The 230,686-nt window shown below is 70.9% G+C and carries 192 protein-coding genes, 7 tRNA genes, 1 pseudogene and 1 riboswitch (1 of these 201 cut by a window edge); of the genes and pseudogenes, 83 read left to right on the forward strand and 117 right to left on the reverse strand.

Going from position 1 to position 230,686, the window contains the following annotated elements:
• The 25 genes from ACIRFL_RS03695 to ACIRFL_RS03815 form a co-directional block, all read right to left on the reverse strand.
• The coding region (locus ACIRFL_RS03695; protein ID WP_404023584.1) for an amino acid adenylation domain-containing protein at positions 1-5,627 on the reverse strand (5,627 nt) is incomplete at its 3' end.
• The gene (locus tag ACIRFL_RS03700) at positions 5,624-10,693 is read right to left on the reverse strand and encodes an amino acid adenylation domain-containing protein (protein ID WP_404023585.1); all 5,070 of its coding nucleotides are present in this window, start codon (positions 10,691-10,693) and stop codon (positions 5,624-5,626) included. The genes ACIRFL_RS03695 and ACIRFL_RS03700, both read right to left, overlap by 4 nt.
• A gap of 42 nt (positions 10,694-10,735) precedes the next feature.
• Positions 10,736-10,954, reverse strand: coding sequence for an MbtH family protein (locus tag ACIRFL_RS03705; protein WP_404023586.1), 219 nt, complete (start codon positions 10,952-10,954; stop codon positions 10,736-10,738).
• Positions 10,955-11,056: 102 nt separating this feature from the next.
• Positions 11,057-12,055, reverse strand: a complete 999-nt coding sequence (gene sbnB / locus ACIRFL_RS03710) for a 2,3-diaminopropionate biosynthesis protein SbnB (RefSeq protein WP_404023587.1) — start codon at positions 12,053-12,055, stop codon at positions 11,057-11,059.
• Positions 12,056-12,221: 166 nt separating this feature from the next.
• On the reverse strand, positions 12,222-13,028 hold the full coding sequence (locus tag ACIRFL_RS03715) for an FkbM family methyltransferase (protein ID WP_404023589.1): 807 nt from the start codon (positions 13,026-13,028) through the stop codon (positions 12,222-12,224).
• Positions 13,025-14,377, reverse strand: coding sequence for a condensation domain-containing protein (locus ACIRFL_RS03720; RefSeq protein ID WP_404023591.1), 1,353 nt, complete (start codon positions 14,375-14,377; stop codon positions 13,025-13,027). Before ACIRFL_RS03720 ends, ACIRFL_RS03715 begins: the two co-directional genes overlap by 4 nt.
• Before the next feature lie 6 nt (positions 14,378-14,383).
• Entirely contained in the window at positions 14,384-15,367 is a 984-nt protein-coding gene (gene sbnA, locus ACIRFL_RS03725) for a 2,3-diaminopropionate biosynthesis protein SbnA (protein ID WP_404023592.1), read from the reverse strand.
• Between the two features lie 181 nt (positions 15,368-15,548).
• The gene (locus tag ACIRFL_RS03730; protein ID WP_404023593.1) at positions 15,549-15,854 is read right to left on the reverse strand and encodes an acyl carrier protein; all 306 of its coding nucleotides are present in this window, start codon (positions 15,852-15,854) and stop codon (positions 15,549-15,551) included.
• Complete coding sequence (locus tag ACIRFL_RS03735) at positions 15,851-17,671, reverse strand: acyl-CoA dehydrogenase family protein (RefSeq protein ID WP_404023594.1); 1,821 nt, start codon at positions 17,669-17,671, stop codon at positions 15,851-15,853. Before ACIRFL_RS03735 ends, ACIRFL_RS03730 begins: the two co-directional genes overlap by 4 nt.
• Entirely contained in the window at positions 17,668-21,342 is a 3,675-nt protein-coding gene (locus tag ACIRFL_RS03740; protein WP_404023596.1) for an AMP-binding protein, read from the reverse strand. Before ACIRFL_RS03740 ends, ACIRFL_RS03735 begins: the two co-directional genes overlap by 4 nt.
• A 209-nt stretch (positions 21,343-21,551) precedes the next feature.
• Positions 21,552-22,286, reverse strand: a complete 735-nt coding sequence (locus tag ACIRFL_RS03745; RefSeq protein WP_404023598.1) for a 2-hydroxychromene-2-carboxylate isomerase — start codon at positions 22,284-22,286, stop codon at positions 21,552-21,554.
• Positions 22,283-23,041, reverse strand: coding sequence for a 3-oxoacyl-[acyl-carrier-protein] reductase (gene fabG, locus ACIRFL_RS03750; protein WP_404023599.1), 759 nt, complete (start codon positions 23,039-23,041; stop codon positions 22,283-22,285). Before fabG ends, ACIRFL_RS03745 begins: the two co-directional genes overlap by 4 nt.
• Before the next feature lie 12 nt (positions 23,042-23,053).
• A complete protein-coding gene (locus ACIRFL_RS03755; protein WP_404023600.1) occupies positions 23,054-23,557 on the reverse strand; it encodes a 3-hydroxyacyl-ACP dehydratase FabZ family protein in 504 nt (167 codons plus the stop codon).
• Positions 23,554-23,988 carry a hypothetical protein gene (locus ACIRFL_RS03760; RefSeq protein ID WP_404023601.1) on the reverse strand — a complete coding sequence of 145 codons (435 nt, stop codon included), beginning with the start codon at positions 23,986-23,988 and terminating at the stop codon, positions 23,554-23,556. Before ACIRFL_RS03760 ends, ACIRFL_RS03755 begins: the two co-directional genes overlap by 4 nt.
• Positions 23,985-24,251 (reverse strand): acyl carrier protein, encoded by a 267-nt coding sequence (locus tag ACIRFL_RS03765; RefSeq protein WP_404023602.1) that lies wholly within the window; start codon positions 24,249-24,251, stop codon positions 23,985-23,987. The genes ACIRFL_RS03760 and ACIRFL_RS03765 overlap by 4 nt, the downstream gene beginning before the upstream one ends.
• A 100-nt stretch (positions 24,252-24,351) precedes the next feature.
• A complete protein-coding gene (locus ACIRFL_RS03770; protein WP_404023603.1) occupies positions 24,352-25,470 on the reverse strand; it encodes a beta-ketoacyl synthase N-terminal-like domain-containing protein in 1,119 nt (372 codons plus the stop codon).
• Positions 25,471-25,530: 60 nt separating this feature from the next.
• Complete coding sequence (locus ACIRFL_RS03775) at positions 25,531-26,346, reverse strand: SDR family oxidoreductase (RefSeq protein ID WP_404023605.1); 816 nt, start codon at positions 26,344-26,346, stop codon at positions 25,531-25,533.
• Positions 26,330-27,439 carry a beta-ketoacyl synthase N-terminal-like domain-containing protein gene (locus ACIRFL_RS03780; protein WP_404023607.1) on the reverse strand — a complete coding sequence of 370 codons (1,110 nt, stop codon included), beginning with the start codon at positions 27,437-27,439 and terminating at the stop codon, positions 26,330-26,332. Before ACIRFL_RS03780 ends, ACIRFL_RS03775 begins: the two co-directional genes overlap by 17 nt.
• Positions 27,436-28,653, reverse strand: a complete 1,218-nt coding sequence (locus ACIRFL_RS03785) for a beta-ketoacyl-[acyl-carrier-protein] synthase family protein (RefSeq protein ID WP_404023609.1) — start codon at positions 28,651-28,653, stop codon at positions 27,436-27,438. The genes ACIRFL_RS03780 and ACIRFL_RS03785 overlap by 4 nt, the downstream gene beginning before the upstream one ends.
• Positions 28,650-29,630 (reverse strand): hypothetical protein, encoded by a 981-nt coding sequence (locus ACIRFL_RS03790; RefSeq protein WP_404023611.1) that lies wholly within the window; start codon positions 29,628-29,630, stop codon positions 28,650-28,652. Before ACIRFL_RS03790 ends, ACIRFL_RS03785 begins: the two co-directional genes overlap by 4 nt.
• Entirely contained in the window at positions 29,627-30,763 is a 1,137-nt protein-coding gene (locus ACIRFL_RS03795) for an alpha/beta fold hydrolase (protein ID WP_404023612.1), read from the reverse strand. The genes ACIRFL_RS03790 and ACIRFL_RS03795 overlap by 4 nt, the downstream gene beginning before the upstream one ends.
• Complete coding sequence (locus ACIRFL_RS03800) at positions 30,760-31,893, reverse strand: beta-ketoacyl synthase N-terminal-like domain-containing protein (RefSeq protein WP_404023613.1); 1,134 nt, start codon at positions 31,891-31,893, stop codon at positions 30,760-30,762. Before ACIRFL_RS03800 ends, ACIRFL_RS03795 begins: the two co-directional genes overlap by 4 nt.
• Positions 31,890-33,086, reverse strand: a complete 1,197-nt coding sequence (locus tag ACIRFL_RS03805; RefSeq protein ID WP_404023614.1) for a beta-ketoacyl synthase N-terminal-like domain-containing protein — start codon at positions 33,084-33,086, stop codon at positions 31,890-31,892. The genes ACIRFL_RS03800 and ACIRFL_RS03805 overlap by 4 nt, the downstream gene beginning before the upstream one ends.
• Positions 33,083-34,396: a beta-ketoacyl-[acyl-carrier-protein] synthase family protein gene (locus ACIRFL_RS03810; RefSeq protein WP_404023616.1), complete on the reverse strand. Its 1,314-nt coding sequence runs from the start codon at positions 34,394-34,396 to the stop codon at positions 33,083-33,085. The genes ACIRFL_RS03805 and ACIRFL_RS03810 overlap by 4 nt, the downstream gene beginning before the upstream one ends.
• Before the next feature lie 34 nt (positions 34,397-34,430).
• Positions 34,431-34,700 (reverse strand): acyl carrier protein, encoded by a 270-nt coding sequence (locus ACIRFL_RS03815; protein ID WP_404023618.1) that lies wholly within the window; start codon positions 34,698-34,700, stop codon positions 34,431-34,433.
• Positions 34,701-35,022: 322 nt separating this feature from the next.
• Here ACIRFL_RS03815 and ACIRFL_RS03820 point away from each other — a divergent pair, with 322 nt between their 5' ends.
• The gene (locus ACIRFL_RS03820) at positions 35,023-35,193 is read left to right on the forward strand and encodes a hypothetical protein (RefSeq protein ID WP_404023927.1); all 171 of its coding nucleotides are present in this window, start codon (positions 35,023-35,025) and stop codon (positions 35,191-35,193) included.
• Positions 35,194-35,200: 7 nt separating this feature from the next.
• Here the strand turns inward: ACIRFL_RS03820 and ACIRFL_RS03825 are convergent, their stop codons facing one another.
• The 4 genes from ACIRFL_RS03825 to ACIRFL_RS03840 form a co-directional block, all read right to left on the reverse strand.
• Positions 35,201-36,463: a helix-turn-helix domain-containing protein gene (locus ACIRFL_RS03825; protein WP_404023619.1), complete on the reverse strand. Its 1,263-nt coding sequence runs from the start codon at positions 36,461-36,463 to the stop codon at positions 35,201-35,203.
• Between the two features lie 33 nt (positions 36,464-36,496).
• Complete coding sequence (locus ACIRFL_RS03830) at positions 36,497-37,135, reverse strand: hypothetical protein (protein WP_404023620.1); 639 nt, start codon at positions 37,133-37,135, stop codon at positions 36,497-36,499.
• Between the two features lie 338 nt (positions 37,136-37,473).
• Positions 37,474-37,932, reverse strand: coding sequence for a hypothetical protein (locus tag ACIRFL_RS03835; protein ID WP_404023621.1), 459 nt, complete (start codon positions 37,930-37,932; stop codon positions 37,474-37,476).
• Positions 37,933-37,960: 28 nt separating this feature from the next.
• A complete protein-coding gene (locus ACIRFL_RS03840; protein WP_404023622.1) occupies positions 37,961-38,413 on the reverse strand; it encodes a hypothetical protein in 453 nt (150 codons plus the stop codon).
• A gap of 394 nt (positions 38,414-38,807) precedes the next feature.
• Here ACIRFL_RS03840 and ACIRFL_RS03845 point away from each other — a divergent pair, with 394 nt between their 5' ends.
• Both ACIRFL_RS03845 and ACIRFL_RS03850 read left to right on the forward strand, forming a co-directional pair.
• On the forward strand, positions 38,808-41,339 hold the full coding sequence (locus tag ACIRFL_RS03845; RefSeq protein WP_404023624.1) for an AAA family ATPase: 2,532 nt from the start codon (positions 38,808-38,810) through the stop codon (positions 41,337-41,339).
• Between the two features lie 120 nt (positions 41,340-41,459).
• Positions 41,460-42,101 carry a hypothetical protein gene (locus tag ACIRFL_RS03850; protein ID WP_404023625.1) on the forward strand — a complete coding sequence of 214 codons (642 nt, stop codon included), beginning with the start codon at positions 41,460-41,462 and terminating at the stop codon, positions 42,099-42,101.
• A gap of 205 nt (positions 42,102-42,306) precedes the next feature.
• Here the strand turns inward: ACIRFL_RS03850 and ACIRFL_RS03855 are convergent, their stop codons facing one another.
• Complete coding sequence (locus tag ACIRFL_RS03855; protein ID WP_404023627.1) at positions 42,307-42,618, reverse strand: helix-turn-helix domain-containing protein; 312 nt, start codon at positions 42,616-42,618, stop codon at positions 42,307-42,309.
• A 98-nt stretch (positions 42,619-42,716) separates the two neighbouring features.
• On the opposite strand from ACIRFL_RS03855, the gene ACIRFL_RS03860 reads away from it, so the two are divergent.
• Together ACIRFL_RS03860 and ACIRFL_RS03865 are read left to right on the forward strand one after the other, a co-directional pair.
• Complete coding sequence (locus tag ACIRFL_RS03860; RefSeq protein ID WP_404023628.1) at positions 42,717-43,640, forward strand: hypothetical protein; 924 nt, start codon at positions 42,717-42,719, stop codon at positions 43,638-43,640.
• Positions 43,641-43,642: 2 nt separating this feature from the next.
• Positions 43,643-45,403 (forward strand): hypothetical protein, encoded by a 1,761-nt coding sequence (locus ACIRFL_RS03865; RefSeq protein ID WP_404023630.1) that lies wholly within the window; start codon positions 43,643-43,645, stop codon positions 45,401-45,403.
• 203 nt (positions 45,404-45,606) lie between these two features.
• Here the strand turns inward: ACIRFL_RS03865 and ACIRFL_RS03870 are convergent.
• Positions 45,607-45,690 (reverse strand) — tRNA-Leu (locus ACIRFL_RS03870).
• Between the two features lie 384 nt (positions 45,691-46,074).
• Here ACIRFL_RS03870 and ACIRFL_RS03875 point away from each other — a divergent pair.
• The 6 genes from ACIRFL_RS03875 (at position 46,075) to pknB (ending at position 54,274) form a co-directional block, all read left to right on the forward strand.
• A complete protein-coding gene (locus ACIRFL_RS03875; protein WP_404023632.1) occupies positions 46,075-46,938 on the forward strand; it encodes an FhaA domain-containing protein in 864 nt (287 codons plus the stop codon).
• Between the two features lie 10 nt (positions 46,939-46,948).
• On the forward strand, positions 46,949-47,467 hold the full coding sequence (locus ACIRFL_RS03880) for an FHA domain-containing protein (protein ID WP_404023633.1): 519 nt from the start codon (positions 46,949-46,951) through the stop codon (positions 47,465-47,467).
• A gap of 143 nt (positions 47,468-47,610) precedes the next feature.
• Entirely contained in the window at positions 47,611-49,161 is a 1,551-nt protein-coding gene (locus ACIRFL_RS03885; RefSeq protein ID WP_404023899.1) for a Stp1/IreP family PP2C-type Ser/Thr phosphatase, read from the forward strand.
• Positions 49,162-49,188: 27 nt separating this feature from the next.
• Positions 49,189-50,628 carry an FtsW/RodA/SpoVE family cell cycle protein gene (locus tag ACIRFL_RS03890; protein WP_404023635.1) on the forward strand — a complete coding sequence of 480 codons (1,440 nt, stop codon included), beginning with the start codon at positions 49,189-49,191 and terminating at the stop codon, positions 50,626-50,628.
• A complete protein-coding gene (locus ACIRFL_RS03895; protein ID WP_404023636.1) occupies positions 50,625-52,115 on the forward strand; it encodes a peptidoglycan D,D-transpeptidase FtsI family protein in 1,491 nt (496 codons plus the stop codon). Before ACIRFL_RS03890 ends, ACIRFL_RS03895 begins: the two co-directional genes overlap by 4 nt.
• A gap of 170 nt (positions 52,116-52,285) precedes the next feature.
• Entirely contained in the window at positions 52,286-54,274 is a 1,989-nt protein-coding gene (gene pknB, locus ACIRFL_RS03900) for a Stk1 family PASTA domain-containing Ser/Thr kinase (RefSeq protein WP_404023638.1), read from the forward strand.
• 100 nt (positions 54,275-54,374) lie between these two features.
• Here pknB and ACIRFL_RS03905 read toward each other — a convergent pair whose 3' ends face one another.
• From ACIRFL_RS03905 to ACIRFL_RS03930, 6 genes are read right to left on the reverse strand one after another with little or no spacing between them, the layout of a single operon-like run.
• Positions 54,375-55,121: a class E sortase gene (locus tag ACIRFL_RS03905; RefSeq protein ID WP_404023640.1), complete on the reverse strand. Its 747-nt coding sequence runs from the start codon at positions 55,119-55,121 to the stop codon at positions 54,375-54,377.
• A 14-nt stretch (positions 55,122-55,135) separates the two neighbouring features.
• Positions 55,136-56,203, reverse strand: coding sequence for a class E sortase (locus ACIRFL_RS03910; protein WP_404023641.1), 1,068 nt, complete (start codon positions 56,201-56,203; stop codon positions 55,136-55,138).
• The gene (locus tag ACIRFL_RS03915; RefSeq protein WP_404023642.1) at positions 56,200-56,838 is read right to left on the reverse strand and encodes an aminodeoxychorismate/anthranilate synthase component II; all 639 of its coding nucleotides are present in this window, start codon (positions 56,836-56,838) and stop codon (positions 56,200-56,202) included. The genes ACIRFL_RS03910 and ACIRFL_RS03915 overlap by 4 nt, the downstream gene beginning before the upstream one ends.
• Positions 56,835-56,996: a hypothetical protein gene (locus ACIRFL_RS03920; RefSeq protein WP_351731025.1), complete on the reverse strand. Its 162-nt coding sequence runs from the start codon at positions 56,994-56,996 to the stop codon at positions 56,835-56,837. Before ACIRFL_RS03920 ends, ACIRFL_RS03915 begins: the two co-directional genes overlap by 4 nt.
• Positions 56,997-57,047: 51 nt before the next feature.
• The gene (locus ACIRFL_RS03925; protein ID WP_404023643.1) at positions 57,048-57,734 is read right to left on the reverse strand and encodes a class E sortase; all 687 of its coding nucleotides are present in this window, start codon (positions 57,732-57,734) and stop codon (positions 57,048-57,050) included.
• 30 nt (positions 57,735-57,764) lie between these two features.
• On the reverse strand, positions 57,765-58,553 hold the full coding sequence (locus tag ACIRFL_RS03930; protein WP_404023644.1) for a DUF881 domain-containing protein: 789 nt from the start codon (positions 58,551-58,553) through the stop codon (positions 57,765-57,767).
• A gap of 141 nt (positions 58,554-58,694) precedes the next feature.
• Between ACIRFL_RS03930 and crgA the strand changes: the two genes are divergently transcribed.
• Positions 58,695-58,949 carry a cell division protein CrgA gene (crgA, locus tag ACIRFL_RS03935; protein ID WP_388705349.1) on the forward strand — a complete coding sequence of 85 codons (255 nt, stop codon included), beginning with the start codon at positions 58,695-58,697 and terminating at the stop codon, positions 58,947-58,949.
• A gap of 292 nt (positions 58,950-59,241) precedes the next feature.
• Here the strand turns inward: crgA and ACIRFL_RS03940 are convergent, their stop codons facing one another.
• The gene (locus ACIRFL_RS03940) at positions 59,242-60,132 is read right to left on the reverse strand and encodes a rhomboid family intramembrane serine protease (protein WP_404023646.1); all 891 of its coding nucleotides are present in this window, start codon (positions 60,130-60,132) and stop codon (positions 59,242-59,244) included.
• Positions 60,133-60,232: 100 nt separating this feature from the next.
• Positions 60,233-60,766, reverse strand: coding sequence for a peptidylprolyl isomerase (locus ACIRFL_RS03945; protein WP_404023647.1), 534 nt, complete (start codon positions 60,764-60,766; stop codon positions 60,233-60,235).
• A 337-nt stretch (positions 60,767-61,103) separates the two neighbouring features.
• Between ACIRFL_RS03945 and ACIRFL_RS03950 the strand changes: the two genes are divergently transcribed.
• Positions 61,104-61,808, forward strand: coding sequence for a DUF5324 family protein (locus ACIRFL_RS03950; protein WP_404023648.1), 705 nt, complete (start codon positions 61,104-61,106; stop codon positions 61,806-61,808).
• Between the two features lie 97 nt (positions 61,809-61,905).
• On the opposite strand, the gene ACIRFL_RS03955 is transcribed toward ACIRFL_RS03950, so the two are convergent.
• Positions 61,906-62,565 carry a response regulator transcription factor gene (locus ACIRFL_RS03955; protein ID WP_404023649.1) on the reverse strand — a complete coding sequence of 220 codons (660 nt, stop codon included), beginning with the start codon at positions 62,563-62,565 and terminating at the stop codon, positions 61,906-61,908.
• Between the two features lie 143 nt (positions 62,566-62,708).
• The gene (locus tag ACIRFL_RS03960; protein ID WP_404023902.1) at positions 62,709-63,998 is read right to left on the reverse strand and encodes a sensor histidine kinase; all 1,290 of its coding nucleotides are present in this window, start codon (positions 63,996-63,998) and stop codon (positions 62,709-62,711) included.
• A gap of 287 nt (positions 63,999-64,285) precedes the next feature.
• Here ACIRFL_RS03960 and ACIRFL_RS03965 point away from each other — a divergent pair, with 287 nt between their 5' ends.
• The 3 genes from ACIRFL_RS03965 to ACIRFL_RS03975 are packed head-to-tail and all read left to right on the forward strand — an operon-like array spanning position 64,286 to position 67,796.
• Entirely contained in the window at positions 64,286-64,519 is a 234-nt protein-coding gene (locus tag ACIRFL_RS03965; RefSeq protein ID WP_404023650.1) for a hypothetical protein, read from the forward strand.
• Positions 64,516-65,274: an ABC transporter ATP-binding protein gene (locus ACIRFL_RS03970; RefSeq protein WP_404023652.1), complete on the forward strand. Its 759-nt coding sequence runs from the start codon at positions 64,516-64,518 to the stop codon at positions 65,272-65,274. The genes ACIRFL_RS03965 and ACIRFL_RS03970 overlap by 4 nt, the downstream gene beginning before the upstream one ends.
• 2 nt (positions 65,275-65,276) lie before the next feature.
• Complete coding sequence (locus tag ACIRFL_RS03975; protein ID WP_404023653.1) at positions 65,277-67,796, forward strand: FtsX-like permease family protein; 2,520 nt, start codon at positions 65,277-65,279, stop codon at positions 67,794-67,796.
• Between the two features lie 788 nt (positions 67,797-68,584).
• Here ACIRFL_RS03975 and ACIRFL_RS03980 read toward each other — a convergent pair.
• Positions 68,585-69,229, reverse strand: coding sequence for a hypothetical protein (locus ACIRFL_RS03980; RefSeq protein WP_404023654.1), 645 nt, complete (start codon positions 69,227-69,229; stop codon positions 68,585-68,587).
• A 67-nt stretch (positions 69,230-69,296) separates the two neighbouring features.
• Between ACIRFL_RS03980 and ACIRFL_RS03985 the strand changes: the two genes are divergently transcribed.
• Positions 69,297-69,707, forward strand: coding sequence for an ArsR/SmtB family transcription factor (locus tag ACIRFL_RS03985; RefSeq protein ID WP_404023656.1), 411 nt, complete (start codon positions 69,297-69,299; stop codon positions 69,705-69,707).
• 87 nt (positions 69,708-69,794) lie between these two features.
• Here the strand turns inward: ACIRFL_RS03985 and ACIRFL_RS03990 are convergent, their stop codons facing one another.
• On the reverse strand, positions 69,795-70,856 hold the full coding sequence (locus ACIRFL_RS03990; RefSeq protein ID WP_404023658.1) for a PP2C family protein-serine/threonine phosphatase: 1,062 nt from the start codon (positions 70,854-70,856) through the stop codon (positions 69,795-69,797).
• A gap of 679 nt (positions 70,857-71,535) precedes the next feature.
• A pseudogene (locus ACIRFL_RS03995) lies at positions 71,536-72,291 on the reverse strand (hypothetical protein); the annotation flags it as partial.
• Between the two features lie 336 nt (positions 72,292-72,627).
• On the opposite strand from ACIRFL_RS03995, the gene ACIRFL_RS04000 reads away from it, so the two are divergent.
• Both ACIRFL_RS04000 and ACIRFL_RS04005 read left to right on the forward strand, forming a co-directional pair.
• Entirely contained in the window at positions 72,628-74,148 is a 1,521-nt protein-coding gene (locus ACIRFL_RS04000) for a serine/threonine-protein kinase (RefSeq protein WP_404023659.1), read from the forward strand.
• Between the two features lie 158 nt (positions 74,149-74,306).
• Complete coding sequence (locus tag ACIRFL_RS04005; protein ID WP_404023928.1) at positions 74,307-74,639, forward strand: hypothetical protein; 333 nt, start codon at positions 74,307-74,309, stop codon at positions 74,637-74,639.
• Between the two features lie 271 nt (positions 74,640-74,910).
• Here ACIRFL_RS04005 and ACIRFL_RS04010 read toward each other — a convergent pair.
• Positions 74,911-74,983 (reverse strand) — tRNA-Ala (locus ACIRFL_RS04010).
• Between the two features lie 182 nt (positions 74,984-75,165).
• On the opposite strand from ACIRFL_RS04010, the gene ACIRFL_RS04015 reads away from it, so the two are divergent.
• Together ACIRFL_RS04015 and ACIRFL_RS04020 are read left to right on the forward strand one after the other, a co-directional pair.
• Positions 75,166-75,714, forward strand: coding sequence for a helix-turn-helix domain-containing protein (locus ACIRFL_RS04015; protein ID WP_404023661.1), 549 nt, complete (start codon positions 75,166-75,168; stop codon positions 75,712-75,714).
• Positions 75,715-75,888: 174 nt separating this feature from the next.
• Complete coding sequence (locus tag ACIRFL_RS04020; RefSeq protein WP_404023662.1) at positions 75,889-78,087, forward strand: protein kinase; 2,199 nt, start codon at positions 75,889-75,891, stop codon at positions 78,085-78,087.
• A 104-nt stretch (positions 78,088-78,191) separates the two neighbouring features.
• On the opposite strand, the gene ACIRFL_RS04025 is transcribed toward ACIRFL_RS04020, so the two are convergent.
• Together ACIRFL_RS04025 and ACIRFL_RS04030 are read right to left on the reverse strand one after the other, a co-directional pair.
• Positions 78,192-79,517, reverse strand: a complete 1,326-nt coding sequence (locus ACIRFL_RS04025; RefSeq protein WP_404023663.1) for a hypothetical protein — start codon at positions 79,515-79,517, stop codon at positions 78,192-78,194.
• Between the two features lie 625 nt (positions 79,518-80,142).
• On the reverse strand, positions 80,143-80,271 hold the full coding sequence (locus ACIRFL_RS04030) for a DLW-39 family protein (RefSeq protein ID WP_003999697.1): 129 nt from the start codon (positions 80,269-80,271) through the stop codon (positions 80,143-80,145).
• 349 nt (positions 80,272-80,620) lie between these two features.
• Here ACIRFL_RS04030 and ACIRFL_RS04035 point away from each other — a divergent pair, with 349 nt between their 5' ends.
• From ACIRFL_RS04035 to ACIRFL_RS04045, 3 genes are all read left to right on the forward strand, one after another.
• Entirely contained in the window at positions 80,621-80,962 is a 342-nt protein-coding gene (locus tag ACIRFL_RS04035; protein ID WP_404023664.1) for a DUF6344 domain-containing protein, read from the forward strand.
• A 369-nt stretch (positions 80,963-81,331) separates the two neighbouring features.
• Positions 81,332-82,120 carry a GntR family transcriptional regulator gene (locus ACIRFL_RS04040; protein WP_404023905.1) on the forward strand — a complete coding sequence of 263 codons (789 nt, stop codon included), beginning with the start codon at positions 81,332-81,334 and terminating at the stop codon, positions 82,118-82,120.
• A gap of 8 nt (positions 82,121-82,128) precedes the next feature.
• Positions 82,129-82,917: a glycosyltransferase family 2 protein gene (locus tag ACIRFL_RS04045; RefSeq protein WP_404023665.1), complete on the forward strand. Its 789-nt coding sequence runs from the start codon at positions 82,129-82,131 to the stop codon at positions 82,915-82,917.
• Positions 82,918-83,129: 212 nt separating this feature from the next.
• Here ACIRFL_RS04045 and ACIRFL_RS04050 read toward each other — a convergent pair whose 3' ends face one another.
• Together ACIRFL_RS04050 and ACIRFL_RS04055 are read right to left on the reverse strand one after the other, a co-directional pair.
• Entirely contained in the window at positions 83,130-84,053 is a 924-nt protein-coding gene (locus ACIRFL_RS04050) for an FkbM family methyltransferase (RefSeq protein WP_404023666.1), read from the reverse strand.
• Positions 84,054-84,150: 97 nt separating this feature from the next.
• Entirely contained in the window at positions 84,151-84,636 is a 486-nt protein-coding gene (locus ACIRFL_RS04055; RefSeq protein WP_404023667.1) for a hypothetical protein, read from the reverse strand.
• Positions 84,637-85,274: 638 nt separating this feature from the next.
• Between ACIRFL_RS04055 and ACIRFL_RS04060 the strand changes: the two genes are divergently transcribed.
• A complete protein-coding gene (locus ACIRFL_RS04060; protein ID WP_404023669.1) occupies positions 85,275-89,672 on the forward strand; it encodes a hypothetical protein in 4,398 nt (1,465 codons plus the stop codon).
• 374 nt (positions 89,673-90,046) lie between these two features.
• Entirely contained in the window at positions 90,047-90,523 is a 477-nt protein-coding gene (locus tag ACIRFL_RS04065) for a hypothetical protein (protein WP_404023671.1), read from the forward strand.
• A gap of 63 nt (positions 90,524-90,586) precedes the next feature.
• On the opposite strand, the gene ACIRFL_RS04070 is transcribed toward ACIRFL_RS04065, so the two are convergent.
• The 10 genes from ACIRFL_RS04070 to dnaA form a co-directional block, all read right to left on the reverse strand.
• The gene (locus ACIRFL_RS04070) at positions 90,587-90,904 is read right to left on the reverse strand and encodes a hypothetical protein (protein WP_404023672.1); all 318 of its coding nucleotides are present in this window, start codon (positions 90,902-90,904) and stop codon (positions 90,587-90,589) included.
• A gap of 152 nt (positions 90,905-91,056) precedes the next feature.
• Positions 91,057-91,133: transfer RNA gene (locus tag ACIRFL_RS04075), tRNA-Ile, on the reverse strand.
• 134 nt (positions 91,134-91,267) lie between these two features.
• Positions 91,268-92,086, reverse strand: a complete 819-nt coding sequence (locus ACIRFL_RS04080) for a DUF3566 domain-containing protein (RefSeq protein WP_404023674.1) — start codon at positions 92,084-92,086, stop codon at positions 91,268-91,270.
• An 18-nt stretch (positions 92,087-92,104) separates the two neighbouring features.
• Positions 92,105-94,702 carry a DNA gyrase subunit A gene (gene gyrA / locus ACIRFL_RS04085; protein WP_404023675.1) on the reverse strand — a complete coding sequence of 866 codons (2,598 nt, stop codon included), beginning with the start codon at positions 94,700-94,702 and terminating at the stop codon, positions 92,105-92,107.
• Between the two features lie 42 nt (positions 94,703-94,744).
• Positions 94,745-96,808 carry a DNA topoisomerase (ATP-hydrolyzing) subunit B gene (gene gyrB / locus ACIRFL_RS04090; protein WP_404023677.1) on the reverse strand — a complete coding sequence of 688 codons (2,064 nt, stop codon included), beginning with the start codon at positions 96,806-96,808 and terminating at the stop codon, positions 94,745-94,747.
• Between the two features lie 463 nt (positions 96,809-97,271).
• On the reverse strand, positions 97,272-97,814 hold the full coding sequence (locus ACIRFL_RS04095; protein WP_404023678.1) for a DUF721 domain-containing protein: 543 nt from the start codon (positions 97,812-97,814) through the stop codon (positions 97,272-97,274).
• Entirely contained in the window at positions 97,811-98,932 is a 1,122-nt protein-coding gene (gene recF, locus ACIRFL_RS04100; protein WP_404023679.1) for a DNA replication/repair protein RecF, read from the reverse strand. Before recF ends, ACIRFL_RS04095 begins: the two co-directional genes overlap by 4 nt.
• A gap of 52 nt (positions 98,933-98,984) precedes the next feature.
• The gene (gene gnd / locus ACIRFL_RS04105; protein WP_404023680.1) at positions 98,985-99,860 is read right to left on the reverse strand and encodes a phosphogluconate dehydrogenase (NAD(+)-dependent, decarboxylating); all 876 of its coding nucleotides are present in this window, start codon (positions 99,858-99,860) and stop codon (positions 98,985-98,987) included.
• Positions 99,861-100,002: 142 nt separating this feature from the next.
• Positions 100,003-101,133 (reverse strand): DNA polymerase III subunit beta, encoded by a 1,131-nt coding sequence (gene dnaN, locus ACIRFL_RS04110; protein ID WP_404023682.1) that lies wholly within the window; start codon positions 101,131-101,133, stop codon positions 100,003-100,005.
• A gap of 1,270 nt (positions 101,134-102,403) precedes the next feature.
• Positions 102,404-104,350, reverse strand: a complete 1,947-nt coding sequence (gene dnaA, locus ACIRFL_RS04115) for a chromosomal replication initiator protein DnaA (protein ID WP_404023684.1) — start codon at positions 104,348-104,350, stop codon at positions 102,404-102,406.
• A gap of 375 nt (positions 104,351-104,725) precedes the next feature.
• Between dnaA and rpmH the strand changes: the two genes are divergently transcribed.
• From rpmH to ACIRFL_RS04160, 9 genes are all read left to right on the forward strand, one after another.
• Positions 104,726-104,863, forward strand: coding sequence for a 50S ribosomal protein L34 (rpmH, locus tag ACIRFL_RS04120; RefSeq protein WP_003956500.1), 138 nt, complete (start codon positions 104,726-104,728; stop codon positions 104,861-104,863).
• Positions 104,864-104,884: 21 nt separating this feature from the next.
• Positions 104,885-105,256 (forward strand): ribonuclease P protein component, encoded by a 372-nt coding sequence (gene rnpA / locus ACIRFL_RS04125; RefSeq protein ID WP_404023685.1) that lies wholly within the window; start codon positions 104,885-104,887, stop codon positions 105,254-105,256.
• On the forward strand, positions 105,253-105,618 hold the full coding sequence (gene yidD, locus ACIRFL_RS04130; protein WP_388705432.1) for a membrane protein insertion efficiency factor YidD: 366 nt from the start codon (positions 105,253-105,255) through the stop codon (positions 105,616-105,618). The genes rnpA and yidD overlap by 4 nt, the downstream gene beginning before the upstream one ends.
• Before the next feature lie 3 nt (positions 105,619-105,621).
• Complete coding sequence (yidC, locus tag ACIRFL_RS04135) at positions 105,622-106,884, forward strand: membrane protein insertase YidC (protein ID WP_404023686.1); 1,263 nt, start codon at positions 105,622-105,624, stop codon at positions 106,882-106,884.
• A 15-nt stretch (positions 106,885-106,899) separates the two neighbouring features.
• The gene (locus tag ACIRFL_RS04140) at positions 106,900-107,412 is read left to right on the forward strand and encodes a protein jag (RefSeq protein WP_404023687.1); all 513 of its coding nucleotides are present in this window, start codon (positions 106,900-106,902) and stop codon (positions 107,410-107,412) included.
• 113 nt (positions 107,413-107,525) lie between these two features.
• Complete coding sequence (gene rsmG, locus ACIRFL_RS04145) at positions 107,526-108,242, forward strand: 16S rRNA (guanine(527)-N(7))-methyltransferase RsmG (protein ID WP_404023688.1); 717 nt, start codon at positions 107,526-107,528, stop codon at positions 108,240-108,242.
• Positions 108,243-108,571: 329 nt separating this feature from the next.
• Positions 108,572-109,645 carry a ParA family protein gene (locus tag ACIRFL_RS04150; protein ID WP_404023907.1) on the forward strand — a complete coding sequence of 358 codons (1,074 nt, stop codon included), beginning with the start codon at positions 108,572-108,574 and terminating at the stop codon, positions 109,643-109,645.
• On the forward strand, positions 109,642-110,736 hold the full coding sequence (locus ACIRFL_RS04155) for a ParB/RepB/Spo0J family partition protein (protein ID WP_404023690.1): 1,095 nt from the start codon (positions 109,642-109,644) through the stop codon (positions 110,734-110,736). Before ACIRFL_RS04150 ends, ACIRFL_RS04155 begins: the two co-directional genes overlap by 4 nt.
• A gap of 340 nt (positions 110,737-111,076) precedes the next feature.
• Complete coding sequence (locus ACIRFL_RS04160) at positions 111,077-111,694, forward strand: GNAT family N-acetyltransferase (RefSeq protein ID WP_404023691.1); 618 nt, start codon at positions 111,077-111,079, stop codon at positions 111,692-111,694.
• Positions 111,695-111,863: 169 nt separating this feature from the next.
• Here ACIRFL_RS04160 and trxA read toward each other — a convergent pair whose 3' ends face one another.
• The 7 genes from trxA to ACIRFL_RS04195 form a co-directional block, all read right to left on the reverse strand.
• Entirely contained in the window at positions 111,864-112,196 is a 333-nt protein-coding gene (gene trxA / locus ACIRFL_RS04165; protein ID WP_359292413.1) for a thioredoxin, read from the reverse strand.
• A gap of 41 nt (positions 112,197-112,237) precedes the next feature.
• Entirely contained in the window at positions 112,238-113,206 is a 969-nt protein-coding gene (gene trxB / locus ACIRFL_RS04170; protein ID WP_404023692.1) for a thioredoxin-disulfide reductase, read from the reverse strand.
• 191 nt (positions 113,207-113,397) lie between these two features.
• Complete coding sequence (locus ACIRFL_RS04175; protein WP_404023693.1) at positions 113,398-114,339, reverse strand: anti-sigma factor family protein; 942 nt, start codon at positions 114,337-114,339, stop codon at positions 113,398-113,400.
• Positions 114,336-115,061 carry an RNA polymerase sigma factor SigM gene (gene sigM / locus ACIRFL_RS04180; protein ID WP_404023694.1) on the reverse strand — a complete coding sequence of 242 codons (726 nt, stop codon included), beginning with the start codon at positions 115,059-115,061 and terminating at the stop codon, positions 114,336-114,338. The genes ACIRFL_RS04175 and sigM overlap by 4 nt, the downstream gene beginning before the upstream one ends.
• 26 nt (positions 115,062-115,087) lie before the next feature.
• Positions 115,088-116,806, reverse strand: coding sequence for a protein kinase family protein (locus ACIRFL_RS04185; protein WP_404023696.1), 1,719 nt, complete (start codon positions 116,804-116,806; stop codon positions 115,088-115,090).
• A 119-nt stretch (positions 116,807-116,925) separates the two neighbouring features.
• Positions 116,926-119,406 (reverse strand): murein biosynthesis integral membrane protein MurJ, encoded by a 2,481-nt coding sequence (gene murJ / locus ACIRFL_RS04190; protein WP_404023697.1) that lies wholly within the window; start codon positions 119,404-119,406, stop codon positions 116,926-116,928.
• Between the two features lie 46 nt (positions 119,407-119,452).
• A complete protein-coding gene (locus ACIRFL_RS04195) occupies positions 119,453-121,840 on the reverse strand; it encodes a DUF6049 family protein (protein ID WP_404023699.1) in 2,388 nt (795 codons plus the stop codon).
• Between the two features lie 256 nt (positions 121,841-122,096).
• Between ACIRFL_RS04195 and ACIRFL_RS04200 the strand changes: the two genes are divergently transcribed.
• Complete coding sequence (locus tag ACIRFL_RS04200) at positions 122,097-123,539, forward strand: CCA tRNA nucleotidyltransferase (protein WP_404023701.1); 1,443 nt, start codon at positions 122,097-122,099, stop codon at positions 123,537-123,539.
• 110 nt (positions 123,540-123,649) lie between these two features.
• On the opposite strand, the gene ACIRFL_RS04205 is transcribed toward ACIRFL_RS04200, so the two are convergent.
• From ACIRFL_RS04205 to ACIRFL_RS04220, 4 genes are all read right to left on the reverse strand, one after another.
• Positions 123,650-124,159 carry a hypothetical protein gene (locus tag ACIRFL_RS04205; protein ID WP_404023703.1) on the reverse strand — a complete coding sequence of 170 codons (510 nt, stop codon included), beginning with the start codon at positions 124,157-124,159 and terminating at the stop codon, positions 123,650-123,652.
• Between the two features lie 97 nt (positions 124,160-124,256).
• On the reverse strand, positions 124,257-125,534 hold the full coding sequence (locus ACIRFL_RS04210) for an MFS transporter (protein WP_404023705.1): 1,278 nt from the start codon (positions 125,532-125,534) through the stop codon (positions 124,257-124,259).
• An 87-nt stretch (positions 125,535-125,621) separates the two neighbouring features.
• A complete protein-coding gene (locus ACIRFL_RS04215; protein ID WP_404023706.1) occupies positions 125,622-126,704 on the reverse strand; it encodes an inositol-3-phosphate synthase in 1,083 nt (360 codons plus the stop codon).
• Positions 126,705-126,747: 43 nt separating this feature from the next.
• Positions 126,748-127,431 (reverse strand): helix-turn-helix transcriptional regulator, encoded by a 684-nt coding sequence (locus ACIRFL_RS04220; RefSeq protein ID WP_404023707.1) that lies wholly within the window; start codon positions 127,429-127,431, stop codon positions 126,748-126,750.
• A 364-nt stretch (positions 127,432-127,795) separates the two neighbouring features.
• Between ACIRFL_RS04220 and ACIRFL_RS04225 the strand changes: the two genes are divergently transcribed.
• Entirely contained in the window at positions 127,796-130,450 is a 2,655-nt protein-coding gene (locus ACIRFL_RS04225; protein WP_404023708.1) for a transglycosylase domain-containing protein, read from the forward strand.
• Positions 130,451-130,579: 129 nt separating this feature from the next.
• Positions 130,580-132,088 (forward strand): glycosyltransferase family 87 protein, encoded by a 1,509-nt coding sequence (locus ACIRFL_RS04230; RefSeq protein WP_404023710.1) that lies wholly within the window; start codon positions 130,580-130,582, stop codon positions 132,086-132,088.
• A 123-nt stretch (positions 132,089-132,211) separates the two neighbouring features.
• Here the strand turns inward: ACIRFL_RS04230 and ACIRFL_RS04235 are convergent, their stop codons facing one another.
• The 3 genes from ACIRFL_RS04235 to ACIRFL_RS04245 form a co-directional block, all read right to left on the reverse strand.
• Positions 132,212-133,243, reverse strand: a complete 1,032-nt coding sequence (locus ACIRFL_RS04235) for an alanine racemase (protein WP_404023711.1) — start codon at positions 133,241-133,243, stop codon at positions 132,212-132,214.
• An 83-nt stretch (positions 133,244-133,326) separates the two neighbouring features.
• Entirely contained in the window at positions 133,327-134,448 is a 1,122-nt protein-coding gene (gene femX / locus ACIRFL_RS04240) for a peptidoglycan bridge formation glycyltransferase FemX (RefSeq protein ID WP_404023712.1), read from the reverse strand.
• A 178-nt stretch (positions 134,449-134,626) separates the two neighbouring features.
• Positions 134,627-134,938 (reverse strand): hypothetical protein, encoded by a 312-nt coding sequence (locus ACIRFL_RS04245; RefSeq protein ID WP_404023713.1) that lies wholly within the window; start codon positions 134,936-134,938, stop codon positions 134,627-134,629.
• A 266-nt stretch (positions 134,939-135,204) separates the two neighbouring features.
• On the opposite strand from ACIRFL_RS04245, the gene rpsF reads away from it, so the two are divergent.
• The 4 genes from rpsF to rplI all read left to right on the forward strand — a co-directional run bounded on the left by rpsF (position 135,205) and on the right by rplI (position 136,916).
• Positions 135,205-135,495: a 30S ribosomal protein S6 gene (gene rpsF, locus ACIRFL_RS04250; protein ID WP_004985983.1), complete on the forward strand. Its 291-nt coding sequence runs from the start codon at positions 135,205-135,207 to the stop codon at positions 135,493-135,495.
• 68 nt (positions 135,496-135,563) lie between these two features.
• Entirely contained in the window at positions 135,564-136,157 is a 594-nt protein-coding gene (locus tag ACIRFL_RS04255) for a single-stranded DNA-binding protein (RefSeq protein WP_404023714.1), read from the forward strand.
• A 57-nt stretch (positions 136,158-136,214) separates the two neighbouring features.
• Complete coding sequence (gene rpsR, locus ACIRFL_RS04260; RefSeq protein WP_003949403.1) at positions 136,215-136,451, forward strand: 30S ribosomal protein S18; 237 nt, start codon at positions 136,215-136,217, stop codon at positions 136,449-136,451.
• 18 nt (positions 136,452-136,469) lie between these two features.
• The gene (gene rplI / locus ACIRFL_RS04265; protein ID WP_404023715.1) at positions 136,470-136,916 is read left to right on the forward strand and encodes a 50S ribosomal protein L9; all 447 of its coding nucleotides are present in this window, start codon (positions 136,470-136,472) and stop codon (positions 136,914-136,916) included.
• A gap of 147 nt (positions 136,917-137,063) precedes the next feature.
• Here rplI and ACIRFL_RS04270 read toward each other — a convergent pair whose 3' ends face one another.
• A complete protein-coding gene (locus ACIRFL_RS04270) occupies positions 137,064-138,401 on the reverse strand; it encodes an MATE family efflux transporter (protein ID WP_404023716.1) in 1,338 nt (445 codons plus the stop codon).
• Between the two features lie 459 nt (positions 138,402-138,860).
• Here ACIRFL_RS04270 and dnaB point away from each other — a divergent pair, with 459 nt between their 5' ends.
• Positions 138,861-140,339, forward strand: coding sequence for a replicative DNA helicase (gene dnaB, locus ACIRFL_RS04275; RefSeq protein ID WP_404023718.1), 1,479 nt, complete (start codon positions 138,861-138,863; stop codon positions 140,337-140,339).
• Positions 140,340-140,400: 61 nt separating this feature from the next.
• On the opposite strand, the gene ACIRFL_RS04280 is transcribed toward dnaB, so the two are convergent.
• Positions 140,401-140,967, reverse strand: coding sequence for a dihydrofolate reductase family protein (locus tag ACIRFL_RS04280; protein ID WP_404023720.1), 567 nt, complete (start codon positions 140,965-140,967; stop codon positions 140,401-140,403).
• A 162-nt stretch (positions 140,968-141,129) separates the two neighbouring features.
• Between ACIRFL_RS04280 and ACIRFL_RS04285 the strand changes: the two genes are divergently transcribed.
• The gene (locus ACIRFL_RS04285; RefSeq protein ID WP_404023721.1) at positions 141,130-142,515 is read left to right on the forward strand and encodes a serine hydrolase domain-containing protein; all 1,386 of its coding nucleotides are present in this window, start codon (positions 141,130-141,132) and stop codon (positions 142,513-142,515) included.
• Between the two features lie 54 nt (positions 142,516-142,569).
• Here the strand turns inward: ACIRFL_RS04285 and ACIRFL_RS04290 are convergent, their stop codons facing one another.
• Both ACIRFL_RS04290 and ACIRFL_RS04295 read right to left on the reverse strand, forming a co-directional pair.
• The gene (locus ACIRFL_RS04290) at positions 142,570-143,022 is read right to left on the reverse strand and encodes a GNAT family N-acetyltransferase (RefSeq protein WP_404023722.1); all 453 of its coding nucleotides are present in this window, start codon (positions 143,020-143,022) and stop codon (positions 142,570-142,572) included.
• 9 nt (positions 143,023-143,031) lie between these two features.
• The gene (locus ACIRFL_RS04295) at positions 143,032-143,490 is read right to left on the reverse strand and encodes a MarR family winged helix-turn-helix transcriptional regulator (RefSeq protein WP_404023724.1); all 459 of its coding nucleotides are present in this window, start codon (positions 143,488-143,490) and stop codon (positions 143,032-143,034) included.
• A gap of 141 nt (positions 143,491-143,631) precedes the next feature.
• Here ACIRFL_RS04295 and ACIRFL_RS04300 point away from each other — a divergent pair, with 141 nt between their 5' ends.
• Positions 143,632-144,840, forward strand: coding sequence for an MFS transporter (locus tag ACIRFL_RS04300; protein WP_404023725.1), 1,209 nt, complete (start codon positions 143,632-143,634; stop codon positions 144,838-144,840).
• A gap of 57 nt (positions 144,841-144,897) precedes the next feature.
• Positions 144,898-145,320, forward strand: a complete 423-nt coding sequence (locus tag ACIRFL_RS04305) for a heme-binding protein (RefSeq protein WP_404023727.1) — start codon at positions 144,898-144,900, stop codon at positions 145,318-145,320.
• Between the two features lie 75 nt (positions 145,321-145,395).
• Here the strand turns inward: ACIRFL_RS04305 and ACIRFL_RS04310 are convergent, their stop codons facing one another.
• A complete protein-coding gene (locus ACIRFL_RS04310) occupies positions 145,396-146,262 on the reverse strand; it encodes a GNAT family N-acetyltransferase (protein ID WP_404023729.1) in 867 nt (288 codons plus the stop codon).
• Between the two features lie 452 nt (positions 146,263-146,714).
• On the opposite strand from ACIRFL_RS04310, the gene ACIRFL_RS04315 reads away from it, so the two are divergent.
• Positions 146,715-148,340 carry a globin domain-containing protein gene (locus tag ACIRFL_RS04315; RefSeq protein ID WP_404023730.1) on the forward strand — a complete coding sequence of 542 codons (1,626 nt, stop codon included), beginning with the start codon at positions 146,715-146,717 and terminating at the stop codon, positions 148,338-148,340.
• A gap of 4 nt (positions 148,341-148,344) precedes the next feature.
• On the opposite strand, the gene ACIRFL_RS04320 is transcribed toward ACIRFL_RS04315, so the two are convergent.
• From ACIRFL_RS04320 to ACIRFL_RS04340, 5 genes are all read right to left on the reverse strand, one after another.
• Positions 148,345-148,827 (reverse strand): NUDIX domain-containing protein, encoded by a 483-nt coding sequence (locus tag ACIRFL_RS04320; protein WP_404023732.1) that lies wholly within the window; start codon positions 148,825-148,827, stop codon positions 148,345-148,347.
• Positions 148,828-148,913: 86 nt separating this feature from the next.
• Complete coding sequence (locus ACIRFL_RS04325; RefSeq protein WP_404023733.1) at positions 148,914-149,819, reverse strand: LysR family transcriptional regulator; 906 nt, start codon at positions 149,817-149,819, stop codon at positions 148,914-148,916.
• Between the two features lie 194 nt (positions 149,820-150,013).
• On the reverse strand, positions 150,014-151,162 hold the full coding sequence (locus ACIRFL_RS04330) for a cystathionine gamma-lyase (RefSeq protein WP_404023735.1): 1,149 nt from the start codon (positions 151,160-151,162) through the stop codon (positions 150,014-150,016).
• Entirely contained in the window at positions 151,159-151,650 is a 492-nt protein-coding gene (locus ACIRFL_RS04335) for a low molecular weight protein-tyrosine-phosphatase (RefSeq protein ID WP_404023737.1), read from the reverse strand. Before ACIRFL_RS04335 ends, ACIRFL_RS04330 begins: the two co-directional genes overlap by 4 nt.
• 7 nt (positions 151,651-151,657) lie before the next feature.
• Positions 151,658-152,038 (reverse strand): phage holin family protein, encoded by a 381-nt coding sequence (locus ACIRFL_RS04340; RefSeq protein WP_404023738.1) that lies wholly within the window; start codon positions 152,036-152,038, stop codon positions 151,658-151,660.
• 59 nt (positions 152,039-152,097) lie between these two features.
• Between ACIRFL_RS04340 and ACIRFL_RS04345 the strand changes: the two genes are divergently transcribed.
• From ACIRFL_RS04345 to ACIRFL_RS04360, 4 genes are all read left to right on the forward strand, one after another.
• Positions 152,098-152,415 carry a cupin domain-containing protein gene (locus tag ACIRFL_RS04345; RefSeq protein WP_404023740.1) on the forward strand — a complete coding sequence of 106 codons (318 nt, stop codon included), beginning with the start codon at positions 152,098-152,100 and terminating at the stop codon, positions 152,413-152,415.
• 193 nt (positions 152,416-152,608) lie between these two features.
• Positions 152,609-152,821 carry a DUF5326 family protein gene (locus ACIRFL_RS04350; RefSeq protein WP_351730797.1) on the forward strand — a complete coding sequence of 71 codons (213 nt, stop codon included), beginning with the start codon at positions 152,609-152,611 and terminating at the stop codon, positions 152,819-152,821.
• 194 nt (positions 152,822-153,015) lie between these two features.
• Entirely contained in the window at positions 153,016-153,876 is an 861-nt protein-coding gene (locus tag ACIRFL_RS04355; RefSeq protein ID WP_404023742.1) for an IclR family transcriptional regulator, read from the forward strand.
• Positions 153,877-153,975: 99 nt separating this feature from the next.
• On the forward strand, positions 153,976-154,413 hold the full coding sequence (locus ACIRFL_RS04360) for an SsgA family sporulation/cell division regulator (protein ID WP_404023743.1): 438 nt from the start codon (positions 153,976-153,978) through the stop codon (positions 154,411-154,413).
• A gap of 116 nt (positions 154,414-154,529) precedes the next feature.
• Here ACIRFL_RS04360 and ACIRFL_RS04365 read toward each other — a convergent pair whose 3' ends face one another.
• Positions 154,530-155,960 carry a YibE/F family protein gene (locus ACIRFL_RS04365; protein WP_404023910.1) on the reverse strand — a complete coding sequence of 477 codons (1,431 nt, stop codon included), beginning with the start codon at positions 155,958-155,960 and terminating at the stop codon, positions 154,530-154,532.
• Positions 155,961-156,040: 80 nt separating this feature from the next.
• A riboswitch (TPP riboswitch) is annotated at positions 156,041-156,218 on the forward strand.
• On the opposite strand from ACIRFL_RS04365, the gene thiC reads away from it, so the two are divergent.
• Positions 156,211-158,046: a phosphomethylpyrimidine synthase ThiC gene (thiC, locus tag ACIRFL_RS04370; protein ID WP_404023745.1), complete on the forward strand. Its 1,836-nt coding sequence runs from the start codon at positions 156,211-156,213 to the stop codon at positions 158,044-158,046. (Overlaps the previous riboswitch by 8 nt.)
• A 127-nt stretch (positions 158,047-158,173) precedes the next feature.
• On the opposite strand, the gene ACIRFL_RS04375 is transcribed toward thiC, so the two are convergent.
• From ACIRFL_RS04375 to ACIRFL_RS04385, 3 genes are all read right to left on the reverse strand, one after another.
• Complete coding sequence (locus ACIRFL_RS04375) at positions 158,174-159,043, reverse strand: hypothetical protein (RefSeq protein WP_404023747.1); 870 nt, start codon at positions 159,041-159,043, stop codon at positions 158,174-158,176.
• 181 nt (positions 159,044-159,224) lie between these two features.
• Entirely contained in the window at positions 159,225-160,301 is a 1,077-nt protein-coding gene (locus tag ACIRFL_RS04380) for a metallophosphoesterase (RefSeq protein ID WP_404023749.1), read from the reverse strand.
• 219 nt (positions 160,302-160,520) lie between these two features.
• On the reverse strand, positions 160,521-161,633 hold the full coding sequence (locus ACIRFL_RS04385) for a LacI family DNA-binding transcriptional regulator (protein WP_404023750.1): 1,113 nt from the start codon (positions 161,631-161,633) through the stop codon (positions 160,521-160,523).
• Between the two features lie 438 nt (positions 161,634-162,071).
• On the opposite strand from ACIRFL_RS04385, the gene hisC reads away from it, so the two are divergent.
• From hisC to ACIRFL_RS04410, 5 genes are all read left to right on the forward strand, one after another.
• On the forward strand, positions 162,072-163,151 hold the full coding sequence (hisC, locus tag ACIRFL_RS04390; protein WP_404023752.1) for a histidinol-phosphate transaminase: 1,080 nt from the start codon (positions 162,072-162,074) through the stop codon (positions 163,149-163,151).
• A 329-nt stretch (positions 163,152-163,480) separates the two neighbouring features.
• Positions 163,481-164,989 carry a cytochrome ubiquinol oxidase subunit I gene (locus tag ACIRFL_RS04395; protein WP_404023753.1) on the forward strand — a complete coding sequence of 503 codons (1,509 nt, stop codon included), beginning with the start codon at positions 163,481-163,483 and terminating at the stop codon, positions 164,987-164,989.
• Between the two features lie 18 nt (positions 164,990-165,007).
• Positions 165,008-166,015 carry a cytochrome d ubiquinol oxidase subunit II gene (cydB, locus tag ACIRFL_RS04400; RefSeq protein WP_404023754.1) on the forward strand — a complete coding sequence of 336 codons (1,008 nt, stop codon included), beginning with the start codon at positions 165,008-165,010 and terminating at the stop codon, positions 166,013-166,015.
• A 71-nt stretch (positions 166,016-166,086) separates the two neighbouring features.
• On the forward strand, positions 166,087-169,644 hold the full coding sequence (gene cydD, locus ACIRFL_RS04405; RefSeq protein ID WP_404023913.1) for a thiol reductant ABC exporter subunit CydD: 3,558 nt from the start codon (positions 166,087-166,089) through the stop codon (positions 169,642-169,644).
• 243 nt (positions 169,645-169,887) lie between these two features.
• Positions 169,888-170,958: a M23 family metallopeptidase gene (locus ACIRFL_RS04410; RefSeq protein WP_404023755.1), complete on the forward strand. Its 1,071-nt coding sequence runs from the start codon at positions 169,888-169,890 to the stop codon at positions 170,956-170,958.
• On the opposite strand, the gene ACIRFL_RS04415 is transcribed toward ACIRFL_RS04410, so the two are convergent.
• The 4 genes from ACIRFL_RS04415 to ACIRFL_RS04430 all read right to left on the reverse strand — a co-directional run bounded on the left by ACIRFL_RS04415 (position 170,959) and on the right by ACIRFL_RS04430 (position 175,785).
• Entirely contained in the window at positions 170,959-171,846 is an 888-nt protein-coding gene (locus ACIRFL_RS04415) for an HAD hydrolase family protein (protein ID WP_404023756.1), read from the reverse strand.
• A gap of 74 nt (positions 171,847-171,920) precedes the next feature.
• Positions 171,921-172,823, reverse strand: a complete 903-nt coding sequence (locus tag ACIRFL_RS04420) for an LLM class flavin-dependent oxidoreductase (RefSeq protein WP_404023758.1) — start codon at positions 172,821-172,823, stop codon at positions 171,921-171,923.
• 176 nt (positions 172,824-172,999) lie between these two features.
• A complete protein-coding gene (locus ACIRFL_RS04425; RefSeq protein ID WP_404023760.1) occupies positions 173,000-173,572 on the reverse strand; it encodes an RNA 2'-phosphotransferase in 573 nt (190 codons plus the stop codon).
• Positions 173,573-174,024: 452 nt separating this feature from the next.
• Positions 174,025-175,785, reverse strand: coding sequence for an SDR family oxidoreductase (locus ACIRFL_RS04430; protein WP_404023761.1), 1,761 nt, complete (start codon positions 175,783-175,785; stop codon positions 174,025-174,027).
• A 327-nt stretch (positions 175,786-176,112) separates the two neighbouring features.
• Here ACIRFL_RS04430 and ACIRFL_RS04435 point away from each other — a divergent pair, with 327 nt between their 5' ends.
• The 6 genes from ACIRFL_RS04435 (at position 176,113) to ACIRFL_RS04460 (ending at position 180,358) form a co-directional block, all read left to right on the forward strand.
• Positions 176,113-177,078 (forward strand): ABC transporter ATP-binding protein, encoded by a 966-nt coding sequence (locus ACIRFL_RS04435; protein ID WP_404023915.1) that lies wholly within the window; start codon positions 176,113-176,115, stop codon positions 177,076-177,078.
• Entirely contained in the window at positions 177,068-177,976 is a 909-nt protein-coding gene (locus ACIRFL_RS04440) for an ABC transporter permease (protein ID WP_404023763.1), read from the forward strand. Before ACIRFL_RS04435 ends, ACIRFL_RS04440 begins: the two co-directional genes overlap by 11 nt.
• Positions 177,973-178,884, forward strand: coding sequence for an ABC transporter ATP-binding protein (locus ACIRFL_RS04445; RefSeq protein ID WP_404023765.1), 912 nt, complete (start codon positions 177,973-177,975; stop codon positions 178,882-178,884). The genes ACIRFL_RS04440 and ACIRFL_RS04445 overlap by 4 nt, the downstream gene beginning before the upstream one ends.
• 10 nt (positions 178,885-178,894) lie before the next feature.
• Complete coding sequence (locus ACIRFL_RS04450; protein ID WP_404023767.1) at positions 178,895-179,614, forward strand: ABC transporter permease subunit; 720 nt, start codon at positions 178,895-178,897, stop codon at positions 179,612-179,614.
• Between the two features lie 79 nt (positions 179,615-179,693).
• A complete protein-coding gene (locus tag ACIRFL_RS04455) occupies positions 179,694-179,936 on the forward strand; it encodes a hypothetical protein (RefSeq protein ID WP_404023769.1) in 243 nt (80 codons plus the stop codon).
• A gap of 335 nt (positions 179,937-180,271) precedes the next feature.
• Positions 180,272-180,358, forward strand: a tRNA-Ser gene (locus ACIRFL_RS04460).
• 759 nt (positions 180,359-181,117) lie between these two features.
• Here the strand turns inward: ACIRFL_RS04460 and ACIRFL_RS04465 are convergent.
• The 9 genes from ACIRFL_RS04465 to ACIRFL_RS04505 all read right to left on the reverse strand — a co-directional run bounded on the left by ACIRFL_RS04465 (position 181,118) and on the right by ACIRFL_RS04505 (position 191,029).
• On the reverse strand, positions 181,118-181,921 hold the full coding sequence (locus ACIRFL_RS04465) for an HAD family hydrolase (protein ID WP_404023770.1): 804 nt from the start codon (positions 181,919-181,921) through the stop codon (positions 181,118-181,120).
• Entirely contained in the window at positions 181,918-183,195 is a 1,278-nt protein-coding gene (serS, locus tag ACIRFL_RS04470; protein ID WP_404023772.1) for a serine--tRNA ligase, read from the reverse strand. The genes ACIRFL_RS04465 and serS overlap by 4 nt, the downstream gene beginning before the upstream one ends.
• Before the next feature lie 580 nt (positions 183,196-183,775).
• Positions 183,776-184,708: a prephenate dehydratase gene (gene pheA, locus ACIRFL_RS04475; RefSeq protein WP_404023773.1), complete on the reverse strand. Its 933-nt coding sequence runs from the start codon at positions 184,706-184,708 to the stop codon at positions 183,776-183,778.
• An 86-nt stretch (positions 184,709-184,794) separates the two neighbouring features.
• On the reverse strand, positions 184,795-186,078 hold the full coding sequence (efeB, locus tag ACIRFL_RS04480) for an iron uptake transporter deferrochelatase/peroxidase subunit (RefSeq protein ID WP_404023774.1): 1,284 nt from the start codon (positions 186,076-186,078) through the stop codon (positions 184,795-184,797).
• 8 nt (positions 186,079-186,086) lie between these two features.
• Positions 186,087-188,018: a copper resistance CopC/CopD family protein gene (locus ACIRFL_RS04485; RefSeq protein ID WP_404023775.1), complete on the reverse strand. Its 1,932-nt coding sequence runs from the start codon at positions 188,016-188,018 to the stop codon at positions 186,087-186,089.
• 13 nt (positions 188,019-188,031) lie between these two features.
• Positions 188,032-188,508, reverse strand: a complete 477-nt coding sequence (locus ACIRFL_RS04490; RefSeq protein ID WP_404023776.1) for a copper chaperone PCu(A)C — start codon at positions 188,506-188,508, stop codon at positions 188,032-188,034.
• The gene (locus ACIRFL_RS04495; RefSeq protein WP_404023777.1) at positions 188,505-189,158 is read right to left on the reverse strand and encodes an SCO family protein; all 654 of its coding nucleotides are present in this window, start codon (positions 189,156-189,158) and stop codon (positions 188,505-188,507) included. Before ACIRFL_RS04495 ends, ACIRFL_RS04490 begins: the two co-directional genes overlap by 4 nt.
• A gap of 91 nt (positions 189,159-189,249) precedes the next feature.
• On the reverse strand, positions 189,250-189,996 hold the full coding sequence (locus ACIRFL_RS04500) for a YcnI family protein (RefSeq protein ID WP_404023778.1): 747 nt from the start codon (positions 189,994-189,996) through the stop codon (positions 189,250-189,252).
• A gap of 142 nt (positions 189,997-190,138) precedes the next feature.
• On the reverse strand, positions 190,139-191,029 hold the full coding sequence (locus tag ACIRFL_RS04505) for a hypothetical protein (RefSeq protein WP_404023779.1): 891 nt from the start codon (positions 191,027-191,029) through the stop codon (positions 190,139-190,141).
• Between the two features lie 182 nt (positions 191,030-191,211).
• Between ACIRFL_RS04505 and ACIRFL_RS04510 the strand changes: the two genes are divergently transcribed.
• Complete coding sequence (locus ACIRFL_RS04510) at positions 191,212-191,655, forward strand: ATP-binding protein (protein ID WP_404023780.1); 444 nt, start codon at positions 191,212-191,214, stop codon at positions 191,653-191,655.
• 83 nt (positions 191,656-191,738) lie between these two features.
• Here ACIRFL_RS04510 and ACIRFL_RS04515 read toward each other — a convergent pair whose 3' ends face one another.
• A complete protein-coding gene (locus ACIRFL_RS04515) occupies positions 191,739-193,205 on the reverse strand; it encodes an aminopeptidase P family protein (RefSeq protein WP_404023781.1) in 1,467 nt (488 codons plus the stop codon).
• A 435-nt stretch (positions 193,206-193,640) separates the two neighbouring features.
• Positions 193,641-195,059 (reverse strand): PP2C family protein-serine/threonine phosphatase, encoded by a 1,419-nt coding sequence (locus ACIRFL_RS04520; protein WP_404023782.1) that lies wholly within the window; start codon positions 195,057-195,059, stop codon positions 193,641-193,643.
• A gap of 612 nt (positions 195,060-195,671) precedes the next feature.
• Here ACIRFL_RS04520 and ACIRFL_RS04525 point away from each other — a divergent pair.
• Both ACIRFL_RS04525 and ACIRFL_RS04530 read left to right on the forward strand, forming a co-directional pair.
• Positions 195,672-196,337 carry a bifunctional DNA primase/polymerase gene (locus ACIRFL_RS04525; RefSeq protein ID WP_404023784.1) on the forward strand — a complete coding sequence of 222 codons (666 nt, stop codon included), beginning with the start codon at positions 195,672-195,674 and terminating at the stop codon, positions 196,335-196,337.
• A gap of 55 nt (positions 196,338-196,392) precedes the next feature.
• The gene (locus ACIRFL_RS04530; RefSeq protein ID WP_404023786.1) at positions 196,393-196,986 is read left to right on the forward strand and encodes a hypothetical protein; all 594 of its coding nucleotides are present in this window, start codon (positions 196,393-196,395) and stop codon (positions 196,984-196,986) included.
• Positions 196,987-197,232: 246 nt separating this feature from the next.
• Here ACIRFL_RS04530 and ACIRFL_RS04535 read toward each other — a convergent pair whose 3' ends face one another.
• The 3 genes from ACIRFL_RS04535 to ACIRFL_RS04545 all read right to left on the reverse strand — a co-directional run bounded on the left by ACIRFL_RS04535 (position 197,233) and on the right by ACIRFL_RS04545 (position 200,192).
• Entirely contained in the window at positions 197,233-198,222 is a 990-nt protein-coding gene (locus tag ACIRFL_RS04535) for a DUF5926 family protein (RefSeq protein WP_404023787.1), read from the reverse strand.
• A gap of 314 nt (positions 198,223-198,536) precedes the next feature.
• Positions 198,537-199,175 carry an ATP-binding protein gene (locus ACIRFL_RS04540; protein ID WP_404023789.1) on the reverse strand — a complete coding sequence of 213 codons (639 nt, stop codon included), beginning with the start codon at positions 199,173-199,175 and terminating at the stop codon, positions 198,537-198,539.
• A 189-nt stretch (positions 199,176-199,364) separates the two neighbouring features.
• Entirely contained in the window at positions 199,365-200,192 is an 828-nt protein-coding gene (locus tag ACIRFL_RS04545) for a glycerophosphodiester phosphodiesterase (protein WP_404023790.1), read from the reverse strand.
• A gap of 288 nt (positions 200,193-200,480) precedes the next feature.
• Between ACIRFL_RS04545 and ACIRFL_RS04550 the strand changes: the two genes are divergently transcribed.
• Both ACIRFL_RS04550 and ACIRFL_RS04555 read left to right on the forward strand, forming a co-directional pair.
• Positions 200,481-201,950 carry a S1C family serine protease gene (locus ACIRFL_RS04550; RefSeq protein WP_404023792.1) on the forward strand — a complete coding sequence of 490 codons (1,470 nt, stop codon included), beginning with the start codon at positions 200,481-200,483 and terminating at the stop codon, positions 201,948-201,950.
• Between the two features lie 61 nt (positions 201,951-202,011).
• Positions 202,012-202,098 (forward strand) — tRNA-Ser (locus tag ACIRFL_RS04555).
• Positions 202,099-202,214: 116 nt separating this feature from the next.
• Here ACIRFL_RS04555 and ACIRFL_RS04560 read toward each other — a convergent pair.
• The 4 genes from ACIRFL_RS04560 to ACIRFL_RS04575 form a co-directional block, all read right to left on the reverse strand.
• Positions 202,215-203,168, reverse strand: a complete 954-nt coding sequence (locus ACIRFL_RS04560; RefSeq protein WP_404023794.1) for a hypothetical protein — start codon at positions 203,166-203,168, stop codon at positions 202,215-202,217.
• The gene (locus ACIRFL_RS04565; protein ID WP_404023796.1) at positions 203,165-203,512 is read right to left on the reverse strand and encodes a PadR family transcriptional regulator; all 348 of its coding nucleotides are present in this window, start codon (positions 203,510-203,512) and stop codon (positions 203,165-203,167) included. Before ACIRFL_RS04565 ends, ACIRFL_RS04560 begins: the two co-directional genes overlap by 4 nt.
• Positions 203,513-203,659: 147 nt before the next feature.
• On the reverse strand, positions 203,660-205,540 hold the full coding sequence (locus ACIRFL_RS04570; RefSeq protein WP_404023797.1) for a thioester domain-containing protein: 1,881 nt from the start codon (positions 205,538-205,540) through the stop codon (positions 203,660-203,662).
• Positions 205,541-205,831: 291 nt separating this feature from the next.
• The gene (locus tag ACIRFL_RS04575; RefSeq protein WP_404023799.1) at positions 205,832-206,698 is read right to left on the reverse strand and encodes a bifunctional DNA primase/polymerase; all 867 of its coding nucleotides are present in this window, start codon (positions 206,696-206,698) and stop codon (positions 205,832-205,834) included.
• Positions 206,699-207,071: 373 nt separating this feature from the next.
• On the opposite strand from ACIRFL_RS04575, the gene ACIRFL_RS04580 reads away from it, so the two are divergent.
• The 8 genes from ACIRFL_RS04580 to ACIRFL_RS04615 all read left to right on the forward strand — a co-directional run bounded on the left by ACIRFL_RS04580 (position 207,072) and on the right by ACIRFL_RS04615 (position 215,165).
• On the forward strand, positions 207,072-207,383 hold the full coding sequence (locus tag ACIRFL_RS04580) for a hypothetical protein (protein ID WP_404023800.1): 312 nt from the start codon (positions 207,072-207,074) through the stop codon (positions 207,381-207,383).
• Between the two features lie 218 nt (positions 207,384-207,601).
• On the forward strand, positions 207,602-208,765 hold the full coding sequence (locus tag ACIRFL_RS04585; RefSeq protein WP_404023802.1) for an acyl-CoA dehydrogenase family protein: 1,164 nt from the start codon (positions 207,602-207,604) through the stop codon (positions 208,763-208,765).
• A 278-nt stretch (positions 208,766-209,043) separates the two neighbouring features.
• Positions 209,044-209,967, forward strand: a complete 924-nt coding sequence (locus ACIRFL_RS04590; protein WP_404023804.1) for a bifunctional MaoC family dehydratase N-terminal/OB-fold nucleic acid binding domain-containing protein — start codon at positions 209,044-209,046, stop codon at positions 209,965-209,967.
• 1 nt (position 209,968) lies between these two features.
• Positions 209,969-211,045 (forward strand): acyl-CoA dehydrogenase family protein, encoded by a 1,077-nt coding sequence (locus ACIRFL_RS04595; RefSeq protein WP_404023805.1) that lies wholly within the window; start codon positions 209,969-209,971, stop codon positions 211,043-211,045.
• A 30-nt stretch (positions 211,046-211,075) separates the two neighbouring features.
• Positions 211,076-211,468, forward strand: a complete 393-nt coding sequence (locus tag ACIRFL_RS04600; protein ID WP_404023917.1) for a MaoC/PaaZ C-terminal domain-containing protein — start codon at positions 211,076-211,078, stop codon at positions 211,466-211,468.
• Positions 211,468-212,634, forward strand: coding sequence for a lipid-transfer protein (locus tag ACIRFL_RS04605; protein WP_404023807.1), 1,167 nt, complete (start codon positions 211,468-211,470; stop codon positions 212,632-212,634). The genes ACIRFL_RS04600 and ACIRFL_RS04605 overlap by 1 nt, the downstream gene beginning before the upstream one ends.
• Positions 212,635-212,781: 147 nt before the next feature.
• Positions 212,782-213,375, forward strand: coding sequence for a SigE family RNA polymerase sigma factor (locus ACIRFL_RS04610; protein ID WP_404023808.1), 594 nt, complete (start codon positions 212,782-212,784; stop codon positions 213,373-213,375).
• A gap of 134 nt (positions 213,376-213,509) precedes the next feature.
• Complete coding sequence (locus ACIRFL_RS04615) at positions 213,510-215,165, forward strand: long-chain fatty acid--CoA ligase (protein WP_404023809.1); 1,656 nt, start codon at positions 213,510-213,512, stop codon at positions 215,163-215,165.
• 97 nt (positions 215,166-215,262) lie between these two features.
• Here ACIRFL_RS04615 and ACIRFL_RS04620 read toward each other — a convergent pair whose 3' ends face one another.
• A complete protein-coding gene (locus ACIRFL_RS04620; RefSeq protein ID WP_404023810.1) occupies positions 215,263-219,732 on the reverse strand; it encodes a PAS domain-containing protein in 4,470 nt (1,489 codons plus the stop codon).
• Positions 219,733-220,146: 414 nt separating this feature from the next.
• The gene (locus ACIRFL_RS04625; protein ID WP_404023811.1) at positions 220,147-220,740 is read right to left on the reverse strand and encodes an SSI family serine proteinase inhibitor; all 594 of its coding nucleotides are present in this window, start codon (positions 220,738-220,740) and stop codon (positions 220,147-220,149) included.
• A gap of 171 nt (positions 220,741-220,911) precedes the next feature.
• Between ACIRFL_RS04625 and ACIRFL_RS04630 the strand changes: the two genes are divergently transcribed.
• Together ACIRFL_RS04630 and ACIRFL_RS04635 are read left to right on the forward strand one after the other, a co-directional pair.
• A tRNA-Ser gene (locus ACIRFL_RS04630) sits at positions 220,912-221,002 on the forward strand.
• 198 nt (positions 221,003-221,200) lie between these two features.
• A tRNA-Arg gene (locus tag ACIRFL_RS04635) sits at positions 221,201-221,273 on the forward strand.
• A 75-nt stretch (positions 221,274-221,348) separates the two neighbouring features.
• Here ACIRFL_RS04635 and ACIRFL_RS04640 read toward each other — a convergent pair.
• The 4 genes from ACIRFL_RS04640 to ACIRFL_RS04655 all read right to left on the reverse strand — a co-directional run bounded on the left by ACIRFL_RS04640 (position 221,349) and on the right by ACIRFL_RS04655 (position 224,358).
• Positions 221,349-221,987: a site-specific integrase gene (locus ACIRFL_RS04640; protein ID WP_404023813.1), complete on the reverse strand. Its 639-nt coding sequence runs from the start codon at positions 221,985-221,987 to the stop codon at positions 221,349-221,351.
• Between the two features lie 177 nt (positions 221,988-222,164).
• On the reverse strand, positions 222,165-222,401 hold the full coding sequence (locus ACIRFL_RS04645; protein ID WP_404023814.1) for a hypothetical protein: 237 nt from the start codon (positions 222,399-222,401) through the stop codon (positions 222,165-222,167).
• 330 nt (positions 222,402-222,731) lie between these two features.
• Positions 222,732-223,583, reverse strand: coding sequence for a helix-turn-helix domain-containing protein (locus ACIRFL_RS04650; RefSeq protein ID WP_404023815.1), 852 nt, complete (start codon positions 223,581-223,583; stop codon positions 222,732-222,734).
• A gap of 16 nt (positions 223,584-223,599) precedes the next feature.
• Complete coding sequence (locus tag ACIRFL_RS04655; RefSeq protein ID WP_404023816.1) at positions 223,600-224,358, reverse strand: DUF6879 family protein; 759 nt, start codon at positions 224,356-224,358, stop codon at positions 223,600-223,602.
• A gap of 172 nt (positions 224,359-224,530) precedes the next feature.
• On the opposite strand from ACIRFL_RS04655, the gene ACIRFL_RS04660 reads away from it, so the two are divergent.
• From ACIRFL_RS04660 to ACIRFL_RS04680, 5 genes are all read left to right on the forward strand, one after another.
• Positions 224,531-224,734, forward strand: a complete 204-nt coding sequence (locus ACIRFL_RS04660; RefSeq protein ID WP_404023818.1) for a hypothetical protein — start codon at positions 224,531-224,533, stop codon at positions 224,732-224,734.
• Positions 224,734-224,949, forward strand: coding sequence for a hypothetical protein (locus ACIRFL_RS04665; protein WP_404023819.1), 216 nt, complete (start codon positions 224,734-224,736; stop codon positions 224,947-224,949). The genes ACIRFL_RS04660 and ACIRFL_RS04665 overlap by 1 nt, the downstream gene beginning before the upstream one ends.
• A gap of 393 nt (positions 224,950-225,342) precedes the next feature.
• Positions 225,343-225,843, forward strand: a complete 501-nt coding sequence (locus tag ACIRFL_RS04670; protein WP_404023821.1) for a hypothetical protein — start codon at positions 225,343-225,345, stop codon at positions 225,841-225,843.
• A 70-nt stretch (positions 225,844-225,913) separates the two neighbouring features.
• Positions 225,914-226,570 carry a class I SAM-dependent methyltransferase gene (locus tag ACIRFL_RS04675; protein WP_404023822.1) on the forward strand — a complete coding sequence of 219 codons (657 nt, stop codon included), beginning with the start codon at positions 225,914-225,916 and terminating at the stop codon, positions 226,568-226,570.
• 100 nt (positions 226,571-226,670) lie between these two features.
• Positions 226,671-227,198: a hypothetical protein gene (locus tag ACIRFL_RS04680; protein ID WP_404023823.1), complete on the forward strand. Its 528-nt coding sequence runs from the start codon at positions 226,671-226,673 to the stop codon at positions 227,196-227,198.
• Between the two features lie 40 nt (positions 227,199-227,238).
• Here the strand turns inward: ACIRFL_RS04680 and ACIRFL_RS04685 are convergent, their stop codons facing one another.
• Together ACIRFL_RS04685 and ACIRFL_RS04690 are read right to left on the reverse strand one after the other, a co-directional pair.
• A complete protein-coding gene (locus ACIRFL_RS04685; RefSeq protein WP_404023825.1) occupies positions 227,239-229,650 on the reverse strand; it encodes a hypothetical protein in 2,412 nt (803 codons plus the stop codon).
• Positions 229,651-230,055: 405 nt separating this feature from the next.
• Positions 230,056-230,686 carry the 3' portion of a TetR/AcrR family transcriptional regulator gene (locus ACIRFL_RS04690; protein ID WP_404023826.1) on the reverse strand. The gene runs 8 nt beyond the window's last position, so the window shows 631 of its 639 coding nt (coding positions 9-639); the start codon falls outside the window, past its right edge; the stop codon is at positions 230,056-230,058.

A 230,686-nucleotide genomic window follows, 5' to 3' on the forward strand; every position in this document is an offset into this window, starting at 1 on the left:
GTCCCGCCGACGTACAGCTCACCCGGCACACCCACCGGCACCGGATGCATCGCCGAATCCAGCACGTACGTCCGCATGTTCGGCAGCGGACGCCCTATCGGCAGGACGTCGGCCTCGGTGTCGCCCGTCACCGCGAGGATCGTGGAGCCGACGGACGCCTCGGTCGGGCCGTACTCGTTGATCAGCTCGGTGTCCGGGGCGAGTGACCTCCAGCGCTCCAGCGTGGCGCGGGTGAAGGCCTCGCCGGCCACCACCAGCACCGGCGCCAGCGCGGCCGCCTGCTCGGCGGTGAGCTGCTGGGCCAGGACGTCGAGGTGACCCGGGGTCACCTTCACGAAGCTGTACGGTCCCGAGGCGAACAGGTGTTCGCCCAGGTCGGCCAGGGTGACGTGCTGCCCCACCGTGTGCACGGCCTGCCCGGTCACGAGCGGCGCCCACAGGTTGGGGACGACCAGGTCGAAGGCGACCGAGGAGAACAGCGGGGCGCCCCCGGTGCCGCGCACGGCGAGTTCACGGGCCGCCCAGGCCACATGGTTGACCAAGCCCCGGTGGGTGACTTCGACACCCTTGGGCGTGCCGGTGGAACCGGAGGTGAAGATGACATAGGCCAGCCGGTCCAGATCGTCCACCCGCACCGGCGCGGTGGCCGGCAGCCCGGCGAGGTCCGGCAGCTCGCCGAGCGTCACCACGGCCGCGGACGCCTCCCGCATGGTGGTGACCCGGTCCGCCGGGTAGGACGGGTCGGCCGGGACGTAGGCGCCACCCGCCTTCCACACCGCGAGCAGGGCGGTCAGCAGATCGGGGCCGCGGTCCAGCCGGACCAGCACCCGGGACTCGGCTGTGACGCCGAGGCCGCGCAGGTGGTGGGCGAGCCGGTTGGCATCGGCGTCCAGGTCGGCGTAGGAGACAGTGGCACCCGCGTGCTCGACGGCGACTGCGTCCGGGGTGCGGGCGGCCTGCGCCTCGAACATCTGCAGCACGGTGGCGGTCTCCGCCTCGTGCGCGGTGTCGTTCCACTCCGCCGTCTGCCGCTCCTGCTCGCCCTCGGGCAGGAAGGTGACCTGGGCGTCGCCCTCGGGATCCGCGGCCATCGCTTCCAGGACCTGGCGCAGCATCTGTGCGAGCCGTTCCGTGGCGCTGCGGCTCAGGGCGCTCCGGGAGGCGGTGAGGACGAGGTGGCCGATGCGGGCCGAGACGCCGAGCGAGAACTCGGTGGGGCTGTCGTCGATGCTCGCCAGGTAGTCGACCTGGTCGTGGTCGACCTGGTCGAAGTCGTGGTAGCTGAACCGCATCTCGACCAGCCGCTCGGTGTCGGCGAGCTCGCGCTGGATGACCGGCATCGGGTAGGTGCGGTGCGGCCAGAGTTCGACCTCGCGGGCGAACACGGCGGCGACCAGCTCGCACCAGGTGGCCGCGGAACGGTCGTACGCGAACGGCAGCGTGTTCAGGTGCATGCCGTAGACCCGGTCGGCGCCAAGCACCTCGGGCCGTGCGTTGCACACCAGGCCGGTGAGGAAACGCTCCTCCGGCGTGAGCATGCTGAGCGTCTTGAGGTGGGCCGCGTACAGCACGCTCTTGAGCGAGGCGCCCGCCCGGGAGGCCAGTGCGCGCAGCCTGTCCTCCAGGTCGTGGAAGGGCACGGGGACGCGTCGGGGGGCGCCGCCGTCTTCCGGGTCGCCGCGCCACGCGGCGGGCACGGTCAGCGGCGGGTAGCCATCGACGACGGACTGCCAGTAGGCGCGGGACTCCTCCGAGCCCAGGGCGTCCAGTTCCGCGGCGATGAAGTCGGCGAACCGGACGGCCGGGGCGCGGGACCCGGCGGGCTCCCGGCCGTCGCGGATGCGGCCGTACTCCTCCAGGATCTCCATCAGCAGCGAGTGGTGGCTCCAGCCGTCCAGGATCGCGTGGCACTCGGTGTTGGTGATCCACCAGCTTCCGTCACCGGCCACGTGCGCGTGCAGCCGCAGCAGCGGCGGCGTCGCGAGATCGAACAAGGCAGCGCGTTCCTGTCGGACGAACTCCCGCAGTTCCGCGAGGAGCTGGTCCTCGGACAGGTGGGAGACGTCGCGCACGCCGACGGGCAGTTCCGCGGTCGCGTGCACCAGCTGCATCGGGACGGAGCAGCCGGTCAGATCGAAGGAGGTGCGCAGGACGTCATGGCGGGCGGCGACCACGGCGGCGGCCGCACGCAGCGCCTGCGCGGAGAACGGCTTTTCGTCGCGGATCCGGAACGACGTGGCGTTGTGGTACGGGTGCCTGCCGTCGTCGGTCAGCATTTCCACGACCATGCCGAGCTGCACCTGCGACAGCGGGTACGCGTCGACGACGCCCTCCGGGAGGCGGGCCACGTCCTCAGCCGTGATCAGTGCGAACGGTTCCACCGGCCGTCCGGCGCCGGCCGGCGCCGGACGGCCGGTGACCAGTTCGGTGATGCGGGCGACGGTGCGGTACTCGAAGACGTCGCGCACGGCGACGTCGTAGCCGATGGCCCGCAGCCGGCCCACGAGGGCGACGGCACGGATGGAATGCCCGCCCACGTCGAAGAAGCTGTCCTCGACGCCGACGTGTTCCAGGCCCAGGACATCCGCCCACACGGCGGCGACGCGCTCCTCGGCGACTGTGCGTGGGGCGACGGACCCCGTCGGTCCCAGGGCCTCCCGGCCGGGCGCGGGCAGCGCCCGCTTGTCGAGCTTGCCGTTGGTGGTCAACGGCAGCGCGTCCAGGGCGACGAACGCCGCCGGGACCATGTACGCGGGCAGCCGGCTCGCCAGGTGGGAGCGAAGGGCAGCCGGCGCCGGCACGACCCCGTCGGCCGGGGTCACGTACGCGACCAGCCGCTTGTCGCCGGGAGCGTCCTCGCGCACCAGCACGACCGCGTCCCGCACGTCCGGGTGAGCGGACAGCGAGGTCTCGATCTCGCCCGGTTCGATGCGGAAACCGCGGATCTTGACCTGGTCGTCGCTGCGGCCGACGAACTCCAGCCGCCCGTCCGGGAGCCGGCGGGCCAGGTCACCGCTCCGGTACAGGCGGGACCCGGGCGGCCCGTACGGGTCGGGCACGAACCGCTCCGCGGTCAGCCGCGGCCGGTTGAGGTAGCCACGCGCCACACCGGCGCCGCCCACGCAGATCTCGCCGGGTACGCCCACCGGCACGGGACGGCCGTCCGCGTCCAGCAGAAACACGCTCAGGTCCGCCAGCGGGCGGCCGACCGGACTGGCCCCCGGCGAGTCCAGGTCCTGCCCGGTCACTCGGTGGTAGGTGGTGTGGACCGTGGTCTCGGTGATCCCGTACATGTTGACCAGGGCGACCCGTTCGAGACCGAACCGCTCGGCCCACGGCCGCAGATCGGAGACCTCCAGCTTCTCGCCCCCGAAGACCACCGCACGCAGGGCCAGCTCGGCGTCGGTGCCGACCAGGGCGCGGAACGCGGTCGGCGTCTGGTTCAGGAACGTGACCCGTTCGCGTGCCAGGAGGTCGAGGAAGTCCTCCGGGGAGCGCACGACGGAGTCCGGGACCACCACGAGGTGGCCGCCGTACAGCAGTGCTCCCCACATCTCCCACACCGAGAAGTCGAAGGCGTAGCTGTGGAACAGGGTCCACACGTCCGTCCCGGCAAAGGCGAAGTGCTCGTGGCCGCGGTCCATGAGGCGGACCACGTTGCTGTGGGTGAGCGCGACGCCCTTGGGCCTGCCGGTCGAACCCGAGGTGTAGATCGTGTAGATCAGGTTCTCCGGGCTGCCGGCGACGGCCGGGGCGGTGTCCGGCTGGGCCGCGATGAGATCCGCGTCCCCGTCGAGCAGCAGCAGCTCCCCGGTGAACGGCCCGGCGTGGGCTCGCGTGGTGACGATGACGGAGGCCCGGGCATCGTCCACGATGTAGGCGATCCGGTCCGCAGGGTTGGCCGGGTCCAGCGGCAGGTACGCGGCACCGGACTTCAGGATGCCGAGCAGTGCCGGCATCAGCTCGATGCCGCGCTCCAGGCTGAGACCGACCAGGGTCTCCGGGCCCGCCCCCTTGGCGATCAGGGCATGGGCGATGCGGTTGGCGCGGGCGTTGAGCTCGGCATACGTCAGAGCGGTCCCCGCGAAGGAGACGGCGACGCGGTTCGGGGTGCGCGCGGCCTGTTCCTCGAACAGCTCATGCACACGGCGGGTCACCGGACGCGGCTGTCCGGCCGGGCTGATCAGCACGGCCCGCTCCTCGTCCCCGATGATCTCCAGCGCGGACAGGTGCGCTCCGGGGGCAGCGGCGATGCCGGCGAGCAGGCGCAGCAGATGGCCGCAGAACCGCTCCGCGGTCGTACGGTCGAACAGCGCCGTCGCGTACTCCAAGTGCCCGCCGAGCGACCCGTCGCCGCCCTCACGCAACTGCAGGTCCAGGTCGAACTTGGCGAACTGTCCCGAGCCCTCGAAGGACGACACCTCGATGCCGGGCAGCTCGAACGCGGCATCCCGGTCGCCATGCAGGGTGAACGCGACCTGGAACAGTGGGGTGCGCGACAGGTCGCGCTCCGGCCCGATCGCCTCGACGGCTTGGGCGAAGGCCAGGTCCTGGTGATCGTATGCGTCCAGCACCGTGGCGCGGGTGCGAGCGAGCAGCTCGGTGAACGCCGGGTCGCCGGACAGGTCGCCGCGCATCACCAGGGTGTTGATGCCGTAACCGATCATCTGCTGCAGCTCCGGGCGGCCTCGACCGGAGACCACGGTGCCGACCGCGATGTCGGTGCGGCCCGTGTAGCGGGCCAGCAGGGTCTGGTAGGCGGCGAGGAACAGCATGAACAGCGTGCTGTCCTGGGCGGCTGCCATCTCGCGCAGCCGGGCCGCGAGCGGTTCCGGCACCTCGAACGGCACCGCGGCGCCCGCACCATCCCGCACCGCCGGACGCGACCGGTCCGCGGGCAGATCGAGCGGGGCGAGGTCCGCCAGCCGGTCTTTCCAGTAATCGATGTGACGTGTCATCACGTCCTGGGTGAGCTGCTCGCGCTGCCAGGCCGCGTAGTCGGCGTACTGCAAGGCGAGCGGGGCCGGGGCCGTGCCGTTGTACAGCTCGCTCAATTCCTGGCCGAAGAGCCGGGTGGACCACGCGTCGCAGGCGATGTGGTGGAAGACCACCGCGAGCACGTGCTCGTCGGCGGACATCCGGATCAGCCGGCCCCGCACCGGCCAGTCGCGGCCCAGATCGAAGGTGCGGGACAGGTCCGCCTCGACCAGGGCCTGCGCCGCCTCGTCGTCGTCGGCCTGCGAACGCACCAGCGGCAGCGGACCGGGTGCGTCGACGACCTGCACCGGCTCGTCGTCCCGCAGGACGTAGCGGGTGCGGAGGATCTCGTGCCGCTCCACCACCCCCTGCCAGGCCCGGTCCAGGGCATCGGCGTCGAGCGGGCCGCGCAGCCGCAACACCAGCGGCACCAGGTACTCGGGGCTGTCGGGCTCCAGCCGGCTGAGGAACCACATCTGCTGCTGCCCGTACGACAGCGGCAGCGAGGCGCTGCGTTCGGCGCGCGGAATCCCCGCACGGCGCGGTGCGGTGGCACGGCCGCCGGCGAGGCGGCGACGCAGCAGCTCAGCACGGAGCGCGTCGGCATCGGTGCCCGAAACGACGGGTGTGTCCATGTTCCCGGTGCTCATGCCAGGTGCTCCTTGCTCCGCGATGTGGTGTCGGCGGTGGGAAGGGTGCCGACGGCGTTCAACAGTTCGGTGTCGGACAGCGCGGCCACCTCCGCGGCGACGCGCTCCTCGACGACCGCCGCGAGCTGGGCGACCGTCGGGCCCTCGAAGACCGTGCGGACGGCGAAGTCGATTCCGTACTCCTGCTGGATCCGGGAGATCAGGCGGATCGCGAGGATCGAATTGCCGCCGATGTGGAAGAAGTTGTCGTGCGCACCGGCCTGGACGCCGAGCAGCTCGGACCAGATCTCCGCGACGGCCTCCTCGACCGGGCCGCGCGGCGGGACGTGCGCGTCGCCGTCGGGCAGCCCGGGTGCGGGCAGCGCCCTGCGGTCGACCTTGCCGTTGGCGTTGACCGGGACGGCCTCCAGCGCGGTGAAGGTCGCCGGGATCATGTACTCCGGCAGCCGCGGCGCGCAGTGCGCGGCGAGGTCGGGCAGTTCGGTGCCGGGTTCGGTGGGCACCGCATAGCAGGCCAGCGCGGGCTCGCCGCCCTCCGGCCGGTGGACGACGACCACGGCCTCGCGCACCGCGGGGTGCGCCGCCACCACGGTCTGGATCTCGCCGAGTTCGACGCGATAGCCGCGGATCTTGACCTGGTCGTCGAGCCGGCCCAGGAAGGACACGGCGCCGTCGGGCAGCCGGCGGACCAGGTCCCCGGTGCGGTAGAGGCGTGCGCCGGGCTCGGTGGCGTACAGGTCGGGCACGAACCGCTCGGCGGTCAGCTCGGGCCGGCCCGCGTAGCCGCGGGCGACACCCGTGCCGCCCACGTACAGCTCCCCGGCCACGCCGACCGGGACCGGCCGCATCGCCGCGTCCAGCACGTACATCGTCATGTTGGGCAGCGGCCGCCCGATCGGCAGGACGTCCGGAACCGGCCCGGCGCCCTCGGGCGGCACGGGGTGGATCGAGGTTCCGACGGACGCCTCGGTCGGCCCGTACTCGTTGATCAGTGCCATGTCGGGGGCCAGCTCACGCCAGCGCGCGAGCGCGTTGCGGGTGAACGGCTCGCCCGCCACCACCATGACCGGGGTGAGGGCGCCCGCCTGGGCACGGGAGAGCTGGTGAGCGAGGATGTCCAGATGACCCGGCGTCAGCTTCAGGAAGCTGAACGGGCCCGCCTCCGCGAGGCGCTTGCCCAGCTCGGACGTGTCCGTGTCCTGCAGCAGCAGGAACAGCCGCTGACCGGTGACCAGGGGCGCCCACAGGTTCGGCACCACCAGGTCGAAGGCGACCGAGGAGAACAGCGCCGCGCCGCCGTAGTCCTGCCCGGCCAACTCCCGTGCGGCCCACGCCACATGGTTGACCAGCCCCCGATGGGTGACCTCGACGCCCTTGGGCGTGCCGGTCGAGCCCGAGGTGAAGACGGTGTACGCCAGCCGGTCCAGATCCCTGGTGCGCGCGGGCGCGTCGGCAGGCTGCAGGGCGATCTCGGCCGCGTCGGCGTCCACCCGCAGCACCCGCAGCCCGGGCACGGTGAACCGCTGTTCGTACGCAGAGGAGGTCACCACGACCCGCACCCCGGCCGCCTCGCACATCGCAGCGATGCGCTCCGCCGGGTACGACGGGTCGACCGGCACGTAGGCGCTGTCCGCCTTCCACACCGCGAGCAGCGCGGTCACCAGCTCCGGACCCCGGTCGAGCAGGACCGCGACGCGTGACTCGGCGTCGTCGCACAGGGTGCGCAGCTGGTGGGCGAGACGGTTGGCGGCGGTGTCCAGCTCCCTGTACCGGACGGTTCCGGCGCCGAAGGCCAGGGCTGTGCGCTCGGGGGCGGTGCGGGCCTGCTCCTCGAAGCGCTCGACGACGGTGCGCCCGTCGTGCTCGTACGCCGTGTCGTTCCACTCGGCGACCAGCAGACGGCGCTCGTCGTCGCCGAGCAGCTCCAGCTCGCCGAGGGGCGTCCCCGGGTGCTGCGCGACCCGGTCGAGCAGAGTGAGGAAGTGGCCGGCCACCCGCTCGGCGGTGGCCCGCTCGAACAGCGAGGTCGCGTACTCCAGGACACCGTCCAAGGCGCCCTCGGGGGTCTGCCGCATGAAGAGCGACAGGTCGGTCTTCGCCACCTGCCAGACCTCGGTGAACGCCGCCAGGTCCGAGTCGTCGGTGACGACGGAGGTCACGCCCTCGCTGTGCAGGTCGAAGGCGGCCTGGTAGAGCGGCGTGCGGGACAGGTCGCGTTCGGGCTGGAGCTCGTCGACGAGCCGCTCGAAGGGCAGCTCCTGGTGGACGAAGGCCGTGCGGGCGGTGTCCCGGACCCGCCGCAGGGCCTCGGTGAAGGTCAGTTCGGCGGACAGTGCGCAGCGCACCACCAGGGAGTTGAGGAAGAAGCCGACCATGTTCTCGGTCTCGGGCCGGGTGCGGCCCGCCACCGGGGTGCCGACGGGCACGTCCCACTGGCCGCTGTAGCGGGCCAGGAGCGTGGCGTACGCCGTCAGCAGCGTCATGAACGGGGTCGCACCGTGCGCACGGCCCAACTCGGCCAGACCGGCGGCCGTCTCGGCCGGGACCCGGAAGGGGACCATCGCGCCGCGCGGGTCGCGGACCACGGGACGGGGGCGGTCGGCCGGCAGGTCGAGCGGGGTGATGCCGTCCAGGGCGGTCCGCCAATGGGCCAGCTCGCGCTCGACGACCTCCTCGGTCAGCCAGGCGTGCTGCCAGGCGCCGTAGTCGGCGTACTGCATGGCCAGAGCGGGCAGTTCGGGCTCGCGGCCGTCCTGATACCAGGCGCACAGCTCGCGCAGCTCGCGGTCCAGGACCACCGTCGACCAGCCGTCGCAGGTGATGTGGTGCAGCGTCAGCAGCAGCACGTGGTCCTCGCCCGGCAGCCGCACCAGCAGCGCCCGCCACAACGGCCCCTCAGCCAGGTCGAAGCCGCGTGCGAACTGCTCGCCGAACAGCGCAGGCACCTGTGCGCGTCCGGCGTCCTCGACGCGCAGCTCGACCCGGGCGGCACCCGGTTCGTCGATGATCTGGCGAGGCTCACCGCCCTCGGCGACGTACCGGGTGCGCAGCGGCTCGTGCCGGGTGGCCAGCGCGTCCAGGGCGCGCCCCACCGCCTCCGGCGCCAGCTCGGCGGGCAGCCGCAGGAACAGCGGGGCCACCCACTCGGGGCTGCCGGGGTGCATCCGGTCCAGGAACCACAGGCGACGCTGCCCGGAGGAGAGTGGAAGGTCACCGGAACGCGGCACTGGGATGATGTCGGGCTCTTCGTGGGCCACGGCGGGCTGCGGGTCAGTGGTGGTGCCGGCCGGGGCGGGCTGTGTTCCCGTCGGGGGCGCGGTGAGCAGTTTGGCCTGGGACTCGACTGTCGTGGCTGCGAACAGGCCCCGCAGCGAGACCTTCTCCCTGGACGCGGCGCGCAGTCGCGCCGCCAGCCGGGTCAGCTGGAGGGAGGTGCCGCCCAGGGCGAAGAAGTCGTCGAACGCGCCGACGCGCTCCTTGCCGAGCAGTTCGGCCCAGACGCCGGCCACCAGCTCTTCCGCGGCGTCGCGCGGGGCGGTGTACTCCGGCTGCCGGGCGGCGACGATCTCCTCGGGGCTGGGCAGCGCGGCGCGGTCCGCCTTGCCGTTGGGCAGCTGCGGGAAGGCGTCGAGCGTGTGGAAGAAGGACGGCACATGGCTGTTGGGCAGCCGCTCGGCCAGGAACACGCGCAGCTCGGCGGCATCCACGGCGGCGCTCGCCGTCAGATGCGCGGCCAGCCGCTTGCCGCCGTCCTCGGCCGGATACGCGGTCACGACTGCCCCGGTGACAGACGGGTGGGCCACGAGTGCGGCCTCGATCTCACCCGGCTCGATGCGCACCCCGTTGACCTTCACCTGGTCATCGAGGCGGCCCCGGTACTCCAGGGTGTGGTCGGCACGCCAACGCACCTGGTCGCCGGTGCGGTAGAGGCGGGCGCCGGGCTCGGTGGCGTACGGGTCGGGCACGAACCGCTCGGCGGTCAGCTCGGGCCGGCCCGCGTAGCCGCGGGCCACCTGCTGGCCGCCGACGTACAGCTCGCCGGGGACGCCCACCGGCACCGGGGCGCCGTTCGCGTCGAGGACGAGTAGCTTCGTGCCGGGTAGCGGTCGGCCGATGGGCACTGCGCCGGTGGTGACCGACGGGTCGGCCTGCTGTGCAGTGACGTCGATGGAGCACTCGGTCGGACCGTAGGTGTTCCACACCTCGACGCCCTCGCCGGCCTTCTCCCGCACCCGGGCGACCAGTTCGGCGTGCAGGGGCTCACCGGCCGAGAACAGCAGCCGCAGCGCGCCGCAGCGCTCCCAGCCGTTCTCCGCCACCAGCACCCGCAGCACGGACGGCACCACCTGAAGCACGGTTACGTCGAAGTCACCGACCGCGCGCAGCAGCGCCGGCGGGTCATGCTCGGCACCCGCCGGGGCCAGCACCACAGTGCCGCCGCAGACCAGCGGGGCGAAGATCTCCCAGCCGGCCGCGTCGAAGCCGACGGTCGTCTTCTGCAGCACTCGCTCGCCGGGACCGAGCCCGTGCCGCTCCACGGTCCAGCCGACCCGCCGGGCGATGCCCGCGTGGGTGACGACCACGGCCTTGGGGCGGCCGGTGGAGCCGGAGGTGAAGATGGCGTACGCAACGTTGTCGGGGCCCGCGGCGACGCCGTCCCCGGGGGCGTCGCCGGCCTCGGGAAGCTCATGGGGATCGACGCGACGCGCACCGGCCTGGCGCACGGCAGCGTCCAGCTCAGGTGCGGTCAGCACCCATCCCGCCCCGGAGTCGCGGATCAGGTCCGACAGCCGGGCCGCGGGCTGGGCGGGGTCGAGCGGGACGTAGCCCGCCCCTGCCCGCCACACGCCCAGCAGCGCGACCACCAGGTCGAGCCCGCGGGGCAGGCTCACCCCGACGAGCGTCTCGGGCCCTGCGCCCAGGTCCCGAAGGCAGCGGGCCATGCGTGCGGACGCACGGTCCAGCTCCTCGTACGTCACCGCCCGGTCGCCGTCGACGACGGCAACGGCGTGCGGCGTACGGAACGCCTGCTCGGCGAAGCGTTCCGGAAGCAGTTCGGCGTTCACGGCAACTCCTGTCACAGACCTGGGTGTCGGGCGGTGGCGGACTCAGGCCGCGGAGGACTCGTCCATCCGGCGGCGCAGGCTCAGCGGGCGCATGTCGGTCCACACCTCGGTGATCCGGGCCAGGCACTCCTCGCGGGAGCCCTCGGTACCCTCGGCGTGCCAGCCGGCGGGCAGCTCCCGTCCGACGGGCCAAAGCGAGTACTGCTCCTCATCGTTGAACACCACGCGCTGGCGGGGGCCTTCGGTCTGCTCGGTGGTCATGGGAACTCCTTCAGCCGTACGAGTGGACAGGCGGGGTCGGGCAGGTGGGCAGGGTGCACAGAGGTGGACGACCGCAGGCGGGCAGCCGTACCGGCGTGACGCTCAGGCCGGCTGGAAGTCCTCGACGCGGACGCCGAGCCCGCGCCGCTCGGCCTCTTCGCGCACGTACTCGGTCAGCGTGATGTCCAGGACACCAAGGCCGAACGGGGAGTAGACGACGGGCCGTTCCGGGACGCGGTGCAGGGTCACGGTGCCGCGCAGCAGCGCGCCGATCTCGGCGGCGACGAAGTCCCGGTTCCCGGTGGCCTGTTGGGCAAGGTCGAGAGAGGTGCGCTCGCGGCAGACGTGGTCCGTGTCGTCGACCACATTGACCGCGCCGAGGATCGCCCCGGCCGTCAGGTCGCGCAGCGAGACGTGCAGCACGGTGGTGTCCGGGCCGCATGGGGTCAGGTCCATGTGCGGGGTGGCAGCAGTGGTGGCCAGCGACACCAGCCGGTGCTCGCCGAGGGCCGCCGCCAGGTCGGTCACCGAGTGGGCCTTCACCTCAGGCACGGCCTCGGCGCAGCGGTCCGCGAACGCCTCGGCGCGGGCCGGGTCGGAGTCGTACAGAGCTGCTTCGCGCAGCCCGGGCAGGGCGGCGGCCAGGAAGCGCAGGATCTCCAGGTTGATCACGCCGCAGCCGATCAGCAGCACGGAGGCCGGGGGCCGCTCGGCGGTGAGCTCCGCAGCGGCGAGCGCGGCGCTCGCGGCGGTGCGTTTGGCCGAGATCACGGCGCCCTCAACGAAGGCGACGGGGCGGCCGTGGTCGAGGGAGTTGAGCACGATGGCGGCACTTGCACGCTCGGTGCCGGCGGCGACGTTGCCCGGAAAGGAGGCGATCCACTTCATCCCGGCCGCCGGGCGATCGCCGCCACGGTAGGCCGGCAGTCCGATGATCCGGTCGCTGCGGTGGCGCTCCTCGGGAAAGCGCAGGAACGTCGAGTGCGGCAGGGATGTCTGGCCGGCATCGTGCAGCCGATAGGTGTCGGCGACGAGGTGGATGATGTCCGTCTCGCGGCCGGACAGCACCTCCGCCACGTCGGTGCGCCGGAGGATCAGCATGGGGTTCCCTCTCTGCGGGACAGGCGAGGACAAGGGCCGGAGGTGATGGCGAAATGGGCCCAAGGCGGTGTGGGCAGAGCCTGTGGTGATGCAGCGATGGTGGGCTCCGGCGCTATATGCGCCCTATACGTCCCGTCCCGCCGCGCCCGGCCCGGTGCCGACGGGATCACCGCTCCCGTACGGCCTCCAGCTCGTACCCGCCCGTGCCCGCCAAGAGGGGATACTGGTGGACCTGGAGTGTGAAGCCATGGCGGTCCAGCAGGTCCTGGACTGCGGTGAGACGGCCGGCCACGTCGTGGACCTCGGCCACCACCGTGTGGATCAAGGGCCAGTGGCAGTCCTCGATACCACGCAGGACGGCCAGTTCAGCGCGTTCGACATCGACCTTGAGGAGGTCGACACGTGGGACGTCGTAGCGACGCAGCAGGTCAGAGAGGGTCACGGCAGGGACGGTGCACTCGACGCCCTCGTGCAGGCCTTCGACCAGTTCGGCGGCGTCCTCGGGATCCACCCCGCTGTTGCGCAGGAAGGCCAGGGTGATCTCGTCGTCGGCAGCCCGATCGGCGTGCAGGCCGGAGTTACCGGGGGCCTCGGGGTAGTACGTGAAGCGCAGCCGGCCGGGCTGCTCCGCGACGGCCGCGCACTCCGCCGCCCAGCCCGGCGCCGCGTGCTCGGCGAGATTGCGCACCAGGCAGGCGTGCAGTGCGGGCGCCGGCTCGGCCGCGATGACGCGGACGTGCGGCCGGGTTCGCGCACAGAGAACCGACATCAGTCCGATGTTGGCGCCCACGTCGACGACCGTGCTCCCGTCCCGCAACCTCCGTGCCGCCCGGTCGTACGCCCCCGGCGGCAGCATCTCCCTCCACATGACCGCCGCCGCCGGGCCGTTGGTGCACCACACGGCGAGGCCGTCAGGCAACTGCTGCCGCAGGGGGTCGCCGGGATGGGGGACGGTTCCTCCTGGGGAGCTCATGCCGCCCCCGACCCGAGCGCGAGCAGGAAGGCCAGGTCGTCGTGGGCGACGAGGGAGACGTCGGACACACGGGTGGCGGGCGTGTCGAGGGAGGTGTCGAGCAGACGACGCCAGGTGTCTGCGAACCGTTCGATCGTGGCCGCGTCGAACAGATCGGTGTTGTAGCGCAGCACAGCCCGGAAGCCGTCGGCGCCCTGGAGCACCTCCACGGTCAGGTCGAGCTGCCCCTCCTGCTGCGGCACGTCGCAGAGTTCGGCCCGCAGCCCGCCGAGCCGCACCGGCCCCTGGTACAACCCGGGCACCGGCAGCCGGTCCGCGGCCACCAGCGTGCAGGAGATCCGGAACAGCGGCCCGCGCGAGGGTCCGCCGTCCAGCAGCTCGACGGGATGGCGGGCGTGTGCCATCCCGGTGCGTAGCTGCTGCTGCGCCGACTCGACGACGTCCAGCAGCGTCGTCGCGGATGAGAACCGCCCGACGACCGGCAACACGTTGACGTAGTAGCCGACCGCCTCGCGGGTGCCGGGCGTGAACCGTGTGGTGGCCGGGCAGCCGATGAGGAAGTCGTCCCCTGCGCCGGAACGGTTCAGGGCGGACTGGAAGGTGCCGAGCAGCCACGCGAACGGTGTGAGGCGCCGATCCGCAGCCGCTCTGTGTATCCGTCGCCCCGTCGCCGTATCCAGCTTCACCTCGTGGGTGGCACCGTTGAGAGTGCGCTGCACCGGCCGCGGCCGGTCGGTGGGCAGCTCCCCCGCCCGGCCCCCGGCGCACACGCCCTGCCAGTATGCGGCCGCCCGCCGCCCGCGCGGTGAGGCGACGAAGTCCCGCTCGGCACGCACCTGTTCGTCCCATGGGGTGACCGCACCGGGCGGGGCGGCGGGTGCGCCCTGCCCGGTGCGGGCGCCGTACTCGGCGAACAGGTCACGCACCAGCAGCCACTGTGAGGTGGCGTCGCTGACCAGATGGTGGGTGGCGGTGACCAGCACCGCGTCGTCCGGCGCCCGGCGCAGCAGCACCGCGCGGAACGCCCCCGACTCCGTGATGCGGAACGGCTCCTCGCCCGCCCGCTGGGCGAGCAGGAACAGCCTTTCCTCGTCGGTGTCCGGCGCCTCCCGCACCTCCAGCCGCACCGACTCGGGCGCCATGAGCAGCCGTACGGGCCCCTCGTCGGTGGCGGGGAAGCGGGAGCGCAGCAGCTCGTGCCGTTCGACGAGTGCCGTCAGCGCCCGCTGCAGGACCTCGGTGTCAACGCGGTCACGCAGCCGTACCGCGAGGACGACGTTGTACGCGGAGCTGTCCGGGTCGATCCGGTGGGCGAGCCACAGGGCCTCCTGGCCGGTGGACATGAGCATCGGCATTCAGTCCTTCCACAGGTGTGAGACGTCGCCGAAGTTCTCGCGCACCCAGGAGTCCGAGTAGATGGTGTCGAGATAGCGGTCGCCACCGTCGGGGAAGATGAGGACACAGTTCGAGCCCTCGGGTATGCGGTGCTTGATCTTCCACAGCGCCGCCACGGTGGCACCGGACGAGCCGCCCGCGAGCACGGCCTCCCGGTTGACGAGCCGGCGGCAGGCGGTGACGCACTCCAGGTCGGAGATGTGCACCACCTCGTCGGCGGCCGAGGCATCCATCAGCGGCGGTACCACGGACGCGCCGTGCCCCGGGATCAGGCGCTGGGTGGACTCCAGACCGAAGATCGCGCTGCCCAGCGCGTCGACGGCGACTATCGTGGTGTCCAGACCGCGTGCTCTGATGTGGTCCCGGCAGCCGCGCAGGGTGCCGAAGGTGCTGACCGAGCAGAAGAGGAAGTCGATCTTGCCGTCCAGGGCCTCCTCGATCTCCCGCATGGTCGCCTCGTGGGCCTTGGGGTTGAGCAGGCTGGTGTACTGGTTGGGCCAGTACGAGTCCGGTATCCGGTCGACCAGCTCGCGCACCCGGCGCAGCCGGACCGGCAGGAACTCGCCGGTCAGCTGGTCGCGTTCGGTCACCACCTCCACCTCGGCGCCGAAGGCTTTGAGGATGGCGAGGTTCTGCCCGGTGGTCTTGCCGTCCACCACACAGATGAAGCGCAGTCCGAAGTACCGGCAGATCTGGGCGAGTCCGACGGCGAGATTGCCGGAGCTGGACTCGACGATCACCGAACGGCCCGGCTCCACGTCGCCGCTGCGGATGGCTGCGAGGAGCATGCCGAGCGCGGAACGGTCCTTGATGCTGCCCCCCGGATTGAATCTCTCGATCTTCCCGAATACGCGGGAGCCCAAGTCCGGCAGCAATTTTTCGAATGCGACGAGTGGGGTGTTTCCTACGGTCGACAGAATGCCAGGGAACGTTTTCTCGGGCATGGCTGTTCGCCCCTTCCCGGAGAAGCGATGCGGAAATGGCGCGCGTCCGCCGTGTCGCGGCGCGCGGAAACAGGGCGGGCCGGGGCCGGTCTCCCCCAGAGGAGGGAGGACGCCCCGGCCCAGTGCGGCGCCGGTCCGTCCGGCGGACGACGGTTGGATCCGGTCCGGTCCGACGGCCGGGCTAGCGGGCCAGCTCGGCGGCGAGGTGGGCAGTGATCGCGTCGATGGTCGGGTGGTCCCAGGCCATGGTGGGCTCCACGACGAGGCCGAAACGGTCTTCGACATCACCGCACAGCGTGAGGGCGTACACGGAGTCCAGGCCCAGCTCGGCGAGGTCTGCGCCCGCGTCGATGTCGGCCGGGGTGAGTTCGAGGTAGTAGGCGACCCGGTCGACGAGCCATTCGCGGATGGTCTGCGTCGAGGTGGCGGGGTCCTGGCCGGCGGACGCGGAGCCGACCGCGGTGTCGGTGACGGAGGCTTCGGTCATGGGGCAACTCCCTTGACGGGTACGGCCCGCGGGGCGAGCCGGGTGCGGAAGAGGTCGAAGGTGCGGGCGTCGTCGTGGCGAGCGGACAGCTCGTCGAAGAGCGCCCCGGCAGCGGCCTGTGACAGCGCCCCGCGGCGCGGGCCGAGCCGCCCGGCGAGCCGGTGCAGCGCCGCCGTGACCCACAGCGGGTCGGCGAGGAAACCGTCGGAGCGCCGCGCCATCCGCCAGACGCCCAGGCAGGCGGCGGCCGCGAGCAGCAGCGCATACCGCTCGGCCAGCAGGAAGGAGCGGCGCCCGGCGACCGGGGTCCTCTCCAGCGGTGGCAGGGCGGCGCTGCGGCGCGCCAGATCGGTGAGCGCGTCACTGAACTCGACGGCCAGAGCGGCAAGTTCGGCCAGCGCGGGATGGCCGGCCGCCTGCCTGGCCAGGTCCCGGGCGAACAGCGGGAGCCGGCTGGCCAGGCCGTCGGCCCCGCGCGTGGTGAGCTCCAGCCTGCCGAAGTCGAGCGGGGGCAACGGGTCGTGCAGGCGGAACAGCGCCTCGTCGCCGTCCGGCCCGGCGGTGCGGGCGTCCAGCGCGGGCTGCCAGGCGCGCTCGGCGAGCCGGGGCAGTTGCGGGACGATGTTCGCCAGGCACACCGCGCCGCTGGCGTGGGCCAGCGCCACCACGGGCAGGTCACGCGCCGCCTTCTGGAACGCCGCGTACGGCCCTTCGCGGACGTAGCTGCGGGCGCCCAGCACCACGCCGAGCCGGTAGGAGTTCTCCTGGAGCAGCTTGGGCACGAGGTACTTCACCGCCGCCGAGCGCACGCTCGCCTCGGCGGGCCGCAGGTGCAGAGTGCGGGCAGCGACCATGGACAGCGCGTCACAGATCAGCAGGTCCACGAAGGCGTCGGTGAGCACCGAGCGGGGCAGCTGCAGCGCGCTCACCGAGGCTCCGTACAGCCGACGTTCCCTGGCGAAGGCGAGGACCGTGCGCAACTGGCTGTCCCCGACGCCGACGACCATGCCGGGCAGCACACTGCGGGTCACCTGGAAGACCTTCAGTACGGTCTCCATGGCGACGCCCTCCTCGCCGAGCAGGGCGTCGGCCGGGACGGGACAGGAGTGGAAGCGTGCTCCCCCCAGCAGACAGCCGCGGACCCCTGAGGTGGGATAGCGGGCACTGCGGTCGACGTGCCCCTCCGGCAGAGCGTCGAGGTCGACCAGCAGATGCGAGTGGCCGCGGCTGCCGGGCCGTTCGTCGGTGCGGGCGAAGACCACGGCGGCCTCGGCCCGGCCGATGTTGTTGACCAACTGCTTGCTGCCGTCGAGGAGATATCCGCCGTCGGCCGCGGGGCGCGCGGTGAGCGAGATCCGGGTGAAGTCGCTGCCGTGGTCGAGCTCGGTGTAGGCGGCGACGATCCGGCCGCCTCCGCACAGCAGATCGGCCGCCCGCTGCTGCTGCTCGGCGCTTCCGTCCGACCAGATCGGCAGCCCCGCGATGAAGCTGGTGACGCCGTGGCCGATGGCCAAGGCACAGTCCCGGCGGAAGATCGCCCGCATCAGCAGCGCGAACCGGTCGGAACGCTCGAAGCGGCCGCCGAGCGCGGCCGGCACGAACTCGGCTCCCAGCCCGTACGCGGCCAGCGCCCGTTCGCCGTCCGCGGATAGTTCGCCACGCTCGTCGGCTTCGAGGACGGCTGCCGAGCCAAGCGGATTGGTGGGGTCGTAGGGGTCGCCGAGCAGGGTCTCCAGGCGGTCGAGGCGCTCCAGGGCGGTGTCACGCCAGGCGTCCGCGCGGACCTCCGTGGCACTCGTGGTCGACAGGTGCGTCATGCCGCGTCCTTGGGTGAGGCGGTGGGGGCCGGCCGGTCGGTGGCGGTGCCACTCGTGGCGCTGGTGGCCTCGGCCAGCGGGCAGTGCAGCAGGGAGAACAGCAGCCCCCGCTCGTGTTGGGTGTGCAGTGTGGGCAGCAGGGCATCCAGGGCCGGTCCATCCGCGTCGTCGTCCAGGTCGGGCGTGCCGGTCAGGCGGTGCAGCAGCCGGACGAGTACGGCGTCCAGCCAGGCCGCGTCGTGCCACAGCGGGCTGTCGGCCGCGGCACCGGCCCGGTTCTCCAGCCAGAGGTGGAGGCTCGCGGCGCCGGCGTACACCAGGGCATACCGGCCGGCGGAGGCGAACGCCGCCTCTGGGACGGCGCGGGCGCTGTGCCTGTGCGTGGCCAGTTCCTCGTGCACCTCGTCCGCGACCGCGAGCAGCCGCACGGCCCGCTCGGTCACGGAGGGCGGGGCCAGCTCCTTAACGCGGCGCACCGCCTCCGGCAGGGACTGCACGACGCTCACACCCGCTCGGGCGTACAGCGTGAGCCGGTCGTGGTCCAGCTCCGGCGGCGGTCCGTCGAGGCGGGCGGCGGCCGTGACCCCGTCCCGGTCGGCGAGGCTCTTGCGGTAGCCGCGGGCAAGCACCGGGAACTGGTTGATCAGCGAGTTGAGGTTGACGGCCGTACTGCCGTCGAAGATGCCCACGATCCGGTGGTCGCGCTCCAGCTTCTGGAAGGCGCCGTCGGCGAAGTCCTCGACCAGCATGGCGCGTGCGCCCAGCAGTCCGCGCAGAGCGCCGATGACCTCGTCGCCGAGGGTGGGCACGAGGTACTTCACCACCGCGGAGACCGCGCTCAGCTCATCGGTCAGCGTATGCACGGAGCGGGTCGCGACGAGACTCGATGCCTCCATGGCCAGCAGGTCGGCATAGGCCTCGGCGAGGGTCCGCGCGGCGTGCGGCAGGTGGGCCAGGGGACGGCCGTAGAGCCGGTGGGTGCGGGCGAAGCCGGTGGCGATGCGCAGGGCGTGGTCGGCCATGCCGAGGGACATCGCCGAGCACAGGGTGCGGGTGATCTGAAGGCCCTTGAGGAGGATCTCCAGGCCCGCCCCTTCGGCGCCGACCAGCGCGTCGGCGGGGAGTTCGGCGCCGTCGAAGGCTATGCCGCTGATGTCGGCGCCGCGCACGCCATGGGTGGGGACGCGCGGAAGGGACCGCCAGGTGCCGGGAGCCAACCGCGCCTTGTCGACCAGGAACAGACTGAAGCCGCGGCTTCCGCCGTCGGGCCCGGTGCGCGCCAGGACGCACACGAACTCAGCCCGTCCGGCGTTGTTGATCAGCCACTTCTCGCCGACCAGCCGCCACCCGCCCGCAGTGCGCTCGGCGCGCAGCTCTCCGGCGAGCAGGTCGCTGCCGTGGGCCCGCTCGGTCAGTGCGAGGGAGACGACGGCCCCCTCGCACACCCGTGGCGCGAGAGCGCCGGCCTGTTCGGGCCGCCCGGCCAGCCAGACCGACACGGCACCGAGATAGGTCTTGACGTGGCCGAGCGCAACGGTGAAATCCCGCCGGGCCAGGATCCGGATGAGCTGCGACAGTTCCTCGGCGCTGCGCAGTTCGCCACCGAACCGGGCGGGCACGAACCACCGGGGCAGCCCCAACACGTCCAGCTCCCGGCACACGTCCGCCGGGAACTCCTCCGCCTGGTCGGCCTGCGCAATGCTCCGGTGGGAGAACACCCGCCGCCCGTCACCGGGATCCCCGAGCCGTACCTCCAGCTCCCGGCCGAGCGCATATGGATCCCATGCCTCGCACTCGGCCACAGGCGGCACTCGTATCTCATCCGCGTCCCGGCCGACCCCGCAGGCTGCGGCCACGCCCGCCGAGTGCCCGACGCCGCGCGCCCCGCCGCCGGGAGTGGCGTCGGCAGCGTCCCCCCGGGCGCGGAACGCCGCGCGCAACTGCGGTGCCAACTCCTCGTGCAACGTGCTCAGTTCTGCCTCTTCGAACAGGGTGCGCATCAGCGTGCGCCGGATCTTGCCGCTCGTGGTGCGCTGGATGCGGCCGGGCTTGACGAGGACCACGCCACCGACCCGGACGCCCAGGCGCTGGGCCAGGCGGGCGCGGGCGGTGCGGGCCAGGGTGGCGAGGGTCTCGGCCGGAACGCCGCGGCTGTGGACCTCCTGGACGGCGACGATCTCTTCCGCGACGGAGCCGCCGGGTCGGGAGGCGAAGACCGCGGCGGGCAGGTCGCCGAAGGCCGGGTCGAGGTCGCGCAGTTCGCGCTCGATGTCGTGCGGATACAGGTTCCGGCCGTGCACGATGATCATTTCCTTCAGACGGCCGGTCACATACAGGTGGCCGTCGCGCAGCGCCCCCAGGTCCCCGGTGCGCAGAAACGGCCCGGCACCGTTGGCCGTCACCGCGCGGAACGTCCGCTCGGTCTCGGTCGGCCGGTTCCAGTAGCCGAGTGCCACGCTGTCGCCGCGGATCCAGATCTCGCCGATCCGGCCGTCGGGCAGCACCGCACCCGTGTCGGCAGCGGCGACCCGCACGTCCAACCCGCGCACGACCCCACTGCTCGCCAGCTCCCGCACCGCACCGCCGGACCGGCCCGCCGCCTCCGTCACCAGGCCGCCGGCCAGCGCCTCCGCGTCCGCGCGCAGCACCGTCGGCGGCTCGTCCACGGGCGTGCCGGAAACGTAGAGCGTGGACTCGGCAAGGCCGTAGCCGGGCAGCAGGGCGCGCGCCGAGAAGCCCGCGCCCGCGAACCGCTCCGCGAAGCGGGCGAGGGTCGCCGCGTCGACGGGCTCGGCGCCGTTGCAGGCGTAGCGCCAGTGGGACAGGTCCAGCCCGGCGGTCTGCTCCTCGGTGAGGCGGCGCGCGCACAGGTCGTACGCGAAGTTCGGCGCACAACTGATGTCGGCCTTGTGCCGGGCGATGAGCCGCAGCCAGGAGACCGGCCGTTTCAGAAACTCGGTCGCCGACATCAGCACCGCGGTCCCGCCCAGATACAGCGGGGCGAGCATCATCGCGATCAGGCCCATGTCGTGGTAAGCGGGCAGCCAACTGCACCAGGTCATGCCGCCGTGCCAGCCGTGGCTGTCACGCATCAGCCGCAGGTTGTGCTGCAGCGCGCCGTGCGAAACCATCACGCCCTTCGGATCGCCGGTCGACCCGGAGGTGTACTGCAGGAAGCACAACTCGCCCGGCGCAACGGCGTGTTCGACCCAGGCCGGCGAGTCTCCGGCGCGCTCCGCGGACTCCACCGCGACGGCTGTGACCCCGGCGAGCGCCGTCCGCTCACCCTCCAGCCAGCGCTCCACGGCGGGCAGACCCGCCACGTCGGTGAGCACCAGCCGAGCGCCGGTGTCCGCGGCGATCGCCGTCGTACGGGCCTCCTGGCGCCCGAAGCCACCGGGCAGCGGCACCGGGACGGGTACGGCGCCCGCGTAGAGGCAGCCGAGGAAGGCCCGGACGAACGCGGTGCCGGGACCGCAGGACACCAGCACCCGGTCGCCGATCGCCGTCCGCCCGCGCAGCCACTGGGCCGCGGACCGTGCGGCCCGGTCCAGTTCCGCGTAGGTCAGGCTCTCCTCGGCCGGCCCGGTGCCGAACCGGACGGCGCGGTGAGCGGGCTTTCGTGCAGCCCCGCGGCGCAGCGCGCTGATGAAGCTCTCGAAGTCGGTCACCCCAACTACTCACCCTCTGCGGCTGGTGGCGCCGCGGTCGCACAGCAGCGGTATGTCGTTCACCCAACCGGCGCCCGCTATGCGGCACCTATATGCGGCCATCCGGGCACGGGCAGGGGCGGATCGGTGGGAAACGGCGCCGGCCGCCGCACGGCGCCGGCGGGGCGGTGCCGTACGGCGGTCCGGAATCGGTCGGCCGGAAGGGCGGCTCAGCCGCATCCGCCCGCGTGGCCGTCGTCGACGGACCGCTCGGGCTCGATGAGCGCGGCCTCCGGCCCGCCCTGGGGTTGCGTGAGTCCGGGAGAGCGGCCGGTGAGCGCCGCCACGAAGGCGCGCAGCCGGTCGACGCCCCAGTACTTGTCGTAGTGGTCGACGAAGAACGGCACCCCGAAGACGCCGTCGCGCTGGATCTCCAGCAGTATCCGCACGCCCTCGGCACGCAGCTCGGGATCATCCGACGCGGACGCCAGCTCCTGCGCGTCCAGCCCGAGCCGGGCGCCGAAGCCACCGATCACCGACCGGTCGCAGATGTCCTGCCCGAGCTCCCAGCGGGCCCGGGCGGCGAGCGCGAGGTACTCGGGGCCCATGCCGTGCCGGGCCGCGGCCAGATAGCCGAGGTGCGGCACCTCCCACACCGGCTCGCGGTCCACGGGCCAGCTCAGCGACAGCCCCCGCTCGGCGGCCAGGCGCCGCACGTCCTGGAGGATGTAGCGGTGCTTCTCCGGGCTCATCGGGGTGTAGGGGAAGGACCCGCCGGCCTCGTCGAGCAGCTTGCGGCTCAGCTCGTCCGGCTCGAAGAACGGTACCCAGTCCAGGGCGGCCGCCAGGCCCGGGTGGTGGGCCGTCAGGTCCCGGTAGGCGAGCCAGGAGTAGGGACTGCGTAACGAGAAGTAGAACCGCGGGGGCCGCCGGGTGCGGCGGCCCCCGCCCCCCGTGCCGCTCACAGCGCGATGCCGCCGTCGACCTGGAAGACCTGGCCCGTGACGTACGACGCCTCGGGCGAAACGAGGAAGGAGACCAGCGCAGCGACGTCCTCCGGGCGACCGAACCGTTTCAGTGGAATGCGGCCCAGCATCTCCTTCGACACCTTCGGCGGCAGCACCGAGGTCATGTCGGTGTCGATGAAGCCGGGCGCCACCGTGTTGGCCCGGATGCCGTGCCGGCCGCCCTCCTTCGCCAGGGACCGGGTGAAGCCCATGATCCCCGCCTTGGACGCCGAGTAGTTGGTCTGGCCCGCGTTGCCCGCGATCCCGGCCACCGAGGAGAGCGTGACGACGGCGCCGCCGCCCCGCTTGATCATCGAGAAGGCCACCGCACGGCAGAGGTTGTAGGTGCCGTCCAGGTTGGTGCGCAGCACCGCGTCCCAGTCCTCGTCCGGCATCAGCACCAGCGGGTTGTCGCGGGTGATGCCGGCGGAGGTGACCGCGGCCGACGCCGGGCCCAGCTCCTCCTCCGCCGCGGTGACGAAGTCCCGCACCTGGGCGCGGTCGGTCACGTCCACCCGCCGGGAGAGCACCCGGCGGCCCAGCTCGCGCGCCTCCTTCTCCACCAGGGCGGCGGCCTGGGCGTCGGAGCGGTAGCAGAAGCCGATGTCGTAACCGTCGCGGGCCAGCCGTTCGACGACCGCGCGGCCGATGCCACGGGACCCTCCGGTGACCAGGGCGACCTTGTCGCCGTGGGTGTCACTCGCTGGGGACATCAGATCGTCTCCTCATACCTTCGACAGGGCGCGTTCGGGCGCCTGCAGCAGTTCCGAAACGTCACGCAGCGCCACCACGAAGGAGCCGACGCGCAGTACCTCACGGCCGGCGGCGTACGTCTCGCCCGCGAGGACCGCCGTCTCGTCGACGGACTTCACCAGGCGCACCCGGTGCTCCAGAACGTCCCCCGGGTGGACGCGCACGCCGAAGGCCACATCGTTGATGGCACCGGCGAGTTCGACCTTCCCGGCCAGCACGTCGGGGTTGGGGTTCTCCCACACGGACAGCAGCACCGCGGACTGAGCCCAGGACTCGATCACCAGGGAGGTCGGGTAGGCGTAGTCGGCGGCTGCGGCGTCCTGGCCGAGCGGCGCGTAGCAGGGCTCGTTGCCGGAGATCGCCTTGAGCGCGGTCAGGGTCTCGCCCGGCGTCACCTGCGTGACGCGGTCGACCAGGAGGATCTCCCCGCGGTGCGGAATGGTGTTCTTGATGCGGTCGATGCCGTACGCCGTCATGAGGTGCCCTCTTCCTGGTCCCGGCCACCCCGGACCCGGTAGCGCAGCCGGATGTCGGCGACCTTGCCGCGGTTGGTGCCGATGACCGCCTTGAACAGCAGCCCGGCCGCGTTGTCCGTGACCGCGACGTCGGCCAGCACCCGGTCGCCCGGAAAGACCGGCCGGTGGAAGCGGCACCGGTCCATGGCGACCAGCTCCACCTCGCCGGTGTGGGCGCCTTCGCCGGACGGCTCGGCGACGGGGTTGTCCCTGGCCCACTGCCGGACCGTGCGGTCGGCGGCCTCGATGAGGAACACCCCCGGCAGCACGGGGAACCCGGGATAGTGCCCGGCCATGACCGAACCGTCCTCCGGCGCGTCGAAGGCCCCGAGCGCGCCCGTCGGGCCGGTGCGGATCAGCTCCAGGTCGCCCAGCGGTGACGCGGCGCTCACCGGGTCTCCCGCAGCTTGCCGTCGAGCAGTTCGTAGGTGCCCTGCAGGGAGGTGATCGATGCCAGCTCGGCTTCGGCGAGCCTGACGCCGTACTCCTTCTCCAGACGCACGGTGATCTCCAGCGCCATCAGCGAGTCGACGTCCAGGTCCTCCGTGAAGTGCGCTTCGTCGGTGACCTCGGTGACGTCCAGGTCGAGGACGTCGGCCACCAGGTCACGCAGTTGTTCCTTGTCGAGCAAGGGGGTGCCGGTGATGTCGGACATGGGGTAGATGCGTCCTTCCGAAGGGTGGTTGGCGTACGAGAAGTGCGGGAGCAGGAGGCACCGCGTGCCGCGCGGCCCCGCGTCGAGGGCGCCCGCCGCGTCACCGCACACCGGTGCGCAGGACGACCGCCCCGGTCTGGCCGTCGGGGTCGACCGAGGTGACGAGCACCGGGCGATCCGCTTCCGCCGCGGTAACGGCGGCCGCCAGTTGGAGGGAGGCGGAGGCGGCGCCCAGGTCGCCGATCAGGTGGCGCAGGCGCAGCCGGGGCGGCTGGTGCTCCCCGAAGACCGAGGCGAGCGCCGCGTCCTCCCGGCCGCCGAGCGGGCCACCGCAGTCGGACGGCACGAGCAGGGCGACCTCGTCGGGCCGTACGTCGGCCTCCTTGAGGGCCTCGGTGACCGCCCGCACCACCGCGTTGTGGGCACGCTCCGGGGCGTGAAAGGCGATGAAGCGGCTGCCGAGCAACGTGGCGAGCGCGGAGCGGCCGTGGGCGCGGGCCCGGCCGAGCGGCTCCAGCAGGAAGAGCGCGCAGCCTTCGCCCAGCGGCCCGGCCGGCTGCTGGTGAGAGCCGGAGGTGCGGGTGCGGTACTCGAGCCAGGCACGCTCGGTGGAGAATTCCTCGACGGCGCCGCACAGGACGGCCTCGCAGTGGCCCCGGCGCAGCAGCCGGACCGCGTAGCTGAGGGCGAGCAGGCCGGTCAGGGCGCCGCCCGCGACCGTGGTGTTGGGGCCGCGCAGGGTGTGCCAGATCGCGCTCTGACCGGCGGCCCGGTTCATCACGGTGTTGGGGAACCGGGCCGGGTCGACGTGGAAGGGCTTCTCACCGGTCAGGGAGTCCCGGGTGAAGTCCATGATGCTCTGCACGCTGCCGTGCCCGGTGCCGAGCACCATGCCCACGGCCTCCGGGTCGTCCTGGGCCAGCCCACCGCCGGCCTGCTCCAGGAGCATCCCGGCGGTGGCGACGGCGAGCGCGGTGGCCCGGTCCATCGACCGGGTGCCCTTGCGGCCCAGCACCGCCCTGATGTCGAAACCCGCGACGTGCCCGGACCGTTCGTAGGGGCCGGGGTCGAGGGCGTCGTCCGCGGCGCGCACGCCGTTGCGGCCCTCCCGTACCCCCTCGGCGAAGGCCTCGGCACCGAGCCCGTACGGCGAGGCGGCCGACCAGCCGGATACGACCAGGGTGTCCGGGTCCGCCCCGGTGGCAAGACTGGCACTCATCGCTGTCTGCTCCTGTCGGTGAGGTCTGGAGGTCGCGGAGGTCGCGGAGGTCATGGCCGGTCAGCCCCAGGCGCCGGCGGCGGCGTGCAGTTCCGCGCCGTCGACGCCGATGGTGTTGCCGGTCAGCCAGGAGGACTCGGTGCGCGACAGCAGCGCCACGGCGTCCGCGACATCCTCCGGCCGGGTCAGCCGGCCGTGGGGGTTGTTCTCGGCGGCGCGCTCGATGTAACCGGCGTGTTCCGGGATGCGCCGCAGGGCCGGGGTGACGGTGGTGCCGGCGCGCAGCGCGTTCACGGCGACGCCCCGGGGGGCCAGTTCGCATGCCAACTGCCGGACATGGGCCTCCAGGGCGGACTTGGCCGCCGAGACCGCGCCGTAGCTGGGCAGCGCCTGGGAGGTGCCGGCGCTCGTCATCGCGTAGACCTTCGAGCCGTCGCGCAGCAGGCCCGCCGCGAGCAGGTCCTGTGTCCAGTACACGAGGCTGTGCGCCATGACGTCGAGGGTCATCTCCATCTGGCGGGCGGTGATCTGCTTGTCCCAACCGGCCCGCGGCAGGAACGGCACGAGGGTGCCGAAGGCGAGCGAGTGAACCAGGACGCGGACGCCGCCGGTGGAGCCGGTCAGCTCGGCCAGCCGGTAAACGATCTCCTGCCGGGTGCTCCGGGAGGCGGCGTTGGCGTTGAAGAAGTGCGCCTCGACGCCCTTGCCCCGGATCTCCCCGACGAGTTCCTCGACCTCCTCGGCACGCGACGCCGTGTCGAAGTGCACGCCGGCGACATGGACGCCCTCCTCGGCGAGCCCCAGGGCGATGGCTCGCCCGATACCGCTGGAAACCCCGAGGACCAGGCACCAGCTCCCCTCAAGCGACTTCAGCATGCTCTGACTCCTGTGTGCGATGGGGCGGTTCGGCGGACGCGGGATGTGCGGACGGCACGGTCACGGGGGAGACACGCACGAGCGCCACATGTCCGGCACCGGTCGCGCAGACGATCAGCCGGCTGCCCCCGTCCCGCGCGGTGACGGCGTGGGCCACGGCCAGGGCCGGGCCCAGACACCCGATCCGCGGTGCCGGGTCCGCCGCCGGGCCGAGGCCGGGGTGCTCCGGGGCGTCGGTCGGCGGAGCGCCTCCCGGCGGGATCGGGCGGCGGGCGGCCACCGCGGACACGACCGCCTCGGCGACCGGGGAACCGTCCAGGTCGAGGTGGAGCCCGACGGGGCGGTCTCCCGGAGCGGTCAGCTCCGCCAGCTTCGTGGTGAGGGCGAGGGCGGCGCGGATCCGTCCCGCCCGGTCGGCCAGTGCGGCAGGCGGTACGAACAGGGAGCGGACCCGCACCGTCGCGCGTACCGCCGAGCCGCGTGCCCGCGCCCCGGCCGGGGTCTCCACCGTGAGTACCACGGCGCCCTGCTCACCCCCGCCGCCCCGGCTCTGCGGGACCAGGTCCTCGGTCGCCGCCAGCACCAGCGTGTCGGCGCGGCCGGACGCCAGCACCACGGCCGCGGCGGACAGCGCGTCCAGCGCCGCCGTGCGGGCCGTGGCGATGGTCAGCGCGAAGCCGTTGAGGGCGAGCTCGCCGGCCAGCCGATTGCCGAGAACGTTCACCGCGAAGTACGGGGCCGAGGCGGGGGAGATATCCGCCGCACCCGACCCGGCGACCGTGGCGTCCATGGCGTCGAAGAGTCCGGCGAGCCCGGCGTTGGTGGCGAGCAGGAGCCCGCGCCGGTCGGCCGGGACGGCGTCGGGCCGGCCCCCGTCGGCGAGCGCGCCCCGCGCCGCGGCGAGGGCGTACTGGGCGGCCGCCGGAAGGTACTTGTAGCCGCGAGGCCCGAGCCGCTCCCGGTGGTCGAACCAGTCGCCGGCGTCCGCCATCGGCACCCCGCCCGCCGCCGCGGCCACTTCCGGCGAGTCGCCCCACGGCGTGACCACACCCGCACCGGTGACGACGAGTTCGTCCGCGGACACATCCGTCATACCGGCACTCCCCCCTTCCCCTCGCCCGCTCCCGCCCCCACCGCGTCCGCGTCCCCTGCCAGCACCACCGACGCGTTGTTCCCGCCGAACCCATAGGCGTTGACCAGCACACGCCACGCCCCGGCGGGCAACGGCACCGGCTCGCCCTGCGGCAGCAGCACCGCGCACTCGGGGTCCTGCTCCTTCAGCACCACGTTCGGCGGGACCGTGCCGTGGCGCAGGATCAGCGCCGCGGCGACGGCGGCCAGCGCGGCGGACGCCCCGCCCGCGTGGCCGAAGAGTGCCTTGAGGCTGTACAGCGGCACGTCGGCGGCACGCGCCCCGAGGGCGCGGTGCAGGGCCCGGCTCTCCAGGACGTCGTTGAGCCGGGTGCCGGTGCCGTGCGGCACCACGCAGCCGATGTCGTCGGCCGAGCCGCCCACGGCCTCGCGCATGGCCCGCACGATCTGCTCGCCGTCGGCCCGCGGCGCCGTCGGATGGTCCGCGTCGCAGCTCCACGCGACGGCGGAGAGCCGCAGCACGCCACGGCCGTCACCGGTCGTCACACCCCGCGCCCGGGCGTGCGCCGCCGACTCCACGACGAGGATCCCCGCGCCCTCGGCGAACACCGTGCCGTCGCGGTCGGCCTCGAAGGGCCGGCAGCGCTCCGGGTCGACGGCACCGAGCCGGTTGAAGCAGCCGAGCGCCACCCGCGAGTACGCGTCGGAGCCGCCCGCGATCACCACGTCCGCCAGACCCGCGCGCACCAGATCCGCCGCGATGCCGAGCGCGTACGCCCCGGCCGCGCAGGCGTTCCCGATGTCGTGAACCGGGCCGAACAGCCCGAGCTCGGCCGCCAGCGCGCCGGCCAGGCGGAACGGCGGCGTCCAGGCACCGTCGTCCCCCCGGCCGCGTTCGTTGGCGCCCGGCTCGCCCATACAACTGCCCAGCACGACGGCGGCACGGGCCGTGGCGAGCTCCGCCGCGTCCAGCCCTGCGTCGGCCAGCGCCTCAGCGGTGGCGAGTGACGCGAACCGCGTCGCCCGGTCGGCCGCCAGGTCGGGATCGGGCACCAGGCCGATGAGCGGCAGGTCCATCCGGGCGAGCGGGTCCGCCGGCCGGTCCGGCAGACGGGTTCCGGCCGCCGTCATGGCCCGCCACAGAGTGTCGGCGCCCGCACCGTGACAGGTGACGGCGCCGACCCCGGTGACCACGACCTCGACCTCGCGGTTCATGCCGTCCGGCCCTCCAGGGCCGCGTTCATACGGTCGTCGAAGGCCACCAGGGACCAGTCGCGGCGGTTCTCGATCACCGCGTAACCGTGGGTGATCCGGCCGGTCGCCGTCTGCACCAGCTTCCCGTCGCGCACCACATAGGTGTCCATGCGCGAGTCGTACGTGACGCCCTTGAAGACGCTCTCCACGGTGAGGACGACGTACATGTCCTCCTCCATACGGGCCTCGTCGAGGACGGTGATCCGCGAGTGCGGCACCACCGGGATCCAGTTCTGCTCGTCCAACAGCGTCTTGATGGACACCCCGCGGTCGGCGACCAGCCGGTCCTTGGCCTCCTCCATCAGCCGGAGGTAGCCGGACATCTGCTGACGCTCGGTGAAGTGGCAGTACCAGTAGGGGATGCGGAACTTCCACGCGTACGCATTGCGCCCGGCCGTCAGCTCCTTGACCACGTCGTCGGCCGTCAGGTCGGCTTCGACAGGCTCCGGCGTCCAGCCGGGCGTCGCGGCGAGCCTGTCGACCGCGAACGGCGCGAGCGCGGCCGGCAGCTGCTGTTCGCCGCCGCCCCGCGGGTCGAAGCGCAGTTGGACGCGGACGGTGGAGGTCACCGCCTTGAGCAGGGTGTCGCGCCGCACCCGCAGGGTGACCGCGAACAGCAGCTCGTCGTCCTCGGCCCGGCGATGCGGCCCGACCTCGGCGACGGCCACGTCGTCGATGTGGAAGGCGTGCAGGATGCGGGTGTCGATGTCCACGATGTCCGTGCACAGGCCGTACACCTCGTAGATCTCGCCCGGCGCGACACCCGCCTGCCTGAGGTGGTTCAGTACGGCTTCCTCGACCAGGTAATTGACATGCTTGAACCCGATCCAGGTGCAGATGTTGGAGCCCTCGTAGCGAGGACGGATCTCCAGGGAGCTGGGCTCCCTCAGGGCGCGGACCGCGGCGTCGATGTCAGCGGTGTGGGCGGTCGTGGTCACGTCGACTCCGGTGCGTAGGTGTGGAGTTGCGGAAAAGGGTGAACTGCGGGTCGGGCTGGGGGCCGCGGTACGGCGGTGGCGGCTGTGTCCTCCGCCAGGCGGTCGGGGAAGACCTCACTCAGCAAGGCGTGCACCGCGTCCGCGAACCGCCGCGGCTGCTCCGCCATGGCGAAGTGGCCGCATTCCCCGAAGAGTTCGAACCGGCCGTCGGGCAGCGCCCCGGCCAGCGTGCGGGCATCGTCGGGCGGGGCGGCGAAGTCCTCCGTGCCGGCCACCACGAGCACCGGCAGGCGCAGCGCGGCGACATCGAGGTGGGGGCTGCGCAGATACGCCCCGAAGAACTGCTGCCAGCCGTAGGGCCCGATCCGGTCTCGCACCCGCATCGCCATGGCGGCGCGCAGCGCGGGCGTGACGCGATCGCCCGCGCCGATCCGCAGCCCCTCTTCGAGGATGCGGTGGAAGCCGCTCAGGTAGTACAGGGCGTCGTCCCAGGTGAAGTCCCCCGGACTGCGCCGGTGGAAGGGCGCCACGACCACGGCGGCCCGCGGCCCGCGGCCCTCGGGTGTCCGTCGGGCCAGCACCTCCAGGGCCGGTCCCGCGGTGAAGGAGTGCACGATGACCGCGTCGACCTCGCCGGGCACCGCGTTGAGCGCCCGCTGCACGTGCTCCGCCGGGTCGCCGTGCACGCTCCACCCGGGGTCGCCCTCGGCTCCCCACGGCAGCACGCCGTCCCAGATCTCGACGCCGTCCAGGGCCAGTTCCTCGTAGGACCGCCACACGGAGGTGGACCCGGCCAGCCCGTGCAGCAACAGCACCCGCACCGGCACGGAGCCGCCCAGGGCCGCCCGCCGCAGCCGCACGGTGGCCGTCCGCTGCCCGCGAAAGCCCAGCAGCCCGGTCGCCATGCCACCGCCGGCCGGTTCGCCGGGACGGCGCGGCCGGGCCTGGCCCGTCAGTGCTCCGGACGGCGGCCGGTCCCGCGACTCGGATGCCGTGCCGTCGGCGTCCGCTTCGTCCGGGCCGCGCTGCCCGCCCCGACCCGTCCGCGCTTCGCAGGCCGGCTCACCCGGCACGCGGGGCGTCACGGCCGAAGACGCGTCGGCCGACGGCCACGGTCCCGCGTCCGTGCTCATCGTGTGCCGCCCACGGGCTGCGCCACCGGCACCGCTCCCGGCACGGCTTCGGGCCTGGACCGGGCTGTTCCGGGCGCCGCCGGCAACGCGGCGGGGCCGGTCAGCAGAAGGGCCGCGCTCGCGTCGTCCCAGCCCGCGTCGCCGGTGCCCGCGCTGGCCAGCACCGCCTCGGAGTCATCGGCACGGTCACCGGCCCGGCCGCCCAGCCAGACGGCAGCCGCCGCGCACTGCAGTACACCGAGCGCACCCGAGGCGGGTCCGTACAGGGCGGACAGGTCGTGGACGGGCGCGCTGCCCGCCCCGGTGCCCAGTGCCGGTGCTGGAGCCGTCACCCCCTCCGGGTGTTCCGGCACGCACCACAGCCCGATCCGCCCGGCGTGCCGGGACCGCACTGCGGCGACCGCCTTGGGGTGGTCGCCCCGGCGGGCGTAGGGCCCCACGACGGCCAGGTGCTGTGCGCCCCGGGCGCCGGCCGACGCGGCCGACTCCACGACCAGCGCGACCGCCCCGTCGAACAGTTCGGGAACCGCGGCCGTGGTCTCCCCGGCCAGCGCCTCGGGCGTGCCCGTGACGTGCCGGACGGCGGCGTTGTCCGGCTCGACGCCCAGGACCAGGACCCGTTCGACCCGACCGGCCGCGATCAGCAGCCGTGCCCAGTTGACGGCGTCCAGGCCGGACGTCGGCCCGTTGCACAGCGTCAGGTTGGCGCCGCGCAGCCCGTGCGTGATGGCTACCCAGGAGGCCACGACGTTGCTGGAGGTGGCGGGCAGCATCATGGGGCTGGTCGCCAGATAGGTGGACTCTGCGATGGTCTGCACGGTCTCGCAGACCGTGTCGGCGTTGCCGTAGTTCGTACTGGCCATGACGCCCACGCTCGCGCCGGGGACGGTAAGGGCCCCGTTGTCGTCGGTGAGCCCGGCCGCGCGCAGGGCGTCCGCGGCCGCGGCCATGCCGAGCTTGGTGGCGCGGTCCTTGTAGCGCAGCCCACGTCCCTTGAGCCGGGAGACGGGGTCGGCCGCGTCCCGATGGCCGACGGGCAGCGGCCCGAGCAGGTCCTGCGGCCCGGTCAGCCCGCGTACGGCGGTGCCGAGCCCGGTGATCACGGCGGACGCCGTGCGTTCGGTCCTCACTGGCCTCCTCCCTCGGGACCGGCCGGGTGCGGCACGGCTTCGTCGTCGACACGCTCCACGACCGCGACCGCGTTGAGCCCGCCGAACCCGAACGAGTCGATCTGCGCCAGCCGCAGCGGCTCCTCCGGGCGCACGGCACCGCCCCGCACCAGGCGGAAGCCGGCCACGGCCGCCACCGGGTCGTCGAGGTACACCGTCGGCGGGACGGTGCCGGTGCGCATCACGTCGACCGCCGCAACCAGGCTGTGCAGCCCGGAGGCGCCCGCGGTGTGCCCGGTCATCGACTTGATCGCCGTCATGTAGGGGGAGAGGGCCAGGCCCGCGAACACCGTGCCGAGCGCGCTCGACTCGGCCTCGTCGTTCAGCGGGGTGCCGGTGCCGTGCAGCATGACCAGGTCGATGTCCGCGGGCCGCACCCCGGCCCTGCGGTGCGCTTCCTGGACGGCGGCGGTGATGCTTTTCGCGTCCGGTGCCGATGGGTGGTAGGCGTCGCAGTTGACGGCGACCCCCCGCACCCGTGCGTGCACCCGGGAGCCCGGCCCGGGCCCGTCCGCCTCCCGGCGAAGCACCACCGCCACCGCGCCCTCGCCCTGGAGCATCCCGCGCCGCTCCCGGTCGAACGGACGGACGCGGTCGGGGGCTTCGGGGTAGCAGCGATCGAGCAACCCGTAGGTGCTCTCGGTGATGGTGTCGACCCCGGCCACGACGACGGTGTCCGCCGCGTCCAGGTCGAGCAGGTCGGCGCCCAGCGCCAGCGTGTACAGCGAGGCCGAGCAGGCGTTGGCGACGGTGTGGGTGTCAGCGGCGCCGAACCGGCGCCGCAACATGGTCCCGAAGTGCAGGTCGGCCGCGTCGAACGGGATCCCGTCCCGCCACGAGAGCTCCACCGAGCGCAGCTCGCGCAGGGTGGTGCCCACCAGCACCGGCACCTCCGACAGGTCGTCGCCGAGCCCGGCGTCCGCCGCGGCCTGCGCCACCGCTCGTTCGAGCCAGCGGGTGGCCCTCAGCGGCACGTCCACGCCGGGCGCCGGACGGTCGTCGATCTCGTACGCCACCTGTGCGCGGAACTTCTCCCGGTCGTAGCCGCGCAGCGGTCCGAGCCCGCTGCGGCCGGCGATCAGCGCGCCGAAGATCTCCTCGACGTCGGCTCCGACACTGGCGACGGCGCCCCTCCCGGTCACGATCCAGCTCATACCGCGCTCCCTACGGGCTCCGTACGCTGCCCGTCGCGGTACGCCCCGAGGATCAGCACCGCGTTGTTGCCGCCGAACGCGAGCGCGTTGTTCTGCACTACGTTCAGCTCCGCCTCGACGGCCCGGTTGGGCACGCAGTCGACACCGCACTCCGGGTCGGTCTCACGGTGGTTGATGGTCGGCGGGATGAATCCCTCGGTGATCGACAGCGCGCAGGCCGCCGCGGCGACTGCGCTGGCCGCCCCCATGCTGTGGCCGATCATCGATTTGATGGAGACCGTGCGCGGCATGGACCCCTCACCGAACACCTGGCGGATCGCGCCCGCCTCCGTGATGTCGTTGGCCTTGGTGCCGGTGCCGTGCGCGGAGACGAAGTCGACCTGGTCCGGCGTCACCCCGGCGTTGCGGTGGGCGATCCGGATCGTCCGCGCGATGCTGTCGCGGTCCGGGGCGACCGGGTGCAGGGCGTCGCAGGCGAGCCCGTACCCGAGCACCTCGGCGTAGATGCGGGCCCCGCGGGCGAGCGCGGAGTCGAGGCTCTCCATCAGGAGGATGCCCGCCCCCTCACCGGTGAGGATGCCTTCGCGGTCCTTGTCGAATGGCCGGCACACCTCAGGGGCGATGGTGCCGAGCCGGTAGAAGCCGGTGAATGTCTTGCGGCACGCGGCGTCGGCGCCACCGCACAGGGCGATGTCGACATCACCGCTGCGCAGGGCGTCGTAGCCGTAGCCGACCGCGTAGTTGCCCGCTGCGCACGCGGTCGGGATCGTCACGGCCTCCACGTCCTCCAGCTCCAGCTCGCGCACGATGCCGGCCGACAGACGCCCGGCCGGGACGCGCCGGGCGACGGCCGGCTCGTACGCGCCGGGGCCACCGTCCAGGCTCGCGGCGACGAGCTGGTCGAGGTCGCGTGACTCGCCGTCCGTGGTGCCCACCGACACCAGGGAACGGCGGGAGCGCACGTCCGCCAAGGTCAGGCCGGCGTCCTCGACCGCCATCCGCGCGGCGGCGACCGAGAACTGGCTCGCCCGGCCCAGCTCCTCGGGGTCCTGCCGCGTGATCCATCGGTCCGGCGCGAAGTCGGTGACCTCGCAGCCGTTGGCGTGAGCGAATCCGGTCGTGTCGAACGCGGTGATCGACTTGACGCCGCTGCGTCCTTCACGTAGCCCGGCGGTGAAGGCCTCGACACCGATGCCGATGCTGGTGACGACACCGAGCCCGGTGATGACCACCCGGCGGCCGGCGGCCTTGGGGTGCCGGCGCCGGGGCCCGCCCTGACCTCGCTCGTCCGTGCTGATCGAAGCATTCATCGAAGCTCACCCATCTGGCGGTCGGGACGACGGATCAGCTTTGAGCGGCCTCGGCCACCACTGCGTAAACGCCCTCAAGGTTGACCATGCGGCTGAGCTCGCTCTGGTCGATCGTCACCTTCTGGGTCCGCTCCAGAGCGGCGAGGATCTCGATCGCGCGCAGCGAGTCCGCGTCGTGCTCCTCCTTGAAGAGGCTGGTTTCGGTGACCTCGTCCTCGTCGATCTCGAGAATGTCGCAGACGACTTCCTTGATCTCCTGCTTGCGGGCAGCGTCAAGGCCGTTCGGCAGACTCACGTTGGTCATCTCGACTCCCATGCGGATCGGTATCGGAGTCCGGTGACTCCGCCCGTGTGATGAGTCGAGGGTGGAATCGGCCGCTATACGCGGCCTATACAGGGTCCGCCGCAATCGGCCGGCCCAGCTGAGCGGCGCGCAGTTCCCTCAATCAGCCCGACCTTCCAGGTCGCGCGGGACCCGGTGCTGCACCAGGACAGGAGGCGTGGTCGTCGTCCCACTGGCCGGGATGACGCCGGGCATCTTCGCTGGCATCTGTCTGGCCACTCTCCGGACTCGCCGAGATCATCAAGGCCGGCTTCATCGCCGCCCGATGATCACCAACCTCGGCGTGTCCGACTCCGAGGCGGGCGCATCCCAGTGGGGTCGCTCACCGCCGGAGGTCGACAAGAAATCCCGCGGCGACCTGCTCCGCTTCATCGTCCTCGACGGCCTCGCCAAGCTCACCCTTCTAAAGGGCCCCGACCCTGCCTTAATGCAACAGCGAGGTCGGCGCCAGTAGACAGAGGTCACCCGCCTCGGGGCGTCACCGGACCAGATCGCGCGGGCCGTCGCAGGGGTATGGGCGGAGCTGGGGTGTCGTCGTCTGGTTCCGCGAAAGGTGTCTTCGTCGGCATTGTGACGGCGGTGGAGGCACTGGGCGCCCTGAGATTGGTGCCAGCCTGTGCGTGTCCAGCCGGGGCTGCGTCGTGAACCAGACGCAGTTCGGGGCGCGGTGCCGCCGCATTCTTGCCTTCGCCCGGGACGCTGATGGGGACGAGTCCGAACACGTAGTCGTTCAGGTCGTCGGGATGAATGCCCATATGAGCCGCGACGTCGGCGGCGGTCATGCCCTTGGCCCGCAGGGCCTCGAAGACCTTGGCCAGGAGCTGGCTGCTCTCTCGGGCCAGCAGTGAGCCGGGTTCGCTGCTGCGGTATCCCATCTGGGCGAGTTTCTTGACGGTCTGGGTGTGACGCCATTCGGACAGCAGGCCGAGGGCGCGGAGTCGGTAGGCCAGAGCTATGGCGGAGACACCCCAGCGGCGTTTGGCACTCAGGATCCGCTCCACGGAGGCATCATTCAGGCGTTGGGCGATGATGCCGGCGCGAGGCATGAGGAAGGCGGAGGCGAAGGCGTTGGCCTCTGGCTCTCCTTCCCGGCCGCCGGGGATGCGGTGCTCGGAGTGCAGGACCAGGTGGCCGAGCTCGTGAGCGGCGTCGAACCGGCCGCGCTCTCCGGTCTTGCGGGTGTTGAGGAAGACATACGGGGTGCCAGCGTGAATGGTGGAGAAGGCGTCCGCGTCCAGGCAGTCCGGCGCCAGGGAGAACACCCGCACGCCGTTGGCCTCTAGCAGGTGGACCAGATTGGGTACCGGCGCCTCACCGAGCCCCCAGGCCGCCCTCACCTGCTCGGCGGCCTGTTCAGGCGTCAGGTGCGGATAGGTGGGCACGTTGGGGGTCGGCAGGCGGAAGCGCTCCTCCAGCCAGGCATTGAGGGTGGAGGCCACGGCACCCGAGCTCAGGGTGGCGTCGCGCTCCAGAGCGCTCATCTTGGTCGGCGCCCGGAAACTGACCGCGTCCAGTTGCATCTCCGGAGCGGGCGGGGCCTGGAAGAAGGCCACAGGGAAGCGCAGGATCCAAGCAAGCGAGGCGAGGGTCTCCGCCGACGGCACCTTGCGGTGCTTCTCGAAGGCGTTGATGCTCTGCGGCGACAGGCCGGAGGCCGCCGCCAGAGCGGCCTGGCTCATGCGCCGGCGCTTGCGCGCGAGGACCAGCCGCTCTGGCGTGAACACGTTGCCTCAACTCCTATGTCTTGCTCTGACCAGCTAATTCTCCCCCAGGAACTCCACCATGACCTCCGGCCCTTGGTCATCCCCGGGCTCGTCCAGCGAGATGTCGAAGCCAGGGTCCTCCATCGGCGGGAGGCTGATGGGTATGCGGTGCAGCCACTCGTCGACGAACTTGCCGTTCATCTTCACCGGAAGTGACAGCTCCGCCTTGATGAGCCCCTCCTCCCGCTTGTACAAGAGGCACCAGGTGGGGAGCTCGTCCAGCTCCACCCCGTACTCCACCTCGTCGCGGGAGAGGAACGCCAGCTGGCCGTTCTTCTCCACCATCCTCGCCATGGCAGGTCCCTTGGGGTTCTTCGAGCGCACCCGCTTGTTCAGGTCGGCCACCCCGCCTTCCGCGCTGATGGCGGTGATGGCGTGCGTCCGGTCGGGGTGGATGACCCGCAGGATGCTGTCCCTCGACGTGTGCCCCCATCTCTCCTCGGGCACCAGCAGCTCCGCCAGATAGCGGTTGGCCCGGCTCCAGAACAGGAAACCCCGCGCGGCCGGAGCGTCGAAGTCCGTGCATCCGCGCACGTCCTCCAGCGCCATGCTCAGCACCACGGTGAACAGGTCGGCGGACACATCAAGTTCGGCAAGTCGCTGAGCGTGCTGCTGGGGGTCGGGCTGGGCCAAGGTCGGATCCTCCAGACATCGTCGGTTTCAGAAATCGTACCTCAATTGAGGTGGGGTTTCTGAAACCAAAGACATCATCGCACACCAGTTCGACTTTGTCATCCTGGCTCAACCGCCCTACTGAGCCATGGGTTTACCGTGGCCGCCAGGACGACAGTCGCCCGTCTTTGGTGCCCGGTGGACGCGTCGGCTTCTCGATGCCTGAAGGGTGCGGGCGCTCCAGGCGAAGCTGCGGATGCGCCCTGCTCGACTAGCAGGTCCGTGTCACCGGAGGGAGGTTTCGCTCTCCCGGGATCTGGCAGTGGCACCACGGATGACCACCGGTCCAAGTGAGTGGGTCAGGTTCTACTGATCCGTCGTGCCGCCCCTGCCGTGACTTCCTCGGGCGTGAAATCGTCGAACAGCCGACTCAGGGCGCAGGCCAACCGCGCCCGTCGTGCGGAGCGGTCACGGGCCACTGCCCGGGCTATGGCCGCCTTGAGGTACATCTCCGGCGTCTGTCCGGCTTCCGCCGCGAGGCGTTGAAGGCGTTCGGCGGTTTCCGGCTCCATCGGGATGCTCATGAGGTAGGTGCCGTCGACGCCCGGGAACAGTCCGCAGAGCACGTCAACGGGCAGTGTGTCTCCCAGCCGTTTCCAGATCCTCCGTATGGCTCTTGGCTCGCTCTTCGCGGATACGAGGACCACCAGGCGACTGCCGTCATCGGAGGACGCCATGGCAAGACGGCTTCGCTGCTGTGCGGCCCTCAGCTCGACCGCGCCCACGGCACGGGTCAGGACGATCTCGATGGCGTACATGGACACTGTGCTTCTCCCGTCCCAGGGCTCACTCGAGGGAGACCACCCCGTCGGGCAGCCATCCCTCCCAGTAACCGTCGATGAGGTCGAGCAGCACTTGCGGCTCCACCTGCACGTCCGCGTCCCGCAGTTCGGCCGTCGTCCACCATCGCGCGCTTGGCGACAGCAGGGCGCGGACGTCGCAGGGCCAGCCCTCTGCCGCAGGGGCCGCCAGCACGAAGTACTCCTCGCACTGGCGATCCCTGGAAGCGGGAAGCCGTCCTGTGACGGGGGCGATCCGAAGTGCGGGCAGCCGCAGTTCACGGCGAAGGTGGTGCGCCGCGGCCCGACGAAAGGACTCGCCCAGCCGTATCGAGTACCTGGGAACGCTCCAGGTGGCCGGGGGCACGGCGCGGTCCGGCACCAGTAGAAAGCTGCGTGCGGCCGGGTCGATGACGACGGGACGGACGCATGCGGCTGCCGGGAAGCCTGAGCTGATCACATCGACCACTCTGCCTGCATGTTATTGGAATGGCATGCCGATGTGTTCCATACGGGTGTGTCAGGGCAGGATCCGGCATGCATATCCAGCGAACTGGATGCGATGTGTGGGCGGAAGCACCCTCGTATCCAGTTCACTGGATACGAGGAAGATCTGGCCGGACCGAGCGGTGGCGGTCCGGGCTCGTGGGCGGTGTGAACGCGCACGAGCCCGGCTTGGCACCGTTCGGCCCGGCCGGGTGTGGACGATCAGGGAGGGGAGGAACAGGGTGTGGCCCGACCGGCTGGTCGTGGGAGACCGGGTCCGGTTCGACGGGCAGGTGTGCACGGTGACCGGCGTACACGGCGGGCACGTCGCACTGCTGGACGGACTCGGCGCCACCGAGCACGTCGACGTGGTCTCCCTGCTGTCTTCGGAGGGCTTCGAGTTCCTGGGGCGGGGAGCAGTGCCGCCTCCGGAGCAGTCGGCGCCGCCCCTGCCCGAGGCGGCTCTGGAGCGGGCACGCTGGTGGCGGCGGCACGTCACCGAGGTACTCAACGGCGTGCCGCATGACGCCCCCGCCGGCACCGAGCCGCTCCCGGCCTACGATCCGTCACACCGCACATTGACCGAGCGCGAGGAAGCCAAAGCACGGGAGTTGGCCGACCTGGGCGTGCGCGGAGCTTCCGCGCGGACGGTGCGCCGCAAGCGGCAGCGGTATCAGGAGCAGGGCCTGACCGGGCTCGCCGACGGCAGGGCCGGTCGGCATATAACCGACGACGCGCGGCTGGACCCTCGAGTGCGGGCAACGGTCCGGGAGGTGCTCGCCGCGCAACGGTCAGGAGCCCCCCTGAGGGCCGGGCACTTGCACGATCAGGTGCTGGCCCGACTGACCGGGCCCATCTCGGCGGGTGAGTTGCCCAGGCCGTCCCGAGCTGCCGTCCGGCGGCTCGCCGCCGAGATGCTTGTCGGCGGTGGGAAGCGGCGGCTCCGCCGGGTGAGCGACGTAGCCGTTGGTGAGCGCGTGCATCTGGAGACAGTCGAGTTGCCGCTGCCATCCAGCGGGGCGGGCCCGAGGGAGCCTCTTCGGCTGCTGGTCGCTCTGGACGAGGCCACCGGTCTCGTGCTGGCCGCCATCGTCCACACCGGTTACCGGCCGCCACTGCACGCGACGCTGCTCGCCCGGATGCTCGCCCCCGTCGGGATGCACGCAGACTGGGGCGCTCTCCTGTCCGGACGACTCTGTCGCACGGACCGGCGACCCGCGTCCTCACTGCTCGTCCGCCCGGACAGCCTCATTGTCGACGAGGACCACGCGCCCAGCCTGCGGGCACTGCGCCCAGCCTGCACGCAACTGGGCATCCACGTGCGGTACGCGCAGCGTCTGTGGCCCACGGACAGCCAGATCGTGGAGCGCACGCTGGACCACTTCGTGTCCCTCTTCACTGCCCATCTGCTCTCCGCCGCCGGGCGGGCCGCGCACGAGACTGGATGGCCGCCCGAGAGGGTGCAGGACCTGCTCGACGTATGGGTGGCGCAGGTCTGGCCCGACGCCTCGGTGCCGACCGCGCCCTCAGGCGGAGCGCACACGCCGCGAACCCGTCACGAGACGCTGACCGCCTCAGCGGGGTGGACACCGACGCCTTTGCCCCCTCACGGTTTCGCGGAACTTCTGAGCGTGGCCTGGAGAGTGGTCGGAGGCCAGGGGCTGCGGCTGAGCGGACAGACCTACAACTCCTCGGCCTTGGATCCCCTGCGTTCCCCGGCGCCACTGGACAAAGGCCGCAAGTTCGAGGTCCGCTGGGACCCGTATGACCCCCGCCGTGTGTGGCTGCGGTCCCAGGACGATGAGTGGATCACGGTTCCCGCCGTGTCGCCCGCTGTCCGGCGCACCGTTGCGGCCGTCCTGCATCACGCGCCGCTTGAACACACGGAGGTCTACGCTGCTATCCCCCGGCAGCAGCCGGATCCGGCCGCGAACAGGAGCGCGCACTCGCCTGTCTCCTGGACCGGGCCGTCCTGTCGTGACCGGGTCGCCTCGTTCTCGCCGCTTTCGGACCACGAGGACGGCTCACACGCGGCACCAGACGATTCCCGTGTGGCCTATCACGCCGGGCTCCCGCTGCGCGTGCCGGACGTCGTGTCCGCCGCGCGGCGGATCGGGGAGTTGCTGGACCTCAACCGGTACGAGGCAGGCGCCCGCCACGGAATGCTGCTGCACGGGGTGTCCGGTACCGGCAAAACCACAGCCCTGCTGGAAGCAGCCCGCCGCTACACCGCCCAACTGCCCGGCATTCCCTCGGAGAAGCCAGGCAGTTCGCCCATGCCGGTGGTCTACGTCCGGCTGCCACCCGCCACCTCACCGCGCCTGCTGCTGGCCGAACTGGCACGCGCTCTCGGTATGCCACTGCGCGGCTCGCCCACGACCGCCGACCTGGCGGCCCGGGTGAGCGAGGCGATGACAACCGCCCGCACCAGCCTCGTCCTAGTCGACGAGGTCCAGCATCTTCGCAGTCCGGGCTGGTCGGACACCGCCGTGGCCGAGATTCTGGACTACCTCTGCGACCGCCTCCCAGCGACGTTCGCCTTTGCCGGTATCGGCAGCCCCGAGTCCCTCGCCACGGCAGTGACGCACACACCGCACCGCCGACTGCTGTCGGCACGCCTGGACCTTCTGCCCGACGGCGAGGTCTGGCAGGAGGTCATCAGCCGGTTCGAAGACGCGCTGCGTCTGCACGCGCACGAGCCAGGCACTCTGACCGCCCAGGCCGCCCTTCTCCACCAGCGCACCGGCGGAAATGTGGGCCAACTGGCCCTTCTATTGCGCACCGGAGCCGTCCGCGCCATCCGCGAAGGCACCGAACGGCTTACCCTCCCCCTGCTTCCGGGCTGCCTCTTCCCAGCCACTGTTGAAAACCCTTCTGAGGCCCAGAAATACCATCCATAAAAGCGAAGCACGAACATATAGACGATAAAAGGGCGCTCTATCAGGGTTGCAGCCACCAAAAAGCCAACTGGTCCCCCAAAGGCCAGACAGCCAACTGGCTTTGCCCCTACCTTGATGTGCATGACGTACCAGGAGACTTTCCCGAGTCCCCCCACCGACGGGGACGAAGCGGAGCATGTGGTCCGTCAGTACGAATCACTGATCGAGAAGTCCCAAGCGGCCATCGGAAGGCTGAGCACGGCGCTGCGTGAGGAAACCGAGAAGTGTGAGGCGCTGATCGCTCACCGCGATGAGGCGCGAGGCCTGGTGGGAATGCAGTCCCGCTTGCGGACCATGCACGAACAGGCCAGACAGCACGGCATCTTCACCGGCCAGCCCACCCCTCCGGTGACGCTGCACATCGTCCCGGAACCTCTGGGCCGCGAACAGTCCGCATCGGACAGCGAGCCGCCCGCGCCCGCTGAACCCGGACCGGTGCCGGCACCGGCACCGGCGGATGCAGGACACCCGCCGGCCGCCATTACGATCCGGAGCAGCAGACAGCAGGAAATCCTGAACGTCATCGCCTCACGTCCCGACCTTCCCTGGGGCAGTGAGGAAATCGCCAAAGTCCTGGGAATTCCGAAAGAGGACCCCCGGGGCCGCAAAAGGCTGCGCAACCGCCTTCGGACTCTGACGCTGGTCGGCGCCCTGGAGCGCGTCACGCGCGAGGACGACCGGCACGTCTACTACCGTCCGCGAATGAACTGGAAGTTCGACTGACCATTCCGCCCACGACAAGCGATACCCGCAGAATTGCTGTCTTATGACCGCCGCCGCATGAAGTGACCCAGGGGGCAACCTGGGCCGCGGCGACGGTCGTGACCCTACAGGCCGTTTCCGACACTACCCGGCTCCACCCGACTGTGTTCGGCATTCGGTCATTTCCCCCTGCCTCTTTCCCGAGGAACCGAATGCCCATGCGAATTCACTTCGGTGGATTGCCCGGCTCACGGCCGGGCCACAGGTCCACTTCCAGCGCCTTCTCCAGGTTCGCGATCGTCAGCAGGTCGCACCACACCACGCCGTCGAGTACCTGGGCGACCGTCATCCGGGACACGCCACTGCGCCGGGACACCTCGGCGACCGACCAGCCCCTCTCGCCGATCACCCTGCGCAGCCTCGCCGCCACCTCCTGCGCCACCCGGGCGCCGTGGTGGTCATCGAGCATGGCGTGCGGCCACGCGCCGTCGGTCACGTACTCGGCAGGGCTGCGTCGTCGCTTGTCTCCTCGTGGCACAGCGAAGAGTGTCGCCCATCCGGCCCTCCAGGGATGACAGCGTCCGCCAACTCCACCGCATGCTATTCCAAACACACCCCTCCCGGGGTTCTTTCCTGGTGGAGAGTCACGATGGACGCGATCGAGCGCTACCGGCCCAAGCTGTCAGGCCCCGCTGGGCCCGCATCGGCCCCGACTGCCGCCGCGCCGTCGCCAAGGCCGCCCCGGCCACGCCCAAGGAGGCCCGCGACTGGCTCGGCGCCCTCGCTCACGCCGCCGCCCACGCCGACGCGTACGGGCGACCCACCAAGGCCGAGCACCTGCTGACCCCGGAGGCGATCGAGTGGTACCTGTCCACCGGCTGCCTGCACCTGGAGGAGCCCTCCCGCTCCAACCGCCGCTGCCGCCTCAACAAACTCCGCCGCGCCCTGCTGGGCCCCGACCTGATCACCGGCAGCCCCGCCGCCTACTCCGGCTCGGACGCCTCCCGCCCCTACACACAGCCCGAACAGGCCCACCTGTACGCCTCCGCCCGCGCCCAGCCCACCGACGAACTCCGGCACGGCCTCCTGACGCTGCTCGCCCTCGGCTTCGGCTGCGCCCTGGACTCGCCCGAGATCATCCCGCTGCGCACCCACGACGTCCGCGAGGCGCCCAACGGGGCGGTCGCCGTCGCGGTCCGTGGACAGCGCGCCCGAGTGGTGCTGTGCCGCACCGCCTGGGCCCCGGTCCTCACTGAGGCCACTGCCTGGGCCTCCCGCCCCGGCCAGGCCCGCTATCTCTTCCGCCCGAGCAGCCACGCCCGCGGCACCAACACCGTCACCAACTTCCTCGCCCGCACCAAGAAGCCGCCAGGAACGCCTCTGCTGGTCATAGGTCGGGCCCGCGCCACCTGGCTCGTCGACGCCATCGAAGCCCGCATGCACCTGCCCACCCTGATGGCCGCCGCAGGCCTGACCACCCTGCGCTCCATCGACCGGGTCCTGCCCCACGTCCGCAACCTCTCCCCTGACCAGGCCGCCGCCGCGCTCAAGGAGTTCTGACCATGACCAGCCGCCTCGCACGCCACACCCGTATCGCCCGCCTGCGCTCCCAGCGCGCCCTCGTTCCCGACCCCGAAGCTGCCGAGATCCGCGACGAAGTGGCCGGCTCCGGCCTGATCGAGGAGATCGAGCCGCTCGTCGCACGCCGCACCGGCTGCCCTTGCAAGCTCCCTGTCGAGGCTCTGCTGGTCGGCATGAGCCTGGCCTCCGCCCGCAACGGCGGCGTCGTGACCTTCACCGCCGTCACCGACCTGCTGTTCTTCTCTCTCTCCGAGCCGATGCGCGAGCACCTCGGCCTGCGCCGCTACCCCGACCACGACCGCGGCTTCGAAGCCGCCTACGCCACTGTCCGCCGCCGCCTGCACAGCATCCTCGAAGCGATCGACCCGTCCCCGCTGCCCAAGAATCACCGCCTGGTCCGCCGCCATGCCGAGAAGCTCATGGCCAAGGCCGACCCGGACGAGCTCGCCCGCAAGCGCACTCTCATGATCAAGCTGGCCAACCTGATCCTGGCCATGTCCCTGCGGGAGGCGATGCCGCTCCTGGAAGACCGCTGGAACGGCTCGGTCTGCGTAGACGCCACCGTCATCGGCACCTACGCCAAGGGGCTCGCCCCGAACAGCCCTGTTACCGCCACCGACCCCGACGCCGCCTGGTACGTGCGCACCACCAAGCACAAGGACCCCCTCGCCCTCGACGACCTCGCTCCCGATCGACAGGACAAGAAGGGCGCCAGGCTCCTGAAGAAGGCGGAACGCATCAAGAAGAGCCTGTTCGGCTACGACGCCTCCCTCGTCATCGCCCGCGACCCCAGCCGCAGCGGCGTCCCCCTGCCTGACGGCTCCGCCGACCCCGACGTCATCCCGGCCCTGGTCATCGCCTTCTCTGTCGACAAGCCCAGCCACCGCCCCGGCCGCGTCGCCGTCGAGGCTCTCCAGCAGATCGACGACAGCCTCCCGCGCGGCTACCTGGCGGGCGACCGCGCCTACAACGACCAGAAGCCGCAGAACTTCCAGCTCCCCATCCGCGCCATGGGCTACGAACCTGTCTACGACTACGCGAAGGACCAGCTCGGCGTCCAGGCCGGCTTCGCCGGCGCCGAACTCGTCGAGGGCAACTGGTACTGCCCGTCCATGCCCGAGGAGCTCAAGGAAGCCACCAAGGACCTGATCAATGAGAAGATCGACAAGCAGACCTGGATCAACCGCATCCGCGCCCGAGCCGCCTACCTCTTCATGCCCAAGCAGCGGCCCGACGCCGAAGGCCACCGCCGTGTGATGTGCCCTGCCGAGGCCAACCGGACCCAGTGCCCCCTCAAGGCCTACACCCTCGGCCGCGGCATCCACCTGCCCCTCGTCGACCCCGCTCCCAGTCCCGTGGGTTCGCCTCCCTGCTGCAGCCAGAAGACAGTCACCGTCCCGCCGGAAGCCGGCGCCAGCCTCTGGCAGCCCCTCCAGTACGGCTCCGAAGCCTGGCAGCGGGTGTACTTCCGGCTACGCAACAGCGTCGAAGGCATCAACGGCTACGCCAAGGACCCCCTCTACGAGCGCCTCGAAGACGCCGGCACCCGCCGGATCCGCGGCATCGCCGCCCAGACACTCCTGCTGGCCTTCCAGCTCGCCCACGCCAACCGCCGCAAGCTCAGGGCCTGGGCCGACTCGATCGCCCTCCACGACGACCGACCGCGCCGCCGGCCCACCCGCCGCCGCAAGACAAAGCCACTGGGCACCTGGACTCCCAAGGGCTACGTCAACGAGCCCTAACCCCCTGAGACCTTCCTCACAAGCCACCAGTAGCCCATCCTCAACCCAACCGAAGATCCACACCCGAAAACGGGACCGCCGACGGCCTCAGCCGTCGGCGGTCCACGTGTTTCTGCCCACACAAAGAGGAACGGGCGGCATCGTGATCACGATGCCGCCCGTTCCGTCGGTGCAACTGGAGCACTTTCGTCGGTGCTCCGCTGTGCGCGAGGGGGGAGTTGAACCCCCACGCCCTTGCGGGCACTGGAACCTGAATCCAGCGCGTCTGCCTATTCCGCCACCCGCGCATTGGGTGTGTCCTCCGGCTCCGCCCCTTGGGGCCCGGCGCCGTCCGACATGCAGAAGATTAGCACGCCAGACAGGGTGGGTTCACATCACTTGTCGTCGGCCCTCCGCCGGCCCGCCACGCGTCCCACGGTGTGCCGGTTCGCGTATCAACCTCGTACCGGTCCAGGCCATCTCCCCAAGAGGTGGGCCGGGTCCGCAGCCGGGTGCGGGACACTTGTCTTCGCCCGCCTCTACGATCCTTGGCGGGAGGAGTTCGAAGGGTGGCCGCCCAGGGAACCGGCTCAGTGCCGGGGGCGTGGATACGATCAGTAAGCAGTACCAGGCAGAGCAGTACGCGCAAGCAGTACGGCAGGGCAGTACGGCAACGAAGGAGGAGGTGCCCCATGGGAGTCCTGAAGAAGTTCGAGCAGCGTCTCGAAGGTCTGGTCAACGGCACCTTCGCCAAGGTGTTCAAGTCCGAGGTCCAGCCCGTGGAGATCGCCGGAGCACTCCAGCGCGAGTGCGACAACAACGCCACCATCTGGAACCGCGACCGGACCGTCGTCCCCAACGACTTCATCGTGGAACTGAGCGCCCCCGACTACGAGCGCCTGAGCCCCTACTCGGGCCAGCTCGGGGACGAGCTGGCCGGCATGGTGCGCGACTACGCCAAGCAGCAGCGTTACACGTTCATGGGACCGATCAAGGTCAACCTGGAGAAGGCGGACGACCTGGACACCGGCCTGTACCGGGTCCGCAGCCGTACGCTCGCCTCCTCCAGCAACCAGCAGGCCCCCGGGCCCGCCGCCCCGGCCGGGCGGCCCGGCACCGGTCCCGCGCCGGGCGGATACGGGTACCCGCAGCCCGCCCCGCCCGCCGGCGCACCCCCCATGCCCAGTTCGCCGCCGCCCGGCGCCCGGCCCGGGGGCTACGGCTACCCGCAGCCCGCGGGCCAGCGGCCCCCGGCCGCCCCGGCGGGCGGCGGACGCGCCCGCTACTGGATCGAGATCAACGGCACCCGCCATCAGATCTCCCGCCCGACGCTGGTGCTGGGCCGCAGCACCGACGCCGACGTGCGGATCGACGACCCCGGCGTCTCCCGCCGGCACTGTGAGATCCGGACCGGAACGCCCTCGACGATCCAGGATCTCGGCTCCACCAACGGCATCGTGGTGGACGGGCAGCACACCACCCGCGCTACGCTCCGCGACGGCTCGCGGATCGTCGTGGGCAGCACCACCATCATTTACCGGCAAGCCGAAGGGTGAAGCGGGGGCAATGTCAGAGCTGACCCTCACGGTCATGCGGCTGGGTTTCCTGGCCGTACTGTGGCTGTTCGTGATCGTGGCCGTGCAGGTCATCCGCAGCGACCTGTTCGGTACGCGCGTCACCCAGCGAGGATCGCGCAGGGACGCCGGACGCCCCCAGCAGGCCCCCCGGCAGCAGGCCGCGCCCCCGCAGCCGCGTGGCCAGCAGGGCGGCGGCGGCCGGCAGCGTCGCAACGCCCCCACGAAGCTGGTGGTGACCGAGGGCACGCTGACCGGCACCACCGTCGCGCTGCAGGGCCAGACGATCACCCTGGGCCGTGCGCACGACTCCACGATCGTGCTGGACGACGACTACGCCTCCAGCCGCCATGCCAGGATCTACCCCGACCGCGACGGCCAGTGGATCGTCGAGGACCTCGGATCCACCAACGGCACCTACCTGGACCGGTCCCGGCTGACGACTCCCACACCGATCCCGCTGGGCGCGCCGATCCGCATCGGCAAGACCGTCATCGAGCTGCGGAAGTAGTGCTACATCATGAGTGAGCGCGAGCGGAGCGAGCACGCGACGGCGGACCGCAGGGCGGCTCCCGGCGCGCTCCCGACCGGAGGGTGGGCAGTGTGGCTCGACACGACCGGCTGTACCCGGAGCAGCCGACGGGCGAGGTGCGCATGAGTCTGTCACTGCGCTTCGCCGCCGGATCGCACAAGGGCATGATCCGGGAGGGCAACGAGGACTCCGGTTACGCCGGTCCCCGGCTGCTCGCCATCGCCGACGGCATGGGCGGCCAGGCGGCCGGCGAGGTCGCCTCCTCCGAGGTGATCTCCACGCTGGTCACGCTCGACGACGACGTGCCCGGCTCGGACATCCTCACCTCCCTCGGCGCCGCCGTGCAGCGCGCCAACGACCAGCTGCGCGCCCTGGTCGACGAGGACCCGCAGCTGGAGGGCATGGGCACCACGCTCACCGCCCTGCTGTGGACCGGCCAGCGCCTCGGCCTCGTACACGTCGGCGACTCCCGCGCCTATCTGCTGCGGGACGGGGTCCTCACCCAGATCACCCAGGACCACACCTGGGTGCAGCGGCTCGTCGACGAGGGCCGGATCACCGAGGAAGAGGCGACCACCCACCCGCAGCGCTCGCTGCTCATGCGCGCGCTCGGCAGCGGCGACCACGTCGAACCTGACCTGTCCATCCGCGAGGTCCGGGCCGGCGACCGCTATCTGATCTGCTCCGACGGCCTGTCCGGCGTCGTCTCCCCCCAGACGATGGAGGAGACCCTCGCCAGCTACCAGGGCCCGCAGGAGACCGTGCAGGAACTGATCCAGCTCGCGCTCCGCGGCGGCGGCCCCGACAACATCACCGTCATCGTCGCCGACGTACTCGACCTGGACACCGGGGACACCCTGGCCGGCCAGCTGTCCGACACCCCCGTGGTGGTCGGCGCGGTCGCCGAGAACCAGCACCACCTGCACGACAACGGCATCATGCAGACCCCGGCCGGCCGCGCCTCGCACCTCGGCCGCCAGGTGCCGGGCCAGGGCGGCGGCGAGTTCGGCCCGCCCGGCAGCGGCGACACCACCGGCTACATCCCGGCCGGCAGCTTCGGCGACTACGGCGACGACGACTTCGTCAAGCCGCACAAGGGCCGCAGATGGCTCAAGCGCTCCCTGTACGGCGGTCTCGCCCTGGCCGTCATCGGCGGCGGCCTGTACGGCGGTTACCGCTGGACGCAGACCCAGTACTACGTCGGCGTCAAGGGCGAGCACGTCGCGCTGTACCAGGGCATCAGCCAGGACCTGGCCTGGGTGTCGCTGTCCAAGGTGGAGCAGGACCACCCCGAGATCGAACTCAAGTACCTGCCGCCCTACCAGCAGAAGCAGGTCAAGGCCACGATCGCCGAGGGCGGCCTGACGGACGCCCGGTCGAAGGTCCAGGAACTCGCCGTGCAGGCATCCGCCTGCAAGAAGGAGGCGCAGCGGCAGGCCGCCGACAGCGAGAGCAACGCCAAGACGGGCCAGGGCGAGGCCGGGGGCACCACGGGAACCACGCGTGCCTCCCTCACGTCCAAGGCCTCGCAGACACCCTCCCCGTCGGCTTCTTCAGGTACGTCAGCGTCTCCGTCGAAGCCCCCGTCCACGACCCCGTCCGCGACCCCCAGCCCCGGCCCCACCCTCTCGGAGGATGAGCAGAAGGTCGTCTCGCTGTGCGGTAAGCAGTAGGCAAGCCGTGAGAGGCCCCGTCACACGATGAGCAGTACTTCCCACACGTCGACGCACCACACGTCCACGATCGGCTCCATCGGCGCGCCGAGCCGACGCAACACCGAGCTGGCGCTGCTGGTGTTCGCCGTCGCCATCCCGGTGTTCGCCTACGCCAACGTGGGCCTGGCCATCAACGACCAGGTGCCGCCGGGCCTGCTCAGCTACGGCTGCGGGCTCGGCCTGCTCGCCGGCGTCGGCCACCTCGCCGTACGGAAGTTCGCGCCGTACGCCGACCCGCTGCTGCTGCCCCTGGCCACGCTCCTCAACGGCCTCGGCCTCGTCGTCATCTGGCGGCTCGACCAGTCGAAACTGCTCCAGTCGCTGCCCAACTACGTGACGGCCGCGCCCCGCCAGCTGCTGTACACCGCGATGGGCATCGCACTGTTCATCGTCGTGCTGATCTTCCTCAAGGACCACCGCGTCCTGCAGCGCTACACCTACATCTCGATGTTCTGCGCGCTGGTCCTGCTGCTGCTGCCGCTGGTGCCCGGCCTCGGGGCCGACATCTACGGCGCCAAGATCTGGATCAGGGTCCCCGGCCTCGGCTCCCTCCAGCCGGGCGAGTTCGCGAAGATCGTCCTCGCCGTCTTCTTCGCCGGCTATCTGATGGTGAAGCGCGACGCCCTGGCCCTCGCCAGCCGCCGCTTCATGGGCCTGTACCTGCCGCGCGGCCGCGACCTCGGACCCATCCTGGTCGTCTGGGGGATCTCCATCCTCATCCTGGTCTTCGAGACCGACCTCGGCACCTCGCTGCTGTTCTTCGGAATGTTCGTCATCATGCTGTACGTCGCCACCGAGCGGACCAGCTGGATCGTCTTCGGTCTGCTGATGTCCGCGGCCGGCGCCGTCGGCGTGGCGAGCTTCGAGCCGCACGTCCAGCAGCGCGTCCAGGCCTGGCTCAACCCGCTGGGGGAGTACAAGCTCAGCCAACAGGGCGTCTACGGCCACTCCGAGCAGTCCATGCAGGCGCTGTGGGCCTTCGGTTCCGGCGGCACCCTCGGCAGCGGCCTCGGCCAGGGCCACTCCGACCTCATCCGGTTCGCCGCCAACTCCGACTTCATCCTCGCCACCTTCGGCGAGGAGCTGGGCCTGGCCGGCGTCATGGCGATCCTGCTGCTGTACGGCCTGATCGTGGAGCGTGGCGTACGCACCGCCCTCGCCGCGCGCGACCCCTTCGGCAAGCTGCTCGCCGTCGGCCTCTCCGGCGCCTTCGCCCTCCAGGTCTTCGTCGTCGCCGGCGGCGTCATGGGCCTGATCCCGCTGACCGGTATGACCATGCCGTTCCTGGCGTACGGCGGGTCCTCCGTGATCGCCAACTGGGCCCTCATCGGCATCCTGATCCGGATCAGCGACACCGCGCGCCGCCCGGCCCCGACCCCCGCCAGCAACCCCGACGCCGAGATGACCCAGGTGGTCCGCCCGTGAACAAGCCCCTGCGCCGGATCGCGATCTTCTGCGGCCTTCTGGTCCTGACGCTGCTCATCCGGGACAACTGGCTCCAGTACGTCCAGGCCGACAGCCTGAAGAACGACACGTTGAACCGCCGCGTCACCATCGCCCGCTACTCCACGCCGCGCGGCGACATCATCGTCGACGGCAACCCCATCACCGGGTCCACCGCGACCAGCACGAGCGGTCTGAACGACCTGAAGTACAAGCGCACCTACAAGGACGGCCCGATGTGGGCGCCGGTCACCGGGTTCGCCTCGCAGGCCTTCGGCGCCAACCAGCTGGAGTCCATCGAGGACGGCATCCTCACCGGCAACGACGACCGGCTCTTCTTCCGCAACACCCTCGACATGATCACGGGGAAGCCGAAGCAGGGCGGCAACGTCGTCACCACGCTCAGCGGGGCCGCGCAGAAGGCCGCGTACGACGGTCTGAAGGCGCAGGGCGGCAAGGGCGCGGTGGCCGCCCTCGATCCGTCCACCGGCAAGATCCTGGCGCTGGCGTCCTACCCGTCGTACGACCCGTCGTCGTTCGCCGGGAACTCCACGGACACCGACACCAAGGCGTGGAACAAGCTGCTGAAGAAGAACAACCCCGACGACCCGATGCTGAACCGGGCGCTGCGCGAGACCTACCCGCCGGGCTCCACCTTCAAGGTGGTCACCGCCGCGGCCGCCCTGGAGAACGGGCTGTACACCTCAGCCGAGGAGAAGACCAAGTCGCCGCTGCCGTGGATCATGCCGGGTACGACCACGCCGCTGAAGAACGAGGGCAACCTCCCCTGCAAGGACGCCACCATGCGCGAGGCGCTCCGGGTGTCCTGCAACACCGTCTTCGGCAAGATCGGTTCCGATCTCGGCAACGACAAGATGCTGGAGGAGGCGAAGAAGTTCGGCTTCGACGCCGAGCACTTCACGCCGGTCCGCTCCAGCGCCTCCGTGTTCTCCGACAACATGGACCAGTCGCAGACCGCGCAGTCCTCGATCGGCCAGTTCAACACCGCGGCCACCCCGCTGCAGATGGCCATGGTCGCCTCGGCGGTCGCCAACGACGGCAAGCTGATGAAGCCGTACATGGTCGACAAGCTCCAGTCGTCGAACCTGGACACCATCGAGCAGACCGACCCTGAGCAGCTGAGCCAGCCGCTGTCCTCGAAGAACGCGCAGATCCTGCAGTCGATGATGGAGACGGTCGTCAAGGACGGCACCGGCAAGAACGCGCAGATCGGCGGCGGGATCACCGTGGGCGGCAAGACCGGTACCGCCCAGCACGGCGTGGGCAACAGCGAGAACCCCTACGCCTGGTTCATCTCGTACGCCAAGCTCAGCGACGGCAGCTCGCCGGTCGCCGTGGCCGTGGTCATCGAGGACGAGAACGCCAACCGCGACGACATCTCCGGCGGCGGCCTCGCGGCGCCGATCGCGAAGAGCGTGATGGAGGCGGTCATCAACGCCAAGCAGTGACCCCGCTCACGTCCCCTTCACATCGGTGCACGTTGCGATACCGGTCCTGTATCGGGTCACGGGCTTGGCCAGGTCACACAGAGCGAGCCGGGTACGGTAGGCCCGGACGGCAGCCTCCGGCCGCACACACCGTGCCGGCCGGGACCGACGGAGAGGGCTGGTAGGTAGCTATGGAAGAGCCGCGTCGCCTCGGCGGCCGGTACGAGCTGGGCCAGGTGCTCGGCCGTGGTGGCATGGCGGAGGTCTACCTCGCGCATGACACCCGCCTCGGCCGCACCGTGGCGGTGAAGACGCTGCGCGCGGACCTCGCGCGCGATCCGTCCTTCCAGGCCCGGTTCCGCCGGGAGGCCCAGTCCGCCGCCTCGCTCAACCATCCCGCGATCGTCGCGGTCTACGACACGGGCGAGGACTACATCGACGGGGTCTCGATCCCGTACATCGTCATGGAGTACGTCGACGGCTCCACGCTCCGTGAGCTGCTGCACTCCGGCCGCAAGCTGCTGCCCGAGCGTGCCATGGAGATGACCATCGGCATCCTCCAGGGACTGGAGTACGCGCACCGCAACGGCATCGTCCACCGCGACATCAAGCCCGCCAACGTGATGCTGACCCGCAACGGTCAGGTCAAGGTCATGGACTTCGGCATCGCCCGTGCGATGGGGGACGCCGGCATGACGATGACGCAGACCGCGGCGGTCATCGGCACCGCGCAGTACCTGTCGCCGGAGCAGGCGAAGGGCGAGCAGGTGGACGCCCGGTCCGACCTGTATTCGACGGGCTGCCTGCTCTACGAACTGCTGACGGTGCGGCCGCCCTTCGTCGGGGACTCCCCGGTGGCCGTGGCCTACCAGCACGTGCGGGAGGAGCCCCAGCCGCCGAGCGTCTTCGACCCCGAGATCACGCCCGAGATGGACGCGATCGTGCTGAAGGCGCTGGTCAAGGACCCGAACTACCGCTACCAGTCCGCGGACGAGATGCGTGCCGACATCGAGGCGTGCCTCGACGGCCAGCCGGTCGCGGCGACCGCGGCGATGGGCGCGGTCGGCTACGGCGGCTACCCGGACGACCAGCCGACCACGGCACTGCGCGCGGACGCCGGGGCGGGCGCCACGACGATGCTGCCGCCGATGAACCCGGACGACGGCGGCTACGGCTACGACGACCGTCCCGACCGGCGCCGGCAGCAGAAGAAGAACAACACCTCGACGATCCTCCTCGTGATCGCGGGCATCCTGGTCCTGATCGGCGCGATCCTGATCGGGATGTGGGCGTTCAGCGGGAAGAACGCGGGTGACGGCAAGGTCTCCACGCCGAACTTCATCGGAAACAGCCAGCAGACCGCGCAGAAGATGGCGGAGAACGTCGGTCTGACGGTGACCACGTCCAAGAAGCCCTGCGAGGACCAGCCCAAGGGCAACGTCTGCTCCCAGAACCCGGACCCCGGCACGGACGTCGACAAGGGCACCTCGGTCAGCCTGGTCGTCTCGACGGGCGCGCCGAAGGTCGCGGTGCCCAACGTCATCAACAAGGACGTCGACACGGCCACGCAGCAGCTCGAAGACAAGGGCTTCAAGGTCAAGACGACGGAGACGGAGTCCCAGCAGACCGAGGGAACGGTCCTCAGCCAGAACCCCGACCCCGGTACGGAACTGGAGAAGGCCTCCACGGTGACCCTTGAGGTCGCCAAGGAAGTGGCGAAGTCGACCGTGCCCGATGTCGTCGGCAGGACCTGCGACGAGGCGAAGGCCCAGATGACGGCCGGCAACCTGGTGGGCAACTGCGTCGAGACGCCCGTGACGGACGCCTCCCAGGACGGCAAGGTCATCTCGACCGACCCGCAGGCCAACCAGCAGGTCGACAAGAACTCGCAGGTGACGATCACCGTCGGCAAGCTGCAAAAGCAGAAGACGGCGGTACCGGACGTCCGCGGGCGGACGGTGGCCGAGGCTCGGCAGCTGCTGAACGCGCAGGGCTTCACCAACATCCAGTTCGCCGGGGGCAGCGACCAGAGCGACAACGCGCGGGTCGTCGCACAGGACCCCAAGGAGAACCAACAGGTCGACGACCCCGCGGGCACGCAGATCACGCTGACCACCCTGGGCGCCGGCGGCAACAACGGCGGTGGCAACGGCGGCTTCTTCGGCGGCCGCAACGGCTGACCCACCCCGACAACGAGTGGGCCCCTACCGGAAACCCCGGCAGGGGCCCACTCGTTCGTGAGGCAACCGACGGCTCAGCGCGGCACATCCGGCAGAGCGCTCAGCGGAGTTCCTTCGGTGGCGTGCGCTTGCTGTCGACCTTGTCCACGCGGACCAGTTCGCCCCAGACCACGTAGCGGTAGCGGCTTGTGTAGACGGGGGTGCAGGTCGTCAGGGTGATGTAGTGGCCCGGCTTCTTCTTGCCGGATTCCTCGGGGATCTTGTCGAGGACCTCGACGTTGTACTTCGACGTCTCCGGGAGGACGGCGTAGGTCTTGTAGACGTACCACCGGTCCTTCGTCTCGAAGACGATCGGGTCGCCCTTCTTCATCTTGTCGATGTTGTGGAACTTGGCGCCGTGGCCGTCGCGGTGGGCGGCGAGGGTGAAGTTGCCCTCCTTGCCGGACATGGGGAGCGTGGCCTTGACGGGATCGGTGTAGTAGCCGGCCACACCGTCGTTGAGTACCTTCTCCGAGGTGCCCTTCTCGACCAGCACCTCGCCGTTCTTCATCGCGGGCACGTGCAGGAAGCCGATGCCGTCCTTGGTGTCCAGCGCCCCGGGCCCGGTGTCCTCGGCCCAGTGGTCGCGGACCTTGTCGGACTGCCGGTGGGCCTCGCGGTCGGCGACGACGTTCGTCCACCACAGGGAGTAGACGACGAACAGGGCGAGCACCAGGCCCGCCGTGATGAGGAGTTCACCGAGGACGCTGATCGCGCCGGCGATCAGGCCCGACGTCCGTCGCTGCGGTCCCGGCGCCGAGCCGGGAACGGACGTCTGCCCTTCGATGTCGTCTGCGGTCGCTGACACTGTTTCATCTGCCCTTACTGGACGAGTGCATCCGGCTTGCCCTTGCTGCGCGGCCGTTCCTCGACCATCTTGCCCCAGACGATCAACCGGTACTTGCTGGTGAACTCCGGTGTGCAGGTGGTCAGCGTGATGTAGCGCCCCGGCTCGGTGAACCCCGAGTCCTTCGGGACCGGGTCGAGTACGCCCGTGTTCGACGGCGGCGTCACCGGCAGGATCGACGCGACCTTGTACACGAAGTACTCCTCCTGCGTCTCGACCACGACCGCGTCGCCGGACTTCAGCTTGTTGATGTACCGGAACGGTTCCCCGTGCGTGTTGCGGTGGCCCGCGAGCCCGAAGTTGCCCGTCCTGGCGGACGGCATCGCGGTCTTCAGCGGCTCCTGGCCGTAGTGCCCGACCATGCCCTTGTCGAGGACCTTCTTGTTGCTGACGCCCTCGGCGATCGGCACGACCACGTCCAGCTCGGGGATGTGCAGGATGGCGAAGCCCTGCCCCGGCTCGAACTCGCCGGGTGCGCGCTTTCCGTTCGCCCAGTCCTGTTGCAGATCGCTGGCCTCCTTGCCGGCCTGCGCATGCGCCCGCACGTTCGTCCACCACAGCTGGTAGGTGACGAACAGCAGCATCAGCACCCCGGTGGTGATGAACACCTCGCCTATCGCCCGGCTCGCGACGACCGCAGGGCTGGGCCTGCGCAGCCGCGCCTGCCGCCGTGCCTCGACCCGGGACAGCGGCGCCCCGGGCTCGCTCCCCTCGGTCGCCGGCTCGGTCACCCTGCCGCCACCGCCATGACGCCCGCCACGCCGCTTGGCTGCCTTTCTGCGGGCCGCACGGCCGCCCGGCGCGGGTCCAGGTGGGGACGAGGCAAAAGAGGCGCCAGAGGCCGATCCAGCGGCGGCCGTGGAGGCGTCGGCGGCCGGCGGCGGATCCGGGATCCGCAGAGCGACCGTCTCCTCGTCGATGGGGGGCAGGTAGGCCGTCTCGTCCCCTCCCGGGCCTGGCCGGTCCCCGAGCGCGCCGGAAGCCCCGTACGACTGGTCCTCGTACGAGGCGCCGGACTCGCGTTCCGGGCGCAGCGCGGTCACGCCGTGGCCCTGCCCACCACCGGGGCGAGCCCCGCCGACCTCGCCACCGCCGCCTGGTCCCCGCACTCCACCAGCCAGTTGGCCAGCATCCGGTGACCGTGCTCGGTCAGCACCGACTCGGGGTGGAACTGAACGCCCTCGACGGGCAGTTCCCGATGGCGCAGGCCCATGATGATGCCGTCGTGCGTGCGGGCCGTGACCTCCAGCTCCGGCGGGACGGTGGCCGGTTCGGCGGCCAGGGAGTGGTAGCGGGTCGCCGTGAAGGGCGAGGGCAGCCCGGCGAAGACGCCCTTGCCCTCGTGCTCGACCGGGGAGGTCTTGCCGTGCAGCAACTCGGGGGCGCGGTCCACGACGCCGCCGTACGCCACCTGCATCGACTGCATGCCGAGACAGACGCCGAAGACCGGGACGCCGGTGGCGGCGCAGTGGCGCACCATCTCGACGCAGACCCCGGCCTCTTCGGGGGTGCCGGGACCCGGTGACAGCAGGACGCCGTCGAACCTGTCCTGGGCGTGCGCCGTCGACACCTCGTCGTTGCGCAGCACCTCGCACTCGGCGCCCAGCTGGTACAGGTACTGGACGAGGTTGAAGACGAAGCTGTCGTAGTTGTCGACGACGAGAATCCGCGCACTCACTGGTTGTCCACCGTCACATCGTTGAAGGGCAGCAGCGGTTCGGCCCAGGGAAAGACGTACTGGAACAGGATGTAGACCACGGCCAGGACCAGCACGAGGGAGACCAGCGCCTTCACCCACGTGTTGCCCGGCAGATGCCGCCAGATCCAGCCGTACATGCCGTCCCTTCCGTAGCGCCACGGCACCTACTCACGCCGTACGGCACCAGACTAACGGCGCAGTGCCTTCGGTTTGCCTGCCTCCACAGGCTGGGTGGAATCAAGGTGCGCCCAGACGATCAGCCGGTGACTGTGGCCCCATTCCGGTTCGCAGGTGGTCAGCGTCAGATAGCGGCCCGGACGCGTGTACCCGGACATACGTGGCACAGGATCGATCACCTCAACGTCCGTCGGGACGGTTTTGTAGGGCCCTTTGTCGATCCGATACGTGAACCAGGTGGTTCCGTCCGTGAGCACCACCGCGTCGCCGGGCCGCAGCGCGGGGAAGTCCTTGAACGGATCACCGTAGGTGCGCCGATGACCCGCGACCGAGAAATTGCCCCGCTGGCCCAGCCGGGCGGTGCGCGCGTAGTGGCCCAGCCCCTTCTTCAGCAGGTCGGTGCCGGTGCCCTCCAGCACCGGCTTGTTCCACGTGAAACCGAACCGCGGGATGTACATGATCGCGAAGGCCCTGCCGGGCCGGTACGGCGTGGGCGTGGCGGGGCCGCCGGCGGCGCCGGGGCCGGCCGGCTCGCGCACGCTCCCCCGCGACCACTGCTGCTGAAGCCGCTCGACCTGGTCGCTCATGAGACCGTCGGCCTTGACACCGGTCCAGAACAGCACATAGGCGACGAACAGGACGATCAGGGCGCCGATGGTGATGCACAGCTCGCTGACGGTCCTCACGATCACGCGCACCGGCAGCTCCTGTACGGACGCCCACACGTATCAGTCGACGGGTTTCGCGTAGTGCAGGTCCACTGTGCCCGAGTAACCCGGCAGCGTCACCGTGCCGTCGTCGGTGACTTTCCAGCCGAGGCCGTAGACGTTCACGTACACCATGTAGTTCTGGATGGCCGGCGCATCCGCGAGCGCCTTCTGCAGCTTCTCCGGGTCGCCGACCGCGGTGATCGTGTACGGCGGCGAGTAGACGCGGCCCTGGAGGATCAGCGTGTTGCCCACGCAGCGCACGGCGCTGGTGGAGATCAGCCGCTGGTCCATCACCTTGATGCCCTCGGCCCCGCCCTGCCACAGGGCGTTCACCACGGCTTGCAGGTCCTGCTGGTGGATGACCAGGTAGTCGGGCTGCGGCTCGGGGTAGCCGGGGAGCTTCGCGGTGGCGTTGGGCGGGGCGTCGTTGAGCGTCACCGTGACCGCCTTGCCGGTGAGCTTGTGGGTGCCCGTGCTCTTCTCCAGCCCGGACAGCTTCTCGTCCTGCGCCTTGCTGCTGCCGTCGTCGCGCTCGGCCAGCGCCTCGACCTCGTCGCGCGCGCCCGCGTTGGCCTCGTCCAGCTCCTTGTTCTTGCGGCTGCGCTCCTGGATCAGGTCGGACAGCTTCAGCAAGGAGGCGTCGGTGCGGATGTCGGTGCCCTTGGCCGTGTCGAAGCTGGTGAAGAAGATGAGCCCGGCGAGGGCGAAGACGCCCACCGTGAGGATCCGCACCGGCCGGAAAGAAGCGTTGCGAACCGGCGGGGAACCCGTTGATCCCGTCCCGGGGGAGTCGGCAGAATTGCTCAACGTACCCTTATCTCCTTCGGCGCCGCGGAAGCACTACGCTAACGGACGCCCGGGGGAGCGCTCAGTGTCCCCTTGTACGCTGCCCTGAGCCCGATCCAGTTCCCTGCGCGGCCACGCAGCGCATCGACAGGAGAGACCCTCGTGCCGAAGTCACGTATCCGCAAGAAGGCCGACTACACGCCGCCGCCGGCGAAGCAGGCGGCCGCCATCAAGCTGAACAGCCGCGCCTGGGTCGCACCCGTGATGCTGGCCATGTTCCTGATCGGCCTGGCCTGGATCGTCGTCTTCTACGTGACCGACGGCTCACTGCCCGTCGATTCCCTGGACAACTGGAACATCGTGGTCGGTTTCGGCTTTATCGCCGCCGGGTTCGGTGTCTCCACCCAGTGGAAGTAGCAGCCGCTCTCCGGTGAACACGGCTCTACCCAGAGCTATCCGCTGAGTTATCCACAGGCCTGGGGTCGTTTCCACATCTCCCTGGGGAAAAGACGACGATCTGTGGATAACTCATCGAGTGTTGACGCCGGTGTGACTGGCCTACCGGTCGCCGCAAACCTGTTCACCCCCTGTCCGACCTGGGAAAACACACCCGAGCGACAGGGGGAACAGTTGTTCCCACACACTGTGCACAAGATCCGGCACACGCTGTGGACAACGGTTCGGTATCGACCGGGCGGAACGGTCCCGATCAGGTCAGCTGGGCCGTTCTGATCACCGTCAGGACCACGACCACCACCAGGACCAGGGCGCAGGTGCCGTACTGGATCAGCGCCCGGTTCTTCCGGGGGGCGTGGATCATGGCGTAACCGGTGACGACGCCGGCGACCAGGCCGCCGATGTGCGCCTGCCAGGCGATGTTGAAGCCCGGGCTGAAGGTGAAGATCAGGTTGATCACCAGCAGGGCGATGACCGGGCGCATGTCGTAGTTGAGCCGGCGCAGCAGCACGGCCGTGGCGCCGAACAGCCCGAAGATCGCTCCGGAGGCGCCCACCACGGCCTTGTTGGGCGCGGTGAGGAGATAGCTGAGCGCGCTGCCGGCCAGTCCGGAGACGAAGTAGAGCGCCAGATAGCGGGCACGGCCGAGGGCCGCCTCCAGGGGGCCGCCGATCCACCACAGGCTGAGCATGTTGAACAGGATGTGGATGACGCTGCCGTGCAGGAACATCGAGGTCAGCAGGCGGTAGTACTGGCCTTCCGCGACGCCCTCGACCGGGCCGAAGAGCTGGTAGGAGGCGTGGCCGATCAGCTCGAACTGGTTGGTGAACCGACTGCCGACGGCCTGCTGGACCAGGAAGGCGGCCAGGTTGATGCCGATCAGGACCTTGGTGACCAGCCGGGGATCGGCCGTCATGGTGCCGCCCGCGAGGGTGCGGGGCTGGGCGGCCGCCGGGGGGTGCCCGGTGCCGGAACCGCCGCGCACACAGTCGGGGCACTGGAAGCCCACGGACGCGCTGACCATGCACTCCGGGCAGATCGGGCGCTCACAGCGGGTGCAGCGGATGCCGGTCTCGCGGTCCGGGTGCCGGTAGCACACGGGCACGCTCCGGGCGTCCTGCGCGCGCCCTGTGGCCTGGTCCATGAGGTCCCCTCGGTCGATCCTGGGCACTACACCGCCCCGCCCATCCTTACGGACGAGCGGGGCGTTTGGTTCCCTGCGGGAGGAACCGCCAGGGGCGGTCTCAGCCCTCGCGCTTCTCGATGACGACCGACTCCAGCACGACGTCGTTGACCGGCCGGTCGTTCGGCCGGCTCGTCGGGACACCGGCGATGGCGTCCACGACCTTCTGGCTGGCCGGGTCGGTGACCTCGCCGAAGATGGTGTGCTTGCGGTTCAGCCAGGTGGTCGGGCCGACCGTGATGAAGAACTGCGAGCCGTTGGTGTTCGGGCCGGCGTTGGCCATGGCCAGCAGGTACGGCTTGTTGAAGGACAGGTCCGGGTGGAACTCGTCCTCGAACTCGTAACCGGGGCCGCCGATGCCGGTGCCCAGCGGGTCGCCGCCCTGGATCATGAAGCCGCTGATGACCCGGTGGAAGATCGTGCCGTCGTAGAGCTTGTCCTGGCTCGTGGCGCCGGTCTCCGGGTGCTTCCACGCCCGCTCGCCCTGTGCGAGTTCGACGAAGTTCTTGACCGTCTTGGGCGTGTGGTTCGGAAAGAGCCGGACCTCGATGTCGCCGTGGTTGGTCTTCAGGGTGGCGTAAAGCTGCTCGGCCACGATCTGCCTTCCGTTGTCTGCTTGTGACTCCCTCGATCCTCGCACGGCACGGCCCCCGCGTCGCCCGACGGCCCTGGGCGGGTCCCGCATCTGCACGGAATCGCTTGCGAAAAACCCGGCCGTCTCCCCTCGGGCCGGAAGCGTTCGACAGCGATCCATGGCATTGTCGACGGAAAGCTCCCATTGACCGGAATGCGCGATTCGCCCGCTCTTGTCCGTTGATCGGGTGGATCGGCACCCGTATGCCCGCCCCGCATGCCACACGACGCGCGGGCAGGCATGATCCTGAAAAGGGTGGAAAGTCGAAATACCGTACGCCACCGAGGAGGAGGATCCCGTGACCCGCATCGACAGCGTGCGCGCCGCGACCGGCTCGGCGAAGGACAGCGTGCTGCACGCCGCGGAAGTGGTGGCGCCCTACGCCGACACGGCCAAGGAGCGTGCCGCGTACTACGCACAAGAGGCACGCGTACGGCTCGCGCCCGTGATGTCGCAGGCCGCCGAACAGGCCCGCGTCCAGTACGACGCCCGGCTTGTTCCGCGCCTGGAACTGGCGCGTTCCCATGTACCACCGAGGGTGGACCAGGCCGCGCACGACGCGGCCGTCCGTACCCGACGGGCGGCCCGACAGGCCGCCGCATACTCGCGGCCGAAGATCGAGCATGCCGTCGCCGTGGCGGGACCGGTCCGTGAAGAGGCCGCCGCACGGAGCGCCGCCGCGCTGGCCGCGCTGCGCGGCCAGGTCTCGCCCCAGGAGATCCAGCAGCTGATCCGCAGGCATGAGCGCCGGGCGAAGGCGGGCCGGGTGGCGAAGGCACTGGCCGTGGTCGGCGTCCTGGCCGGTGGCGCCTTCGCCGTCTGGAAGTGGTGGGACAAGCAGGCCAACCCCGACTGGCTGGTGGAGCCGCCCGCCGCGACCGACGCCCCGGAGCCGGACCGGCTGAGTTCGGTGGACGGCAGCCCCGATGCCTCGGTCCTGGACCCCGAAGTACAGGCCAAGGAGGCCGAGGGGCGCGCCACCAGGGACGACGAGCAGCCCTGACGTCCGGCATCAAGCCGTTCGGCCGCCATGGGCGGGAGACCTCCGTGGGTCTCCCGCCCATGCCCGTGTTTCACGTGAAACATCCGAATGGCGGCGGTCAGGCACGCCGACGGGATTCCTCCAGATAGTGCAGTACGGCGGCCACCCGCCGGTCGACCCGGTCGGTGGGGGCGAGATCGAGCTTCGCGAAGATGCTGCGGATGTGCTTGTGGACGGCGCCCTCGGTGACGACGAGCCGCTCGGCGATGGCGCCGTTGCCCAGCCCTTCGGCCATCAGGGCCAGCACCTCCCGCTCGCGGGGGCTCAGCCGCTCCAGCCGGGTGTCCTGACGGGAGCGGGTGAAGAGCTGGGCGACGACCTCGGGGTCGATGGCGGTGCCGCCGCCGGCCACCCGTCCGAGCGCGTCCAGGAACTCCTCGACCCGTCCGACCCGCTCCTTCAGCAGATAGCCGAGGCCGCCCACCCCGCCGCTGAGCAATTCGGTGGCGAAGGACTGCTCGACATAGGCGGACAGCACGAGGACGGCCAGGTCGGGCCGTCTGCGGCGGGCCTCGACGGCCGCCCGGATGCCCTCGTCGGTGTGCGTGGGCGGCATCCGTACGTCGAGGATGGCGACGTCGGGCTTGTGCTGGTCGATGGCGTCGAGCACACCGTCGGGGGTGTCCGCGGTGGCCACCACGTCCAGGGATTCCGCGCGCAGCAGGAGGGCCAGTCCCTCGCGCAGCAGCGGGTCATCCTCGGCTATCACGATCCGCATGTCACGATCCGCCCGTCACGATCCACAGGTCACTGTCCGTCCGGCCCGGCCCGCTGCGTTCCGCCCCCGCCTCACGAGCCACCGCCCCGAGCCTGCGGTCCCTCCGGCACGGCCCGCGCGTCGTCCATGGGCAGGACCGGCGGTCAGGCGCCGGCGGGCAGGTCCACTTCGAGGACGGTGGGTCCGCCCGGCGGGCTGGCCACGGTGAGCGTACCGTCATGGGCGGCGACCCGGCGCCGGATGCCGCTGAGTCCGGAGCCGCCGTCCTCGTCCGCGCCGCCCCGGCCGTCGTCCTCGATCCGCAGGGCCAGCCGTCCGCCCCGGCCGCGCACCGTCACCGCCGCCGACGTGGCTCCGCTGTGCTTGGCGATGTTGGTCAGTGCCTCGGCCACGACGAAGTAGGCGGTGGCCTCCACGGACGCGGCGCAGCGCTGCGGCGCCTCGACATCGATGTGGCAGGGCACGGCGCAGTTCGCGGCGAGACCGGACAGTGCACCGGCGAGACCGCGGTCGGCGAGCACGGGCGGCAGGATGCTCCGGGAGACCGTGCGCAGTTCCGCCAGCGCCTGCTCGGCGGCGGACTGTGCGCGTTCCAGAAGCTCCTCGGCGCCGGACGGGTCGCGGGCGACCATCCGGCGGGCGGCCCCGAGCAGCACGGTCACGGTGACGATCCGGTTCTGGGTGCCGTCGTGCAACGAGCGCTCGATGCGGCGCAGTTCGGTGGCGTGGGCGTCGAGCGCGGCGGCGCGCGTCGCGGTCAGTTCGGCGACGCGCAGGGAGAGGTCGGTGTCCGGACCGACGGCGAGCAGGCTCCGGCCGGGCCGGGCCTGAAGCCGGGCCATGCCGGGTGTCAGACCCATGATGACGGCGACCCAGGCCACGCCGAGGAGGGCCACGGAGGCGGCCGCCGTCCAGGAGTGCGCGACCCCGAACCCCAGCGACGTACTCGTCACCCCGTCCGGGACCAGACGCCACCACAGCGGGAAGGTGGCGTCCCGCACGGCGGCGAGGGGCAGCAGGATCGCGAGCCAGCCCAGCAGCAGGCCGAGGGTGCCGTGCCGGACGAGCCAGCGCAGCTCACGGCGCGTGGTGGGATCGCCGAGCGCGGCCCGCAGCCCGCCCGGGGGTGCGTCGGGGGCCACGACCTCGGGACCCCAGCGGCCCAGCCGCTCGCGTTCCCGGCCGGCGAGGCGGTGCAGCGCGCGCAGCGCACCGATGGCGAGGAGCAGCCCCACGCCGATCGGGGCGGTGACCGCGCTGAGCACGAGCCACAGCAGCACGCCCAGCGCGCGCACGGCCGTGCCGAACCCGCCGACGAGCTGTTGGAGCGCGCCGAGCGCGGCCCGGACGGTCCGTGCGGCGTCGTCTCTCAGCCCCGTCCCGGCGGTGTCGCCGCCTGGAGCCGTGTCACCGCGTGGGCCGCCCGGGGTCATGTCACCGCGTGGGCCGCCCGGAGTCGTGTCACCGCGGGCACCGCCCGGGGGCGTGTCACCGCCCGTCATGGCATTCGCTGTGGTGGTGCGGTCCGTTCCCATCCCTGCCTCCCCGCTCGCCGCCGACCCTACGACGCCGCCGGGACGGACAGCGGGTCCGCGGGCGGAAAGTACAGCCTGCTGTACCCGCGATCGGGCGGCTCACGGGATCGGCCCGGGGTGCCTTCGCTCCGTAGCGTCCCGGAGTGACGGAAACCGACGAGCCAGTCCACCCGGAGGAGCCCCGCATGCCGGACAACGACCCCTACCGCCTCACCCGGGCCCCGGCCCGCGAGGGCGGCCCGCGCTCCGTGTCGCCCCAGGCCGGCCGGACCGTGCTGTGGCTGCTGCTGGTGCTGAGCGCCGCCGCCAACACGGTGACCTCGATGGCCGGTTTCACCGTCGTGAGCCTGGCCTGCGGCCTGGTCACCGTGGCCTGCGTGATCGGCCTCGTCGTGCTGCGGCTGCGAGGTCGGCGATGACCACCGCCGCCGGTCCGGCCGCCCGCGCCGCACTGGGCGCCCCCGCCATCGCGCTGGAGCACGTGACGAAGACGTACGACGGTGGCGTCCGCGCCCTCGACGATGTCTCGCTCACCGTCGGCCACGGCACCTTCCTCGCCGTGATGGGGCCGTCCGGATCCGGCAAGAGCACCCTCATGCACTGCGCCGCCGGGCTCGACACCCCGACCACGGGCAGCGTCCGCATCGACGGCCGCGAGACGGCCGGTCTGAACGAGACCCGCCGCACCGAACTGCGCCGGGACCGCGTGGGCTTCGTCTTCCAGGCCTACAACCTGATCCCGTCGCTGAGCATCGAGGACAACATCACGCTGCCGCTGCGGCTGGCCGGCCGGCGCCCCGACCGTGACTGGCTGCGGATCCTGGTCGAGCGGGTCGGGCTGACCGACCGGCTCCACCACCGCCCGGCGGAGCTGTCCGGCGGCCAGCAGCAGCGGGCCGCCGTGGTGCGGGCGCTCGCGGCCCGGCCCGCCGTCGTCTTCGCCGACGAACCGACCGGGGCGCTGGACCTGCGCAGCGCCCACCAGGTGCTGGACCTGCTGCGCGAACTGGTCGACGAGCTGGGCCAGACGGTCGTGATGGTCACCCACGACCCGGCCGCCGCGGCCCGCGCGCACCGGGCGCTGGTGATGGCCGACGGCCGGGTCGTGGACGCCCTTGACGCCCCCACCGCACCCGAACTCGCCGACCGCCTCGTCACATTGGGAGAGCAGTAGCCATGCTGCACCTCGCGGTCCGTATGGCCGCCCACCGGATCGCCGCTCTGCTGGCCGTGGCGTGTGCCGTGCTGGGTGGCGGGGCGCTGGTCACCGCCACCGGCGTGCTGGCCGAGACCGGTCTGCGCTCGCACCTGCCCCCGGGCCGGCTCGCCGGCGCGGACCTGGTGGTCGGCGCCGACCAGGAGTTCCACCCGCAGGGCGACCTGCCGATCGCCCTGCCGGAGCGGGCCAGGGTCCCCTCGGCGCTCGTGGACCGGCTGGCCGGGCTGCCGGGCGTCACGAAGACGGTCGGTGACATCGCCTTCCCCGTCTCGCTCGTCGACGCCCACGGCGGGGTCCTGCCCGCGGCGGACCCCGGACCCGCCGGGCACGGCTGGTCCTCGACCGGGCTGCTCGCGCACGCGCGGGTCGAGGGCCGGGCGCCGACCGGCTCCGCCGAGGTCGCCGTCTCCGCCGGACTCGCCACGGCGGCCGGGGTCGGCGTCGGTGACCGGGTGCGGGTCCTCGCGGGCGACCGGCCCGCCGCCGCCTACCGGGTCTCGGCGGTGGTGACCGCGCCGGGCGCCGGGGTCTACGTCGCCGACACCACGGCCGTACGCCTGGCGGGCCGCACGGGAAGCGTGGACCTGGTCGGGCTGACCACCGAGCCGGGCGCGCGCGACCGGGTCGCCGACGCCGTGCGCGAGCGGGTCGCGGGCAGCGGGCTGAAGGTCCGCACCGGGGCGGACGTGGGCGCTGCCGTGTCGCCGGGCGCGGACGCCTCACGCTCACTGCTGATCCTGCTCGCCGGCTCACTCTCCGGAATCGTGCTCCTGGTCACCGGGTTCGTCACCGCGGGCGCACTGGGCGTGTGCATCGCCGGGCAGCGCCGCGACCTGGCGCTGATGCGGGCGGTGGGAGCCACCCCGAAGCAGATCCGCCGGCTGGCCGCCGCCCAGTCGACGGTGGTCGCCGCGGTGGCCCTGGCGCCCGGAGTGGGCCTCGGCTATCTGCTGGCCGGGCGGTTCCGGGACCTGCTGACGGACCGCGGCGTGCTGGCCGCGGACCTCCCGCTCGCCGTCGGCCCGCTGCCCGCCCTCGCCACGGTGCTGCTGATGCTCGCGGTGGTCCGGCTCTCCGCCCGGGCGGCGGCCTGGCGGACCTCGCGGATGGCGGCCACGGAGGCGGTCGCCGAGTCGCGCAGCGAGCCGCGCCGGCCCTCGCGGGCGCGGACCCACACCGGTCTGCTGCTGATCGCCGCCGCGTGCGTGATGTCGGCGCTGCCGCTGCTGTCGCGGACCGTGCTCGGCGCCAGCGCGACCTCCCTCGCGGGCATCGTCTCGGCGATCGGCCTGGCGCTCGCCGGTCCTGCCCTGGTCGCCCGCGCCGGGTCGGCGGCGGTGCGGCTGCTGCGGCCGGGCACCGCCGCGCCGACCTGGCTGGCGCTGGCCAACATCCGGGCCTACGCCCAGCGGGTCGCCGGCGTGGTCAGCCCGCTCGCCATGGCGGTCGTGTTCGTGCTGACGTACACCCTGACGCAGACCACCGTGCTCGCCGCCACCGACGCCGACACCCGCGACGGCACCCTCGGCCAGTACCGGCTGAGCGCGCCGGGCCAGGGCCCGGTGGCGGACGGAACACTCGACGCCGTACGCCGGCTGCCGGGGGTGCGGGCGGCGGCACCGGTCGGCTCGACCACGGCGGTGTGGCAGTTCCAGCAGTTCGGCGAACCGACGGCGGAAGCCGAGTCGGCACTGGTCCTGGCCCCGGACGCGGCCGGCGTGCTGGATCTCGACGTGACCGAGGGCGACCTGTCCGCGCTCACCGGGCGGACCGTCGCCGTCAGCTCCGAGGCGGCCCGCTCCCGCGGGGCCGGGCGCGGCGAGCGGGTGCGGCTGGTGCTCGGTGACGGCACGCCGGTCGACGCCCGGGTCGTCGCCGTGTACAAGCGCGGGCTCGGCTTCGGCTCGGTGGTCCTCTCCCGGGACCTGGCCGCCGGGCACACCACGACGGGGCCGCAGCAGAGCATCCTGGTGCGCACCGACGGCACGGCCGAGGCCGACCGCACGCTCACGGCGTTCGCCGCGTCCCGGCCCGGGCTGATGCTCACGGGGAGCGGCACGGCGGGCGGCGGCGAGGACACCCCGCCCGAGGTGTGGATCAACCTGGCGACCATCATCGTCCTGCTCGGCTATCTGCTGCTCAGCATCGCCAACAAGCTCGTCGCCGCCACCGCGCAGCGGCGCACCGAGATCGCCGCGCTGCGCCTGGTCGGTACGACGCCCCGGCAGATCCGGGCGATGATGCGCCGTGAGGCCGCGGTGATCGCCGCGGCGGCGCTCGCCGCCGGTGTGCTGCTCTCGGTGGTTCCGCTCGCCCTGCTGGGCCAGGGTTTCCTCGGCCGCCCCTGGCCGGCGGGCCCCCTGTGGCTGCTGCCCGCAGCCGCGGTCACGGTCACGGCGACGGCCTTCATCACCGTAGAACTCCCCACCCGCCGCACCCTCCACCACGCCCCCGCCGAAACACTACGCACGGCTTGACGCCGCGCCGGGGGCGGCGTGCCGGGGGTACGGGTCGGCTGCCGCGGGGTTCCGGGGCGGCAGCCGCAGGGGTGATCAGTACGGCAGCCGCAGGGGGTCGGTGCGGCTGCCGCGGGATGGTTGGGGTGGTTGCCGCGGGATGGTTGGGGTGGCTGGTGCGGGGGAGTTGGTGCGGGAGTTGGTGCAGCTGGTGCACGGGAGTCGGTGTGGCTGCCGCACGGGCAGGGGCACGAAGGCACGGGGGAGCAGGGGCGCCGCAGCCGCACGGCAGAAGCTCGGAGGCCAGGGGCGCCGGGGCCGGGGGCGCCGCGGGGGGCAGGCGCGGGGAGGAAGGCGCCGACGCGCACGACGCACGGCACCCCGCGGGTGGACGGGGGCACGGGTTCGGGTCGACAGCGGCGGGGGCGGCGGGATGGGGGCCGAAGAAGCAGGGGGCGCGGTGCGGCAGTTGGGGCGGGCCGAGACGGGGACGAACGGCGCCGACGCATCCGACGCACGGCACCCCGTCAGGTGGGCAGGAGCACGGGCGGCAGCGGCCGGAGCAGCGGCGCCGAGGGCTGCAAAGGCAGCAGGCACGGGGCAGAGGGGCCAGGGCACGAAGGCGCGGGGACGCGGGACGGCAGAGACCGGAGCCGCGAAGGCACAGGGACACGGGACAGCAGGAACCGGGGGGCGAAACCGCAGGCACGCGGAGCAGCAGAGACCGGAGCCGCGAAGCCGCAGGCACGCGGGACAGCAGAGACCGGAGCCCGAAGGCGCAGGGGCCGAGGAGGCGCGGGGCGACGCGGTCAGGTGTCTCGTTCGGTGGGGAGGTATGGGGCCGGCTCGCCGTCCAGGCCCGCCACGCGCCGCGGGGCCACCTCCCCGTCGGGGCCCACCTCGCGTCGCGGGGGCGCCTCGCCGTCGGGGCCCACCTCGCGTCGCGGGGCCACCTCGCCGTCGGGGCCCTCGTCGTCGGAGGCTTCCTCGTCGGTCGGGGGTGGTGAGGTGGGGCTGCTGGTGGCCGAGGGGAGTTCGTCCGGGAGGTCGACCGACTGCTCCACCGTCGTCCCCGACTCGCCGGACGGGCCGCCCGCGGCGCCGGGGCGGACCACCACCAGGATCAGCGCGGTCACCGCGACGGCACCGAGCACGCGGCCCAACCGGCGGGCCCTGGCCCGTCCGTCCAGCTCGTGCCAGGCCGGACCGGGACGCGGCTCGTCCCGCTGCCACAGCTCACCGACCGCCGACGCCGACGCGGACTCCCGGAACGGTGCCGGTGCCGGTGCCGACAGGGTCATCCGCTCCCGCGCGGACGGCTCCTTGGGCGCGCCGGAGACATGGATCGCGCCCTCGCTGTCCCGGAGGAACTTGTCCCACACCTCGTCCGGAACGGACGGCAGGCCGGCGGAATCCTCGGACGACCCCTCGCCGCCCGGCTGCTCAGTGGTCACGTATCGGCTCCGATGTGCGGGTACCTCTCCAACGCCGTCGATGCGCGGCAGCGGTTAGCATACTTGCATGAGAGCGCAAGTAGCGTCCTGGGACGAGGAGCGGGCCGAACGGTCGGTGGCCGTGCTCAAGGCAGTCGCCGACCCGTCCCGCTACCGGCTGCTGTGGGCGCTGAGCGAGCGGGAACTGCCGGTCGGCCGTCTCGCCGAGCTGATCGGGGCTCAGGTCGCGGCCACCTCCCAGCACCTGGCGAAGCTGCGCACGCTGGGCCTGGTGGCCTCCCGGCGCGAGGGCACGCGCATCTACTACCGGGCCGCGGGGCCACGGGTGCGGGCGCTCCTGGAGAGCGCCGTCCTGGCGGCCGGCGAGGCCGCCCTCGCGGACACCGCCGCGTACCCGGAGCCCGCCCAGCGGCGGGAGCCTGCCCTCCGGAAGTCCCGCGCCACGGCCCGAGCCCACCGCCCCGCCACAGAACACTGACCCCCGCAGATAACCCCGCCACCAAACACTGACCGCCACGGGCACAGCCCCGGCACGGAACGCGGCCCTCGTCGGCCCGCGACCGGGTCACCGGTAGCGCAGCAGCAGCATGGCGGCGTCGTCCTGAAGGGGACCGCTGACATGCTGCAACAGGTCCTGCCGCAGGGTCTCCAGGGCCGCCTCGGCATCCCGCTCCTTGAGCAGATGGGCCCGGTCAGGCAGCGGATAGAAGCGCCCGTCGACATCCCGTGCCTCGGTCACCCCGTCGGTGTAGAGCAGCAGTTGGTCCCCCGGCAGGAAGTCCGCGTGGAAGGGCTCCGGCGGCTCCGCACCGTGCGCGCCGAGGCCCAGCGGCAGCGCGTACGCGGGCGGCTCAGGAAGATCCACCGTGCCCTCGACGCGGATCAGCATGGGAGCCGGGTGCCCGAAGTTCAGGAACGTGACCCGCTCGTCGCTCACCTCGGCCAGGATCGCGGTGACGAACTTCTCACCGTCCAACTGCCGGTCGACGGCCCGCTCCAGCCGTCGTCCCACCCGCACCAGGTCCGCCTCGTCCGGCGCGGCCTCACGGAACGCGCCCAGGACCACGGCGGCGGTCTCCACCGCCTCCAGCCCCTTGCCCTGCACGTCCCCCACGATCACCCGGACCCCGCCGGGGAAGGCGACCACCTCGTACAGGTCGCCGCCGATACGGGCCTCGGCGACCGCGGACATGTACGAGACCGCCACCCGCAGATGCCCGGCCAGCCGCGGCACCGGCTTGAGCAGTACCCGCTGGGCCGCCTCCGCGATCGACCGGAAGCTGTCCAACTGCGCCTCGCGCCGCTCCCGCATGGACACGGCGACCAGCCCGGCCACCGTGACCCCGATGACGGAGGCGATGGCCATATAGCCGCGCCGGGCGTCGATCAGGTCGTTGTACCAGCCCAGGCCGGCGGAGAGGAGCAGGGCTATCACGCCGATGCAGGCGGTGCGCCGCCAGCCGCCCACGAGCGGCGCGAAGGCGGGCCCCACCGAGATCAGCGGCAGGAAACCCAGTGACGGGCCGGTGGCGAGGTCGGCGACGGCGACCGCCGCCATCGTGGCGAACGGCAGCACGGCCAGCACCGTCAGACGGCGGCTCTGCGCGGGCTCGTCCTTCTCCGGCACCGGGCGCTCCCTCCCCCTCCACGCTTGACGCCGAGCAGGATCATCGTGACAGACCTGTGCATCCGCCTCCAGGGTGCAGAAGTCAATTCAGGATCGGGCCGCACCGTCCGTCGTGCACGGAGCCGGAAGGTCCGGGAGCTTCCGCTGACGCAGCCGGGGCCGATGGGGAGGCAGGGGGTGGGGGTGCGCTTGTGGGGGACATCGCAGGGGGCGCATCGGTGTCCGCCGGGGGCGCGGAGGCTGCGGATGGATTCGACTCGGGGGCAGACGGGGGCGTAGGGGAGCCATCGGAGGTGCGCGAGCGGTCCGAGGCGCGCGAGCCATCGAAGGCGCGCAAGCCGCCGGGAGCGCACAAGCCGTCGGAGATGCGCGAGCCGTCGGAGGCGTGCGAGCCCTCGGAGGCGCGCGAGCCCTCCGAGATCCGCGAGCCCTCCGAGATCCGCGAGCCGTCCGGGGTGCGTGACCGCGCCTCGCCACCGCCGACACACGCGGCCGGGTCCGCGAACGCGCCCCCGCCCCCCTCCGCGCTCACCCCGACAGCCCCGCCGGACGCCTCCGCCTCCACCCCGGCAGCCGCGCCGGGGGACGCGACGGGCCGGTGCCCAGCAGCCACATCACCCCCGCCGACCCCGGCTCCAACGACGCCGGCGTCAACGGCCCCGCCCCCAGCGATCGCATCCGGCACGACGGGCCCGCGTCGGCCCGACCGGCGCCGGAGGGGGAAGCGGGGGACGAGCCAGTGGGGTCGGTGGCCGTGCAGAAGGCCGAGGACGATCGCCGCGGCGACCGCGATCAGGTGCTCGCGGCCCGCCAGGTTGGGTACGGCGATCGACTCCCACACCATCGACCCGCCGGTCAGCGTGAACACCACCGGGGCGCGCCGGACGACCGAGAGGTAGGTGAACAGGCCCACCACCGCGGCGGACGGCCCGGTGTCGAGCACCTGCCCGGCCTCGGGCGGCAGCCCCAGCCCCCACCAGCCCGGCCCGAGCGCGATCATCACCCGTACCGTCAGGGTGCCGGCCAGCGTCGTCGCGTACGCCACCGCCAGGGTGCGGGCCCGCCCCAGCGCCAGTTCGGCCAGTGCGAACGCGAGGAACAGCTGGGTGATGCCCGCCCAGACCGGCAGGTCCAGGGCCGGTACGTACAGGGACACCGGCGTACGCAGCAGGGCCAGCCACAGCGGCAGGTCGGCGGTGACGCCACCCAGCCGCCACACCACCAGCGCCCCTGTCGGCCGCTGCGCGAGGTCATGGAAGAAGATCACACCGAACGCGGCCAGGAACGCCAGCGAGAGCGCGAACGGCCCGCGCCGCCGAAGCTGCCGCAGCGGTTCGACGACGATGCCCTGCCACTCGCCGCGCAGCGTACGGCCCGTGAACGCCGCCGCGCGCAGCAGCAGGCCCTGCGGTCGCCGGTGCCCGTCCTCGCTCACGAAGGCCCGCGGTCCGTCATGATCGGTTCGCCCCCACCCGTAATGACCCCCCGTCACCCATTCCAGACGCCATCGTATAGATCGTCCGAGCCGTGCGGCCGGTTCGGGCCCCAGGCGGCCCCGGAGTGATCCGCCGGATGCCGCCCGCGACGGAGCCGGGACCGGACGGCCGGCACCGGCAAGTAGGCTGAAGCCGCTGCGGCACCCCCACCAACACCGCCCCACGCACAGGGTGTTGGCCTGCGGCGATCAGGAGTCGGCCAACGGCGTGAGGATGAAGCACAGGTGCTGATAGCGGGTCGGTATCGACCGCACACCGCCCTCGGGCGGGGAGCGATGGGCGAGGTCTGGCGGGCACGGGACGAGATGCTCGGCACGGACGTGGCGATCAAGTTCCTGCTGGCCCAGAGCTCCGACGCCACCGCCACCGCCCGTTTCCGGCTGGAGGCACAGACCGCGGGCCGGCTCGACCACCCCCATGTCGTGGGCGTCCTGGACTTCGGCGCTCATGAGGGACGGCTGTTCCTGGTGATGGAGCTGGTCGACGGCGACAGCCTCGCGCATGTGCTGTCCACCGAGGGCACGCTGCCCCCGGAGCGGGTGGCCCGTATCGCCGCCGAGGCCGCGGCCGGGCTCGCCGCCGCCCATCAACAGGGCATCGTGCACCGGGACATCAAGCCCGGGAACCTCCTGCTCGCCGCCGACGGCAGCCTGAAGATCGGCGACTTCGGCATCGCCCGCTTCATGGACGACCCGGCGGCGGGGCTCACCGCGACCGGCCAGATCGTCGGCACCAGCCTGTACCTGGCCCCGGAGCGCGCCCTCGGCCGGCCGGCCGGGCCGCCATCGGACGTGTACTCGCTGGGCTGTGTGCTCTACCAACTCCTCATCGGACGGCCGCCGTTCGAGGCCGACACGGCGGTCGCGATCCTGCACCACCATCTCGACAGCGCGCCCACCCCGCCCCGTGAGCTGGGCGTCGACATGCCGCCCGCGCTGGAGAACTACCTGCTCGGCATGCTCGCCAAGCAGCCGGAGGCACGGCCGGCCGCGCCGCAGGTCGCCGAGTGGTTCGCCGTCGACTCCTGGCGCGGACACCGCGAACCGCTCCCGCCTGCCGCACCCAGGGGCGCCGGCGGGCACGCGTCCGGCCGGGGCGGACCGGCACCCGGGCCCGGTTTCGGTTCCGGCGCCGGCGCAGGGGCCGGGCCAAGGCCCCCGGCCACGACCGGACGAGGGCCCGCGGGCGCGGCCGGGCAGCCGGCACCCGGCCGGGCCGGACGCGGCAGCGCAGGGACAGGAGGACGAACCGGCGCCGGCGCGGTCGGACGCGGCGGCCCTGGTGCGGTCGGACGCGACGGCGCCGGTGCGGTCGGACGAGCGGGCGCCCGCGGCGCGGACCGGGCGCGGTATCTGCCCGGCGAGCCGGGCCCGGCGACCACCTACGCGCTGCCGAACTCCGGCGCACACGCCTCCGCCCCGCACCGGGGACGCGCCCGCCGCCAACCCGCACTGCGCCATGCCGTCGCACGTAGCCCGAAGCTGGTGGGCGCGGTCGCCGCGACGGTGCTCTTCGTGGCCGCCCTGCTGATCGGCATGACCTTGTTCGCCCCGGACTCCGGATCGGCGGAGACCTCGGGGCCCGACGCCCCGCACAGCTCGGCCCCCGTCCCGTCGTCCGCCACCGAGTCAGCCCCCGTCGACTCGATATCCACCGACATGGGCGCTTCCGATCCCGTCTCCGTCGGCCCTTCGGACGGCGACGGCGGCCCTGACGAACAGCCCGAGAAGAGGTCGGAACCGAAGAAGCCGGAGCGGAAGGACCCGAAGAAGAAGCACGACGAGGACGAAGACTGACCTGGCGGCCACGCGCCGCCATATCGTCACACTTGACCCCATCGGCACCCAAGGTTCACATCTCCGCCGCAATACGGGCACGCGACGGCTAGGATCCCCCACGGGGTGAGCCCGGACGTCCGTCTGGCGCGCTGCCGCCACGCCTACGGAGTGCCCGTATGAACACCACCATCGGCTGCGCCCTGCTCGGGATGTGCACCGTGCTCGTATGGCCGCCCGCGCTGGCCACGCTGCTGGGCTGGGAACCGCCCCTGCCGCACCGCGGTGACGGTTCGGCCCGGCTGCTGGCCATGGCCGCCTCGACCGGCCACGCCGCCCTGCTGACCGCGGTCGCACCCCGCCTGGCCGCGGCACCCGGCACCGTCACCACGGCCTGCTCCTACACCGCGGCCCTCCTGGCGATCACCGCGGCGGCCCTGTGCGTCGCCTACGAACGAACTCCCGCAGAGCACCCCGAAGAAGACCCCGCACCACCCACCACCCCCGAGTAGGCCCCTACCGAAGACGCCACCCTCACAAGTCCGTCGCACAACCGGCATCTGCCAAGGTCGTCGCAACCATCGAGAACGGAGGCGACTGCCTACCCTGCGGCTCTCGTAGTCGGCCAGGTACGCGTCCAGCACCTGCCCCCTCAGCTCCCGCTCGACGGCCGCGGCGATGAACGCGGAGAACCCCCGCTTACCGACACGGGCCCGGATCGCCCAATCGGCACAAAAAGACCCCTCCAACCACGTTTCCGCAGGTCAGAGGGGTCACACTACGTGGAGCCTAGGGGAGTCGAACCCCTGACATCTGCCATGCAAAGACAGCGCTCTACCAACTGAGCTAAGGCCCCTTGCGAGCGGCGGCCGGCCTGAGTGTTGCACTCGGGTGGGCGCCGCAGACCAGAGTACCGGGTCACCCCGGGGATCTCGCAAAAAAGCTGGGGGTCCCTCGAAACGACCACGCTCCGTAAGATGCTCGGCGTGGTTCGCGACAGCGAACCACGTTCTTGGGGAAGCGATGGGGAGACGCAACATGGACGCCGCACAGCAGGAAGCCACCGCAAGAGCGCGGGAGCTGCAGCGGAACTGGTACGGGGAGCCGTTGGGGGCGCTCTTCCGTAAGCTCATAGATGATCTCGGGCTCAACCAGGCCCGGCTCGCGGCGGTACTGGGACTGTCCGCGCCGATGCTGTCGCAGCTGATGAGCGGCCAGCGCGCGAAGATCGGCAATCCCGCGGTGGTCCAGCGGGTGCAGTTGCTCCAGGACCTGGCGGCGCAGGTCGCGGACGGCAGTGTGAGCGCGGCCGAGGCGACCGACCGCATGGACGAGATCAAGAAGTCGCAGGGGGGCTCGGTGCTCAACAACACCACGCAGACGACGAGCAGTTCGGGCGCGCCGACGGTCAAGCGGGTGGTCCGCGAGATCCAGTCGCTGCTGCGCTCGGTGGCCGCCGCCGGGGACATCATCGAGGCCGCCGACACCCTCGCCCCGACCCACCCGGAACTGGCAGAGTTCCTTCGGGTGTACGGCGCGGGCCGCACCTCCGACGCCGTCGCGCACTACCAGTCCCACCAGAGCTGACTCCCCGGCCCGTCCGACGGAGGGGGTCCGACGGACGGGCCGACGCCTGAGGGGAAGTACCCAAGGGCACGACGAGGGGTCGTATCACTCATCTCGGGGGAAGCAAGGGGGCAGGGGGACAAGGGGTAAGGGGGACCAAGGGGTCAGCCGCAGGGGGAGGAGCGACGGACAGCCATGGGTGAGGTCTTCGCCGGCCGGTACGAACTGGCCGACCCGATCGGACGCGGAGGCGTCGGCGCCGTCTGGCGCGCGTGGGATCACCGTCGTCGCCGTTATGTCGCCGCCAAGGTGCTCCAGCAGCGCGACGCCCACTCACTCCTGCGGTTCGTACGGGAACAGGCCCTGCGGATCGATCACCCCCATGTGCTCGCGCCGGCCAGCTGGGCCGCGGACGACGACAAGGTCCTGTTCACCATGGACCTGGTCGCCGGCGGCTCGCTGGTCCATCTGGTCGGTGACTACGGCCCCTTGCCGCCCTCGTTCGTCTGCACGCTGCTCGACCAACTCCTGTCCGGACTCGCCGCGGTGCACGAGGAAGGGGTCGTGCACCGTGACATCAAGCCCGCCAACATCCTTCTGGAAGCCACCGGCACCGGCCGTCCCCGGCTGCGCCTGTCCGACTTCGGCATCGCGATGCGGCTGGGCGAACCGCGCCTGACCGAGACCAATCTGGTGGTGGGAACGCCCGGTTATCTCGCACCCGAGCAGATGCTGGGCGCGGAACCCGACTTCCCGGCCGACCTGTTCGCCGTGGGCCTGGTCGCCCTGTATCTGCTGGAGGGAGCCAAACCCGACGCGAAGGCCCTCGTCCAGCACTTCGCCGAACACGGGACACCCAGGGCGCCCAAAGGCATCCCCGATCCGCTCTGGCAGGTCGTGTCCACGCTGCTGCAACCGGATCCGGAGGCCCGTTTCCGCACGGCCACGGGAGCCCGCAAAGCACTCGTCTCCGCCACGGAACTCCTGCCGGAGCCCGGCCTCGACGACGAGGTGATCGAGGTCTTCGACCAACTCGGCTCGCTCCCGCCGGGATTCGGCCCCGATGGACCTTTCCGAACGGCCTCGGGCGTGGACACCCAGGTGGATTCGGGGGCGCGATCCGGCCCACCGGGGCCCGCCGGAACGGGCACCGTGTCCGAAGCGTGGGTGACCGGGGTCGCGGCGGCAGGGGTTGCGCGGCCGGGCGTTGCCGGGTCCGACGGCATGTCGGGCGCGCAGGACGTCTCTTCGCCGGCGAACCGCTTCCCCGAGCAGGTTCCACCCCAGGTCTCCCCTCGGCCCGGCCCGAGCGACACGGATTCCGTCCCCGGCACACCGGCCGCCCCCACAGGCCCGCCTTATCGCCCCTCCGGTTTCCTCCCGCCCGATTTCCACCCTTCCGACTCCGGCCCTGATGACTCCGGCCCTGGCAACTCCGGTCCTGGCAACTCCGGTCCTGGCAACACGGCTCCCGACAGCTCCGGCCCCAACAAATCCGGCACTGGCGACTCCGGTCTCGGCAACTCCGGCTCTGTCGATTCCGGTCCCGGCAACCCCGGTCGGGCCATCCCGAGTCCCACGCCCCCCATCCCCCGCCCAGCCGACAACTCCCCTTCCGGCAAGCCCCCTTCCGACACCCCGCCTTCCGGCAACTCCCCTTCCGACCCCGACCGCTCCGCCAACTCCCCCTCCATCAGCTCCCCTTCCGCCCCCACCCGTTCCACAACGCCCGCTTCCGCCAGCTCTGGCGCTTCCGAAGCCGTCGTATCCGTGAATCCCCAAGCGGGCAGCGATCCGCAGCCGTTCACCATGTCGGACACCGGGAGCTTCCATCTGCCACCCCCGCAGCCCGCACAGTCGCACGGCACGGGGACGGAGACAGCCGGGACACCGATCTCCCAGGCCCACCCCCCACACCAGACCCAACAGGCCGACCAGTCCCGAAGCGACCCTCCGCACGACCGGCGCCAAGCGCACGACCGGCACCAGCCACCGCACGCCCCCCAGCCCCATCACCCCGACGAACCCCCCACCGCGACCGCGCCCACCCACGGGCACGTCTCCGCCCACGGCCACACCCACAGCCCCACCCATGCCCTGTCCTCCCCCCGTCCACAGGCCCCCTGGAGCCCCACACAGGCGCCGCTGCCTCCGATGCGGCCGCAGCGCGTTGACGCCTCTACTGCTTCATACACCGCTCAGAGCCCGCAGGTTCCGCATCCCGCACAGGCGAATTCACCGTCGGCCCCGCCCGCACCCCGCCGGACCGCACGTCGCACCCACCGCGCCCATCGCACCCGTCGCCCCGGCCCCCCGGCGAAGGCCGCGCTACCGATCCTGCTCCTGGCGCTGGCCTGCTACGCCGTGGGTTTCTGGGCGCTGACCCGCATCTGAGCCCCGACCCGCCGCCGAGCCGCTACCGCCCATACCCCCGAGCCCCGACCCGCCGCCGGGCGGCCACCGTCCATACCCCCGAACCCCGACCCGCCGCCGAGCCGCTACCGCCCATACCCCCGAGCGCCAACCCGCCGCCTGGCGGCCACCGTCCATACCCCGAGCGCCAGCAGCAGCGCGCTCCCCGCGCCGATGCCGCCCGCCGCCAGCACCCGCATCCCGGTGTCCCCGCCCCCGCCGCTCCGCCCCGTCACGGCCGCCTCCCGCTCCTGGGCCGTGACCTCGAACAGATGGCGCGGCTCGGACTGCCCGGCGTAGCCGGGCCCGGCGTGCGGGGTGCCGGTGACACGCACCCGCAGTGTCACCCCGAAGGGCCCCTGGCCGAACGTGCTGGCCATCCCCTCGCTGAGGTGCACGACGAGGTAGTACGCCCCGGCGAAACGCACGCTGCGCACCGCGTCGAGCACGGAGTACCGGTTGCGGTACTCCACGGGCGGCAGGGGGCTGAGTACGGCCGCCTTCTGGCTGCCGTTGTAGCTGAGGGCCGCGTCGTCGACGTAACCGCGGACGGGATTGTGCAGCGCCAGGTCGAGGGCCCCGCTGACATAGCCGCCGGCCCCGTTCGAACTGCCCAGTTCTGCGGTGGCGTGCACCTGCTGGCCCCAGTCGACCGGCACCTTGTAGAAGAGGGTCTGCCCGGGCCTCATGTCCGTCTGCCAGACGCCTTGTCCGAGCGCGCGTGCCGTGGCGAAGCCCGCTCCGCCGGCGCGGCGCCGGGGCTCACCGGTGACCGGCTCGGGCGAGGCGGAGTCCCAGACCTCGGGCGCGCTCGTGGCCCCGGCCCGCCGCGGACGCGGCTCGGCGACCGGTGCCAGCTCCAGGTCCCAGGCACCCGAGGCGGACACGCCACCCGAACCCGGCACGCCCGCCGTGCCCGCCGGTTCGAGGCGCTCGACCAGCACGTAATACGTGCCCGCTCCCTGACACAGAGCGCCGCCCACCTGGCGCATCCCCAGGGCCGTGACCGGCCGCGGGCTCAGTCCCGCCCCGAACCGCGCGGACGCATAGGAACAGGAGCCGCCGTTGGCGTCCTGCACCGACACCCTGATGCCGTCGCTGGCGGAGACGGCGGCACCTGCGGGCGGTACGGCGGTCACGGGGACGTACGCGGTCGTCGTCGCCCGGAGCTCCACGCGGTAGTAGAGCCTGCCGCTGCGGGGGAGGGAACTCCGGTACGTCTCGCCCGGCTTCAGCCCCGGGGCGTCCACGGTGCCCGCCGCCCCGGCGACGGTCCTGGCCCCTTCCACGAAGGCGTACCCGCCGGAGGCCCCGGCCGCCGAGCCCACGGCCCCGGCCTGTGAGCCCGCGGCCACCGCCGACCGGCCCAGCACCAAGAGGGCGCCCAGCATCACCGCCGTCCCCGCGACCACGGCGGACAGCCGACGGCTCCGCCGGGTCGCCCCGGGCCGCCACCCCGCCGTACGCCACCTCGCTATACGCCACCACCCGGAGCGCGCCGATACCACCGCGCACCCCTCTGTACTGCGCCCCGTGCGCCGCCCCATCCCGTGTCACCCCTCCTCGTCGCACGTGCGGCGGGACACCCCATACAGGCACCCCCACGGAGGCACCTCACGGAATCCGCGCGGCCACCCCGCGCAAACGCACCACGCAGCCACCCGGCGCAAGCCCCCCGCGCAAACACCCGGCAGGCACCCCGCACAGGCACCGCAAAGAAGTCCGCCCGCCGCCCTGTACAGCCCGAAACCGCGTTCCGCTCGTCGAGACTCACCGACAGCCGCTCTACGCCAACGGTGGCCGCGACCACCCACGGTCGTGCGCCGCATGCCGTCGCGCCGTATCGGACCGTGGCCCATCCTGCCCCGCGCACGCCCCGGTCATCCCGGCAATCCGTGCGGCCGTCCGAAACAGCCCGCTCGACGCCTTGCTCGCCGCCCCGCTCGCGCGCGGCGCTACCCCCTCATCGGTGCCCGGGCAACACAAAACCCCGACCGCAGGGGCGGTCGGGGCCTGATCGGTTTCCGTTGTCTGTACTCACGAACCCGTGGGCACGGAGTCAGTCGCCTCCGTCCACAGATCCTGCTCGGCGCGATCCGCCTGGATCTGGCGGTACACGAGGAGCCCGCCGATGGCGGCCAGTGCGACCAGGAGCAGCTTCTTCACCGCGCGACCTCGTCTTTCCTTGACGTAGGGGACCTCTGGCGCCCGACTATACACACCGCCCGATATCGGTCGGTGACCTGCGCCGGGCCCCCAACTCCCGCCCTCAAGAGCGCATTAGCCGCGGGTGGTGGCGTCCTGACCGGAGGGTCGTCACCCCTCCACACACGGTTACTTTGCTCCCTCTTCACCGCTCAAGATCCGTGTTTGGGAGATTTTCTTCCGCTTTGCACCCATCCGAGTGGTGTTCATCTGAACATCGCCGCGCCACGTGCGTGGGTCCACCACTTCGCGACGCTCATACACATCATGAGGAAAGTACGCAAATCGCCCAACCTGAAAGTGAGGGGTCATGGCCAGGAACAAGGTCATGAATCTGTGGACCGTCATCGTCACCGCCTTCCTCGCCCTCTTCGCGGCGCTCGGACTCGCCTCCCCGGCCACGGCCGCGGCGGCCCCGCAGACCGAGGCCCCGCAGAAGAGCAGCGCACCCGCTCCGAGGCCGGCGGCGCACCACTGGTCCTGGTCCCGCTCCTGGTCCTGGTCCGAAGCCAGAGCGCTGCCCCCCACGATGAAGCAACGGATCCGGGCCGAGGCCCACGGCACATCTCCCAGTTGCCGCCACAGCCCCCTCGACGACACCGCGGCGGAGATCCTGAGGGGCCTGGGAGCCCCGGCACCGCTCACCTGCTGATCCGGCACCCCTCCACCGCTGACGCCGGAACCTGATGGAATCCGACGGAACTCGACGGAACCTGACTGAAACAGACCGGAATCCGACCGGCGCGCCCGACCGGAACCCGGCACCCAGCGGCACAGCGGCACAGCAGCAGCACGCAGGACGTGCGGCACCGAAGACACAGCGTGAGCAACACAGCAGCAAGACAGCGAGACAGCAGCACAGCAACACAGCAACACCTGATGGCGAACTTGCGTACAGCTCCGCATCAGCGCGAGTCCCCCGGCCTCCCCCGGCCGGGGGCCTTCGCATGCCCGCCCCCCGCCCGGCCCCAAGTCGTAAGGACCTCTTGAGGAGTCGTAGCCTGGTGACGAGGTGACTCCTGTGCCCAAGGCGTACGAAGTGATCGCGGACGACATCCGCCGGTCCATCCGCGAGGGCGGGCGCGAGCCCGGCGAGCGCCTGCCGTCGGAGGCGGACCTGGCGCGGCACTACAGGCGCAGCGTGCCCACGATCCAGAACGCGCTCCGGGTTCTGAACGAGGAAGGTCTCATCGACAAGCGGCACGGCAGCGGCACCTTCGTCCGGTGTCCGCGCACCCGGGCGGTCCGTGACAACCGCCGGCACCAGTGGGAGAAGCGCCGGGCCCGCGAGCCGGAGGCCGAGCGGGCACAGACCGGCGCGACCGAGCACGACACCGGGCTTGGACTGCGGGATCTCGTCTTCTACGCCCGATACCGGGAGATCAAGGCGCCCCAGGACCTCGCGGACGCGTTCGGCGTCCCCGAGCACACCGTCCTGCTGGAACGCACCTACCGGACCCGCCACGCCGCCGAGACCGCCCCGTTCAACCTGGTCACCTCCTATCTCGTGCGCGACATGATCGCCGTGAACCCGGATCTGCTGGACGACCGCAACGAGCCGTGGCCGGGCGGCACGCAGCATCAGCTGTACACCGCGGGCATCGAGGTGGGCCGGGTCGAGGAGCGCTTCACCGCCCGCCCGCCGACGCCGGAGGAGGCCGAGGAGCTGGAGCTGCCACCGGGTACGTCGGTGATCCTGCTGCGGAAGACGTCGTACGACATCGAGGACCGCGTCGTGGACATCACCCACGTCACCCTTCCCGGCGACCGCACGGAACTCCGCTTCACCACGTCCCTGGAAAGGTGGTGAGGGCCGCCGTGCGCCGGCGCGTCAGCATCGTCACCGCGGTTCACGCGCCCTCGGCCCCGTTCCTGGCGGAGGCCCACGAGTCGCTGTGCGCGCAGCACCTGCCCGACGGCTGGAGCTGGCAGTGGGTGATCCAGCAGGACGGGGAGACGGACGACGTCCGTCCGTACGTCCCCGACGACGCACGGGTGACCTTCCGGCAGGGGCGGCCGGGCGGCCCCGGAGTGGCCCGCACGATGGCGCTCGCGCACGCCGACGGCGCGTACGTGAAGGTCCTGGACGCCGACGACCGGCTCACCCCGGGTGCCCTCGCCCGCGACCTGGCCGTCCTCGAAGGGGACCGGGGCATCGGCTGGACGACCTCCCGGGTGCTGGACCTCATGCCGGACGGCTCCACGGTGGGCTTCCCCGCAGACCCCGACGACGGGCCCATCGAGCGCGGCGTCGTGACGGAGTACTGGGCGCGCAACGGCTTCCGCGCCCAGGTCCACCCGGCGACGCTGTGCGTACGGCGTGACCTCCTGGTCGCGCTCGGCGGCTGGATGGCGCTGCCGGCCTCCGAGGACACCGGGCTCCTGCTCGCCCTGAACTCGGTGAGCCGCGGCTGGTTCTCCCGGCAGGTGGGGCTCCTCTACCGCAAGTGGGAGGGCCAGGTCACGGGCCAGGCCCCGCACGTCGACCCGGCCGAGCGTGACGCCCGGATGGCCGTCGTCGCGGCCCGGGCGCGGGCGCTGGCACGCTTCGGATGGCACGCTCCGCTGACCGACTCGACCGGCTCACCCACTCCGGCGGCCGACTGACACCCCTGCCCCCGCGCCCCGCGCCCCGCGCCCTGCGCCCCTCGCCCCTCGCCCCTCGCCCCTCGCCCGTCGGCCCTCAGCCCCGCCACGCATCGGCGCAGCACATCGCCGCCGCAAGGGTCAGGGCAGCGTCTCCGCAAGGGTCAGGGCAGCGTCTCCGCAAGGGTCAGGTCAGCGTCTCCGCAAGGGTCAGGTCAGCGTCTCCGTAAGCGTCAGGGCAACGTCTCCGCATCCACCCGGGAGAAGATCAGATCGCATTCGGCCGCCACGGGCCCGCGCCAGCGAACGGCCACGCCCGCCGTGCCGCTCAGCGCGGCCGGGTAGCTCCCGGGCGCGTAGTCGTTGGCCAGCCGATAGACGTGAAAGCCCGCGTCGGTCATCGTCCCGAGCAGTTCGCCGGCCGAGTCACCGAGCCGGGCCATGCGCTCGGGGGTCACCTCGACGCTGATCTCCGCGTCGGGCCGCAGCCTGTCCAGCAGGGGCGCGAGACCGCGGACGACACCGCCTTCCGCGCCCTCGACATCGATCTTGATCACCCGGGCGCTCGCGATCTCCGCCGGTTCGAGCAGTTCCGGCAGCGGCCGGGCCTCGATCTCGAAGGTGGACTCCGCGGGTCCGTCGTAGGGAACGATGCTGTTCGCCCCCATGTTGCGGGAACTGGCCAGCACGAAGGTCAGGGTCTTGTGGCCATCGGAGACCGCGGAGTTGACGGCACGGATGTTCCGGCAGTCGTTCAGCGCGCGCTGGTGCAGCAGGCGGCGGTGGAACGCGGGCGACGCCTCGATCGCCACGACCCTCCCCCGGTCGCCGACGAGCCGTGACGCCAGGACGCTGAACACCCCCACGTTCGCCCCTACGTCGACGAAGCCGTCCCCCGGCTTCAGCCGGCGCCGTAGCCAGCTCGTCATGTGCGGCTCCCACACCCCGAACAGATACACGTAGCGCTGGATGAGGTCCTGGGTGTCCACCGCGAACCGTGCGCCAGAACGGGTCGTCACGACGCGCCGGCGTGGATGGTCCCGCAGATACGGGTTCAGCCAGCGGGCGGCGAGGGCCGCCTTTCCGAACGAGCCCGGGGCGTCGCGCACATAGCGGCGGCCGAGCGTGACCAGGAGCTCCGACAGGGGGTGACTCACACGACGTCACTGCCCCACGAACGGCACGGCGAATCGGCCTCGGGGCGTGCGGCCCGTGCAACACCCGGTGCCGCGGCTGCCTCGCTCTGTGTCGCGGCTACCCCTCGGCACCCGCCGTCGCGAGCCAGTGGGCGACCCTGCGCAAGGTGGTCTCGTCAAGTCGCTCCACCAGGGCCTGGACGGCGGTCAGATCCTCCGGTGTGAGGTCGTAGAGGCCCGCCCGGCCCAGTCCCGCCATGAGCACCTGGTGCCGCCGGTCGTCCATGCGCTCGGCGAGCCTGCTCGGCTCGGCGAGCCTGCTCGGCTCCGCGGGCCCGCTCGGCTGCACGGACTCGGCCGGCTGCTCCTCGGCGGTTGCGGCGGCCGGCCGTGCGGCCGTATCGACCGGACCGGGCGTCGTCGGGGCGGCGGAGCGTTCGAAGCGGTGCCAGGCACCGTCCCGCGGCCCCCACAGGGCGACGGTCGGCTCGCCCCCGCGCGCCCGTACGGTCTGCGTCATCTCGCCCACGGCGTGCACCACGGGGGAGCGGTGGGACGACTCGGCGCCGACCCGCCATGACGCCGAGTCCGGCTCGTAGAACATCGCGACCCAGCGTGGCGTACCCGGAGGCTCCGGGCTCCGCAGACGTGTGTCCACCGCACTCACCCCTTCGGAAGCGATCCGACGGCGACCATAACTGACGTACCGTCAGATTTACAGGGTGCAGCGAGGTCGCACCGGGGCGTTCCCGCCGCCGGGCCCGGGACCCGCCGCCCGGCACTGGTCCCTCCCCACGTGGAGACCAGTGCCGGACGTCGCGGGCGGTGTGGACCCGCACCGCATCGGCGTCGGCGGTGCGGATCGAAGAAGAGACGTCGCGGCCCCGAGGTCACCGCGACGGCTGCCGGAAGAAGGCTCGCGACGCGCGTCTTGCGGGCTTTCGGGGCCGGACGTCGCGCCTACCCGTCCGGGCGTACGCCAGCGTTTCCTGGCTCCGACGGAAGCTGACCGAGAAGCTGACCGAGAACATGCGGCGCCATGAGCCGACTCTCCGAAGCTCTGGGGTGCTGACCTGTCCGGACGACGCGCGGACGGCGCGTAACCGGTCCGCTACTGCGTCGCGATCCTGCCATCTGTGGCGCCCAGCCACGAGGCTCCGGCGCCCGGCACAGGGCATCGCCGCAGGTCAGCCATATAGGGTGAGTTTTCCGGTCCGGACGTTCAGAGGCGGGGAGTAAGGGGTGGAGACCTTGAGTTCCGACTCAGGGGCACGCACGGCCTTCGCGGAACGTCTCGCGCTGCTGTACAAGGAAGCGGGCAATCCTCCCCTCAAGCGCGTCGCCGAGGCCGTCGTCCGGTTGCAGCGGGTCGACGAGCGCGGCCGGCCCGTGCGGGTGTCCGCGCAGCGCATCAGCGACTGGCGACGGGCCAAGAACGTGCCCGCCCAGTTCGGGGCCCTCGCCGCGGTGCTGCAGGTGCTGGTACCCGACGCCCGGCGCGCGCGACCGGCTCCGGTCTACCCGGGCCTGTACGACCTGGTCGAGTGGCAGCGCCTGTGGGAGCGCGCGGTGGCCGACCCGGTCGCCGACCGCCCGGTGTCCCCGGACGAGACGGACGGCGCCCCGGGGGAGGCCGCGGCCGTGCCCGGAGTATGCCCGTACCGGGGGCTCGCCGCCTACCGGGGGGAGGACGCCCGCTGGTTCTTCGGCCGGGAACGGAGCACGCGGGCCCTCATCGACCAGCTCCGCGCGGCGGAACGGACCGGTGGCCTTGTCATGCTCGTCGGCGCCTCGGGAGCGGGAAAGTCCTCCCTCCTGAACGCGGGCCTCACCCCGGCCCTGCGCGAGAACCCACCGAACGAAAGCGACCGGGACACGAGCGGCCCACTCACAAACGTCCCACCCGGAAGCGGCACGGACCGAGGTACGGCGGGCGCAGCCACCTCCGGCGCAAGCACCCCGGGCGACGCAGACTTCCGGCCGTACGGGGAAGGCCACCCCCACGGCCTTGACCAACCGCATGCAAAGACCCCGCCGCTCGGCGACGGCGAACCCCCCGCGGAGACCGAGACCCCCAGGGGCGCGGGGAACCGCGCGACCGGCCACAACCAACCCGCACCCGACCAACCACCGCCCCCACCCCCAGGGGCGCGGGGAACTGCGCGACCTGCCACAACCAACCCGCACCCGACCGACCACCGCCCCCACCCGCAAGACCAGCCCCCCGCCACAAACCAGAGCCCAGCCGACCGCCCCCCACGGCTGGTGGTCTCGCTGGTGCCGGGAAGCGACCCGCTCGCGGGACTGACCCGCCGGATCCCCGAGCTGACCCCGCTCCTGTCGGCCGCGGCGCACCCCGCGCGGGCGCCCGAGGAGCCCGGTGACCCGCGGTTCGCCCGGGCGGTCGGCGAGGCCGTCGCCGCCTGGGCGGAGCGCGAGGCACCCGGCACCGCCCGCCCGGTGGTCGTCGTGGACCAGTTCGAGGAGGCGTTCACCCTCTGCGCCCACGAGGCGGACCGACGTGCCTTCATCCGCATCCTGCACGCCGCCTGCACCCCCGCCGGCCCCGAAACCCCGGCCCCTGTACTCGTCGTCCTCGGCATACGCGCCGACTTCTACGAGCAGTGCCTCGGCTATCCCGAACTGGCCGACGCGCTCCAGCACCGGCACATGGTGCTCGGCCCGCTGACCGCCACCGAGCTGCGCGAGGCCGTGACCGGACCGGCCAAGGCGGTGGGCCTTGAACTCGAACCGGGCCTCGCCGAGCTGATCCTCCGCGAGGTCAGCGCGGACGGCCCCCGCGGCGCGCACGACGCGGGCGTCCTCCCGCTCCTCTCCCACGCGCTGCTCGCCACCTGGCAGCGGCGCAAGGCGGGCAGGCTCACGCTGGCCGGCTACCGCGCGGCGGGCGGCATCCAGGGCGCGGTGGCGGCGACCGCCGAGCGCGCCTGGTCCGGCCTCGACCCGGAGGCGCGCGCCGCCGCCCGGCTGCTGCTGCTCAGGCTGGTCCGGCTGGGCGAGGACACCCAGGCCACCCGCAGGCGGGGCACGCGGCGCCAGCTGGCCGAGGAGTCGACGGACCCGGACGGTACGGAGGAATCGCTCGAAGCCCTCGTCCGCGCCCGGCTGGTGACGCTCGACGCGGACACCGTCGAGATCACCCATGAGGCGCTGCTGCACGCCTGGCCCAGGCTGCGCGACTGGATCGACGAGGACCGGCAGGGCAATCTGCTGCGCCAGCGCCTGGAGGAGGACGGCCGGGCCTGGGAGGGCTCGAACCGCGACGCGTCGCTGCTCTACCGGGGTTCCCGGCTGGAGCAGGCCCGCGCCTGGGCGGCGTCCGCCGGTGACACCTCCCTGACCCGGAGCGCCGCGGAGTTCCTGGCCGCCTCGGTCAGGCTGCGCAAGCGCACGGTACGGATCAGCCGGGGCGCGGTGTCGGCCCTGGTGGTCCTCGCGGTCCTGGCGGTCGGCTCGGCGGTGATCGCCTGGCAACAGCGCAACGACGCGGTGTTCGAGCAGGTGGTCGCCGAGGCCGATCGCGTCCAGTACACGGATCCGTCGCTGTCCGCCCAGCTCGATCTCGTGGCGCACCGCCTCCGGCCGGGCGACGAGGGCGCCAACAACCGGCTGATCTCGATCGTGAACGCCCCGCTGGCCACGCCGCTGCTCGGCCACACCGGCGCCGTCTACCTCACCTCGTTCAGCCCGAAGGGCGATGTCCTGGCCACCGCCAGCTACGACCGGACCGTACGGCTGTGGGACGTGACGGACCGTACCCGCCCGAGGCCGCTCGGCAAGCCCCTCACCGGCCACTCCAGCTGGGTGAGCAGCGCCGTCTTCAGCCCGGACGGCCGCACGCTCGCCAGCGCCTCCGACGACGGCACCGTACGCCTGTGGAACGTCACCTCCCCCCGCCGCCCGCGGGCGCTCGGCACCCCGCTGAACGGGCACGACGGCACCGTCTACCTGGTCGCCTTCAGCCCGGACGGCCGTACCCTGGCCGCGGCCACCGACCGGCACGTCGTACGGCTGTGGGACGTACGCGACCCGGACCGGCCGAAGCCGCTCGGCACGCTGACGGGGCACACCCACGCCGTCCGTTCCCTGGCCTTCGGCCCCGGCGGACGGACGCTGGCGGCGGGCGCGGACGACGGCTCGATCAGGCTGTGGGACATGACAGAGCCGCGCCGGCCTGCCCGGCTCGGCACGGCGCTGACCGGGCACACCACGACGGTGCACTCCGTGGCGTTCAGCCCGGACGGGCGCACCCTCGCCAGCGGCAGCGCGGACGACACCGTACGCCTTTGGGACGTGACCGATCCGCGCCGCGCGGCACCGCTCGGCACCCCGCTCACCGGGCACACCGGCCCCGTGTGGTCGGTGGCCTTCAGCCCGGACGGCACCGTGCTCGCCGCGGCCAGCGCGGACAGCACCGCGACCCTGTGGAACGTCAGTGACCCGGCCTATCCGTCCCAGGTCGGCGAGCCCCTGTCCGGCGGCAGCGGCGAGATGTACGCGCTGGGTTTCAGCCCCGACGGCCGGACCCTCGCCACCGGCAGCGGCGACAGCAAGGTCCGGCTGTGGGCGCTGCCGACCACGGACATGATCGGCCGCATCGGCGCGTTCCAGCGGGACGGGCATGTGCTGGCCACCGCCGCACGCGACGGAAAGGTCCGGCTGTGGAACATCACCGACCCGGGCCGGCCCACGCTGCTGTCCGAGCCCTTCATGCCGGGGGACGGCGACGTGCGCACGCTGGCGTTCTCCTCCGACGGCCGTGTCCTCGCGGTGCGGATGGGAAACCGCTCGCTGCAGCTGTGGAACGTCTCCGACCCCTACCGGCCCGTCCCCTACGGCGCGCCGCTCACCCTGCGGACCCGCTTCACCGGCCCCAACGCCCTGGCCTTCACGCCGGACGGGCGCACCCTGGCCACCGCCTACGACGACCGCACCATCCGCCTGTGGGACGTCAGCGACCCGGCCGACCCGGTGCCGCTCGGCGAGCCCCTCGCCGGTCACAAGGGCTACGTCAACTCCCTCGAATTCGCCCCCGACGGCCGGACCCTGGCCAGCGGCAGCGCGGACGGCACCGTACGGCTGTGGAACGTGGCGGACGCGCGCCGCGCCGCGCCGGTCGGCAGCCCCCTGGCGGGGCACCTCGGCCCGGTCAACACGCTCGCCTACAGCCCGGACGGGCGGACCCTGGCCAGCGGCAGCGACGACGACACGGTACGGCTGTGGGACATCGGCGACCCGGACGGGCCCACCGCGCTGGACGCGCCGCTCACCGGCCACACCGAGGCGGTCGTCTCGCTGACGTTCAGCCAGAACGGCGACACCCTGGCCAGCGGCGGCAACGACAACACCGTACGGCTGTGGGACGTCGCGCACCCGTCCAAGGCGTCCCCGATCGGCCAGTCGCTGAGCCCGAACGCCAAGACCGGCAACTTCCTCGCGTTCAGCCCCAACAGCCGCATGCTCGGAGTGTCGAGCGGCGCGGACACCGTACGGCTGTGGAACCTGGACGTCGACCAGGCCATCCGCCACATCTGCGCGACGACCCGGGGGGTACTGACCCGGGAGAAGTGGCACGAGTACCTGCCGCGGCTCTCGTACGACCCCCCGTGCGGCCGCTGACGACCCCATGGGGCGCCGTGATCCAGATCACAACTCCCGCCCGCTGTCCAACAGTTGGCTCCCGCGGACCGACCACCCTTGTTACCCTTGGCCATAGCTCGACCGCTGACGCATCCCCCGTCGCCAGCGGTCGAGCGCTTTCAGCCCCCCGGTAGCCGAAGCGTCCCAGCTCACCGGTGTGACGGCACCGCAGAAACACCGAACAAGCGGCCCCAAGCGACCGACCGCCCCCGACGCGGCCCCCCAGAGGCGACCACGCCTGCCGGCCACCACGGCCCGTCGGCCCCCAGAACGTCACAAGACCGCCATATCCCCACCACATCCCGGCCCGCGACGCGACGATGGCCTTTCGACCACCGTGTCCAGGGGGGACCATGCGCATCCGCCACACCACCCTCACGATCGCCGTCGCGGCACTCGCGCTCACCGCGTGCTCCACCAGCGACAGCGGCACCGAGACGCACGAGACGACCGTCACCACGTCGACCGGCCCGAAGACCACCGGCCTCACCGCGGAGCAGGCAGCCGCCGAACTGGCCGAGGCGACCGGCGTCACCACACTCGGCAACCCGACCGACAACACCGGATCCTGCTCCGACGAGGCCGCGGGCAAGGACCCGCGCCCGAACGACTGCTCACAGCTCATCACCACGGACACCGTGAGCATCTACGAGTTCCGGACCCCGGAGATCGCCGCCGACTGGGTCACGACCATGAAGAAGCAGGGCGACTGGCGGCAGGTGGGCCGGTTCGCCCTCGCCTGGACGGCCCGGGACCAGGGGCTCACCTCGGACGATCGGCGCGCCGAGTTGGTGCGGACACTGAAGAAGGAGACCGCCGACGAGGCGTGAGGACCCCGTCGCCGAGCGGAGCCGGGTCGGCAGCGGAGTCCTGAGGGGGCCCGCTGGCGCGGGTCACGCTTCTTCCAGGGCCTGCCCGAATTCGCGCAGCACTTTGCCGTGGCGGCTGCGGGCCAGTTCGTGCCCGACACCTATGGCGAGCGCGACCGGCCACTCGATGAGTTCGAGCGCCGTGAGGAAACCGAGGCCCGCGAGGAAGGCGAGCTGGTCCTTGGGCGGCAGTTCGACCCGCAGATCGCCCACGCGGACGGTCACCGAATTGTCCGAGACGACATGTTCGGCTGCGGCGAGCGCCCCGTGGGACTTCTTGATCGGAACCGGCGCGCTGGCCCGCGCGGCGCCGGGATCTGTCCTGCTTGCTTGCGCGGTCATGTCTCGTTCCGTTTCATCGGCCGGTGCCGGGCATCCGCTCGATGTCCCTCTTCCCCCCTCTCCCACGCTAGCCCCATACACCCAGCAGCCCCACTCCGGGAAATCACGCAACACAAAGACCCCCAACCATGATCGGTTGAGGGTCTTCTCACTGGTGGGGCTAACAGGATTTGAACCTGTGGCCTCATCCTTATCAGGGATGCGCTCTAACCAACTGAGCTATAGCCCCGCCGCGCTCTGCGGTGTGTGTCCCGCGCGCTGACTCCTGAAGATTAGCGCACGACCGGGGCAGTCCCAAAATCGGTTGGCGCAGGCCGCACGGCAGAGGTTTGGAGGGCGTCGCGGCGCGGCACGCTGCCCGCCCTACTCGTCCTCCGCCAGCGTCAGCTCCACACCCCCGACGAAGCCCGCGGAGAGGTTGTAGATGAACGCGCCGAGCGTGGCCAGCGCCGTCGCGAGGACGACGTCGATGACCGCGATGATCGCTGTGAACATCAGCACGTGCGGAAGCGACAGGAAGGCTTGCAGGTCAAAGCCGTTCGCCTCGTTCGAGCCGGTCGCCTCCGAGATGGTGCCGCCGACGGTCGAGAAGACGCCCATCGCGTCCAGGACCATCCACAGCACCGCGGACGCGACGATCGTGCAGATGCCGAGCGCGATGGAGAGCAGGAAGCTGACCTTCATCACCGACCACGGGTCGGCCTTGGCCACGCGCAGCCGCGCCTTGCGGGTGCGGGGCGTGGTGCGCGCGCCGGTGCGCGGCCGGCGCACGGCTCCGGTTCCCGACCCGGACGCGGTCTGCGCCGGGTAGGCCTGCGGCGGGTGGTAGGGCCCGGCGGGCTGCTGCTGCCCTCGCTCGCCCGGCAGCGGCGAGGCACCGTGCGCCTCCCCTGCCGGGGGCTGGGCCGGCTGCTGGGCGCCGGGAGCGGCCGGGCCCGCTCCAGCGCCGTAGTGCTGGGTCTGCGGGCCTCGGGTGTCCGTCACAGTTCCCCCCTGGGATCCATGAGAGTCGGGCGAGTGCGGGGCGGTCGCGGGCGACTTGACCGGCTTCAGATTGGTCGTGTGCGGATCCGTCGCGTTCGCGCCGCCCGCGGCGGAGCCACGGCCGCCGTCGCCCGTTCCCTTACCGGAATCGTTGCCGGTCGGGGTACCGACCGAACCGGCGCCCGTGGCTCCGCTCACGATGACACACTCCTCGTGCTACTCGGCCGAGGGCGCCTCACCCTCGTCCGTGCCGGCGGTCGCGGCAACCTCGGCGGTCTCGTCCACGGCCACGTCACCGTCGACTTCCTCCGCCTCGCGCCCCGCCTCGGCGTTACGTGCGATACCGACGACGGCATCGCGCTTGCCCAGGTTGATCAGTTGGACGCCCATGGTGTCACGGCCCGTCTCCCTGACCTCGCTGACTCGCGTACGAATCACACCGCCGGACAGGGTGATGGCGAGGATCTCGTCACTCTCCTCGACGATCAGCGCGCCGACGAGCGAGCCGCGGTCCTCCACGATCTTGGCGGCCTTGATACCGAGGCCGCCACGACCCTGAACGCGGTACTCGTCGACGGCGGTCCGCTTCGCGTACCCGCCGTCCGTGGCAGTGAACACGAACGTACCGGGTCGAACAACATTCATCGACAGAAGCTCGTCGCCCTCGCGGAAGCTCATGCCCTTGACGCCCGAGGTGGCCCGGCCCATCGGCCGCAGGGTGTCGTCCGAGGCGGTGAACCTGATCGATTGCGCCTTCTTGCTGATCAGAAGCAGATCGTCGTCCGACGACACCAGCTCGGCCCCGATCAGTTCGTCGTCGGACCCGTCCTCCCGCTCCCGCAGGTTGATCGCGATGACACCGCCGGAGCGGGGCGAATCGTAATCCTTCAGAGGCGTCTTCTTGACCAGACCCGCCTTGGTGGCGAGGACCAGGTACGGCGCGGCCTCGTAGTCGCGGATCGCCAGGATCTCGGCGATCGACTCGTCCGGCTGGAACGCCAGCAGGTTCGCGACATGCTGCCCGCGCGCGTCCCGGCCGGCGTCCGGCAGTTCATACGCCTTGGCCCGGTACACCCGGCCCTTGTTGGTGAAGAACAGCAGCCAGTGGTGCGTGGTGGAGACGAAGAAGTGGTCGACGATGTCGTCTTCCTTGAGCTTCGTCCCGCGCACGCCCTTGCCGCCGCGCTTCTGCGCCCGGTAGTCGTCCGTCTTCGTCCGCTTCACATAGCCACCGCGCGAGACGGTGACGACGATGTCCTCCTCGGCGATCAGGTCCTCGATGGACATGTCGCCGTCGTAGGGCACCAGCATGGTCTTGCGGTCGTCGCCGTACTTCTCGACGATCGCCGCCAGTTCCTCGCTGACGATGCCACGCTGGCGGACCGGCGAGGCAAGGATCTCGTTGTACTCGTTGATCTTCGTCTGGAGTTCGTCGTGCTCCTGGACGATCTTCTGGCGCTCCAGGGCGGCCAGTCGGCGCAGCTGCATCTCAAGGATGGCGTTCGCCTGGATCTCGTCGATCTCCAGGAGGTCCATCAGGCCGCTGCGGGCCACCTCGACGGTCGCACTGCGCCGGATCAGCGCGATGACCTCGTCGATGGCGTCCAGGGCCTTCAGGAGGCCACGCAGGATGTGCGCCCGCTCCTCGGCCTTGCGCAGCCGGAAGCGGGTACGGCGGACGACGACCTCGATCTGGTGCGTCACCCAGTGCCGGATGAACGCGTCCAGGGAGAGGGTCCGCGGCACCCCGTCGACCAGCGCCAGCATGTTGGCGCCGAAGTTCGTCTGCAGGTCGGTGTGCTTGTACAGGTTGTTCAGGACGACCTTGGCGACTGCGTCCCGCTTGAGGACGATCACCAGGCGCTGGCCGGTGCGCGAGGACGTCTCGTCGCGCACGTCCGCGATGCCGCCGACCCTGCCGTCCTTCACCAGGTCGGCGATCTTCTGCGCCAGGTTGTCCGGGTTGACCTGGTACGGCAGCTCGGTGACCACCAGGCACTGGCGGTTCTGGATCTCCTCGACCTCGACGACCGCGCGCATGGTGATCGAGCCGCGGCCGGTGCGGTAGGCCTCCTCGATGCCCTTGCGGCCCACCACCAGGGCGCCGGTCGGGAAGTCCGGGCCCTTGATGCGCTCGATGAGCGCGTCGAGCAGTTCCTCGTGCGAGGCGTCCGGGTTCTCCAGGCACCACTGGGCGCCGGCAGCGACCTCGCGCAGGTTGTGCGGCGGGATGTTGGTCGCCATGCCGACCGCGATGCCCGCCGAGCCGTTGATCAGCAGGTTCGGGAAGCGGGAGGGCAGGACGGTGGGCTCCTGGGAGCGGCCGTCGTAGTTGTCCGTGAAGTCGACGGTCTCCTCGTCGATGTCGCGGACCATCTCCATCGACAGCGGCGCCATCTTGCACTCGGTGTAGCGCATGGCGGCCGCCGGGTCGTTGCCCGGGGAGCCGAAGTTGCCGTTGGAGTCGACGAGCGGCATGCGCATCGCCCACGGCTGGGCCAGGCGGACCAGCGCGTCGTAGATCGAACTGTCGCCGTGCGGGTGGTAGTTGCCCATGACGTCGCCGACGACGCGGGCGCACTTGTAGAAGCCGCGTTCGGGCCGGTAGCCGCCGTCGTACATGGCGTACAGGACGCGGCGGTGGACGGGCTTGAGACCGTCACGGACGTCGGGCAGCGCCCGGGACACGATGACGGACATCGCGTAGTCCAGGTACGAGCGCTGCATCTCCGTCTCAAGCCCGACGGGCTCGATGCGCATGGTGGTGTCGCCGCCCTCGGCCTCGGGCGTGACTGGGGTGTTCTCGTCGGCCATTGCTGGTGAAGATCCTTCCCGGTGCGGTCAGCTGAGACCGACTCAGATGTCGAGGAAGCGGACGTCCTTGGCGTTGCGCTGGATGAACTGGCGGCGGGCCTCGACGTCCTCGCCCATCAGGACCGAGAACAGGTCGTCGGCCTGGGCGGCGTCGTCGAGGGTGACCTTGCCGAGCACCCGGTGGTCGACGTCCATCGTCGTCACGCGCAGTTCCTCGGCGTTCATCTCGCCGAGGCCCTTGAAGCGCTGGATCGAGTCCTCCTTGATGCGCTTGCCGCGCTGGCGGCCCAGCTCGATGAGGGCGTCGCGCTCGCGGTCGGAGTACGCGTACTCGGCGTCCTCACGGCCCCACTTGATCTTGTAGAGCGGGGGCCGGGAGAGATACACATGGCCGCGCTCCACGAGGTCCCGCATGAAGCGGAAGAGGAAGGTCAGCAGCAGGGTGTTGATGTGCTGGCCGTCGACGTCGGCGTCCGCCATCAGGATGATCTTGTGATAGCGGAGCTTGTCGATGTCGAAGTCCTCGTGCACGCCCGTGCCGAAGGCGGAGATCAGCGCCTGGATCTCCTGGTTCTGCAGGATCTTGTCGATCCTGGCCTTCTCGACGTTGAGGATCTTGCCGCGGATCGGAAGGATGGCCTGGTACTGCGGGTTGCGGCCGGACTTGGCCGAACCGCCGGCGGAGTCGCCCTCGACGATGAAGATCTCGCACTTGGCCGGGTCGTTGGACTGGCAGTCCGCCAGCTTGCCCGGCAGGGACGCGGTCTCCAGCAGGCCCTTGCGACGGGTCAGGTCGCGGGCCTTGCGGGCCGCCACGCGCGCGGTGGCCGCCTGGATGCCCTTGCGGATGATGTCCGAGGCCTCGTTCGGGTTGCGGTCCAGCCAGTCGTTGAGGTGTTCGTAGACGGCCTTCTGCACGAAGGTCTTGGCCTCCGTGTTGCCCAGCTTGGTCTTCGTCTGGCCCTCGAACTGCGGCTCGCTCAGCTTGACCGAGATGATCGCGGTCAGGCCCTCGCGGATGTCGTCGCCCGTGAGGTTGTCGTCCTTCTCGCGGAGCAGCTTCTTGTCGCGCGCGTACTTGTTGATCAGCGAGGTCAGGGCCGCCCGGAAGCCCTCCTCGTGCGTGCCGCCCTCATGGGTGTGGATGATGTTGGCGAAGGAGTACACGCCCTCGCTGTAGCCGCTGTTCCACTGCATCGCGACCTCGAGGGACAGGCTCTTGTCCTTGTCCTCGGCCTCCAGGTCGATGACGGTGGGGTGCACCACGTCTCCCTTGCGGGAGTTGAGGTACTTCACGAAGTCGACGATGCCGCCCTCGTAGTGGTACGTGACCGACTTGACCTCGTCCTTCTCGTCGGCGCCCGCCTCGTCGGCACCCGAGGTGGCCTTCGCCGACTCGCGCTCGTCGGTGAGCCGGATGGTCAGGCCCTTGTTGAGGAACGCCATCTCCTGGAAGCGCCGCGAGAGCGTCTCGAAGGAGTAGTCGGTGGTCTCGAAGATGTCCGGGTCGGCCCAGAAGGTGACCGAGGTGCCGGTCTCGTCGGTCTGCTCGTGCTCGGCGAGCGGGGCCGTCGGCACGCCCATCTTGTAGTCCTGCGTCCACCGCCGGCCGTCGGTCCTGACCTCGACCGACACCTTGCTCGACAGGGCGTTGACGACCGAGACGCCGACGCCGTGCAGACCGCCGGAGACCGCATAGCCGCCGCCGCCGAACTTGCCGCCCGCGTGCAGCACGGTCAGCACGACCTCGACGGCCGGCTTGCCCTCGGAGGGGACGATGCCGACCGGAATGCCACGGCCGTTGTCGACGACGCGGACGCCGCCGTCGGCCAGGATCGTCACGTCGATCGTGTCCGCGTGCCCGGCCAGCGCCTCGTCGACCGAGTTGTCGACGACCTCGTACACCAGGTGGTGCAGACCGCGCTCGCCGGTCGAGCCGATGTACATACCGGGTCGCTTGCGAACCGCGTCCAGACCCTCGAGCACGGTGATCGCGCTGGCGTCGTACGAGGCGGTGACCTCGCCGTTCGCGCCGGCGTCGGTGGACGGGATGTTCTCGTTGGGGTTGCCGGAATCGGCCACGAAGCGCCCTTTCTGGCACAGCACGAGCCAGGCTCCTGGGGGTGCCCCCTCCCGGGGGAGGGTTGCCGGAGCGGCTGCGGCATGTTGCGTTGGTAAGCCCTGATTCAGCGTTGCTCAGCTTTTCCCGAACGGTCCCCACGTTCGGGGCGGGATTGGCTCCAGTCTACCGGTAGCGCCGACAGTGATGGGGGTTTGCCGGTACCTGAGTCCCCATGTGCCGCCCTCAACCGGTCTCGGCCGGGTCCCGATATACGGAAGGGGGCTCCAAGAGGCTCACAGCGCCACTCAGCGCTTCCGGCTGTCAACCCCTGGCTACTCCAGGGTCAGCTCGCGACGGACGTCCGCGCGCGATGCCCCGTCGGACCCGCTCGCGGGGGCCCGACGCAGGCGCCCCACCAGCGAAGATGTGAGGTCGGTCACCTGATCGCCCCGCCCGTCGCAGCCCTGCCCGACGGGCCCGTGAGCGTCCCCCTCGGTGAGGTTCCGGTCACCCATAGGTGTCGCCGGGGCCCGTGCTGCCCGGGGCGCGCAGGGGGCCGTAGCGACGGGCGGTGCCGCCCGGACCGTGCACCTTGATCAGCTTCACGGTGCCGTGCCCCAGGTCTTCGTTGAGGCGGGCGACCAGCGTCGGCGCGAGCAGCCGCAGCTGGGTCGCCCACGCCGTGGAGTCGCACTGCACGGACAGGACGCGCTCGTCCTCGTCGTAGCGCTGCGGCACGCAGTGCTTGGCGAGGTCGTCGCCGACGATCTGCGGCCAGCGGCCCATGACCCCGCCCACCGCGGCGGGCGCCTCCCAGCCGCGCTCGGTGATCAGCCGGTTGATGGCGGCGCCCAGCGCCATCGGATCGCGGCCGTCGGCCCGCGCGCCGGAGCGCAGCCCCCCGCGCCGCGCCTGCTTCTTCTGCCGCGCCGCGTCCCCACGCGCGCGTGCCGCTTCCTTCGCCGCGCGCAGCGCCACGCGCGCGAGGTCGACGCCCGAGGGCTCGGGGGACCGCTGGGGCCGCGCCGGGGCCGGCTCGTCGGTGCTCATGCGCGCTCCACCCTCCCGTCGGACACCGCGTACCGGGCGCCGGCCAGGACGTCCGGTACGTCGTCGTCGACCGCGGCGGTCACCAGCACCTGCTCGCCGGGCGCGACCAGTTCGGCCAGCCGCTCCCGCCGCCGGGCGTCCAGCTCGGCGAAGACGTCGTCCAGGACCAGCACCGGTTCGTTGCCCTCGGAGCGGAGCAGGTCGTACGAGGCCAGGCGCAGCGCCAGCGCACAGGACCAGGACTCGCCGTGCGAGGCGTACCCCTTGGCGGGCAGCCGGCCGAGTTTGAGGATCACGTCGTCCCGGTGCGGCCCGACGAGGGTGACGCCCCGCTCGATCTCCTGCTTGCGCGCCTCGGCGAGCGCGGCCGTCAGCTGGCCGTACAACTCCTCGCGCGTGTGGGCCTCGCCGGGCGCGGACGGCTTGTACTCCAGGGCCACGGGACCGCCACCGGGGGCCAGTTGCTCGTACGCCTTGTCGGCCAGCGGCTCGATCGCGGCGATCAGGTCGAGGCGCTGGGCGAGCAGTTCGGCACCCGCGCGCGCGAGGTGCTGGTCCCAGACGTCGAGCGTGGACAGGTCCATGGCCCGGCCCCCGTGCCGGCGGGCCAGCGCGGCCGATTTCAACAGGGTGTTGCGCTGCTTGAGGACCCGCTCGTAGTCGGAGCGCACGCCGGCCATCCGCGGCGCGCGGGCGGTGACCAGCTCGTCCAGGAAGCGGCGCCGCTCCCCGGGGTCGCCCTTGACCAGCGCCAGGTCCTCGGGCGCGAACAGCACGGTCCGTACGATGCCCAGCACGTCCCGGGGCCGGACCTGCGCGGACCGGTTGACGCGGGCGCGGTTGGCCTTGCCGGGGTTCAGCTCCAGCTCGACCAGTTGCTGCCGCTCGCCCTGTCTGACCTGGGCCCGGATGATCGCGCGTTCGGCCCCCACGCGGACCAGGGGGGCGTCCGAGGCGACGCGGTGGCTGCCGAGGGTGGCGAGATAACCGACCGCCTCGACGAGGTTGGTCTTGCCCTGCCCGTTGGGGCCGACGAAGGCGGTGACGCCCGGGTCCAGCGGGACCTCGACCCGGGCGTACGAGCGGAAGTCGGCCAGCGAGAGATGCGTGACGTGCATGGTCGTTCGCCGACCTCCCCCAACGTTGTGGACCGAAGGACGGCCCTGTGGATCACTTCTTCTCGACCGCGTGGCCGCCGAACTGGTTCCGCAGCGCCGCGATCATCTTCATCTGCGGCGAGTCGTCCTGCCGCGAGGCGAACCGGGCGAACAGCGACGCGGTGATGGCGGGCAGCGGCACCGCGTTGTCTATGGCGGCTTCCACGGTCCACCGGCCCTCGCCGGAGTCCTGTGCATAACCCTTGAGCCCGGCCAGGTGCTCGTCCTCGTCGAGGGCGTTCACCGCGAGGTCCAGGAGCCAGGAACGGATGACCGTTCCCTGCTGCCAGGAGCGGAAGACCTCACGCACGTCCGTGACGGAGTCGACCTTCTCAAGAAGCTCCCAGCCCTCCGCGTACGCCTGCATCATCGCGTATTCGATGCCGTTGTGGACCATCTTCGCGAAGTGGCCCGCGCCGACCCGGCCGGCGTGCACCGAACCGAAGTCGCCCTCCGGCTTGAGCGCGTCGAAGACCGGCTGCGCCTTGGCGACGTGCTCCGGGTCGCCGCCGTACATCAGCGCGTAGCCGTTCTCCAGGCCCCAGACGCCGCCGGAGACACCGCAGTCGACGAAGCCTATGCCCTTGGCGGCCAGTTCCTCGGCGTGCTTCTCGTCGTCCGTCCAGCGGGAGTTGCCGCCGTCCACGACGACGTCACCGGGCTCCAGCAGACCGGCCAGCTCGTCGATGGTGGTCTGGGTGGGCTCGCCGGCCGGGACCATCACCCAGACCACGCGCGGGCCGGAGAGCTTGCCCACAAGCTCTTCCAGGCTGTGGACATCCGCGAGGTCCGCGTTGCGGTCGTATCCGATGACGGTGTGGCCCGCGCGGCGGATCCGCTCGCGCATGTTGCCGCCCATCTTGCCGAGGCCGACGAGACCGAGCTCCATCAGTTGCTGTCCTTCGGTTGCTGTGTGACGTAGGGGCACGTGCGTACCCGCGTCCGAGCCTAAACCCGGGCCGTCATGCACAGCTGTGGGCCTACGCGCTCATGCGTACGCCCCTCACCTGGGGCTTTGCCGGTACGGGTGGTCAGCCGCTGAGGCGCACCGGCATGATCAGGTACTTGTAGGCCTCGTCCGCCTCGGCGTCCACCGCGGGCCTGCCGCTGAGCAGCGCGGGCTTCGTGGACGTCGTGAACGACAGCTGCGCCACCGGTGAGTCGATGGCGCTCAGACCGTCGAGCAGGAACGTCGGGTTGAAGGCGATGGAGATGTCGTCGCCCTCCAACTGCGCGTCGACCCTTTCCACAGCCTGTGCGTCGTCGCTGGAGCCGGCCTCCAGGATGAGCACGCCCTGCTCGAAGCTGAGCCGCACCGGGGTGTTGCGCTCGGCGACCAGGGCCACGCGCTTGACGGCCTCCACGAAGGGGGCGGTCTCGATCACGGCGACCGAGTTGAACTCCGTCGGGAACAGCGTGCGGTACTTCGGGAGGTCGCCCTCCAGCAGGCGCGTGGTCGTCCGCCGGCCCGCGCCCTCGAAACCGATCAGGCCCTCGCCGGAACCGGAGCCGGACAGGGCGAGGATCACGCTGTCGCCGCTGGTCAGCGCCTTCGCGGTGTCCAGGAGGGTCTTGGCGGGCACCAGGGCGACCGCGGAGGCGTCCGGGTTCTCGGGCTTCCACAGGAACTCGCGGACCGCGAAGCGGTAGCGGTCGGTGGAGGCCAGCGTGACGGTGTCGCCCTCGATCTCGATGCGCACACCGGTCAGGACGGGCAGCGTGTCGTCGCGTCCGGCGGCGATGGCGACCTGTGCGGCGGCGGAGGCGAAGACCTCGCCGGGGACGGTGCCCGTGGCGTTCGGCATCTGCGGCAGGGCCGGGTACTCCTCCACAGGCAGGGTGTGGAGGGTGAACCGCGAGGAGCCGCAGACCACCGTCGCCCGTACACCGTCTGTGGAAATCTCCACCGGGCGGTTGGGCAGGGCGCGGCAGATGTCGGCCAGCAGGCGGCCGGAGACGAGGACTGTGCCCTCCTCCTCGACCTCCGTCTCGACGCTCACGCGCGCGGAGACCTCGTAGTCGAAGCTGGACAGGCTCAGCTGGCCGTCCTCGGCCTTCAGGAGGAGGCCGGCGAGGACAGGCGCCGGCGGACGGGCCGGGAGGCTGCGTGCTGCCCAGGCCACTGCCTCCGCGAGTACGTCGCGTTCCACCCGGATCTTCACCGTAAGCCGCCTCCTGCTGTTGCTACTGAGTCCTACGACCCGGTGTCACTGCCCCGTGGGTGGGGAAGAACACCGACGACCAGTCTGACGCACCGCACTGACAGTAGGTGCCCGTCGGGGTCAAGTCGTGCCGGGGGGCGGTCGGGCACGAGAGGGCGAGTTGTGCACAGGCCCCGCTTCGAAACGGATTCCGCTCTCTCTCTGATTGGGAGTAGTAGTAGGGCCTGTGGATACCGTGGATAACCACGTTTGCCCTGCTCAGCGCGGAAATTTTGTCCACGGGCCCTGTGGGCGGAGGCGGTGGACAACCAGGGGTCTCTGTGGAGAACAAGAAGTTCTGCACACCCCACCCACAGCCTGAGGCCACTTCTCCCCAGCTGCGTCCCCAGGTTTACCCGGGTTTCCCACACCCCAACCCGGCAGCTTGGTGTGACGCCTTTCACTCGACGCGGTGATCGGGTGCGTCGTGTTGCCGAACAGTGGAAAGAGATGTGGAGAAGCCCGGGATCACTGGGGACAACCGGCCCCAGCCTGTGGGCCGACGGTGGACAACTCCGTGCACAGCCTGTGGATCTCTGCTTTGTCCACAGTCTGTGGAGATCTTTCGTCCACTAATCCACAGCCAGGTGACCTGCCCCGATGCTCCTTCACCAGGCTGGGCTGTGGATACGTTCTGGACAACTCGGCTCTCCCCAGGATGTGGACGGAAGAAAGTCACCGAATCTGTGGAGAGCGGCCGTAACCCGGCGGGTAATCGAACACGCGGTGACCGGTGGGCGTCGGGCGCCCACCTCCGCCCACTGCCGAGCCGGGCCTGTGGACGGCCACCGTCGCCACCGCCCGCGCCGGCGCCGACCGGCTCCAGCCCGCCGCCGGAGCTCACGCAGCCCACGCTGACGTCGCCGCCGGGCCGAACCCTGCCCGGCGGCGACGGCCGGCAGATGCCGTGCGTCCAGGACGTCACCGCCCTTCACCGCGGCGATGTCCCGCGCCTCCGCGCCGGGCGCGACAACGGACTGCCGATGTCCCCCGGCCGGCCCCGCCGATCGGGCGCGGCCCGCCCGGTCCCGCCCGTCGGATCACCGTGGCCCACGCACGCGTCGAGCCGGGCGCGCGGGCCGGGACGCCTCTCGCGCGCGGCCCGGCCCCCTGATGCTCTTACCCCGCGCTGTCCGGTCACCGACTTGGCCAAGCCGGTCGGGTGCCGGAGGCATGGAAAGGCGCCCCCGGGGTTTCTCCCGAGGGCGCCGAGTGCCGTGGTGGGCCGGTGTCAGCCGTTCTTGATGCGGTTGGTCAGTTCGGTGACCTGGTTGTAGATGGAGCGGCGCTCCGCCATCAGCGCGCGGATCTTGCGGTCGGCGTGCATCACCGTCGTGTGGTCACGCCCGCCGAACTGGGCGCCGATCTTCGGCAGTGAGAGATCGGTCAGCTCCCGGCACAGATACATGGCGATCTGCCGGGCGGTGACCAGGGCACGGCCGCGCGAGGTGCCGCACAGATCCTCGACCGTGAGACCGAAGTAGTCGGCGGTCGCCGCCATGATGGCCGTCGCGGTGATCTCGGGGGCGGTGTCCTCCCCGCCGGGAATCAGGTCCTTGAGGACGATCTCCGTCAGGCCCAGGTCGACCGGCTGCCGGTTGAGCGAGGCGAACGCCGTCACCCGGATCAGCGCGCCCTCCAACTCGCGGATGTTGCGGGAGATCCGGGAGGCGATGAACTCCAGCACCTCGGGCGGGGCGTTCAGCTGCTCCTGCACCGCCTTCTTGCGCAGGATGGCGATCCGGGTCTCCAGCTCGGGCGGCTGGACGTCGGTGATCAGACCCCACTCGAAGCGGTTGCGCAGCCGGTCCTCCAGGGTGACCAGCTGCTTGGGCGGCCGGTCGCTGGAGAGCACGATCTGCTTGTTCGCGTTGTGGAGCGTGTTGAAGGTGTGGAAGAACTCCTCCTGCGTCGACTCCTTGTCCGCGAGGAACTGGATGTCGTCCACAAGAAGGATGTCCATCTCGCGGTAGCGCTTGCGGAAGCTGTCGCCCTTGCCGTCGCGGATGGAGTTGATGAACTCGTTGGTGAACTCCTCCGAGCTGACGTACCGCACGCGCGTGCCCGGGTAGAGGCTGCGCGCGTAGTGCCCGATGGCGTGCAGCAGATGCGTCTTGCCGAGCCCCGACTCCCCGTAGATGAAAAGGGGGTTGTACGCCTTCGCCGGTGCCTCGGCGACGGCGACCGCGGCCGCGTGCGCGAAGCGGTTGGACGCGCCGATGACGAACGTGTCGAAGAGGTACTTCGGGTTCAGCCGTGCGGTCGGCTCGCCCGGACCGGTCGCCGGCGCGGGCTGCGCGGCCAGCGGCCCGGGGGCACCCGTCGTCGGCAGGTTCGGGCCCACGGGACCGCCGCGGTGCACCTGGCCGGTGCCGGCCGACGGCTCGGGCAGCTCGCGCCGGGCCGGGTCCCGCTGGTCGTAGTCGGGGCGTGATCCGTCGTAACCGGAACGCTGCCGCTCGTACGGCGGGCGCTCCATGCCCTGCGGTCGGTAGTCCTGCCCGGCGCCGTACGCGTCCTGCCCCGAGGCGTAGGAGTCCGGCGACGCATAGGCGTCACGCGCGGACGAACCGTAGGAGTCCTGCGGCGGCGACGCGTACGGGTCACGCTCCGGGAAGCCGAGCCGCGGCTGCTGCCAGCCGTACTCGTCCTGGCCGGACCGCGGCCAGGCGCCGGGCTCGGGCCGCTGGTACTCGGACGGGTAGGCGGGACGGGGGGCGGGGAGCCGGTCCGGCCTGGTGGCGGTCTCGGTGCCCGGCAACTGCTCGGCCCGGTGCCGGCCGTAGCCCTCGTACGGGCCCGACGGCAGTTCGGGCTCCTCGTAGCGCGACTTCGGCACCGTCGGCGCGGTCTCCTCGGCCGCGGGCGCGCGCCGGGGGGCGGGGGGCCCGGGGGGCTCGCCCGCGGACTCGTCGACGGTGATGGCGATGCGGATCGGGCGGCCGCACTCCCGGCTCAGGGTCTCGCTGACGATCGGCGCGAGCCGGCCCTCCAGCACGCCTTTGGCGAATTCGTTCGGCACGGCGAGCAGCGCGGTGTCCGCGACCAGGGCGAGCGGCTGGCACCGCCGGATCCAGTGCTCGTCCTTCGCCTCCACACCCTGGCCGCGGCCCTCCCCGAGGAGTTGCTCCAGTACGCGTGGCCACACTGCGGCAAGATCGGCAGGTACGTCAGCCACAGGGCACGCTCTCTCGCAGGTCCCACGAACGTGTGGTTGTGGGACGGGTCGGGATCTAAAAGGGGTGGTGCGGGGGACAAGGGAACGAATCGGAGTCCAGTCACGGTAGTCAGCGCGGCGGGTGCGGTTCAAGTTGTTGTCCCCAGCCTGTGGATAGTGTCTCTGCGTGACCCCGGGTTTGACCGGATGGCGTAGCCGCGCGTACCGTAACCAGGTCGAGTTGTCGATGGCTGCTGCCGCCTGCCTCCGATGGGCACAGGTCACTTCAGGTGACCGGTAAGCGGTGCACTCGGGCGTCACTGCGAGCTACTCGTGGGCGCACGGTGACAGCCAGGACGGCACCCCGCCACTACCGATTCTTTCTGGAGCCCCCGAGTGAGCAAGCGCACCTTCCAGCCGAACAACCGTCGTCGCGCGAAGACCCACGGCTTCCGGCTGCGTATGCGCACCCGTGCCGGCCGCGCGATTCTCGCGTCCCGCCGTAGCAAGGGTCGCGCCCGTCTGTCCGCCTGATCCCGATCAGGTCATGACGTCGTGCTGCCCACCGAGAACCGGCTGAGGCGGCGCGAGGACTTCGCGACCGCGGTACGACGAGGGCGCCGGGCCGGACGCCCGCTCCTCGTCGTCCACCTTCGTAGCGGTGCCACGGACCCGCACGCGCCTGGGGAGAGCGCTTCCCCGACGCGTGCGGGTTTCGTCGTCAGCAAGGCCGTGGGCGGTGCCGTCGTGCGCAACAAAGTGAAGCGCAGACTTCGCCATCTGATGCGTGATCGAGTCGCCCTGTTCCCCCCCGGTAGCCTGGTAGTCGTACGAGCGCTACCCGGATCGGGTGACGCAGACCATGCACAGCTGGCCCGAGACCTGGATGCCGCCGTGGGGCGGCTGCTGGGAGGGGGCGCGCGATGAAGTACCCGCTACTGGCTCTGATCAAGCTCTACCAGTGGACCATCAGTCCGCTGCTCGGGCCGGTGTGCAAGTACTACCCGTCGTGTTCCCACTACGGCTACACGGCCATCGACCGGCACGGTGCGATCAAGGGCACGGCACTGACTGCCTGGCGCATCCTCCGGTGCAATCCGTGGTCGCTCGGCGGTGTGGACCATGTCCCGCCGCGCAAGCGCCCGCGGTGGCACGAAATGCTGCGCAGCGCCTGGCGCGCACGCAAGGGCGGGCCCTCCGCCGCCGAACCGGCCACCGAGGCGAAGCTCCCATCCGGTCTTCCCTCAAGCCCGGCCGCAGAGACCTCGTCCCATGCCCAAGGAGCATGATTAGTGGACACGATTGCCAGCCTCTTCAGCTTCATCACCACACCCGTTTCCTGGGTCATCGTCCAGTTCCACACGGTGTACGGCGCCATCTTCGGCCCTGACACCGGGTGGGCCTGGGGCCTGTCGATCGTGTCCTTGGTGATTCTGATCCGCATCTGCCTGATCCCGCTCTTCGTGAAGCAGATCAAGGCGACCCGGGCCATGCAGACGCTTCAGCCCGAGATGAAGAAGATCCAGGAGCGCTACAAGAACGACAAGCAGCGTCAGTCCGAAGAGATGATGAAGCTGTACAAGGAGTCGGGCACCAACCCGCTCTCCTCGTGCCTTCCCATCCTGGCGCAGTCCCCGTTCTTCTTCGCCCTGTACCACGTGCTCAACGGCATCGCGTCGGGCAAGACCATCGGCGTCATCAACGACCAGCTGCTCGCCAGCGCCCAGAAGGCGCACATCGTCGGCGCCCCGCTGGCCGCGAAGTTCACCGACAGCTCGGACAAGGTTGCCGCGCTCGGTGCCTCGCTGACCGACGTCCGTGTCGTCACCGCGATCATGATCGTCCTCATGTCGGCGTCGCAGTTCTACACGCAGCGTCAGCTGATGACGAAGAACGTCGACACCACGGTGAAGACGCCGTTCATGCAGCAGCAGAAGATGCTGATGTACATCTTCCCGGTCATGTTCGCCGTCTTCGGCATCAACTTCCCCGTCGGTGTCCTCGTCTACTGGCTGACCACCAACGTGTGGACCATGGGCCAGCAGATGTACGTCATCCACAACAACCCGACCCCGGGTTCCAAGGCCCAGGCCGCCTACCTGGAGCGCCTGACCAAGCACGTCACGCACCACGGCAAGGTCCGCCGGCGCAGCGAGAAGGCCATCGTCAAGGCGATCGTCACCAAGGGCCGCGACCGCAACGAGCACGAGCGCAAGTTCATCAACGGCCTGACCAAGGCGGGCCTGGCCGCGCAGAGCGACGGCTCCGTCATCAAGAGCGAGAGCCAGGCCGTCGCCGAGGCCGAGGGCGGCGCGACCACCACCGCTCCCAAGCGCCAGCAGCCCAAGCGGCAGACCAAGGCCCAGCGCCAGTCCGGCACCCCGAAGCAGGCCGACGACGCCGCGCCGACCACGTCGCTGAACAAGTCCGAACAGCCACAGGACGCCAAGCCCGCAGCCAAGCAGGCCCGGCAGCCGGGCGCAGGCACCCGCAGCAAGGCCCAGTCCGGTCAGCGCAAGGGTTCACAGCGGCCCAAGTCCCCGTCCAAGAAGTAAGAAGGAGTCCATCCCGTGACGGAAGGCACCACCTCCGCCGCTGCCGAGGGTGCAGACACCCTGACCCGCCTGGAGCAGGAGGGTGAGATCGCGGCGGACTATCTTGAGGGTCTGCTCGACATCGCCGACCTCGACGGCGACATCGACATGGACGTCGAGGCGGACCGCGCCTCCGTGTCGATCATCAGCGACACGGGCGGCCGTGATCTGCAGAAGCTGGTCGGTCGTGACGGCGAGGTGCTGGAAGCCCTGCAGGAGCTGACCCGCCTGGCCGTGCACCGGGAGACCGGGGACCGCAGCCGGCTGATGCTGGACATCGCGGGCTACCGCGCCCAGAAGCGCGCCGAGCTCTCCGAGCTGGGCGCCAAGGCCGCCGCCGAGGTCAAGAACACCGGCGAGCCCGTCAAGCTCAAGCCGATGACCCCCTTCGAGCGCAAGGTCGTGCACGACGCGGTCAAGGCCGCGGGGCTGCGCAGCGAGTCCGAGGGCGAGGAACCACAGCGGTTCGTCGTCGTGCTGCCCGCCTGATCGGCTCTACGTTCCACCGGCCCCGTCTGTCGCCCAGACGGGGCCGAACTTTGTCAGCCTGGTAGTTCTGTGGTCGGCGCACGGCGTCGGCGCTGTACGGAAGGACGGTCCCCGTGACGGAGGCAGCGGATCTCCCCCCTGCGCCCGAACAGGCGCGGGAAGTGTTTGGCGATCGCTTCGCCGATGCGGTCCGCTACGCGGAGCTGCTGGCCGAGGCCGGCGTGCAGCGTGGTCTGATCGGCCCACGGGAAGTGCCCCGCCTGTGGGAGCGACACCTGCTCAACTGTGCGGTGCTCTCCGAGGTCGTCCCCGAAGGGGTCACGGTGTGCGACGTGGGCTCGGGCGCCGGCCTGCCGGGCATTCCCCTGGCGCTCGTCCGGGAGGACCTGAAGATCACCCTGCTGGAGCCGCTGCTCCGCCGCACCAACTTCCTCACCGAGGTCGTCGAACTGCTGGGGCTGGACCATGTGACCGTGGTCCGTGGCCGGGCCGAGGAGGTCATGGGGAAGCTGCCACCGGTCCATGTGGTGACGGCCCGGGCAGTCGCCCCGCTGGACCGGCTCGCCACCTGGGGAATCCCCCTGCTGCGCCCGTACGGCCAGATGCTCGCCCTGAAGGGGGACACGGCCGAGGAGGAGCTGAAGGCCACAGGAGCCGCGCTGAGCAAGCTGGGAGCGGTGTCGACCTCCATCCTGCGTGTGGGCGAGGGCATTGTGGACCCGCTGTCCACCGTCGTACGGGTCGAGGTCGGGGAGAGCCCCGGCGGTGTGCGTTTCGCGGCCAAGCGAGCCAAGGCGGCCCGTACCGGGCGGGCCCGCAGACGTCGTTGAGGATGTCAGAACGGATGAGTGATGCTGATCCGTCCTGACGACCACCCGTACTCCACACAAGCCTCCAAACCTACGCAACCCGGAGTGTCGCGAAGATACGGCCGCAGTCGCTGTGCATCGTGTTTCACGTGAAACGTCGCTCACTCCTGCACGGCATCATCAGTCGCGGCCGCGCCGCGGCCGAACCCCGCGACCGCAAGCCTCTGGGGTCACTCGGGGAAACGCCCCCCTCGAGTGACGCTCCGTCCCCCTGTGGGGGCACGGAGTTGTCCACAGAGGTGGATTTCTCCACAGAACACCAGGCCTCACTGGTTCATGACCCCGAAGGCATGGGAGGCTCTGTTCATCGCGAGCCTGAAGTCGAGGAGAGTGAATCCTTGCGGTCCGACGCCAACATCGCGGGACCGATGACCGATCCGGTCCCCGGTCCCCGTACCGAGTCGATGGGGGTGGATGTTTCACGTGAAACACCGCCCCCGATGGACGACACTCCCATCGGTCGTGCTGCCCAATTGGCGGTGGAGGCTCTGGGCCGTGCCGGCGAAGGGCTGCCACGGCCCGAGCAGACCCGAGTCATCGTGGTCGCCAACCAGAAGGGTGGCGTCGGCAAGACGACGACGACGGTCAACCTTGCCGCTTCACTCGCTCTGCACGGCGCCCGTGTCCTGGTGGTCGACCTCGACCCACAGGGCAATGCCTCGACCGCGCTGGGCATCGACCATCACGCCGAAGTCCCTTCCATCTACGATGTGTTGGTCGAGAGCAAGCCGCTGGCCGAGGTGGTGCAGCCGGTCCCCGATGTCGAGGGCCTCTTCTGTGCCCCCGCCACGATCGATCTCGCCGGCGCGGAGATCGAGCTGGTGTCGCTGGTGGCCCGCGAGAGCCGGCTCCAGCGGGCCATCCAGGCGTACGAGCAGCCGCTGGACTACATCCTCATCGACTGCCCGCCGTCCCTCGGCCTGTTGACCGTCAACGCCTTGGTGGCCGGGGCCGAAGTCCTCATCCCCATCCAGTGCGAGTACTACGCGCTGGAGGGACTGGGGCAACTGCTGCGCAACGTCGATCTGGTGCGAGGCCACCTCAACCCCGCCCTGCATGTGTCGACCATCCTGCTCACCATGTACGACGGCCGGACGCGTCTTGCCTCCCAGGTCGCGGAAGAGGTGCGCAGCCACTTCGGCGACGAGGTGCTGCGGACGAGCATTCCCCGCTCGGTCCGTATCTCCGAGGCGCCGAGCTATGGGCAGACGGTGCTGACCTACGATCCTGGATCGAGCGGCGCCCTCTCCTATCTTGAGGCGGCACGAGAGATCGCGCTGAAGGGCGTCGGCGTCACCTACGACCCGACGCAGGCCCATATCGGGCCACAGAGCAATCCGAACATGGTGGAGGGGATCCAGTGAGCGAGCGACGGAGGGGGCTGGGCCGCGGACTGGGCGCATTGATCCCTGCTGCCCCGACCGAGAAGAACCCGGCCTCGGCCGCGGTGGGGGGAGCGCCATCGCCGTCCCCCGCCCCGGTCCCGGTGCTGACGACGGACCGCGGGGTGGCCGCGGCGAAGGTGACCACGCTGCCGCCTGTTTCACAGGAAACCGAGGAGCCGTCGGTCTTCAGCGTCACGGAGACGCCCGCACCGCCGATGGGTGCTCACTTCGCCGAGATCCCCCTCGACTCCATCACGCCGAACCCGCGCCAGCCGCGTGAGGTCTTCGACGAGGACGCGCTGCAAGAACTGGTCACGTCCATCAAGGAGGTCGGTCTCCTCCAGCCTGTCGTCGTACGGCAGCTGGGACCCGCCCGCTACGAACTCATCATGGGTGAGCGGCGTTGGCGCGCCTGTCGGGAGGCAGGGCTTGAGGCGATCCCCGCGATCGTGCGGGCGACGGACGACGAGAAGCTCCTCCTGGACGCCCTGCTTGAGAACCTGCACCGCGCCCAGCTGAACCCCCTGGAAGAGGCCGCCGCCTACGACCAGTTGCTCAAGGACTTCAACTGCACCCATGACCAACTGGCGGACCGTATCGGGCGTTCCCGCCCCCAGGTCTCCAACACTCTGCGGCTGCTGAAGCTGTCGCCGGCCGTCCAGCGACGGGTCGCCGCCGGTGTGCTCTCCGCCGGACACGCCCGGGCGCTGCTGTCCGTGGAGGACTCCGAGGAGCAGGACCGACTCGCCCACCGGATCGTGGCCGAGGGGCTTTCCGTGCGGGCCGTCGAGGAGATCGTGACCCTGATGGGCTCCCGTCCCCAGACGGCTCCGCGGTCGAAGGGGCCCCGGGCCGGGGCCCGTGTCTCCCCGGCGCTGAACGAGCTGGCCACCCGTCTCTCGGACCGCTTCGAGACACGGGTGAAGGTCGACCTCGGTCAGAAGAAGGGCAAGATCACGGTCGAGTTCGCCTCCATGGAAGACCTTGAGCGGATCCTCGGCACGCTTGCCCCGGGTGAGGGGCCGGTCTTCCAGCAGGGTCTCCACGACGGGGACTCCGAGGAGGACTGACCGCACGGGCGTCCTGCCCTTGTCGGACGACGGGGCGGACGGTGTCGGACGACGGAGCGGATCGTGTCCGGTGTGTACCGGAACACGGTCCGCTCTTTGCTTTTTGTCGGTATCGATGCAAACGCATCGTGGATACGATGCGTTCGGGTATGGCGCATTCACCTGGCAGCACCTCTCGGTGGGAGGCGGGGGCCATGCGAACGGTGAGCCGGACGGGACTGGTGAGCGCGGGCCTGGGACTGGGCGTGCTCGGCGGCTTCGTCGGCGGTCTGCTCAGGGAACGGAGCGCTTTGACAGCCGCTCGCGACGCGGCGGGCGAAGGAAGCGAGGAACAGCCTTCATGGGGCGCCGGCTCGTACCGCTCACGCTGGACAATCTTCAGGATCTTCCCAAGCGCTGTCGCTCGTGTGTCTTCTGGGAACTCGACCCGGTCAGCGGCGAGGCCGCGGTAAGGGCGGGCAGGGCGACGGTGGAGAAGGAGGGCTGGATCTCCGCCGTCCTTCTGGACTGGGGATCGTGTGGCCGGGTGGTCTATGTCGACGAGGTGCCGGTGGGCTTCGCGCTCTATGCGCCTCCGGCCTATGTCCCCCGCTCCACGGCGTTCCCGACGAGTCCCGTCTCCCCCGACGCGGTGCAGCTGATGACCGCGTTCATCATGCCCGGCTATCAGGGGCAGGGACTGGGCCGAGTGATGGTGCAGACGGTCGCCAAGGATCTGCTGCGCCGAGGGTTCAAGGCGATCGAGGCCTTCGGGGACGCCCGCTGGAAGGAACCCGCCTGCGTCCTGCCTGCCGATCATCTGCTGGCGGTGGGTTTCAAGACGGTACGGCCCCACCCCGCCTACCCGCGACTGCGTCTGGAGCTGCGTACGACGCTGTCGTGGAAGGAGGACGTGGAGATGGCCATCGACCGGCTTCTGGGGGCCGTACAGAAGGAACCAGCGCTTCGGCCGCTCTAGCCGCTCCCAGCCGCTCTCTGTATGCCGCTCTTCGTAAGCCGCTCTTCGTAAGCCGCTCTCTGCGGACCGTCGCTGATGACGGCGCGCTCAAGCGAATGGGCCAACCCTTCCGGGTTGGCCCATTCGTGTTTCACGTGAAACATGCCCGTCGGTGCGAGGGCTCAGCCGACTACTCGGCGATGAAGTCCTCAAGGTCGCGGACGATCGCGGCCTTCGGCTTGGCACCGACGATGGTCTTGGCGACCTCGCCGCCCTGGTAGACGTTCAGGGTCGGGATCGACATGACGCCGTACTTGGCGGCCGTAGCCGGGTTCTCGTCGATGTTGAGCTTGACGATCTCGATCTTGTCGCCGTACTCGGCGGCAATGGCCTCAAGGGACGGAGCGATCTGACGGCACGGACCGCACCAGGCGGCCCAGAAGTCCACCAGAACGGGCTTGTCGCTCTTGAGGACGTCCTCATCGAAGGAGGAGTCGGTCACATTCTTCAGGGTGCCGGCCACGGCGGGCTCCTTAACTTGATCGTGCGGTGGGGCGGAAGGGGTCAGACAGAGGTCTTCTCGGGCTCGGCCTTCTCCGTGTCCGCGAGGGCGGCGAGGAAGCGCTCGGCGTCGAGAGCGGCGGAGCAGCCGGTGCCGGCCGCGGTGATCGCCTGTCGGTAGGTGTGGTCGACGACGTCGCCGGCGGCGAAGACGCCGGTCAGGTTGGTCCGGGTGGAGGGGGCGTCGACCTTCAGATAGCCCTCTGCGTCCAGGTCGAGCTGGCCCTTGAACAGTTCCGTGCGCGGGTCATGTCCGATCGCGATGAACAGACCCGTTGCCGGGAGGTCGGACAGCTCACCCGTCTTGACGTTGCGCAGCTTCAGACCGGAGAGCTTCTGGCCGCCCTGGACCTCGGCGACCTCGCTGTCCCAGACGAACTTGATCTTCGAGTCGGCGAAGGCACGCTCCTGCATCGCCTTGGAAGCGCGCAGCGTGTCCCGGCGGTGGACGATCGTCACCGACCTGGCGAACCGGGAGAGGAAGGTGGCCTCCTCCATCGCGGTGTCACCGCCGCCGATCACGGCGATGTCCTGGTCCTTGAAGAAGAACCCGTCACAGGTGGCGCACCAGGAGACACCACGGCCGGAGAGCGCGTCCTCGTTCGGCAGGCCCAGCTTGCGGTGCTGGGAGCCGGTGGTGACGATGACGGCCTTCGCCCGGTGGACGGTGCCCGCGGTGTCCGTGACGGTCTTGATCTCGCCCGTGAGGTCGACGGAGACGACATCGTCCGGCACCAGCTCGGCGCCGAAGCGCTCCGCCTGCGCCCGCATGTTGTCCATCAGGTCGGGGCCCATGATGCCGTCGCGAAAGCCCGGGAAGTTCTCCACGTCGGTGGTGTTCATCAGTGCGCCACCGGCGGTGACGGCGCCCTCGAACACCAGGGGCTTCAGCGACGCGCGCGCGGTGTAAAGCGCCGCCGTGTAGCCGGCGGGCCCGGAGCCGATGATGATCACGTTACGGACGTCGCTCACGGCTGCATTCCTCGTCTCTGGTCTACGTCAGTTCGACCGGTGGGAGCCCCTTTCAGAACTCTCACCCCACCCAACGGATCCTACGGGGCCCGCATTCCCGCTGTGTCCGGGCACACGGGAAGTCCCACAGGAGGGTTGCCGCGGTGGAACGGGACGAACCCCGGCCGCCGAGGAAGACGAACCTCAGGCGCTCAGGAACGGGCGAAGGACTGCTTCCACAGGACAGTGCCCGGTGCCATGGGCTCCTGGCCGACACAGGCCGCCTCGACGACATACGCGTTGACCCGTGAGCTGTCGCCGAGGTCGGGCAGCACGACCAGATAGGCGTCCTTCCCGTCGTATGTCCCCTGCTTGGCGCCGAGGATGTCCGCGTTGCTGTTGATGCCCTGCCGGATACAGTCCGGGACCGGGGTCGAGGGGTGGAGCAGGGTGTCCGCGCTTTCGCCGGCACGCGGGCTATAGGACTCCGGCCCGAGTTCCAGCCGTGGCCGCTGGCTGCCGGAGCCGTGCGGGGAGCCCTGCTGTGTGGTGAGCAGGTCGGTCACCTGGCTCTGAAGACTCTTCTCGGAGAAGGCGCCGGCTGTAGGGGTCTGCCCGCCCTGCGCGATCGTATCGGGCTTGTCGGTGCCGAGCGTCTGGAACAGCAATGACCCGGCGCCCAGGACGGCAGCCGTGAGGACGGCGCCCATCACGACGGTCCCACGGCGTCCCCGGCGGCGAGCCTTGCGCCCCGGACCGGTCGCCCCAGGGGAACGCCCGGCGGGCCGGTCCGCCGGAGTCGATGTTTCACGTGAAACATGCGTCCCAGTGCTCTCGTCGGACTCGCCCGGGGATGCGCTCGCCGGGACCGGCCCGGGCACGGGGTCACCGGGGGCCGTGGCGGCGAGCAGCGCCTCCGCGGCAAGGGCGGCGTCGATCCGGCCGGCCACATCGGCGGGCATCTGCGGCGGGCCCGGCATGGTGCCCAGCAGCCCGCGGATCTCCTCCAGGGAACGGTGGACATCCGCGCACAGGTCGCAGGCGTCCAGGTGTCGCCGTACCTCCGTGGTCCGGGACGGCGGGAGCAGACCTTCGGTGAGGTCGGAGATCTCGGCGACGTCCGGGTGCCCGGTCGTATCCGTCAAGGAAGTCATGCTCGCCCACCTCCGCCCTTCACTGCGGCTGAATCACTGGATCCCGCTGGCTGTGGACCACTGTCCCCAGGGTCCGCTGCCGGTGGGACGGATGTCCCCTCCGACCGGTTCCGTGCCGGATCCGGTTCCCCGTCGTCCCCGGCCTCTTCCGCCCGTAGATGAGAGACCAGGGGAAGGAGTCTGGCCCTGCCGCGGGCGCAGCGGCTCTTCACGGTCCCGATGGGCACATCCAGGATGCGGGCGGCCTCGGCGACCGGGTAGCCCTGCATGTCCACCAGGACGAGAGCGGCACGCTGGTCATGCGGAAGTGAACCCAGGGCCTCCAGGAGCTGCCGGTGCAGATCGTTGCGCTCGGCGGGCGCCGAGGCCGATTCATGCGGCTCCAGCAGCTGTTCCAGCCGCTCGGTGTCGTCGACCGGCGCGGTCTTCCTGGACGCCGCCTTACGGGCACGGTCCAGGCAGGCGTTCACGGTGATCCGGTGCAGCCAGGTAGTGACGGCCGAGTGCCCACGGAAGGTGTGGGCGGCCCGATAGGCGGAGACGAGGGCGTCCTGGACGGCGTCGGCGGCCTCCTCGCGGTCCCCCAGCGTGCGCAGGGCGACAGCCCAGAGCCGGTCCCGGTGGCGGCGGACCAGCTCCCCGAAGGCATCGGGATCCCCCTTGACGTGCCGGGCGAGCAGATCCTGATCGCTCACCCCGTCGAATCCGCTGCCGTCCGCCATCCGACCCCCTCCGCCTCCGGTGAACGTCAGCCCGCGAACTTCACCTCGGTGATGGCCTGCTTGTATCCGGCGCCGCTGTACTCGGTGGGGTCCGGACCCGAGTGCGGCACCGCGGTGAGCCACACGAGGACGTACTGGGTCTTCACCGGCTTGCCGAGCTTCACCGTGGCGTTGGTGCCGTTCGTGCTGACGCTGCCGATCTTGTCCATGGCGTCGAGCGACGACGGCGTCGGAGAGTCGGACGCGTACAGCTCGACGGTGGTGTGATCGCCAGCGTAGCGAAGCCCGATGGACGCCGTGGAGAGTTCCTTCGCCGAGCCGAGGTCGTAGACGATGCCCACGCCCGGCTTGTACGGCGCGATGGGCGGACCTTCGGCGAAGGTCTTGGTCCGCCAGGTCGTCGAGGTGTCGCCGTCGTATGTCTTGCCGACGTCACCGGGGTGCTGGGCGTCTCCCTTGGCGACGAACTCCTGGGCGCCCTGGATCTTGAGCGCCGTGAGGGGCTTGGGCTTGTCCTTGTCGCCCTCGCCCGTCGTCTGGGTGTTGTTGGTGTCGTCGGACTGGTTGCCCTGGTCCATCAGGGCCTCCGCGAGCTGCCAGCTGCCAAGGCCCAGGGCGGCGATCAGGAGCGCGGAGACCGCCCACTTGAGGGCCTTGCCGGTGCGGCTCTGCAGCGGGGGCGGCGGGGCCTGGACGGGCTGGGCGACGCCGGGGTGCGGGGCGGGGCGGCCGTAGGTGCCCTGTTGGTACGTCGTGCGCTGGTACTCGGGCGGCGCGGTGAACGCCGGCTCCGGCGGGCGGATGCGGGGCATCTCGCCGATCGCCTTCACCAGCTCCTCCGGCGTGGTGCAGGGTGCCTCGTGCCGGGAGGCGGTGGCGCCGTCGTTGACGAGCGCCCGCATGGCCAGCTCGGACAGGCCGCGGTGGATGCCCGCCCGCACCTGGTCCGGGGCGATCAGACCGATGTGCTTGGGCAGTCCGGACAGACCGTAGGCATCGTTCTCGTACGGCCACCGCTGGGTGAGCGCGGCATACAGCAGGGCACCGATCGACTCGGTGTCCGTGCGCTGCGGGGTGTCGGAGTCGATGCCGCGCAGCGCGGCGTTCACGGCCAGGCCCCGGATGCGCCACTGGCCGGTGGAGGTGCGCAGCACGGCGTTCGGGTTGAGCCGTAGATGGGCAAGGCCCTCGCGGTGGGCCGCGGCCATGGCGGAGGCGACCTGGCTGACCATCTGGTAGGCGTCATGCGGATCCAGCGGCGCCGCCGACAGCAGCGTGGTCAGCTCGGTGGCGTCCGGCAGCCACTCGTGCACGACGTAGACGAGGTCGTTCTCCTCGACGGCGTCCAGGACCTGCACGAAGCGCGGGTCGCCCAGCAGCGCCGAGGAACGGGCGGCCGCCAGCACATTACGGGCCCGCGGGTGCTCGGCCGGCAGGATGTGCACGCCGACGGCCCGGCGCAGCTTCTCGTCGACCGCGCGCCAACTGCTGAATCCGTCCAGACGGGTGACGCACTCTTCGAGACGGTAGCGTCTGGCGAGCTTGTGGCCGCTGTGCAACTCGGGAGGCGCGGCCTTCTTCCCGGGGCCCTCGGCCCCGTCGCTCCCCTGCGCCTCGTCGTTGTCCGTGTCCCGCTCCGGGTTCTGGGCCACCCCGTCGGCCGTGGACTGGTCCGCCTTGGCGGTCAGCGGCTCGTCGCCGCTGTTGTCTGCCACGTCGACGGCAGCCGTGCTCCGTTCCGCCACCGTCGTTCCCTGCCTCCCCATCCGTTGCACGCTGTCCGACGCCGAAACCAATTGTGCCCACAGTCTGCCGCTATGCACGACACACGGGGGCGCGTGATGGTTGTGCGCGTACCCCCGCTTCAGCGTCCCAGACGCCCGCGCACCATGCCCGTGAGGGAGTTGATTTCCTCGATGCGCATGCGGCGGGCCGCGACGAAGAAGACACCGAGCAGCAGAACCCCGCCGGCCACGAGCGCGAGGAAGGAGCCGACGACGCCCTGGCCGAGGGAGTGGCCGATGCCGTAGCAGGCCGCACCGCTGAGCGCGGCGGCCGGTACGGAGGCGATGCACAGCCGCGCGTACGTCCGCAGGACACGGGCCCCGTCCAGGTCGCCGCCGAGCCGGTTGCGCAGTCGCTTCCAGGCGACGCCCACGCCGATCGCGTACGCGAGGCCGTAGGAGGCGGCCATGCCGGCCACGGCCCAGCGGGCGGGCAGCAGGAAGTAACAGGCGGCCGAGGCGCCCGCGTTGACCGCGGCCACGATGACCGTGTTGTAGAAGGGAGTACGGGTGTCCTCGTAGGCGTAGAAGGCGCGCAGGACGACGTACTGCACGGAGTAGGGGATCAGGCCGAGGCCGAAGGCCATCAGCATGTAGCCCATGTTGGTGGCTTCACCGGTGCCCGAGGAGCCGAAGATCAACGTGCACATCGGGATGCCGAGGGCCAGGAAGCCGAACGCGACGGGCACGATCGCCACGGCCGTCGTCCGCAGCCCCTGGGAGATGTCGTCGCGGACGGCGCCCGCGTCGTTCTCGGCGGCCGAGCGCGAGATCCGCGGCAGCAGGGCAGCCATCAGCGAGACGGTGATGATGGCCTGCGGCAGGCCCCAGATCAGCTGGGCGTTGGCGTAGGCGGCGAAACCGGTGCCGTCGACGGGCGAGTTCTTGCCGGCCGCAGTGGACAGTTGGGAGACGACTAGCGCGCCCGCCTGGTTGGCGAGGACGAACAGGATGGTCCACTTGGCGAGCGTGGCTGCCTTCCCGAGGCCGTGGCCGCGCCAGTCGAACCGCAGCCGCAGCCGGAAACCGGTCTCCCGCAGGTACGGGATCATCGCCAGGGCCTGGACGACCAGGCCGAGCACCACACCGATGCCGAGCAGACGCTCGCCCTCCGGCGGAATGTTGGTGACCTTCATTCCGGAGTTCGCCGCGGTGCCGTACACCCAGATGAACATGCCGAGCGTCACGATGATGACGATGTTGTTGAGGACCGGGGTCCACATCATCGCGCCGAACTTGCCGCGTGCGTTGAGGATCTGACCCATCACCACGTGGATGCCCATGAAGAAGATCGAGGGCAGGAAGTAGCGGACGAAGGTGACGCCGACCTCGTTGGCGGCCGGGTCGCTCGCCACCGAGTCCGACAGCAGGCGGATCAGGATCGGAGCGGCGACGACCGCGAGCACGGTGAGTGCGCCGAGCGCCACCATCACCAGGGTCAGCAGACGGTTGGCATAGGACTCGCCGCCGTCCTCGTCCTCCTTCATGGCGCGCACGAGCTGCGGCACGAACACGGAGTTGAGGCCGCCGCCGACGGTCAGGATGTAGATCATCGTCGGCAGCTGGTAGGCGACCTGGAAGGTGTCGCCGAGCAGGCCGACGCCCAGCGCGGACACGATCAGCGCGGAGCGGATGAATCCGGTGAGGCGGGAGACCATGGTGCCCGCCGCCATCACGGCGCTCGACTTCAGCAGACCGGAGGCGCGCCCGCCCTTCTTCGCGGCGGGTGCGGCGGCGGGCTCGGGCGCCGGGGCCGCAGCGGGGGTGGACGCGGCGGGCGCGGCGGGAGCGGCATCCGTCGGCGCGGGCGTGCCGGCCGCGGGCGGCGCCGTCTGGTACTGCGTCTGTTGATACTGCGTCTGCTGGTACTGCGCCGCCTGGTGGGGATCCGCGGGGGACTGGGCCCCCTGGTACTGGCTCTGCTGGTACTGGGTCCCTTGGTACTGGTTCCCCTGGTACGGGCCCGCCGGGTACTGCGCGCCGGGGTTCGGGGGGCCGGGGTTCAGGTTCCCGGGGTGCGGGGCCGCCGGGTACTGCCCCACCGGGGCCTGCCCGCCGCCCGCGCCGGGCCCGGCCGAAGAACCGATGGGCGGCTGTCCGCCGCCCTGCTGCTGGTCCCTGAAGAGGTGGGCGAAGGCGTCCGGCTCGTGGTGCTCCTCGCCGGAGTGGGTGACGAGGTCGTCCACGCCCACGTACTGGGTCGTACGCGGGTCGTCGCCGTACGGCAGGTGCTGGGTGGGCCCGGCCGGCTCGGGCGGCGGGGTCTGGGCCCACACACGAGGGTCGGGGGCGTAGGGCGACTGGTCCGGCGGGCCGTACAGCGGCTGCTGCGGATAGGTCCCCGGGGGCGGCGGGGGGTGTGCGGCCCGGTCGTAGAGCGCCTCGCCGACCGGGTCCTGGGCGGCGAGGTCCTGCGCGCGGTAGGGGTCCTGCTCGTAGGCGTCCTGGAGATACATGTCCGCCGCGTGCTGCGGCGGCGCCTGGCCGGGCTCGGGCGGCGGTTCGGGGTAGCCCGAGCCGGCCGCGCCCTGGCCGCGGTCACCGTCGTACGGCGCGTTCATGGTTACCCCACCTCATCGTCCCCGGGCCGACCGGCCACGACATCGCTCAACGGTCCACTCTCTCACCCGTCGCGGACGGGTCGACGCTTTCCGATGCGGTGTCCGGCGTCGGGTCACTCGGCTGCTCCGGCTCGGATGCCCCGGATCGGGTCTCGGACTCCTTCTGGAGACGACGCTCCGCGGGGCCCTCGGGGTTCTCCGGCCCTTCGGGGCTGGCCGACCCCTCGGCGTCGTCCTCCCCCGCGGTGTCCGGGCCGTCCTCCTCGGCCTGCCGGGCGGCGGCGCGCTTGCGGTGCGTGTACATCCGGAAGCCGGCGAGGACGAGGAGCAGCACGCCGCCGCCGATGACCAGCATCACGGTGGGCGTGACCTCGGTGACCTTCACGTCGAAACTGACCGGGGCGCCGTACTCCTGGCCGTCCTCCGTGTACAGCTGGGCGATGACGGTCACCCGGCCGTTGGCATTGGCCGAGGTGGTGAACTTCACGGACTGGCTGTGCCCGCCGGAGACGTCGACGGGCTGTTCCGCGTAGGCCTTGCCGCCGACGCTGAGGCGGGTCGGCATGGTCGAGGTGAGCCGCAGCACCAGGTGGTCGACGCCCTGCACCAGGTTGTTCTGCACGGTGACCGGGATGGTGGCGCTGCGGCCGGAGAGCTTCGTCTCCGACTTGTCGATCAGTTTGACCTGGTCGGTCAGGTGGTTGAGCCAGCCCTCGACGCCCTGCCGGAAGCCGTCCGCCGAGCGGGCCTTGCCCCGCCAGGACGTGGCCATCTCGCGGTTTATGGCCCGCCCGAAGGGGGTCACCACGCGGGACTCGTCGGAGAGGACCACCTGGAAGTTGTCGAGCTTGTCCTGCGTCCGCGCGATCTGCTCGAAGACCGTCCGCGGCAGTTCCTTCTTGCGCAGCGAGGAGGGATACCCAGACCTCGAAGGGATCTTCGTGGTGGCGGCGGGGTCGGGCTTGGCCTTGGCGGCGGCGGTGAGGTCCTGCGACTGGGACCAGTTCCCGCCCTCCAGCGCCGTGATCGCCTGGGCCATCGCCCGGGCCTGGCTCGCGGTCGGCATGCGCTGCGGGGCGACGACGATGCTGCGCTGCTGGTTGGTCTGGGTGTTGAGCGCGAGGCTCTGCGCGAGGAACTTCTGCACGGCGACGGTGGTCGGGCCCGCCGCCGTCAGGTCGCCCTCGAACGCCGTGGACAGCCGTGTGTCGGCCACGACGGCCGTGGTGCCGCCGCCGACCGGACGGGCCGCGGAGGGCGTGTAGGGCAGCCCGCCGGTCTCCTGGAGGCTGTCGCTGCGGGCGATCACCTTGTCCGCGCCCGCGGAGGTGGCCACCTTGATGATCGACGGGTCCACGGCGCCTTCCACCGGCCAGGCGAAGTCGGTGCTCGGAGTGATGTGGAGCACCGTCTGGACCGTGGTGGCGGCGACGTCCGTGGCGTCCTTGAGGTGGCTGAGCGAGCCCGTGACGCTGGTGCCGTTGTGAGCGAGGGAGGCGAGGTCCGGGTCGGCGAAGGGCAGGGCGACGACCTGCTTGCCGGCCACGGCCTTCTGCAGGTCCGCGAGGAACTGCTTGGCCAGCGCCTGGTGCGTGCCGGCCGTCGTAGTGTCGCCCTCGCCCCGGATCTGGTAGTTGCGGGTCATCGCGTCCACCGTGGCCAGCAGGTCCGGGTCGATCACCCAGGTGACGTCGAGTCCCGTGCCGAGCGCCAGCATCTGGGACAGCCGGCCGCCGGGGGCGATCTCCTTGGCGAGATCGTCATTGAGGAAGACCGGCGTCTGGTGTTCACCGGGACCGGTCTGCGCCGTCATGCGGACGGTGGAGATCAGCGGCCACAGGAACGTCGTCTTGGTGCGGGTGCCGGCCTCCGCCGGCTGCCAGGGCAGGAAGGTCCGCCGCACGCCCAGCACCTGCTCCCAGGGCTGGGCGGAGGTCTGGCCCGAGAGCGAGACGTCGAATTCGTAGACGCCGTCCTGGCCGAGGTCGAGCTGGTCGACCGGTACGGAGATGGTGAAGTGCTCGGAGACCCCCGGAGAGAGCTTGGCGAAGGTCTCCACGTACTTGCCGCCCACCTCGGCGGTGAAGAGGCCCTGGGTGTCGGAGGACCGCCGGGCGGTGCTGTCGACGGCCGAGCGGGTGGTCAGCAGCGGGCCCACCCGGACTCCCACATGGGCATCGGTGACCGCCTGCCTGCCCTTGTTGGTCACCGTGCCCGACACGGTCAGCGTGTCCCCTTCGGTGGGGGCGCTGGGGGTGAGGGAGTCCACAGAGACGGATACGGTGCCGGAGCCGGCGGCCTGTGCCGGCGCCGCCGTGGGCAGCAGGTACGCACCCGCCAGCAGAGGCACACCGGCGAGCAGCGCCCCGGTGCGCCGCAGCCACCGGCGGGCAGGTGAGGGAGTCGTCCCCTGGAAGTCTGCCGCCTCGGCCACGCGCTCGCCCGTCCCTCGTCGTCGTCAGTGGTCGTCCCAATGTGCGTCCACGCATGGTAACGATGCCCGCTGAGGGGAAGTGCCGCGGTCCGCCTCACAAGATCGGCGACGGGGGCGGTCCGTCCGGCATGCTCGGTATCGGTCGGAAAGCGCGAGTGCACCGTGATGGCAGCGCTTGCACGGGTACGGACGGAGATGTTCGCGTGTGCTTAATGGAGGCGCTTCCGGTGGTCAGGGCCACGTACCCTCTTCTGTTGTGCCGAACGCCAACGAAGACTCTCCCACTGCCCTGAGCCAGGTGCAGCAGCGCGCGGTGAGCGAACTGCTGCGGGTGGCCCCCGTCGCCGACGATCTCGCCCGCCGTTTCCAGGAGGCCGGGTTCTCGCTCGCCCTGGTCGGCGGCTCGGTGCGGGACGCGCTGCTCGGCCGGCTGGGCAACGATCTGGACTTCACCACCGACGCCCGTCCCGAGGACGTACTCAAGATCGTGCGGCGCTGGGCGGACGCCGTCTGGGAGGTCGGGATCGCCTTCGGCACGGTCGGTGCGCAGAAGGACGGCTATCAGATCGAGGTGACCACCTACCGGTCGGAGGCGTACGACCGCACCTCACGCAAGCCGGAGGTGTCCTACGGCGACTCCATCGAGGCGGATCTCGTCCGGCGTGACTTCACGGTCAACGCGATGGCCGTGGCCCTGCCGGAGAAGGAGTTCATCGACCCGCACGGCGGACTCGCGGATCTCGCGGCCCGTGTGCTGCGCACGCCGGGTACTCCCGAGGAGTCCTTCTCCGACGATCCGCTGCGGATGATGCGGGCCGCCCGCTTCGCCGCCCAACTCGACTTCGAGGTGGCCCCCGAGGTCGTCAGGGCCATGAAGGAGATGTCCGGCCGTATCGAGATCGTCTCGGCCGAGCGGGTCCGGGACGAACTGAACAAGCTGATCCTGTCCCCGCACCCGCGCAAGGGCCTGTCGCTGCTGGTCGACACCCGCCTTGCCGGCCATGTGCTGCCCGAATTGCCGGCTCTTCGTCTGGAGCGCGACGAGCACCATCGGCACAAGGACGTCTACGACCACACGCTGATCGTCCTGGAGCAGGCGATGGCGCTGGAGGAGGACGGGGCCGACCTGACCCTCCGGCTGGCCGCGCTGCTCCACGACATCGGCAAGCCCCGCACCCGTCGGTTCGAGAAGGATGGCCGGGTCTCGTTCCATCACCACGAGATGGTCGGGGCGAAGATGACCAAGAAGCGGATGACGGCGCTGAAGTACTCCAACGACCTGGTGAAGGACGTCTCCCGTCTGGTCGAGCTGCATCTGCGCTTCCATGGCTATGGCACCGGGGAGTGGACCGACTCGGCCGTCCGCCGCTATGTGCGCGACGCGGGGCCCCTGCTCGATCGTCTGCACAAGCTGACCCGTTCCGACTGCACCACCCGTAACAAGCGGAAGGCGGTGGCGCTCTCCAGGGCGTACGACGGTCTGGAGGAGCGCATCGCGCAGCTTCAGGAGCAGGAACAGCTCGATGCGATCCGGCCGGACCTGGATGGCAACCAGATCATGGAGATCCTGGGGGTCGCACCCGGACCGGTCGTCGGCAAGGCCTACAAGCACCTGCTGGAGCTTCGGCTGGAGAACGGCCCGATGGAGTACGACGCGGCCGTGGCGGCACTCAAGGAGTGGTGGGCCGAGCAAGACTGAGGCCATGGAACGAGGTCATGTTTCACGTGAAACATGACCGGGCCTGCAACCGCCGAGGGGCGATGTTTCACGTGAAACATCGCCCCTCGGTCGTCGGATCGCCCGCGCTGTTACTTGGTCTCCTTCAGACAGAGCACCACGTCATGGCCGCCGCCCGACTGCACGTAGAAGATCGTGGACTCCTTGACGGACTCGCACTTGTTCTCGTCGCTGGTTCCGTCGAACTTCTCGACGACCTGGTACTGGGAGTCGCTGGAGGAGCAGTCGACCTCATTGAGGTCGGGGCTGGTGTACGACCCCTTGTTGTGCATGCAGGCGCCCACCGAGGTGGTCTCCGCGTCGTCGCGGCTGAAGAACCAGCCGGCGCCGAACTTCAACGCGATCACGACGACGGCGACGACGATGCCGCCGATGACGCGTATCGCCTTCTTGCCGATCCTTTGGCGCCCAGCGGGCTGCGGCGGAGGAACGGGGGCACCCTGCGTGGGGAACGGGGCGTAAGGCTGCTGCGGAGGGTATGGAGCCTCGCCCTGCTGCGGGTGGCCGCCCTGGGGCGGGTGAGGAGCCTGACCCTGAGGCGGGTAGGGAGCCTGGCCCTGGGGCGGCGGTGGAGTTGACACGGGGTCCCCCTGGAACGTTTGTGCGCGTTGCGCGAAATAAGACTCACGTAAGTTAGCGGCTGCCACTGACACCCCCCTCATCCAGGGGGACTCTGTGTCATTGATGTGACACTCTCCGGCGCTCAAAGCGGCCCATAGTCACCGCAACCGCCGCGTAGACAAGGGCGACCACGACCACCAACGCGATCGACCGGCCGTCCGGCGGGAGCATCAGGGCGGCCACCCCCGCGGCACCCACGAAGGCGACGTTGAACAGGACGTCGTACACGGAGAAGATCCGTCCCCGGAAACCGTCGTCCACGGACGACTGGACGATCGTGTCCGTGGCGATCTTCGCGCCCTGGGTGGTCAGCCCCAGCGTGAACGCCGCCACCAGCATGGGCGCCGTGGCGAACGGCAGACCGAGAGCGGGCTCAAGGACTGCGGCGCTCCCGGCGCACACGACGATCCAGCGGCCCGGTCCGATGCGTCCCACCACCCCGGGTGTCACCACGGCCGCGGCGAAGAAGCCGGCGCCGGACACCCCGACCGCGAGCCCCAGCAGCCGGAGTCCGTCGTCGGGGGTGGCGGCGAGGGAGTACCGGCACAGCATCAGCACCAGGACCAGCAGCGCGCCGTAGCAGAAGCGCATCAGCATCATCGAGGACAGCGCCCACACCGCCTCCCGGCGCCGGGGCTCGGCGAGGTGTCGCACGGCCGCCGGCAGGTCCCGCGCGGTGTCCGCGAGGGCCTTGCCGAGGTGCGGTTGCAGCGATCCCCGGTCGGGGCCGAGCAGTTCGGGTGCCATGGTGAGGGACACGAGGGCCGAGCACAGATAGAGCGTGGCGCCCAGCAGCACCACCGCGGCGTCGGAGTCCGACACCAGCAGCCGTACCGCGAAGGCGAGACCGCCGCCCGCGGTGGCGGCGAGCGTTCCGGCGGTCGGCGACAGGGAGTTGGCCATCACCAACCGCTCGGCGTCCACCACGCGGGGCAGCGACGCGGACAGGCCGGCCAGGACGAAGCGGTTGACGGCGGTGACGCACAGCGCGGAGACGTAGAACAGCCAGTCCGGAACCTGGCTGACCATCAGAACGGCGGTGGCCGCCGCGAGGACGGCACGCAGCAGATTGCCGTGGACGAAGACCTGGCGGCGCCGCCAGCGGTCCAGCAGGACGCCCGCGAACGGGCCGACCAGGGAGTAAGGGAGCAGGAGCACGGCCATCGCGGAGGCGATCGCGGCGGGCGAGGTCTGCTTCTCCGGGGAGAAGACGACGTAGGTGGCGAGCGCGACCTGGTAGACGCCGTCGGCGCCCTGGGAGAGCAGGCGCACGGACAGCAGGCGGCGGAAGTTCCGCAGGCGCAGCAGGACGCGCAGGTCACGGACGACGGGCATGGGGCACAGCCTCACACACGGCAGGGTCCCCGGGTCAGGCGACCCGGGGACCCCTCACAGCCCTGGCAGGAGCGATTTCGGCGTGGTCTAGCGCTCGACGTCGCCGCGGATGAACTTCTCCACGTTCTCGCGGGCCTCGTCGTCGAAGTACTGGACCGGCGGGGACTTCATGAAGTAGGAGGACGCCGAGAGGATCGGGCCGCCGATGCCGCGGTCCTTGGCGATCTTCGCGGCACGCAGGGCGTCGATGATGACACCGGCGGAGTTCGGGGAGTCCCAGACCTCCAGCTTGTATTCGAGGTTCAGCGGGACGTCGCCGAAGGCGCGGCCCTCCAGGCGGACGTAGGCCCACTTGCGGTCGTCGAGCCAGGCGACGTAGTCGGACGGGCCGATGTGCACGTTCTTCTCGCCGAGGTCCCGGTCGGGGATCTGCGAGGTGACGGCCTGCGTCTTGGAGATCTTCTTGGACTCCAGACGCTCGCGCTCCAGCATGTTCTTGAAGTCCATGTTGCCGCCGACGTTCAGTTGCATCGTGCGGTCGAGGATGACGCCGCGGTCCTCGAACAGCTTCGCCATGACGCGGTGCGTGATGGTCGCGCCGACCTGGGACTTGATGTCGTCACCGACGATCGGGACGCCCGCCTCGGTGAACTTGTCCGCCCATTCCTTGGTGCCGGCGATGAAGACCGGGAGGGCGTTGACGAAGGCGACCTTGGCCTCGATGGCGCACTGGGCGTAGAACTTCGCCGCGTCCTCGGAGCCGACGGGCAGGTAGCAGACGAGGACGTCGACCTGCTGGTCCTTGAGGACCTGGACGATGTCGACGGGCTCGGCGTCGGACTCCTCGATGGTGGCCCGGTAGTACTTGCCGAGGCCGTCGAGGGTGTGGCCGCGCTGCACGGTGACACCGGTGGTGGGCACGTCGCAGATCTTGATGGTGTTGTTCTCGGAGGCGCCGATGGCGTCCGCGAGGTCGAGGCCGACCTTCTTGGCGTCGACGTCGAAGGCGGCGACGAACTCGATGTCACGCACGTGGTAGTCACCGAACTGCACATGCATCAGTCCGGGGACCTTGGACGCCGGGTCGGCGTCCTTGTAGTACTCGACTCCCTGCACCAGCGACGCGGCGCAGTTGCCCACGCCGACGATGGCTACGCGAACCGAACCCATTCCGGTTGCTCCCTGTGTGTACGAGTGAGGCCCTGAGCGGGCTTCACGTGGCGGTGTCGTCGGGCGTATCCGTCCCGGGGGTGTCCCCGGGACGGGGCAGGCCGCCCGTCGCTCCAGATGTGGTGTTCCGCTGAGCGGACCCTCCGGAGGCGGAACCCTTCAGGTCCCGTCCGGCCCGCTCGCTCTCGATGAGCTCGTTCAGCCAGCGCACTTCGCGCTCCACGGACTCCATCCCGTGGCGCTGGAGCTCAAGCGTGTAGTCGTCGAGGCGCTCCCGGGTGCGGGCCAGCGAGGCGCGCATCTTCTCCAGGCGCTCCTCCAGCCGGCTGCGGCGCCCCTCCAGGACGCGCATGCGCACGTCCCGTGACGTCTGTCCGAAAAAGGCGAAGCGGGCAGCGAAGTGCTCGTCCTCGTACGCGTCCGGACCTGTCTGCGAGAGCAGTTCCTCGAAGTGTTCCTTGCCCTCCGCCGTCAGCCGGTAGACGATCTTGGCGCGCCGGCCCGCGAGGGGTGCGGCGAGGGCGTCCTCATGGGTGCTCCCCGGCTCCTCGGTCAACCAGCCGTTGGCGACCAACGTCTTCAGGCAGGGATAGAGCGTCCCGTAGCTGAACGCTCGGAACACCCCCAGTGACGTATTGAGTCGTTTGCGCAGCTCATAGCCGTGCATGGGAGATTCGCGGAGCAGGCCGAGCACGGCGAACTCAAGGATGCCGGAGCGTCGGCTCATCGTCGCCTCCTCTCGTCCGTCTCACACGCTTATCTCGCTCTGATGTATCGACTCGATACATCACGACGATAGAACGGCGCCCCGGATGGAACAAGAGGGATGACGGTGAACGGGATCACATCACCGATTCGTAGGAAGCAACTTGCCTGATTTGGGGTGAACTTCAGCGCTAGGCGGGTTTTGACGGTGCGTAGTCTGTGCGGCATGTACGCCACCGGGAACCACGTGACGCCTGGGGGCGTCCTCGTCCCTGGTGCAGTACGGGTGAGTGCGGGAACGACCGCATCCGTACTTCGGGGGGACCGGAAACCAGCCGCCGTTTCCAGGCGCGCAAGGGTGCGCCTGCCCGAGGAGTAATCGTTCGATGAGCGAGCACCGTCGCAAACCGCCGCCGCCGCAGGGAGGCGGACGTGCCGCGGCCCGACGCGGCCAGTCCGGCTCGTCATCCGGCCGCCGCGCGGCACCGCGAGGCGCCACCGGGTCTCCTTCCGACTCCTATGGGTCCAGTTCCTATGGGTCGGGCTCCCAGGACCCCGGAGGCCAGGAGCGCCCCTACGGCGGGCGGGCCGAGGCCCGCCGGGCTGCCCAGAGAAGCGGAGGCGGCCGACGCAGAGCGGCCGAGAACACGGGCCCGGGCAGCCGGCGCGACGGCCCTGTCGGACGCGGCAGGGGCCGGGCGACCACACCCGCCAAGAAGCGGTTCATCGACTACCCCAGGGCGGGGAAGTACGGATGGCAGCGCTGGGTGCCCTCCTGGAAACTCGTCTCCGGGCTGTGCATCGGCTTTCTCGGCAGCCTGGTGGCCATGGTCGGCGTCGGCTACGCCATGGTCGGCATCCCCAACGAGAACGTCGCGGCCAAGTCGCAGAACAACGTCTACTACTGGGCCGACGGCACCCAGATGGTCGCCACGGGCTCGGGTGCCAACCGGCAGAACGTCACCATCGCCCAGATCCCCGAGGCCATGCAGTGGGCCGTGATCTCGGCGGAGAACAAGAGCTTCTACAAGGACTCGGGCCTGGACTACATGGGCATCGCGCGCGCCCTGGTCAACATGGCCCAGGGCGCCAATACGCAGGGTGGTTCGACCATCACCCAGCAGTACGTGAAGAACACCTACCTGACCCAGGACCAGACGGTCACCCGTAAGTTCAAGGAGATGTTCATCTCCATCAAGGTGGGCACGAAGCTGACCAAGCCGCAGATCCTCCAGGGCTACCTGAACACGTCGTACTACGGCCGGGGCGCCTACGGCATCCAGGCCGCCGCGCAGACCTACTACGGCAAGGACGCGGTCGATCTCAAGCCGAGCGAGTGCGCCTTCCTCGCCGCACTGCTCAAGGGCCCCACGTACTTCGACCCGGCGGGCAACGAGAGCATCGACAAGACGGCGACGGCCGAGGCCAACCTCAAGCGTTCCCAGGACCGCTGGGGCTGGATCCTCGACGAGATGCACAAGGACCAGCGCATCACCGACGCCCAGTACCAAGAGGCGATCAAGAAGTACCCGATGCCCCAGGACCGCAAGGCGACCAAGGGCATGACGGGCCAGATCAGCTACCTGGCCGACACTGCGAAGAAGTACGTCCTGAACCACTCCGACATCACGGAGGCACAGTTCGACCAGGGCGGCTACCAGATCCACACGACCTTCCGGAAGGACAAGGTCGAGGCCCTCAGCAAGGCCGTCAAGAGGATCGAGAAGGAGAAGATCGACCCGAAGAACCGCGAGGAGGACAAGCACGTCCAGTTCGGCGCCGCGTCGGTGGTGCCCAACGACGGCGCGATCGTCGCACTCTACGGCGGCGCGGGCTACGAGAACGGCCACTTCACCAACAACGCCGACACCTCGGGTGTCCCCGTCGGTTCGACGTGGAAGCCGTTCGTGCTGGCCGCCGCCATGGAATACGGCACCTATAAGACCGACGGCGCGGGCCTGTCACCGCTGAGCAAGTACAACGGCAACGACAAGCTCAAGGTCAAGCGGCCGGACGGCAGCTACTTCCTGGACAAGGACAACCAGGTCTTCCTCCAGAAGAACGAGAGCGAAAAGGCCTGGGGCTACATCTCCCTGCGCAAGGCGATGGAGCAGTCCGTCAACACGCCGTTCGTGCAGCTGGGCGTCGACGTGGGGATGACGAAGGTGCGGGACGTCGCCAAGGCGACCGGCATTCTGCAGGACAGCATGGCGCCGGACCTCAACCCGTCCTTCGCCATCGGTACCTCGACCCCCAGCGCGATCCGCATGGCCGACGCCTACGCGACGTTCGCCGCCTCCGGAAAGCAGACGGACCCCTACTCGGTGACCGAGGTCAAGAAGGACGGCCAGGAGCTGGAGGGCTTCACCAAGCCGAAGCCCTCGCAGGCGATGCCGGCCAAGGTCGCGGACAACATCACGGACGTCCTGGAGAACGTCATCCAGAACGGTACGGGTTACAACGCCAAGGCCCTCGGCCGCGCGGCGGCGGGCAAGACCGGTACCACCGACAAGAACAAGTCGGCGTGGTTCGTCGGCTACACCCAGCAGCTGTCGACCGCGGTCGCGATGTTCCGTGAGAACCCGAAGGACCACAAGCTGCTGTCCATGAACGGCACGGCGGGTGTGGACTCCATCCACGGTGGTGACATCCCGACGCTGGTGTGGACCGAGTACATGAAGGCGGCGCTGAAGGGGAAGAACGACCCCGGCTTCCCGGACGCCGAGAAGATCGGTGAGATCCAGGACGAGGAAGGCGCCCCCTCGCCGACCCCGACGCCCAGTCCGACGCCGAGCGAGACCCTGAGCGATTCGCCCAGCCCGACGCCGAGCGAGACGCTCGAAGAGCCCTCGCCGTCGCCCACCGAGTCCTGCCGGTTCAACTGGAACTGCCCGACGGACGGAGGCACCGACACCGGCGGTGGCACCGACGGAGGCGTGACCTCGTCGCCATCGGCCACGGAATCGGACGGAACGGGCAACAGCAGAGGCAACGGCAACGGCAACGGCAGCGGAGGCATCTTCGCCGGACCGACAAGCTAGAGCCGGAGCCTGACCGGTTGGCGGTCATATCGCCCGCCAAGGGTGTTTCACGTGAAACATGGGCCGCCGCACCCGCGAGGTGCGGCGGCCCTCGGCATGTTCCTGGGCGCGTACGGCAGGATGTGCCCCATGCCCAGTGCAGAAACGACGCCCACACGCGTGCACGAGCCGGAGCCGGTGCGGCCGACCAGGCAGGACGAGGTCGCCGCGGCCGGCAGTGAGCTGATCGGCGGCCCCATCGGACGGCGTGCCCTGCTCGGCACGTCCTGGTGGACCCCCGTACGGGTGGTCGCGCTGGTGGCGATCGGCATGTTCGCCCTCGGTCTGGTCCAGAAGGCGCCCTGCTACAACGGCGCCTGGTTCTTCGGTGCCAGTTCCCAGTACACGCATGCGTGCTACTCGGACATTCCGCACCTCTACCAGGGGCGCGGCTTCGCCGACGGGCTCGTGCCCTACTTCGACAAGCTCCCGGGCGACATGGACTACCTGGAGTACCCGGTGCTCACCGGTGTGTTCATGGAGGTGGCCTCCTGGCTCACGCCCGGCAGCGGCAGCATCCAGCACCAGGAGCAGTGGTACTGGTTCGTCAACGCCGGGATGCTGATGGTGTGCGCGGCCGTCATCGCCGTCTGTGTGAGCCGCACCCACGCCCGGCGCCCCTGGGACGGGCTGCTGGTCGCCCTGGCACCCGCCTTCGCGCTGACCGCCACCATCAACTGGGACCTGCTGGCGGTCGCTCTGACGGCCGCGGCGATGCTGATGTGGTCCCGGGGCCGCTCCCTCGCCTTCGGCGTCCTCCTGGGGCTCGCCACGGCCGCGAAGCTCTATCCCGTGCTGCTGCTCGGCCCGCTGTTCCTGCTGTGCTGGCGCGCGGGCAAATGGCGGGACTTCGGCAAGGCCCTGGGCGGCGCGGCGGTCGCCTGGCTCGTCGTGAACCTGCCGGTGATGCTCTTCGCTTTCGAGGGCTGGTCGAAGTTCTACACGTTCAGCCAGGAACGGGGCGTGGACTTCGGCTCCTTCTGGCTGATCTGGGCCCAGAACTCGACCCACCCGCCCACCACCGAGACGGTCAACACGCTGGCCATGGTGCTGATGCTGCTGTGCTGCGGCGGCATCGCGGCGCTCACCTTCGTCGCCCCGCGCCGGCCCCGTTTCGCGCAGTCCGCCTTTCTGATCGTGGCCGCGTTCATCCTCACCAACAAGGTCTACTCGCCGCAGTACGTCCTGTGGCTGGTGCCGCTCGCCGTGCTGGCCCGGCCCAAGTGGCGGGACTTCCTGATCTGGCAGGTCTGCGAGGTGGCGTACTTCCTGGGGATCTGGATGTACCTCGCCTACACGACCAGCGGAGACGCCCACAAGGGCCTGCCCACCCAGGGGTACCACTGGGCGATCGCGGTGCATCTGCTGGGCACGTTGTTCCTGTGCGTCATGGTCGTGCGGGACATCCTCATGCCGGAGCGGGACGTGGTGCGCCGGGCCGGTGACGACGACCCCTCGGGCGGGGTGCTCGACGGGGCGGAGGACGTGTTCGTCCTCGGCGGCGCGGCCCGCCCGCCGAGGCACGCCGGCCACTTCGGCGCGCCGCAGGTGGAGTGGGGAAGCCAGGAGCCGCCGGCCTCGGCGGACCGTTCGCTCTGAGCGAACCTCGTCCCTGGGCCGACGGGCCACAGGACGGCAGCGGGGCGTGACAAGGGCCGTACACGGAAGTCGTGGCTTCCGTGTACGGCCCTTCGGCTCTCCGGGGTCGGCGCGGAGGCCGGCTCAGCGGTCCATCAGCCGGTCGAACTGCGTGGTGGTGTGCCGCAGATGGGCCACCAGTTCCTCGCCGACGTGCGGCTCGGGTGCGTCCGACGGCACGAACAGGATCGACACCTGCATGTGCGGCGGCTCGGCGAACCAGCGCTGCTTGCCGCCCCACACGAACGGGGAGAGGTTCCGGTTGACGGTGGCGAGGCCGGCCCGTGCGACGCCCTTGGCGCGCGGCATGACACCGTGCAGCGCCTTGGGGGCCTCCAGGCCCACCCCGTGCGACGTACCGCCCGCCACGACCACCAGGAAGCCGTCGGAGGCCGCCTTCTGCTGGCGGTAGCCGAAGCGCTCGCCCTTGGCCACGCGCGTCACGTCCAGGACCGCGCCGCGGTACTCGGTGGCCTCGTGGTCGCCCAGCCACAGCCGGGTGCCGATGCGGGCACGGAAACGGGTCTGCGGGAACTGCTGCTGCAGCCGGGCCAGTTCCTCGGCCTTCAGATGGCTGACGAACATCGTGTGCAGGGGCAGCCGCGCCGCGCGCAGCCGGTCCATCCAGCCGATGACCTCCTCGACGGCGTCCGAGCCGTCGGTGCGGTCCAGCGGCAGATGGATGGCGAAGCCCTCCAGCCGGACGTTCTCTATGGCGGCGTGCAGCTGCGGCAGCTCCTGCTCGGTGATCCCGTGCCGCTTCATCGAGGACATCACCTCGATGACCACACGGGCGCCCACGAGGCCGTACACGCCGTCCACCGACGACACCGAGCGGATGACCCGGTCGGGCAGCGGCACGGGCTCCTCGCCGCGCCGATAGGGCGTCAGCACCAGCAGGTCACCGCCGAACCAGTCCTTGATCCGTGCGGCCTCGTACGTCGTGCCCACGGCGAGGACGTCGGAGCCCAGCCGTGTGGCCTCCTCCGCCAGACGCTCGTGCCCGAAGCCGTAGCCGTTGCCCTTGCAGACCGGGACGAGACCCGGGAACTGCTCCTGCACGTGCTTGTGATGCGCCCGCCAGCGCGCGGTGTCGACGTAGAGCGTGAGCGCCATGGCCGGACCTGGAACCTTTCTCGTGGCTGCGGTGTATCAGAGGTATGAGAGCTATCGACGGTATCGAAGCCCCCGGCGCGCGGTCAGCGGCGCGACATGTAGATGTCCAGCGCCTTGTGGAGCAGCTTGTTCAGCGGGAAGTCCCACTCGCCGAGGTATTCGGCGGCCTGGCCGCCGGTGCCCACCTTGAACTGGATCAGACCGAAGAGATGGTCGGTCTCGTCCAGCGAGTCGGAGATCCCGCGCAGGTCGTAGACGGTCGCGCCGAGCGCGTAGGCGTCGCGCAGCATCCGCCACTGCATCGCGTTCGAGGGCCGGACCTCGCGGCCGATGTTGTCGGAGGCGCCATAGGAGTACCAGACGTGTCCGCCGACGATCAGCATCGTCGCCGCCGACAGGTTCACCCCGTTGTGCCGGGCGAAGTACAGCCGCATGCGGTTGGGGTCCTCGGTGTTGAGGGCGGTCCACATGCGCTGGAAGTACGACAGCGGGCGGGGCCGGAAGTGGTCGCGCACCGCGGTGATCTCGTACAGTCGCTGCCACTCCTCCAGGTCGTGGTAGCCGCCCTGGACGACCTCGACACCGGCCTTCTCGGCCTTCTTGATGTTGCGGCGCCACAGCTGGTTGAAGTTCTTGTGGACCTCTTCCAGGGACCGGTTGGCCAGCGGCACCTGATAGACATAGCGGGGCTGGACGTCACCGAAGCCGGCGCCGCCGTCCTCGCCCTGCTGCCAGCCCATGCGGCGCAGCTTGTCGGCCACCTCGAAGGCGCGGGGTTCGATGAAGTCGGCCTCGATGTCACGCAGACGCTTCACATCCGGGTTCTGGATGCCCTGCTTGATGGAGTTGGCCTCCCAGCGCCGGATGATCACCGGCGGGCCCATCTTCACGGAGAACGCGCCCTGCCGCTTGAGATGGGAGAGCATCGGCTGGATCCAGTCGTCCAGGTTCGGCGCGAACCAGTTGATGACCGGGCCCTCGGGGAGATAGGCGAGATAGCGCTTGATCTTGGGCAACTGCCGGTAGAGGACCAGACCCGCCCCGACCAGCTCGCCCGTCCGTTCGTCGAACCAGCCCAGGTTCTCGGAGCGCCACTCCGCCTTGACGTCGGCCCAGGCCGGGACCTGCATGTGACTCGCCGCCGGCAGGCTCTGGATGTAGGCCAGATGCTGCTCGCGACTGATGGTCCTCAGGGTCAGGCTCATTCGGGGCGCTCCTCGGGCTGGTGTGTCCCCCTGGGTACAGGGGCTCCGGCTCTCGCGCCGAAGCCTACTGCGCCTTCCCGGCGCCCCGACTGGCCGTACGGGACCTTCGCCCCGGCCTGTGGACCGCCGGTGCGTTCCGCGTCGCGTCACATGAAGTTCGGCCGGTGTGTCGGCAGGGTCAGAGGAGTCCGCCGAACAGCCCACCGTGCGCCATGCCGATGAAGAAGCCGATGCCCGCGGCACCGAGACCCAGGATCAGACCGAACCGCTCACGTGTGGTCTCCGAGATCCACTGTCCGAAGGCGCCGGTCAGGATGCCGATCAGGCCGGTCCAGGAGCTGAGCAGGTGCAGACTGTGGAAGAACGACGTGATGAGGGCCGTCAGCCCGAGGAGCAGCGTCACCCCGAGCAGGACGTCCTGGATCGGATGGCGCTTGTCGTCGGTGGCGAAGAGGGATCCGGCGGTGTTGGGTCGCAATGCCTGTGCCATGGGGCACCTCCTGCGGAAGGCGGCGCATCGTAGCGCCTTACACACCCGATGTGTACAGATTGACGGCCCCCGCGACCGGATTTCAACCGGAAGCCGGTGTGCGGGTAGTGTGTACCGTCTGCACCGGTGTCTGCCCGGGTCACGGTGGGGGGAATCCCGGCGGGACCCCCTGATTGTCAGTGGCGGCCGATACCGTTGCGTACGCATCACAACCCTCCTGCCACGGAACGACCGTGGCCGCTGAGTCCAAAGGAGGTGGGTTCCACATGCGTCACTACGAGGTGATGGTCATCCTCGACCCCGATCTTGAGGAGCGTGCTGTCTCCCCGCTGATCGAGAACTTCCTGTCCGTCGTCCGTGACGGCGGCGGCAAGGTCGAGAAGGTCGACACCTGGGGTCGTCGTCGTCTCTCGTACGAGATCAAGAAGAAGCCCGAGGGCATCTACTCGGTCATCGACCTGCAGGCCGAGCCTGCGGTCGTCAAGGAGCTCGACCGCCAGATGAACCTGAACGAGTCGGTCCTCCGGACCAAGGTCCTCCGCCCCGAGACCCACTGAGCCCCGGCTCAGTCGACCTCGGGATTCGAGTAGCAAGCAGCCAGAGCAAACCCGCCGAGAGGTTCCCCATGGCAGGCGAGACCGTCATCACGGTCGTCGGCAATCTTGTCGATGACCCCGAGCTGCGCTTCACCCCGTCCGGTGCGGCGGTCGCGAAGTTCCGCGTCGCGTCCACTCCTCGCACCTTCGACCGTCAGACGAACGAGTGGAAGGACGGCGAAAGCCTCTTCCTGACCTGCTCGGTCTGGCGTCAGGCGGCGGAGAACGTCGCCGAGTCGCTTCAGCGAGGCATGCGCGTCATCGTGCAGGGCCGGCTGAAGCAGCGGTCCTACGAGGACCGTGAGGGCGTCAAGCGCACGGTCTACGAGCTGGACGTCGAGGAAGTCGGCGCCAGTCTCCGCAGCGCCACGGCCAAGGTCACCAAGACCTCCGGTGGCGGCCGCGGCGGCCAGGGTGGTTACGGCGGCGGCGGTGGTGGCGGCCAGGGTGGCGGCGGCTGGGGCGGCGGCCCCGGTGGCGGCCAGCAGGGCGGCGGCGCTCCCGCCGACGACCCGTGGGCGTCCGGCGCTCCCGCCGGTGGCGGCCAGCAGGGCGGTGGCGGCGGCGGCTGGGGCGGAGGCTCCGGCGGCGGAGGCGGCTACTCGGACGAGCCCCCCTTCTAGGTCTTCGGACCAGGGACGGGCCGTACCCACACTTCTTGATCACACAGGAGAAACACCATGGCGAAGCCGCCTGTGCGCAAGCCTAAGAAGAAGGTCTGCGCTTTCTGCAAGGACAAGGTCACGTACGTGGACTACAAGGACACGAACATGCTGCGGAAGTTCATTTCCGACCGCGGCAAGATCCGTGCCCGCCGCGTGACCGGCAACTGCACTCAGCACCAGCGTGATGTCGCCACGGCCGTCAAGAACAGCCGTGAGATGGCGCTGCTGCCCTACACCTCCACCGCGCGCTAAGGGAAGGGTGACCGACTCATGAAGATCATCCTCACTCACGAGGTCTCCGGCCTCGGTGCCGCGGGCGACGTCGTCGAGGTCAAGGACGGTTACGCTCGCAACTACCTGATCCCGCGGAAGTTCGCGATCCGCTGGACCAAGGGCGGCGAGAAGGACGTCGAGCAGATCCGTCGCGCTCGCAAGATCCACGAGATCCAGACCATCGAGCAGGCCAACCAGGTCAAGGCCCAGCTTGAAGGCGTGAAGGTCCGTCTGTCCGTCCGCTCGGGCGACGCGGGCCGTCTCTTCGGTTCCGTCACCCCGGCCGACATCGCTTCCGCGATCAAGGCGTCCGGTGGCCCCGAGGTCGACAAGCGCCGCATCGAGCTGGCCGCCCCGATCAAGACCCTGGGCGCCCACGAGACGTCCGTGCGTCTGCACCCCGAGGTGGCCGCCAAGGTCAGCATCGAGGTCGTCGCGGCCTGATCGCCGCACCCTGCTGGAAGCAGTCACGGAAGGGGCCGCACCCATGACGGGTGCGGCCCCTTCCGCATGGGCCCCTCTGGTCGATCGGTGGCGGGTGATCGCGTTTCACGTGAAACGCGACCACCCGCTGTGTTTCACGTGAAACGGTCAGCGGGTGGCACCCGTGACGATCCAGCGGCCCGAACGGGAACGCAGCCAGAGCGTCAGCATGCGGACCGTCATCATCAGCGTCATGGCGGCCCAGATCGCGGTGAGCCCACCGCCGAGTACGGGAACGAGCAGGGCGACCGGGGTGAACACCGCGAGCGTGAGCACCATCGCCCCGGCGAGATAGGGGCCGTCCCCCGCGCCCATCAGAACGCCGTCCAGAACGAAGACCACCCCGCAGATCGGCTGGGACAGCGCCACCACGAGCAGTGCGGGCAGCGCGGCGTCCCGGACGACCGAGTCACCGGTGAACAGGGGCAGAAAGAGCGGGCGCGCCACGACCACCAGCAGTCCCAGGGCCAGACCGACCGCGATGCCCCACTGCACCATCCGGCGGCAGGCGTCCCGGGCTCCCTGGGGATCGTCCGCGCCCAGATAGCGACCGATGATGGCCTGGCCGGCGATCGCTATGGCGTCGAGAGCGAAGGCCAGCAGGCTCCAGAGCGACAGGACGATCTGGTGGGCGGCGATGTCGGCATCTCCCAGGCGGGCCGCGACGGCCGTGGCGATCATGAGAATCGCCCGCAGCGAGAGCGTACGGACGAGCAAGGGGAGGCCGGCTTGGGCGGAGGCTCTGATGCCGGCGGCATCGGGCCGTAGCGGTGCTCCGTGCTCGCGCGCGCCCCGGATGACCACGACGAGGTAGGCCGCTGCCATCCCGCACTGGGCGATGACCGTGCCCCAGGCGGACCCCGCGATGCCGAGCCCGGCGCCATAGACGAGTCCGGCGTTGAGGGCCGCGTTGGCGATGAAGCCCGCCACGGCGACATAGAGCGGTGTCTTGGTGTCCTGGAGACCGCGCAGCACACCGGTGGCGGCGAGCACGATCAGCATGGCCGGGATACCGAGGGAGGAGATGCGGAGGTAGGTGGTCGCATACGGTGCCGCGGTGGCCGAGGCGCCGAGGAGATCCACGATGGCCGGTGCCAGGGGCACAACGACGGCGATGACGGCGAGTCCCAGCAGCAGTGCAAGCCAGATGCCGTCCACGCCCTGGCGGATGGCGGCCGGGAGGTCGCCCGCGCCGACCCTTCGAGCCACCGCCGCCGTGGTGGCGTAGGCGAGGAAGACGAAGATGCTCACGGCGGTCGTCAGGAGCGCCGAGGCGACGCCGAGGCCGGCGAGCTGGGCCGTGCCCAGATGGCCGACGATCGCGCTGTCCGCCATGACGAACAGGGGCTCGGCGACCAGTGCGCCGAAGGCCGGAACGGCCAGTGCGACGATCTCTCGGTCGTGCTGTCGACGGGTGTCCCCGGGTATGGCGGAAGCCTGTGGCATGGGCGCTAATCTAATCGTCCACAGGTAAGAGATGCAAACCACTTGTGGTCCTTACTTTGAATGTCACGGAGTGTGCTCTCGTGCACGGTTCGAAGCGATCTTGGTCCGACTGGGGAAGTTTTTCTTCTGCACAGCCGGTGGATGGGAAAGTCGCTGGTCAAGGCGGTTTCGGCGAGGGGTGCGCGGGCTTGTTCACAGGGCTGTCCACCGCGTCGTGCACAGGTTTTGCCGAGTTCTCCACAGCATCGGGGCCGTCGTCCACATGGCCTGTGGATAACCAGATTGGCTGACGGTGCCGAGGGGCCTACCGTGGTCCGGCGCCCGCTTGCCTCACCGACCTCGGAACCCTCACAAAACCGACGCGGCAGAACCGGAGTTGGGCGTCCTATTTGTCAGTGCCGTGCCGTAGAAATGAGGGGCACGGCGAGGTCCGCTCGGCGGACGGGAGGAGGTGGCTCGGTGAGCATTTCCGAGCCCTTGGACGACCCGTGGGCCGACAGCGGACCCAGTGATCGTCTGCCCGCCTCCCGCCGCCGCGGTGACGCCGGCCCGAGCCGGGACGAGCAGCACGAACGGGGCCGGGAGAGCGGCGGCTGGGACGGCGGCGGTTCGTCGTTCGAGCGGGTGCCGCCGCAGGACCTCGACGCCGAGCAGTCCGTCCTCGGCGGCATGCTGCTGTCCAAGGACGCCATCGCCGATGTCATCGAAGTCCTCAAGGGCCACGACTTCTACAAGCCCGCGCACGAGACGATCTACCAGGCGATCCTCGACGTCTATGCGAAGGGCGAACCGGCCGACCCCATCACCATCGCCGCGGAACTCACCAAACGCGGCGAGATCAACAAGGTCGGCGGCGCGTCGTATCTGCACACGCTCGTCCAGACCGTGCCGACAGCGGCGAACGCCGAGTACTACGCGGAGATCGTCCATGAGCGGGCGGTCCTGCGCCGGCTGGTCGAGGCGGGCACCCGCATCACCCAAATGGGATACGCGGCCGACGGGGACGTCGACGAGATCGTCAACCGGGCCCAGGCCGAGATCTACGCGGTCACCGAGCAGCGCACCAGCGAGGACTATCTGCCGCTCGGCGACATCATGGAGGGCGCCCTCGACGAGATCGAGGCGATCGGCTCGCGCAGCGGCGAGATGACGGGGGTGCCCACCGGGTTCACGGACTTCGACTCCCTGACGAACGGTCTGCACCCGGGCCAGATGATCGTCATCGCGGCGCGACCCGCCATGGGCAAGTCGACGCTGGCGCTGGACTTCGCACGGGCCGCCTCGATCAAGCACAACCTGCCGAGCGTGATCTTCTCGCTCGAAATGGGCCGCAACGAGATCGCGATGCGTCTGCTGTCCGCCGAGGCGCGCGTCGCCCTGCACCACATGCGGTCCGGGACGATGACCGACGAGGACTGGACCCGGCTGGCCCGCCGTATGCCGGACGTCTCGGCCGCCCCCCTTTACATCGACGACTCCCCGAACCTGTCGATGATGGAGATCCGCGCCAAGTGCCGTCGGCTGAAGCAGCGCAACGACCTCAAGCTGGTCGTCATCGACTACCTCCAGCTGATGCAGTCCGGGGGCTCCAAGCGGGCCGAGAGCCGTCAGCAGGAGGTCTCGGACATGTCCCGAAACCTCAAGCTGCTCGCCAAGGAACTGGAGCTTCCCGTCATCGCCCTCTCCCAGCTCAACCGAGGCCCCGAGCAGCGCACCGACAAGAAGCCGATGGTCTCCGACCTGCGTGAGTCCGGCTCCATCGAGCAGGACGCCGACATGGTCATCCTGCTGCACCGCGAGGACGCCTACGAGAAGGAGTCACCCCGCGCGGGCGAGGCCGACCTGATCGTCGCCAAGCACCGTAACGGCCCCACGGCGACCATCACGGTCGCCTTCCAGGGGCATTACTCGCGGTTCGTGGACATGGCCCAGACCTGATCCGTCGGCGTGTAGGGTCTCGGATTTCGTGGCCAGATCCGCTGACACCGCGGGAAGCTGCTCAGCGTCTCGTCTCGTACCTGGTCAGGACCACGCCGCCGGGAAACGTCCGCGTCTCCACCAGGTTCAGGTTCACCCAGCTGTCCAGCGCGATGAAGAACGGCGTGCCGCCGCCCACCAGGACCGGATGGGCGGCGATCACATACTCGTCGATCAGCCCGGCGTGCATGGCCGCCCCGGCGAGCGTTGCGCCGCCGATGTTCATTGGGCCGCCGTCCTCGGCCTTGAGCCGGGTGATCTCGGCGATCGCGTCGCCGGTGACCAGGCGGGTGTTCCAGTCGACCTTGTCGATCGTCGATGAGAACACCACCTTCGGCGTGTCCCGCCAGTTCCGCGCGAACTCGATCTCCGCCGGGGTGGCGCCCGGCTGCTGGTCGCCGGTCGACCAGTAGGAGCTCATCGTCTCCCATAGCTTGCGCCCGTACAGCGACAGGCCACTCGCCTGCTCGTGGTCGAGCCAGAACTGGAACAGCTCGTGGCTCGGCGGTCCGCTCCAGCCGATGTCGTCGCCGGCCGCGGCGATGTAGCCGTCCAGGGTCAGGTTCATGCCGTAGATCAGTTTCCGCATGGCCCAGCCTTCCGTCCGTGGGTGTCCGGCGTATAGACCAGCGCGGCGCGGAAAACTCATCGGCCGCGAGGAAATGCCACGGATTCGAGACTGATCACGGGCGCCAAGGGGCGGCGCGGAAATGGACTCGACGCGTGTGCCCCGAGCGGATGGACTGGGGGCATGACGACATCTCCAGAAGAACTGCTCCCCGCCACGCGGCGGTCGCTGCTGCACCGGATCGCCGTGGCGCAGGCCGAGGGGCGGGCGCCCTCGCTGGTGGCGGCGGTCGTGCGGGACGGACGGACCGTGTGGCACGGCTCCCGTAGCTCGATGGACGGGCACGCACCGGATGAGAACGTGCAGTACAGGATCGGGTCCATCACCAAGACGTTCACGGCGGTTCTCGTGTTGCGGCTGCGTGACGAGGGCGCGCTGGACCTGGGCGATCCGCTGGAGAAGCATCTGCCGGGCACCGGCGCGGGGGAGGCCACCATCGCCGAACTGCTTGCGCACACGGGCGGGTTGGCGGCCGAGTCGCCGGCCCCTTGGTGGGAACGGACCCCCGGCGCGCTGCGTCCCGAGCTGAGCGATGTGCTCGGTGAAAGGCCCCTCCTGCATCCGGTCGGCCGGCGGCACCACTACTCGAACCCGGGCTACACGCTGCTCGGCGCCCTGGTGGAGGAGGTGCGCGGCGCCCCCTGGGAGGAGGTGCTTCACCGGGAGGTGCTGGAGCCCCTGGGCTTGGACCGGACCGGCGCCCAGCCCCGGGCCCCGCATGCCGGCGGCTGGGCCGTCCACCCCTGGGCCGATGCCCTGCTGCCCGAGCCGGTGGAGGACCTGGGCCGGATGGCGCCGGCCGGTCAACTGTGGTCCACCACCGGCGACCTGGCGCGGTTCGCGGTCTTCCTCGCCCAGGGGGACGACCGGGTGCTGAGCGCGGACACCGTGCGGGAGATGCGGAGGCCCGCGGCGCCGGCCGAGGCGGCCGATGTCATGGACGGCGCCACCTATGGTCTCGGCCTGCAGATCCAGCACCGTCATGGTCGGCTGCTGGTGGGGCACTCCGGGTCGCTTCCCGGCTTCCTGGCGAATCTCACGATCAGTGTCACTGACGACGTGGCCGCCGTGGTGCTGGCCAACTGCACCTCCGGGCCGCTGCTCGGCACGGTGGGCGCCGATCTCGTGCGGATCGTCGCCGAGGCCGAGCCGAGGATCCCCGAGCCATGGCGGCCGATGCGTGAAGTCGATCCCTCGGTACTGGAGTTGGCGGGGCAGTGGTACTGGGGCACGCATGGCTATGGCCTGCGGGTGACGGCCGATGGGCGCCTCTCGCTGAGCCCGCTGTCCGGCCAAGGCCGCAGTGCGCGCTTTCGGGCCAACGGTGACGGCACCTGGACCGGGCTGGAGGGCTACTACGACGGGGAGCTTCTGCGGGCCGTACGGCGCCCGGACGGGTCGGTGAGCCATCTGGACCTCGGCTCGTTCGTGTTCACGCGGCAGCCGTACGACGACGGCGCCGCCGTTCCCGGCGGGGTGGATCCCGAGGGATGGCGGGGGATCGGTTAGCCGGCCTTGTCCGGGGGTGGCCTGTTTCACGTGAAACAGGCCACCCCCGGTGGCTCAGAGCTGAAGCTTGAAGCCCGTGTGTGAGGCGGCGAATCCAAGCCGCTCGTAGAAACGGTGCGCATCGGTGCGTGTGTTGTCGGAGGTCAGCTGCACCAACTGGCAGTTCTGGCGGCGGGATTCCTCGATCGCCCACTCGATGAGCCGCGTGCCCAGACCGCTGCCGCGCGCGTCGGCATGGATGCGTACGGCCTCGATGATCGACCGGGTGGCACCGCGTCGCGAAAGCCCCGGAATGATCGAGAGCTGGAGGGTGCCGACGACACGGCCGTCCATCACGGCGACGACCAGGTGCTGGTTCGGATCGGCGTCGAGCCGCTTCAGGGCGGCCAGATACGGCGCTGGATCGTCCGGGGACTCCCGCTGAGCCCCCAGCGGATCGTCGGCGAGCATGCCGACGATGGCGGGGACGTCGTCGGCGACGGCGGTGCGTATCGCGAGATCTGCCATACCCGCACCTTATGCGGGCACCTTCAGTGACTCGACGACCCGTACGAGCGGGGCCAGTTCCGGATTGGCGGCCGCCTCGTCCAGGGCCTCGCGCAGCGCCGTGTCATTGGTCGGCCGTGCCTGTGTGAGCAGGGCGAGTCCCGCCTCCGTGACGTTCGTGTAGATGCCGCGCCGGTCGGTCGGACACAGATAGCGCTCCAGCAGGCCGCGGTCCTCAAGCCGGGTGACCAGCCGGGTGGTGGCGCTCTGGCTCAGGACCACCGCGTCGGCGACCTGCTTCATCTGCAGATGGCCCCCCTCGCCGTCGTGCTGTCGGCTGAGCACGTCGAGCAGCGAGTACTCGCGCACGCTCAGACCGTGCCCGGCCTGCAGGGCGCGCTCGATGTGCGCCTCGATCCTCCCGTGCAGCAGGGAGAGGGCGCACCAGCCCTGGGCAAGGGCGGTGAGCGAGGGGTCGGTCGCTGTCATGGCGTTTCCTCCGTCCCGGAGCGGCTGAGACCAGGATAGAGCAGTCCCGCAATTGCCTGCGGTTGCATATAGCCCGCGTCTGCAACTATTGTGAACGCACGCAAAGCGCATCTGCAATCGTCAGGGAAGGGTTGTCCCCTCATGCCTCTCGCGCTCCTGGCCCTCGCGATCGGGGCCTTCGGAATCGGAACGACCGAATTCGTGATCATGGGTCTGCTGCCCGAGGTGGCGGGCGACTTCGGCGTCTCCATCCCCACCGCGGGCCTGCTCGTGACCGGCTACGCGCTCGGCGTGGTGATCGGCGCCCCGCTGATGACCGTGCTCGGCACCAAGGTTCCGCGCAAGCGGATGCTGATGCTGCTGATGGGTCTGTTCATCGCCGGGAACCTGTTGTCCGCCCTCGCCCCCGCCTTCGCGGTCATGCTGATCGGGCGGGTGATCGCCTCCCTGGCCCACGGCGCGTTCTTCGGTATCGGATCGGTCGTCGCCGCGGAGCTGGTCGCCCCGAACAAGAAGGCCGGGGCCATCGCGATGATGTTCACCGGGCTGACCGTCGCCAATGTGGTCGGTGTGCCGCTGGGCACGCTCATCGGACAGCACGTCGGCTGGCGGGTGACCTTCGGTGTCGTCGCGGCCCTCGGCGTCGTCGGCCTGGTCGGCATCGCCCGGCTGGTGCCCGAGATGCCCAGGCCCGAGGGGGTGCACCTGCGCCACGAACTGGCCGCCTTCAAGAACGTCCAGGTGCTGCTGGCTATGGCGATGACCGTCCTCGGCTTCGGCGGGGTCTTCGCGGCCATCACCTACATCGCGCCGATGATGACCCATGTCGCCGGTTTCGCGGACGGCTCTGTCACCTGGCTGCTGGTGCTCTTCGGCCTCGGCATGGTCGCCGGCAACCTCATCGGTGGCAGGTTCGCGGACCGCGCCCTGATGCCCATGCTGTATGTCTCCCTGGGCGCCCTGGCCGTCGTGCTCGCCCTCTTCACGGCCACCGCCCACCACAAGATCGCTGCGGCCGTGACCATCGCGCTGATCGGAGCCCTGGGCTTCGCCACCGTGCCGCCGCTGCAAAAGCGCGTCCTCGACCAGGCGCACGGTGCTCCCACGCTGGCCTCGGCCGTGAACATCGGGGCCTTCAACCTGGGCAACGCCCTCTCCGCCTGGCTCGGCGGCATCGTGATCTCGGCGGGCTTCGGCTACACCGCCCCCAACTGGGTCGGCGCCGCCCTCGCGGCGGCCGCGCTGCTGCTCGCCTTCCTCTCGGCCGTACTGGAGCGCCGGGGCTCCGCCGCCGGCACCGTGGTGGCGGGCGGCGCGCCCACCACCCGACGGACGGCCGCACACCACTGAGCCGGCCTCGGCCGGGAACGAAACACGCCTTCCGCAACACCTTCAAGGAGAAGCCCCATGAGCAGCACTGCTGCCGTCGCCCCGCTCACCACCCAGGACGCCGAGACCCTGATCGGCGCGGCCCGTACGGCGGCGGAGGCGGCCGGAGTCACCGTCAGCGTCACCGTCCTGGACGCGGGCGGCCATCTGCTCGCCTTCCGCCGGGACGACCGGGCGGTGCTGATCTCCGGGGAGACCAGCACCCGCAAGGCATACACCGCGCTCCAGCTGAACGCGCCCACCGCCGACCTGGTCGACGCCGTACAGCCCGGCGGACTCTTCCACACCCTGCCCACCGCGCTCGACCGGCCCCTGCTGTTCATCGCGGGCGGCGTCCCGGTGCACCGCGACGGCCGGCTCATCGGTGCGATCGGCGTGGGCGGCGGCGCGCCCGAGCAGGACCACGGCTTCGCCCTCGCCGCCGTCAGCGCACTCGCCTGATCGCTCCTCCCGCCCCGGACAACGCCGGCTCCCGCTTCGCAGCGGAAGCCGGCGTTCGTCGTCCGCGAACGTTCCTCAGCCCGCCGCCAGGGTCAGCGGCGCGAACCGCCGGGTCCAGTCGCCGGGCAGATCCGTGCTGCCGTATGTCATCACCGCGTTGAAGGCCACGGACGCCAGCCCGCATTCCTTCGCCCAGGCCAGCAGCTCCTCGTGCCGTACGTCGATGTCGGTGCGCAGCGGGCGGTCGGTGTGGGCGGCGAGGGCGGTGATCAGGGCCTTCGCCGTCTCCGTGTCACGGGCGATCAGCGGACCGACGACATGGGTGTCCATATTGGGCCAGGCGCCCGCGTAGCCGATGATCCGGCCGTTGTCCTCGGCGACATACAGCCGGTCGGCGAAGGCGGGGAGCCGGGTGATGACGGGGGTGCGATCGATGCCGAACACCTCCTCGTCGAGTCGGACGACCGAGGGCAGGTCCTCGGCGGTGGCCGCACGGGTCGCGACCGGGGACGGCGGCCCCTGAGGGCTGAAACGCCCGCGCACCATCTCCGCGCGACCGATGACCTTGAAGCCCAGCTCCTCGTACAGGGGGCGGCCGTACGGGGTCGCGTACAGCGTCAGGGGTGTGGTTCCCATCATCGATACGACATGGCGCATCAGCCGGCGTCCCACGCCCTGTCGGGCGTGCCGCTCGGCGACCAGGACCATGCCGACCGCAGCGAGGTCGGGATGGTCCTGAGGACCGTACTCCGTGACGACACAGGCGGCGACGAGACCGCCGTCGGGGTCATCGATGCCGTGCCCCCTTCCTGCCGTGAGGAGGAAGCCCCACTTGTGTTCCTCGCGAGGCCACCCCCGATCCTCGGACAAGTCGGCGCAGGCGCTGAGATCGCGGGGCGTCAGGCGTCGGATGGGCAAGGAGGCGAGGGAAGGAGTTGGCACGCAGGTCAGGCTGTCCGAACAGCACCCCTGACGTCTACCTGTTTCGGGTAGACACACGTTCTTTTGGCCATGGCGCGGTCGTCGGCACGGTGAGCCGATACGGATGTTTCACGTGAAACCGGGATCGAGATCAGGACGGGGCCGGCGCAGAACGCCTGGCAGCGGGCGGGATGAGATCTGCGGGATGCCGGTGAATTGGTGCGCCGCGCCCGGTAATTGAGGGAATCCATGGTTCGCCCGTTGTTCGATTCGTGAGGGAGGAAGGAGGGACTTGTGTGCACGGCGGCTGCCGGTATGGTCGACTCCGGTTCATGTCCGGGGTGGGGTTCACACCGCTCGGAACGCGAACGCCGTGGTGGCTTCACCGGCCGCCGGGGCGAAGCGAGAAGGCAAGCCGTCCGCGGGGAAAGCAGGCACTTCCCGATCGAGGAAGTGCGCGGGCGGACCGAAAGATGTTCGAGGCGAGGCACACCATGGACGCTCCGACCACCACGTCGGCGGACAACCGCACTTCCGGCGGGGGCGGCTGGTTCACGCCCCGCCGAATGCCGCCGGCCGCGCCGTCGGACGGCGATCAGGAGCCGCAGGAGGGCCGGCGCCCGGCCGTGCTGCGACCGGTGGGCCGCCGCACGCCGGAGACCCACGAGCACCCGTCCGCGACCGCCCACGCCGCTCCTGCCCCCGGCTCGTCGCCCTCCGGAACATCGTCCCCGGGCTCGTCCACCCTGGGTTCGTCCTCCACGGGCTCGCCGGCCCGAGGCTCGTCACCCCCCGGTTCGTCGTCCCCCGGCTCGACGACCGCCACGGGCGAGGCCCCGGAGTCAGTGGGTGAAACGCCACCGGCCGCCGAGCGAATACCGGGGCCCGACCCCTCACCCTTCGAGGCGCCGGCCACCCCGCCCGACCCGCCGCAACGCGAACAGCGTGTCCCCGCTCAGCGTTCCGCGCCCTCCTCCCCACCGGCCTCACCGGACGCCCTTCTCATCCGCCGCACCATGGCCGAGGTCGGCCCGGTCGCCGACAAGGTCACCTCGTACTTCTACGCGCTCCTCTTCGTGCGCCACCCCGATCTGCGGCAGCTGTTTCCGGCCGCGATGGACACCCAGCGGGACCGGCTCCTGAAGGCTCTGCTGACCGCGGCCGAGCACATCGACGACACCCCCGTCCTCATCGACTATCTGCAGCACCTCGGCCGTGGCCACCGCAAGTACGGCACCCGGGCCGAGCACTACCCGGCCGTCGGCGAGTGTCTGATCGGCGCGCTGACCAAGTACGCCTCCGCCGTCTGGGACGCGGAGACGGAGGCGGCGTGGGTGCGGGCGTACACGACGATGTCGCAGGTGATGATCGACGCGGCGGCCCTGGACGAGATGCGCTCCCCGGCCTGGTGGCACGCGGAGATCGTCAGCCATGAACTCAGGACACCCGACGTGGCGGTCGTCTCCGTCCGCCCGGACCAGCCCTATCCCTTCCTCGCCGGGCAGTACACCAGCCTGGAGACCCCCTGGTGGCCGCGGGTCTGGCGGCACTACTCCTTCGCCTCGGCGCCGCGTTCGGACGGGCTGCTGACGTTCCATGTGAAGGCCGTCCCCGCGGGCTGGGTCTCCAACGCCCTCGTGCACCGCGCCCGCCCGGGCGACACCATCCGGCTCGGCCCGCCGGCCGGCTCGATGACCGTCGACCACACCTCGGACAGCGGTCTGCTCTGCCTCGGCGGCGGCACCGGCATAGCGCCCATCAAGGCGCTCGTCGAGGACGTCGCCGAGCACGGCGAGCGCCGCACGGTCGAGGTGTTCTACGGCGCCCGCACCGACCACGACCTGTACGACATCGACACGATGCTCCGGCTCCAGCAGGCCCACCCCTGGCTCTCGGTCCGGGCGGTCATCGACCAGCAGGCGCATCTCCGGCTCCCCGACGCCATCCGCGAGTACGGCCCCTGGAACGAGTACGACGCCTATCTCTCGGGGCCGCCCGGGATGATCCGCAGCGGGGTCACCATGCTGCGGAACGCAGGCATCCCGGCCGAGCGCATACGCCACGACTCGGTCGAGGAACTTGTCGCCGTCGTGGACTGAACGGTCAGCCGAGGTCCGGGGCGTGCATGGCGCGCACCCCTTCGATATTGCCGTCCAGATAGTGCCGCAGCGACAGCGGCACGAGATGGACGGAGGCGATGCCGACACGGGTGAACGGCACCCGCACGATCTCGTACTCGCCCAGGGGCTCGTCCACTTCAGGGCCGTGGCGCAGGGCCGGGTCCATGGACTCCAGTCGGCAGACGAAGAAGTGCTGCACCTTCACACCGGTCGCGCCGCCGTCCTCGCCGATGTGCTCCACGGTGTCCACGAAACAGGGCACCACATCGGTGATCTTGGCGCCCAGCTCCTCGTACACCTCGCGGTGCAGGGCGTCGACGACGGTTGTGTCCTTCGGCTCGACCCCGCCACCGGGGGTGACCCAGTAGGGATCGATTCCGGGCTTGGTGCGCTTGATCAGAATCAGGTCGTCGCCGTCCAGGAGGACGGCGCGTGCGGTGCGCTTGACCACGGGTCGGACGGTCATGGAGGAAATGTGGCCCGGCTGGTTCCACGTGAAACATCGCAAAGTGCCACGGCCCGACTGCACGGTGTGACCCGGCCATGGGCCGTTCAGTCCCAGTCCGTGGCCGCCCGCAGGAGCCATTCGTGTGCCCGCGCGATGTGCGGCATGGCGAGGGTGCCGGTGCGTACCACCAGGAAGTATGTGCGCAGCGGTGGCACCGGGGGTTCGTGCAGCGCGATCACCTCGCCGCGGTCGAGGGCGTAAGCACACAGATAGCGGGGCAGGACGGCCAGGCCGGCGCCCGCCGTCGCACACGCGAGGACCGCTCGCAGATCGGGGACGATCACGGTGCCCGAGGCGGCCGGGCGGCAGTCGAAGACGGAGGCCCAGTACCGGGAGACGAAGGGCAGCGACTCATGGACCTCGACGACGGGCAGGTTCTCCAGGGCGGGCGCCTCTTTGCCGTGCAACCGACCGGCGTCGACTTCCTCGGCCCAGCGCGGGGCGGCGACCAGGACGTGCTCCTCGTCGCACAGCGGGGTCGCCGTGAGCAGGGCACCGCGGGGGCGGGCCGTGCCGATGGCGAGATCGTGATGTCCGGCGGCCAGCCCCTCCAGGATCTCCTCGGCGTTGCCGAAGGAGGCGCGGAGGGCGAATCCCTGGCCGTCGTCGCCGGTGAGTTCCGTGAGCGCCGGGAGTGCACGTTCGGCGGTGAACTCGGGCGGGCCGGCCAGATGCAGGGTGCGCGGGGCGGACTCGTCGTCCAGACCGGTCTCGGTGATCTCCACCAGGGCGTCGAGATGCGGGGCGGCCTTGTGGGCGAGTTCGTCGCCGATGGTCGTCGGGGTCACCCCGCGGGCCTGGCGCAGGAACAGCGGGCGGCCCAGTTGCCGCTCCAGCGTCCGGATCTGGGAGGTGACCGCCGGCTGGGACAGACCCAGCAGCGCGGCGGCACGGGTGAAGGAACCGGCCCGGTGCACGGTCACGAAGGTGCGCAGCAAGGCCAGATCCATGGCATGCCCTCCCCTTCCGCTGCCCGCTGCGCGGCCCCCGGCAGGGCCAACGATAAATAAGTCGATAGGTCTCTGTCGCTACTGTGATTGGACACTGACAGAGAGTCAACTAGCCTTGTTGGCGCGGTTCTTCGCGCGCAGAACCGCGGCGGTCCGAGCCACGAGGGGGGAGGCTCGGACCGCCCGTCATCCGGTCACGGAGCCGACTCGTCCAGCGCGCGCAGCAGATCGGCCACCAGGTCCTCGGGGTCCTCGGCGCCGACCGACAGCCGGATGAACCCCTCCGGGACCGGGTCTCCGCCCCAGCGGCCACGGCGTTCGGCCGTGGACCGGACTCCGCCGAAGCTCGTCGCGTCTTCGACCAGCCGCAGCGCCTCCAGGAAACGCTCGGCACGCGCGCGCGTGGGCAGCGTGAAGGAGACCACGGACCCATAGCGCCGCATCTGCCGCGCGGCGACCTTGTGCGCGGGGTCCTCGGGCAGCCCCGGATAGCGCAGACCGGCCACCTCGGGCCTGTCCCGCAGCGCCCGGGCGACGGTGAGCGCCGTGGCGTCCTGCCGGTCCACGCGCAACTGGAGCGTGGCGATGGAACGGTGCGCGAGCCAGGCCTCCATGGGCCCCGAGATCGCCCCGACGATCTTGCGCCAGCGGCGCACGGCGGCCATCGCCTCCGGATCGCGCCCGGCGACATAGCCCAGCAGCACGTCCCCGTGGCCGGTGAGCTGCTTGGTGCCGCTGGCCACCGAGAAGTCCGCGCCCAGCTCCAGGGGGCGCTGCCCCAGCGGCGTGGCAAGGGTGTTGTCGACGGCGACCAGGGCGCCACGCGCGTGTGCCGCCTCGGCCAGGCGCCGGATGTCGCACACGTCGAGCCCGGGGTTCGACGGCGTCTCGATCCACAGCAGCTTCGCCCCGTCCAGCGCGTCGAGCTGGGCGTCGCCCGCGGTCGGCGCGGTGCGCACCTCGATGCCGTACGCCTCCAGCTGGGCGCGCACCAGCGGCAGCACCTGGTAGCCGTCCGAGGGCAGCACGACCGTGTCGCCGGCGCGCAGCTGGGAGAAGAGCACCGACGAGATGGCCGCCATGCCGGAGGCGAACACCAGCGTCTCGACACCGTCCCGCCCGGGCGCCTCCAGCTCGCCGATGGCGTCTTCCAGCAGCGTCCAGGTCGGGTTGTCGTCACGGCCGTAGGCGTAGGGGCCCGTCACCTCGCCGGGAAGATGGAAATGGGCGGCGAAGACAGGCCCGGGCAGCGTCGGCTCGTGTTTGACCGGCTCGGGCAGTCCGGCACGGACCGCGCGTGTGCCGTCGCCGGGCCGGCCGGCGTCCTCGGTGGTCTCGCTCATGCGGCCCGTCCCTCCAGATGGTCGCGTACGGCGGCGAGCAGCCCCGTGCTCGCCGCCTCCACCATCTCAAGGCACTCCGCGAAGTCGTCCGGCCCCCCGTAGTACGGGTCGGGCACGTCGAGGTCGTCCCCGGCGCCGGGGTCGTACGAGCGCAGCAGCCGCACCTTGCGCGCGTCCTCCTCCGTGGGTGCCAGGCGGCGCAGGGCCTTGAGGTGTCCGGAGTCGAGGGCGATCACCAGGTCGAGCCGGGAGAACCAGGACGGCTGGAACCGCCGGGCCGTGTGGTCGAGGTCATAGCCGTGTTCTTCCAGGACGGCGACGGTGCGCGGATCGGCGCCCTCGCCCTCGTGCCAGCCGCCGGTGCCGGCGCTGTCGACCTCCACGAGATCCGCGAGTTCCGCCTCCGCCGTGCGGGCGCGGAAGACGGATTCGGCCATCGGGGAGCGGCAGATGTTGCCGGTGCAGACGAAGCAGACGCGGTAGGTCATCGCGGGTTCAGTCCCTGCCTTCGGGCAGGACGAGGTTCAGCGCCCAGGACACGATCGAGATGATCAGGCCGCCGAGGACGGCGGTCCAGAACCCCTCCACGTGGAAGCTCAGCTGGAGCTTGTCGCACACCCATGAGGTCAGCAGCAGCATCAGTGCGTTGACCACCAGGGTGATCAGGCCGAGCGTCAGGATGAACAAGGGGAAGGTCAGGACCTGCACGATCGGCTTGACCAGGAAGTTCACCAGGCCGAAGATCAGGGCGACGACGATCAGCGTACCGATCTTCTTGGCGGTGCTGTCGCCTGTCAGGGTGATCTTGTCGAGCAGCCATACGGCGACGGCCAGGGCACCCGCATTGGCGATCGTCTTGACTACGAAATTCTTCATGTGTCTGATCGTGGCAGACGAGATCGGCGACGAGCAGCGGGGCGAGGGCGGCAAGGGCGATGAAGGCATTCCGGCTGGACGAACTGGAGGCGGAGCGCGCCGCCAACGAGGGCGCTTACCTGCAGTTTCTGCGCGAACGGAACATGTCGGTCGGTCTGTACGCGCTCAATGCGGGCGAGCACGACCCGCAGCAGCCGCACCGCCAGGACGAGGTGTACTTCGTCGTGAGCGGCCGTGCCTCGATCACCGTCGGCACGGAGACGACACAGGTGGCGCGCGGCAGCGTGGTGTACGTGCCGGCCGGCGTGCCCCACAAGTTCCATCACATCAGCGAGGATCTGCGGGTCCTGGTGGTCTTCTCTCCGCCCGAGGCGTGACCTGGGCCGCGAGGATCCCTAGGGGAACGGTCAGGGGCGGACAAGGGGTGCGAGGCACCCGCGGCGGCACCCCGCGGCCCTAGCATCGAGAGCGGGACATCGACGGCCATCGAGACTTCGACCGGCGTCGAGGCCCCTCGGACACGTGGAGCGTGTCCGGGAACACCTGGCAACGCAGAGAAGGACGAGGGCAATGCGAGAGATCTTCGCGGGACTGCCGTGGTGGGTGAAGTGGGTCGCGGTGCCGGTCATCGCCCTGGTCGTGTTCGGCGGTCTGATCGCGACCGTGGTCGGCTTCGTGATCGGCCTGCTCTTCAAGGCGCTGATCTTCGTGGCGCTGGTCGGCGGACTCATCTACGTGGTGCGGAAGTTCATGTCCAGCTCCTCGTCGCGCGGCGACTGGTGAGCACTCTGGGAGAACGGTGGCGGTAACAGGAATCACCGGTTCCCTCGCGCGAGGGAAGTTTCCCGGCGGACCGGCCCACTGCCGCGGCCGACGGTTAGAGTCCGGAGATCCACGCGGGGTCCAGCCCCTCCGGGCGGTGCAGGCCCCACCCGGGTGCCCCCGCACGGGCTGCCCCTCGCGCTTCGGGAGTGACCTTGGCCACGGTTGACACCGCACCCACGGAGACGCCCGCGTCTCCCTTTCCGGCGCCCACCGCCGCGCCCCCCGTGCCGCGGCCGCCCGCCGCGGCCATCCCCGAGCAGCCGCACTCCGCGACCCTCATCGGATCCGTGCAGCGCGCGATGCGCCTGCTGGAGTGCGTCGCCGGGCACGAGTACGGAGCGCCCGCCAAGCAACTGGCCCGCGAGACCAAGCTGGCGCTCCCCACGGCGTACCACCTGCTGCGCACCCTCGTGCACGAGGGCTATCTGCGGCGCGAGAAGGGGCTGTTCTTCCTCGGTGACGCGGCCGTGCGGCTGAGTGGCAGCGGTGCGAAGCAGAAACGTCGCAGCACGGTGGCCGCCACGCTCGCTCGCTGGCGCGACTCCATCGGCGCCCCCGTGTACTACGCCGTGTACCGCGAGGGTGAGATCGACGTCGTGTGCGTCTCCGACACCCCGGGCAACCCGGCGGTCGAGGAGTGGGCCGACTTCCGCGAGACCGGGCACGCGCACGCGATCGGCCAGTGCCTGCTGTCCCAGTTGGACGACGCGGCGCGCCGCGACCACCTCGACCGCTACCCGGTGCAGTCCCTCACCCCGTACACCGTGCGTGACGACCACAGCCTGCTGCGGCGTCTGGAGCGGATGCGGCGGATGGAACCGGTGACGGAGCGGCAGGAGTACGCACTGGGCACGGTCTGCGCCGCCGTGCCGATCACGGTCGGTGCCACGGCGGCCACGATGGCCATCTCGATGCCCGCCCGCCAGGCCGACCGGCTGCTGCCCGCGGTGGAGCAGCTGCAGGCCGGGATCGGACGCCATCTTGGGGCGCTCGCGCTCTCTATCAGTATCTGAAAACTCACTCCTTGTGATCTGTCGCATACGTTCAGCAAGATGCCCTCAGCGGCAGTGGGGTCATTCGAGGCCGGTCGGCGTTACACGACGGGGTAGGCGATGCGCGAGTCCGTACAGGCAGAGGTCATGATGAGCTTTCTCGTGTCCGAGGAGCTCTCTTTCCGCATTCCGGTGGAGCTGCGGTACGAGACCTGTGATCCCTATGCCGTACGGCTGACCTTCCATCTGCCCGGGGACGCCCCGGTGACCTGGGCCTTCGGGCGGGAGCTGCTGGTCGACGGCGTGGGCAGGCCGTGCGGGGACGGGGATGTGCACATCGCGCCCAGCGATCCCGACGTTCTGGGTGAGGTGCTGATCCGGCTTCAGGTCGGCGGCGACCAGGCCGTGTTCCGCTCCTCGGCGCCACCGCTGGTGGCGTTCCTGGACCGTACGGACAAGCTGGTGCCGCTGGGCCAGGAGGGGGCGCTGGCCGACTTCGACGCCCATCTCGACGAGGCCCTGGACCGCATCCTGGCCGAGGAGCAGAGCGCCGGCTGAGGCGTCCTGCGCCGCCGCAGAGACCGCTTGAGCGTGCCGCACCGATTGTGCAGGAACGCTTCTTCTTGTCCGTTTGCGGCCTTCCGTCGGCTCCCCCGCGTCCGCCGCGCGGGACGTCACCGCTTGCGGCGCCTGCCCCGTCCGCCCCGCGCCACGGCGGGTTGCCCCGCCCCCGCGGGGCGCTCCGCCGCCCCCGCGGGCCGCTGCCCCGACCGGTCGGCCGACACCACCAGTGCCGCCAGCGCCGTGGTGACGGGCACCGACGCGACGAGGCCGATCGAGCCCACCAGGGTGCGGACGATCTCCTCCGCCACCAGTTCGCTGTTGGCGACCGTGCCGACACTGCTCTGCGCGATCGAGAAGAGCAGCAGCAGCGGCAGCGCCGCACCGGCATAGGCGAGGACGAGCGTGTTGACGACGGATGCGATGTGGTCGCGGCCGATGCGGATGCCCGCCCGGTACAGCCCGCGCCAGCCCATCGAGGGATTGGCCTCGTGCAGCTCCCAGACGGCCGACGTCTGGGTCACCGTCACATCGTCCAGGACGCCCAGTGAGCCGATGATGACGCCGGCCAGGAGCAGACCGCTCATGTCGATCGCCGGATACAGACCGTGGATGAGGCCGGTGTTGTCGTCCGTGTTGCCCGTCAGCGCGGCCCAGCCGATGAACCCCGAGCCGAGGACGCCGATCAGCAGGAGCGAGACCAGTGTGCCGAGCACCGCCACCGAGGTCCGGGCCGACAGCCCATGACAGGTGTACAGGGCGATCAGCATGATGGCGCTCGCTCCGACCACCGCCACGACCAGCGGGTTCGAGCCCTGGAGAATGGCGGGCAGGATGAAGAGGGTCAGCACCAGGAAGCTGATGGCCAGGGCGACCAGCGCCATCACGCCACGCATCCGGCCCACCACCACGACGGCGAGCGCGAAGATACCGGCGAGCAGCACCAGAGGGAACTTCCGGTTCACGTCGGTGACCGAGTACTGCAGGTCCTTCGGCGCCGACGGCTCGTATGCGACGACGACCTTCTCGCCCTGGTGCAACTGCCGTGACTGGTCCGGCTGGACGATCTCCGTGAACGTACGGCCCTCGTCCTTGCCGGTGTCGACCCGGATCGTGGCCTTCTTGCAGGTGCCGGTCGCCTGCTGCTGTGCGGAACTGCCCTCGGCGGTGGAGGTGTCACCGGTCGGAGTGTCCCCCGAGGCGTTCACCGACTTGCAGCTGACCGTGACGACCCGGGTGACCGTGGCCTGCTGCGTCTGCCGGTCGAAGCCCACCCCGGTGCGCTCGTGCGACGGGGCGCCACCGGGCCAGAGCACCACGAGGCCGACGACGACCGCCGCGGCGAACGGGATGAGGACGGCCGCGATGACCTTGCGCAGATGCTTGGACACGGGCGCCGCGGGGCCATGACCGTGACTGTGCGCGTGGCCGTGTCCGGGCCCGTGGCCGTCGCCGGAATCGTGGCCCTCGTGGCCGTGTCCGCCGTCCTGTGCCGAGCCGTGTCTGCGCTGCGGCCCGGACGGGGGGTGGGGGGACTGCTGCATCGTGGTCACCGACCGATCATCGCAAGAACGACAGGGGCCCTCTGTTCACCGCGCCCGAATTGACGCTAGCGTGGAGGCACCTTTGCACACGCGGGAGCTCGGAGCACCGGGCTGAGAGGGCGCTGACCTCCGTCTTCGCGATGTTTCACGTGGAACGAGTGATGTTTCACAGGAAGCACCGATGGACGGACACCGCTGCGTCGACCGCCGAACCTGTTACCGGGTAATGCCGGCGTAGGGAGTAGGTCTCATGACCAACAAGGACGTACGCACGCCTGCCTCCACACAGCATGCGGTGAACGGATCCGCCAACGGGTCCGAGGGCGCCGATGACACGGAGGCGGGGCGGTCCATCGGCTGGCACAAGGGGTATGTCGCGGGCTCGCGCCCCGATGTGCGGGTGCCGGTCCGTCAGGTGCACCTGACCAACGGGGAGTCGGTGACGCTCTACGACACCTCGGGCCCGTACACCGATCCGCTCGTCGAGACCGATGTCCGCAGGGGCCTGCCGCCGCTGCGCGAGAACTGGATCAACGCCCGTGGTGACACGGAGGAGTACGCGGGCCGCCCCGTCCGTCCCGAGGACGACGGGATCAAGCACACCTCGCCGCGCGGCGGTCTGCGCAACCTGGACGCGGTCTTCCCGGGCCGCCCGCGCCAGCCGCGCCGGGGCCGAGACGGCGGGGCGGTCACCCAACTCGCCTATGCGCGGCGGGGCGAGATCACTGCGGAGATGGAGTTCGTGGCGGTCAGAGAGAACGTTTCTCCCGAGGTGGTCCGCGAGGAGATCGCCGCCGGCCGGGCCGTGCTGCCCGCCAATGTCAACCACCCGGAGATCGAGCCGATGATCATCGGCAAACGGTTCCTGGTGAAGGTCAACGCCAACATCGGCAACTCCGCGGTGACGTCCTCCATCGAGGAGGAGGTCGAGAAGATGACCTGGGCGACCCGCTGGGGCGCCGACACGGTCATGGACCTGTCCACCGGGCGCAATATCCACACCACCCGCGAGTGGGTGCTGCGCAACTCCCCCGTGCCCATCGGCACGGTGCCGCTGTACCAGGCCCTGGAGAAGGTCGACGGCAGGGCCGAGGAACTGACCTGGGAGATCTACAAGGACACGGTCATCGAGCAGGCCGAGCAGGGTGTGGACTACATGACGGTCCACGCCGGGGTACGGCTGCCGTTCGTGCCGCTGACCGCGAACCGCAAGACCGGCATCGTCTCGCGCGGCGGATCGATCATGGCCGCCTGGTGCCTGGCGCACCACAAGGAGTCGTTCCTGTACGAGAACTTCGAGGAACTGTGCCAGATCCTCGCCGCCTACGACGTCACCTACTCGCTCGGCGACGGCCTGCGCCCCGGTTCGATCGCGGACGCCAACGACAAGGCGCAGTTCGCCGAGTTGCGCACGCTCGGGGAACTCAACCGGATCGCGAGGCGTTTCCATGTACAGACGATGATCGAGGGCCCGGGACACGTCCCGATGCACAAGATCAAGGAGAACATCGACCTTCAGCAGGAGATCTGCGATGAAGCTCCGTTCTATACGCTCGGCCCGCTGACGACGGACGTCGCTCCGGCCTACGACCACATCACCTCCGGCATCGGCGCGGCGATGATCGCCTGGTGGGGCACGGCGATGCTCTGCTACGTCACGCCCAAGGAGCACCTGGGTCTGCCCAACCGGGACGACGTCAAGACCGGCGTCATCACCTACAAGATCGCCGCCCATGCGGCCGACCTCGCCAAGGGGCACCCGGGTGCGCAGGAGTGGGACGACGCGCTGTCCGACGCCCGCTTCGAGTTCCGGTGGGAAGACCAGTTCAATCTCGCCCTGGACCCGGACACGGCACGGGAGTTCCACGACGAGACGCTTCCGGCGGAACCCGCCAAGACCGCCCATTTCTGCTCCATGTGCGGACCGAAGTTCTGCTCGATGAAGATCAGCCACAGCATCACGGAACGGTTCGGCGGTGACGCGGTCGACGGGGCCTCACCCGAGGACATCGCCGAGGGAATGCTCCAGAAGTCGAAGGAGTTCGCGGCCGGCGGCAATCGGGTGTACCTGCCGGTCGCCGACTGATCGCGGCGTCGTCCCGAACACCCGGGAACATGGCCGGAAAACGGTGTTCCCGGCGTCGGGGCGTCTGGGGAGTCGACGGGTTCGACCGGGTGCCCGGCTTGCGCCCCCGCGGGGGCGCAAGCCGGGATCACTCGGGCTGGTGGTCCGGGCCGCCGAAGTCCGGGCTCGTGTAGTCCGGGCTGCTGAAGCTCGGACGTGAGCCCGATGCGGAGCCGTCCTCGGGGCTGCTGAAGCCCGGGCGGCCGTAGCCGAGGCGCGGCATGCGGCTGGTCGGCGCAGGCGGGTGCGTGCGCAGGGTCGCCGTCGTGCCGGGTTCCGCCAGTGCGTCCCGCAGGAACGGCAGGATGCCCCGCTCCAGCAGGGCCTCCTGCCAGGCTTCCCGCGCCCGGACCAACTCGGTGTTCGCCGCCGCGTACGCCCCCACCTCCAGCGAGGGGCGGTTGCGCAGGGCGGTGAGCAGCAGGCCGACGGCGGCGACGAGGATCGCGGCCGCGGTCACCGCACCGAACACCCAGCCCGCGGTGAGCATGGTCTGGGCGAACGCCGGCTCGGGGTCGAGCATCTTCAGGACGTAGCCGACGAGCAGGAATATCGCCGCGGCGGTTCCGGCGAGGACGGGGGCCAGGACCGCGACGACGGCGATGGCGCCCGCGCCGGTGGTCTCGGCGGCCTCGCCCAGAGTGGTGGCGAGCCCCACCGCGCCCGAGCCCGGGTCCGTGGAACCGGACTCCCGGGTGGACGACGACGGGGTGGACGGCGCCGGCTGGCGCAGTTCCTCGCGGACCTTCACATAGTGCTGGTACTCGGTCGCCGCGGCCGCCGTGATGAGTGCGGAGGCGTTCAGCGCCATCGTGCGCAGCTGTTCGGAGTTCAGCCGCTGTCCCACAGCGGCGAGGTCAGGGCGGTGTGGTGCGGAGCGCAGCGCCTCATCGAGGATCCGCTCGTAGTCCTGGCGGTCCTCGTTCAGCAGGTGCTGCGGAACGCTGTTCATGTGCATCCCCCGATGCTCCGTAGGGCTTGGGGCTCGCACGCCGGCGAGCCGTCGGGCAGAAACGGAGGGGAGCCTGCTACGGATAAGCCGATGGTAGAGCCGTGACGGTGCGCGGTGACAGGGGGTTGCCGGAAATTGGCAGCCGGCCGGCGCGGACGTCGTGGCGGGGCGCCTGCCCCAAGAACCCTCAGATATCCAGGGGAAGTTGCTGGACCAGCAGCTTTCCGGCCATGGTCACGCCGCCGTCCATCGCGATGGCGAGCCCGTCGGCGTAGACGTGCGGTCCTTTGACCACCGGGCCGGCGCCCTCTTCGCCGTCCTCGGAGCCGACCTGCCCGAGCAGATAGGGAATCGGGCTGTGGCCGTGAACGATCCGGGTGCCGCCGTACGTATCGAGCAGCGAGCGGACGGCGTCGGCGCCGCCCTCGTCGCGGAAGGAGAAGCGTTTGGTGAACTTACGGAACAGGTCCCAGCACTCGTCCGCGTCATTGCGGATGAGGGTCTCGCGGACGGTGTCGTTGACGGCCTCGATCGAGTCGCCGTAGTCGAGGTAGGCGGTGGTGTCGGAGTGCACGAGCAGATAGCCGTCGACCTCCTCGACGGCGTCGAGGCGAGCCATCCACTGCAGATGGTGGTCCTGGAGCCGGTCCATGTCGGTCTTCTGGCCACCGTTGAGGAGCCAGGCGGCCTGGAAAGTGGCGGTGCCCGCGCCGGAGTTGACGGGGGTGTCGCCGAACCGCTTGGCGCCCAGCAGGAGCAGTTCGTGGTTGCCCATGAGGGCCTTGCAGTAGCCGCCGGCCGCGGCGGCCTCGGCGGACAGCCGCATCACGAGGTCGATGACGCCGATGCCGTCGGGGCCGCGGTCGGTGAAGTCGCCGAGGAACCAGAGCCGGGCGGTACCCGCGCACCAGTTGCCCGCGGTGTCGATCAGGCCCTTGTGCTGGAGGGCGGCGACCAGTTCGTCGAGGTACCCGTGCACATCGCCGACCACGAACAGCGCGCCGGGGCCGGCCGCCGGCTGCGCGGCGGGGGCGGGCGCGGGTTCGACGGGCGCCTGGGGCGCATCGCCGCGGGTGATGACGGGCAGGTCGCGTTCGGTGGGGGTGTAGCCCTCCGGGTAGCCCTCCTCGACGGGCGTGACGGTGCCGCCGGGGTGGGCGCTGGGGTCGTACGGACCGGTGTCGTTGACGTACGCGGGCACCCGGAAGTCGCGCAACGTCGCCGTCCGCTCCGCTTCGGGTCCCTGACCGGCCCCCTGAGTCATCCGACCCCTCCACCATCGCGCCGCATCTGCACCACATCGGACTGCCTGGTCGCAGCGGTCCGCGGTGTCGTGGGCCCATCATAGGAATGCGGATCGCGCCATGTGATGACCCAGGGGTGGTGAATCGGGGCAGGAGCGCGGATCACCGCGGCTTTCGCCCCGATTGGTCGCTGCTGTCACCACCGGGGCCGGGGCGCGCCCGCCGCCGGCCCCGGACCACTAGTTCTCCTCCGGCACCCGGGGCGGGCTGACCGTCGTGCGCGGCGGACGCCGCTGGGACGACGTGCGCACGATCAGTTCGGTCGGTATCACCTGCTCGACCGGCCGGTCCGTCTCGACTCCCTCGATGGCGTCGATGAGGAGCTGGACCACGGCCGTGCCGATGCGGCGCGGCTTCAGCGAGAGCGTGGTGATGGGCGGCTCGGTGTTGGCGTACACGGTCGACTCGCTGCAGCACACGAGGAGCAGGTCGTCCGGGACGCGCAGGCCGTAGCGGCGGGCGGCGGCGAGCAGATCGGTGCCGTTGGGGTCGAACAGGCCGTAGACGGCGTCGGGGCGGTCCGGGCGGGCCAGCAGCCGGTCTGCGGCGACGGCGCCGGCGCAGGGGTCGTGCGCCGGGTATGCCTCGTACACCGGGTCCTGGCCGACGCGCTCGCACCAGTGCAGGTAGGCGGTGGTCGACAGGTGGGTGTAGGTGTCCGTCGTCGTCCCGGTGAGCAGGCCGATGCGGCGGGCGCCCGCCTCGGCGAGATGGTCGAGGATGCCGAGGACGGCGGCCTCGTGGTCGTTGTCGACCCATGCCGTGACCGGGAGCCGGCCCGCGGGGCGGCCGTCGGAGACGACCGGTAAGCCCTGCCGGACCAGTTCGCTGACCACCGGGTCCTGGTCGGAGGGGTCGATGACGACGGTGCCGTCCAGGGCGACGTTGGACCATACGTCGTGGCGTGAGGTCGCGGGCAGGATCACCAGTGCGTAGCCGCGGGCGAGCGCGGCGGAGGTGGCGGCCCGGGCCATCTCGGCGAAGTACGCGAACTCGGTGAAGGTGAAAGGTTCATCCCCGTACGTCGTCACGGTGAGGCCGATGAGGCCCGATTTGCCCGTGCGGAGCGTGCGTGCCGCTGCCGACGGGCGGTAACCCAACCGGTCGGCGACCTCGCGGACATGACGGCGGGTGGCGTCCGGGAGTCTGCCCTTGCCGTTCAGGGCATCGGAGACGGTTGTGATGGAGACTCCGGCGGCGGCGGCGACGTCTCTGATGCCCGCCCGACCCGGCCGGCTCCCTCGACGTGAGGTTTCCGCGCGGCTCACCTGGTGCTTCCCTGCTGCTGTCATGGCGAGCCGATAGTAGGGCTCATGCGGTGGGGTAGTGCGGACGCATATGCCTGCATTGACAGGCACGTTTCTGCATGGTCAAAATGGGTCAAGTTCCTTAGAAAGAAAGTCAGTTGAACGATCCAATGGCAGGACGTGACGTGCCGACGCGCATGGGCCTGCCAAGTGTCCGATGTTTCGAAGAGGTCTCAACTCACCTGCACGAGGGATGCGCGCCAGGGCGTAAGCCACCGGCGCGTAGATATATGTGCGACGCGCCCCTGTTTCATGTCGATTCGTACCATGATGCCCTTGATGCCCGTGGGGTTCCTGAGGTTTGCCCCTCATCGCTTCCCAGGAGTCCCGGCCGGTACGCAGAAACGTCGAATCCTCATATGGTGAGGAGTATTGAATGCCGGTGGCGTTGACGGTCCGCCGGTGGTCGCGAGGAGGACTGCGGTGAGCGAGACGAGCCCCAAGCTGCGCGCCGAGCTGGAGGGTATCCCCACCTACAAGCCGGGCAAGCCCGCGGCGGTGGGTGGCCCGGCCGCCTACAAGCTCTCCTCGAACGAGAACCCGTATCCTCCGCTGCCCGGTGTCATGGAGACCGTGACCGCCGCCGCCTCGTCCTTCAACCGCTACCCGGACATGGCGTGCACCGGGCTGATGAACGAACTGTCGGAGCGGTTCGCCGTCCCGCTCGCGCACCTGGCCACCGGCACCGGTTCCGTCGGCGTGGCCCAGCAGCTGCTCCAGGCCACCAGCGGCCCGGGCGACGAGGTCGTCTATGCCTGGCGGTCCTTCGAGGCGTACCCGATCATCACGCAGATCAGCGGTGCCCGGTCCGTGCAGGTCCCGCTCACCCCGGGCGAGGTGCACGACCTGGACGCGATGGCCGACGCGATCACCGACCGGACGCGCCTGATCTTCGTGTGCAACCCCAACAACCCGACCGGAACGGTCGTGCGGCGGGCCGAGCTGGAGCGGTTCCTCGACCGGGTGCCCGCCGACGTCCTGGTGGTGCTCGACGAGGCCTACCGGGAGTTCATCCGCGACCCCGAGGTGCCGGACGGGGTGGAGCTGTACCGGGACCGGCCGAACGTGTGCGTCCTGCGGACCTTCTCCAAGGCGTACGGCCTTGCCGGGCTGCGCGTCGGCTTCGCCATCGCCCATGAGCCGGTGGCGGCGGCGCTGCGCAAGACGGCGGTGCCGTTCGGGGTGAGCCAGCTCGCGCAGGAGGCGGCCATCGCCTCGCTGCGCGCCGAGGACGAGCTGCTGGGCCGGGTCGGCTCGCTGGTGTGCGAGCGGACGCGGGTGGTCGACGCGCTGCGGGCCCAGGGCTGGACCGTCGCCGAGACGCAGGCCAACTTCGTCTGGCTGCGGCTGGGGGAGCGCACCAACGACTTCGCGGAGACCTGTGAGCGGCACGGGGTGGTGGTCCGGCCGTTCGCTGGGGAGGGGGTGCGGGTGACGGTCGGCGAGAACGAGGCGAACGACATCTTCCTGAAGGTGACTGAGGCGTTCCGCAAGGAGTTGTAGGCTCCTCCGCCCCTCGGGGCGCGACGACGCTGTGTGTGGCCCGTTTCACGTGAAACGGGCCACACGTGTGCCTGGGAGTCATTCGGCCGTCTCGCCCGTCTCGGGTGTGTTTCCGCAGGCGGGCATCGCCATGGGGTCATCGGTCCCCTTCCGCCGGATCCGGTCGGTCCGCGTTAGGGACCCCCCACCCATCCGGGGTCGAACGGTCATGCGTCATAATTGCTTGTGAATGTGAACGCGTTCACAAGCGTGTCCCGTTTGCTCCGCTGATGGGTGTGACAAAAGGGGCAGACTGCCGCACTACCACGGCGATGTAAGGAGCTGACGACGTGGAATTGGCACTTGCGCCAGAGACCCTGGCGCGTTGGCAGTTCGGTATCACCACCGTCTACCACTTCCTCTTCGTCCCCCTGACGATCTCCCTGGCCGCTCTCACGGCCGGACTTCAGACCGCCTGGGTCCGCACGGAGAACGAGAAGTATCTGAGAGCGACGAAGTTCTGGGGGAAGCTCTTTCTGATCAACATCGCGATGGGTGTCGTCACCGGCATCGTGCAGGAGTTCCAGTTCGGCATGAACTGGTCGGACTACTCGCGCTTCGTCGGTGACATCTTCGGCGCGCCGCTCGCCTTCGAGGCGCTGATCGCCTTCTTCTTCGAGTCCACCTTCATCGGGCTGTGGATCTTCGGCTGGGACAAGCTGCCCAAGAAGATCCATCTGGCCTGCATCTGGATGGTCTCGATCGGCACGTTCCTGTCGGCGTACTTCATCCTCGCCGCCAACTCGTGGATGCAGCACCCCGTGGGCTACAGGATGAACAAGGCGCGGGGGCGTGCCGAGCTGACCGACTTCTGGGCGGTGCTCACCCAGAACACCGCGCTCAGCCAGGCATTCCACACCCTCGCGGCGGCCTTCCTGACCGGCGGCGCCTTCATGGTCGGCATCGCCGCCTTCCATCTGGCCCGCAAGAAGCATGTGCGCGAGATGAAGACCTCGCTGCGGCTGGGGCTCGTCACCGTCGTCATCGCCGGCCTGCTCACCGCGGTGAGCGGTGACACGCTCGGCAAGGTCATGTTCAAGCAGCAGCCGATGAAGATGGCCGCCGCCGAGGCCCTGTGGGACGGCCAGAACGGCGCGCCGTTCTCGGTGTTCGCCTACGGCGACGTCAGCAAGGGGCACAACACCGTCGAACTGTCCGTCCCGGGGGTGCTGTCGTTCCTCGCCGACGACAACTTCAACTCCTACGTCCCCGGCATCAACGACACCAACAAGGCCGAGCAGGCCCAGCACGGTCCTGGCGACTACCGGCCCATCATCCCCGTCACCTTCTGGGCGTTCCGCTGGATGATCGGCTTCGGCATGGCGTCCTTCGCCATCGGCATCGTCGGTCTCTGGCTGACCCGCAAGAAGTTCATGCTGCCGCAGCATCTGCGGGTGGGCGAGGACGAGGTGCCGCATCTGGTCCTGTTCAAGAACAAGGCGCTCGGACCGAAGCTCACCCCCTGGTACTGGCGCATCGCGATCTGGACCCTGGGCTTCCCGCTGATCGCCAACTCCTGGGGCTGGATCTTCACCGAGATGGGCCGCCAGCCGTGGGTCGTCTACGGCGTCCTGCAGACGCGGCACGCGGTCTCCCCCGGGGTGTCGCAGGGCGAGGTCCTCACCTCCATGATCATCTTCACTGCGCTCTACGCCGTCCTCGCCGTCATCGAGGTCAAGCTGCTGGTGAAGTACGTCAAGGCCGGCCCGCCCGAGCTGACCGAGGCCGACCTCAACCCGCCCACGAAGATCGGCGGCGACTCCCGTGACGCCGACAAGCCGATGGCCTTCTCCTACTAGGCCGAGGGAGCTGCAGTCATGGAACTTCACGACGTCTGGTTCGTCCTGATCGCCGTCCTGTGGACCGGCTACTTCTTCCTGGAGGGCTTCGACTTCGGGGTCGGCATCCTCACCAAGCTGCTCGCCCGTGACCGGCCCGAGCGCCGGGTGCTGATCAACACGATCGGCCCGGTCTGGGACGGCAACGAGGTGTGGCTGCTCACCGCGGGCGGTGCGACCTTCGCCGCCTTCCCCGAGTGGTACGCCACGCTGTTCTCCGGTTTCTATCTGCCCCTGCTGGTGATCCTGCTGTGCCTGATCGTCCGGGGCGTCGCCTTCGAGTACCGGGCCAAGCGCCCCGAGGAGAACTGGCAGCGGAACTGGGAGACGGCGATCTTCTGGACCTCGCTGATCCCGGCGTTCCTCTGGGGCGTCGCCTTCGGCAACATCGTCCGGGGTGTGAAGATCGACCAGCACTTCGAGTACGTCGGCGGTGTCGGTGATCTGCTCAATCCGTATGCGCTGCTCGGCGGCCTGGTGACGCTGACGCTGTTCACCTTCCACGGTGCGGTCTTCACGGCGCTCAAGACCGTCGGGGACATCCGGGCCCGGGCCCGGAAGCTGGCGCTGCGGGTCGGTCTTGTCACGGCCGTGCTGGCGCTGGTCTTCCTGCTGTGGACGCAGATCGACCACGGTGACGGCAGGAGCCTGGTGGCGATGGCCGTGGCGGTGATCGCGCTGCTGGCCGCCCTCGCGGCGAACCAGACGGGGCGCGAGGGATGGTCGTTCGGGCTCTCGGGCGTCACCATCGTGGCGGCCGTGGCGATGCTCTTCCTCTCGCTCTTCCCCGACGTCATGCCGTCCTCGCTCAACGCGGACTGGAGCCTCACGGTCACCAACGCCTCGTCGAGCCCGTACACCCTGAAGATCATGACCTGGTGCGCGGTGATCGCCACGCCGCTCGTGCTGCTCTACCAGGGATGGACCTACTGGGTGTTCCGCAAGCGGATCGGGACGCAGCACCTCGCTCCCGAAGCCGGTCACTGAGTCTGGCGGGAGGGGCGTTTCACGGAGTTTCACGTGAAACACCCCTCCCCGGACCGAAGGGCATGTTTCACGTGAAACCGATCGATCCTCGTCTTCTCCGGTACGCCCGGGCCACCCGCCTCTTCCTGGCGGCGGTGGTCGGCCTCGGCGCGCTGGGGGCCGGCCTGCTCATCGCCCAGGCCATGCTCATCGCCGAGGTGGTCGTCGGAGCCTTCCAGCACCACCTGTCGGTCACCGAACTGCGCACTCCCCTGCTGCTGTTGGCGGCGGTAGCGGCCGGTCGAGCGGTCGTCTCCTGGCTGACCGAACTCGCCGCGCACCGGGCCAGCGCATCGGTGAAGTCGGAGCTGCGCGGACGGCTCCTGGAACGAGCGGCGGCGCTGGGACCCGGCTGGCTCGGCGGGCAGCGGACCGGGTCGCTGGTCACCCTCGCCACCCGTGGGGTGGATGCCCTCGACGACTACTTCTCCCGCTATCTGCCGCAGTTGGGGCTTGCGGTGGTCGTGCCGGCCGCCGTGCTCGCCCGGATCGTCACCGAGGACTGGGTGTCGGCGGCGATCATCGTCGGCACCCTGCCGCTCATCCCCGTCTTCATGGTGCTGATCGGCTGGGCCACGCAGTCCCGGACGGACCGCCAGTGGCGGCTGCTGTCCCGGCTGTCCGGTCACTTCCTGGACGTGGTCGCGGGGCTGCCGACGCTGAAGGTCTTCGGACGGGCCAAGGCGCAGGCCGAGTCCATCCGGCGTATCACCGGCGAGTACCGCCAGGCGACCATGCGGACCCTGCGGATCGCGTTCCTCTCGTCCTTCGCCCTGGAACTGCTGGCCACCCTGTCCGTCGCACTGGTCGCCGTGACGATCGGCATGCGGCTGGTCCACGGCGACATGGACCTGTACATCGGGCTCGTCATCCTGGTGCTGGCGCCGGAGGCCTATCTGCCGCTGCGCCAGGTGGGCGCCCAGTTCCATGCGGCGGCGGAGGGCCTGGCGGCGGCCGAGGAGATCTTCACCGTGCTGGAGACCCCGCTTCCCGAGGCCGGGAAGGGCGCGGTGCCGTCCGGTGCGCTGGCCTTCGAAGAGGTCACCGTCCGCTATCCCGGGCGATCCGCGGACGCCGTGACGGAGGTGTCCTTCACGGTCGAGCCCGGCGAGACCGTCGCCCTCGTCGGACCGAGCGGAGCGGGCAAGACAACTCTGCTCAGCGTGCTGCTGGGCTTTGTGCGGCCCACCGGGGGCCGGGTACGGATCGGGGGAGCGGACCTCGCGGACATCGACCCGGAACAGTGGCGGTCACGGATCGCCTGGGTGCCGCAGCGGCCGCACCTGTACGCCGGGACGATCGCGGAGAACATACGGCTGGCGCGGCCCGACGCGGACGACGAGGCCGTGCGCCGGGCGCTGCGTGACGCGGGCGCGCTGGAGTTCGTGGACGCGTTGCCCGATGGTGCCGCGACCGAGCTCGGCGAGGACGGGGCGGGGCTGTCCGCCGGTCAACGGCAGCGGCTGGCCCTGGCCCGGGCGTTCCTCGCGGACCGGCCCGTGCTGCTGCTGGACGAGCCGACGGCCGCGCTCGACGGGGCGACCGAGGCCGAGATCGTGGCGGCGGTGCGACGGCTGGCCGTGGGACGCACGGTCCTGCTGGTCGTGCACCGTCCGGCGCTGCTGGGCGTGGCGGACCGGGTGGTGCGGCTGCCCGAGGCCGAGCCCGCCCGCTCGCACGGGGCGGGAGAAACCCCCGGCGCCCTCGCGCTGACAGGGCACCCGGGACCAGCCGATGGCGCGCCGGCCGCAGGCGTCCCGGCTACGGGCGTCCCGGGCGGTGCGGCCTCGGAAACGCCGGGCAGCGGCTCCGCCGCCGACGGCGACCGCTCCGGCCGCCCGGCGCCCGCTGTTCTCGCCCGGGTACGGGCCATGGCGGGCCCGCGTCGTGGCCGCCTCGCGCTCGCGCTGCTGCTGGGAAGCCTGGCGCTCGGCAGCGCCGTCGGGCTCATGGCCACCTCCGGCTGGCTGATCTCGCGCGCCTCGCAGCAGCCGCCGGTGCTGTATCTGATGGTGGCCGTGACCGCGACCCGGGCCTTCGGCATCGGGCGCGCGGTGTTCCGTTACGCGGAGCGGCTGGTCTCGCACGACGCCGTGCTGCGGATGCTGGCCGACACCAGGGTCGCGGTGTACCGGCGGCTGGAACGGCTGGCGCCCGCCGGGCTGCGCACCGCCCGCCGGGGCGACCTGCTGTCCCGGCTGGTCTCCGACGTGGACGCGCTCCAGGACTACTGGCTGCGCTGGCTGCTGCCCGCCGGGGTCGCGCTCGCCGTCTCCGCCGGGTCCGTGGCGTTCACGGCATGGCTGCTGCCCGAGGCGGGAGCCGCGCTCGCGGTGGGCCTGCTCGCGGCCGGCGTCGGCGTACCGCTGCTGACCGGCGCCGTGGCACGGCACACCGAGCGTCGGCTGGCGCCCGCCCGAGGGGTGCTCGCCACGCGCGTGACCGACCTGCTCACCGGCACGGCCGAACTCACCGTCGCCGGCGCGCTGCCCACCCGTACCGACGACGCGCGAAGGGCCGACGGCACGCTCACCCGGATCGCCTCGCGCGCCGCCACCGCCACCGCGCTCGGCGACGGTCTCACCGCCCTGATCTCCGGACTGACCGTGGCGGCGACCGCGCTGCTGGGCGCCCAGGCGGTCGCCGGGGGACGGCTGGACGGCGTGGCCATGGCCGTGGTCGTCCTTACCCCGCTCGCCGCCTTCGAGGGGGTGCTCGGACTACCGATCGCCGTGCGCTACCGGCAGCGGGTGCGGCGCAGCGCGGAGCGCGTGTACGAGGTGCTGGACGCGGCCGAGCCCGTACGGGAGCCGCGCCGGCCCCGGCAGGCGCCCGTCTCGCCGCTCCCGCTGGTCGTGAAGGGGCTCGCCGCCCGTCATCCCGGGCAGCACCGGGACGCGCTCGCCGGGCTGGATCTGACGCTGGAGCGGGGGCGCCGGGTGGCCCTGGTGGGCCCGTCCGGGTCCGGCAAGACGACCCTCGGCCAGGTGCTGCTGAGGTTCCTCGACCCGGACGCGGGCTCCTACACACTGGCCGGTGTGGACGCCGGCGCGCTGGACGGCGACGACGTACGGCGCCTCGTCGGGCTGTGTGCCCAGGACGCGCACCTCTTCGACAGCACCGTCCGGGAGAACCTGCTGCTCGCGCGGAAGGACGCCACCGAGGCCGACCTGCGGGACGCGCTCGCCCGCGCCCGGCTGCTCGACTGGGCGGACGGGCTGCCCGACGGGCTGGACACGCTCGTCGGGGAGCACGGGGCCCTGCTGTCCGGCGGGCAGCGGCAGCGGCTGGCGCTCGCCCGCGCGCTGCTCGCCGACTTCCCCGTCCTCGTGCTCGACGAGCCCGCCGAGCATCTGGACCTGCCGACGGCCGACGCGCTCACGGCCGATCTGCTGGCCGCCACCGAGGGCCGCACGACCCTGCTGATCACGCACCGGCTCGCCGGACTCGACGCCGTGGACGAGGTGGTCGTGCTGGACGGAGGCCGGGTGGTGCAGCGCGGGACGTACGCCGAGTTGACCGCCGTGGACGGGCCGCTGCGGGCGATGGCCGAGCGGGAGGCGGCGGCGGAACTGCCGGTCGGCGCCTAGCGCTCCGCTGGGTGCGCCGCGGTGTCGTCGGTTGTCTGCGGCGGCGTCATGGTTGGTTGCGCCGCGGTGTTGTCGGTTGTCTGCGGCGTCGTCGTGGCTGGTCGCGCAGTTCCCCGCGCCCCTTTGGGGCGCTGTCCGCCACGGGGTGTGGGTGCGGGTCCTGCTGGGCCATTGGCGGCAACCGGGGGCCTGGGCCTACGCGTCGAGGTGACCCGGGGCGCCCAGCGCGCCACCATGCCCCGCATGCGCCCATACCGCTGTCATCCGCTGTGCGCCCCGGCGCTGCTGTGCGCGCTCACCGTCCTCGCCCCGCCGCCCGCGCACGCGGCCCCGGACGGATCCGACGCCGCGCCCCGCTCCGGCGATGTGCCGGGGCTCAGCCTCAAGGTGGCGCGGCTGTACCGGGAGGCGGCCGAGGCGGCACGGCAGTACGAGAGGGGGCGGCGTGAGGCGGAGCGGCAGCGTGCCGGGGCCCTGCGCGCCGAGCGGCTGCTCGGCCGGGAGCGGCGGCAGATGTCCGTGCTGCACGCGGACCTCGGCCGGATCGCCCGCGCCCAGTACCGGACGGGCGGGGGGCTGCCGCTCACCGCGCAGATCGTGCTCGCGACCGGCCCTGAGCAGCTGATGCGCGGTCAGCGAGTCTTCTCGCGGACCAGCCTCGCGGTGAGCAACGCCGTCGACAAGAGCCGCCGGGCCGAGGCACGGCTCGCCGCCGAGGAGGCCAGGGCCAGGTCGGCCTGGCGGGCGGTACGCCGGCGGACCGGCGAACTCGCCGAGCTGCGGCGGGACATCGAGCGCAAGCTGGAGGCGGCACGCGGGCAGTTGCAGCACCGGGCGGACGACTCGGTCGCGGCGAGCCGGTGCCGCGCCGCCGTACGGCTGGACCTGCCCCTGCCGCGCGTCGAGGGCGCGTGGGTCGCGCCCGTGCGGACGTACGAGCTGTCCGCGGGATTCGGCCGCGGGGGCGAGCGCTGGGCGCACCGGCACACCGGGCAGGACTTCGCGGTGCCCATCGGGACGCCGGTGCGGGCGGTCGGCGCGGGCCATGTGGCGGAGGTGTCGTGCGGGGGCCCCTTCGGCATCCAGATCGTGATCCGGCACCCCGACGGCTACTGCACCCAGTACGCACACCTGGCCGCCGTCGCCGTGGAGGAAGGGGACCGGGTGGACACCGGGCAGCGGATCGGCCAGTCGGGCACCACCGGCAACTCGACCGGCCCGCATCTGCACTTCGAGGTGCGTATCACGCCGGAGGCGGGATCGGCGGTGGACCCGCTGTCCTGGCTGGCCGGGCACGGTGTGCGGCTCGGGTGACTACACCCGCTCGGCCAGCAGCCGCTCGATGACGGCCGCCACGCCGTCCTCGTTGTTGGCGTCCGTCCGCCCCGACGCGGCCGCCACCACGGTCGGGTGGGCGTTGCCCATGGCGTACGACCGGCCCGCCCAGGTCAGCATCTCGACGTCGTTGGGCATGTCCCCGAAGGCGACGACCTCGGCGGGCGAGATGCCGCGTTCGGCGCAGCACAGGGCGAGCGTGCTGGCCTTGGAGACGCCGGGGCCGCTCAGCTCCAGCAGGGCACTGGGGCTGGAACGGGTGACGGTGGCGCGCTCGCCCACGGCGAGCCGGGCCAGCGTGAGGAAGGCGTCGGGATCGAGTGCGGGGTGGTAGGCGAGGATCTTGAGCACCGGCTCGTCGCCGCCGGGTCCGCCGGCCGCGAGGAGCTGCTCGGCGGGCAGGAGGTTGTCGGGCACCTCCACGTGCAGCTTGGGGTAGGCCGGTTCCTGGTGGAAGCCGTACGTCTGCTCGATCGCGTACACCGTGCCGGGCGCCGCCTTGCGCAGCAGCCGTACGGCGTCCAGCGCGTTCTCCCGGGCCAGTTCGCGGATCTTCACGAACCGGTGGGCGCCCGGGCCGCCGTGCAGGTCGACCACCGCGGCGCCGTTGCCGCAGATCGCCAGGCCGTGGCCGTGCACATGGTCGCTGACGACGTCCATCCAGCGGGCCGGGCGGCCGGTCACGAAGAAGACCTCGATGCCCGCCTCCTCGGCGGCGGCCAGCGCGGCGACCGTGCGTGGGGAGACCGACTTGTCGTCACGCAGCAGCGTGCCGTCCAGATCGGTGGCGATCAGTCGGGGCGGGACGGCGGCAGTCGGGGTCTCGGGCTGTCGGGTCGCTGAGGTCACCGGGTCATTCTCGCGCATATGCCCGCACGGCCGTGCGGCGGTGTGCACAGATGAGACGCACACGACGTCGGGCAGGCGACGCGCGCATCGGGTCAGTCCAGTTGTGCCACGGCCTCCAGGGCGATCTGCTCGAAGACCTTCTCGTCGGCGGCGAAGTCCGAGTCGGGGATGGGCCAGTGGATCGCGATCTCGGTGAACCCCAGTTCCCGGTGGCGGCCGGCGAAGTCGACGAAGGCGTCCAGGGACTCCAGCGGCCGGCCGCGGTCCGGGGTGAAGCCGGTGAGCAGGATCTTGTCCACTTCGGCCGCGTCCCGGCCGAGGGCGGCGCAGGCGGCGGCCAGCTTGTCCGTCTGTCCGCGCAGCGCCTGGAGGGACTGCTCCGGTGTGCCGTGCTCGTACAGCGTGGGGTCACCGGTGGTCACCCACGCCTGGCCGTACCGCGCGGCCAGCGCGAGCCCGCGGGGCCCGGTGGCGGCCACCGCGAAGGGCAGCCGGGGGCGCTGCACACAGCCGGGGATGTCACGCGCCTCGTGCGCCGAGTAGAAGACGCCCTCGTGGGACACCGAGTCCTCGGTCAGCAGGCGGTCGAGCAGCGGCACGAACTCGGCGAACCGGTCGGCCCGCTCCCGTGGGGTCCAGGGCTCCTGCCCGAGCGCGGTGGCGTCGAAGCCGGTGCCGCCCGCGCCGATGCCGAGAGTGATCCGGCCGCCGGAGATGTCGTCGAGCGAGATCAGTTCCTTGGCGAGGGTCACCGGATGCCGGAAGTTGGGCGAGGTCACCAGGGTGCCCAGGCGCATCCGCTCGGTGGCCTCGGCCGCCGCGGTCAGCGTCGGTATCGCGCCGAACCACGGGCCGTCGCGGAAGCTGCGCCAGGACAGGTGGTCGTAGGTGTATCCGGTGTGGAACCCGAGTTCCGCGGCGCGCGTCCATGCCGCGCGGCCGCCCTCGGCCCAGCGGCGGTGGGGAAGGATCACGGTGCTCAGACGCAGGCTCATGCGTTCGAGAGTAAGGGGCGCCACTGACAGCGGGCGAACGGTCACGGTGCGCGGCCGTCCGGAGGCGTGCGGGCGGGGGTCCGGACGGGTGCGGGCAGGGGGTCCGGTCGGGTGCGGGCGGGGTTCGTTGCTGCGGCCCGGGGAGCGGAGGGCCAGCACGGGAGGGACCGGGGCCGTCAGTGCGGCGCGGGGAAGCTCAGGTAGCGGGGCGGTACGGCCTTGGTGAGCCACACGCCGTTCGCGCTGAGGTGGAAGACGTGGCCGTCGCGGTGCATGGCCGCGGCGTCGACCGACAGCACGACGGGACGTCCGCGGCGGGCGCCGACGCGGTTCGCGGTCTCGCGGTCCGCCGACAGGTGCACGTCGTGCCGGTTCATGGGGCTGAGGCCGGCGGTGCGGATCGCGTCCAGATTCCGGGCGACGGTGCCGTGGTAGAGGTAGGCAGGCGGGGTCGCCGGTGGCAGGCCGAGGTCGACCTCGACGCTGTGGCCCTGGCTGGCGCGGATCCGGGTGCCCTCGATCGCGAACCGCCGCTTGTCGTTGGTGGCCACGACGTGGTCGAGTTCCTTGCGGGTGAGCCGGAACCCGTGCGCCTCCGCCGCGGCGATCAGCATGTCGATCTCGACCCAGCCGCCCTCGTCGAGGGTGATGCCGATCCGCTCGGGCCGGTGGCGCAGATGTTTCGAGAGGTACTTCGACACCTTCACGGTGCGCCTCTCGTCTTCTGCTCTTGCGTCTCTCGTATTCACTCCCTCAGGGTGCCGGGAGAGACGTGGATCACGCAGGCAATTTTCACCCCTGAGGTTTGATCCACAGCCAAGTCCGGTTATCCACAGACGAATTGGCGAATCTGTGGACAACTGGCGGGCGATTCAGGCTGATTCGCCAAGATCATTGACTGAACGGTGACTTGTCGTCAGGCACCCAAGTGCCCTTCTTTCCCTCAGCGTTCGGCAGTGAGGAAGGCGAGCGACACTACGTAATCAGGCCCAACGAGCCGTCCCGTGGCCCGGATCGTCTCGGCCGGAACCGGCACGCAACGCGTCTCGCGTACGGCGTCCGAAGCCTTCCCGGGACTGGCTGCTCGGGTGATGAACGGCCCCAGCAGACAAGCCGGTTCGGCCCCACGGACTGCTGGGCATGCCGCCACGCCCGTGCGCCCGGGAGACCGTCTCCCGCCGAGGTCGTCCGTCACCCGATCTCACACCCTCGGCTGCACTCGGGCGATCCGGCGCAACACCCTTGGTGCGAAACGTGAGATGAGGTGCATACCGCGTGCCTCCGGGGTGACCGGGACCACCGCCTCGTTGCGCACCACCGACCGCAGGATCGCCTCGGCCACCTTCTCCGGCGGGTAGTTGCGCAGCCCGTACAGCCGTGCCGTGCGCTGCCGCCTGCGGTGCTGCTCCGCGTCGTCCACGCCGGTGAAGCGTGCCGTGGACGTGATGCCGGTGTGGACGAACCCGGGGCATATCGCGGTCACCCCGATGCCCTGGCCCGCGAGTTCGGCGCGCAGGGACTCGCTGAGCATGAGCACCGCCGCCTTGGAGGTGCTGTAGGCGGGCAGTGCCCGGGAGGGCTGATAGGCCGCCGCCGAGGCGATGTTGACGATATGGCCGCCCTGGCCGCGCGCGGCCATCCGTCCGCCGAACAGACGGCAACCGTGAATGACACCCCACAGGTTGACGTCCAGGACCGTGCGCCAGTCGTCCGGTGTGGTGTCGAAGAACGATCCCGACAGGCCGACGCCGGCGTTGTTGACCAGCACGTCCAGCACGCCGTACTCGGTGGTGACCTTCTCGGCGAGCTTTTCCATGGCTTCCTCGTCGGAGACGTCGGCGGTCTCCGCCCAGGCGGCCGGGGCGCCGAGCAGCCGGGCCGACTCGGCGGTGCGGGCGGCGGACGCGGTGTCCCGGTCGACGGCCACCACGCGCGCGCCGGACTCCGCGAACGCCAACGCCGTCGCCCGCCCGATGCCGCTGCCCGCGCCGGTGACCAGCACCAACTGCCCGCCGAAGCGGTCCGCGTACCGACCGGTGGGCCGCGTCGCCTGTGGGCGTCCGCTCTCGATCCGAGTGATGAACTCGGTGATCCAGGCGGCCAGTTGGTCGGGGCGTGTGCGCGGGATCCAGTGCTTGGCCGGGAGCGTGTGACGGGTCGACCGCGGAGCCCACCGCTCCAGTTCGTCGTACAGCTTCTCGGACAGGAACGCGTCCCCCAGGGGCGTGATGAGCTGCACGGGCGCGTGCGCATACGCGTCCGTGCGCGGACGGCGCAGCCGGAAGCGCACGTTGTCCCGGTACAGCCACGCGCCGTGCGCGGCGTCCGTGGGCAGCGACTTGGTCGGATAGTCGCCGCCGGGTACCCGCTCGGACCGCTCCAGGATCTTCGGCCAGCGCCTGCCGAGCGGGCCGCGCCAGGCCAACTCGGGCAGGACGGGCGTGTGTAGCAGGCAGACGTACCAGGACCGGGCGCCCTGGCCGAGGAGTTGGCCCACCCGGCGGGGTGTGGGACGCCGCACGCGCGCGTTGATCCAGTGTCCGACGTGGTCGAGGGACGGACCGGACATCGAGGTGAAGGACGCGATGCGGCCTTCGGTGCGCCGGACCGTGACGAACTCCCAGGACTGCACCGATCCCCAGTCGTGCCCCACCAGGTGCACCGGCCGGCCGGGGCTGACCGCGTCCGCGACGGCCAGGAAGTCGTCCGTGAGCTTGGCCAGGGTGAAGCCGCCGCGCAGCGGCCGCGGCGCCGTCGAGCGGCCATGGCCGCGCACGTCGTACAGCACCACGTGGAAGCGGCCGGCGAGCCGGGCGGCGACCTCGGACCAGACCTCCTTGCTGTCCGGATAGCCGTGCACCAGCACCACCGTCGGCTGCTCCGGGTCGCCCAGCTCCGCCACGCACAGCTCGACCCCGCCCGTGCGCACCCAGCGCTCCCGCGCGCCCTTCAGCACCGTCACCTGTCCTCCGCCCGGCACCCCGGTCCCCCACGCCCGAACCGGCTCGCGCCCTTCCCGTGCTCCCGGCCGTGTGCGGACTCCGCCCGGCCGTGTGGACTCCGCGTACCCCCGGTCGCCGGTCGTGATACTCGCCCGTAACCTGACACGGGTGAATGTGACAGTCGTCAGAGTCGGCGTCAACAGCAGGGGTGGCGGGCTGTGGACAACCGCGCGCAGCTCTCGGGACGGGCATCCCCTAAGGACCACGTACTACTCCAGGGGGACCTCAAGACGGCTCTCCGGTCTGACGACCGCCGTGCTCCGCGTCACTACCGTCGAAGCGTGACTGTGATCGCGACCGAAAGCCTGAGCAAGCGGTTCCCCCGGGTGACCGCTCTTGACCGGCTCTCCGTGGACGTGGGACCCGGTGTGACGGGTCTCGTGGGCGCCAACGGGGCCGGCAAGTCCACACTGATCAAGATCCTGCTGGGTCTGTCCCCCGCCACCGAGGGCCGCGCAGCGGTGCTGGGCCTCGACGTCGCGACCGAGGGCGCGGCCATCCGCGAGCGGGTCGGGTACATGCCGGAGCACGACTGCCTGCCGCCCGACGTCTCGGCCACTGAGTTCGTCGTCCACATGGCCCGCATGTCCGGACTCCCGCCGGCCGCCGCGCGCGAGCGCACCGCGGACACCCTGCGCCATGTCGGCCTCTACGAGGAGCGCTACCGCCCCATCGGCGGCTACTCGACCGGCATGAAGCAGCGAGTGAAGCTCGCCCAGGCGCTGGTCCACGACCCGCAGCTGGTCTTCCTCGACGAGCCGACCAACGGCCTCGACCCGGTCGGCCGCGACGAAATGCTCGGCCTGATCCGCCGCGTCCACACGGACTTCGGCATCTCGGTCCTGGTCACCTCCCATCTGCTGGGCGAACTGGAGCGCACCTGCGACCACGTCGTCGTGGTCGACGGCGGCAAGCTCCTGCGCTCCAGCTCCACCCGGGACTTCACGCAGACCACCACCACCCTCGCGATCGAGGTCACCGACAGCGACGCCCACCCGGACGGCACCCGCGCGGTGCGCGACGCGCTCCACGCGCGCGGGGTGGACATCCAGGACGAGGGCGGTGGCCTGCCCGGCGCCGGACACATCCTGCTGCTCACCGCGTCCGGCGAGGACACCTACGACCTGGTCCGCGATGTCGTCGCCGACCTCGGCCTCGGCCTGGTGCGCATGGAGCAGCGCAGGCACCACATCTCGGAGGTGTTCCGGGACGGCGAAGAGCAGCGGAAGGAGGCGGTCGGCCATGGCAGTTGAGCACCCTGCGGCCACGCCCTCGGGTCACCAGTCCCGCATCCACAACATCGGCTACCGCACCTACGACGGCCCCCGTCTGGGCCGTTCCTACGCCCGCCGATCCCTGTACTCGCAGTCCCTGCGCGGCGCCTACGGCCTCGGCCGCTCGGTGAAGTCCAAGGTGCTGCCGATGCTGCTGTTCGTGGTGATGTGCGTGCCCGCCGCCATCATGGTCGCGGTCGCCGTCGCCACCAAGGCGAAGGACCTGCCGCTGGACTACACGCGGTACGCGATCGTCATGCAGGCGGTCATCAGCCTGTACGTCGCCTCGCAGGCACCCCAGTCCGTCTCCCGGGACCTGCGCTTCAAGACCGTGCCGCTGTACTTCTCGCGGCCGATCGAGACCGCCGACTACGTCCGCGCGAAGTACGCGGCACTGGCCTCGGCGCTGTTCATCCTGACCGCGGCCCCGCTGACCGTGCTCTACGTGGGCGCGCTGCTGGCCAAGCTCGGGTTCGCCCACCAGACGAAGGAATACGCACAGGGGCTGGTCTCCGTGGCACTGCTCTCCCTGCTGTTCGCCGGTATCGGCTTGGTCATCGCGGCCGTCACCCCGCGTCGCGGCTTCGGCATCGCCGCCGTGATCGCCGTGCTGACCATCTCCTACGGCGCGGTCTCCACCCTCCAGGCCATCGCCGACGCGCAGGGCAGCACCGGCGCGATCTCCTGGATCGGACTGTTCTCGCCGATCACCCTCATCGACGGCGTGCAGTCCGCCTTCCTGGGAGCCACCTCCGCCTACCCGGGCGGGATCGGCCCGTCCAGCGGCGAAGGCGTGGTCCACGTGCTGGTCGCGCTGGGCCTGATCGCCGCCGCCTACGGCCTCCTCATGCGCCGCTACCAGAAGGTGGGACTGTGACCACGCTCTCCATCGACCACGTCTCCCGCTGGTTCGGCAACGTGGTCGCCGTCAACGACATCACCATGACCATCGGCCCCGGTGTCACCGGCCTGCTCGGCCCCAACGGCGCCGGAAAGTCCACCCTCATCAACATGATGGGCGGCTTCCTCGCCCCCTCCACCGGTTCCGTCACCCTCGACGGACAGCCGGTGTGGCGCAACGAGGACATCTACCGGCACATCGGCATCGTCCCCGAACGCGAGGCGATGTACGACTTCCTCACCGGACGTGAATTCGTCGTCGCCAACGCCGAGTTGCACGGCCTGGGCGACAAGGCCGCGAGCCGCGCCCTGGCCACGGTCGAGATGGAGTACGCACAGGACCGGAAGATCTCCACGTACTCCAAGGGCATGCGCCAGCGGGTGAAGATGGCCTCCGCGCTCGTCCACGACCCGTCGCTGCTGCTGCTCGACGAGCCGTTCAACGGCATGGACCCGCGCCAGCGCATGCAGCTCATGGAACTGCTGCGGCGCATGGGCGACGAGGGCCGCACGGTGCTGTTCTCCTCGCACATCCTCGAAGAGGTCGAGCAACTGGCCTGGCACATCGAGGTCGTCGTCGCCGGACGGCACGCGGCCAGCGGCGACTTCCGGCGGATCCGCCGCCTGATGACTGACCGACCGCACCGCTACCTGGTGCGCTCCAGCGACGACCGGGCCCTCGCGGCGGCGCTGATCGCCGACCCGTCGACGGCCGGCATCGAGGTCGACGTCACCGAGGGGGCGCTGCGCATCCAGGCCGTCGACTTCGGCCGCTTCACCACCCTGCTGCCGAAGGTCGCCCGCGACCACGGCATCCGGCTGCTCACGGTCTCGCCGTCGGACGAGTCCCTGGAGTCCGTGTTCTCGTACCTGGTCGCGGCGTAGGAGGCCGAAGATGTACGACCCCACAGTCGCCCGGCTCACCTACCGGGCCCTGCTCGGCCGCCGCCGGGCCCTCATCCTCGGCGCGCTGCCGCTGCTGCTGATCGTGATCTCGCTGGCCGTGCGGTCCCTCGCCGGAGCCGACGATCAGACGGCCTCGGACGTGCTGGGCGGTTTCGCGCTGGCCACCATGGTGCCGATCATCGGCGTCATCGCGGGCACCGGAGCGATCGGTCCGGAGATCGACGACGGCTCCGTGGTGTATCTGCTGTCCAAGCCGATCAAGCGGCCGGCGATCATCTTCACCAAGCTGATCGTGGCGATCGCGGTGACCATGGTGTTCTCCGCGGTGCCGACACTGATCGCGGGCCTGATCCTCAACGGCAACGGACAGCAGATCGCCGTCGCCTACACGGTGGCCGCGCTGGTCGCCTCGATCGCGTACGCGGCGCTCTTCCTCCTCCTCGGCACGGTCTCCCGGCACGCGGTGGTCTTCGGGCTCGTCTACGCGCTGGTCTGGGAGGCGCTGTTCGGCTCCCTGGTGCCCGGCGCGCGCACCCTCAGCGTCCAGCAGTGGTCGCTGGCCGTGGCCCACAAGGTCGCGGGCGGAGACCTGGTCACCTCGGACGTGGGACTGACCACGGCGACGGTGCTGCTGGTGGCGGTCACCGTGCTGGCCACCTGGTACGCGGGTCAGAAGCTGCGCTCGCTGACGCTGGCCGGCGAGGAGTAGGCGCCGGCTTCTTGACGGGGGCTTCACCTCGGCCCCGGCACACTGTGACAAAGGGGACGATCGGCTGGGAGGCACGGGGATGGCTGACGAGGCGCCGCAGTACGAGGCGGGCGGGCGGTCCGGGGACGAGGTGTGGGACGGGATCGTCCTGGACGACGACTTCATACGGGCTGCCGACCACTCCGAGCCGTCCGCGCGGGCCCGTATGCTCGCGGCCCGCTGGCGTGCGCAGGAGCCCGAACCCCAGCCATGGCGGTCGGACGACCCGCCGGCCGGATGGTTCTTCAGCAAGGCCCGGCGGCGCAGGTGGCGCCGCCGGTAGCCGAGTGCACGTCCGGCGCGGCGGCGGCCGGAACCGGGGCGGGCTCACGCGGGCCGGTCGGCGGGGCCGTGGCGATGGCCGGTTAATTCGGTGGCGTCCGATTCGGCGGCCCGGCACAGTAGTTGTGCCCGCACCGCCGGGAGGGACCCGGCGCCGCGTTCTGGGAGAGGAGCCGGGCGATGTCCATGCACGACAGTTCGCCTGGTTCCCGACAGGGCAGCCCGCGGCGGCCTCCGGAGTGACTACCCGCTCCGTATGAGCCCGCCCCGCACGGGGGGCTGCCCGGGGCGGCCGCTTCGAGCACGCGATGTCGCTCTCGCGTGGGCCGCCCACCCGGAGGATTGGCCGAGTGGTAAGGCACCGGCTTGCTAAGCCGTGGTCGGGCTGGAAAGCCCGCGCACGTTCGATCCGTGCATCCTCCGCGAGACGTTGTCACTGTGACTTGGCCGGGCTTCTTGGCTCGGGGTGGGTTCAGCAGGCCCCGGTGACCCGACCAGAGGCCGACTGCCCATCGCGGGCTACCGAAAGCGCCGCCGCCCGGGCACCACGGCCCCCGGCCCACCGCCGAAGCGAGACCGCCGCCTCCCGGACGGCTCCCGCCTCCGGGGGTGGCTCCCGCCCCCTCCGCTGCCTTCTGCCGCACGGGCGTGGTTTCCGCCTCCGGGCGTGGCTCCCGACCCCTGGGCGTGGTTTCCGCCTCCCGGCGCGGCTCTCGCCCTATGGGCCTGGTTTCCGCCTCCCGACGTGGCTTCCACCCCTCGGCGTGGCTTCCGCGGCGCGGCGTGGTTTCCGCCTCCGGGCGTGGCTTTTGCTGCACGGGTTGGCACCCGCCGCACGGGCGTGGTCTCCGCCCCCCGGCGTGGCTTCCGTCCCGGGGCGTGGCACCCGCCGCACGGCGTGGCTCTCGCCCACGGCGTGGCTTCTGCTGCACGGGCGTGGTTTCCGTCCCCGGGCGTGATTTCCGCCTCCTGGCCTGGCTCTCGCCCCCTGGGCGTGGTTTCCGCCTCCGGGCGTGGCTCCTGCCTCCCGGCGTGGCCTTTGCTGCATGGGTAGGGCTTCCGCCGCATGGGCGTGGCTTCTGCCGAGTCTGCGCTGCAGCCGGTTCGCGGACGCCGCTCTTTGGCAAGCAGGCAAGCAGCGGGGTGGGTGAGGGTGGTGCTGGGCTTGTCTTCGTGCCGAGTTCAGGGGAGGAGGCGTTCCAGGACGTGGGCGATGCCGTCCTCTTCGTTCGAGGTCGTCACCTCGTCCGCCACGGCCTTCAGCTGCTCGTGGGCGTTGGCCATCGCCACCCCGTGGGCCGCCCAGCCGAACATCGGGATGTCGTTGGGCATGTCGCCGAAGGCGATCGTGTCGGCCGCCTTCAGCCCGAGCCGGCGGGCCGCCAGGGAGAGACCCGTCGCCTTGGACAGGCCCAGCGGCAGCAGCTCGACGATGCCCTCGCCGGCCATCGCGACCGTGACGAAGCCGCCCGCGGCGCCCCGCGCCGCCTCGGCCAACTCGTCGTCCGACAGCTCCGGGTGCTGCACATAGATCTTGTTCAGCGGAGCGGCCCACAGATCGGCCGCGTCCGTGAAGGGCGTCGCCGGCAGCGCGCCGGTGAGCGTGTACCCGGGTCCGACCAGCACCTCGCCGTCCAGGCCGGCCCGGCTCGCCGCCAGGAACAGCGGGCCGACCTCGGCCTCGATCTTGGCCAGGGCCACCTGCGCCAGCTGACGGTCCAGGGTCACGGCCGTCAACAGGCGGTGCTCGCCGGCGTCGTACACCTGCGCGCCCTGCCCGCACACCGCGAGGCCCTGGTAGCCGAGGTCGTCGAGGACATGCCGGGTCCAGGGGACCGCGCGGCCCGTGACGACGATGTGCGCCGCGCCCGCCGCGGTGGCCGCGGTGAGCGCGTCACGGGTGCGCCGCGAAACCGATCCGTCCTCGCGCAGCAGTGTGCCGTCGAGGTCGGTGGCGACGAGTGCGTAGGGGAAGGCGGAGGTCACTTGGCCACTGGCTCCAGGACCTCCCGGCCGCCCAGGTACGGGCGCAGCACCTCGGGAACACGCACGGAACCGTCGGCCTGCTGGTGGTTCTCCAGTATCGCCACGATGGTGCGCGGCACGGCGCACAGCGTGCCGTTGAGGGTGGCGAGCGGCTTGACCTGCTTGCCGTCGCGGACCCGGATGGCCAGCCGGCGGGACTGGAACTCGGTGCAGTCCGAGGTCGAGGTCAGCTCGCGGTACTTGCCCTGGGTGGGGATCCACGCCTCGCAGTCGAACTTGCGGGAGGCCGACGCGCCGAGGTCACCGGAGGCGACGTCGATGACGCGGTACGGCAGCTCCAGCGAGGTCAGCCACTGCTTCTCCCACTCCAGCAGCCGCCGGTGCTCCTCCTGCGAGTCCTCCGGGGCGACGTAGGAGAACATCTCGACCTTGTCGAACTGGTGCACCCGGAAGATGCCCCGGGTGTCCTTGCCGTGCGAGCCGGCCTCGCGGCGGAAGCAGGGCGAGAAGCCCGCGTAGCGCAGCGGCAGCCGGTCGGCGTCCAGGATCTCGTCCATGTGGTAGGCCGCCAGCGCCACCTCGGAGGTGCCCACCAGGTACAGGTCGTCCTTGTCCAGGTGGTAGACGTCCTGTGCCGCCTGGCCGAGGAAGCCGGTGCCGGCCATGGACTGCGGCCGGACCAGTGCCGGGGTCAGCATCGGCGTGAAACCGGCCGCCGTGGCCTGGGCCATCGCCGCGTTCACCAGGGCCAGCTCCAGCAGGGCGCCGACGCCGGTGAGGAAGTAGAAGCGCGACCCGGAGACCTTGGCGCCGCGCTCGACGTCGATCGCGCCGAGCAGCTGGCCCAGTTCCAGGTGGTCCTTGGGCTTGAAGCCCTCGGCGTCGAAGTCGCGGATCGTGCCGTGCGTCTCCAGCGTGACGAAGTCCTCCTCGCCGCCGACGGGCACGTCGGGGTGGACGAGGTTGCCGAGCCGGACGAGCAGTTCCTGGGTCTCGGCGTCGGCCGCGTCGCGTTCCGCGTCGGCGGCCTTGACATCGGCCTTGAGCTGTTCCGCGCGCTTGAGCAGTTCGCCCTTCTCGTCGCCGGCGGCCTTGGGGATGAGCTTGCCGAGCTGCTTCTGCTCGGCACGCAGCTCGTCGAAGCGGACGCCGGACGACCTGCGCCGCTCGTCGGCGGACAGGAGGGAGTCGACGAGCGCGACATCCTCTCCACGGGCGCGCTGGGACGCGCGCACACGGTCGGGGTCCTCACGGAGCAGGCGAAGGTCAATCACGCGCTCAAGGCTACCGGTGCCGGGTTGCCGCCCACGAATCACTATTCCGGCGCGTTCCGAACCGCCACCTACGTTGAGTTATGCGGCATTTGCGCGGTGTGGCGAGATGAAGGCGATGCGTGGCGGTGTGTGGCGGTGTGTGGCGGTGTGTGTCAATGGCGACCGTCTCACTCCCCGGGACGAGGCAGGCGCAAGGCGTCGGGTTGACTCGAATCCCTTGTGGAGAGCGGGACTTGGGCGCTCGGTTGTCCACAGGAATCCACACCCCCGCAAGAGTTATCCACAGGCTGTGTGGAAGAACTGTGGATTTCGGAATTGATCACTCCGCAACGGCTGCCCGAGCCGAAGAATTCCCGGTGCAAACCGGGGTGGCACCCGCTTATGGGTGGAAACGGGTCGCCCCTGAAGATGAACCATGAGAAACGGGTGGACGAAGGGTGACCGGCATGGCGGTGGCCCCGCGCGGGCCGCCAGGGTGATTTGTCGACCGGCCGGCGCTCCCTTGTCGACTTGTCCCCAGGTCGAGAAGAGGGCCTGTGGATAACTCCTGTGGATAACGAAGATATGCAGGTAGGACTGGCTAGAAACGACCGTCCTGGCACCGCGCCACCCAGTCGGCCGCCGCCACGAACTCCGCGTCCGATGTACCGGGCGGTGTGGGCCGCACCCCGTCCGGCCCGACGTCCGCCCGCGGGTACGAGCCGAGGTACCGCACCTGGAGACAGATCCGCTTCAGCCCCATCAGGGCCTCCGCCATCCGGCGGTCGGAGATGTGCCCCTCGGCGTCCACACAGAAGCAGTAGTTGCCGATGCCGGCACCGGTGGGCCGGGACTGGAGCAGCATCAGGTTGATGCCGCGGGTGGCGAACTCGCCGAGGAGATCGCGCAGTCCGCCCGGGTGGTCGTCGCGCTGCCACAGCACGACGGAGGTCTTGTCCGCGCCGGTCGGAGCGGCGGGCCGGGCCGGCCGGCCGACCAGCACGAACCGTGTCTGCGCGTTCTCCGCGTCGTGGATCCCGGTCTCCAGCGGGACGAGGCCGTACCGGGCGGCGGCGAACTCGCCCGCGAAGGCGGCGTCGTACCGGCCCTCCTGGACCAGGCGGGCGCCGTCCGCGTTCGACGCGGCCGACTCCCAGGTGACGTCCGGCAGATTGGCCCTGAGCCAGTTGCGGACCTGCGGCTGGGCCGCCGGGTGGGCGGTGACCGTCTTGATGTCCGACAGCTGGGTGCCGGGCCGCACCAGCAGCGCGAAGGTGATCGACAGCAGCACCTCGCGGTAGATCATCAACGGGGCGCCCGCGACCAGCTCGTCCAGGGTCGTCGTGATGCCGCCCTCGACCGAGTTCTCGATGGGCACGAACGCGGCCTCGGCCTCACCGGTGCGCACCGCGTCCAGCGCGGACTGCACGGACACGTACGGGATCAGCTCCCGGGTGGCCGCCTCCGGAAGCGTGCGCAGGGCGACCTCGGTGAAGGTGCCCTCGGGACCCAGATACGCATAGCTCGCTGGCATGACCTCACCCTAATGGGCGCAGGCGAGCCCGGCCCACGCGTCTCGTCACAGACCCTCCAGGGAGTGAACCGACGCCCCCCGGGGTCTCAGCCCTCCAGCAGCCGCTGCCCCACGTACTCGCCCCGCGCCGCGCCGCCCGGGACGGCGAACAGGCTGCTCGCCTCGTGCCGGATGAACTTCGACAGGGCGTCACCCCGGTCCAGCTTGCGCTGCACCGGCACGAAGCCGCGCAGCGGATCCGCCTGCCAGCAGATGAACAGCAGCCCCGCGTCCGGCGTCCCGTCCGGGTCGAGGCCGTCGTGGTAGGAGAACGGGCGCCGGAGCATCGCCGCGCCCCCGTTCTGGTCGGGCCGGGTGATACGGGCGTGCGCATTGACGGGGACGACGTAGGTGCCCTGGCCGTCGGCCTTCTCCAGGTCCATCTCGGTGGTCTCGGTGCCCCCGGACAGCGGTGCCCCGTCGGACTTGCGGCGCCCTATGACGCTCTCCTGGGCGGCGAGGGTCAGCTTCTCCCAGTCGTCGAGGAGCATGCGGATACGGCGTACGACGGCGTACGAGCCGTTCGCCATCCAGGCGGGCTCGCCCGACGCGGGCACGAAGATCCGCTTGTCGAAGTCCGCGTCCGTCGGCTTCGGATTGCGGGTGCCGTCGATCTGGCCCATCAGATTGCGGGCCGTCATCGGGTGGGCGGTGGCGCCGGGGCTGCGGTTGAAGCCGTTCATCTGCCAGCGCACGCGGGCCGCGGCGCCGGCGTCCTTCTGGATCGCGCGCAGGGCGTGAAAGGCCACCAGGGCGTCGTCGGCGCCGATCTGCACCCACAGGTCGCCGTTGCTGCGCGCCTTGTCGAGCCGGTCGGAGGAGAAGTCGGGCAGCGGATCGAGGGCGGCCGGGCGCTGCTTCTCCAGGCCGGTGCGGGTGAAGAAGTCGTGCCCGAAGCCGAAGGTGATCGTCAGCGAGGACGGGCCGGCGTCCCGGGCCACATCGGTGTCGTCATGCGCGGCCGGCTCGCCCGCCATCAGCCGTTCGGCCGTCGCCGACCAGCGGCGCAGCAGGGCCGCCGCCTCCCGGCGGCCCGCGCCCGCCACCAGGTCGAAGGCGATGAGGTGGCCGCGGGCCTGAAGGCCCTCGGTGATGCCGGGCTGATGTTTCCCGTGAAACATCGCCCGGCCGGCGCCCAGCGAGGTCAGCGGCGTGGCCTGGGCGGGCGCGGCGGCGTAGCCCACGGCCGCGCCCGCCGCGCCGAGCACCGCACCGGTGGCGCCGGCGGTGCCGAGCAGCTTCCGCCGGGACATCCCCGTCACGGTGCCGTTGCGTTCCGCGGCGGGTTCCTCGGGGGCGGTCACGTCGGAGCGTGTGGTCTGGTCAGCCATGGTGCGGTTCAGCCGATCTGCGCGTTCTTGGAGACGGTCGTCTGGTCGATGTCGGAGGTCCGCACGGTCACGGCGATCTTCCAGTCGCCGGCCATGGGGATCTGCACTCCGCTCGCCGACCAGTGCCCGGTGGTGATGTGGTCGGGTGTGACGGGCAGCGGCCCGATCTTCTTCGCGTCGAGGGTGAAAGCGATCTTGACCTCGGGGATGTCGAAGGCCCGGCCGTTGGGGCGCTGCACATAGACATGCAACTCGTTGCCGCCCACGCGCGCGGGGTCGAGATCGATCCGCACCAGTCCCTTGCCGTCCTTGCCGCCCGTGTCGAAGGGCATGTCCAGGGTCAGTGCCCCGGACGGGTCCGACGCGGAGGAGTCCGACGCCGAGGAGGACGCGGACGACGACTGGGCGGCCTGCGCCTCCAGCTCCGTACGGCCCGGTTCGGTCTGCGTCAGCGCGGTGGTGACGGCGAGCAGGACGACGGCGACGCCCGCCTCGGCGAGCACCGAGCGGCGCAGGCCGAACCGGCTCGGGTCGGCGTCCCGCAGCCGCTTCTGCCGGGCGGCGTCCACGGCGGCCCGCTGCCGGGCCAGCTGGGTGGCGCGCTTGCCGTCGCCCGCACCGCCCGCGGGCGCGGCCGCGGCGGACCGCGCGGACCCGGCGGACGCGGACTGCTCCTTCCTGGCCTGCGCCTTCCCGGACGCCGAACCGGCCACGTCCATGAGCCGGGCCGTCCACCGCCGGGAGATCGACGCGATACCGACCAGCAGCACCACAAGACCGATCTTGACGAGCAGCAACTGCCCGTACCGGGTGTCGGTGAACGCCGACCAGGCGCCGAGCTGCCGCCAGGACTGGTAGATGCCGGTGGCGACCAGCGTGAGCACGGATGCGAAGGCGACGGTGGAGAAGCGGCGTACGGCGGCCTCACCGACCGGCGTTCCGGCGGGTGCCCAGTACAGCGAGACGAGGAGGGCGACCAGACCGCCCAGCCAGGTGGCGACCGCCAGCAGGTGCAGCACGTCGACCGGCATGGCGATGCCCGGCTGCAGACCGGTCGAGGCGTGCTCGGCCATGGCCCAGCTCGCCGCGAGCCCGGCGGCCACCACGGACCCGCCGACCGCGAGCCCGAAGGTCAGATCGCGCTTCTCCCCGTCCTCGCGCTTGTCGTAGGCGCCGAAGAGGACGGCGATGAACAGCGCGGCGGCGGCGAGCAGCAGCAGCCGGGAGACCAGCGCGGCCCCGGTCTTGGTCTGCAGCACCTGACCGAGCAGGTTCAGGTCGAAGATGTCGCCGAACGTCCCGGAGCCGGTGTAGGAGCCGCGCAGGAGCAGCAGCCACAGCGTGGCCGCGGTCAGCGCGACCCATCCGCCGACCACCAGCCGCTGCAGCGCCCGCACCCCGGAGCCGCGCTGCCAGCAGGCCAGGACGAAGGCAGCCCCGCCCACCAGCACGATGAAGCCCGCGTACGACACATAGCGGCCGAACCCGTAGAGCCAGCCGACGACCCCGCCGCCCACGGTCTCACCGGACACCGAGACCGTGGTCGTGGAAGGGGCGCCCACGGAGAAGGTGTAGGCACCGGCTACGGGATGGCTGTCGGCGGAGACGACCTGGTAGGCGACGGTGTACGTGCCGTCGGCCAGGCCGGCGACGAGCCGCACCGAGTACGTCGTGCCGCTCACGTTGGACGGCTCGCCGGAGTCGACCCGCTTGCCCTTGGGGTCCAGGACCCGCAGTGAGCCGCTGCTCATCGACACCTGCTCGGAGAAGGTGAGCGACACCTGGTCCGGCGCCTTGTCGACCACCACCCCCTGTGCGGGGTCGCTGCCGGTCAGCGCGGCGTGCGCGGAGGCCGGACCGGCGCCGGCGAGCAGCGCGCCGGTGACGGCGAGGAACAGCAGCACCAGGGTCCGCATGCGGGGGGTGATGGTCCGCGTCAAGGGTGGTCCCTCCTCAGTGTCCGGTCGACGGGTTGTACGTGGCCGACTTCACCGGCATCTCGACGGTGAGGGGGCCGGATTCGGCGAAGTCCAGCCGAAGCGTGATCGTGTCGCCCTGCTTCGGCTTGCGCTTCAGGCTCTCGAACATCAGATGGTTGCCGCCGCTGCTGAACACGAGTCGGCCGTGGGCCGGGACCGTGAAGGAGGCGGCCTCCTGCATGGCCCCGCCGGTGGTGGAGTGCAGGGTGACCCGCCCGGCCACGTCGCTGCTGGCCGAGGTCAACTCGTCTTTCGTACCGCCCTTGTTCACTATCGTCAGGAACCCGGCCGCCATGTCCGCGGAGACCGGCTGCGGCATGTAGGCGGAGCCGACCGAGAGGTCCGCCGCCGAGCCGCCCTTCGCCTCGCCCTTCGCGTCGTCGGAGCCGCCGCAGCCCGCGAGGGCCAGCGCGGCCGCGAGCGCGGCGGCGGGCACGGCGAGACGCCTCACGGTTTTGCTCCCTTGACGATCTCGGGGAGGTCCTTGGTGTAGTCGTCGACCGTGGCGTCCTCGCCGTAGAGCAGATAGCCCCCGTCGGTCTTCGGCGAGAACGCGACGACCTGCGTGCCGTGGACGGAGACCAGCTTGCCGTTCTTGTCCTTGGTCGTCGGTTCGATGGAGATGCCGAGGGAGCGGGCACCGGCCTGGACGGTGGGGAAGTCGCCGGTCAGGCCGATGAACCGGGAGTCGATGCCGTTGAGCCACTTGCCCAGCTCGGCGGGGGTGTCACGGTCCGGGTCGGTGGTGACGAACACCACCCGCAGCTCGTCCTGTTCCGCCTTCGGCAGCGCCTTCTTGGCGACCGCGATGTTGTTCATCGTCAGCGGGCAGACGTCGGGGCAGTGCGTGTAGCCGAAGTAGACCAGCGTGGGCTTGCCCTTGGTCTCCGCGCGCAGGTCGTACTTCTTGCCGTGCGTGTCGGTGAGGACCAGGTCGGGCTTCTCGAACGGCTTGTCGAGGATGGTCACGGCCCTGGCCGAGCCGGACTCCTCGGAGACCACGGCGATCGGCGACTTGCCGTCGTCCCCGCTGCCGCAGGCGGAGAGGGTCAGGGCGGCGGCGGCGAGCAGTCCGGCCGCGGTGAACGTCTTCTTGCGCATAGAAAAATGTCCCAGATGTGAGATATCCGGCGGGCGCCGGGGGTCGTGCGGGGGTCGCTCGACCCCCGGTGCCCGCCGCTGGTGAACAGGCTCAGGCGGTGGTCCGCCGGCGCCCGGCGGCCACGCCGTACCCGACGCCCGCCACGCCGACGACGATGCCGACGATGCCGAGCACACGTGCGGTGGTGTCACTGCCGCCGGAGGAGTCGGTGGCCTTGGTGTCGGCGGCGGCGTTCTCGGTCTTGCCCGCGGTGTCCGCCTTGTCGGAGGCGGCGTCGGCGCCCGAGGAGTGCCCGTCCTGCCCGGCGGCCGACAGCGCGAGGACCGGGGCCGGGTTGTCCGGTTCGGCCTGGCCCTCCTGCGGCACCTCGATCCAGCGCACGACCTCCTTGTTGGAGTACGTCTGGATCGCCTTGAACACGAGCTGGTCGGTGTCCTCGGGCAGGGCGCCGACGGACAGCGGGAACTTCTGGAAGTAGCCCGGCTCGATGCCCTTGCCGTTGGCGGTCCAGGTGACCTTGGTGACGGCCTCGCTGATCTTCTCGCCGTGCGATTCGAGGGGCTTGTCCAGCTTGGACCTGGTGACCTTCACGTCCCAGCCGGCTACCGGCTGCGGCATCACCGAGGCCAGCGGGTGGTCGGCGGGGAGGTTGATCTCCAGCTTGGTGGTCGAGGCGTCATCGCGCTCGTTGGGGACCTTGAAGTCGACGACCGCGTAGCCGCCCTTGGCCGCCGTGCCCTCCGGCTGCACGGACACGTGCGCGAAGGCGGGGGCGGACAGGGCGAGGACGGCCGAGCCGGCGACGACGGTGGCGGCGGCGATACGAGAAGCCTTCATGGCAGACAGCACTCCACTCCGAGTGAGTTCCGGTGGTTCCGGTCAGGAAGAGGGGCGCGCGCGGTGCACGCGCGCGTGCCGCACGACGGCGGCCGGCCCTGTCCTCTCCTTCCGGGTTCCGGTGGAGCGGCGGTCCGTCGCGTCAGGCGGCGAGGACGACTGCGGCGGCGGCCGGGGGGCCGCGCCGGACCACCGTGTGCTGGAGTGCGATCGTGTGCGGGGCGGGCGCTCGGTCCCGCGTGCGCCGGTGGCGCGGACCCGGGCCCGGTTCGGTGCACAGGCCACCCCGCAGCGCGCGGGTCAGCGCGAGCGCCCCGCGCAGGGACCGTACGAGCGCCGCCTCGGCGACTCCGTGCGCCGACAGTTCCATCAGACGCAGCAGCGCCACGTCGCCGCGGCGCAGCAGCCAGCCGACGGCGACCGCCGCGAGGACATGGCCGAGCAGCATCGGCAGCGACGGCAGCAGCGCATCCGCCGACGAAGCGGCCGAAGCGGCCGAACCGGCCGAGCCGGCGGGGTCGACCGCGTGGTGCACGGCGCCCGAACCGTTGATGACCTGGGCGTCGGCCAGGATCCGGTAGGCGTGGGCCGGGGTGATCGCCGCCGCGCCGGCGCCGCACACGAGCCGCGCGGCCTGTTCGACCAGCGTGGCGTCGCTCATCCCGCCCATCGAGCCCATCGACGTCATCGAGCCCATCGACGCCGTCGACCCGGTCGAGCCCGCCGACACCGCGCCGGACGCCATGGCGGCCGTACCGTGCTGACCCAGCCCGAACAGCACGTGCAGCGCGGTCTGACCGACCGCCAGCAGCGCGGCGATGCCCGGCAGCGAGCGTGCCCGGCCGGCGAGCGGCGCCACGAGCACCATCGAGCCCAGGAAGCCGGCACCCAGCGTCCACAGCGGAACGGAGGCGCAGGAGGCCAGCACGTGCCCGGCCGCGGCCAGCGCGACGCAGGCCGCGGCGAAGACCGCGGCCCGCAGGACCCGGAGTTGGTGTCCGGAGCGCGCCGTGCGCGGCTGGGGGGCAGACATGGCGGGCTCATCATCCCACTGGAGCCCCGCGTGTCCCACGGCAGGTCCGAAAGTCCCCCATACACCGATTCCTGGCGGAACGCATCCGCCGTATGGGCGGCGTCACGTCACGGGTGTGCTTACACCGGCGTGCACGCGGCAATACGTAACGGTATGTCGAGCCGCGGCCAGGAGGCTGGAGCATGAGCATCTGGTGGTCACTCCATCTGCGCCGCGAAGCCGCGAGCGTTCCCCTCGCCAGACGGTTGCTGCTGGGGACCATGGAGACGGCAGGTGTGGACCCCGACATCTCCTACGACCTGTCCGTCGCCCTGAGCGAGGCCTGTGCGAACGCCGTCGAGCACGGCGGTGACAGAACGCGCGGCGCCTCTGAGGCGTACCGCGTGACCGCCTACCTCGACGGCGAGAAGTGCCGCATCGAGGTGACCGACTCAGGTCCCGGCTTCGCGCGACCCCCTGCGGTGCGCGCCCCGCGCGTGGACGCGGAGCACGGCCGCGGGCTGTGCCTGATCCGGGAACTCGCCGATCATGTGCACATCGGCGACAAGCCGGGGCGCGGCGGCACGGTGGTGAGCTTCGACAAGATGCTCAAGTGGACCAGGGACCCCACCCTGCTCACGGCATGACGACCGGCACCCGGTGACTTCCCGGTGCCCCGCACAGCCGCCCCTCGGCCTGCGCCGCCGCGCCCGGCCATCCGGCTACGGCGTCAGCCCTTCAGCGTGGTCATCCACGCCTCGACCTCGTCGGAGCGGCGTGGCAGGCCGGCGCTGAGGTTCCGGTTGCCGTCGTCGGTGACGAGGATGTCGTCCTCGATGCGGACGCCGATGCCGCGGTACTCCTCGGGCACGGTCAGGTCGTCGGCCTGGAAGTACAGGCCCGGTTCGACGGTGAGCACCATGCCGGGTTCCAGGACGCCGTCCACGTACGACTCGGTGCGCGCGGCGGCGCAGTCGTGGACGTCCAGGCCGAGCATGTGGCCGGTGCCGTGCAGGGTCCAGCGGCGCTGCAGGCCCAGTTCGAGGACGCGTTCGACGGGGCCCTCGGCCAGGCCCCACTCGACGAGCCGTTCGGCCAGTACGCGCTGGGCGGCGTCGTGGAAGTCGCGGTACTTGGCGCCCGGCCTGACGGCCGCGATCCCGGCCTCCTGGGCGTCGTACACGGCGTCGTAGATCTTCTTCTGGATCTCGCTGTAGGTGCCGTTGACCGGCAGGGTGCGCGTGACGTCCGCGGTGTAGAGGGTGTGGGTCTCCACGCCGGCGTCGAGCAGGAGCAGGTCGCCGGAGCGCACGGGGCCGTCGTTGCGGACCCAGTGCAGTGTGCAGGCGTGCGGTCCGGCCGCGCAGATGGAGCCGTAGCCGATGTCGTTGCCCTCCACGCGCGCGCGGAGGAAGAACGTTCCCTCGATGTAGCGTTCGCTGGTCGCCTCGGCCCTGTCGAGGACCTTCACGACGTCCTCGAAGCCGCGCACGGTGGAGTCGACGGCCTTCTGCAGCTCGCCGATCTCGAAGTCGTCCTTGACCAGCCGTGCCTCGGAGAGGAAGACCCGCAGTTCCTCGTCGCGCTCGGCGGTGACCTTGTCGGTCAGCGCGGCCTCGATCCCGGCGTCGTACCCGCGCACGACGCGGACCGGGCCGGTGGCCTCGCGCAGCCGGTCGGCCAGCTCGCGCACGTCCGCGGCCGCAATCCCGTACAGCGCCTCCGACTCGGTGAGCGAGTGGCGGCGGCCGACCCACAGCTCGCCCTGGCCGGAGAGCCAGAACTCGCCGTTCTCGCGGTCGGAGCGGGGCAGGAGGTAGATCGTCTCCCGGTGGCCGTCGGCGGTGGGCTCCAGGACGAGCACGCCGTCCTCGGTCTGGTCGCCGGTGAGGTACGCGTACTCGACCGACGCCCGGAAGGGGTAGTCCGTGTCGTTCGAGCGCACCTTCAGGTTGCCCGCGGGCACGACCAGGCGCTCGCCCGGGAACCGGGCGGACAGCGCGGCACGGCGGCGCGCGGTCTGTTCTGCCTGCGCGATCGGCTTCAGATCGTGCAGCTCCGTGTCGGCCCAGCCGGACTTCATGTTCTCGGCCAGCTCGTCGGAAACGCCCGGGTACAGGCCGTTCTTACGCTGCTTGATCGGCTCCTCCGACTCAGTCTCCGGGGTCTCCGGGTTGAGTTCGTCGGCCACGGTCATCCTCCTCGATACGGCACGGATCCTCCCCCGAGCACTCGGCGCTCTGGGCTCCGCCCGAGCAGGGGGACCTTCATCATCGTACGGTCGTACCGCGCCGGACCTTGGGGCCGGACGACCTGTTATGCCCGGTCATACGCCCTCCGCACGGACCCACCCGACGGAAACGCCCACCGGGACCGGCGTTCGCCGCCAGCGGTGGGCACGGCGTTTCGGCGGCAGCGGCGGCTCGGAGCACGTTCGGCCGAAGTGGCGCTTGTGACGGTGTCCGGCCGAAGCGGTGGTCGGGGCGGTGTTCGGTCGGCGCGGTGGGCCGGGACCACGTCCGGCTGAACCGGCGGGCTGGGACCAGTTCGGCCGAAGCGGCGCGGTCAGGACGTCGAAGTGGTGGTCGGGGCGGTGTTCGGTCGGCGCGGTGGGCCGGTGTTCCGCCGGTGGTCAGTCGAAGCGTGCGGCCAGCAGTACGACGTCCTCCTCGCTGTCCGCGGCGCCCTGCCCGTCCGGCAGCATGGCCCGCAGTACATGGTCCGCGAGGGCACCGGGATCGCGGCGCAGCGCGCGCGGCGCCCCCGCGCCCGCCGCGTGCAGCCGGGCGAAGGCACGGTCCATGGCGTCGCCGGTGCGCCGCAGCAGCCCGTCGGTGTAGAGCAGAACCGTCTCTCCGGCCTCGGCCTGGATCTCCGCGCTAGGCGCCTCCCAGCAGGCGAGCATTCCCAGGGGCGCGGACACGGAGGTCTCCGCGAACTCGGTGCGCCGCTCGCCGATCAGCAGCGGTGGGCTGTGGCCGGCGCCGGCCAGGGTGACCTTGCGCAGCGCCGGTTCGCAGTAGGCGAACAGGGCGGTGGCGGAGCGGGCGGGCTCGGTCAGGCGCAGCAGCAGTTCGAGGTCGGACAGGACGGCGACCGGGTCCTCGCCCTCCATCACGGCGTACGCCCGCAGGGACGCCCGCAGTCGGCCCATCGCGGCGACCGCGCTCGGGCCGGACCCGGTGACCGAGCCGACCGCGAGGCCGAGCGCGGCGTCCGGCAGCGGCAGCGCGTCGTACCAGTCGCCGCCGCCGCGCGGGCCGCTGCTGTGCCGGGCGGCGAGCTGGACGCCGGCCACCCGGGGCAGCCGGGAGGGCAGCAACTCCTCGGCGACGGTGGCCATGCACGCGCGCGTGCGTTCCAGTTCCAGCAGCCGGGCCAGGTGTTCGGTGGCGTAGCGGATGTACAGGCCGGCGAGGTGGCGCTGCCGCTCGTGCGGCTCGGCGGGTTCGTCGTAGAACCAGACGGCCGCGCCCAGACGGCCGGCGGCCGGGGTGGACAGCGGCAGGGCGTAGCTGGCGGCATAGCCGAGGCGTACGGCCACCTCGCGGTGGCGGGGGTCGAGGCCGTCCTCGGCGAACAGGTCGGGGTGGGCGATCTCGCCGGCGCCGCCGGGCAGTCCGGCCGCCGTGTCGAGGAGCCCGCCGTAGGGCAGGGCGCCGCGGGGCACGGTCTCCATGTGGCCGAGATCCGACCGGGCGAGGCCCAGGCCGACCGTCCTGCCGAGGCCGCGGCCGTCGTCCGGTTCCAGTACGACGAGACCGCGCCGGGCGCCCACGAGGGCGGCTCCGGCGCGCAGCAGTTCCTGGAGTGCGGGGTCGAGCGAGTCGGTGCGGGCGAGACGTTCGGTGAGTTCGTGAAGGGTCGTGAGGTCGGAGACCCAGCCGGCCAGCCGGTCCTGGAGGAGGGCGCCGGGCGGCGGGGCGTGGGGGACGGAGGTCTTCGTCACGGGAGGCGTGCCCGGGGCGGCGGTGACTGGCGCGACAGTGTGTGCTGGCGTGGGGAGTGTTGAATCGATTCCGGCCACTTTCGGAGGGTGCGGGGCGTTCATGGCGTCCGGCCTTCAGACCGGTGCGTATTGCTCCATAGCATCGCAAACCCCCATGTCATTCTGCGCCGCTGGCAATGTCTCCACATGTACACGCACTCGTGAGGGGATGTCCAGCATTGTCCTGCTGGGATTCCTGGTGTCCACGGGTCTGTTGTGGGTTTTCGCCGGACCCCTTGCGCAATGCCAAAGTTGGCTCAAAACTGCCTCGGGTATCGGTTCATTGCGGTCGACTGGCCTTGCTCCACGGAGCGTCACAGCGGTCGTGATGGGTACGTACTCGGAGAAGGCCAGGGGTGGTTGGGGGTCACCCGGAACCTGGCGACGGACCCGGGCGTCTTAACCACCGACGACCGTGCCCCATCCTCCCGTGGCGGAGGCGAAGAGAGACAAGCGTGACGGCAGAGCGCCGGACTTCGCCACCCCCACGCCGCGGCCGTGTTGTTGACAGACGCAGTAAGGGCGCGGAAACGGCCAACGCTCGACCCCTTGGGGATCCCCTTGCCCGGAGCAGGGGTGTGATGCGCCAACAGGTACGCACAGTGAAGTGATCGACACATGATGTGATGTGGTCCACGGTGTTGCCAGCGGTGCAACGGAAAGGAACGAGCGCTCATGCGCGAGATCCTCGGAAGGCGACGCAGGCTCCTGTCCAGGCGGAACGGCGGGGGGCCTGACCTGGTCAGCGCGGCCCTGACCTTCGCGGCGGAATGGCAGTGGCCGGTGCTCCCGGGCGTGGCACCGGACCCGCAGGGCCGGGCCCGCTGCGCCTGTCCCGACCCGGAGTGCACCGTGCCCGGTGCGCACCCCTTCGACCCCGGCCTCCTCGCGGCCACCACCGATGCGCGCATGGTGCGCTGGTGGTGGGCCAACCGGCCCGAAGCGCCCATCGTCCTCGCCACCGGAGGCAAGGCGCCCTGCGCGGTCAGCCTGCCGGCCCCCGCGGCGGCCCGCGCCCTCGACGCCCTCGACCGCCGCGGCATGCGACTCGGCCCGGTGATCGCCGCGCCCACCCGATGGGCCCTGCTCGTCAAGCCCTACTCCATGGAGCAGCTGGGCGAACTGCTCTACGCCAAGGACTTCGTCCCCGGCTCGCTCCGCTTCCACGGCGACGGCGGCTACCTCGCCCTGCCCCCGTCCGAGACCGGCCAAGGCGCCATCCGCTGGGAGCGCGCCCCGCTGCCCGGCTCGGCCGCGCCCTGGGTGCCCGATGTGGAGGCCGTGGTGGACGCCGTGGTCGACGCGCTCACTCGTACGGGTGTGAGCGCGCCCGAGTTGTAGGGGTGTCGGGCGCGCGCGGCGCCCGGCGCCCGCGCCCGCTCGTTATCGTCCGCCCATGAACGTTCGTCTGCTCGCCCTGGCGGGCATCGCGGCATGCTCGCTGGCACTGCCGCTGGCCGTGGCCTCCGCGGGCCCCGTCGGCGACGCGGGCGGAGCGGCCGTACGCCGTTCCCCGCAGGAGGCGGCCCACGGTGCGCCGTACGAGCCCTCGTACGACCGTGTACCGCGCGACGCGCGTGACGACGAGAAGAACTCACCCGCCGTGCCCGGCCAGGCTCCGATGCTGCTCGGTCTGGGCCTCGCCACGGCCGCCCGCTGCGGCCCGGAACTCTCCTCCCCCGACGGCATCGAGGCGCAGACCTGTGTCCTGACCCAGGGCGCTGACACCTGGGCCCGTACCTACTACCGCAACGCCACCGGGGCCGCGCTGGACTCCGTGCTGAGCCTCATGGGGCCCGGCGACCGCACCGTGCGGATGCACTGCTCGGTGGGCGCCGACGACGTGCCCGGGACCTGCGAGACACCGCGGGAGCGCACCCGGGGCGCGCTGGACGGATACACCGCGGTCACCGAGTTCTCCGAGCGCAGGGGCCAGGGGCCGCTGCTGCTCAGGTCGGGCAGCAACTCCGGTGCCTTGGACGGCAGTTGACGTAGGACTGCGCTGCGTACCGCGCGGCAGGGCATGGAAAGGCCCGGTTGCTGGCGACGGGGGATGCACCAGCAACCGGGCTACTGGAACGGTAACAAGAGATCGGCGGTTCGCAAATTCCGCCTTGGCTATTCGGACACCGATTTCCCTGTCCCGACGGGGAGTTGTGACAGGAGTCACCTCACGTGGGGAACCGGTGTGCGGCCGGGCCGACCGGCCGGCCGCACACCGGGATGGCACCCGGCATCAGCTGAGGGTGACCTGCCGGTTGGTCAGGCCCCCGCGGGCGCGACGCTCGTCCGCGGTGAGCGGTGCGTCGGTGGCCAGCGCGGCGGCGAGCCGCTCGGCGAACTCGGCGGCCGGCTTCTCCACGTCCTCGGCCGAGACGGTGCTCGGCAGGTCCCAGACCGGCACGGTCAGCCCGTGAGCGCGGAACGAACCGACCAGGCGGGTGCCCTCGCCGAGGCTTGAGCGGCCCGCCGCGTGCAGCCGGGCGAGGGCGTCCAGAAGACGCTCCTCCGGGTGCGGCATGACCCAGCGCAGGTGGTTCTTCTCCGGGGTCTGGCACCAGTACGCCGCCTCCACGCCGGCCAGTCTCACCGTGGGCACGGCCGCGGCGTTGGCCCGCTCCAGGGAGGCGGCCACGTCCGGAGTGGTGCTCTCCGGGTCCGGGACCCAGAACTCGAAGCCGCTGTGCACAACTGGCTCGAAGGCGCCCTCGGGGTCGAGGAGATCCTGCAACCGCGGCCCCTCGGCCGGGGCGCGGCGGCCCTGGACGGGCGTGCCCGGCTCGGCGGAGAGGGCCCGCTGGAGGGTGTCGGCGAGGTCGCGGCTGATGTCGCCGGACGCCGTGTCGTTCTGCAGGCCGAGCAGCACCGAGCCGTCGTCGCGGCGCAGGGCCGGCCAGGCCATCGGCAGCACCGTCGCCAGCGTGACCGACGGAACGCCCTCGGGCAGGCCGTCCTTCAGGGGCAGTTCGACGGTGGCCGCGGGCACCAGCTCGCGCATCGCGACCCAGTCGCACTCACCGGGCAGGCCCTCGAAGGGACGCTGCACCAGCTCGGTCGCGGCATGCGCGGCGGCCCGGCCGTGGCACGCCTTGTAGCGGCGGCCGCTGCCGCAGGGGCAGGGCTCGCGGGCGCCTACAACCGGAACCTGCCCGTCAGCGCCTGCGGCGCCGACTCCGCCCGGGGTCTGCGGGCGCTTGGCCTTCGTCTGGGGTCGCTTTTTGGCCATGGTGGGTGTCTCCCGGTTACGGCTCATCTCGTACGGGCGGAGCCTAGCCGTTCGCGCCGCGACCGGCCGGGACCTGTGGACAACGCGGCCCCGGCCGACGCAACGACTCTCCGCCGACCCCGCCCGAACGCCCGAGTTCCCACGATCCCAGCCGCCCCGCAGCCCCGCGGCTCGCGCGCCCGCGGCCGGGGAAACCGGCGGTTTGCGTGCGCGTGGTTCGCGAAGCGACCGTAGGTGAAGGGCGGACCGCGGGTGAACCAACCGACCGCAGTCGGCGGAGCCGGCCGTAGGTGAACGGTGTGGCGGGCCGGAGGTCAGTCCACGTCTTCGAAGGCGTCCGCCAGGTCGAATTCGGGGAGTGCGGAGACGGCCGGTGCCGCGACCCGCGCGGCGAAGTCGTCCCGGCGGTGCCCGGCGTCCGGATCGTGTACGTCCGCGTGGACGACGACCCACACGGTGACCTCGCCCCGGGTGTCGTCCCGTACGCCCCAGTCCGCGGCCAGAGCCGTGATGATGTTGAGCCCGCGACCGCCGTGCGCGGTGACCGACGGGGTGGCCGGAGCCGGGCGGGTCGGACCGCCGCCGTCCGTGACCTCGACGATGAGCCGACCGCGCGGGTCCACGCGCCACGCGGCCCGGACGTCCCCGTCCCCGGCCGACGCGTCACCCAGTGGTCGCCCGTGTTTGCAGGCATTGCTCAAAAGTTCGGAAAGGATCAGTACGGCGTCGTCGATGACCGATTCTGATACGCCACCGCCGCGCAGTTGCTCGCGCATCCGATGTCTCGCTTCCCCCACGCCCGCAGGGCCATGGGGAACGGCCATGCTCGACGACGTGGGCACTTCCTGTGCCACCACCAACGCCACCCCCGAGACCTCCTTCGCCCCACGCCACGGTGTGGATGCCCCACCGGCCTGTACCGGAAACCGGCCAATCCGCGGCCGGTGACGCATTCGCAACGATCGAATACGGACGGAACGCGCCGGAGCACTCCCCGTGACGGAGTCGTAGGAGTGTGGCTTGATTTCGATGCTGTGGCCGAGAGGGGAGGATGCTTCAGGCGTGCGGATGGGGTCAAGGGGTGTGAACCGGCCCTTACGAGATGCTTCGCAACACAGGTACTCGCCCGGTGCCGCGGCGTGTCACCGGCCGAGCCGGCGCAGCACCGCGCGGGGCCGGTTGGTGATGATGGCGTCGACGCCCAGCTGGACGCAGAGGTCGACGTCCTCGGGCTCGTTCACGGTCCACACGTGCACCCGGTGACCGGCCCGCTTCAGCCGCTCGATGTACGCCGGATGGTTGCGCACGATGCGGATCGAGGGGCCCGCGATCCGGACGCCGGCGGGCAGCCGCCCGTCGCGCAGCCGGGGCGAGACGAACTGCATCAGGTAGACCGTCGGCAGCGTCGGCGAGGCCGCCCGCACCCGGTGCAGCGAACGCGCCGAGAAGCTCATGACCCGCACCTGCGCGTGCTCGGCGGCGGCCGGGGCGTCGAGCCCGAACCGCTTCAGGAGCAGCAGCAGCCGTTCCTCCACCTGCCCGGCCCAGCGCGTGGGGTGCTTGGTCTCGACGGCCAGCTCCACCCGCCGTCCGGCGTCCGCGACCAGTTCGAGCAGCCGCTCCAGAGTGAGCACGGAGGTGTCCGCGCGGTCCTCCGGGCGGACCTCCCAGTCGGGCTCCTCGTCCCGGCCGCGCCAGATCTCGCGGTTTCTGCGGGAGCCGAAGTCCAGGGCGGACAGGTCGGCCAGCTCCAGGGCCGACACCGCCCCGCGACCGTTGGACGTACGGTTGACGCGCCGGTCGTGGACGCAGACGAGGTGGCCGTCCGCGGTCAGCCGTACGTCGCACTCAAGGGCGTCCGCACCGTCCTCGATCGCCTTCTTGTAGGCGGCGAGGGTGTGCTCGGGGGCGTCCTCGGAGGCCCCGCGGTGGGCGACGACCTGGATGTGGTGCTGTGGTGCGTGGGTCACCGCGTCATGGTCCCATCGTGAGGGGGTACGCGCGGAGGCACGGGCGCGTATGCGAAGCGAACGGTGGCGCCGACTTCGCTCCGGAATGGAAATTTTGTCAGAAAAGACCTATATAAAGGGTGGTCTCGGACCCACAGCCACCGCTTATGGTGCTCTGACGGCCCATGGGAAAAGCTGACGTCAGACAAGAGCACATGCACAGCTGCATCGCGCCGGACCGTGAACAATCATGAATGCGCGTGACCGAGTGCGACCGAGAACAACAGCCGTGGATCGAGGAGAAGAGCTGTGAGCACCGAGAACGAGGGCACCCCGGTACCCCCGGCCCCGTCCGCACCTCCCGTGCCGGTGGCATCTCCCGCTGCTTCCCCGCAGGCAGCCCCGCCCGCGGGGAACGCGCCGACGGCCCCGATCCCGCCGGTGCCCCAGGGCGCCCCCGGCGCGCCGGAGCACGACGGGGCACCGGCCGCGTACGCCTCGGCCGGCCCGTCCGGCGGAGCGTCGGCCCCCGGGCCCGCCCCGGACGGCTCCTGGCCGCCCCCGCCCCCCGCCACGCCCTCCTACGCGGACGGCGGCGCGGGCGCGGGTTCCGGCTGGGGCTCGTCGTGGCAGCAGCCCGCGCCCAAGCCGCGCAACGGGCGCGGTGGAATCGTCGCCGCGGTCCTCGCGGCCGCGCTGGTCGCGGGCGGACTCGGCGGCGGGCTGGGCTACACCCTGGCCAAGAACAACGACGACACCGGCTCCACCACCGTCTCGGCCACCGACAACGGCAGCGCCTCGCAGGTCAAGCGCTCCCCGGGCACGATCGCGGCCGTCGCGGCCAAGGCGCTGCCCAGCACGGTCACCATCGAGGCGGAGGGCGCCAGCGGCCAGGGCGGCACCGGCACCGGGTTCGTCTTCGACACCCAGGGCCACATCGTCACCAACAACCACGTGGTGGCGGAGGCCGTCGGCGGCGGCAAACTGACCGCCACGTTCCCGAGCGGCAAGAAGTACGACGCCGAGGTCGTCGGCCACGCCCAGGGCTACGACGTCGCCGTCATCAAGCTCAAGAACGCCCCCTCCGACCTCAAGCCGCTCGCGCTCGGCGACTCCGACAAGGTGGCCGTCGGCGACGAGACGATCGCGATCGGCGCCCCCTTCGGCCTGTCCAACACGGTGACGACCGGCATCATCAGCGCCAAGAACCGGCCGGTCGCCTCCAGTGACGGCAGCGCCAGCAGCAAGGCGTCCTACATGAGCGCCCTGCAGACCGACGCGTCCATCAACCCGGGCAACTCCGGCGGCCCGCTGCTGGACGCCGGCGGCGCGGTCATCGGCATCAACTCCGCGATCCAGTCCAGCAGCAGCGGCGGACTGGGCGGCTCCGGCCAGTCGGGCTCCATCGGGCTCGGCTTCGCCATCCCGATCAACCAGGCCAAGTACGTCGCCCAGCAGCTGATCAAGACCGGCCAGCCGGTCTACGCGAAGATCGGCGCGTCCGTCTCCCTGGAGGACACCACGGACGGCGCGAAGATCACCGACCAGGGCACGTCCGGCTCGGCGGCGGTGGAGGCGGGCGGTCCCGCGGCCAAGGCGGGGCTCAAGCCGGGCGACGTCATCACCAAGCTGGACGACACGGTGATCGACAGCGGTCCGACCCTGATCGGCGAGATCTGGACCCACAAGCCCGGCGACAAGGTTACCATCACCTACGAGCGCGGCGGCCAGGAGCACACGGTCCAACTGGCCCTCGGCTCCCGCGAGGGCGACAGCTGACCCCCACGCGCGTGTGCCGACCGGTTAGTCTTGTCCCCGCGTTGCCCACACCGCAGCGCGGGGAGGCGTGCCCGAGCGGCCGAAGGGAACGGTCTTGAAAACCGTCGTGGCAGCGATGTCACCGTGGGTTCAAATCCCACCGCCTCCGCGCTGAGAACAGCGCAAACGGCCCCCGACCTGATGACTCGGTCGGGGGTCGTTCGCGTGCTCGGTGTGCTGCGGCTGTCCTTTTCTGCGGGGTCCGGCAGAAGCGTCGGCTCGTGGTCAGCGCGTTCTGGCAGGAGTGGGCACCGGGCCGCCTCGTCGGCGCTGCCGTACGGCTCTGACGCAGTATGTGGTCAGGGCGATCAGGCCGGCGGCGAACGACGCCTGTGCCCACACTCCTCCGGTGCCGTAGGGAATCAGCGGCCCGATCGTCGGGGTGACCCCGAGCACCGCGGCGCCCAGCAGCAGGGCCACCAGTGCGGGGGCGTAGCGCGAGCGGGCCACCGCTAGCGCCAGGGGAATGGCGAAGACCAGGGGGGTGAAGAAGAACAGCAGGTGGAACGGGTCGGCGCGGGCGTCGACGAACTCGTCGGGGCCGGCCAGGGTCTCGAACACGGTGACCGAGCCGGCCACCATCGGTACTCCCATGGCGAGCGCGGACAGGGCCATGGTGCGCCGCGCTCGCGGCCCGACCGGCGGAAGGTCGGGAGGCACGGCGAGGACGAAGAGCGCGGCCAGGGCCAGTCCCACGAGGGCGTTGCGGTGCTGGGTGAAACCGTCGGCGCCGTCGGTCCATTGGACCAGCGGCAGCGACACCAGGGCGCCCAGGAGAGCGAGGCCGGCGCTGATCCGGGCGGCGGTCCAGCGGCCGGCGAGCGCGCAGACCAGGACGGCGATCCAGGGGGCGTGGGCGGCGGGGGCGTAACCGGGCTCGCCGTCCCAGGGCAGCGGGGGCAGTTGCCACACGACGAGCAGGGACGCGGACAGGGCGGTGCTGACAGCGATCACCGCGGGTGCCGCGGCCGCCAGGAGCCGGCCGCCCGGCCGGGCCGAGTCGAGGCAGGTGCGCAGTCGCAGGGCGTGGCCGACGACGGCGGCCCGCTCCACTGTTCCCGCCCACCGTCCGCGCTCGGCCTCGACCTGGTCGATGGCGGTGCTGACCTCGTCGGCGAACTCATGGCGGCGGGCGGGCGGATACAGACGCGTCGTCCAGTGCTGTGGCGATGTGCTCATGACGTGGCTCCTCCCGGCTGGGGGAACGTCATGCCGAGACGGCGTGCGGCTTCGTCGGCCGTGGAACGCAGGCGGGCGGCCTCCGTGGCGAGACGTTCCGTGCCCTTCTCGGTGAGCGCGTAGGTGCGGCGCATGCGGCTGTCGACGATCTCCTCCTTCTCGACGCGGACGAGTTCTTCCTTGAGGAGGCGGTCCAGGGCGCCGTAGAGGGTGCCGGCCCGGAGCCGGACCCGGCCTTGGGAGATCTTCTCGACCTCCTGCATCAGGCCGTATCCATGGCGGGGCGCATCGGCGAGGGCGGTCAGGATCAGGAGCGTCGGCTCCCTCAGGGGTTGGTCGGTCACGCGAGCAGCATATACCGGTTGACGGTATATCCCGTACGCTTGAGCCATCGAGGAGTACCCGATGCGCGGCAGGTGCCCGGAGTCCGGCCATGCGGCTGGGCCGCCGGCCTGATGACCGGCGGCCCAGGTGTGCACTCCCTTGAGGGATCAGATGCGTGGGCGCCGTCTGCCGGCGTGCCCGGCCACGGCGACCGTGACGGCGCCGGCCAGTACCAGGGCGAGGCTGCTCGCTGCCAGGCGTCCCGTCGGCAGGGACGCCCCGGTGTCGGCGAGATGGCCGCCCGGCCAGTGCGCGCTGCCGCCCATGCCGCCCGGCTTGTTGCCGGCACCGCCCGGCTTGTGGCCGGAGCCGTGCCCGCAGCGGCGTTTGACGTACTTGTCGGTGACGGAGACGCGGCTGGTGACACCGGCCTGGACCGTGATGCTCCTGGGCGTGATCGTCATCTCGGCGAGTCTGACCTTCTTGTTCTCGCCGGTCGTGCTCTCCGCGACGGTGCAGTGCGTGCCGGCCGGGACGCCGCTGACGACCGGCTGACGGTATGTGTCGGCCCCCGTGCCCGCCTCGATGACGAACCGCCGGTCGAACGTGCCGCCCGGCACATCGCAGTCGAGCCGGATGACCACCTCTCCCTGCTTGCCGGCGCCCGGACCCTTGATGGTCTTGTCGACCTCGACGTCACCCGCGGACTGCTCGAAGGTGTCGGTGACGGTCGCATGCTGGGTCTCGTCGGCCACGATGGTGACCGTCGCCGGTTCGATGACGGGGCTGCCCACCTGGGCGACCTGGTCGTTGTCGCCGCCCGTGGGCTCCGTGATCGTGCAGGTGCTGCCGGCCGGGATGCCGCCGATCGTCCGGTTGTGGTCGCCGGCCGTCGCCCCGGCCGGGATGGTCACCGTGTGGTGCTGCTCCTGGCCGGTGTTCGGATCATGGCAGAGCACATCGATGGTGATCTCCCCTTGGTGGCCCGCTCCGCCGCCGAGGATCCGCTTGGTGATCTGCACACCGCCCGCGGCGAACCGTTCGAGCACCGCGCCGGCCCGCACCACCAGCTCGGTCTCCCGGGCCAGGATGAGTTTCTGGGCGTCGTCCAGTCCGGGGTTCGAGCCGTCGTAGAGCAGGACCGTCCCTTCCAGCACGGTGGCCGTCCGTTCGAGGACGAAGCCCTGCGGCTCCGTGTCGGAGACGCTGCGGGCCCACAGGCGCGTGCCGGGCTCCACCACGTCGCCGTCGTGGAGCTGGTTGATGCCTTCGGGGTCGGTGTAGACCTCGATGCCGGTCACCCTGATCGTCGCGGGACCGTCCGAGTTCACCGTGAACGGACCGACGATCTCCCCGGTCGACGGCGCGGCCAGTTCCGAGGGCGTGACCGACAGTTCGGGTCGTTCCGGTTCCGCGCTCGGCCCGTTGGCCAGCGTGTCGGCGACGATGGCCGCGGTCAGCGAACGGATCGGGCTGGCGGTGTCCAGAACGTATCGGTCGGTGAGGAACCAGATGGCCGCCTGCACCGCGGCGGCCCGCTGGGAGACGCTGACCGATGACGGTTCGTCAGTGGTGGGGTAGTAGTGCTGGAGGATGTACTCGACGTAGCCCAGGTTGGGGACGTGTGTCTCACTCCACTCGCCGAGTTCGTAGTTCACTCCGACCTCGGTGGAGGTGTTCAGGTCGATGCAGTACGTGAGGCCGGAGTGCCCGGTGAGCCGGTCCTGGATCGTGATCGTGCCGGCGAACGCGGGATCGTGGGGCGTGGACCCGGCGGGAATGGTGGCGGGATAGCCGGCGAGCGGGTTGAAGTCCGTGGGCGCGACGGAGCCGGTCACGGTCGATCCGGCCCCGGTGCCGGTGATGGTCGCTTCGGTGAACATGCCGGGCGGGTCGTTGTACACCGGGGTCGGTTCGAACTCGGCATGTGCGGCGGTGGGGTTGCCGAGAACCATGAGCGCGCCCGCCACACCGACCACGAACGTCTGGGTGGCCCTCTTGGCGAAGGACCGGCAGAGCTGGAGCGCGCGGTTGCGATGCCTGATCAATATGTCCTGTTTCCTACGAGGTGGAGGAGCACCGAGACGACGGTTTCCGCCCCGTATCCTTGATCGCTTCCTATAAGCAGGACATACCTTGACAGATCGTCATATGTAGGTCCCGGTGGCGTGGCACGCACCTGGGATCGTCCACACGTACGATGGAAGGGGCCCGCGATCCGGCGCTCCTGACAGCCACCCGGCGCCCTGGCAGCCCCGGCGCCCTGCCGACCCCGCGTCCGTCGTGCGCCGGTTCAACGAGCGCGCCCTTTGCCGCTCGCGTATCTCCGGCACCGGCCGTTACGGCCGGTGTCCCGTCATCCGTGCCGCCGACGCGATCGTCGCCCGCGCCTCGCGCTCCGAGAGGCCGGTGTTGAGGGCCGCCTCGACCAGCGGGGCGACGAGGGCGGGCCCGATGCCGTTCTCGTAGGCGCGGCAGGCGGCCCAGAACAGGCGGGTGTTGCGCTGGCCCTCGTGGGCCGCGAGGACGAACTGGACCAGGCCCCTGCCGTGGTCACCGGATGCCCAGGGCGCCGGATGCGGCGCGCGGGGCGGCGGCAGGAGCAGGCGCAGCAGGGCGGGCGGGCAGGGCGCGGGTGCCAGGTGGGCGGTGCCGGGCGCGGTGGCGTAGACGCCGTGGTCGGCGCGGGATCCGGGGCCGACGAGGTAGCCGCCGGCGCCCCGGATGTCGATGCCGGGGGCGAGCCGGCCCGCCGAGTTGGGGACGACGGCGTCCGGCGGGCCGGTCAGCCAGACGTGACGGCCGCCGCTGGGCGTGAGCACGACGACGGTCTCGGGGATCGTGAACAGATGGCGCAGGGCGAGTTCGCGCAGGGCGGCCGAGGAGTCCGTGCCGGACTTGGTGTCGAGGTCGATGCCTATGAGGTGGTGCGGGGGCAGTCCGCAGGCGATGCCGTAACCGGTGGCCCAGGGCGCGGCGGCGAACAGTTCGCGGATGCGCGCCGGATCGGTCGAGGCGTCGTACACGCCGTGGCCGAGCCGGCCGCACTCGCCGTGGCAGGGGGCGGGGTCGGGCTGGTCGCGGTGCGGGGAGCGCAGGGCCGGGAGTTTCGTCCGGGACAGGGGGATGACGGCCAGTCCGCGTTCGGCGGCTGACAGGGCGTGCGCGAGGGCCAGCGTCGTGGCCTGCCGGTCGGTGGTGGCCATGGATCCATGTTCGTACACGCGTTCGAAAAAAGGAAGAGGGGGTCGCGGCGACATGCCGAGTGGGGCGGGTTGGCCGGAAATGTGCCGAAACGATTCACCGCTTGTGTCGCTTGAGTCCGAGAAGTCCGTACTGGGTGCGATGGCGCCAAGAGATCACTAAAGACGTCGAAAGGGGTTTATCGACTTGTCATCACGCTTGAGTGCTAATTGGGGCCTGTGGGGAGTTCGCCGGGGATGCGATGGGCAACTCTGGATTCGCGACGTCGTGCTCAACCGCCCGGGAGGTCGGCCAACTTCCCTGGCAGCAGATGTACTTCGTGAATTCCCGTGCTCCCGGCCGGTCGGCCGGTGGGTATCGTCCTGGAGGAACAACATGGCAAGCATCCGTACCGCCCGTGTTCTCGCCGCCGTCTCCGCGCTCCCGCTCGCAGCCGTCCTCTTCACCGGCGTCGCGAGTGCGGACAACGGTGCCATCGCGGACGACGGATCGAACGCCGGCGTGGCGAGCATCCTCGGCAGCGGTGTCGGCCGCAACAACACCGGCAACTCGTCCACCACGCAGCAGAGTGCGGTCGGCTACGGCGCCTCGAACCAGAGCAACACCGCTCAGGTCAGGGGCTCCGCGTTCACCGCCATCCAGCAGGGGAACAAGAACATCAACATCCACTTCACCCGCCTGTGGTGAGGCGCGACTGACCTCCTGCGGGGGGTGTGCTTTCGGGGTCGCAACACGTCTGCGCGGCGGTGCTTCGGTGCCGCCGCGCAGGCGTTTTCCGTGCTTTCCGCCGTCCCGCGGCGACCTTGACACCCGACAGTTTCTGACGGACAGTCAGAAATCGTCGTTCGTACGGGCCAGGACCGGGCCCGTACGAGTCCCGTACCGGGCCGGGAGGTTCCCCCGCCGTGCACCTCGCCCCCACCGAACGCCAGCAGCGGCTGCGCGCCGAACTCCGTGCCTACTTCCGGGACCTGCTGCCGACGGCGCCCATCGGGCCGCGCGAACGGCGTGCGCTGCTGCGCCGCATCGGCGCCGACGGCCTGCTCGGGCTCGGCTGGCCCGTCGAGTACGGCGGTCAGGGCCGGGGCGCGGACGAGCAGTTCGTGTTCTTCGACGAGGCGTACCGGGCCGGCGCCCCCGTCTCGATGGTCACCCTGAACACCGTCGGGCCCACGCTCATGAAGTACGGCAGCGAGGAGCAGAAGGCCCGCTTCCTGCCCCGGATCCTCAGCGGGGAACTGACCTTCGCGATCGGCTACAGCGAACCGTCCGCCGGGACCGATCTGGCGTCACTGCGCACGCGGGCCGTGCGGGAGGGCGACGGATGGCGGATCGACGGGCAGAAGACGTTCACATCGGGCGCCCAGCACGCGGACTGGATCTGGCTGGCCTGCCGCACCGATCCCGATGCGCCACGGCACCGTGGCATCTCGATCCTCCTCGTCCCCACCGACGCGCGGGGGTTCTCATGGACCCCCATCGAGACCGTGGGCGGGCAGACCACGACCGCCACCTACTACGACGGGGTGCGCGTCCCGGTCGGCAACCTCGTCGGGGCCGAGAACGGGGGCTGGTCGCTCATCACCGACCAGCTCAACCACGAGCGGGTCGCCCTCGCCGCGGTCGGCATGCAGGCCGAGGACTTCTACGCCGCCGCGCTCACCGCCGCACGTACCCCTGATCCGGTGACCGGAAGGCGTCGGATTGACGAGCCGTGGGTGCGTGCGCAGCTCGCCGAGGCACATGCCCGGCTGGCTGCGACACGCCTGCTGAACTGGCGTTTGGTGGGCGATGTGGGGGCGGGTCGGCTCGCGCCGGGCGACGCCAGCGGCGTGAAAGTGGCGGGAACCGAATCGGCGGTCGCGGTGTATCGAATATGCCAGCACGCGATCGGGACGGACGGGCTGGCGGGGACGGTGCGATCGGGGTCGCCGGGTGCCTTCGGGGACGGCGAGCTCGAAAGACTGAACAGGGCGGCGCAGATCAACACGTTCGGGGGCGGGGTGAGCGAGGTGCAGCGGGAGATCGTCGCGACGATGCGGCTCGGGATGACGAGGGGGCGGCGGTGACCGGTGCGGAGGGGGAGGCGGTGCGGGCGGGGGCGGAGGCCGCGGTGACGGCGGCGGAGAAGGAGGGGGTGCGGGTAGAGACGGAGGCTGAGGGGACGGCGACCGTGGCGGGTGCGGGTGCGGGTGCGGGTGCGGGTGCGGGTGCGGGTGCGGGTGCCCGTGGGCTGGGCGTGGGCACAGGCGTGGACGTGGTGGTGGGGGCAGGCGCGGGTGCGGAGGACGGGGGGAAAGCCGTGGGAGGCACGGGAGCCGGCGTGGGGGCTGGCGCGGTGACGGATGTGGGTGCCCCGGATGCGCTGTGGGGGCAGCTCAGGGCGTACGAGGGGCGGGCCGCCGCCGTCGCCTGCGTGGGCAAGGACCCGGTCAACACGCCGATGATCCGGCACTGGTGCGAGGCGATGGGCGACACCAACCCGGCGTACGAGGGGCCGGATGCCATGGCTCCGCCCACGATGCTCCAGGTGTGGACCATGGGCGGCCTGTCCGGACACGAGGGGCGCACGGACGCCTACGACGAACTGCTCACCCTGCTCGACGAGGCGGGCTGCACCTCGGTGGTCGCCACCGACTGCGAGCAGGAGTATCTGCGGCCCCTGCGCCCGGGTGACGAGATCACCTTCGACGCGGTGATCGAGTCGGTGTCGCGGCGCAAGACGACCAGGCTCGGCACGGGGTACTTCATCACGACCCGCATGGACGTCCGCAGGGGTGCGGACCTGGTGGGCACGCACCGCTTCCGCATCCTCAAGTACGCCCCCGCCGCCCGTCGGAAACCGAGGCCAGGACGCCCACGCCCGGTGGTCAACCGGGACAACGCCGGCTTCTGGGAGGGGGTGGCCAGGCACCGGCTGCTCATCCAGCGCTGCACGGGATGCGGCACCCTGCGGCACCCCTGGCTGCCGGGCTGCAACGCGTGCGGCAGCCTCGACTGGGACACGGTCGAGGCGAGCGGCGAGGGCACCGTCCACTCGTACGTCGTGATGCACCACCCGCCCTTCCCCGCGTTCGACCCTCCCTACGCGGTCGGCCTGATCGAACTGGCCGAGGGCGTGCGGATCGTGAGCAACGTGGTGGGAGTGCCGTACGACAAGGTGCGGATCGGTCTGCCGGTGCGCCTGGAGTTCCGGCGGTACGAGGGGGCGGGCACCGCCGAGGACCCGCTGGTCCTGCCGGTCTTCCGGGTCACCGAGGACGGGGCCTGAGATGGACTTCACGCCCACGGACGACCAGAGCGCGGCCCGTGACCTGGCCGCGCGGATCTTCGCCGACCTGGCCACGCACGAACGGCTCACGGCCGCCGGCACCGGCAGCGACCCGGAACTGTGGAAGGCCCTCACCGCTGCGGGGCTGGTGGGCGCGGTGGAGGACCTGGGACTGCTCGGCCTGGTCCTGCTCTTGGAGGAACAGGGCCGCACCACGGCCCAGGTGCCCTACGCGGCCACCTGTGTCTTCGGGCTCCTGGCGATCACGGCCCACGGCACCCTGGACCAGCGGGACCGGATGCTGCCGGGACTCCGGGACGGCTCACTCGTGGTCACCGGGGCGTTTCCGGCACGGGGCGGCGTCCGGGCCCGGCCGCCGGGCGGGCCCGAGACCGCAGCGGACTCGGGCCCGGCCGAGCTGACCGGCACGGTGCCCGCCGTCCCATGGCTGCGGGACGCCACGCATGTCCTCGTCGCCGACGACCGGCGACGGCTGTGGCTGACGCCCCTCGGCTCCGGCGTGACGATCACGCCGGTCGACCTGACCGCCCCCTGGTCGGCCGGCCGCCTCACCCTGGACCACGCCCCAGCGGAACGCCTGGGCAGCGGTACGTCGCCCCGGGACACCGCTGCCTACGACGATCTCCTCGCCACCGCCCGCACCGCCTTCGCCGGGCTCCAGGCCGGCGTCTGCGCGGGGTCGCTCGCCCGGGCCGTGGCGCACGTGAACGCCCGGGAGCAGTTCGGCCGACCGCTCGCCACCCGGCAGGCCGTCCAACTCCGTGCGGCCGACGCCCATATGGACACCGAGGCGATACGGGTGACGGCGTACGAGGCGGCCTGGCGGCGCGACGCCGGACTGCCGTACGCCGGCCATGCGCTGACCGCCGCCTGGTGGGCGTCCGAGGCGGGGCAGCGCGTCGTCCACACGGGCCAGCATCTGCACGGAGGCACGGGGGCCGACCTCGACCACCCGGTGCACCGGCACTTCCTGTGGGGGCGGCAACTGGACGCCTATCTGGGATGTGGGAGCGAAGTGCTCCAGGAGCTGGGGGAGTTGATCGCGAGTGGGGAGTGAGTCATGGCGCTGACGGCGGACGGGACGGCGCTGACGGCCGGCGTGGAACTGCCGCCGCTGGAGATCCCGATCACCCGCACACTGATCGTGTCCGGTGCGATCGCGTCACGGGACTACCAGGACGTGCATCACGACGCGGAGCTGGCCCGGCAGAAGGGCTCCTCGGACATCTTCATGAACATCCTGACGACGAACGGCCTGGTCGGCAGATACATCACGGACCACTTCGGTCCGAGGGCCGTCCTGCGCAGGGTCGCCATCCGGCTCGGGGCGCCCAACCACCCCGGTGACACCATGGTGTTGACGGGCACGGTCGAGCAGGTGGACGGCGACACCGTGACGGTGCGCGTGGTCGGGGCCAACGCCGTCGGCCGGCATGTGACCGGGACGGTCACGGTCACCGTGCCGGCGGGGGGCGCGTGATGAGCGTACGCGGCCGCGACGGGCTCGGCGGGCGGGCCGCCGTCGTCGGCATCGGCGCCACCGAGTTCTCCAAGGACTCCGGCCGCAGCGAGCTGCGGCTGGCGGTGGAGGCGGTCCGGGCGGCGCTGGAGGACGCGGGGCTCACCCCTTCCGACGTGGACGGGCTGGTGACGTTCACGATGGACACCAGCCCGGAGATCACCCTGGCCCAGGCCTGCGGGATGGGCGAGCTGTCCTTCTTCTCCCGGGTCCACTACGGCGGCGGGGCGGCCTGCGCCACCGTCCAGCAGGCGGCGCTCGCGGTGGCGACGGGCGTGGCCGAGGTGGTGGTCTGCTACCGCGCGTTCAACGAACGGTCGGGACGCAGATTCGGCTCGGGCGTACAGCACCGGGAGCCGTCGGCGGAGGGCGTGGCGCTGGGCTGGGCGCTGCCGTTCGGACTGCTCACCCCGGCCTCCTGGGTGGCGATGGCGGCACAGCGCTATCTGCACGCCTACGGCCTGACGCCCGAGGCGTTCGGGCAGGTGGCCGTGGTGGACCGCCGATACGCGGCGACCAACCCGGCGGCGTACTTCCACGGCCGCCCCATCACGCTCGCCGACCACGCCGCCTCGCGCTGGATCGTGGAGCCGCTGAGACTCCTGGACTGCTGCCAGGAGACGGACGGCGGGCAGGCGCTCGTGGTCACCTCCGTGCAGCGGGCGCGCGATCTGCCGCAGAGACCGGCGGTGATCGCGGCGGCCGCCCAGGGCGCCGGCCGCGCCCAGGAGCAGATGACCGGCTTCTACCGCGACGATCTGACCGGGCTGCCGGAGATGGGCGTGGTGGCACGCCAGCTGTGGCGCACCTCCGGGTTGGTTCCGGCCGACATCGACGTGGGGATCCTGTACGACCACTTCACTCCGTTCGTGCTGATGCAGCTGGAGGAGTTCGGGTTCTGTGCGCGCGGGGAGGCGGCGGCCTTCGTGGCCGAGGAGCGGCTGCCGCTCAATACGCACGGGGGACAGCTCGGCGAGGGTTACCTCCATGGGATGAACGGCATCGCGGAGGGGGTGCGCCAGTTGCGGGGCACGGCCGCCAACCAGATACCGGGGGCCGGCCGCGTCCTGGTGACGGCCGGTACCGGAGTGCCCACGTCCGGCCTGGTGCTGGCGGCGGACGGCTGAGCCCGCAGGGGTCATCCCGGAGTACGGGTCGTTCCCCGCTCCACCTTCAGGAGGTGTAGTCAACCCCACCCCTACAACCTGAGGGGGACTCTGCTTCGGGACCTGCGGCCGATCCGCCTCACCCGGGCCGCTCATAGCGTGGGAGCCATGACCACACCCGTCTGCACCAGTGCTTCGGACGCCGCCACGGCGGCGAGGCAGACCCTCCCCCACTCTCGGCTGCGTTCGAACGGGGGGACCCCCATGTATCCATCGTTCTCGTCGTATGTGAGGGACCGCCAGCCGGTCCTGCTGCGTACCGCCCGTTCGCTGACCGCGAACCCCAGCGACGCGGAGGATCTGCTGCAGACCGCGCTCACCAAGACGTATGTGGCGTGGGAGCGGATCGAGGACCACCGGGCGCTCGACGGCTATGTGCGCCGGGCGCTGCTGAACACCCGGACCTCGCAGTGGCGCAAGCGCAAGGTCGACGAGTTCGTGTGCGACGAGTTGCCCGAGCCCGATCCCATGCCCGGCGACGACGACCCGGCCGAGCGCCAGGCGCTGCACGACGCGATGTGGCGGGCCATCACCAAACTGCCGGCGCGGCAGCGGGCGATGGTCGTCCTGCGGTACTACGAGGACCTGAGCGAGGCCCAGACGGCCGAGGTGCTGGGCGTGTCGGTGGGCACCGTGAAGTCCGCGGTGTCCCGGGCGCTCGGCAAGCTGCGCGAGGATCCCGAGCTGGGGCTCGTCCGGTAGGGGACCGTCCAGGGCGGACCGGGACGGCCCGTGCGGTGATCGATCGTTCGTCCCTAGTGACATACCGCACGGTATGTGCGCAGAATCGGGCCAGCCCTTACTGCCGCGTAGGCAATGTCGCCCGGGAGGACGCCGTGCTGAGCACCATGCAGGACGTACCGCTGACCGTGACCCGCATCCTCCTGCACGGAGTGCAGGTGCACGGACGGTCCCAGATCACCACCTGGACCGGGCAGGCCGAGCCGCAGCGGCGCAGCTTCGCCGAGGCGGGCGCCCGCGCGGTACGGCTGGCGAACGCCCTCCGCGACGACCTCGGGGTGCGGGACGACGACCGGGTCGCGACGCTGATGTGGAACAACGCCGAGCACGTCGAGGCGTACTTCGCGATCCCCGCCATGGGGGCCGTGCTGCACACGCTCAACCTGCGGCTGCCCGCCGAGCAGCTGACCTGGATCGTCAACCATGCGGCCGACCGGGTGATCATCGTCAACGGTTCGCTGATCCCGCTGCTCGCCCCGCTGCTGCCCCGGCTGACCACGGTCGAGCACATCGTCGTCTCCGGCCCCGGCGACCGCGCACCGCTGGCCGCCTCCCGGGCGCGGGTGCACGACTACGAGGAGCTGATCGCGGGCAAGCCGGCCACCTACGAGTGGCCGGAACTGGACGAACGTCAGGCCGCCGCCATGTGCTACACCTCCGGCACCACCGGCGACCCCAAGGGCGTGGTCTACAGCCACCGTTCCATCTACCTGCACTCCATGCAGGTGAACATGACCCAGTCCATGGGGCTGACCGACCAGGACACCTCGCTCATCGTGGTCCCGCAGTTCCATGTGAACGCCTGGGGCCTGCCGCACGCCACCTTCATGACCGGCGTGAACATGCTGATGCCGGACCGCTTCCTGCAGCCCGCGCCGCTCGCCGAGATGATCGAGGCCGAGCGCCCGACCCACGCGGCCGCCGTGCCGACCATCTGGCAGGGCCTGCTCGCCGAGCTGACCGCCAGGCCCCGGGACGTCTCCCGCCTCACCCAGGTCACCATCGGCGGCTCGGCCTGTCCGCCCGCGCTGATGGCGGACTTCGACCGGCTCGGCATGCGGGTGTGCCACGCATGGGGCATGACGGAGACCTCGCCGCTCGGCACGGTGGCCCGGCCGCCGGCCCACGCGGTCGGCACCGAGGAGGAGTTCGCGTACCGGCTCACCCAGGGCCGCTTCCCGGCCGGCGTCTCCGCCCGGCTCACCGGACCGGGCGGCGAACGGCTGCCCTGGGACGGCGAGTCGGCGGGCGAACTGGAGGTGCGCGGGCCGTGGATCGCGGGCGCGTACTACAACGGCCCCGACACCGAACCCCTGCGCCCCGCCGACAAGTTCAGCGAGGACGGCTGGCTGAAGACGGGGGACGTCGGCACCATCAGCCCGGACGGCTTCCTCACCCTCACCGACCGGGCCAAGGACGTCATCAAGTCCGGCGGCGAGTGGATCTCCTCCGTCGATCTGGAGAACGCCCTGATGTCCCACCCGGATGTCGCCGAGGCCGCCGTGGTGGCCGTACCGGACGACAAGTGGGGCGAGCGTCCGCTGGCCACCGTGGTCCTCAAGGAGGGCGCCACCGCCGACTTCGAGACCCTGCGCGCCTTCCTCGCCGAGGAGGGCAGGATCGCCAAGTGGCAGCTCCCGGAACGCTGGACGCTGATCGAGGCGGTGCCCAAGACCAGCGTCGGCAAGTTCGACAAGAAGGTGCTGCGCAGGCAGTACGCAGCCGGCCAACTGGACGTCACCCGCCTGTGACCACTCGCGCCCGAAGGGGGGCGCGGGGAACTGCGCGACCAGCCACGACGAAGCCGCAGATGATCGACGGCACAGCGCGGCACATCCCGCGGAGCGCCTAGTTGGTGCCGATGCGGGCCAGCAGGTCGACGATGCGGGCCTGCACCTCGGCGCTGGTGGAGCGTTCCGCGAGGAACAGCACCGTCTCGCCGGAGGCCAGCCGCGGCAGGTCGGCCTGGTCGACGGCGGCGGTGTAGACGACGAGCGGAGTGCGGTTGAGCTGCCCGTTCGCGCGCAGCCAGTCGATGATCCCGCTCTGCCGGCGGTGCACCTGGAGCAGGTCCATCACGACCAGGTTCGGCCGCAGCTGCCCGGCCAGGGTCACCGCGTCGGCGTCGCTCGCGGCCCGCGCGACCTGCATCCCGCGCCGCTCCAGCGTCGAGGTCAGCGCCAGAGCGATCTCCGCGTGCTCCTCGATGAGCAGCACGCGCGGCGGATGCTGCTCGCTGTCCCGCGGCGCGAGCGCCTTCAGCAGGACGGCGGGGTCGGCGCCGTACGCCGCCTCGCGCGTCGCCTGGCCGAGCCCGGCCGTGACGAGGACCGGCACCTCCGCGGCCACGGCGGCCTGCCGCAGCGCCTGCAACGCGGTGCGGGTGATGGGGCCGGTCAGCGGGTCCACGAACAGCGCGGCCGGGAAGGCGGCGATCTGCGCGTCGACCTCCTCGCGCGAGTGCACGATGACGGGACGGTAGCCGCGGTCGCTCAGCGCCTGCTGGGTCGTGACGTCCGGGGCCGGCCACACCAGCAGCCGACGGGGGTTGTCCAGCGGCTCGGGCGGCAGTTCGTCGTCCATCGGCTGCGGGCGCGGCGGGTCGGCGACCTCGACCGCGCCGCCAGGGCCGTCGAGCGGTTCGGGTCCCTCGGCGGCGTTCTCGTCCGGGGCGCCGATGGCGTACGAGCGTCCGGCGCCCTCGGTGCCCGGGGCGAGCCGCGACTGGCCGGCGAGCGAGGGCTGCGCCGGCGGCTGCTCGGTCGGCGGGTGCGGACGGGCGCCCTGCTCGGTGCGCTGCTCCGGGCGCGCGGCCGGATCCGGCCGGGTGCCCAGTTTGCGGCGCCGGCCGGAGGCGTTCGGACCGTGCGGGGGAGGCGTGGCCGTCGGCTGCTGCACCTGGGCCGCCTGCCTGCTGAACGGCACACCCTGTCCCAGCGTGCGCACGCTGATCGCCCGGCCCTGCGTCGAGTTCGGGTCCACGGGGGCGCCGGCCGCCTCGGCGGGCAACGGCTGGGCCGCGCGTGGCTGGGCACCGGACCGTTCCGCGGGGAGCGGGGTGCCGGGCGCCGGGGTGTCGGCGCCGGGCGCGGGCTGGGCCGGGGCCGCCTCGGCGGCGGGCAGCGCGGCCGGAGCGACGGGGGCGGTCTCCGCGGGCAGCGGCTGGGCGGCGGGCAGCAGACCCGGCTGCGCCGGCTGACCCGGCTGAGAGTGTCCCGGCGGGGATTGCCGCCCCGGCGCGGCGGGCGGCGGCACGGGCTGCCCGGGTACGGCCTGCCCCGGCGCGGCAGGTGGCGGCACGGGCTGCCCGGGTACGGCCTGGCCCGGCGCCGGAATCGGCTGGCCCGGGGCGAACTGCACACCCTGGCCGACGCCGCCCTGTGCGGGGGTGCCCGGCGCCGCCGGACGCTCCCCCGGCTGGGCCACGGCCCGCCGCCGTCGACCCGTCGGCGCGTTGGTCGGGTGCGGCTGGGGCGGGGTGTGGTCCTCGGCCTGGTCATGCGGTACGGCGTCATGCCGGCCGTGGTCCCCCGGCACAACGGCGCCGGCCGCCCCCTGAGCCTGCCCGGCGACGGGCACCTGCCCCGGAACCGGAACCGGCGCCTGCCCCTGCGCCGGAACCGGCATCTGTCCTTGGGCCGGAACGGGTGCCTGTCCCTGTGCTGGAACCGGCATCGGGCCCTGCGCTGGAACGGGCATCTGCGGAACGGGCATCTGCCCCGGGACCGCAACCGGCATCTGCCCCGGCGCGGGGACCGGAACCTGCCCCTGTGCTGGAACGGGTGACTGTCCCTGGGCCGGGACCGGCATCGCCCCCTGGGCCGGAACGGTGCCCTGCGCCCGAGTCACGCCCGGTACCTGTCCGGGCGCCTGAGGCGGCACGTTCCCCGGTGCCGGAACCGGTGCCTGCCCGGTCCCGGCACCGTTGTCGGCGTTGCCCGCACCAGGCTCGGGCGAGCGGTCCGCGTCGGCGGGCGGCAGGGCGAACACCGTACGGGCAGCCGCCTCCTGCGCCAAGGCACGCTCCGCCGCCGCGGCCAGCGCACGACGCCGCCGCCCGGTCGGCTGCCCACCCTCGGCCGCCCCCGAACCAGCCGCACCGGAACCGGTGGCCTCGGGACCGGCGGTCACGGGCCCGACCGGAGCCGCGCCGAGCGGAAGCGGCCCGGCCTGCGGCGCGTTCGGGGCGCCCGCGCTCGGGAGGGCGGGCGGCAGCGCGGCCTGCGGCTGTTCGCCGCCGTCGCGTCGGCCGGCGGGCCCGGGCACGCCCTGCGGCGGCACGGTCCCGCCGAGGCCGGTGCCCGAGGCGGCGGTGCCCGCCGCATGCTCGGCCGCCGTCATGACGGCGCCCTCGGTCACGCCCTGGTCGCCGTCCCCGGCGCCCTCGGCGGGCCGCCCACGGCGCCGTCCGGTGCCGCTGGAGCCCTCCGCGCCCTCCGCGGGCACCGGCGCGGGCTCCTCGGCCGCGCGCCTCCGGCGCCGCCCGGTCGGCGCGGGCGCCTCCGTGCCGGCGCCGGACTCGCCGGTGACCTCGCTCTCCAGGAAGGCGTCCACGGAGGCCCGCCGGGCCCGCCGCCGCCCGCCACCGGAGGTCTGCTCGGCCGGGGCGGGCACGTCGGCGGCGGCCACGGGCAGGGCCGGCGGCGGGACGGCACCCGCACCCCCGCCGATCGGCACTTCGAGCACGTACGCGCTGCCGCTCATGCCCGGCACCTCGTGCGTCTGCAGCACGCCGCCGTGGGCCCGTACGATCCCGCGCACGATCGGCTGGTGCACCGGGTCTCCCCCGGCGTACGGACCGCGGACCTCGATCCGTACCACCTCGCCGCGCTGCGCCGCGGCCACCACCACGGTGTTGTCCAGGTAACCCCCGGCGGACACGGGCGTGTTGCCGGTCGCGTCGACCCCGGCGACGTCCGCCACGAGGTGCGCGAGCGCGGTCGCCAGCCGCCGCGGGTCGACCTCGGCCTCGATGGGCGGGGCGTGCACGGCGAACTGCACCCGGCCCGGCCCGATCAGCTCGACGGCACCGTCGACGCCCGCGGCGACGACCGAGTCGAGCATCACCTTCGTACGGGTGATGTCGTCCGTGCCCGCGTCGAGCCGCTGGTAGCCGAGGACGTTGTCGATCAGCTGGGTGATGCGGGAGTAGCCCGCGGACAGGTGGTGGAGCACCTGGTTGGCCTCCGGCCACAGCTGTCCTGCGTCGTCGGCGGCGAGGGCCGCGAGCTCGCGGCGCAGCTCGTCGAGGGGGCCGCGCAGGGAACCGGCGAGCAGGGTGAGCAGCTGCTCGTGCCGGCCGGACAGCGCCTCGTAGCGGTCCTTCTCCCGCTCGCCGAGCGCGGCGTACCGCTCCTCGTTGGCCGCCAGTTCCTCGGCGTGCCGCTCGCGCAGCTCCTCCAGCTCGGCCACATGCTGCTGCCGCAGCGCGGTGAGGTCGGAGGCGTGCTCCTCGGAGAGCCGTTCGAGCATCTGCGCGTGCTGCTCGTCGGCGGCTGCCTTCTCGTCGGCCAGGGCGTCGTACGACCGCCGGTCGGTGAAGGTCATCACGGCGCCGACCAGCTGGTCGCCGTCGCGTACGGGCGCGGTCGTCAGGTCGACCGGCACCTGCTTGTCGCCCTTGGACCACAGCACCTGCCCGCGCACCCGGTGCTTGCGCCCGGAGCGCAGGGTGTCGGCGAGCGGCGACTCCGCGTACGGGAAGGGCGAGCCGTCGGCGCGGGAGTGCAGTACGAGGGTGTGCAGCTCCTTGCCGCCGAGTTCGCCGGCGCGGTAGCCGAGGATCTGGGCGGCGGCCGGGTTGACGAGCACGATCCGCCCGTCGGTGTCGGTGCCCACGACGCCTTCCGACGCGGCCCGCAGGATCATCTCGGTCTGCCGCTGCGAGCGCGCCAGCTCGGCCTCGGTGTCGACGGTCCCGGACAGGTCGCGCACGACGAGCATCAGCAGCTCGTCGCCGGTGTAGCCGTAACCGTCGTACGCCTGCTGCCCGTTCTCCAGGTTCGCGCTGGTGACCTCGACGGGGAACTCGCTGCCGTCCGTGCGCCGGGCGACCATCCGCGTGGGCTTGGTCCGCCCGCGCGGGTCGATGTGGTCGGGCCGGCGCATGGAGCCCGGGATCAGACGGGAGTCGAACTGGGGCAGCAGATCGAGCAGCCCGCGCCCCACCAGGGCGGTGCCCGGCGCCTCGAAGGCCTCCAGCGCGATGGTGTTGGCGTTGACGACGGTCCCATTGGCGTTGACCAGCACCAACGCGTCGGGCAGCGCGTCGAGTATGGCTGCGAGGCGAGCAGCGCCTCGGGATGGCCTGCTGCTCACGAGACGCTTCCTCCCTGTTACCGCACCTTGCCGACCGCTCGTGCCATCTTGCCAACCGGCCCGCAGCGTGTCACGCGAGGGAGTCTAAAGGCAGCGGTTGCGCTGGGGACGCCGGATGAGAGGGAGGTCGCACGACGAAGTGACGGGGAACGTGTGACCGCATGCCGTCGGCAGCGCGAGACCTCCGCGGGACGTTCACTGGACCGGGGATCGCGCCATGAACGGCCTGCGCCCCCGGCCCCGGCAGCCGGGTCACCCGATCGCCTGACCCACCGTCCGCCCCTCCGCCCCTTTCACCCATTCGGCGGGCCACCCGCCGGCCCGGTCCTGCCGGACCGTCGCCGCGGACGGCCACAGCGGCCGGATGCCGCGGCCGGACGCCGTGGGCGGGGGGTGTGATTCGCCGCTGGACCGTCAGGAACCCAGGTCCGGCAGGAGCGGCACCATCCGGTTCCACCGCTCGATCTCGCACCCGTCGCTCCGCTTGTACGTGGCGTTCACCGGGCGTCCGGCCCAGCTGCCGGTGACATGGGCGGTCGCCGGGCCGCCGTAGATCATCGTGCAGACGCTGTCCTGCGGGACCGGTGCGAACGGATCCCTGCCCCAGTGGGTGTTCCGGTCGACGGCGGCGCAGGCCCTCCGCGGGTCCGGGTGGCTGCCGGCGGCGGGGTGGCAGACCAGTTCGTACGTCCCGTCGCGCCCGAGGCCGGCGGAGTGCACGGTGACGATCAGCCGGTCGCCGGAGCCACCGGGCCGGTCCTCGTCCCGGACGGGCGGCGGCACGGAGACGAAGGCGACCCCGGAGGCCCCGGAGACGAAGGCGACCCCGGAGGCCCCGGAGGCGGAGGCGGCCCCGGCGGCCCCGGACGTGGCGGCGACGGAGGTGAAGGCGATGGCGGGCGCGGCGGCGGGTGTGGCGGCGACGGCGGAGGGCGCCGTGACGGTGAGCGCGGAGGCGGCGGCGAGGGCGACGGCGAAGCCGACGGTTCGCGAGGTGACCAGCAACATGACCTGACCAACGCCTGAGACCGCCGGACGTTGCGCGGCAGGCCCACCGAGCACAAGGGCTTTGCTCTGCGGCCCGCCTGCCTAGTACCGTGGGGGGCGATTGGTGACAGCACGCTCGACTGTGTCATCATCTGCACGCACCACTCGCGCGCTCGCGTGAGAGGTAGTGCTGGAGGCGTCGCCTAGTCCGGTCTATGGCGCCGCACTGCTAATGCGGTTTGGGCCTTAAAGCCCATCGAGGGTTCAAATCCCTCCGCCTCCGCACCTGATCACCGAGGCCCCGGTCCCCACGGACCGGGGCCTCGGTGTCGCTGCCCCCACGACCCCGCCATAGGGGTGTTTTCGCAGGTCACAAGGGGTGAGAGGAATGGATTTCACATGGCGGCGGCAGTCATGTAATGTTCTTCCTGTCGCCGCGAGCGGGCCAGAAGGACCAGGAGCGGCAAGAAAAACAACACAAGCACTCGTAGCTTAACGGATAGAGCATCTGACTACGGATCAGAAGGTTGCAGGTTCGAATCCTGCCGAGTGCGCACAGAAACACCAGGTCAAGGCCCTGATTCTCCCAAGTGGAGGTCAGGGCTTTTGCTTTGGCGTCTCACAGAATCTCACGCGTCACCATCCGTGGTTGATCGGTTACAGGTCAGCCGAGCAGTTCCATCAGTTTCTCGGACCCCGCCATGAGCGACTGCGGGTCGGGGCGGACGTAGTTGCGCTTCGTGAAGGACAGGTCGATGCCCGGCCCACGCCGAGACGACCGTGTCCGGCACGCCGTTGTTCGCCATCCACGACAGGCAGGCGTGGCGAGCGTCGTACAGCCGGGTCTTGCGGACCCCGGCGGAGGCCATGAGCTTGTATGCCTCACGCCGCAGCTTGTCCGTCTTCCAGTCCTTGCCGAGATCGTTGACCACGACGCGGCCGGACGCCTCGTACGCCTCGCCCGCCTTGAGACGCTCGCGAAGCTGGCGGGTGTGAAGGGCCTTCAGCGCCTGCAGGACGACCAGGGGCAGCGGAAGCCAGCGGTCGCCCGCGACCGACTTCGTGTCCTTCTCGATGACCTTGCCCGCGACCAGGGTGCGGGTGACCTCGACACGGACGGTGCCCTGCTCCAGGTCGACGTCCATCCAGCGCAGACCGACGACCTCGGCGGGGCGCAGGCCGATCAGGGACAGGAGCACCACCGCGTACAGCCGGGTGTTGGCGCAGTGCGTGTCTTCGACGGTCGGCACCTGGAAGGAACGAGGCAAGATCTCTCCCGCGCTCACGGATCCGCGCCTGGGCAACCTCTACGACCCCGAGATGCTCGCCGCCCTGGCCCGCTCACCTGAGAGGTGGTTGCCGGCTCACCGTGATCGGAGCGCTCATCGCGGGTGCTGCCTGGCTCGGTCTTCGAACGTCGCCTTCGCCAATCCGCCGTGATTGCGCTACGAAGGCAGATCGCTATCCGTACGGAATAGCTCGTAGTACCAGGACAGTGCCAAGACGATCGCTTGGCGGATCAGTCCTTCGTGTTCTTCTCGAACATCTCCAACGCCGAGTTCCTCATTGATGAGTTTTTCGATGACGTCGGTGTGCTGTCCCGTGAGATCCGAGATTTCTCCCATAATCCGGATCAGCCGTTCCTGAGGGCGGGGCCAGGTCGCGATGGTTTTGTACTCCACCCGCACGTTGTGCAGACGTATCCCGGGCAGTTGGCACAGTAGGACGCAGCGCCATCTCCCAGCCAGATCAACCAGACTCAGCACCCCGGGCAGGACATCTACCGGCCTTACGGCCAGTCGCCGCCGCTGTAAGAACTTGCCGGAAACGACGACTTGCCGGGCCGAGGAAAGTCGCTTTGATCCGGCAGGTTTGTTTCTGATGCCCGACGTTCCCACTTGAGCGAGTGGCCGAGGACCGTCCACGCCATGGCCTCAACGTATGGAACCCGCCAGCCCCTCCCGTACCGGGATCGCTGACGTGGTCGAGAACGAGTTTCTCGAAAATCGGGTTCAGCGCGAGCGCAACGTCCATCGTGCTGCACTGATGACATTCTGCGCATCGACGCCGTATACGGCGGACTCCCGGAGCGTCTTCCAGGTCCGGAGATAGGTGTCCACACTGGCTTCGTCGTCGATCCACAACTCCGCGTGCCAGTTCTCGACGATCACCTGGCGGTCGTCGTAGATCCAGAAGGCAGTGGCTGGGGGGATCTTGAGCGAGGCGGACAGCGGGATGATCCCCAGCTCCACCGTGTCCAGGCCGACGGCTCCTGCGAGTCGGTCGAGCTGCGCCGCGAGCACCGAGGGCGGACAGAACAGGGCGTGAAGGGCGGCCTCCCACAGGATGAGGTGGAAACGCTTCGAGGAGTCGTACAGCGCCTCTTGCCGTTTCAGGCGGGACCGGACTGCTTCCTCGGTGTCGCGTGGCGATCGCTGCAGCTCCGCGTACCGCGTGAAGATCGACCGGGCGTAGTCCGGAGTCTGGAGAATCCCGAAGATCATGGAGGACTCCCAGCCACGGAATACGGAGGCGTCGGCGTGAGCGCTCAGGTGGGTGTCCTGGACTGGCTTGTGCCCGGCGGCCAGCTGTCGCCGCCATGACCGGATGTGGGACTCGAAGCCACGGAGGCGGGCTAGCAGCTCGTCGTACGCCTCGGGCTGGCAGGTTGCCTCCGCCCACTTGCGCAGGTCATCGGGTGTTGGAGTCTGCCTGCCGTTCTCCAGCCTGCTGACCTTGGACTTGTTCCACCCGTACTGCTCGGCGAGTTCCGTACCCGTGAGCCGGCGTCCAGGGGCGGAGAGCCGGAGTTCGCGTAGCCGTACCCCGAGAGCTTCTCGTGCCTGCTGATAGTCCGTGCTCACCGGTGCGCACCTGCTCTCAGTCCTCTTTCGCGGTCAGCTGCGCCGCGAACTGCTCGTACGGGACGGCGTGATGCATCGCCGTGTCACGCGCCATGGCGTACCGCAGGACTGCCGCAGGCTCCGTGATCAGTTCGACGTTGACCAGGTTGTCGGCGTCATCGAAGTTGAGGAGGGCGACCAGCCGGGAGTCGAAGATCCAGAAATCTTCGTCGGGCAGGCTGAGTCGGTCGGCATTCTCTCGCCACAGGTTGTGGATCTTCTCGCCCACGGCGCTGTTGCGGCGCGCGTTGTCGAGCAGATAGAGCTGGCCAGCCGTCGGCGGGTCGTCGACGATGCGGACACGCTCGAACCGTTTGCCGAGCCCGGTCTGCTCGCGGCGCTCGGCACCCCACTCGGCGTCGACGCCTTCCCAGTTGACGGGCTCGCCGCGGGTGAACTGCGCGTACGTATCCGTGAGCTCGTCGGACGCGTACCGGCGGCGGGTTTCCAGGCGCCACGCCGTGTGCACGAACTGCGTGAAGAGCCGGTCGAACTCATCCAGCCCGATGATGTTCGGCACGCGAGTGACCTCCTTGGGCGCGAAGTCGACGAGCAGTTCCCGTGGCACCACGATCGGCACCTCCCCCTCATTCAGGTGCCGAAGCTGGGCAACATCGTCAGGGTCGGTGAGGGCCGGGCCGTGCACGATGACCTCGCCCGTGTCGAGGTCTTCATGAATGGACGGGCACCCATTGACGCCGCTGCCCGTGCCGTTGAAACGCAGTCGTCGGGCCATAGTCACGTCCTTCCACTGGGGACTGATCTCCCAAGCTTCCCGGAGGTCGGCGTCTTCTGGTGGGGGTCCCGTCGACCCACATCAGCAACCTTGCGCAACCTCACCGGGTAGTCAAGCAACTTCACGCAACTTCCATGGCGGCCATCAACTCCATGTCCCTAGCGTCCCGTTCATGCCTACGACGGAACTGCGGGACGTCGACCCGCACGCGGCGGTGGAGTCTTTGAGGGCGGCGCTCACTGAGGTCGGGATCGTCTTCCCCTCCCTCGGCGTCGACTTCGCGAACCCCGATCTGAAACTCGTCGAGCTGGGGCGTGTCCGCGCCGACGTAGCCGAACACCTGGCAGAAGCACTTCGGCGAGGGGGCCGTGAGTAATGGCCACGCGGGAAGAGGACAGCTCCCTGGCCGTCGACACGAAGACGGACAAGATCGGCTACGTGATGGGGCACGCCGGCCCCTACGTCCAGCTCCGACCCCCCGGCGGCGGACGCGAGTGGGACGCAGACCCCGACGCCATCCGGCAGGCCACGGACACCGAAGTGCTGCGCGCCCGTGTGACCGAGATGAACCGGGCGGAGCGCCTCGGATGACCGTGCCCGCCACCGAGACCTTGCCTCTGTCGGCCGAGTGCGCGCTTGCCGCCCAGTCCGACTACATGGACCTTCACCGCGAGTGCCGCCAGACCGAGGACATTCCGCTGCCCCACGCCCACGGCATTTGGCTCGTCCGCCGCTGCGGCTGCCCCCACCACGCCTATAACCGCAAGCGGCCCGCGCCCGCCGGTACGACCGGGGCAGCTCCTCCAGGTTCTTGCTGACACGGCGCCTCGACATCAGCCCACCCCCGATACCCGTCCCGTCGAAGGATCACAGATCTCCGGCGGGGTGGGTCTCCAGCCCCCGCCCCAGCTACCCCACCCTGCACAGGTTGAGCCTGGGGCGGGTTACCAGCACGGCACGACACCACCCAGAAAGGGAACATCCATGACCGTCATGCTCGACAGCCCTTCCAGCACCCGCACCAGGGATCCGAAGGAGCTGCTCAACGGCGTTGAGCCGCACATCAGGCACCTGACCGTCAACATCCTGGACGGCGGTATGAGCCTGTGGGACCGCGAGGTCGCTCTGCTGCTGCGTGACCACACGATGGTCCGCGACATGGCCGAACGCATCCTCGGCAACGCCGTCATGTACACCATCGGCTGCATGGAGCACCCCGAGGTCCACCTGGGCGTCGGCAAGCTCGTCGACATCGGCGTTCACCAGCTCATCCTCGACACGCCGGTGTGGTGGGCCCTCTGCGACGCGTACAACGAGGGCCGCTACAAGCACCACGCCCCGTTCATCGAGCGCCGCCGCGACGGTCTGTGCCTGCGCACGGCGGACTTCCTGAAGTCCATCGGCTTCGACGTCGACGAAGAGCTGTGGGCCATCGACGGCACGGACTGCTCGCCGTGCGACAACAAGGTCCCCGACAGCCACTGAACGGCCCTACCCTGGCCCCTGTCCTCGCCCCCCGGAGGACAGGGGCCAGCCCTTTCGAAGAGGAATCTCCTTGCCCGTACAACACGACATCGCCGCCGAGACGGAGCTGTGGGACACCTTCGCCGCTTCGGCCTTCAAGCACGACGCGGAGCCGAGCTTCTGCTGGACCCAGTACGCCGGTCACGGACCCGGCGCAGAACTACTTGGCGACCCGCGCTCCGTCCTGGAGATCGGCTGCGGCACCGGCTGCGCCCTCGCCCACCTTGCTCAGCACGGCATCACGGCTCGGGGGGTGGACCTGTCTCCCGTCATGGTCAAGAAGATCACCACAAAGTGGGTTAGCACTGGCGCGGAGTTCGTGTGCTCCGAGGTTCTGGAGTACCTGGGCGAGCACGAGGACGCGTACGACGCCGTCTACTCGATCTTCGGTGCCGCCTGGTTCACCGACCCGAGCCGCCTCTTCCCCCTTGTCCGTCAGCGGCTCAACCCCGGCGGCGTCTTCGTCTTCTCGCAGCCTCCAGCTATCCCTGGTGCGTACGGGCCCCAGGGCATGTACAAAGGAGGGTTCGCCGGCAAGGCGATGTTCACCTATCGCTACAGCTACCGTCCGGCGGTGTGGGAGCGCATGCTGACGCGGGCCGGGTTCGTGACAGCAGAGGCTCAGGTGCTGGACGCGCCGCATCCAGGGCACATTGGGACTCTCCTCGTCCGCGCTACAGCTCCGTGACTGAGCGGTGATGGACAGCCGCAATGCTGGCACCATGCTGCCCCGGCGCCGGTCAGCGGCCCCAAGGGGTGACAGCTGATCGACGCGACTGGTGGGCGGCATGTCCGACATCTCCTCCCCTCCGCCGCCGGGCGGCAACAACCCGCAGAGGCTGACGGGGGCGCTGCAGTCGCTGGCCATGCAACTACAGGCATTCCTGCACCAGAAACAGACGTTGAACAATCTGCCGTCGAATGCGGCGAACGCGCTGCGGCAGGCTCGCCAGAGCGTCCTCGATCCCAACGCGCTGTTTGATATTCAGCCACCTCTGGCCCCGAAGGCCATCATCCTGCCGGAGAAGGGCGAGGGACAGACGGTCGAGGACATCTTGGGCAAGAACAAGGTCGACCCGCTGCGGGACTTCTCCAAGGAGGCCAAGGCCGACGACAAGTCCGGCGAGACGTACGCCAAGTGGGAGAAGGACCACACAACCAAGGACAGGAAGGGCCGGGAGAAGCTGGAGATCACACTCTCCGCCGAGGCCCGGCGCCTGCTGACCGTCTTGGACTCCACCGGCGTCCCGGGAGCCTCAGCGACCGCTACACCGCCGCTGAGCCCGTACGCGGCCAACCCGAACTACTCGGAGTAGGCCGGTGGACGGCTCGCGGGGGCCGGCAGGGGGTGTGGGGTCAGCGGACGTCGATGAAGTCGCCGGGGGAGGTGGCGGCCGCCGTGGTGGACGTGCGGGCGAACGCGTATCGCCAGTAGCCGTCCGTCGACGCCTTCACCGTGGTCTTCAGACCTCCCGTGCTGCTGGTGGAGATCGTCTTCACGGTCGTGTACCCGGACGTCGCCTTCTTGCTGAACTGGAGCTTCACCTTCTGTCCTGCGTATCCGTGATACCCGCCGAGCGTCTCCCAGTCCGCGCGGGAGAGCTTGCCCGTGATCGTGAGCGTCTTGCCCTTCTTCACCGGCTCGGGGGAGGCGTTCGCCGTCACCTTCGCATCGCGCACCACGGACGGTGACTTGGCGGCGTGCAGATCGACGTATCCCGTGCCGTCCGCGGACTCGGCCCAGGCGGCGACCTTCCAGACACCGGCGAGGGAGTTACGGCCGAGGGCCGCGCGCGGCTCGATGTAGGCGAACTGCGTCTTGCAGGTGGACGTGGTCGCGTTGGCCTTGGTGCAGGTCGCCGGCCACGTGCCGTAGAGGACGGCGTCGGGGGTGGTGTACGACCCCCGGTAGAGGTACATGTCGCCGCTCGCGATCCCCGACGGGTCGGTCGCGGTGAACGTCGCCTTGAACACCTGCAACGGCTGGTCGGTCAGCTCGACCGGCTTTCCGCCGTTCACCACGATGTTCGAGATGCGGGTCGCACCCACCGTCTTGTCGCTCTGCGGGGCCGGGCCCCCGAACGCCCGCGTGATGGTGCGGCGGAGGCTGCCTCCCTGGTCGTCGGCGGCGGTGACGCGCAGGGTGATGTAGGAGGCGGTGGCGGGTACGTCCAGCGTGGCGGAGCCGTCGGCGGCGACGGGCAGGTCGGTCCAGCTCGTGCCGTCGTCCGTGGAGTACGCGAGGCCCGTGACCCTGGTGTTCGCCTCTGCTGACCCGTTGCGGGTGCTCGCGCTCGCGTCGATCCGTACCGTCCCGGCCGCCGCGCGACCCAGGCGGTCGAGCCCCGAGACCTTCAACTGAGTATCGATCAGCGGGAGTTCCTTGCCTTCCGCGTAGTCCGAGCGGAACGTCCACTCATTGTGGACGTCCGTGGACAACCGGGAGTACGGGACACGGCGGTGCACCGTCTGGTCGAGGGTGTACGTCCGCTCGAACGACGGCAGGCTCGAAGAGGTCAGCGCGTGGGAGCCGTCGAGGCCCGAGGCCTGTGCGTAGGTGACGCCGTCGGACGTCAGCTTGTAGGCATAGGTCGCACGGAAGTCGCTGGCCGTGTGGCCCGCGGTGTCACCGAAGGCGCTCGGCTCGTACAGCCAGATCTTCCCGAAGGACCGCAGTGAGCCGTTCGACCGGCCGCGCGTCGGCTGGAGCGGGGCCGCACCCAGTACCTCGCCCGCACTGGTCCCGGCGGGCAGGGTGCGATCGGGGAGGGGCAGGCTCAGGTCGCCGGTGCCGTAGTCCAGGAAGCGGCTGTAGGTGATGCCGGGGGTGACGTACTCGGTGACGGAACCGGTGGCCGACACCGGGGCGCCGATGAACACGCCCGCCCACTCGCCGAAGGAAGGGACGCTCTCCAGGGTCGCGGTGGTGCGGGTGCCCGGGGCGTTGACCTTCGTGACGGTCTTCGCCAGGGCTGAGGTACGGACCGTCCTGATGGGCGAGGCGGGCACCGTGGTGTTGAAGCTGTGCGTGAGGTCGTAGCGGTAGGTGCTGGGGACGCTCGCGGACGCGCCTTTCTTGCCGAGCACCTCGTGCAGCCGCAGTGAGACACCGGGCACCGAGAACGGGGTGACGTACACCTTGTCGGGCCCCGAACCGGCGAAGCCCGCCAGGTCGCCGCCCGGGACGCTGATCCACACGGCGGAGGAGGCCCGGGTGGCGGTGGTGTCATCGGTACGGATCGCGGTCTCCTTGGCCGCGCGCTGGTCGAATGTGACCGTGGTGGCGGCCGAACCGACGGTGAAGCTCCGGGTGAGCAGGTAGCTCGGCTGCATCCAGTCGTCGTGCAACGCCACTGAGAAGTAGTCGCCCGGCGGCAGCTTCACGCTCGAGGTGCCGCCTGCGGTGTCGCTGTTGACGTCGTACGACGTCCAGGTCTTGCGGTTCCAGACGTAGAAGTACTTGGACCCGACGTCGGCGTGCGTGATGCTCAGTTTCACCGTGTACGTCGACGCGGCGGCGCTCGCCGTCGTGAGACCGCCGCGCAGGGTGCCCGTGCGGGTGCCCGTCGCTGTCAGCGGAAGCCTGGCAGCCGTACGGTCCGCCGCGGACTTTCCTGACGGCCGTACGGAAAGCGTGCCGTTCGTGGCGGCGACCGTGTAGCGGGCCGGGTGGCCCCCGGAGCCTTCCGGATCCGCCGTGACCCGGACGTCCCGTCCGTCGACGAGTTCGGCACGGCCACCGTCCCCCACCTTGGCACTCGCCGCCATGCTGTCTGCCGGACCCTGTGCCGCGGAGACCAGGCCCACAGTGGCGGGTTCTCCATCCGTGGCACTCGCCGTGGGCACGAGCAGCACCGAAGCCGTCACCAACGCCCCGCTCACTGCCACCCCGGCGGGTCTTCGGAACCGTCCACCCAAAAAGCCGGACATCAACTGCCCCCTGTCTCTTCCCCTTGAGAACCAACTCCCGGCTCATCCACAGGAGTCGATCAGCCCACTCTAAGGTGAAGTGCCGGAGCCTGCTTTCGATTACCGCCACCCATCGGACGGCGACGCCAAAGCCCTGGCCAGCAGCTTGAGTTGACCACGACCGCTCGTGCGCCGTCCTGCCGCGATGCGCTCCAGGACAGCCACGCGGCCATCGTGCCGGTGGGCGTATGCAGGCGTGGTGGGTCAGGGGGCGGTGGGGGAGCGCCAAGGGGTGTTGAGCATGGTGTGCAGCACCGTGTCGACCAGGGTGTCCACCTCGTCGGGGGCGGTGTCGCCGAGGCGGCCGTCGAGCAGCAGCAGGCTGAGCCCGTGCGCCAGGGCCCATACGCCGATCTTGAGGGATGTGAGGTGCTGGGGACCGGCGAGGCCGGCGATCCGATCCATCACGACGGCCAGGGCCGCGTCGGACGCCTCGGTCACCGCGGCATGACTGACGCAGGGGTGCCCGAACATCAGCCGGAAGAGCCCGGGGTGGCCCAGCGCGTAGTGCACGGTGGCGCGTACCAGGGGGGCCAGGGCGTCCGCGGGGTCCGTGGGGCGGCCGGCGTCCTCGTGCCGTGGGCCGGTGGTCGCCGGGTGTTCGGGTACGGCCTCGAAGCGCGCCCGGAGTTCGGTGAAGCCGTGCACGGCCAGCGCCGCCAGGAGCGCTTCCTTGTCCTCGTAGTGGCGGTAGGGCGCGTTGGCGGACACACCGGCGTGCCGGGCCACCGCCCGCAGCGACAGCGCGTCCGCGCCCTCGGTGTCCAGCAGCCGGAGGGCGGACTGCAGCAGGGCGGCGCGCAGATCGCCGTGGTGGTAGCTCCGTCGGTCCGAT

This window comes from Streptomyces sp. NPDC102462, from assembly GCF_044765425.1.
Taxonomy (GTDB): domain Bacteria; phylum Actinomycetota; class Actinomycetes; order Streptomycetales; family Streptomycetaceae; genus Streptomyces.

What these genes read in the sequence shown, in the direction of transcription:
- ACIRFL_RS03705 (WP_404023586.1), bottom strand. Translation starts at nt 10,954, where the DNA reads ATGACCACCGAGCAGACCGAAGGCCCCCGCCAGCGCGTGGTGTTCAAC.
- sbnB (WP_404023587.1), bottom strand. Translation starts at nt 12,055, where the DNA reads ATGCTGATCCTCCGGCGCACCGACGTGGCGGAGGTGCTGTCCGGCCGC.
- ACIRFL_RS03715 (WP_404023589.1), bottom strand. Translation starts at nt 13,028, where the DNA reads ATGAGCTCCCCAGGAGGAACCGTCCCCCATCCCGGCGACCCCCTGCGG.
- ACIRFL_RS03720 (WP_404023591.1), bottom strand. Translation starts at nt 14,377, where the DNA reads ATGCTCATGTCCACCGGCCAGGAGGCCCTGTGGCTCGCCCACCGGATC.
- sbnA (WP_404023592.1), bottom strand. Translation starts at nt 15,367, where the DNA reads ATGCCCGAGAAAACGTTCCCTGGCATTCTGTCGACCGTAGGAAACACC.
- ACIRFL_RS03730 (WP_404023593.1), bottom strand. Translation starts at nt 15,854, where the DNA reads ATGACCGAAGCCTCCGTCACCGACACCGCGGTCGGCTCCGCGTCCGCC.
- ACIRFL_RS03735 (WP_404023594.1), bottom strand. Translation starts at nt 17,671, where the DNA reads ATGACGCACCTGTCGACCACGAGTGCCACGGAGGTCCGCGCGGACGCC.
- fabG (WP_404023599.1), bottom strand. Translation starts at nt 23,041, where the DNA reads ATGTCCCCAGCGAGTGACACCCACGGCGACAAGGTCGCCCTGGTCACC.
- ACIRFL_RS03755 (WP_404023600.1), bottom strand. Translation starts at nt 23,557, where the DNA reads ATGACGGCGTACGGCATCGACCGCATCAAGAACACCATTCCGCACCGC.
- ACIRFL_RS03765 (WP_404023602.1), bottom strand. Translation starts at nt 24,251, where the DNA reads ATGTCCGACATCACCGGCACCCCCTTGCTCGACAAGGAACAACTGCGT.
- ACIRFL_RS03770 (WP_404023603.1), bottom strand. Translation starts at nt 25,470, where the DNA reads ATGAGTGCCAGTCTTGCCACCGGGGCGGACCCGGACACCCTGGTCGTA.
- ACIRFL_RS03775 (WP_404023605.1), bottom strand. Translation starts at nt 26,346, where the DNA reads ATGCTGAAGTCGCTTGAGGGGAGCTGGTGCCTGGTCCTCGGGGTTTCC.
- ACIRFL_RS03780 (WP_404023607.1), bottom strand. Translation starts at nt 27,439, where the DNA reads ATGACGGATGTGTCCGCGGACGAACTCGTCGTCACCGGTGCGGGTGTG.
- ACIRFL_RS03785 (WP_404023609.1), bottom strand. Translation starts at nt 28,653, where the DNA reads ATGAACCGCGAGGTCGAGGTCGTGGTCACCGGGGTCGGCGCCGTCACC.
- ACIRFL_RS03795 (WP_404023612.1), bottom strand. Translation starts at nt 30,763, where the DNA reads ATGAGCACGGACGCGGGACCGTGGCCGTCGGCCGACGCGTCTTCGGCC.
- ACIRFL_RS03805 (WP_404023614.1), bottom strand. Translation starts at nt 33,086, where the DNA reads ATGAGCTGGATCGTGACCGGGAGGGGCGCCGTCGCCAGTGTCGGAGCC.
- ACIRFL_RS03810 (WP_404023616.1), bottom strand. Translation starts at nt 34,396, where the DNA reads ATGAATGCTTCGATCAGCACGGACGAGCGAGGTCAGGGCGGGCCCCGG.
- ACIRFL_RS03815 (WP_404023618.1), bottom strand. Translation starts at nt 34,700, where the DNA reads ATGACCAACGTGAGTCTGCCGAACGGCCTTGACGCTGCCCGCAAGCAG.
- ACIRFL_RS03835 (WP_404023621.1), bottom strand. Translation starts at nt 37,932, where the DNA reads ATGTACGCCATCGAGATCGTCCTGACCCGTGCCGTGGGCGCGGTCGAG.
- ACIRFL_RS03850 (WP_404023625.1), top strand. Translation starts at nt 41,460, where the DNA reads ATGACGTACCAGGAGACTTTCCCGAGTCCCCCCACCGACGGGGACGAA.
- ACIRFL_RS03865 (WP_404023630.1), top strand. Translation starts at nt 43,643, where the DNA reads ATGACCAGCCGCCTCGCACGCCACACCCGTATCGCCCGCCTGCGCTCC.
- ACIRFL_RS03875 (WP_404023632.1), top strand. Translation starts at nt 46,075, where the DNA reads ATGGGAGTCCTGAAGAAGTTCGAGCAGCGTCTCGAAGGTCTGGTCAAC.
- ACIRFL_RS03880 (WP_404023633.1), top strand. Translation starts at nt 46,949, where the DNA reads ATGTCAGAGCTGACCCTCACGGTCATGCGGCTGGGTTTCCTGGCCGTA.
- ACIRFL_RS03885 (WP_404023899.1), top strand. Translation starts at nt 47,611, where the DNA reads ATGAGTCTGTCACTGCGCTTCGCCGCCGGATCGCACAAGGGCATGATC.
- ACIRFL_RS03890 (WP_404023635.1), top strand. Translation starts at nt 49,189, where the DNA reads ATGAGCAGTACTTCCCACACGTCGACGCACCACACGTCCACGATCGGC.
- pknB (WP_404023638.1), top strand. Translation starts at nt 52,286, where the DNA reads ATGGAAGAGCCGCGTCGCCTCGGCGGCCGGTACGAGCTGGGCCAGGTG.
- ACIRFL_RS03920 (WP_351731025.1), bottom strand. Translation starts at nt 56,996, where the DNA reads ATGTACGGCTGGATCTGGCGGCATCTGCCGGGCAACACGTGGGTGAAG.
- ACIRFL_RS03940 (WP_404023646.1), bottom strand. Translation starts at nt 60,132, where the DNA reads ATGGACCAGGCCACAGGGCGCGCGCAGGACGCCCGGAGCGTGCCCGTG.
- ACIRFL_RS03955 (WP_404023649.1), bottom strand. Translation starts at nt 62,565, where the DNA reads ATGCGGATCGTGATAGCCGAGGATGACCCGCTGCTGCGCGAGGGACTG.
- ACIRFL_RS03960 (WP_404023902.1), bottom strand. Translation starts at nt 63,998, where the DNA reads ATGACCCCGGGCGGCCCACGCGGTGACACGGCTCCAGGCGGCGACACC.
- ACIRFL_RS03965 (WP_404023650.1), top strand. Translation starts at nt 64,286, where the DNA reads ATGCCGGACAACGACCCCTACCGCCTCACCCGGGCCCCGGCCCGCGAG.
- ACIRFL_RS03970 (WP_404023652.1), top strand. Translation starts at nt 64,516, where the DNA reads ATGACCACCGCCGCCGGTCCGGCCGCCCGCGCCGCACTGGGCGCCCCC.
- ACIRFL_RS03975 (WP_404023653.1), top strand. Translation starts at nt 65,277, where the DNA reads ATGCTGCACCTCGCGGTCCGTATGGCCGCCCACCGGATCGCCGCTCTG.
- ACIRFL_RS03985 (WP_404023656.1), top strand. Translation starts at nt 69,297, where the DNA reads ATGAGAGCGCAAGTAGCGTCCTGGGACGAGGAGCGGGCCGAACGGTCG.
- ACIRFL_RS04000 (WP_404023659.1), top strand. Translation starts at nt 72,628, where the DNA reads ATGGGCGAGGTCTGGCGGGCACGGGACGAGATGCTCGGCACGGACGTG.
- ACIRFL_RS04005 (WP_404023928.1), top strand. Translation starts at nt 74,307, where the DNA reads ATGAACACCACCATCGGCTGCGCCCTGCTCGGGATGTGCACCGTGCTC.
- ACIRFL_RS04015 (WP_404023661.1), top strand. Translation starts at nt 75,166, where the DNA reads ATGGACGCCGCACAGCAGGAAGCCACCGCAAGAGCGCGGGAGCTGCAG.
- ACIRFL_RS04020 (WP_404023662.1), top strand. Translation starts at nt 75,889, where the DNA reads ATGGGTGAGGTCTTCGCCGGCCGGTACGAACTGGCCGACCCGATCGGA.
- ACIRFL_RS04035 (WP_404023664.1), top strand. Translation starts at nt 80,621, where the DNA reads ATGGCCAGGAACAAGGTCATGAATCTGTGGACCGTCATCGTCACCGCC.
- ACIRFL_RS04055 (WP_404023667.1), bottom strand. Translation starts at nt 84,636, where the DNA reads ATGTTCTACGAGCCGGACTCGGCGTCATGGCGGGTCGGCGCCGAGTCG.
- ACIRFL_RS04065 (WP_404023671.1), top strand. Translation starts at nt 90,047, where the DNA reads ATGCGCATCCGCCACACCACCCTCACGATCGCCGTCGCGGCACTCGCG.
- ACIRFL_RS04070 (WP_404023672.1), bottom strand. Translation starts at nt 90,904, where the DNA reads ATGACCGCGCAAGCAAGCAGGACAGATCCCGGCGCCGCGCGGGCCAGC.
- gyrA (WP_404023675.1), bottom strand. Translation starts at nt 94,702, where the DNA reads ATGGCCGACGAGAACACCCCAGTCACGCCCGAGGCCGAGGGCGGCGAC.
- ACIRFL_RS04095 (WP_404023678.1), bottom strand. Translation starts at nt 97,814, where the DNA reads ATGAGCACCGACGAGCCGGCCCCGGCGCGGCCCCAGCGGTCCCCCGAG.
- recF (WP_404023679.1), bottom strand. Translation starts at nt 98,932, where the DNA reads ATGCACGTCACGCATCTCTCGCTGGCCGACTTCCGCTCGTACGCCCGG.
- gnd (WP_404023680.1), bottom strand. Translation starts at nt 99,860, where the DNA reads ATGGAGCTCGGTCTCGTCGGCCTCGGCAAGATGGGCGGCAACATGCGC.
- yidD (WP_388705432.1), top strand. Translation starts at nt 105,253, where the DNA reads ATGAAGTACCCGCTACTGGCTCTGATCAAGCTCTACCAGTGGACCATC.
- ACIRFL_RS04150 (WP_404023907.1), top strand. Translation starts at nt 108,572, where the DNA reads ATGGGAGGCTCTGTTCATCGCGAGCCTGAAGTCGAGGAGAGTGAATCC.
- ACIRFL_RS04160 (WP_404023691.1), top strand. Translation starts at nt 111,077, where the DNA reads ATGGGGCGCCGGCTCGTACCGCTCACGCTGGACAATCTTCAGGATCTT.
- ACIRFL_RS04175 (WP_404023693.1), bottom strand. Translation starts at nt 114,339, where the DNA reads ATGACTTCCTTGACGGATACGACCGGGCACCCGGACGTCGCCGAGATC.
- sigM (WP_404023694.1), bottom strand. Translation starts at nt 115,061, where the DNA reads ATGGCGGACGGCAGCGGATTCGACGGGGTGAGCGATCAGGATCTGCTC.
- murJ (WP_404023697.1), bottom strand. Translation starts at nt 119,406, where the DNA reads ATGAACGCGCCGTACGACGGTGACCGCGGCCAGGGCGCGGCCGGCTCG.
- ACIRFL_RS04210 (WP_404023705.1), bottom strand. Translation starts at nt 125,534, where the DNA reads ATGCCCGTCGTCCGTGACCTGCGCGTCCTGCTGCGCCTGCGGAACTTC.
- ACIRFL_RS04215 (WP_404023706.1), bottom strand. Translation starts at nt 126,704, where the DNA reads ATGGGTTCGGTTCGCGTAGCCATCGTCGGCGTGGGCAACTGCGCCGCG.
- ACIRFL_RS04220 (WP_404023707.1), bottom strand. Translation starts at nt 127,431, where the DNA reads ATGAGCCGACGCTCCGGCATCCTTGAGTTCGCCGTGCTCGGCCTGCTC.
- ACIRFL_RS04225 (WP_404023708.1), top strand. Translation starts at nt 127,796, where the DNA reads ATGAGCGAGCACCGTCGCAAACCGCCGCCGCCGCAGGGAGGCGGACGT.
- ACIRFL_RS04230 (WP_404023710.1), top strand. Translation starts at nt 130,580, where the DNA reads ATGCCCAGTGCAGAAACGACGCCCACACGCGTGCACGAGCCGGAGCCG.
- ACIRFL_RS04235 (WP_404023711.1), bottom strand. Translation starts at nt 133,243, where the DNA reads ATGGCGCTCACGCTCTACGTCGACACCGCGCGCTGGCGGGCGCATCAC.
- femX (WP_404023712.1), bottom strand. Translation starts at nt 134,448, where the DNA reads ATGAGCCTGACCCTGAGGACCATCAGTCGCGAGCAGCATCTGGCCTAC.
- ACIRFL_RS04245 (WP_404023713.1), bottom strand. Translation starts at nt 134,938, where the DNA reads ATGGCACAGGCATTGCGACCCAACACCGCCGGATCCCTCTTCGCCACC.
- rpsF (WP_004985983.1), top strand. Translation starts at nt 135,205, where the DNA reads ATGCGTCACTACGAGGTGATGGTCATCCTCGACCCCGATCTTGAGGAG.
- ACIRFL_RS04255 (WP_404023714.1), top strand. Translation starts at nt 135,564, where the DNA reads ATGGCAGGCGAGACCGTCATCACGGTCGTCGGCAATCTTGTCGATGAC.
- rpsR (WP_003949403.1), top strand. Translation starts at nt 136,215, where the DNA reads ATGGCGAAGCCGCCTGTGCGCAAGCCTAAGAAGAAGGTCTGCGCTTTC.
- rplI (WP_404023715.1), top strand. Translation starts at nt 136,470, where the DNA reads ATGAAGATCATCCTCACTCACGAGGTCTCCGGCCTCGGTGCCGCGGGC.
- ACIRFL_RS04270 (WP_404023716.1), bottom strand. Translation starts at nt 138,401, where the DNA reads ATGCCACAGGCTTCCGCCATACCCGGGGACACCCGTCGACAGCACGAC.
- ACIRFL_RS04280 (WP_404023720.1), bottom strand. Translation starts at nt 140,967, where the DNA reads ATGCGGAAACTGATCTACGGCATGAACCTGACCCTGGACGGCTACATC.
- ACIRFL_RS04285 (WP_404023721.1), top strand. Translation starts at nt 141,130, where the DNA reads ATGACGACATCTCCAGAAGAACTGCTCCCCGCCACGCGGCGGTCGCTG.
- ACIRFL_RS04290 (WP_404023722.1), bottom strand. Translation starts at nt 143,022, where the DNA reads ATGGCAGATCTCGCGATACGCACCGCCGTCGCCGACGACGTCCCCGCC.
- ACIRFL_RS04295 (WP_404023724.1), bottom strand. Translation starts at nt 143,490, where the DNA reads ATGACAGCGACCGACCCCTCGCTCACCGCCCTTGCCCAGGGCTGGTGC.
- ACIRFL_RS04300 (WP_404023725.1), top strand. Translation starts at nt 143,632, where the DNA reads ATGCCTCTCGCGCTCCTGGCCCTCGCGATCGGGGCCTTCGGAATCGGA.
- ACIRFL_RS04305 (WP_404023727.1), top strand. Translation starts at nt 144,898, where the DNA reads ATGAGCAGCACTGCTGCCGTCGCCCCGCTCACCACCCAGGACGCCGAG.
- ACIRFL_RS04315 (WP_404023730.1), top strand. Translation starts at nt 146,715, where the DNA reads ATGTTCGAGGCGAGGCACACCATGGACGCTCCGACCACCACGTCGGCG.
- ACIRFL_RS04320 (WP_404023732.1), bottom strand. Translation starts at nt 148,827, where the DNA reads ATGACCGTCCGACCCGTGGTCAAGCGCACCGCACGCGCCGTCCTCCTG.
- ACIRFL_RS04325 (WP_404023733.1), bottom strand. Translation starts at nt 149,819, where the DNA reads ATGGATCTGGCCTTGCTGCGCACCTTCGTGACCGTGCACCGGGCCGGT.
- ACIRFL_RS04330 (WP_404023735.1), bottom strand. Translation starts at nt 151,162, where the DNA reads ATGAGCGAGACCACCGAGGACGCCGGCCGGCCCGGCGACGGCACACGC.
- ACIRFL_RS04335 (WP_404023737.1), bottom strand. Translation starts at nt 151,650, where the DNA reads ATGACCTACCGCGTCTGCTTCGTCTGCACCGGCAACATCTGCCGCTCC.
- ACIRFL_RS04340 (WP_404023738.1), bottom strand. Translation starts at nt 152,038, where the DNA reads ATGAAGAATTTCGTAGTCAAGACGATCGCCAATGCGGGTGCCCTGGCC.
- ACIRFL_RS04345 (WP_404023740.1), top strand. Translation starts at nt 152,098, where the DNA reads ATGAAGGCATTCCGGCTGGACGAACTGGAGGCGGAGCGCGCCGCCAAC.
- ACIRFL_RS04350 (WP_351730797.1), top strand. Translation starts at nt 152,609, where the DNA reads ATGCGAGAGATCTTCGCGGGACTGCCGTGGTGGGTGAAGTGGGTCGCG.
- ACIRFL_RS04360 (WP_404023743.1), top strand. Translation starts at nt 153,976, where the DNA reads ATGCGCGAGTCCGTACAGGCAGAGGTCATGATGAGCTTTCTCGTGTCC.
- ACIRFL_RS04365 (WP_404023910.1), bottom strand. Translation starts at nt 155,960, where the DNA reads ATGCAGCAGTCCCCCCACCCCCCGTCCGGGCCGCAGCGCAGACACGGC.
- thiC (WP_404023745.1), top strand. Translation starts at nt 156,211, where the DNA reads ATGACCAACAAGGACGTACGCACGCCTGCCTCCACACAGCATGCGGTG.
- ACIRFL_RS04375 (WP_404023747.1), bottom strand. Translation starts at nt 159,043, where the DNA reads ATGCACATGAACAGCGTTCCGCAGCACCTGCTGAACGAGGACCGCCAG.
- ACIRFL_RS04380 (WP_404023749.1), bottom strand. Translation starts at nt 160,301, where the DNA reads ATGACTCAGGGGGCCGGTCAGGGACCCGAAGCGGAGCGGACGGCGACG.
- ACIRFL_RS04385 (WP_404023750.1), bottom strand. Translation starts at nt 161,633, where the DNA reads ATGACAGCAGCAGGGAAGCACCAGGTGAGCCGCGCGGAAACCTCACGT.
- cydB (WP_404023754.1), top strand. Translation starts at nt 165,008, where the DNA reads ATGGAACTTCACGACGTCTGGTTCGTCCTGATCGCCGTCCTGTGGACC.
- ACIRFL_RS04410 (WP_404023755.1), top strand. Translation starts at nt 169,888, where the DNA reads ATGCGCCCATACCGCTGTCATCCGCTGTGCGCCCCGGCGCTGCTGTGC.
- ACIRFL_RS04415 (WP_404023756.1), bottom strand. Translation starts at nt 171,846, where the DNA reads ATGCGCGAGAATGACCCGGTGACCTCAGCGACCCGACAGCCCGAGACC.
- ACIRFL_RS04420 (WP_404023758.1), bottom strand. Translation starts at nt 172,823, where the DNA reads ATGAGCCTGCGTCTGAGCACCGTGATCCTTCCCCACCGCCGCTGGGCC.
- ACIRFL_RS04440 (WP_404023763.1), top strand. Translation starts at nt 177,068, where the DNA reads ATGGCAGTTGAGCACCCTGCGGCCACGCCCTCGGGTCACCAGTCCCGC.
- ACIRFL_RS04450 (WP_404023767.1), top strand. Translation starts at nt 178,895, where the DNA reads ATGTACGACCCCACAGTCGCCCGGCTCACCTACCGGGCCCTGCTCGGC.
- ACIRFL_RS04455 (WP_404023769.1), top strand. Translation starts at nt 179,694, where the DNA reads ATGGCTGACGAGGCGCCGCAGTACGAGGCGGGCGGGCGGTCCGGGGAC.
- pheA (WP_404023773.1), bottom strand. Translation starts at nt 184,708, where the DNA reads ATGCCAGCGAGCTATGCGTATCTGGGTCCCGAGGGCACCTTCACCGAG.
- efeB (WP_404023774.1), bottom strand. Translation starts at nt 186,078, where the DNA reads ATGGCTGACCAGACCACACGCTCCGACGTGACCGCCCCCGAGGAACCC.
- ACIRFL_RS04495 (WP_404023777.1), bottom strand. Translation starts at nt 189,158, where the DNA reads ATGCGCAAGAAGACGTTCACCGCGGCCGGACTGCTCGCCGCCGCCGCC.
- ACIRFL_RS04500 (WP_404023778.1), bottom strand. Translation starts at nt 189,996, where the DNA reads ATGAAGGCTTCTCGTATCGCCGCCGCCACCGTCGTCGCCGGCTCGGCC.
- ACIRFL_RS04505 (WP_404023779.1), bottom strand. Translation starts at nt 191,029, where the DNA reads ATGTCTGCCCCCCAGCCGCGCACGGCGCGCTCCGGACACCAACTCCGG.
- ACIRFL_RS04510 (WP_404023780.1), top strand. Translation starts at nt 191,212, where the DNA reads ATGAGCATCTGGTGGTCACTCCATCTGCGCCGCGAAGCCGCGAGCGTT.
- ACIRFL_RS04515 (WP_404023781.1), bottom strand. Translation starts at nt 193,205, where the DNA reads ATGACCGTGGCCGACGAACTCAACCCGGAGACCCCGGAGACTGAGTCG.
- ACIRFL_RS04520 (WP_404023782.1), bottom strand. Translation starts at nt 195,059, where the DNA reads ATGAACGCCCCGCACCCTCCGAAAGTGGCCGGAATCGATTCAACACTC.
- ACIRFL_RS04525 (WP_404023784.1), top strand. Translation starts at nt 195,672, where the DNA reads ATGCGCGAGATCCTCGGAAGGCGACGCAGGCTCCTGTCCAGGCGGAAC.
- ACIRFL_RS04530 (WP_404023786.1), top strand. Translation starts at nt 196,393, where the DNA reads ATGAACGTTCGTCTGCTCGCCCTGGCGGGCATCGCGGCATGCTCGCTG.
- ACIRFL_RS04535 (WP_404023787.1), bottom strand. Translation starts at nt 198,222, where the DNA reads ATGGCCAAAAAGCGACCCCAGACGAAGGCCAAGCGCCCGCAGACCCCG.
- ACIRFL_RS04540 (WP_404023789.1), bottom strand. Translation starts at nt 199,175, where the DNA reads ATGCGTCACCGGCCGCGGATTGGCCGGTTTCCGGTACAGGCCGGTGGG.
- ACIRFL_RS04560 (WP_404023794.1), bottom strand. Translation starts at nt 203,168, where the DNA reads ATGAGCACATCGCCACAGCACTGGACGACGCGTCTGTATCCGCCCGCC.
- ACIRFL_RS04575 (WP_404023799.1), bottom strand. Translation starts at nt 206,698, where the DNA reads ATGGCCACCACCGACCGGCAGGCCACGACGCTGGCCCTCGCGCACGCC.
- ACIRFL_RS04580 (WP_404023800.1), top strand. Translation starts at nt 207,072, where the DNA reads ATGGCAAGCATCCGTACCGCCCGTGTTCTCGCCGCCGTCTCCGCGCTC.
- ACIRFL_RS04595 (WP_404023805.1), top strand. Translation starts at nt 209,969, where the DNA reads ATGGACTTCACGCCCACGGACGACCAGAGCGCGGCCCGTGACCTGGCC.
- ACIRFL_RS04605 (WP_404023807.1), top strand. Translation starts at nt 211,468, where the DNA reads ATGAGCGTACGCGGCCGCGACGGGCTCGGCGGGCGGGCCGCCGTCGTC.
- ACIRFL_RS04610 (WP_404023808.1), top strand. Translation starts at nt 212,782, where the DNA reads ATGACCACACCCGTCTGCACCAGTGCTTCGGACGCCGCCACGGCGGCG.
- ACIRFL_RS04625 (WP_404023811.1), bottom strand. Translation starts at nt 220,740, where the DNA reads ATGTTGCTGGTCACCTCGCGAACCGTCGGCTTCGCCGTCGCCCTCGCC.
- ACIRFL_RS04655 (WP_404023816.1), bottom strand. Translation starts at nt 224,358, where the DNA reads ATGGCCCGACGACTGCGTTTCAACGGCACGGGCAGCGGCGTCAATGGG.
- ACIRFL_RS04660 (WP_404023818.1), top strand. Translation starts at nt 224,531, where the DNA reads ATGCCTACGACGGAACTGCGGGACGTCGACCCGCACGCGGCGGTGGAG.
- ACIRFL_RS04665 (WP_404023819.1), top strand. Translation starts at nt 224,734, where the DNA reads ATGGCCACGCGGGAAGAGGACAGCTCCCTGGCCGTCGACACGAAGACG.
- ACIRFL_RS04670 (WP_404023821.1), top strand. Translation starts at nt 225,343, where the DNA reads ATGACCGTCATGCTCGACAGCCCTTCCAGCACCCGCACCAGGGATCCG.
- ACIRFL_RS04680 (WP_404023823.1), top strand. Translation starts at nt 226,671, where the DNA reads ATGTCCGACATCTCCTCCCCTCCGCCGCCGGGCGGCAACAACCCGCAG.
- ACIRFL_RS04685 (WP_404023825.1), bottom strand. Translation starts at nt 229,650, where the DNA reads ATGGCGGCGAGTGCCAAGGTGGGGGACGGTGGCCGTGCCGAACTCGTC.